Source organism: Lysobacter sp. SCRH-1R (assembly GCF_057747855.1).
The window spans coordinates 1,988,828-2,213,024 of sequence record NZ_CM173227.1 but is presented as its reverse complement, the minus strand read 5'-3'; the positions used below and the strand labels follow the sequence as shown (position 1 = coordinate 2,213,024).

The following is a 224,197-nucleotide window of genomic DNA, read 5'->3' as shown; positions in this document are numbered from 1 at the left end:
CGCGCACGTATCGCGATCCGTGGTACGGCGACATCGTGGTCGAGCAGGGCAAGGACGGCCTGGTGATGCGTTTCTCGCGCACGCCGGACCTGGTCGGCCGGATGGAACCGTGGCAGCACGACACCTTCGTGGTGCGCTGGAACGAGCGCTGGCTCAACGCGGATGCGTTCGTGACCTTCTCGCTCGACGCCGATGGCAAGGTGCGCGAAGGACGGATGGAAGCGATCTCGCCGCTGACGGATTTCAGCTTCGATTTCCAGGACCTGCGCCTGATGCCGGTCGAGGAGAAGAGCGAATCCTGACGGGGCCGGGCGAGGGCCGCGATCAGCCCAGCAGGTGCAGCGCCATCGACGCGCCCACGCACCACGCCACCACCCACGGCGCGCCCGCGCGCCAGCGCAGCAGCATCGCGAAGGCGACGAGCACGATCGCGACGTCGCGCCACGTCGCGATGCCCTGCGTCCACACCGGATCATAGAGCGCCGCCGCGAGCAGGCCGACGACGGCGGCGTTCACGCCCGCCAGCATCGGCGCCGCCCCGCGCACCGCCTGCACGCGCCGCCAGAACGGCAGCGTCGCGGCGAGCAGCAGGAAACCCGGCAGGAACACCGCCATCAGCGCCAGCGTCGCCGATGCCGGCGCGGGCCAGCCGGTCGGCGTCGCGGCGCCGAGGTAGGCGGCGATCGAGAACATCGGCCCGGGCACGGCCTGCGCCGCGCCGTAGCCGGCGAGGAAGGTGCCGGACGGGATCCAGCCGGTATCGACCAGCGATTCCTGCAGCAGCGGCAGCACCACATGGCCGCCGCCGAACACCAGCGCGCCGGCGCGGTAGAACGCGGCGGCCATCGCGCCGGCACCGGGCTCGCGCGGCGGCCACGCCAGCGCGGCGGCCAACAGGCAGGCGAACACCCCCAGCCACGCCAGCGCGACGCCGTGCCCGTACCGGACCGGCAATGTGTCCGGCGATGCCGGCGAGGCCACGGTCCGCGCGCACAGCATCGCGCCGAGCACGGCGCCCAGCGCGATCGCCGCCAGCTGCGACCAGGCCGTCCCCAGCCACAGCACGCACAGGCAGGCGATCGCGGCGATCGCCGCGCGCCGCAGGTCGGGCGTCATCTGCCGCGCCATGCCGAGCAGGCCGTGCGCCACCACCGCCACCGCGACCAGCTTCAACCCGTGCACCAGCGCGGCGCCGGGCCCGCGATCCAGTCGCGCCGACACCGACGCGAAGCCGAACATCAGCAACGCCGAAGGCAGGGTGAAACCCGCGAACGCCGCCAGCGCCCCGCGCCAGCCCGCGCGCAGCAGGCCGATCGCGAACCCCATCTGGCTGCTCGCCGGGCCGGGCAGGAACTGGCAGATCGCCAGCAGCTGCGCATAGCGGGCATCGTCCAGCCAGCCGCGACGGGCGACGAATTCCTCGCGGAAATAGCCCAGGTGCGCGATCGGCCCGCCGAACGAGGTCAGGCCCAGCCGCAGGAACACCCGGAACACCTCCAGGGCAGGCGACGTCTCCATGGTTCGGGGTCCGGTGGAAGGCACCGTCGGAGTATGCCGCGTGGACCTTCCACTTCGTCGACACCGGCGCCACCATCATGCGCACCGCAGACGAAGGAGCAGGGCCATGCAGGCGACGAACCCGCAGTGGTGGCAGGACACGCAGGACATCCCGACGATCGTCCGCGCGATCTACGAATGCATCTCCGGCCCGGCCGGCGCGCCGCGCGACTGGGCGCGCTTCCGCTTCCTCCAGCATCCGCGGGCGCGCAGCCTGCGCACGGTCGTCGAAGCGGACGGCGGCACGCGCGCGGTGGTGTTCGACGTGGAGGACTACATCGACGACGTCGCGCCGTACTTCGCCGCGAACGGCTTCTACGAAGTTGAGATCGACCAGCGCGTGGAGCGCTTCGGCCAGGTCGCGCACGTGTGGAGCCGCTACGAGGCGCGCGAAGCGCCGGATTCACCGGTGATCAAGCGCGGCGCCAACAGCATCCAGCTGTGTTTCGAGCACGGCCGCTGGTGGGTCTTCAGCACCGTCTGGGACAACGAGCGTGAGGGCGTCGTGTTCGACCTCTGGTAGGACTCACGCGCCGGTGCACCGCCCCGTGCAATGCTGAAGGTCTCGTGATGGAACGCCGGACGGCTGGAACCGGCGGGCGTCCGTCCCCAGAACGAAGGCTCACCGCCAAGGAGCGCCTGATGTTCCAAGCTTCAATGAGGGTTTCCGTACTCGACCTGGCCCCGATCACCGAAGGCGGCGACGCCGCGCAGGCCTTCGCCAACACCCTCGATCTGGCGCGTCATGCCGAACGCCTGGGCTTCCACCGTTACTGGCTGGCCGAGCACCACAACATGCCCGGCATCGCGAGCGCGGCCACGTCGGTGCTGATCAGCCACGTCGCCTGCGGCACGAAGACGATCCGCGTCGGCGCCGGCGGCATCATGCTGCCCAACCATGCGCCGCTGCAGGTGGCCGAGCAGTTCGGCACGCTGGCGTCGCTGTATCCGGGGCGCATCGACCTGGGCCTGGGTCGCGCGCCCGGCACCGACCACGCCACCGCGCACGCGCTGCGACGTTATTTCGAAGCGGCCGACATGTTCGCGCAGGACGTGGTGGAACTGCTGCATTACTTCGAACCGGTGCAACCCGGCCAGGCCGTGCGCGCGGTCCCCGGCGCGGGGCTCGACGTGCCGGTGTGGCTGTTGGGGTCCAGCCTGTTCTCGGCGCGGCTGGCCGCACAACTCGGACTGCCGTTCGCGTTCGCGTCGCACTTCGCGCCCGATGCGATGGAGCACGCGCTCACGATGTACCGCCGCGAGTTCAAGCCGTCCAAGCGATTGCAGCAGCCGCACACGATGCTGGCGCTCAACGTCGTCGCCGCGGAAAGCGGCGCGCAGGCGCGGCGTCTGTTCACCACCCTGCAGCAGGCGTTCGTCAATCTGCGTCGCGGCCGTCCGGGATTGATCCCGGCGCCGATCGACGACATCGAAGCCTACTGGACGCCGCTGGAGAAAAGCGGCGTGGAGCAGGCGCTGGCGTGTTCGGTGGTCGGCGACGAGGCGGCGGTGCGCGAGGGCATCGATGCCTTCGTCGAACGCCACAAGCCCGACGAACTGCTGATCACCGCGAACGTGTTCGACCACGCCGCGCGCGTGCGCTCGTTCGAGATCGCCGCGCAGGCGTGCCGCTCGCTGGCGTGACGCGCCGCGCTCAGTGCGGGCGCACCTGGAGCAGTTCCACTTCGAACACCAGCGAGCCATTGGGCGGAATCACACCGCCCGCGCCCTTGCGGCCGTAGCCGTATTCGGCCGGAATCATCAGCACGCGCTTGCCGCCCACGCGCATGCCGGCCACGCCTTCGTCCCAGCCGCGGATGACGCGGCCGGCGCCGAGCAGGAAGGTGAAGGGCTCGCTGCGGTCGCGGGAGCTGTCGAACTTCTCGCCGCGTCCGTCGGGCTTGCGCTTGTCGTAATTCCAGCCGGTGTAGTGGACGGTGACGTCCATTCCCGGTTTCGCTTCCGCCCCGGTGCCGACCTGCTGGTCGACGATTTCGAACTTCGGAACCACGCCGCCCGGCGGCGGGCCGGGATCGGCGCAGGCGGCGAGCAGGGTCGACGCGGCGAGCGCGGCGACGGTGTTGCGGATGCGCTGGAAGGTCGTCATGCGCGCAGGGTAGGGGAGTCGCGCGCGTCCGTCATGTGTCGCGCGGCCTTCAATCGCCCGCGGGCACCTGCACCAGCTGGATCCAGTTTCCGCACGTATCGTCGAACTGCGCCACGATCGCCGGCCCCATCTCCGCCGGTGGCGCCTTGAAGCGCACGCCGCGTTCGACCAGCCGTTCGTACTCGGCCTGGATGTCGGCGCTGAAGAACGCCGTCGCCGGAATCCCGCGTTCGTACAGCTGGCGCTGGAATTCGCGCGCGAAGTCCATGCCGTTGGGTTCCAGCAGCAGCTCGACGCCGGCCGCGCCTTCGGGCGAGGTCACCGTCAGCCAGCGCGCGCCACCGGCCGGCATGTCCTTGTCGAGCTGGAAGCCGAGCACGCGCGTGTAGAAATCGAGCGCGTGCGCCTGGTCGTCCACCAGTACGCTGGTCAGTCGGATCTGCATGCGTGGGTACTCCGTGCGGTGTTGGAAGAACGGGCACTCCGATGCGACGCACTATCGCGCCGCATCGGAGCGTCATGCTCACGTCGCCGGAATGCGCTTCTCGTACTCGGCATTCACCGGTCCGAGCGTGGCCCAGAAGCCCGCCGGCGTGCGTCCCGCAAGGCGGTCGGCCAGGATGCCGAGGTGCGTGTGCCAGCCACCGGCGACATCGACCATGCCTTCGCGGCTGGCCAGGCGGCTGTGCGTGAGCACCAGCTGCACTTCGTCGCCGCGTGGCGTGAGTTCCATGCGCACGCGCGAATCGCTGCCGTTGTCCTCGCCCCAGGTGAACACCAGCAGGCGCGGCGGATCGCATTCGATCACGTGCCCATGCGACTGGATTTCGCCACCGTATTTCGCGTACTTCGGCGGTGGCGCGACATCGTTCGCGGTCAGGCGGTTGTTGTGGAAGACCAGCTCGACCGCGCCGCCGGGACGCAGGTCCATTTCGCCGCGCGCGAGCCAGGTGCCGCGTTTCTCCGATTCGGTGAGGTAGGCCCAGACGCGCTCGATCGGGCCGGGTAGCAGGCGTTCGATGCGCAGGGTGTCGGGCGCGGTGACGATGCCGAAGTCGTTCATGGGTGCTGCTCCTTCGCGTGGGGAACGGGTGTTCGAGAACGGGTGTTCGAGATGGCGCGCGAGCGAGGCGAGGATCGTGGTCCAGCCCTGTTCGGTGCGATCGGCGTAGGGCGCGTATTCGGGCGCCATTTCGTGGGTGAGGGTGAGCCGGCAGCCGTCCCCGTCGGGTTCGATGTCCACGGTGATGCGGTCGCCCCGTGCCTGCGGATCGAGCGCGAGCGTCAGCACCAGCCGGCGCGGGCGATCGATCTCGAGATAGCGGCCGTAATGCGCGGCATCGCCGTCCGGACGACGTTCGACGATCGCGTATGCGCCGCCGACGCGCGGATCGACGTCCACGCGCAGCATCTGTCCGCCCTGCGTCGCGTACAGCCAGCGGCCGAGCGTGGCCGGATCGAGCCACGCGTCGAACACGCGCTCGGCGGATGCCTCGAAACGACGGTTCACGCGCACGGCGACGGAACTCATCGCCTGCTCCGGTCCGGGCGGCCGGGCTTGATCGTCGCGGCCTTCCGCGGCGGCTTCCCGCGCGCGGCGTTCTCGCGATCCTCGGCCCGCAGCAGCGATTCGAGCGCGTCCAGGCGCTGGTTCCAGAACCGCTCGTAATGACGCATCCATTCCATGCCGGCATGCAGCGGGCGCGCGTCGAGCCGGCACACGTGCGTGCGGCCCTGCACCTCGCGCTGCACCAGGCCCGCGCCTTCGAGCACCTTGATGTGCTTGGACGCGGCGGCCAGCGAGATCTCGAACGGCTGCGCGAGCTCGCCCACGCTGCGCGGCCGGTGCGAGAGATCGCGCACCATCGCGCGGCGGGTGGGGTCGGCGAGGGCGCGGAACACCGCGTCGAGGCGATCGGAGTGTAATTCAACCATGTGGTTGAATATCGACATCGCGGTGCCGATTGTCAACCATCAGGTTGAATGTTCCGACGAGCGGCGCGCCGGCCGGATCGTGGCCTGCGGCGGTGGCCGTTCACGTTCGAAATCCAGAGGGGCCTGGCCCAGGGAACCGACGATGCCGCAGACGAGCAAGCCCGCGCCGCAACGCCATTTCGGCAAGCACCGCGGCGTGGTGATGGACAACATCGATCCCCTGCAACTGGGGCGCGTGCTGGTGCAGGTTCCGCAGGTGTTCGACGGCGACGGGCGCTGGGCGATGCCGTGCGTGCCGGTGGCCGGCCACCAGAGCGGACTGTTCCTGCTGCCGCCGGTGGGCGCGCCGGTGTGGGTGGAATTCGAGCAGGGCGACGCCGAACTGCCGATCTGGGTTGGCGGTTACTGGGTCGACGCGGCCGAACTGCCATCGCTGGCGCAGGCCGGGCACGCGGTCGCGCCGGCGCTGGTGCTGCAGACGCCGGGACGCAATGCGCTGACCGTGTCCGATCTCCCCGGGCCCGACGGCGGCGTGCTGCTGCGTTCGCAGAGCGGCGCATCGCTCGCGGTGAACGACGCCGGCATCACCATCAGCAACGGACGCGGCGCGAGCATCGTGCTGGCCGGCTCGATGGTCACCATCAACGACGGCGCGCTGACGGTGGTGTGACGTGCCGGGCCTGATCCTCCATCTGGGCGCGAGCGTGACCTGCTCCCACGGCGGCCCCGCGGTGCCGACCGTGCCTTACTCGCGCGTCACGCTGTCGGGCCATCCCGTGGTGACGGTGGCCGCACCCTACCAGATCGCCCACTGCAACCTGCCCGCACCGGCCGAAGCGCTGCGCTGCACGGGCGGCCAGTGGCTGCATGGCAGCACGCGCGTGTTCGCCGGCGGACGGGCGCTCGTGCTCGACAGCAGTCCGTCGATGTGCGTCCCCAATGGCGCGGCGATGCTGGTGCTGGAGTGCCAGACGCGGGTGAATGCGGTGTAGGGCTCGCCGTTCCCCTTGGGTTGCGGTTCGAGAGTGCGTCACGATGTCCGTCGGCGAATCGCTGCGGCACCGCTTGAGGTGCTGTGCTCGTCGCGAGCCTCTTCGGCCCGGCGGAATTGCCCGACCGTCATGTGCGGAAATCCTGCGAAGCGGGCGAAGTCCTGCCCGCTCACGACGCGGCGAATTCCGACATGAGCTCGCGGCACGTTTCCCGCGCCGCTGGCGTGTTCCCGTACACGCGATCTTTGCGTTCGCTCCTAGCCTGTCCCCGTTCCGAAACATGCGGGGAAGCGAATGCATCGGCGATGGTGGCTGCTATCCGTACTGCTGTGCGCGCTGTTGCCGCGCACAGCCGCAGCGTCGCAGAACGTGCACAAATGCATCGCACCCGGAGGCGCGACGACTTACCAGGACTCGCCATGCGAGGATCCCTTGCGCGAAGCGGCCCGGTGGGAAGCGCCCATCGACCCGCACCCGCCTGCCGAACCGTCGAATGCGGCGGCGCCGAAGCGGGAGCGTGACAGCAGCACCCCCGGCGTCGCGTCCAGACGTGCCGGCACGCGCATGCGAAGCAACGGCAGCGCGAGCAGCATTCGCACCGCGTCCAGGCCGTCCGCGTGCGAAGCGGCGAAAGCGAACCGCGACAGCACGCTCGAACGCGTCGGTCTCAAGCGCACCTACGACCTGCTCAGCCGTCTGGACGAGCAGGTGCGAAGGGCATGCCGATGAGGTCAGAACTGCAACTGCAGGCGCATCAGCAGCAGGCGCGGGTCGTCGTCCACGTCCCGCCGACGGCTGTCGGCGATCACATAGTTCGCCATCACGCGCGCATACCGGTTGAGATACCAGGTCGCGCCGAGGTTCCAGTCCGATTCCACGCCACCGCGCGACGCGGCCGAATCCAGATCGAGCACGCTGTAACGCAGGACGAGTTCCCACGCCATGCCATCGCCGACCGTCGGCGCGGACACCGTGCCGGCCTTGTAATTGCGGCGATGCCCGGAAGGCGACCAGCTGGCGAGCGCGTATCCGCCGGTGCCACGAAGATCCGCCTCGCCATCGCGCGTGGCATGGACCGCGGCGGCTTCGGCCTGCACCGACCACGCGCCGCCGATCCACAGCGCTTCCAGGCCCGCGCGCTCGACGCGATCCACGTCCACGATCGTGCCGGTATCGACCAGGCTGGAGGTTGCCAGCGCGGTTTCGGGCTTGCTCGAGAACCGCGCGCTTTCGCTGTCGGGCGAATCCACGGCCGCGCCGACGCCCAGGTGCAGCAGGTCTTCGCCGAAGTGCAGCGCGCGCGAGGCGCGCACCGCCATGCCGACGCCTTCGTTCTTGCCGTCCAGGCGCTTGCCGAAAACCGCCGCGTTGACCGCATGGTCCGCGTCCGACCAGCCATAGCCGACGCCGATGCGGCGGCCCAGCGCGAACGCGCCCAGCAGGGAGGCGTCCATCATCGGCGTCTGCCGTGCGCTGGTCGCATCCTCCATCAGGAACGGCTGCTTGAACTGGCCCAGGCGCAGCGCATGCCCCTTGGCGGGCGTGAACTGCAGATAGACGTCGGGCGTGGAGCGGTCGGTGAACTCATGCTCGACGTTGACCTGCCAGCGCTCGCCGGCCTTGAGCACGAAGCCCAGGCGCGCCGAGCGCACCTTGTCCACGTCCTCGAACGGTTTGACGTCCGGCTGCGCTTCGACGTTGTCGTAGTAGATGACGCCCGTGGGCTTGAAGGAGATGGCGCCGGCATGGGCGCAGACGGGGAGAGCGGCGACGGCAAGCGCGATCGCCAGCGATCGGATCGGGAAGTGCGACATCGGGGAACCGGAAGAAGCGGCGCCGCGAACGCAGCGCCGGAAGTGAAGGGGAGTGCGGCGCCCGTGGAAAGCGGGCGCGCACTCGACTACGGGTCGATCAGGAGACGGGCTGGATCAGAATTCCTGCCAGTCCGAATCCATCGCGGCGGCGGCGCCGCCACGAACCTTCCGCGGCGCGGGAGCCGGACGCGTGGCAGCGGCCTTCACCGGCGCCCTGGGCTTTTCGGCGCGGGACGCGGCCGGCAGATCGACGACCGGCGCGCGCAGGTTCGCTCCCTGCGCGGTGCGGAACACCGCAACGGTCTGCACCAGCTGCTTGGACTGCTGCTCCAGGCTGCGCGCGGCGGCGGAGGCTTCCTCCACCAGTGCCGCGTTCTGCTGCGTGCCTTCGTCCATCTGCGTGATGGCCTGGTTGATCTGCTCGATGCCGGCGGACTGTTCCTGCGATGCGGCCGAGATGTCGGCGATGATGTCGGTCACCTTGCGCACGCTGCTGACGATGTCCTCCATCGTGCGGCCGGCCTGGTCGACCAGCTGGCTGCCTTCCTCGACCTTCACCACCGAGTCGGTGATCAGCTGCTTGATCTCCTTGGCGGCGTTGGCCGAACGCTGCGCCAGCGAGCGCACTTCGGCGGCGACGACCGCGAAGCCGCGACCCTGTTCGCCGGCGCGTGCGGCTTCCACCGCGGCGTTCAGCGCCAGGATGTTGGTCTGGAACGCGATGCCGTCGATCACGCCGATGATGTCGGCGATCTTCTTCGACGACTCGTTGATGGCGTTCATGGTGTCGACGACCTCGCCGACCACCGTGCCGCCCTGGCCGGCGACTTCCGCCGCGCTCTGCGCCAGCTGGTTGGCCTGTCGCGCGTTGTCGGCGTTCTGGCGCACGGTCGAGGTGAGTTCCTCCATCGACGAAGCGGTTTCCTCCAGCGAGGCCGCCTGCGATTCGGTGCGCTGCGACAGGTCGTTGTTGCCGGCGGCGATTTCCGCCGCGGCCGAGCTGATCGCATCCGAGCCCTGGCGGATCTGGCCCACGATCTCCGACAGCTTGTCCACGGTGCGGTTGGCGTCGCTGGCGAGGCGGCCGAACTGGCCCGGAAGTTCCACTTCGACGCGGCGGTTCAGGTCGCCGTCGGCCACCGCGGAGAGCAGCGTGCCCACTTCGTCCAGGCCGTTGTCGGCAGTCGCCATCAGCTGGTTCAGCGCGTCCACCACGTCGCGATAGACGAACTCGAAGCGCGACGCGTCGCCGCGACGGCTGAAGTCGCCCGCGACCGCGGCGTCGACCAGCGTCTTGATCTCGGCATTGATCGCGTTCATGCCGCTCTTGACCGAGTCGACCGCATCGGTGATGCGCGCCTTCTGGCCGGGCAGGCGGTCCATGTCCTGCGACAGGTCGCCACGGGCGTAGGCGGCCACGATGGCGATCGCACGGGCATTGAGGCGGATGTGCGAATCCACCAGCGCGTTGATTTCGCCCGCCATCTGACCGTAGGCGCCGGGCAGATCGCGGTTGTCGATGCGGAAATCGATCTCGCCTTCGTCATGTCGACGGGCAATCTCGCCCTGCGCGTGGGCGAAGCGCTGCAGGGTCGCCTGCATCTGGCTCATGCTGCGCAGCAGCTGACCGGCTTCGTCCTGGCTGTCGACCACGATGCGCTCGTCGATGCGGCCGGCGGCGATGCCCTGGGCGACGCTCGTGGCGCGTGCCAGCGGACGGGAAATCGCGCGTGCCAGCAGGAAGCCGAGCCCCGCGCCCAACAGCACCAGCACCGCGATGCCGACCCAGATGTTCCGCACGGTGCTGCGATGGTTCGCTTCCGCCAGGCCGACCATGTTGTCGAGACCCTTGGCGTTGTAGCCGGTCAGGTCACCCAGGGATGCGAAAAGCCTGCGCCGGATCGGACGCGACTCCTCGCCGGAGACACGGCTGGCCTCGGCGAAGTCGTTCGCGGCCACCGCGGCCATCATCTTGTCGTGCGCGGCGAAGTACGCCGAGAGGTCCCGCGCCACCACGTCGTAACGCTTGCGTTCCTCGGCGCTGGAAATCAGCTTCTGGTAGGCCTCGATGGCCGCGTCGATCTTCGCCTTCGAGTCCTCCATGCGCTTGCGGTAGTCGGCCAGCTGCGTCTCGTTCCCCTGGAACTGCAGCTGCGAGATCTCGAAGGTGCGGTACTCGCCCAGTTCCGCGCGCATGCCGAGCAGATGGCGAACCGAAGGCACCCAGTTGCGGTTGATGTCGGTGATCTGCACGTTGCCGGCGCTCAACTGCATGATCGAATACCCGCCGAGCAAGGCGGCCAGGGCGATCACGGCGGCAAAGGCCACCGCCAGTTTCCTGGCGATGGAAAGGTTCTTGAATCCACTCATGGGGAACTGCTCGTAGGAAGGAGGCGGACGGTCCGCGGAAGCGTTACGGTTCGGTTAACGGCACCCGCCGTGCGGGCTGAAGCTCCGAAACTGAACGGCAACGTTCATGCTGTAGCGGCGTACGCGCATTCAGGAAAGACGCCGCGATGCATGCCGCGCAGGCATGCCGTGCAGTCAGGCGGGGCCGCCGTCTGTTCCCGACGCCATCGCCAGCCCCAATGCGATGCGGACCTTCGAAAGCAGTTCGACCTGACGAAACGGCTTGGAGAGCACGTCGAACTCGATCGGCCCGTCTTCGGATTCGCTGCCGGCCTGGCCGGTCATCAGCAGGACGCTCAGACGCGGGAACCGCCGCACGGCCTCGCGGGCAAGCGCGAGCCCGCTGCGCGTTCCGGGCATGACGATGTCGCTGAGCACCAGGTCGAACGGGCCGTCGAGTTCGAGGCAGGCCAGCGCCGATTCGGCTTCGTATGCGACGGCCACGCTGTAGCCGTTCATCTCCAGCGATTCCTTCACCAGCATGGCGAGATCCTCGCGGTCGTCGACGACCAGCACACGTGGCGCGGCCGGTTCGGTCGCCTCCGCCATCTCCGCGCGCGCGGCATCGATCGTGTCCGTGGCGGGGAACAGGAAGGTCACGCGCGTTCCAAGGTCCTTCTGGCTTTCCAGGAACAACGTGCCGCCGGATTGGCGCGCGAAGCCGTACGCCATCGACAGCCCCAGGCCCACGCCGTTGCCTTCGCCCTTCGTGCTGAAGAACGGATCCAGCACGTGCGCGAGGATCGCCCGCGACATGCCGCAGCCGTTGTCCGCGATCTCGATGGCCACGTAGCGGCCCGCCGGAATGTCGCGCATGCGCGCCTCGTGCGCATCCACATCGTGGTTGCGCGAACTGAGGGACAGGCTCTGATCGCCGCGTCCCTGCATCGCGTCGCGGGCGTTGATGGCGACGTTGAGCAGCGCGGTCTCGGCCAGCACCGGATCGAGCGTGCACCCCCACACGCCGTCGCCGGGATGCAGCGTCAGCTGCACCTGCTCGCCGAGCGCGCGGCCGAGCACCGCGCGCAGGTTCTCGAGCAGTTCGTTGACGCACAGCGCCGTGGCACTGCCGGGGCGTCCGCGCGAGAACGTCTGCAACTGCGAGGTGAGGGCGTCGACCCGATCGATCGCGTCGCGACAGCGGCCGAAGTGCCGCAGCGTACGGTGGGGCAGCTCCGGCGACTGCATCACATCCTGTTCCAGGATGTCGAGCGTGGTGCCGATCACCTGCAGCAGGTTGTTGAACTCGTGCGCGATGCCGCCCGTCAGCTTGCCCAGCGCTTCCAGGCGCATGCATTGCTGCAGCGCATCCTCCATCTCCTTGCGCCGCGTGACGTCGCGCTGGTAACCGAACAGGCAGCCAACGCGGCCGTTCGCCTCTTGCACCGGCGAGATGTGGAGCAGGTTCCAGAACGTGCTGCCGTCCTTGCGGTAATTCACGATTTCCGTGGCGAACTCGCGTTGTTCCGCGATCGCGGCGGCGATGTCCGCCACCGTTGCGCGATCGGTCTCCGGCCCCTGGAGGAAACGGCAATTGCGCCCGAGCACCTCCTCGCGCGCATAGCCGGTCATGCGCAGGAACGCTTCGTTGACATAGAGGATCGGGTTGTCGCCGCCGATGCCCGCGACGACCATGCCGACGCTGCTCTGCTCGACGATCCTCGCGAACACCTCGGGCGCGAATTGCGGAACGCATTCGCCCTCGTTCGCCGCCGGTGCCGGAGCAGGGTGCAGCGATTCCGGATCGACGCCTGCCTGGCCCACGTGATGCTCCCCGGCGCCTGCGCCGCGCCGAAACCTTCCGGATGCGCACACGATGGCGCTGCGCGTGTGAACGCGCCGCATAGCGGGAAGGGCGAGGTGCGGATTCCGTGCACGCACTGCCGGGTCGGCGTGGCGCGGATGAATCGATGTCCGATGGGACAATCGCGCGGCAGATCATGCGGGCTGTCGCCGTCGTACCACGAAGGCCGCGGTCCAGCCATGTGGATCGTCCCGTCGGCTACGTGGGGCGCGGGATTTCGGTGTCGAGCCCTCCGCTGCGGACCAGTAGAGGGAGCAAGAGGCGGAGCTAAAGTGCGAGGGCAGAGCACTAGCGCCAGGCGCTCACGGAAGTGATGGCACCGCTATTCCTCCTCCCGCTGCTTGCAAGGGGAGGTTGGGGGGGGCGGAGGCACGGTCCGCGGCGAACTTGATGAGGTGAACCTGACGAAAGGGCGCTGAGCACTTCACCCTCCCCAACCCTCCCCTGCGGAGCAGGAGAGGGAGCAAAGAGCGAGTGCAAGGCGGCACGTGGGCGTGGGGCGACAGCGTGCTGCGCGCGTCGATCCACGCTCGACCGCGACAGAAAGACCATGGGCTCACCGACGCGGTGGCGCCTCTGTTGCTCCTCGCCCCCTGCTTGCAGGGGAGGTTGGGAGGGGGTTAGAGGCGCGGTCCGCGCCGAACTTGATGAGATGAGCCTGACGAAGTGGCGCCGTGCACTTCACCTCCCCAACCCTCCCTGCGGAGCAGGGGAGGGAGCCCAACGGTGAATCACAATCCGATGTCGAATCCCTCCCTCCCGGTTCGTCCAAGCGGATGAGCCCCCGGAGAACCGCCGCATGAACGCAAGCCACGTCGCTTCCTATCCCCCCGACCGCAACTGGCCGCTGGTCGCCGCTGGCGCCGTGCTGGGTTGCGTCGGCGTCGGGGTGATCTTCGCGCTGGCGGTCCTGCTCGGGCCGATGAGCGTCGCGACCGGCTGGTCGCGCGGCGCGTTGTCCAGCGCGATGACGCTGGCGTTCCTGAGCATGGGCGTGGGCGGTTTCGCCTGGGGCACGCTCAGCGACCGCATCGGACCGCGCAAGGTCGTGCTGGTCGGGGCGGTGCTGCTCGGGTTGTCGTGCATCCTCGCCGGCCGCGCGACGAGCCTGTGGCAGTTCCGGCTCACCTACGGCGTTCTCATGGGCGTGGCGGTGTCGAGCTTCTTCGCGCCGGTGATCGCCGCCACGGCCTCGTCGTTCGAGAAGCGCCGCAACATCGCCGTGTCGCTCGTGTCGGCCGGCGTCGGCGTCGCGCCGATGACGATGTCGCCGCTCGTCGCGTGGCTGGTGACGCAGTACGACTGGCGACAGACCTTGCTGATCGTCGGCGTCGTCGCGTGGGCGCTGACCCTGCCGGCGGTATGGTTCGTGCGCGCTTCGCCGATTCCTGAGCCTGGTCGCGAACACGCATCCGCAAGTGAACCCGGCGAGCGCACCATCGGCAACGCGGGACAGGCACTGCGCTCGCGCGCCTTCATCGTGCTGGCACTGACGTTCTTCGCCTGTTGCGCCGCGCATTCGGGCCCGATCTTCCACACCGTGAGCTACGCCGTCGGCTGCGGCCTGGCGGTGACGACGGCCGTGACGATCTACAGCATGGAAGGCGCGGCCGGGCTGGGAGGACGCGTGCTGTTCGGACTGCTCGCCGACCGGCTCGGCGCGAAGCCGGTGCTGATCGCGGGGCTGCTGATCCAGGCCATCGCCGCGGTGTCGTACCTGGGCGTGAACCAGCTCGACGGCTTCTACGCGGTGGCGATCGTGTTCGGCATGGCGTATGGCGGCACGATGCCGCTGTACGCCTCGCTCGCGCGGGAAGCGTTCAGTCCGCAGATCCTAGGCCTCATTCTCGGTGCGGCCGGCATGCTGTCGGCGTTGGGAATGGCGCTCGGGCCGCTGCTCGGCGGATGGCTGTTCGATCGCTACGGCAGCTACACGTGGATGTACATCGGGTCGATGTCGGTGGGGCTGGGGGCGGCGGCGATCGCGCTGTGGTTCCCGTCGAAGCGGAAGCCGCGCCGGCCGGAGGCGCTGCGCCCCGTGTTGCAGGAGTAGCGATGCGAATCTCCCGGGCGTTCGGATCGAGCGACGTTCTTCACGGTAAGGGCGAAGCTCACGCCCGCCGCAACCGCACCATCGCCTCCAGCCCGCCGCCGTCCCGATTGCGCAACATCAGCGTCGCGCCGATCGACTCCGCCAGCTGCTGCGCGATCGCCAGCCCCAGTCCGGTGCCGCCGGTATCGCGATTGCGCGACGCTTCCAGGCGGTAGAACGGCTCCAGCACGCGGGCGAGTTCCGCCTCGGGAATGCCCGGCCCACGATCGCGGATGCGGATCGCGACCGCATCCGCTTCGTCGCGCAGATCGACCTCGGCCGCGCCTGCGTACTTCAGCGCGTTGTCGATCAGGTTGGCGACGACGCGGCGCAGTGCGTGCGGACGGGTGACGACCGGCGCGGCGATGCGGCCGTCGAGGTTCACCGGTCGCCCCGTATCGCGGTAATCGCAGACCAGGCTGTCGAGGAACGCGTTGAGGTCCAGCCGCACCGGCGGCTCGTCGCTGCCATGCGCGCTGCGTGCGTAGGCGATGCCTTCGCGCACCAGGTGCTGCATCTGGTCGAGGTCGTCGAGCAGCTTCGTGCGCTCGGGCGCTTCGTCCATCGACTCGGCGCGCAGCTTCATCCGCGTGATCGGCGTCTGCAGGTCGTGCGAGATCGACGCGAGGATCTGCAACCGCTCCTTCATGTAGCGCGCGATGCGGTCCTGCATCGCGTTGAAGGCGCCGGCGGCCTGCGCGACTTCGATCGGGCCGTCGGTGCCGAGACGTTCGCCGTCGCCGTCGGGGCGCACGTTCTCCGCTGCCCGCGCGAGCCGCGCGAGCGGGCGCGTCGCCAGCCGCACTGCGGCCCAGGCGCACAGCAGCAGCACGGCCAGCTGCAACGCGAGCAGGTAGGGAAGCCACCGCGCCAGCGGCATCACCGAGGGCTGGACGTCGATGACCACGGGGCTGCCATCGCGCAGGCGCACCTGCACCTGGAAGCGTTCGGGATCGCGCGACAGCTGCCGCGCTCGCGTCGTGTAGCGCGGGCCGAGCGCGCTCGCGATGGTGCCGGCCATCTGGCGCGAGGTCGCGCCTTCCAGCGGCGTCCCCGGATCGCCTTCACCGAGCGCGTAATGGAACGTCCGCCGCCGCAGCATCGGCAGCCAGTACGCGCGTTCGTCCGGCGGCAGGCGGTCGAGAAGGTTCACGGCGACGACCACGTCCTGTTCCAGGTTGGTCATCAGCATCGAACTCGCGGCCTCGTAGCGCTCGTAGAACAGCAGCCCGAACGACAGCGCGTGCGCGAGCAGCAGCCCGCCGGCGAGGATCGCGTACAGCCGCGAGGCCATGCTGCGCGGAAGCCAGCGCGATCCGGCATGCGCACGCATGTTCATCCGTCCTCGCCCACGACGGTCACCGCCATGCTGAAGACATAGCCCTCGCTGCGCACGGTCTTGATGTAGCTCTGATCGCGCGCGTCGTCCTGCAGGCGCTGGCGCAGGCGGCTGACGAGCAGGTCGATGGAGCGGTCGAACAGTTCCGCATCGCGGCCCTGCGTCAGGTTCAGCAACTGGTCGCGGCTGAGCACGCGGTTGGGATGGTCGAGGAACACGCGCAGCAGGCGGAACTCCGCGCCGCTGAGCGCCACCACGGTGCCGTCCGGATCGAGCAGGTGCCGCGCGGTGGTGTCCAGCCGCCAGCGACCGAACGCGAGCAGGCGCGCGGCTTCGGTGACCTGCAGGTTCGGCGGCAGCATGCGCGTGCGCCGGATGACGGCCTTGATCCGCGCCAGCAGTTCGCGCGCGGCGAAGGGCTTGGTGACGTAATCGTCGGCGCCCATTTCCAGGCCGATGATGCGGTCGGTCTGGTCCTCGCGCGCGGTCAGCATCACCACCGGGATCGCGCGATGCCGGCCGGCGCGCAGGTTGCGGGTGAGGGTGAGGCCGTCCTCGCCGGGCATCATCAAGTCCATCACGATCAGGTCGATGGCGTGCGTCTCCAGCACCGCGCGCATCTCGCGCCCGTCGGCGGCCTCGCTCGCGCGCAGACCGTTCTTGCGCAGATAGGCGGCGACCATCTGGCGGATCTCGCGATCGTCGTCCACGACCAGGATGTGGTCTGCGTGTTCCATGCGGCGCTCGGGAAGAGGGAGGCGATGACGCGATTGTGCCATCGCCCCGGGAGGGTTCAGCGCGTGGCGAGCAGTTCGCGGATGCGCTGCTCGGTGGCCTCGTAGCCGCCTTCGCCGTAGTGGCGATGGACGATGCGGCCGTCGCGATCGACCAGGTACAGCGCCGGCCAGAAGCGGTTGCCCCAGGCGTTCCAGGTCTCGTAGCCGTTGTCCTGCGCGACCGGATAGGCGATGCCGAAGCGTTCGATCGCGCGGCGCACGTTGTCGGTGCTGCGCTCCTCGTCGTACTCGGGCGTGTGCACGCCGATCACGACCAGGCCCTGCTCGCGGTAGCGCTCGTGCCACTGCCGCACGTGCGGCAGGACGTGGATGCAGTTGATGCAGGAGTACGTCCAGAACTCCACCAGCACGACCTTGCCCTTCAGCCCCGCCATCGTCTGCGGCGGTGCGTTGAGCCAGCGGGAAATGCCGGTGAATTCCGGTGCGGGCGCGGCTTTCGGCGGCTCGGCCTGCGCACCGGGCGCGCAGCCGGCGAGCAGCGTGAGCGACAGCGCGAACGCGGTGAGGATCGACTTGAACATGGGACACCTGCTGATGAGGTTTGTGGGCGATCGACGGAACGACACCGCCTCGCGGCCCGGGCACGGCGCAGGCGCGCCTGCCCGGGCCGCGTCGCGGTCGCGATCCAGGTTCAGGTGACGATCTCGACGTCCACGTCGCCGCGCGTCATGCGCGAGTACGGGCAAGTCTGGTGCGCGATGTCGACCAGCTGCCGGCGCGTGGCCTCGTCCAGCCCGGGCAGCTTGACGTCGAGCTTCACCGCGAGCTGGTACTCGCCGTTCGCGGTCTTGCCGAGCACGACATCCGCATCGACCGCGGTATCGGCCGGCAACTTCACCTTCAGCTCGTTCGCGGCAAAGCCCAGCGCGCCGATGAAGCACGCCGACCAGCCGATGCCGAACAACTGCTCCGGATTGGTGCCGGGGCGGTTCGAACCCGGCGTGCTGAGCGCGACATCGATGGCGCCGTCGCTGGAACGGCCCTTGCCGCTGCGCCCGCCGGTGACATGGGTGTGCGCGGTGTAGACGACGGTCTGGAGGGAGTGGGTCATGGCGATGTTTCCTCGGTGTGGGTGGCCGGTGGTTTCCGGTGGCGCCATTCCATGCCCGCGCGGTATCGCGCCCGTGTCGGGCGACCGGGAATTTTGTCGGGGAATGTGGCCGTCAGGTGCGCGGATACAGCCCGATACAAACGCGCCACCGAAGCACCGCAGCCCTGATAGCCCGGGCAAGCGAAGCGCACCCCCGGCCGCCGCCGCGCCGAAAATCGAACCTCTGCCGCCTAACGCAACAACCCGAGCAGCGCCTCCGCCGTGGCCTCCGAAGACGCCGGGTTCTGCCCGGTCACCAGTCGTCCATCGACGATCGCGAAGCTCTGCCAGTCCGCGGCCTTTTCGTAACGGCCGCCGAGGCGCCTGAGTTCGTCCTCCACCAGGAACGGCACCACCTCCGTCAGCTTCACCGCCGCTTCCTCGGAGTTGGTGAAGCCGGTGACGCGGCGGCCTTTCACCAGCGGCTCGCCGTCGTGCTTCACGTGCCGCAGCACACCGGGCGCATGGCAGACGGCGGCGACCGGCTTGCCGGCGTCGAAGAAGGATTCGATCAGGCGGATCGACGCGGGATCTTCCGCGAGATCCCACAACGGCCCGTGGCCGCCGGGATAGAACACGGCGTCGAAATCGTCGGGGGACAGCGAATCCAGCCGCTTCGTGTCGGCCAGCACGGCCTGTGCCTTCGCATCGGCCTTGAACCGGTCCTGTGCAGGCGTCTGGTTCGACGGATCGTCGCTCTTGGGATCGATCGGCGGCTGTCCGCCCTTTGGCGAAGCCACGGTGACCTGCGCGCCGGCGTCGATGAACACGTAGTACGGCGCGGCGAATTCCTCCAGCCAGAAGCCGGTTTTCTCGCCGGTGTCGCCGAGGCGGTCGTGCGAGGTGAGGACCATCAGGATCTTCATGGCGTGGCGGTCGCGATGGTGGAAACGAGCCCGCAGTCTCGCGCGCGACCGGTTAGCCGACGGTGATGCGTCAGGTCAGCGCGTCGGATGCGACCACGTGGACGCCCGGCCGCGCCTGCACGGCGGCATCCACCATGCATTGCGCGATGCGCGCGGCCGGATTGATCCGCCAGCGCCGCGGCAGCAGCGGATGCAGCACGCGCAGCGCCGCCGTCGCCACGCGTTCGCCGGCACGGAATTCCTCGCGATCGCCGCCGATCAGTCCCGGCCGCAGCAGCGTCAGCGAGGCGAAACCCAGGGCAGTGAGGTCGCGTTCCACTTCGCCTTTCACGCGGCTGTAGAAGATGCGCGAACCGGCGTCGGCGCCCATCGCGGAATTGAGCACGAAAGTGGAGGCGCCGTGCGCCTGCGCCAGGCGCGCGACGGCGAGCGGATAGTCGTGGTCCACGCGACGGAACGCCTCCTGCGACCCGGCCGTGCGGATCGTCGTGCCCAGCGCGCAGACGACCGCATCGACCGTCCACCACGGCGCATCGGCCGGCAACGCGTCGAAGTCGACCACCGGTGCGAGCAGCTTCGGATGATCGGCGGCTGGCCTGCGCGTGGGCGCGATCACCTGCGCGATGGCCGGATGCGCGAGCGCGATCTCCAGCGCATGCCGGCCGACGAGACCGGTGGAACCGACGATCATCAGCCTCATGCGTCCTCCAGCCGTCGCGCGGAAGCGGCGAGTGTGTGTGGCCAGCGTTGCGGCGTCCAGTCACCAGAGCTTCTGTAGCCCGGGTAAGCGAAGCGCACCCGGGGAAGCCTCGCCGCCACGGATACGACGCGGCGACCCCGGATGCGCTTCGCTTACCCGGGCTACGAAGGCCCGCTGCGTTACAGTTCACCGCCCCGGACATCGCGAAACCCGATGCGCATCCACAGCTCGCTCACCGTCGAAGCCTCGCGCGGCCGGTTCGGCAGCCGCCGCTGGATGGAACTGCTCGAGGCGATCGGCAGCGAGACGTCCATCGCCGCCGCCGCGCGCCGCGTCGGACTGAGCTACAAGGCCGCGTGGGACGCGGTGGAGGCGATGAACAACCTCGCCGACGCGCCGCTGGTCGAGCGCGTGGTCGGCGGCAAGGGCGGCGGGGCGACACGGCTCACGCCGGAGGGCGAACGCCTGGTCGCGACGTGGCGCGAAGCCGAGGCGCAGAACGCGCGGTTCGTCGAGCTGCTCAACCAGCGCATCGCCAACGCCGGGCGCGACCTGGACATCATCGGGAGGTTCGCCATGCTCACCAGTGCGCGCAATCACTTCGCCGGCCGCGTCGCGCGCATCGTGCACGGCGCGGTGAACGACGAGGTGGAACTGGAACTGCGCGGCGGCGGGCGCATCGTCGCCATCGTCACGCACGAAAGCACGCAGCACATGGGCCTGGCCGTCGGCGCGCAGGCGATCGCGCTGGTCAAGGCGTCCAGCGTGGTCGTCGCCACCGACCTCGACGGCGTGCGCCTGTCCACGCGCAACCAGCTGCCCGGCATCGTGTCGCGGGTGACGCCCGGCGCGGTGAACACCGAAGTCGTGATCGAAGCCGAAGGCGGCACGACCATCGCCGCCATCGTCACGAACACCTCCGCCGAAAAGCTGCGACTCGCCGAAGGCACCCGCGCCAGCGCGCTGTTCGAGGCCTCCAGCGTGATCCTCGCCGTCAGCCCGTGACCTTCGCTTCCAGCCGTCCGCGCTCCATGCCGAGCACGCGGTCGGCGAGGTAATCCAGTTCGCCGTGCGCGTGGGTGACGTAGAGCATCGGCAGCCGCGTCTCGTCCTTGATGCGCTTGAGGAAGGGCAGGATCTGGCGCTTCAGCCGATCGTCGAGCGAGGACAGCGGTTCGTCGAGCAGCAGCAATTGCGGCGAATAGAGCAGGGCGCGGCCGAGCGCCACGCGCTGGCGCTCGCCGCCGGAGAGCAGGGTGGGGCGGCGATCGAGCAGCGGCGCGATTTCCAGCAGCTCCGCCACGCCGTCCAGTTCGAAACGGCGCATCGCCTGCGGGATGCGCGCGTGGCCGAACAGCAGGTTCTGGCGCACGGTGAGGTGCGGGAACAACTGGCCGTCCTGGAACACCAGGCCGACGTGGCGATCCCACGGCGGCACGAACCGGCGCGCACCGGTGTCGACCAGCACGCGTTCGCCCAGCCTGATCCGTCCACGCGCGGGCGTGAGCAATCCCGCCAGCAACGCCAGCAACGTGCTCTTGCCCGAACCCGACGGCCCGTACACGCCGGTCACGCCGTCGCCGACGTCCGCGATGGCTTGCAGCGCGAAGTCGCCGCGCGCGAAGTGCAGTTCAAAGCTCAGCATGCGGCCCCCGATCGTGGAAGCCGAGCCGGCGTTCGGCGCGCAGGCCGATCCAGCGGCTGACCAGCAGCGCGGCCACTGCGAGCGCGATCGACAGCAGCGACAGCCTCAACGCCGCCGCTTCGCCATCGGGCACGTGGGTGAGGCTGTAGATCGCCAGCGGCAGCGTGCGGGTTTCGCCGGGGATGTTGCCGACGAAGGCCATCGTCGCGCCGAATTCGCCCAGGCTGCGCGAGAAACACAGGATGCAGCCGGCGATCACGCCCGGCGCCGACAACGGCAGGGTCACGTTGAGGAACGTGTCCCACGGCTTCGCGCCGAGCGTCGCCGCCGCCTTCTCCAGACGCGGATCGATGAGCCGGACCGCCAGCCGGATCGGCTGCACCATCAGCGGGAAGGCCATCACCGCCGAGGCGATCACCGCGCCTTTCCAGGTGAAGGCGACGACGATTCCGAACGTGTCGAGCAGCCAACGCCCCAGCGGCCCCTGCGTGCCCAGCAGCAACAGCAGCAGATAGCCCGGCACCACCGGCGGCAGCACCATCGGCAACTGCACCAGCGTGTCGATCCACACCTTGCCGGGGAACTGGCGGCGTTCGAGCAGCCAGCTCAGCGCGATGCCGAACGGCAGGCAGGCGGCCGTCGCGCACAACGCGACCTTCGCCGACAGCGCCAGTGCATCCCATTCCTCGGGCGAGAGCCACATGTCAGCGCGCGCCCGTGGTGAAGCCGTACCTTGCGAAGATCGCGGCGGCGGTCTTCGAGGTCTTCACGTATTCGAGGAAGGCGCGGGTTTCCGGACGCGCGCCGCGCACGATCGCCATCGGATACACGATGGGTTCGTGCGAGGCGGCGGGGAACGTCGCCAGCACCTCGACCCTGCGGCTGATCTTCGCGTCGGTGGCATAGACGATGCCGAGCGGGCATTCGCCGCGTTCGACGAAGGCCAGCGCGGTGCGCACGTCGTCGGTGCCGACCACGCGGCCCTGCAGCGCGTTCCACCAGCCAAGGTCCTGCAGGGCCTGGCGCGCGTAGATGCCGACGGGCACGACGCCGGGCTCGCCGGTGCACAGTTTTCCGTCGAACGCGTCGGCCAGGTCGAAGCCGCGCTGCATGTGCACCGGGAAGCGCCTGCCGCGCGGCACGATCATCACCAGCGTGTTGCCGGCCACGTTCGCGCGCGTGCCCGGCGCGAGCTTGCCGCGCCGGTCGAGGTGATCCATCCAGGTCGCATCGGCGGATGCGAACACGTCCGCCGGTGCGCCGGCTTCGATCTGCCGGGCCAGCGTCGAGGAGGCGGCGAAGGCCAGGCGTGGTTTGGGGTGGCCGGCCTTTTCCCATTCGGTGGCGATGTCGCCGAGCGCGTTGGTCAGGCTGGCGGCGGCGAACACGCGCACGGGCTGCTCGGCGGCGGCCGGCGCGAAGGCGAGCGCGAGCGCGCACAGCGCGGCGTGGCGAGGCCAGGCGGACATCGGGGGAGGGCTCCTGGGACGGCGGGATATAGGGGGCTATATAGCGCATGTCCGGGCCTGGCGCGCACAGGAGGGCCTCGCCGGCGTGCCGGGGCCGGGAGAGTAGGGCCCCTCTCCCACCGGGAGCGGGGTTGGGGCGAGGGTCGGGACGCGCGATGTAACGATGCAGCCGGTGCAAGCGCTCAGGCGATCACCAGCGACCCAACCTAGAACGGATCCCTCGACCAGCTCTCATGCGCGATCGCCTCCACGCGCCCCCAGTCCAGGTCGTTGGAGAGCACGCTCGAATACCAGCCCAGTCGCAGGTGCGGCTCCACTTCGTCCCATTCCATGTGCGGCAGGTGGGAACGCGCGGTGCGGCCCAGGTCTTCGAGGAAGGCCCGCTGGCTATCGGTCACGAGCATCTCGGACATGACGGGTTCCATCCATGCGGGGATCTTCGACCCTACGCCGAAGGGTCGCGCCGTGTCTGAACGACGCGGCGAGCGCCGCATGCGCCGGCCAACGCGCCGGCGCATGCATCCTGGCGCGCTCAACTGCGCAGGAACGCCAGCAGATCGCGATTGATCACGTCCGCATGCGTGGTGCACATGCCGTGCGGGAAACCCTCGTACACCTTCAGCGTCGCATTGCGCAGCAGCTTGGCCGAAAGACGCGCGGAATCGTCGATCGGCACGATCTGGTCGTCGTCGCCGTGCATCACCAGCGTGGGCACCTCGATGCTCCTGAGGTCTTCGGTGAAGTCGGTTTCCGAGAACGCCGCGATGCAGTCGTACTGGGGCTTCGCGCCGCCCATCATGCCCTGGCGCCACCAGTTCTGGCGCACGGCTTCCGACAGCGTCGCGCCGTCGCGGTTGTAGCCGTAGAAGGGGATCGGGAAATCCCAGTAAAACCCGGCGCGATTGGCGGCGAACTGCTCGCGCAGGCCGTCGAACACCTGCTTGTCGAGTCCGCCCGGATTGCTCGCCGACTTCACCATCACCGGCGGCACCGCGCCGATCAGCACGAGCTTGGCCACACGGCCCTTGCCATGCCGTGCGACATACCGCGTCGCTTCGCCGCCGCCGGTGGAATGGCCGACGTGGATCGCGTCGCGCAGGTCCAGCTCCCTGGCGAGCGCGGCGACATCGGCCGCGTAGGTGTCCATTTCGTTGCCGGTCGCCGTCTGCGTCGAGCGCCCGTGGCCGCGGCGATCGTGCGCGATCACGCGATAGCCCTGCGCGAGGAAGAACATCATCTGGGTGTCCCAGTCGTCGCCGCACAGCGGCCAGCCGTGGTGGAACACGATCGGCTGGCCGGTGCCCCAGTCCTTGTAGAAGATCTTCGTGCCGTCCTGCGTGGTGATGTGGGTCATGGGGGTGTCCTTCGTTGAGGGAACGGGGATGAGGAAACGAACGGAGGAACGAGGAACGAGCGACAGCGACGAGGCGGGGAGCAGAAGCAACGACTCGTCGTTCCCGCGCTGGCGGGAACCCGGGGACGCTTCGCGCTTCAGCGGTGGACTTCCGGAAGAGGAACGCCCGCCTTCATGGCGCGAAGGGAGAAATGCACGAAACGAAAGTAAAGCACCGCGGACACGCGACGCCGATGTTCGAAAAACCAGTACACCAGGACCTTAGCGACGGCTGCGCACCGCGGGTAGCCATCGCCACGATCTCACCGCGTTGCCTGCCGCGCACCAATGGCACGCCGCCGCAGCCGCTTCACTGCAACCCAAACACCTGCAATCCGGATACCCGCCGCAGCTTTCCGGATTGCGCTGCACGTACACGTGGACGATGCGCTCGCCATCGTTTCGAACGACTGGGCCGATTCGAGCGCGCCGCGCAAGTAGCGCGCTCGAGAGGCGAGTGTGGCACAGCGTACTGGCGGCTGGATGACAGGCCGAAGCGATCCGTCGAGGCACGCAACTTCACGACGGACGCCGGCCGCGGCCCAGGGACAGGGAAGGGGACACCAAAAGGGACACCGAACCGGCCGTCCGGGCACAGCCGCTCCCCTTGGCCCGTCCGAGGAGCATGGACACCGATTTCCCTCCCTCCGATCCGCGCCAGCCGTCGCCGCTGGACATGCCGCGTTCGCCTGCCGCTGCCCACATCCCGAAGCAGGTGGCGCTGGTGCGGCGTTGCGCGCCCGAGCAGGCTCGGCGACTGCAACGCGCGAGACCGTCATGATCCTGGCCCGCATGCGTCCATCGACGCGTTGTTCGTGGCATCAAGTGCGTGCTGCTGCCGCCCGGCATGATCCCACCGATGCGCCCCTCGTCCTCGTGGGTCGCGAACGCATCCGCTATCACGGAACCGTCACGCCACGTACACCTATCCTCGCCCGTCCCCGCAGGGAGCGATGGTGATGCGACAGGCATGGTCCGCGAACCTCGCCCCCACGCACGCGCCGGAGAACGGGGCGATCCGCACGAACACCCCCGACGCCCACTGAAGCGCGCGCGAGTGCCATGCGCGAGGCGAACATCCATGGCGCGGCGATCGAAGGCGAACGGCACCGACACCTCGCGGCCCTCGCGCGACTGCCGGCGCCGCTGTCCCCGGTTGGCGTCGTCGTCGGCTCGCTGTTCCTCGTCGCCTCGCTCACGCCGAGCCTGATCCCGCGCACGCCCGCGATGCAGGGGGTGCTGGCCGGCGCCGGTTTCGCCACCGGGTATGCCATCGGCGTGTTCGCCCGCTGGTTGTGGGAGTACCTGGAAATCCCGCCCGCGCGCGGCCGTACGCCACGACACGTGCTACGCACGTCGCACGCGCTGTGCGCGCTCGCGGTGCTGTGGGCGCTGTGGCGCGCGCCGCACTGGCAGAACCAGGTGCGTGCGGTGTTCGGCCTGGCGCCGGAGGAGGGCGTCGATTCGATCATCGTCGCGCTCGCGGCGGCGCTCGCCTTCGGCGTGCTGCTCGGCGCGGCGCGCGTGTTCGGTTTCCTCGCGGCGTGGTTCTCGCGCTCGCTCGGCATGGTGCTGCCGCGACGCATGGCCGGCGTGCTCGGCGTGTCGGCGGTGCTCGCGCTGGTGATCGTGCTCAGCAACAACGTCGTGCTGCGCATCGCGTTGCAGGTGATCGACTCGTCGTTCCGCCAGGCCGATGCGCTGATCCCGCCCGACACCGCGCCGCCGCAGGAGGCATACCGCACCGGCAGCCCGCAATCGTTGATCGCATGGGAAAACCTCGGGCGCATGGGCCGGCGCTTCGTCTCCAGCGCACCGGACGCCGCGGACGTCGCAACGCTCGCCGGCGAACCGGCGCAGACGCCGTTACGCGTATACGCCGGTTTGCCGTCGGCGAATTCCGCGACGGAGCGCGCGCAACTGGCGCTCGCCGAACTCCGCCGCGTCGGCGGTTTCTCGCGCAGCGCGCTCATCGTGATCACGCCGACCGGCACCGGCTGGATCGATCCGGCCGCGATCGAACCCGTCGAATACCTGTACCGCGGCGACATCGCCAGCGTCGCGATGCAGTACTCGTACCTGTCCAGCCCGTTGTCGCTGATGATCGAGCCCGAATACGGCGAGGAAAGCTCGCAGGCGCTGTTCGAGGCCGTGTACGCGTACTGGCGCACGCTGCCGCCGCAGGCGCGGCCGAAGCTGTACCTGCACGGTCTGAGCCTGGGCGCGATGAACTCCGAACGTTCGCTGGAGCTGTTCGACGTGCTCGGCGATCCGCCGCAGGGCGCGCTGTGGAGCGGCCCGCCGTTCGCCGCGCGGCAATGGCGCAGGCTCACGGCGATGCGCAATCCCGGCTCCCCCGCGTGGCGGCCGGAATTCCGCGACGGCCGCTTCGTGCGCTTCATGAACCAGCACGGCTCGCCGGTGCCTTCCGACGCCCCCTGGGGGCCGATGCGGGTGGTCTACCTGCAATACGCCAGCGATGCGATCACCTTCTTCGATCATCGCGATCTGTTCCGCACGCCGGACTGGCTGTATCCGGTGCGCGGGCCGGACGTCGCGCCACAGATGCGCTGGTATCCGGTCGTTTCGACCATGCAGCTGGTGCTCGACATGACGCTGGCCGACGAGACGCCCATGGGGTTCGGCCACGTGTACGCGCCTTCGCACTACGTGGCCGCATGGCGCGAGGTCGCGGGCATCGACGACTGGTCGCCACGGGATCTCACGCGATTGGCGCGCGTGCTCGACGAGCGCCGTGCGGCGGAACTCGCGCGCGACGAGGACGAGGGCGGCGGCTGAGCGCCGCGCGTCAGGATTGCGGCGGTTCCGGTTCCGGGGGCGCCGTGCTGCGATCGACGATCTGCGCCTCGCGCAGTTCGCGCTTGGCATCGCGCAGCGAGCGTCCGTCGATCGGGCGGATCGTGTCGATGCGGCACGAAAGGCGCGACGCGGCGGGGCTGCGCGGGACCACGCTGTCCATGCGCGCGGTGACCTGGCCGAGCGAATTGGTGATCGAGATGCCGCCCGCCGACATCATCGCCGGACACCGGTTGCGCAACTCGATCAGATGGCCGCGATTGGCGCTGGACCAGACCGCAAGCGCCTGGTCGCCCAGCGGCGTCCACTGCTGCGTGCCGGTCATGCGTTCCAGGCGGAACGACATCACCGGCGCGCCGGCATGCTGGCGATACAGCGCGAGGCGGTCCTGGGTGGACAGGGTCGGTCCGGTCGAGCAGGCGGCGATGACGGCCGCGAACAGCGGCAGGAGGAGGGCGTGAGGCTTCATGTCGCTGGCATCCCTTGCGCGATGGAAAGTCCCGTTCGACGCGTGCCGCTCTGGCCGCGTCATGTGGCCGGAGGTCAGGATCCGCGCGAATGAATCGGCGCGGACGATCAGCGCGTGACGCGCGTGGTCGTTCCGTCGGACGACACCTGCACGCGATCGCCGACGCGGTAATCGCGACTGGTGCCGTCCTGCGTGACCGCGATCGTGCGGCCCGAATCCAGTTCGACGGTGATCTCCACGCCCGCGCGGCTGCCGCGCGCCATCGCGTTGCCCGCCGCGCCGCCGGCCACGGCGCCCGCGACCGCACCGGCGGTGTTCGCACGCGTGCCGCTGCCGATGGTGCTGCCCGCGATGCCGCCGAGCGCCGCGCCGGTGGCGGTGGCGATGCCGCGCGAATCGTTCTGGATGGCGACGTCGCGCAGTCCGCGCACCGTGCCCCATTCGACGGTGCGGGCCGCGCCCACTTCGGAGCGGTTGAAGGTCGAAGGCGTGGTGTGCGTCGCGCAGCCCGCGGCGAGCGCCAGCCCGAGCGCGACCAACGTCGCATGGATCATCTCGCGTTTCATGGGGTGCCTCCCTGGTCGTTACCGGCGCTGCCGGCTCCATGAGCGATTACGCGCAGTCGGCTTACTCCCGACGCGGTGAAATGAGGGTGAAGTCGTCGTGACGGCATGCACGCCATGTGACGCGGGTTTCACGCGGTGCCCACGCCGCATCGACGAAAACCGGCGATGGTGCGCAGGGAGCGCGGCGCACGCCGTGCCGCGGCGTCCAGGAGGACGATGCCATGAGGGTGCCCGCGATGTCCCGCCGCCCGGCGCGCGTGCCGCGCGCTCGTGTCGCGTTGCGTTGCCGCATGCTCGCTGCGGCGCTCGGCGCGAGCCTGTTCGTCATCGCGTCCGATGCATCGGCGCAGGATGCGTGGATGGGCACCGTGCTGGAGGAAGAGGGCAGCGCGGGCCTGGGTTTCATGGTGCGCGCGGAGTCCTCGCCGTATCGCGATGGCGGCACGCGCGACGACTTCCTTCCGCTCTATCTGTACGAAGGCGAGCGCTTCTTCCTGCGCGCGAACGAAGCCGGCATGCGCCTGTGGCGCAACGACACGATGGGGTTCGAAGGCTTCGTCGAACGGCGCCTGGAAGGCTATCCGGAAGACGAACTGCCGCTGTCGCTGGAAGGCATGGAAGTGCGCAACACCGGTGCGGACCTGGGCGCGCGCTTCTACGTGAAGCACGGCGCGTCGCGCTGGGACGTGAGCGTGCGCCACGACATCGCCGGGCTCTCGCACGGCACCGAAGCGCGCGCCGCCTACGCCTACACGATCGAAGGCGAACGCTGGCGGCTGCAACCGGTCGCGCTCGCGTCATGGCGCAGCGGCGATCTCAACGACTACTACTACGGCGTGTCCCCGATCGATGCGTTGCCGGATCGCCCGTCCTACGACGCGGGAGCCGGCTGGAACGCGACCCTGGCGCTGTACGGCAAGTACCGCATCCTCCAGCACTGGAGCCTGATCGGCGGCGCGTACGTCACGCGGCTTTCGTCGGAAATCCGCGACAGCCCCGTGGTCGACGACGACCTGCAATGGGGCGTGATGGCCGGCGCCGCCTACGACTTCGGCAACGGCCAGGTGCGCTGGGACGAGGACGCCGCGCCCACCTACGTGAAGGTGTTCTACGGTCGCGACACGGGCGATGGTTGCCACCTCGTGCGCATCATGACGCTGCAGTGCGTGAGCCTCAACGACGAGGATCCGACCGACATCTGGGGCGTGCACGTGGGCCGGCCGTTCGTGTCGCGCCTCAACGGCTGGCCGCTCGACATCATCGGCTACGTGGGCGTACTGCGCCACGACGAGAAAGGCCGCCAGCCGGACGGATGGCAGCTCGACGCGTACATGAAGGGTTTCTGGTACGGATTTCCATGGAGCCACCGCGTGACCACGCGCGTGGGTTTCGGCATCGGCGTGTCCTATGCCGAACGCGTGCCGTACTCGGAAGTCGTCACCCAGGCGGCGCGCGAGCGCAACACGTCCAAGCTGCTGAACTACCTGGAGCCGAGCATCGACGTGAGCCTGGGCGATCTGTTCGGCAACAGGCGCTGGCACGACGTGTACTTCGGCTTCGCCGTCTCGCACCGTTCGGGCATCTTCGCCAGTTCGCAGCTGCTCGGCACCGTGGATGGCGGTTCGAACTACCTCTACGCGTACCTCGAAGCCGCGTTCTGACCACGCCCGCATGCGCGCGCCCCGCACCTCCACGCCCATCGCGACGCTGCTCGGCATCAGCGCGGCGCTGGTGATCCTGCTGGCGTTGTACCTCGGGCGCGCGTTGTTCGCGCCGGTGTGCTTCTCGATCTTCATCATCGCCATCGTCTTCCCCCTGCAGCACGCGATGGAGCGCGTGGTGCCGCGCGTGCTCGCGATGTTCCTCACCGTGGCGGCGACGGGCGTGGCGACGATCGCGATGGCGAGCCTGGTGCTGTGGGGGCTCAACCGTGCGATGCAGTGGGCGATCGCCAATGCCGCCGGTTTCCAGGCGCAATACCTGCACATGGATGCATGGCTGCAGGCGCATGGGCTGTACCTGGTCAGCGAGTTCGTGCACAACTTCGATCCGCGCTGGCTGTTCGCGGCGCTGCAACGCCTCGGCGCCGGGCTGCAGTACCTCGCGAGCTTCGTCGTGATCGCGCTGGTGTTCGTGGTCCTCGGCCTGCTGGAAGTCGACGCCACGCGCCGCAAGCTGGTGCACGCGGGCAAGGTCGAGCTCATCGCGGCGTGTCGCGCGGCGGCGGCGAAGTTCCAGCGCTACATGGCGATACGCGCGATCATGAGCCTGGCGACGGGCCTGGGCGTGTGGGCGCTGACCTGGGCGCTGGGCGTGGACCTCGCGCTGGAATGGGGCGTGATCGCGTTCGCGCTGAACTTCATCCCGTTCCTCGGCCCGCTGTTCGCGACGATGCTGCCGACGCTGTTCGCGATCGTGCAGTTCGACGGCGTGCTGCTCCCGCTGGCGATCTTCGCCGGTCTCAACCTCGTGCAGTTCCTGCTCGGCAGCTACCTGGAGCCGCGCATCGCCGGCGAGCAGTTGTCGATCTCGCCCTTCATGGTGCTGTTCGCGGTGTTCCTGTGGAGCATGCTGTGGGGCGTGGCCGGCGCCTTCATCGGCGTGCCGATCCTGATCGCGGCGACGACGCTCGCCGAGCACCATCCCGCCGCGCGGCGATGGGCGTCGCTGCTCGCGGGCGATCCGTCCAGGCGCGCCGCCACGCATCCATGACCACAGAAGCCAGGAGGCCACCATGTACCGGGGAATGCTGTTGATCGCGATCGGCGCCGTGCTCGCGCTCGTGGCCGTGTTCCGCTTGCCCGCATGGCCGACCGCGCAATCCACCGGCGTCGCCGCCAGTTGTGCGGATCTCGCGTCACCGATCACCCGCGCGCAGGCGCGACGCGAACTGGACCGCCGCAACGCAGCCACGGCCGAAGGCACCGATGCCGCACACCTCGCGCAGCGCTCCGGCGAAGTCGCCGAACAGCGTCGCGCGGGCGCCGTCTACGGCGCCACGCGCGACCGCGAGCGCGCGGATGCGCCGTGCATCGCCGAACTCATCCGGATCGCCAGCGGCGAACGCCTGCGCGCCGCACGCGGGGAATGGCTGCGCGTGACGGCGTTGTGGCTGATCGTCGGCATCGGCGTTCTCGTCGCGCTGTACCTGGGCCGGATCGCGGCGATGCGACGCAGGTTCCGGCGCTGATCGCGCTTACCGCGGCGGGCGATCCTTCGCGGCGAGCTGCGCGAACGAGCGCGTGACCGTGCGCGATTCCGTCACACTTGCGCCGCCGAGGCGTGCCTGCGCGTACGCGGCGAGGATCGGCGCCAGCGGTGGCACCGACCGCGCCGGCATGCCTTCGGTCGCGAACAGTGCCGCATCGAGCACGTCGAGCACGTCTTCGGGGTGCTGCTTCGCGATGGTGTTGCGCGTGGACAGTGCGAGGTCGGCGACGTGGTCCTTGCTCGTGCCGAATCGCGCGGACACGCGGGTGATCGACGCGTCGGCGCGCTGGATGCGCGGCGAGTTCGCCGGCAGCGTGCGGCCGGCTTCCTGGTTGAGCAGACGGTGCCCGGGCGACATCCCGCGTTCGATCAGCGCCCCTGGCGGCGCATCCTGGCTGCTCCTGCGGTCGAACAGCGAGAACATGAGGATCGCCAGCGCCGCGAGGATCGCGATGCCGATCAGGGTCGCGCGGTGCGAGACGCCGCGCGTCGCGGGCGGTCGGAACGGACGCGAACAGGCGCGTGGTGCTGTCATGGTGCGGTTCCTTCGGACGGATCGAGTCCGCGAAGCCCGTCCGGCATGTCGCCGGCAGGTTCGCCGATGGGCCGGATCAGCAGGATGGGACAGGGAGCGCGCTGCATCGGCGGCGCGCCGGCCAGCGAAACCACGCGCACCGAATCCTGACGCGCGCGCACGCGGCCTTCCGCGCGGGTGATCTGGATCGAACGGGCCTCGCCGAGGCCGGGGCAGGGCGAGGCGAACTCCACCAGGAAGCCCGAATCGCGCCGTGGCCACACCGCCATCGCCTGGTCGCCGAGCGCCTGCCAGCGCATGTTGCGCACGTATTCGATGCTCGCGACCGGGCTGCCCGCGTTCGCGCGGTACTGCGCCAGGCGCTCGCGCGGATCGACCGGCGCATGCGCGCACGCGCACAGCAGCGCGAGCGACGCGCATGCGGCGAGTGCCGGAAGCGCCTCAGAAATCCTTGCGCACATTCAGCCACACCTCCGTCGAGCTGTAGTTGAAGGCGACCGCGTTGCTCTGGTCGCGGATGTAGAGCAGTTCCGGCCGCAGCGTCCACGTCGTCGCGAACGCCCACACCAGCCCGGCGCCGCCTTCGTACAGATTGTCCTCGCGGCGGAAGATCGCTTCCTCGTCCACCGCGTCCGGATGGAAATGCACGCGGTCGGTGTTGTAGTCGTCGCGCTCCCACCACACGTAGACGAACGCGTCGAGCGTGTCGCCGAAGGTCCAGTCCAGGCTCGCGGTGGCGCCGAACACGTCCGAATCGCCATCGGGTCGCGAGGTCGCGGTGTTGCGCCCGGCGTGCGCGGTGATGCCGAAGTTCGCCGCGCCATCGTTGAACGAGCGTGACCAGCCGACGTTCGCGATCGTGGTGGTGCGGCTGCGCGCGCGCAGCGGACCCTGGGGATAACGCCGGCGCTGCACGGACAGCCCAGTCGTCAGTTGCGACTTTACGTCCAGATTGTGCCGGTAATCGATGAAGCCGGCGACGTCGTTGCGATAGTCGCCATTGCCGCGATAACTCACGCGTCCACGAAGTCCGCCGGAAAGGCGGCTGTCGTCGAAGCCGTGGCTGGCGGCGAAACTCCAGCGCAGGTCGCGGTCGTCGCGCGATCCGGCGTCGTATTCCCGATGGCGATAGTCGAGCGTCGCGTCGAGTGCGGTGTCGTTGGCGAGCGAGTGGCTCAGCCCGCCGCCGACGCGCAGGTTGTAGAAGGTATCGCGACGATCGCCGCCGCCCAGCGCGTTGGTGCCGCGCGTGGAATTCACGCGATAGCGGCCGATGCTCGTGGCCGCGTAGCCGAAGGCGGTGGTCCGGCGTCCTTCCTCCAGGGCCTGGCGCGCTGCCTCGTCGTAGATCCGTACCTGTGTCAGCAGATCGGGGGGCAGGTTCTCGAAGTGCAGGGCCACTTCGAACTGGTTGCGCGCGTTCGCGTGCTCGCCGCGTGCGTGATATGCGCGACCCAGCGCGAGATGCGCGCTGGCGCTGCCGGGATCGAGCTCGATGCTGCGTTCCAGCGCCACGCGCGCGCGTTCCGTATCGCCGGTGCCCAGCGCGGCACGACCGAGCAGGTACAGGAATCTCGCATCGTCGGATCGGGTCGGTTCCATCGGCTCCAGCAATTCGATCGCTTGCGCGTACTGGTAATGCGCGAGCATCTCCTCCGCGCTGGAAAGCGCGTCGTCCTGCGCATTCGACGTCATGGCGGTTGCGAGCAGCGCGATGCACGCCGCGAGACGCCGGTGGCGGCGCCGTACGGCGGGTGATCCGCGGGGACGTCGCATGGCTCCTCCTTGCCGCACCGGCTCGATGCGCCAGTCCGTCGCGCGCGCGGGCACTGTGGCGGGTGTTCGCGTTAACGACGCGTCAACGCGTCGGGAAGAAGCATCGCATCGCGCATTAACGAACCGTCGCCGCGTTCACTGGAGACCTCCGGTGCGTGCACGCCACCTTCACGACTCCATGACGGCCACCACGCCATCGTCGGCTCCGCTGCGCCTCCAGCGGCCTTGACAGGATGTTGCGCCATGGCGTCTGCCCAGAAGATGTCGCGGGCACAGCTGACCGCGATGGTGGTCGGCGGGATGGTCGGCGCCGGCATCTTCTCGCTGCCGCGCACCTTCGCCGGCGCCACCGGACCGCTCGGCGCGGTCATCGCGTGGCTCATCGCCGGCACCGGCATGTTCATGCTCGCGCGTGTCTTCCAGGCGCTGGCCGAACGCAAGCCCGAACTCGACGCCGGCGTCTTCGCCTATGCGAAGGAAGGCTTCGGCGATTACCCCGGCTTCCTGTCCGCGTTCGGTTACTGGATCGGCAGCTGCATCGGCAACGTGTCGTACTGGGTGCTGATCAAGTCCACGCTGGGCGCGTTCTTCCCGGTGTTCGGCGACGGAAACACGGTGATCGCGATCGCGGTGGCGTCGGTCGGCATCTGGGCGTTCCACTTCATGATCCTGCGCGGCGTGCAACAGGCGGCGGCGATCAACAAGATCGTGACGATCGCCAAGGTCATTCCGATCGTCGTGTTCATCGTCATCCTGGCCTTCCTGTTCAAGGCCGACATGTTCCGCTTCAACTTCTACGGCGGCGGGCTCGCCGGCAGCGTGTTCGAACAGGTACGCGCGACGATGCTGGTCACCGTGTTCGTCTTCCTCGGCATCGAGGGCGCGAGCGTGTACTCGCGTTACGCGCTCAAGCGCGAGGACGTCGGCTTCGCCACGATCACCGGTTTCTTCATCGTCACCACGTTGATGGTGCTGGTGACGCTGCTGCCGTACGCGGTGCTGGAGCGTTCCGACGTCGCCGGCATGCGGCAGCCCTCCATGGCGGCGGCGCTGGAGGCCGTGGTCGGGCCGTGGGGCGGGGTGTTCGTGAGCATCGGCCTGCTGATCTCGGTGCTCGGCGCGTACCTCGCATGGTCGCTGATCTGCGCCGAAGTGCTGTTCGCCGCCGCGAACAACCGCGACATGCCGCGCGTGTTCGCGACGGAGAACGCGAACAGGGTGCCGTCCAGCGCACTGTGGGCGACGAACATCGTCGTGCAAATCATCGTCGTCACGACGTACTGGTCGCGCGACGCGTTCGCGCTGATGCTGAATCTCACCAGCGCGATGTCGCTAATCCCGCTGCTGCTGGTCGCGGGATACGGCTTCATGGTGTCGCGGCGGGGCGAAGGTTACGCGCATGGCGAACGCCGCGGACGCGACCTGTTCATCGCGACGCTGGCAACGGTCTACACGATCTTCCTGCTCTTCGCCGGCGGCCTGAAGTTCATCGTGCTGTCGGCGGTGCTGTACGCGCCAGGCACCGCGCTTTACGTGTGGGCGCGGCGCGAGCAGGGCGTGGCGGTGTTCACGCGCGTGTCCGACTGGGTGATCTTCGGCGCAGCGCTGCTGGGCGCGATCGTCGGCATCTGGTGGCTCGCCACGGGCTACATCACCATCTGAGAGCAGGAGGCTTGGTCATGGCCGTCGCCGCAGACCTGAAGTTCGGAGTGCATTCGGAAGTCGGCACGCTTCGCAAGGTGATGGTGTGCTCGCCCGGCCGTCCGCACCAGCGCCTCACGCCGACCAACCGCGAGCGCCTGCTGTTCGACGACGTGCTCTGGGTGGACAACGCCAAGCGCGACCATGCCGACTTCGTGATGAAGATGCGCGATCGCGGCATCGACGTGGTGGAGATGCACAACCTGCTCGCCGCCACGATGGCGATTCCGGAAGCGCGCAAGTGGGTGCTCGACAACCAGATCGTGCCGGACCAGGTCGGTCTCGAACTGGTCGACGAGATCCGCAGCTGCCTGGATGGCATGGAATCGCGCGAACTCGCCGAGACGCTGATCGGCGGATTGTCGGTGGAGGAATTCCCGGAGAAGCTCGGCAGCGACGTGCTGAAGATCGTGCACGAAGCCGTCGGCCAGACCGAATACCTGCTGCAGCCGCTGCCGAACACGCTCTACACGCGCGACACCACCTGCTGGATCTACGGCGGCGTGACGCTCAATCCGCTGTACTGGGCCGCGCGCCACGAGGAAACCATCCTCGCCACGGCGATCTACAAGTTCCACCCGGACTTCGTCGGCAAGGTCAACGTGTGGTGGGGCGATCCGCTGGTCGATCACGGACTGGCGACGCTGGAAGGCGGCGACGTCATGCCGATCGGACGGGGCAACGTGCTCATCGGCATGAGCGAGCGCACGTCGCGGCAGGCGATCAGCCAGCTCGCGGCCACGCTGTTCGCCAAGAAGGCGGCCGAACGCGTGATCGTCGCGGTGATCCCGAAGATGCGCACGGCGATGCACCTGGACACGGTGTTCACCTTCGCCGATCGCGACGTGGTGCTGCTCGCGCCGGAATTCATCAGCCAGGTGCGCACGTTCTCGTACCGGCCGAGCGATCATCCCAGCGGCATCGAACTGCATCGCGAAAGCAGGCCCTTCGTCGACGTCGTCGCCGAAGCGCTGGGCCTGAAGGCGCTGCGCGTGATCGAAACCGGCGGCACCACGTACCAGCAGGAACGTACGCAGTGGGACAGCGGCGCGAACCTCGTCTGCGCGTCGCCCGGCGTCGTGTACGCGTACGATCGCAACACGTACACGAACACGCTGCTGCGCAAGCACGGCATCGAAGTCATCACCATCGTCGGCGCCGAACTCGGTCGCGGACGCGGCGGCGGGCACTGCATGACATGTCCGATCATGCGCGATCCGGTGGATTACTGAGGAAGGCCCGACGCGGCTTCGCGCGCAGATTTCAGCGGAACGAAGCGCGCACTTCCTCGGCGGTGCGCCGCGAATCCTGCAGGTGCGGATAGTGGCCGATGCCGTGCAGCACCTCGAACTCCAAACCGGCCTTCTCGGCGAACTCCTTGCCCATGTCCGGCCGGATGTAGATGTCGCGCTCGCCCCAGACGACGCGCACCGGCGTCTTCAGGCGGGCGATGTTCGCTTCGAAGAGCCGCTGGTCGCGGGTGAAATGGGCGTAGTAGTGGGCGAAGGCGTCGGCGGTCGTCATCCCGTCGCGGTTCCAGTTCTTCGCGATGTCGCTGGCGAAGTCGGCAGGCAGTTCGTACTGCGCTTCCGACGGAAGATCGCGGCGATGGAAGTTGGCGAGGATCTCCGCGCGGTTCGCGTTCATCGCCGCGCGCGTGGGCCCGGCGCCGGTGGGCGTCTTGAGGGCGCGCAAGCTCTCGTACATGTAGTGCGGCCGGTCGAACGGGGCGAAATCGCCGACGATGATGCGTCGCGCGATCTCCGGTTTGTCCAGTGCCAGCAGCAGCGCCGGCAGCGCGCCGATATCGGTGGCGTAGATCGTCAGGTTCGCGGTGTCGATGCGCTCATGCTCGATGTAGTCGCCGAGAACGCGCGCGTAGTCGGCCGGCGCGTAGCTGAAACGCTCCGCCGGAGGACGCGAGGACTGCCCGTATCCCGGCCAGTCGAACGCGTGCACTTCGTAGTCGTCGCCCAGGCGCATGGCGATGTCCCGGAAGGCGAGGCTGCTTTCCGGGAATCCGTGCAGGAACAGCACGGTGCCCTTCGCACGCGGGTTGCGTACGACGAGGTGGCGCAGGGTGATGTCCTCGTCGAGGCGGACGAATCCGGTTTCGGCGGGTGGCGCGGCGTCGGCGTCGGCAGGCGTGACGCCTGCGACGACCGTCGCGAGCAAGAGGGTGGCGAGTTTCATGTCGGCGGATCCTGATGACTGGAGTTCGATTCAACGCTGCGCGTGCGGCCTGAGATGTCCGCCGCGCGCCTGTTTCGTATCGTCGCGTACGTGGGACGCTGGAGCGCGCGTTGGCCGCTCAGTGCGTGTTCGAAGCATGCGGTGGACCGTGAGGCGAAGGCGCCGATGCCGGCACGATGAAGTGCACCGCTCCGGCTGCGACGACCGTGTGATCCGGAAGCGCGAGTTCGATGTGGATCGTGTGCGGCCCGGCGGGCAGCCCGTTCACGACCACCGAACCGTTTCCGCCCGCATCGGCCCAGCGCCATGGCAGATCGTCCACGCCGACGTGAAGGTGTCCGGCGCGTGGCGACACCTCCCGCGCGCCCGCGCCGAATATTGGGAGGATCCGGAAGTGCCGTGTCCGGTACGGGACGACGGCCGCGCCGCGTGCTAGCGGTCCGGGCAACGGCGGTTCGACGGACAGTTCCGCCGGCGGTTCGTTCGCGATGGGGACGAATTGCGACGCCTCTCGTCCATCCTGCGCCGACGCGCTGCCCATTGCCGCCAGTCCGAGCGCCGCGGCCGTAACGAGGCGCCACGCGCGTGTGATGGGGCTGCGTTCATGGCCGTGGAGTGACTGTCGAAACATGGCGTTTCCTCCGCGTAGTGGGGCGTTTGCGGCATCGAGCACCGCTCAGGCGGCGCGGGCGATCCGATAGCGTGCCGCAGGCGAATTGCGCGACAAGCCGGGTTGCAGCGCTTCGCGCGCGCGCTCGAATGCGTTCCAGTCGGCGACGTCGGGCAGGGCGGGGATGGTGACGAGTTCGCCCATCGCCAGTCCCGCGAGCGCGGCGTCGACCATGTCCTCCGCGGACATCACGATGTCCTGCGGCAGGTCTTCGAGCGGGTGGCCGGCGACGGCCCAGAATCCGGTCGCGGTGGCCCCGGGCAGCACGGCCTGCACGCGCACGCCCTGGTCGGCGAGCTCATGGTGCAGCGATTGCGACAACGCGAGCAGGAACGCCTTGCTGCCGCCGTACACGCCGTTGAGCAGCTCCGGCTGGAGCGCGAGGATCGAGGCGATGTTGACGATGGTGCCGGCGCCGCGCGAGACGAACGCCGGTGCCGCCGCGTAGGCCAGGCGCATCGGGACGCTGACGTTGAGCGCGATCATGCGATCCATGTCGGCCACGTCGCTGCGCAGCAGCGGGGCAGTGGCGCCGACGCCGGCATTGTTGACCAGCAGCGTGATGCTGGCATCGGTGTGCAGGACGGATTCGACGCGCGCGAGATCGTCGGCGCGGGTGAGGTCGGCGGCGATCGTTTCGACCGAACGGCCGGTGCGCGTCGTGATGTCCTGCGCGAGCGAGCGGAGCAGTTCGGCGCGGCGTGCGACAAGGATCAGGTCATGGCCGGCCTGCGCGAGACGGTCGGCGTACACCGCGCCGATGCCGGACGACGCGCCGGTGATGAGGGCGGTGCCTTGATGAATGGAGGGGGTCATGTCGATTCCAGTGGGGCGGCGCGATGGCCGGGCGAACGGGAATGTAGACCTTCTTGCCAATGACCTAAATGACGTATATACCTCGTTTCAGGACATGCCGCGTCCGGCCATCTGGAGCGCCCCGTGCTCACCATCGGATTCGTCGCGCCCCCTGGTTTCCAGATCATGGGACTGGCCGCGATCTCCGCGTTCGAACTCGCGAACGCCACCGCCGGCGACGCGCTGTACGGGATTCGCGTGTTCTCCGAACATGGCGGCGCGGTCGCGAGTTCGCTCGGCATTCCGATCGAAACGCGCGTGCTGTCGCGCGCGAAAGTCGACACGTTGATCGTGACGGGTCTGCTGTATCCGGCCGCGTCCCCCGATGGACTGGTCAGGCGGATCCGCCGCGCCTCTGGCGCCGTGCGACGCATCGCATCCGTTTGCACCGGCGCCTTCATCCTCGGCGAGGCGGGGCTGCTGGACGGCAGGCGCGTGACCACGCACTGGTTCCATTCGCGCGATCTGCAGGCGCGGTTTCCGGACGCCATCGTGGAGGACGATCGCATCTTCATCATCGACGGCGCGCTGTGGACATCGGCCGGCATGAGCGCCGGCATCGACCTGGCGCTCGGCATGATCGAGAAGGACTTCGGCATCGAACTGGCCCGGGCGGTCGCGCAGAAGCTGGTCGTCTACCACCGGCGCGGTGGCGGGCAATCGCAGCATTCGGCGTTGCTGGAACTGGACGCGAAGAGCGATCGCATCCAGAGCGCGCTCACCTACGCGCGCAGCCATCTGAACTCGACGTTGAGCGTGGAGGAACTCGCCGATGCCGCGCACCTGAGCCCGCGTCAGTTCAGTCGCGCCTTCCGCGCCGAAACGGGCCAGTCGCCCGCGAAAGCCGTCGAGCACATGCGCGTGGAAGCGGCCCGCGTGATGATCGAACAGGGCCGGCATTCGATGGGCGAAGTCGCGACGGAAACCGGATTCGCCGACATCGAACGCATGCGGCGGGCGTTCCTGCGCGCGTTCGGGCAACCGCCGCAGGTGCTGCGTCGCAATGCGCGGCGGGCGGTGGGGTGAGGGGGCGCCGGATGGTGTCGGCTTCCGGCCCGAATCGGACATTCGATCGCGGTCGAATATCATCACGGCGCCCTCCTGCGAGCAGCTTCATGCGCCCGATCGTGCTGCTGTTGTTCGTAGCCGTTGTCGGCTTGTCCGGATGCCCGACACGAAGCGGTCTGTCATCCGGACGCGAACACGAAGACTTGAAGCCAGGCAGGCGCGCTATCGGAAGCTGGCGTCGGAAGCGCCACCGGATACCTGGCGGGCAGGCGCCGAATGGAGGTTCGTGGCTTTCGACAACGGCGGCGCCATTGCGGAGTCCTTCGTCTTCCGCGTGACGGAACGCCACAGGAGGTTTGTTTGTCGGGCAGCTGGATGAAGCTGGAGATCGTCAGCGGTGACGGAACCCGGCTCCGCGATCCTGCTTACGCAGTGGATGGGCGAAACCTCGTTGTTCTTCTGTCGACGGCGCTGTGCGATGCGTATCCGGTGTATCGAGGCGAGCTGTCCGACAAGGGCTTCAGCGGCGCGCACGGGTTCTCGCACACGTTCGGGGGCGAGGAATACGGGAAGGTATCCGGGACGCCGATTCACGTGCCGCCCCAGCTGCATGCCCATTGGCATCCGTAGCCCGGGTAAGTGGCGCGCACACGGGGCTTCTCGCGTGAGGGTCCGTCGAGCGTTCCCCGGGTGCGGCCTTCGGCCTTACCCGGGCTACAAGAGCGCGTGGAGTACGCGACCGAGTGAATATGTGAGGCAACTCCTTGTACAGTGGCTCCCACCTCCGTAACCACGGTGGGTTTTTTGTGCCCGGATGATTCCAGGGCGCGAACCGGACGCAGTCGTTCCTGCGTCGGGAGCGTGGCCGCCATGGAGCACCCGAAAGGGAAAGCTGCCCGCCGTCCGTACCCGGTTTTGAGCCTCCCGACACCCTTGCGGCTCCGCCGCAAGGCAGCCCTTCCTCAAGGAGCGACTCATGCGTAAGCACCGCCGTCCGCGATGCTCGAGGCCGGCATCGGCGAACTGAAGAGGATCGAGCCCCACCAGCTCAACCGCGCAACGCCGCCGTGCAGTTACCCGCTGTGGAAGATCGCGGGGGCGTTCGCTTCATCCTCCGCGCTTCGAATCAGCCACGACTGTTGCGTGACCTCCGCCGTGCACGGGCCGAAGGTGCACACGCGAATCGGCCGTCGCGTCGCTTCATCGCGCAGGCGTTCCAGCACGTCGCGCAGGATCGCGCCCTTGAACGGCGTGTAGAGGTAGAACACCGTGCCCGCCGAGACATCGGCCGCGCGCGCGTCGGCCTGCATGAAGCGCACGTTGGAGAGCGCCAACGCCCCGGCCGCCGCCTGCGCGCAGGCGACGTATGCCGGTTCGAGTTCAATACCTATCGCCGTCGCTCGCGTGCAGATCGCCGCGAGCAGCGGGACGTGACCGAGCCCCGAGCCCAGATCGACCAGCACATCGTCCGGCCCAAGCCTGCTGTGCCGGATCATCGCCAGGATGTGGCGCGCGGGCGTGGGCTGGTAGAAGACCATGTCCGGCGACAGCTCGACCGTTGGCACCGCCGGTTCGTCGATGCGCAGAAGACCGGCGACGAGTTCGTCGAGCAGGTCGTAGGCTTGCGGGTCGTCGGCGTGTGTGCGGGGACGCTCCCATCGGGCGAAGCAGGCCATCAGCCGTTCCGGGCCGAAGCCGCGGCGGATGTCCTCGCGCAGATCTTCGAAGAACCGCGCGTTGAGCGATTCGAGTCGATCGCTGGCCGCCATCGCCTGCCGTCGGAGCGCTTCGTCGGCATGTGGAAGGCACGCGTCGATACGGTCCAGCGCTTCGATCCGGAACGCGATGTCGTCCGCCGGCGCCGGGTCGCCGTCGCGATCCAGTGCGGCCAGGAGCCTGCGGAGTTCTTCCATTTCCGATCCCGGTGACAAGGCGTCCATGTTAGCCGCGCGCGCCTTGAGGCACGTGCCGGCCCGCCCGCATCGCCGGCGCTAAAGAATCCGGCACGCCGGCCGATGTATCCTTGAAGGTGTCCGGCGTTGGGGTCGTCGACCGTCCGGGAGCGGTCGCAGGGGGCATCGACTGGCCGGGCGCGGTCTTCACAGGGAAAGGCGAAGTGGAACAGGGGAAATGGATGCGGCTGCACAAGCCGCTTGCGGGATGGTTCGTGCTGTGCGGTCTGTTCGCGCCGGCGGGTGTGGCGCTGGGGCAGGGGCTGGATACGGCGGCGCAGGAACTGCTGCGCCAGCAGGAGCGCGAGCGCGCCCTGCGCGAGCAACAGGAAACGCGACCCGACGTGCGCATGCAGGACCCGGAGGCGCCGCGCGCCGACCGGCTGCCGGCCGACGAGTCGCCGTGCTTCGAGATCCGCGAGATCCGGCTGACGGGCGGGGAGGCCGAGCGTTTCCAATGGGCGTTGCGGGCAGCCGACCCCGACGGGGATCGGGCGACCGGACGCTGCCTCGGCACGCAGGGCGTCAACGTGGTGATGAAGCGCATGCAGAACGCCATCGTCGCGCGCGGTTTCGTCACTACGCGCGTGCTGGCCGCGCCGCAGGACCTCAACGCGGGCGTGCTCACGCTGACGCTGGTGCCCGGGCGCATCCGTGCGGTCCGCTTCGCCGACGGCGATGCGCGGGCGGCTGCATGGAACGCGGTGCCGGCGCGACGCGGCGACCTGCTCAACCTGCGCGACATCGAACAGGCGCTGGAGAACTTCAAGCGCGTTCCGACGGTGGAGGCCGACATCCAGATCGCGCCCGCCGACGGAAGCGATGCTCAGCCGGGCGAGAGCGACCTGGTGATCGCCTGGAAGCAGCGCGCACCGTTCCGCATCGGCGTGACGCTGGACGATTCCGGCAGCGAGGGCACCGGAAAGGTGCAGGCCGGCGCGACGGTGTCGCTCGACAACACGCTGCGCTGGAACGACCTCTTCTACGTCAACGTCGGCCACGACGCGTTCAACGGCGCGGGCAAGGGCACGTCCAGCTGGACCGCGCATTACGACGTCCCGTTCGGCTACTGGCTGGTCGGTGCAACCGCCAGCAGTTACGACTACCACCAGAACGTCGCCGGCGCGTTCGAGACCTACACCTACAGCGGCACCAGCGAGAACGCCGAGCTGCGCGTGTCGCGCCTGCTGTTCCGCAATGCCACCGTCAAGACCGGCGCCTATGCGCGCGGCTGGTGGCGCGAGTCGAAGAACTACGTCGACGACACCGAAGTCGAAGTGCAGCGCCGCCGCATGGCCGGCTGGGAGCTGGGCTTCACGCATCGCCAGTTCTTCGGCCAGGCGACGCTGGATGCGAGCGTCGCGTACCGCCGCGGCACCGGCGCGTTCGGTGCGTTGCCCGCGCCGGAGGAGGCGTTCGGCGAAGGCACGTCTCGCTCGAAGGTGATCACCGCCGACGCGCAGATCGCCGTCCCCTTCCAGCTGGGCGAACAGCGCCTGCGCTACACCGGCAGCTGGCGCGCGCAGTGGGAGCGCACGCCGCTGGTGCCGCAGGACCGCTTCTCGATCGGTGGCCGCTTCACCGTGCGCGGCTTCGACGGCGAACTCACCCTGGCCGGCGAACGCGGCTGGACCGTGCGCAACGACGTGGGCCTGACGCTCGGCGCGGGGCAGGAACTGTACCTGGGCGCGGACTACGGCCACGTCGGCGGGCCGTCCGCGCGATGGCTGCAGGGGCAGGAACTCGCCGGCGCGGTCGTCGGCCTGCGCGGCGGCGCGCATCGCCTGTACTGGGATGTGTTCGTCGGCGCGGCGATCGACCGGCCCTCGGGATTCCAGACCGATTACACCACCACCGGCTTCAGCCTGAGCTGGTCGTATTGACCGACGGAGGCGCAGGCCGCGTCCGTGTCCATTCGTGCAATGTAGGGAAGCTGTCGCATGAACAAGCATCTGTACCGCATCGTCTTCAACCGCGCGCTCGGCGTGCTGCAGGCCGTCGCGGAGATCGTCCGCCGGCCCGGCGCGAACGGCCCCGCGCAGGCGGGGACGACGACGGCCGTCCTGCGTCCGGTGAGCTTCGCGCTGTGGATGGCGCTGGGCTACGTGACGCTGGCGCACGACGCCTTCGCGCAGGTGGTGGCCGATCCCAACGCGCCGGGCAACCAGCGTCCGACCGTGATCACCGCGCCCAGCGGCGCGCCGCTGGTCAACATCACCACGCCCAGCGCGGCGGGCGTTTCGCGCAACACGTACCGGCAGTTCGACGTGGGCGCGCAGGGCGTCGTCCTCAACAACTCGCGCACCGGCGCGCAGACGCAGCTGGGCGGCCCGGTGCAGGGCAATCCGTGGCTGGTCGGCGGCACCGCGCGGGTGATCCTCAACGAGGTCAACAGCGCCAATCCCAGCCATCTCAACGGCTACGTCGAAGTGGCCGGCGATCGCGCGCAGGTGGTGATCGCCAACCCCGCCGGCATCCAGGTCAACGGCGGCGGCTTCCTCAACGCCAGCCGCGCGACGCTGACCACCGGCACGCCGATCGTCAACGGCGGCGCGCTCGAAGGCTATCGCGTACAGGGCGGCGCGATCCGCGTGGACGGCGCCGGCCTCGATGCGACGCAGACCGACTACACCGATCTCATCGCGCGTTCGATGGAGGTCAACGCAGGCATCTGGGCCAGGCAGTTGCAGGCGACGCTGGGCGTCAACACGGTCAGCGCCGACCAGGCCGCGATCACGCGCGACGCCAGCGCGATCACGGCGCCGTCGTTCGCGCTGGACGTGAGCCACCTCGGCGGCATGTACGCCAACAAGATCGTGCTGCTGGGCACGCAGGATGGCGTCGGCGTGCGCAACGCGGGCGAGATCGGCGCGCAGGCGGGCGAGCTGGTGGTCAACGTCGATGGCCGCCTGGAGAACACCGGCGCGATCCAGTCGAAGTCGGATGCGCGCATCGACACCTCCGGCGGCGTCGCCAACGCCGGCACGCTCAGCGCGGCGCGCGAGCTGATCCTGCGCACCGGTGCGGACCTCGACAACAGCGGCGGCACGCTGAACGCACGCCGCATCGCCGTGGACTCGCAATCGTTGCGCAACCGCGACGGTTCGATCGAGCAGACCGGCCTGCAGGCGCTGGCGCTGAAGGCCGACACGATCACCAACCGCGCGGGCGGTCGCATCGGCCTCGCCGAAAGCGGCGGCGAGGGCGGCAGCAGCGGTGGCGGAAGCGGAACCGGTTCGGGCGGCACGGGTGGCACCGGTGGCGGTTCGACCGGCGGAAGCGGAGGCGGCGATGCCGGAAGCGGCGGCGGCCTTCCCGACCTCACGCCGTTGCCCGACGGCGCGCTGAACATCGCCGGGACGCTCGACAACGACGGCGGCCGGATCAACGCCGGCGGCAACGTGAGCGTGGACATCGCGTCGGCCCTGCACAACGACGGCGGGCATCTGGGCCTGCGGCAACTCACGATCGCGCAGGGCGAACTCACCAACGCCGGCGGCGAACTGAGCGTGTCGGGCGCCGCGAACGTGCACGCCGATCGCATCGTCAACGATGGCGGACGCTTCGAGGTGGCGGGCGATTTCGACCTCGGCGCGGCGCAGCTCTCCAACCGTGCCGGCCTCATCAGCCACAGCGGGCAGGGCGATGCATCGCTGCGCGTGGATGGCACGTTCGACAACTCGGGCGGCACGCTCGCCAGCAACGGCGCGCGGCTGAACATCGAAGGCGGCGTCGTGGTCAACGAGAGCGGCCGCATCGAACACGCCGGAGCCGGCGGACTGCGCCTCGCCGCCGACACGCTGCGCGGCGCGGGCGGCGCGATCGTCACCGCCGGCGCGGCCACGCTGGCGGTCGGCGAGGCCGATCATCGCGATGCCACGCTCGCCGCGACGCGCATCGCACTGGATGCCGCCGACTTCGACAACCGCGGCGGCACGCTGCTCGCCAGCGGCACGGACGCCAGCGCGTTGCGCGTCTCCGGCGTCCTCGACAACGGTGGCGGCAGCATCGCCGGCAACGGCGATCTGACGCTGTCGGCCGGCACCTTCGGCAATGCCGGCGGCACCGTGCAGCACGCGGGCGACGGCACGCTGACGGTGCAGGCGCAAACCCTGAACGGTGCGGGCGGCACCATTGCCGGTAATGGCGCGCTGCGGCTCTCGGGCGAGGCGATCGATCTGCGCGACGGCGCGACGCAGGCGCAGGCGATCGCCCTCGATGCCGGCACGCTGGTCACCGCCGGCGGCGACCTGATCTCCACCGGAAACGGGGCGCTGTCGCTGAACGTTCGCGACGCGCTGGACAACACCGCAGGCAACATCGTCACCAACGGCGCGCTTCAACTCTCCGCCGCGACGCTGGACAATCGCGGCGGCACGCTGAGCGCGGCGGGGACCGCGACGTCCAACGTCGTCGTGAGCGGCGCGCTCGACAATGCCGGCGGCACGCTCGCGACCGCCGGAAACGCCGTGCTTCACGTCGGCAATCTGCTCAATCATGGCGGCATCGTGCAATCGCAGCAGGCGTTGACCATCGATGCCACCGGCCGCCTCGACAACGGCGCGCAGGGCGTGCTGATGGCGAACGGCGACCTCACCCTGGCCGCACAGACGCTCGACAACAGCGGAGGCGCGATCGAGCATGCGGGCGGCGGCGCGCTGTCCATCGACGCCGATGCGCTGGAAGGCGAGGGCGGACGCATCGCGAGCAATGGCGCGCTGACCATCACCGGCAAGCGCACGCAATTGCGCGACGCCACCACGTTCGGCCGCTCGGTGACCATCGACACCGGCGATCTCATCACCGCCGGTGGCACGCTCAGCGCGCTGGATGCGGGCACGATGACGCTGCATGCCGACGGCATGCTCGACAACACCGCCGGCGCGATCCTCACCAATGGCGCGTTGCAACTCGACGCCGCGGACCTGGTCAACACGGACGGCACGCTCAGCGCGTCCGGCGATGGCGGGAGCCGACTGGACGTGTCGGGCAGCCTCGACAACACGCGCGGCCTGATCGCCACCGATGCGGCGCTCGCGATCACCGCCGACGAGCTGGTCAACCGCGACACGCGCGTCGCCGATCCCGATGCGGCGCCCAGGGGCATCCTCGCCGGAGCGCTCGGCGTCCAGGCGCGTCACGTCGACAACACCGGCGGACAGATCGCCGCGAACACCACGCTCGCGCTGACCTCACAGCGCCTCGACAACGCGAGCGGCCTGTTGAGCGCCGTGCAGTCGATGGCGATCGACGCCGCGACACTGGAAGGCGCGGGCGGCACGATCGCCAGCAACGGCACGCTGCAGCTCACCGGCGAAACCTTGAACCTGCGCGACGGCAGCACGACGGCGAACCGCATCGACATCGACGCCGGTTCGCTCGTCACCGCGGGCGGCCAGCTCAGTGCCGCCGGCACCGACGCGCTCGCACTGGACGTGCGCGACACGCTCGACAATCGCGGCGGCGTCATCGCCACCAACGGCGTCATCGACCTGACCGCGGGTGCGCTGAACAACATCGACGGGACCGTGCGCGCGGCGGGGACCGGATCGAGCATCTGGAACGTCGCCGGAACGCTCGACAACACGCGCGGCGTGCTGGCCGCGGCGGGCGACGCGACGGTCCACGCGCTCGATCTGATCAACACCGGCGGAACGCTCCAGGCCGCCGGCAGCGCGCCGTTGAAGATCACCGCCGACGGGCAGCTGATCAACGACGACGGCACCATCGCCGCCAATGGCGCGATCGAACTCCAGGCCGCGTCGCTGAGCAATCGCGCCGGCCTGGTGCAGACGCAGCAGGGCATCGATGTGGAGGTTGCCGGCGCGTTCGACAACACGCTGGGCACCGTCGTGGCCGGCGGCGATCTGGGCGTGCGCGCGGGCAGCCTGCTCAACCGCGACACGCTGGATCCGGCGAACACCGACGCATCCGCGCAGCGCGGCCTGTTCGGCGATCGGGTCATCCTGCAGGCGCAGCAGCTCGACAACACACGCGGCCAGATCGTGGCGCGCGACGCGCTGTCGATCGGCGGCGGCACGCTGACCAACGCGTCCGGCCGCATCGATGGCGTGGGCAACGTCGACGTGCTCGTCGACGCGCTGGTCAACACCGACGGCGAACTGGTGCAGCGCGGCGAAAGCGGAATGCTGACGCTCGACGTCGCGCAATCGCTGGCGAACACCGCCGGCGGCCTGATCGGCGCGGAAGGCAGCGCACGCGTGACCGGTGGCTCGATCGACAACAGCGCCGGCACGCTGTTCGCCCGCAACGGCCTGCAGGTGCAGTCCGATGCCGATCTTCGCAACGTGGCGGGCGCCGTGCGCAGCAGCACGGACCTGGCGATCGGCGCGGGCGGGCGGCTCGACAACACCGATGGCGTCATCGACGCCACCGGCCGTGCGACCGTGAACGCCACGCGCGTGGACAACGTGCGCGGGCAGATCCTCGCCAGCGCCAGCGATGCCGTAGCGCTGACCGTCTCCGCGTCCGCCCTCGACAACCGGGGCGGCACGATGGGCACGCGCGACGGCGACGCCGTCCTGAACGTCGCCACCATCGACAACAGCGCGGGCGGCACGCTGGTGAGCCGTCGCGACCTCACGGTGAACGCGACGACGCTCGACAACCGCAACGGCACCGTCTTCGCCACCCGCGAGGCGCGCTTCCAGAACGGCGCCGCCACGCTGTTCAACGCGGCCGGGCAGTTCGGCGCCGGCGATACCGCCCGGCTGAACCTCGCGTCCATCGACAACGCCGGCGGCGGGCGCATCCAGGCCGGCTCGCTCTGGCTGAGCATGCCGACGCTGGACACCAGCGGCGGCGAGATCGCGGCCAACGCGCTGCATCTGCAGCTCGGCAGCCTCACCGGCACCGGCCGCGTGTACGGCGCGCAATGGCTGGACATCGATTTCACCGGCGATTTCACCTACGGCAACGGGCTGCGGCTGGAAAGCGACCGCCTGCTCGACCTGAGCGTCGCCGGCACCTTCACCAACCTGGGCACGCTGCAGACGCCGGGCGAACTGGCGATCACCGCCGGCCACCTGGTCAACCAGGGCACCATCAACGCCAGCAACGCCGACGGAACCGGCATCAACCGCATCACGGTGGGCGGCGTCATCGACAACCGCACGGGTGCGAGCCTGGAAGGCGACACGCTGTCGCTGATCGCCGGCAGCGTGGTCAACACCGGCGACATCGTCGGCGACGTGGTCGGCATCCAGGCCGACACGCTCGTGAACGGACGCGACCTGGGCACGCAGCAGGCCGCACGCGATTACGGCGAAGGCTTCATCGGCGCGGCGGTGGACCTGGACCTGCGCATCGGCCAGTCGCTGCGCAACCTCGACGGCGAGATCTTCAGCGCGGGCGACCTGTCGATCACCGGCCGTGGCGGCGACGGCACGCGCGTGGGCCAGGTGGACAACATCTCCGGCCGCATCCAGGCTGAAGGCGACGTGTACATCGCCGCGAACGCGATCCGCAACGAGCGTCGCGTGCTCCAGTTCGTGCAGGGCACGCTCTCGCCCGAACAGCAGGCCGCGATGACGCTGACGAACGCCGGCACGGACGCGATCACCTACGGCCAGACGCGCCAGCAACTGCTTGCCGACCACTGCACCGGCGGCTGCTTCGTGTTCCAGATCGACTCCTACGTCGAACGGATGACGCCGACGACCGGGCTGTTCGTGAACACCGACACCGTCACCGCGGCGGCGCAGATCGCTTCCGGCGGCGACATGACGCTGGAAGCCGGTTCGATCCTGAACCGCCATTCCTCCATCGCGGCGGGTTGGAACCTGTGGATCAACGGCGCCTCGCAGTCGGGCGCCAGCGGCGAAGGCGCGGGCGGCGTGAGCAACATCAGCCTGTCCGGCGAGCAGGTCTACCAGGTGACGGGCGAGTACGAACTGCAATACCAGCGCTGCACCAGCCCGACCGGCCAGTGCTACTACGAACCCAATTTCGATTACGGTTCGTACAGCTACGGCACGATCACCCAGACCGTCACGCCGGCTGAAGGCCGCGCGACCATCACCGCCGGCAACGCGCTGGTCATCGAAACCGGCGGCGACCTCACCAATGCGGTGGTCGGCGCCGGTGCGGGACTGGGCGGCCTGAACGCGGGGTCGATCACGGGGCCGGGCAGCGTCGGGCTCACCGGCGCCAACGGCCGCAACGCTTCGGGCGCGTCGGCCACCGGCGGTGCGAACAGCCGCCAGGTGCAGGCCACGCGCGCGACGCAGCTCGCGCTGCAGGACCAGATCGGAAGCGCCGACAACCCGGCCAACGCCGCGCCGCAGACCGTCGGCGACGCGAACCAGCCGCTGCCCGGGCTGGTGCCTTCCGACAACGGCATGTTCGACGTCAGCGCCGATCCGAACGCGCGTTTCCTGGTGACCACGGCGCCGCGCTTCGCTTCGAAGGGCGAGTGGACGAGTTCGGACTACCTGCTCGACGCACTGCGCACCGATCCGGACGTCATCGACAAGCGCGTGGGCGACGGCTACTACGAGCAGCGCCTGGTGCTCGACCAGATCATGGCGTTGACGGGCCGCCGTTCGTTGAACGGACTGGATGACGCGTTCACCCAGTACCGCTCGCTCATGGACGGCGCGGCGGCGCAGGCGGAACGGCTCGGCCTCGCGCTGGGCGTGCCGCTGACCAACACGCAGATCGCAGCGCTGGACCAGGACATCGTCTGGCTGGTCGAGCAGATCGTCGACGGCCAGAAGGTGCTGGTGCCGGTGGTCTACCTGTCGAAGGCCACCGCCGAGCGCCTGCGTGCGGACGGCGCGCTCATCGCCGGTGGTTCCGTCGACGTCGAAGCGGGTGGGAGGATCGACAACAGCGGCACGTTCTCCGCCGACATGGGCACCTGGCTCAGCGCCGATACGCTGATCAACGACGGCGCGATCCGTGGCGGCGACGTGCTCGACATCGCCACGCGCGGGGACACGACCAACCGCGGCTCGATGGAAGGCCGCACGATCGTCGTCGATGCCGGCGGTGACGTCGTCAACGCGCAGGTCAACGGCGGCCTGGCATGGCGCGGCGGCACGATCGCCGCCGGCGAAGGCGGCCTGCAGGTCTCGGCCGCGCGCGACGTGGTCAACCAGGGCACGCTCTCGAGCGACGGCAACGCGATCGTGGCCGCCGGCCGCGACTTCGTGCAGAAGGCGGCCGACGCCGCGGGTGCGGTGCGCGGCCCGGTGGCGGCGATCGCGAGCGGCGGCAGCACGTCGATCACCGCCGGCAACGACGTGGTGATCGATCGCAGCTCGGTGAACGCAGGCGGCCACGCCGTCGTCGATGCGGGCCGCGACGCGAAGTTCATCGCCTCCGAGGTCGGCGCCGGCGGCAGCATCGCCGTCACCGCCGGCCGCGATGTCGTCAGCGAAGCGGTCACCGACACGGTGTCGGGCACGTACGACACGTACAGCCGCCAGGGCAAGAAGCGCACGTGGACGACGACCACGTTCAGCAACGAAACCGTCACCGGCAGCACCTTCGAAGCCGGCGGCGACATCGCGATGGTGGCCGACCGCGACATCACGCTGGAAGCGGCGACGGTGCGCAGCGAGGAGGGCGGGATCGCGCTGGCGGCAGGACGGGATGTCACTTTGGCGGCGGCGTACGAAACCGACCACACAATCCAGGACAGCGTCTCGAAGAAAAAGGGAACGTTCTCCAGCACCACCACGGCGACTCATGCCGAAACCAGTGACACCTATGCTCACGGCACGACGCTCTCGGGCGAAAGCGTGAACGTTTCCGCCAAGCGGGACATCGCCACCGAGGGTGCCGACGTCGTGGCGACGGATGATGTCGTCATGGCGGCTGGCCGTCACCTTACCATCGGCACGGCCGAGACGACGCACGGCGAAACCTTCAGCCAGAACAAGAAGAAATCCGGCGTTTTCGGCAACGGCGGTTTCAGCATCACCGCTGGCAGCAGCAAGGTCACGCAGGGGAACACCTTCAACGAAACCACGCATCAGGGCAGCGTGGTCGGCTCGGTCAACGGCAAGGTTGCGCTGACGGCTGGTGGGACCGTGCACATCACGGGCAGCGATGTGTTGTCCAACACCGCTACCGCGATTATCGGAAAGGACGTCATCATCGATGCCGCTGTCAACACGACCGAGGCCACGCAAACCTACAAGGAAAAGAGTGCCGGCATCCACCTGGGCCTGTCCGGTGGCGTGGTAACGGCTGCGGAAACCGCCTACGGCAGAGGCAAGGCCGCTGGTGACGTCAAGGACGACCGATTGAAGGCTGTGTATGCCGCACAAGCCGTGGGTGCGGGCATCGCCGCGGCCGAAGGCGCCCAAGCCTTGGCCAAGCAGGGCAATCAGTCCGCAGACGCCGGTGTCAGCTTACGCATCGGTATTGGAGCCAGCAGCGCGTCAGCCCAAACCGATGTGTCGAGTGAGGCGGCCCAAGGCGGTCGTATCCAGAGCAATGGCGCGATATCCATCATGGCAACCGATGGCGACCTGAGCGTGATCGGCAGCCAGATCGAGGGCAATACCGTCGGTCTTGCAGCGACGGGCGATATCAACCTCACAAGCCAGGCCGAGCAGCATCGCAGCGAAAGTCGCAACAAGAACGGCAGCGCCGAGATCGGATTCAGTATAGGTTCGACCACCGGTTTCTACGTCACCGCAAACGCGGGAAAGGGCAAGGGTGCCGGTAATGGCACCACCCACGCCGAGACGACGATCAGGGGCAGGGAAGGTGTTGCATTCGTCAGTGGCGGCGACACCACTCTGGAAGGCGCGCAGGTCGTCGCCGACCAGATCACGGGCAAAGTGGGCGGCGACTTCAACGTCATCAGCCAGCAGGACACGGATGACTACGCCAGCAAGCAACAGCAGGCGGGTGGCACCTTCGTATACGGCTATGGCGGCAATGCCTATTACGGTCAGCAAAAGGCCGATAGCCAATACACCAGCGTCCAGGAGCAAAGCGGCATCCAGGCTGGTCAAGGCGGTTTCCAGATCGACGTCGAAGGCAACACGCACCTCAAGGGTGGCGCACTGGCCAGCAATGCCGACCCAAGCCGGAATCAGCTGTCCACCGGCAGCCTGACGCTCGAGGACATCGAAAACGACGCGCACTACAAGGCAACGAACTTCGGGGCTGGCACCGACGGCACCAATTGGCAACAGGCGGCTGTCGGTGCAGGACTGAGCGCCTTGGGCAACCAGAAGGACAGTGCCAGTAGCACCACGCGAAGCGACATCGCGGCGGGAACCGTCGACGTCCGAAACGGCGATACCAGCGCAGTTGCAGGTCTGGATCGAACGACGACTGTCCTGGACGGCAACGGGTTGAACCCGATCTACGATCAGCAGAAGATCGATGAGGCTTTCGCGCTAGGGCAGGAGGCGGCGAAGATCGGCTTCCAGATGGCCGGCGGCCTTGCTGAGATCAAACAGCAGCAGGCAATGCAGGACCTGGCCAACGCCACCACCGAAGAAGAGAGGCAGGCAGCCCAGGCTCGGATCGATAGCTGGAGCGACGGCGGCACCAGTAAGGTAGTCCTTCACGGCATGACCGGCGCAGCTGTCGCGGCATTGGGCGGCGGAGATGCGCTGCAAGGGGGGTTGGGGGCTGCCGGCGCGGAGAAGGCGAAGGAGGCGATGTCGAACTACCTTGATGCGAAGGGCATCAAGGTAGGCAGTGCCGAGTACGACAGCCTGATGGAACTGGGCAGTGCGGCACTGGGCGGCCTGCTTGGCGGAGTGACCGGAGCGGGCACGGCGCTGGCGGGCGATCAGTTCAACCGCCAGTTGCACCAAGACGAACTGGCCTTCCTGGCGGCCAAGGCCGATGACTATGCCGAGGAAAGGGACATCACGCGCCAGGAGGCAGAGCAGGAATTGCTGCGCGCGATGCTGTGGAGTCTAGACGCCGAGTCCTACGACAAGCTGGGAGGCGAAGGCGCTGGCGGGAAATACCAGGACGCAGCGAACTGGCTGGCTGCGGAAGCTGCCGCGGTGGGGTTGAGGTTCATCAATGAGGACGGTCAATCGCAACAGGCCTTCACTGTCGATTCGCTCCAACAGTACGCGGACAATGATCTATTTGGGAATCCCTACAAGGGCAACATTCTGACGAGGGGCATCGACTGGGCCTTCGATACAGACCTCACCAACTCGCGAAAGATCAGCCAGCAGGACTACCAGGACGCGTTGAATGCCGTTCGGTTTGAAGGCGAATACAAGGAGTGGCGCGCCAGCAAGCCCGCGGACGTGAAGGACTGGACGGAAGCCGACTGGAACGAGCACAAGAAGTGGGCCGCAGAGGACTTCGCGCGCGGACTCGCCAGCTTTGGCTTCGCCGGCGGCATCGGCCAGGTAGCCGTAAACGCCGCGGACGGAAACTTTGGCCAGATCCGAGATGACGCGATGGCCTCGGCAGTCCTCGGCGGAATCCCGCTCAAGAGGATCGAGAATGCTGTTGAGACGGTGGGTGACATCGCTCAAAGCGGGGCTGTAGGCATTGCAAAGAGCGTCGAGCGTGGCCAGGAGATGGCGAAGCGCGTCGACGTAGATGAAGTTCAGCAGGTAGCTGCTGGCAGCAGGGGCAGTTGGGATAAGGCCATTAATGGCCAGCTCACGCCAAGAACCGCGTATGTGCTGGACAATGGTCATGCGTATGTCACCGACGCGTCAGGCCGGGTCAAGGCGGTGGAGGCCGACCTTAGCCTAACCAAGATGGACCGGAACACCCATCAGCAATGTGCGGCAGGAAAGTGTGGTGACGCCGGCGATGAAGGTGGTCACCTGATCGCTTCGAGCTTGGGTGGTGCAGGCGACCGTATTAACATTGTCCCGCAGGCATCTACGTTGAATCGCGGTGATTGGAGGGCGATGGAGGACGTGTTGCGTGAGGCACTGAAGGCTGGAAAACCAGTCAGCGTGAAAATCGACGTCGGGTATCCGATGGGCGGCGGAGCACGGCCGGATAAATTCCTTGTGGAAGCCAACATCGGCGGAACGATAAAGCGTTTTCCATTTGAGCAGTAGAACAGAGTCCTATGGGCATGAACGCTAAAGAGGCATATCAAGCAATCGCGACGTCACTCGTTCAGGCGAGTGATGATGGTTGGGAGAGGTTGGAGGCAGTATGCCCCATCCTCCAGGAGGGGTTGGGTGGCGTAGAAACGCGCCAGGTTTTCAATGGGTCTTCCCGTGATCTTCCTATTGGATTTGCTGTTTTCGACCTGCAGCGCGCATGCCTCGCCCTCCGAGACGACTTGATCGCAGCTGGGAAGGCGCGCATCTGGGGCCTCACCTTTACGCTGTATCCAGATGGTCGGCATGAGATCGAGTATGACTACGTGAAGCCGGAAGGTTACGAGGAAACGGACGAAGTTATGACCGGCGACGAAATCAATCAGTCGTTGACGGGCCAGCGGCCAGCAGCGCCACCAGCAATGACCGTTGAACAGGCGTATCAAGCGATTGGCCGGTGCGTGCTGCATGCACAAGGCGATTCGGCTTGGACCCGCAGCGGAGTGGACATGGATTACAAGCCCGGTCGTCAAGTGTTGATGCGTTTCTGGCAGGAAACCGATTCCGGACGACAGAAGGCACCCTATGTGCCGGAGCAGCAGGTAATGGTGGAAGCAGCCGATGCTGCTTATGCCCTCTACGAGCATCTGGGACGCGGTGGTGGCGATACGCCAAGTGGCTTGAGCATGAGCCTTACCCCTGAAGGAAAAATGAAGCTCGAATACCGTTATCCGGAATAATGTCGATCTGGCGTGGCGCTTCCGTATCGATTTGCACGATCAGGAGCGAGCTGCCTTTCTGCACGGAGCCCACCAGCGGTGACCTCGCCCACATCCGCCTGGTCGGCTCGCGCAACGTCAAGATGTATCCCGGCAGCACCTGCGTGAGTTACGAAGTGCCGGGCAGTGACTATCCGGCCGGGCCGCAGATGGGCGGACAGCGCAAGCGCGATCTGGGCATGCCGAAGAGCGCGGAGACACCGAAACATTACGTGGAGATCGCCGCCAGTGCGGGCCAGCCGATTTCGGCGGCGTTCTCGTTCTATCGCGAATCGTCCATGCCCGGCACCCCGGGCACTGGCGCGCCCGGCACGCGCAGCTCAGCGAATTGCTACGCCGCAGGCAGTTTCGTTCCGCAGGTCGGACGGAACTACGAGGTGGTCAGCCATTGGGTCGCGGGCGATTGTGCCGTGCAGGTGTATGAGCTGGTGCAGGAGCCGGATGGGCTTCGGCGGGCCAAGGTCGAGAGTCGGGCGCGGGCGGGGTGCTCGCATACATCACGCGCAAGGAATTGCGTCGCACGCGGTAGTCGCGGCGTCGAAGATCAGTCGCCTCCACCCCCGCCCGGCGGGCTTCGCACCGCATCATCGCGCTCCTTCCGAAGCCAGCGCAGTTCGGCCCGGTGAAGTTCGCGTTCCTCGCGTTCCAGCGTCGCCAGATCCTGCGACAACACCCGCTGCAGCGCGACTAGCACGGCGGCCAACAGGATGGCGAACGGCAACGCCGCGACGATGACGACCGCCTGCAACGCGTTCAGTCCGCCCGCGGCGAGCAGCGCGACCGCGATCGCCGCCTGCATCACGCCCCACACCATGCGGCGCGATATCGGCGGATCCTCGGGGCTGTCGCTCGACATGCTGGCGAGCACCAGCGTCGCCGAGTCGGCGGAGGTGACGAAGAAGGTGAGCAGGAGCACGATCGCGCACCACGCCAGCACACTCGCCAGCGGAAGGTGCGTGGTCATCGCGAAGAGGACGTGCTCGTAACCTTCCGCGAGCGCGGGCAGCAGGTCGATTCCGCCGAACATCTGCTGGAACAGCGCCGTCCCGCCGAACGCGGAGAACCAGATGAAACTCACCAGCGCGGGGCCGAACACCACGCCGAAGACGAACTCGCGCACCGTGCGGCCATAGGAAATGCGCGCGAAGAACGCGCCCACGAACGGTGCCCACGCGATCCACCAGGCCCAGTAGAAGATCGTCCATTCGCCGACCCACGAAGTCTGCGAGAACGGCGTCATGCGCAGGCTCATCGCCGGAAGCTGGTTGAGGTAACCGCCGAGCGTGGTGGTGAAGGTCTCGAAGATGAAGGCGGTGGGTCCGAGCGCGATCACCAGCACCAGCAGGATCGCCGCCGCGACGATGTTGAAGTTCGACAACCACTTGATGCCGCGATCCAGCCCGGAAAGGCTGGAGGCCATGTAGAGCACGAAGGCGACGGCGATCACCACCACCTGCGTGGCGAATGTCGCGGGAACATGCGCGACCTGTTCAAGGCCCGCGCTGATCTGCGCGGCGCCGAGGCCCAGCGTGGTCGCGACGCCGACCGCGGTCGCCACCACGGCGAGCACGTCCACCAGGTGGCCGATCGTGCCGTGCACGTGGCGCCCGATGAGCGGTTCGAGCAGATCGCTGATCTGCCCGCGCGATCCGCGGTTGTATTGCGCCCACGCCATCGCCAGGCCCATGAGCGCGTAGATCGCCCACGGATGCAGTCCCCAGTGGAAGAACGCGTAGCGCAGCGATGCGCGCGCGGCGGCGGGACTTGCGGGGCTCAGTCCTTCCGGAGGCTGCACGTAGTGCGAGAGCGGTTCGGCGGCGCCCCAGAACACCAGGCCGATGCCCATGCCCGCCGAGAACAACATCGCGAACCACGAGCCGCGCGAGAACTGCGGCTCGGCATCGCTTCCGCCGATGCGCAGCTGGCCGATGCGGCTGAAGGCGAGGTAGCCGAGGAAGGCCAGCACGCAGAACACGATGACCAGGTACAACCAGCCGGCACCGCCGAGCGTCGCGGCCTGCACGCGCTGGCTCCACTGGCCGAACGCTTCGGGCATCAGCACGCCGATCAGCACGAGCACGGCAAGGATGCCGATGGAAAGTCGGAAGACCATGGAAGACTCCGGCAGCGGTCCCGGCGAAAGTGTAGTCAGCCGGCGACGACGGGCGCGTCAAGCGCGATGTTCGAGCTGGCAGCCGGCGGAAGCGGCGTGGACCCAGCGTCGCGATGTATGCGGGAGATGGATGCTACGTGACGCGATCATGAAATGCAGCGTTTGCGATGAATCGCACGCGGATGCCGACATGATGCGCAAGACCGCGCGCCACTTCGCGCGCGTTCTAACGTTCATCACCCGATCGCTGGTATATGCGCACGTGAGCGACATGGAGCCGGCGACGCATGAAAATCCCGAAGAAGAAGGACTTTCCGCTGGACCAGATCCGCCGCTATCTCGAACCCGGCCCGATCGTGCTGGTGAGTTCGCGATGGAAGGAGCGCACCAACATCATGACGATGGGATGGCACATGATGCTGGAGTTCTCGCCGGCGCTGTTCGCGTGCTACATCTGGGACGGGAACTACAGTCACGACCTGATCCGCCGCAGCGGCGAATGCGTGATCAACCTGCCGACCGCCGACATGGTCGACACCGTGGTCGGCATCGGCAACTGCAGCGGTGCCGAGGGCATCGACAAGTTCGCCGCGTTCGGCCTGAGCGCAAAACCCGCGCGTCATGTCGGCGCGCCGCTGATCGCGCAGTGCCATGCGAACTTCGAATGCAGGCTGGCCGACAAGCGACGGGCCGGGCCGCATGGCATGTTCATCTGGGAAGTGGTGAAGGCGCACGTCGCGCCGACGCCAAAACGCCCGCGCACGCTGCATTACCGCGGGCAGGGCGAGTTCATGGTGTCCGGCACGCATATCTCGCGGCGTGGCCGGTTCAAGTCGCAGAACCTGTAGGCGCCATCGTCACAACGAAACATCCGCGTCCGGCCGACGAGCGGACGGCCGTTGTCCGTGTGGGCTGGCGTTCGGGAGAAGAGGCACCCTCCCGCCCCCCAAGGGAGTACACGGATGTCCACGATTCGTCGCATCGGTCTGGCCGATTTCGAGCGACTGCTGGCCCAGTGGGAGCCACGCCGCCAGATCACGGAGTTCCACCTGCACTGCACCGATCGCCCACGCCGCGCGGATTTCCGCGGCCAGGCGACGATCGAGGCGATGCGCGCGTTCCACATGGGCAAGGGCTGGAGCGACATCGCCCAGCACCTGACGGTCGATCCGGCCGGCGGCCTGTGGACCGGCCGGTCGTGGGATTCGCCGCCAGCCAGCGCCGTCGGCCACAACGGCACCTCGAGGAAAGGGCCGTTCATGATCGAAGTGGTCGGCAACTTCGACAAGGGAAAGGACCCGCTCGACGGCGACCAGCGGAACGCGGTGATCGGCGTGATCGTGGCGGTGCTGCGCAGGTTCGGTCTGGACGAAAAGGCGCTGCGTTTCCACCGCGATTTCACGACGGCGAAGACGTGTCCCGGCTCATCGTTGGACAAGGCGAAGATGCAGGCCGAGATCGCCACGATACTGGCGGCAGGAGGGCAGGGCGCCGAAGGTGTCGAGCGACGGCCCGAATCCGACGCGGTACTCGACACAGGCGAGGTGCGCGGCTGGTTCGACAGGCAGGGCGCGCGCGGAGTCAACGGCCTGGTCGATGACGCCAACGCCATCGAGGATCCCGACTCGGTCGAAGTGCCCGAATCGGACTGGGCGCTGGAGGAACAGGAGGCGCTCGCGGCGCGGCTCGATCTCGGCCCCGGTGTCGAGGGCGCGCGGCGCGCGCCGATGCCCGCCGACGCGCTGTTGCGCCGCCATACGATCAATCTGTCGAAGGGCGTGCTGTCTGCGAAAGGCGACATCGACAGCGTGCAGGTGGCGCCCAGGATGATCGCCGAGCGCCATCTGGTCGATTACCTGGAGAGCCGCCGCCAACTCAAACGTCCCGCGCACGTGGTGTTCTACGCACACGGCGGCCTGGTCGACGAGGCCAGCGCCATCTGTTACGCCAACACCGTGCTGCCGTGGTGGCTCAGGAACGGTGTGTTCCCGATCTTCTTCATCTGGGAATCCGGGTTCTTCGAAACGCTGCGCACGACGCCACGCGGCGCGCGCGAGTTCACCGACTTCACCGATTGGCTGCTCGAAGGCATCACCCAACCCGTCGCGCGTCGCGTCTGGGCCGAGATGAAGGAGGACGCGGGCAACGCGTCCCTGTCCGTGATCCGGGAGCAACAGGGTCGCGCCGGTGGTGCGTGGCAACTCGCGCAGGTGCTGGCACCGGTGCTCGCGAAGTATCCCGAGGTGCAGCTGCATGCGGTCGGCCACAGCACCGGCCCGATCCTTCTTTCGAAGTTCCTGCCGCTGCTCACGGACAAGGGCTTCGTCATCAGCACGCTCAGCTACCTGGCGCCGGCGATACGCACCGACCGTTTCCTGGCGGACGTCGAACCGCTGATCGGCACAGGCAAACCGATCCGCGAGCTGTGCATGTACACGATGAACGACGAGGCCGAACGCGACGACAATTGCGCGAAGATCTACCGCAAGTCGCTGCTGTACTTCGTCCGGGAAGCATGCGGCGACCGTCGCGTGCTCGGTTTGCAGAAGGATCTGTACGACGACGCGGAGCTGCGCAAGCTGTTCAACCTCAAGCCGAAGGACGATGGCCGGATCAGGTCCAGCAACCCGCCCGTCACGGTCGAATTCTCGCCTCCGCGCGGCTCCCGGCTGATGAACAAGCGGACCGGCGCGCTCCAGCACGGGGGTTTCGACAACGATGCGCAGACGATGGTCTCGGTGCTCGCGCGCGTGCTCGGCGTATCGCCCGAGCCCACCAGCAGCGCGATGCAGTTCCCGCCGGCGGCGGCGTTCAAGGCATGCGGATTGGGTGATTCGACACGCGTCGCGCCGATCGCGCTGGCAAGCGATGACGATTACGACGGCTGCTGTCCGTGTTGCCGACGGGCCTTGGGGCGCGAAGGCAGCGGCGCCATCGACGAAGACGGCCGCGATGGCTTCGGCGACGACGAGGAATCCGGCGCCGGGATGGAGCCCGACGAGGAGCCTTCGGGTAGCGCCTCGCCACCATCGCCGACTGGCGGCGGCAGGCGTCGCATCGCGGTCTGCATCGGCATCGACCAGTACGCCGATCAGCCGTTGCAGGGCTGCGTCAACGACAGCAATCGCTGGGCGCAGGCGCTCACCGGTTGCGGCTTCACGGTGCGTCCGCTGCGTGACGATCAGGCCACGCGCCAGGCGATGTACGACGCGTTGAAGCGCCTGGTCGATGAAGCGCGCAGCGGCGACGAACTGGTGTTCCAGTACTCCGGCCACGGCGCACAGCTTCCGGACGTGAGCGGCGACGAGGACGAGAAGTTCGACGAAGCGTTCGTGCCGTTCGATTACCGCGCGGGGCAGATGCTTATCGACGACGACGTGCGCGGCATCACCCGCGCGTTGCCGGAAGGCGCCACCCTGACGCTGTTCATGGATTGCTGCCATTCCGGCACGATCAGTCGTGCGCGTGCACGGGCCGCGAGCGATGGAACGAGGCCGCGCCTCATGCGTTTCGACGATGAAACGGTGAACCGCTACATGGAGGTGCGCGGCGTGTCCAAACGGAGCGCACGACGCGGCGGCAACGCTTCGGCGAGCCCGGCGTCGGCAAGCCCGGCGTCGGCAAGCCCGGGGCGCGGCGTCGCGCACTTCGCCGCCTGCCGGGACAGCGAATACGCCTGGGAAAGCAGTGGCGAAGGGGACTTCACGCGCGCGGCGATGGCGGTCTTCGAAACGGCGGTGCGCGAGGGCTGGAGCAACCAGACGTTCATCGACGCGGTGATCGGCGAACTCGGGTCGCCCGCGCGCCAGCATCCGCGACTGTGGAATCCCGAGCCCGGACTCGGCAAGCGCACGCTGCTGGGCGGTCGATGAGCGCGAAAGCGCCGGCAGCGTGGGACTTCGAACTCCGCGACGACCTCGGGGGCATCCATCGTGCGCGCCTGCCATCGCCGGCTGCGGACATGCCGACGCGCCGTCGCCTGCGCGCGTTCTCGCACGATCCCAGCCGTAGCCGCTACGAAGGAGCGCACATCACCCTGTCGATTCCATACGAGCCGTTGAAACCCGGACCGGCCGGGGCGGTGTTCATCGTCGAGGACATCGATGAGAGGACCGGCAACGTGGCGACGCCCGTCGACCTCGAACAGCACAAACTGCTGATGGAAGACGGCCTTCCACCGAGCAGCAGCAATCATCAGTTCATGCAGCAGATGGTGTACGCCGTCGGCATGGAGACCTACGAGCGCTTCCGCTTCGCGCTCGGGCGCGACCGGGGCTTCGGGCCCATCGGCGTTGGCGGAGTGGAGAGCGGGGCCGAGGGAAGGTTGCGCATCCATCCGCGCTTCATGCACGAGGACAACGCGTACTACGATCGCGAGCTCGGCGCGCTGTGCTTCGGTTACGAACGCGCCGCCGAATTCGCGCAGTACCGCAACCAGCCGGGCGGCAACGTGTACATTGCGTTGTCGCGCGACATCGTCGCGCACGAAACCAGCCACGCGCTGCTCGATGGCCTGCGTCCGAACTTCCTGCGGCCGACGCATCGTGACGTCGCGGCGCTGCACGAAGGCTTCTCGGACCTGGTGGCGATCTTCCTCCGCTTCGCGCAGCCGGAGCTGGTGCGCGACGCGATCGAGGCCTCGCAGGGCGACGACCTGGATTCGGAGCTGCTGGTGCAGATCGGCCGCCAGTTCGGCTTCGACCTGATCGACGGACACAATCCGCTGCGCACGGCGATCCTGTCGCCTGGGCTCGAGGACACGGTGGTCGAGCGCAAGTACGGTTACGACGATCCGACGAAGGAGGAACACGACCTCGGCGCGGTGCTGGTGTCGGCCGTGTTCGAGGCGTTCCGGCGCATCTACCAGCGCAAGACCAGGAAATTGCGCGGCGTGCTCCAGCTGTATCGCGAACGCCTGCCGTCAGAAGCGGTGTATCTGCTGGCCGAGGAAGCCACGCAGCTCGCGCGGCGCTTCCTCAACATCGTGATCCGCGCCATCGACTACTGCCCGCCACTGCATTGCAGCTTCGGCGAATACCTGCGCGCGATCATCACCGCGGACACCGAGCTGGTGCCAGACGATCCGATCGGCTATCGCGAGGCGTTCGTCACGTCCTTCCGCCGATACCGCGTGACCGTGCCCGAAGTGCCGGACCTGGGCGAGGACAGCCTGTTGTGGTGCCCGCCGGAGACGGGGCGGATCGCCGTGCCGGAACTGGATTTCCGCCACCTCGGCCTGGTGTTCGCCGATGGCCTTTGCGATTGGCCGGTCGACGACGGAGGCCGTGCCGTAACGCGCGCCGCCACTGCATTCGGTAAAGCCATCTGCAGGTCGGATCGCGCCCGCGATTTCGGTCTCGTCGCGCCGAGTCGCAGCGTTCTGCCGCCGAAGATCGTCTCGCTGCGCACGGTGCGGCGCGTCGGCATCAGCGGCGACGTGCGCTTCGACCTGGTATCGGAAGTCGTGCAGAAACGCCGCGTGCGCGAGGGCTGGTTCCTCGGTGGATCGACCGTCGTGGTTTCGTCCGATGGCGCGGTCCGTTACGCCGTTTCCAAGCACCTCGACAGCAAGCGCCGCCTCAAGGCCCAGCGCGATTACCTGCGCACGCAGGGACAGGATGTCCGCGATGCGGCGTGGGCGGAGCAATCGGTGGTGTCGGCGCGGCTGCAACGGAACATCCATCGTCGCCGCTGAGCAATGCAAGGAGCCAGCCACGGAGGCCTGCCATGCACGATTCCCGCGCCACAGCGGCGCGCAAGCGCAGCGTGATGCTCAAGGCCGGCGTGCGTTTCGCCGGCAAGGGCGAGGAGCGCGCGCGCACCGCCGCGCAACTCGCCAAGGGCGGGCCGCTTGACGCGGCCAGCCCCGCGCAGCTGAAGAACTTCATCAAACGCGAAACCACCAAGGCGAGGGCGATCATCCGTCCCGGCGGTCCGGGTCCGTTCCTCGAACGGCGCATCGGCGATGCGCTGGAGTGGGAACAGAACGCACCGACGCCCGAAGCCCGACGCGCCGGGCGACCGGTCGCGCGCATCGTCGGCCTGGGCAACGATGGCCGCATCGTCGATGGCTATGCGACTGGATTCCTGATCGCGCCCGGCTTGCTGATGACCAACTGGCACGTCTTCGACAGCGCCGAGGACACGCGATCGTCCGGCGCGCAGTTCAACTTCGAGCTCGACGAGGTCGGCAACCCGCGCAGTACCGTGGTCTACGAATTCGATCCGGCGCGGTTCTTCTACAGCAGCGAAGCGCTGGACATCGCCATCGTGGCGCTTGCCGACCAGCCACGCATCGGCGCGGGCGCGCTGCGCGATTTCGGTGCGGTGTCGCTCATTCCCACGCTCGGCAAGATCCTGGTGGGGCAGGCGGTCAACATCATCCAGCACCCCGATGGACGGATGAAGCACTACGCGCTGCAGAAGAACACCGTGTACGTGGAGCCCGGGCCCGACGACCTGTTCCTGATGTACACCACCGACACGCTGGAAGGGTCGTCCGGATCGCCGGCCTTCAACAAGGACTGGGAGCTGGTCGCCGTGCACCATGGTGGCGTGCCGCGCGTAGAGAACGGCGAGATCATGACGCTCCGTCGCACCGTATGGCGCGAGGGCATGCCGCACACCGACATCGAGTGGGTCGCCAATGAAGGCGCGCGCGTCAGCCAGATCCTGTCGCACCTGCACGGCGTGTCGCTCGGCACGGCGGCGCACCAGGCGATCCTGGCGCAGGTGCTCGGTGCGGTGCGCGAAGTCGCCGACGAATCCGCGGATCCGGCGCCGGCTTCGATCCCGACGCCGGACATCCAGCCTTCCGGAGCGCCCGCGATGAACACCATCACCGTGCACGGCACGGCTCATTTCTACATGAGCGGCGCGCCGGCGACACCTGAGGCAGCGGTGTCGGCCGCGCCCGCTGCCGGCGGCGCGGTGGCGCTGGAGAAGAAACTTCGCTTCGATCCCGACTACGCCGGGCGCAAGGGCTACGACGAGCGGTTCCTGAGCGGTTTCCGTGTGCCCGCGCCGCAGGCGCCCGAGGACGAGATCTACGAAGGCCCGCGCAATCGCAAGTACCTGCGCTACCACCATTACACAGTGGTGATGCACAAGGATCGCCGGCTCGCGTTGTGGACGGCCGCGAACGTCGACTACGACCCGGCAAAGCGCCGCAAGTCGCGCGAAGGGTTCGGCGACGACGAGTGGAAGGCCGATCCGCGCATTCCGATCGAACAGCAGATCGAGGACCTCGAATTCTACGAGCCGGCGAAGAAGTTCGATCGCGGCCATCTGGTCCGGCGTGACGATTCGGCGTGGGGCGAAACGGCGAAAGAGGAGGAGTTCGCCAACGCCGACACCTTCCATTGGACCAACTGCACGCCGCAGCACGAAGAGTTCAACCGCGACATGTTCCAGTACAACGGCCTGTGGGGCGGACTGGAGAACCACATCGCGAAGCAGGCGCGGAACGTCGGCAACCGGCTGATCGTCTTCGCCGGGCCGGTCCTCGCGCACGACGACCCGGCGCACGATTTCGGCTCCGGCATCGAAGTCACGATGCCCATTGCGTTCTGGAAGATCGTCGTGGTCGCCGAAGACGAGGGTAGCGGGAGGCGCCTGCGCGCGTACGGTTTCATCCTCGACCAGGGCGAGGCCATCGAGACGCACGGCCTGGAACGTCGCTTCCGCCCGGGCCGGTTCGTCGCGCATCAGGTGCCGCTGTCGGAGATCACGCAGCGCAGCAGGGTGACGTTTGCGGATGCCCTGCACGAAGCCGATCCGCTGACAGGTTCCACGACCGAAGGACGTCGGGTGTTGATGGCGCTGGATCAACTGGTTCTTCGATGATGCCTGCGGGTGCGTGCCCGTTGTGGTGTGAATGGCCTTCGCACCGCGTTTGGCAGACTATCCGCCTGTGTGACGCAACCCCGGTCGAGGCCAGACCATGACGACGCGACTGCAGGCAGGTGCGAGCGGCTATTCCTACAAGGAATGGAAAGGCAATTTCTATCCCGCGACCATCAAGCCGGACGGGATGCTGGCCTGGTACGCGCGGCACCTGCCGTCGGTGGAGATCAACAACACGTTCTACCAGATGCCGAAAGTGGCGACGCTCGAACACTGGGCGGAGACGACGCCGGACGATTTCAGTTTCGCGATCAAGGCGCCGCGCCGCATCACCCACGATGTGCGCCTGAAGGCCGATGCCGCGGCCGATCCGGTCGCCTATCTGTATCGCAACCTCGAAACGTTGCGGGACAAGCGCGGTCCGGTGCTGTTTCAGCTTCCGCCGTTCCTGAAGAAGGACGTGCCGCGGCTGGCCGACTTCCTGCACGTCCTGCCCGCCGATCACCGCGCCGCGTTCGAGTTCCGCAACGACAGCTGGTTCGACGACGAGGTCTTTGATGCGCTCAAGGCCGGCGGCGCGGCGTTGTGTCTGTCCGAGCGCGACGACGACGCGCCACCGCCGCTGGTCGAAACCGCGTCGTGGAGCTACGTGCGGCTGCGTCTTGAAACCTACTCGGAAGCCGACCTCGCGCGGTGGGCTGAACGACTTCTGGCAACCGCGTGGCAGCGCGTCCACGTCTACTTCATGCACGAGCCGACCGCGCCCGGGTACGCGCAGACGCTCATGCGCCTGTGCACGCGGTAGGGAAGGGGAACATGTCGACGCAACCGCTTTCCATCGAAGTCGAAACGGGCGTGCGCGTGTCGGGCCTGCTGCAGGTGCCTGCGCACGCGCGGGCGTGTTACGTGCTGGCGCATGGTGCGGGCGCGGGCATGGCGCATCCGTTCATGGCGGCGGTGGCGGAGGGGCTGGCCGAGCGGGGCATCGCGAGCCTGCGATATCAGTTTCCCTACATGGAACAAGGCTCGCGACGGCCGGACACGCCGCGGCTCGCGCACGCGACGGTGCGCGCGGCAGTCGCGGAAGCCGCGCGACGACGGCCGGAGCTGCCGTTGTTCGCCGGCGGAAAATCCTTCGGTGGGCGCATGACTTCGCAGGCGCAGGCGCAATCGCCGCTGCCGGGCGTGCACGGGTTGGCGTTCCTCGGTTTCCCGTTGCATCCGCCGAAGAAGCCCTCCGACGAACGTGCCGCGCACCTGTCCGATATCGACGTGCCGATGCTGTTCCTGCAGGGCACGCGCGACGAACTGGGGCAGATGGACCTGATGCAGGCGGTCGTGCAGCGACTCGGCGCTCGCGCCACGCTGCGGTGGTCCGAGCACGCGGATCATTCCTTCCATGTGCTGGTGCGCTCCGGTCGGAACGACGCGGAGGTCATGGAGGAGCTGCTTGGAACGATGGCGACGTGGATCGACGGCGTGCTGGATCGCTGAGCTTGGAACCGCTTGACCGGGGGCAGGGCATTGCGCCCAATCGGCGCATCGTTTGCAGCTGGTGTGATGCCCGCGTTCGGTGCGCCGCGCAATGCGAACCTGACTTGCGTTGCCCGTTCTGATCGCCATCCCATCCGTGACTCAATCGCCAGCTGTGTCCGCGCCCACGCCTGGTTCCACGGCGCCGATCTCGGAAGGTTGGCCATAGAGGTAGCTGGCCGCCGCTTGCGCCATCTTCCGGGGATCATGTCCAACGCCGGGGACCACCACCAGCGTCCAGCGGGATGCGATGCCCATGCGCGTCGCGGCTTCCATGGCTTTCCCGTGGAAGTACTTGCCGCGTGCCAGTCGATGCAGGCCCTGCCGGTCCGGGGCCGGACCATGCACAAGATCGCCGCGCTTTTCGTTCGCGTCGTCAGAGCCACCGAGAAACACCACCAGGCGTCGCGCGAAAGCCTTCGCGAGCTGCGGAGGCTGGATCGGCGCGTCGGCCAGGCCGTAAGGAAAGCGTGCGTCGGCGTCGGGGACCGTGTACCAGCCCGAGTTGGATGCCAGGATGTGGTCGGCACGCGTGCCGTCGTCGGCGAACATCGCGAAGCGATGCAGGAACTGGCCGCCGGCGGAATGACCGAACAGGTCGTAGCGCGGCGTCTTCAATCCCGTTGCACGCACCGCCTGGTCGAAGATGCGATCGATGTCGTCGAACAGCCATTGCCCGCGATCGGTCACGATCCGATACCCGGCCAACGCCTGGGCGTCGGGGTCGATCACGACGTCGGCGATCATGCCCGCGAGGTTGTAGTTCCAGAATCGCGGATAGCGGCTTTCCGGGTAGTGCGGCGACAACACCAGCACACCGGAACGCTCGGCCGCTTCGATCCAGTGGTCGCGGTAATCCCATGCGTTGCGCCCGGCCCCGGGCAGCACGATCAGCACGCGGGAATTCTCGTGCAGGCTGCGCGGACGGTGGTAGTAGACCGCGACTTCGCGCGATCCTCCGGGGCCGACGGACAACGAGAACGCTCCCGAACCGGCGCGCAACAGCGGCGGCGCGTCATCCGGCGGCGATGGCCGTTCGACCAGCTTCATGCCGCAGACAGGACACGTGCCGGGAGCATCGTGCGGCTTCGCATGCAGGAGATCGGCAACGTGGGGGCAGGGCGGACACACGTACGTCGAGCGCTCGACGCTTCCGGGCAAACGAAGCGGCCCCGCCGCCGGCGCCGACAGCGGAAGGGCAAGTGCAACCAGGAGGCACAACGATCGCGCGATCATTCGAACGCCTCCGAGCCGGTGGAATCGACTGGGCCTTGCACCGGCGCACGTTCGGCGAACCTCGCCCGCCATTGCGATGGGCGCAATCCGGTTCGCCGGAGGAATGCGCGCGAGAATGCATCGATGTCGGCGTAACCGCAGCATGCCGCGATCTCGCCGATGGACTGGCGCCCGCACAGCAGCCGCTGCGCCTCCTGCACGCGAATCCGGGCGATGAGGTCGGTGACGCTGCAGTCGTAGCGTTGCGCGATCCTGCGCTGCAGCTGGCGCGGACTGAGATGCGCGCGTTCGGCGAGTGCATCGAGCCTGAGATCGGCATCGGGGCGCGCGAGCATGCCGGACACCAGGTCGCCGATCCGGTCGCTCGTCCCGGATTGCAGCCGAAGCGGCTCGGAGTACTGGTCCTGCCCGCCGCTGCGCCGCATGTAGACCACCAGCTCGCGCGCGATGGCCAGTGCGGTGGCGTGGCCCAGGTCTTCCTCCACCAGGGACAGGCACAGATCGATGCCGGCGGTGATGCCGGCCGAGCTGGCCAGACCGTTGTCCTGGAGGAAGAGGGCACGTGCATCCACCTCCACGTCCGGGTGGCGTTGCGCGAGGTCGGTGGCGAAGCGCCAATGAGTCGCGATGCGGCGGCCCTTCGCCAACCCCGATTCGGCGACCGCGTATGCGCCGGTACAGACCGAGACGATGCGTCGGCATCGCGGCCGTGCACGTGCAAGCGTCCTGGCGACCTGCGCCAGCACCTGTGGCCGCCGAAGGCCGGACCCACCGGGCACCAGCAACGTGTCCACGGTCGGACGTCGCGGAAGCGGGGCATCGGGCACGAGCGTGACACCCGCCTCCGACCGTACCGGCGCCGTTCCTCCGACACCGTACGTGCGCAGCCTGTACGCCACCGCGGGCGCCACGACCGAGTTCGCGGTCGCGAACACTTCCATCGGCCCCGCCACGTCCATCAGCGTGACGCCGTCGAAGAGGATGAGGCCCACGGATCGCGGCCGGGACGGGGAACGTGTGCGGCGCATGCGGCGCAGGATAGCGCGATGGGGTACGTCGCATGCGACGCAAATCCGGCCGATCGCGCCATCGGGGGAGCCCATGCATGAGCGCGCAACCGGATCGCCGGGAGCTGCACGTCCGGGAAGCCGGCGCCCCCGACGCGAGTCCGGGTGCATTGCACGGCGCCCTCTTAATGGCTCCATGCATCGCGTTCACCCGCAACCGCCTACTGTGTCTTCGCACCGACTGGCGCTCATGCGGCAGTCCGGATCCCGGAGCGCCTCGTGCACCTCCCGCACGAGACGGCCAATGCACATCCTCGTCTACAGCGCCGCGGCCAGCTACTGGCTGATCGACGGCAATGCTCGTTCGCGACCGCCCGACTTCAGCCCGCCGGCCGAGCTGGTGTTCAGCATCTCGGACGAGAACCTGCCGCGATCCATCGCGCAGATGCTGGAAAGCGCGATCGGCGAGACAGGAATGCTCGAGCTGCGCGAATGCTGGGCCGATTACGTCTTCCACGAATGTTCCGGATGGCGACGCCACAAACGAAGCACCACCTCGGCGCTCATCGGCTGATGCAAGGACCCGCCATGTCCAGCACTCGCCCACGCGGCGGCAACTACTACGTTCTTCCTGCCCGGGGGCTGTCCCTGCTCGATCGGGATGCCGCGCGTGCGAGGCTCGCCGCCGACATGGCCGCTTTCGACCGGGCGGGAGGTCGCATCGAGGTCCTGGCACGACGCCACTTCGCAGGCGGGAACGACCTCTCCAGCCGAAAACTGCCTGATTCGTCCGTCCACGGCGGGGCCGACGCATGTCGGCGGACACGCTCATCGAGATCACGCTCATCGAGACGCCGTACGCGAATCTGGTCGCCATGTTCGTGTGGCTGAGCCGCGATCGCACGCGCAGGCCGGGCGATCCCTGATCCACCGCGCTTGCGTGCGCGTGGTCAGTCGTTCCCGGAGAAACGTCGAATCGCATCCTCGAAGCGATCGAGCGTCGATCGCAGCCCGATCATCGAGATCGCCAGGTCTTCGCGAAGCCGGCGGCTTTCCGCGACGACCGCTTCGTATCTGTCGGATTCGTCCGGACGAACATCGTCCGGCCGTTCAGGCGAATTGTGCATGACATGGACCCGTGCATGAGCTGCACGGAGGCCCGATGACGACAGCGCCATGTAATCGCTGCTGTGCAGGCGCAGGTATACCGCATCGGTCGTGACCATGGCGCGAGTGCCTGCACGTACCGCGTCGCGCTCGGAAGATCACGCGATCGGGCGCCTCCGCGCCATCGCACGCATTCAAGCGTCGGGCGCGAGCCTTCCGAACGGCAATGAGGAAGCCTCGCGCACCGAGACCTCCGCATCGTCACCTCAGGGCGTCATCATCGGTGCGCCGCCGCCGATGCCTGGCGGCGAGAAGGCATAGCGCGGCCATGGCGTCGGTTCTTCCGGCTACAGGTACTTTTTCCACCCATCCTTCTTGCGACGCCCGGCGCGCCGCGCGCGTTCGCGCTGCGCATCTTCGGGTGACGGCCCGTCCCGGAGCGCGGGACAAGATCGCCGAACAGGTGCGCCGCCGGATGAGTGACCGTGCCCGGGTTTGTCGTCAAGGTCGTCGTGCGTCATGGCGGCACCGTACGCTTGGGTCGTCTCACCGGCTGAAAACGTCGCAAGTGTGGGCCCGGCCCAGGGATAACCGCTATTGAGGGCCAACAGCCCTCCCGCCAAGCCGGCTTTTGGTACGCTCGTCGCAGTCCATAGGGGGACGGATGGAGCAATGCGACAGGGAATCGTGCTGCTTGCCGCGCTGATCGCCGGCAGCGCTTCGGCGCAGGTCGTCAATAGGTGCGTGGGCAAGGGTGGGGCGGTGCACTTTTACAGCGGGCCATGCCCGGCCGGCTACGCGCAGACCCGCAGTTGGGATGCGACGCCGGAGGCGCCGCCCAGCAATGATGAGCTTTGGCGGCGCTACCACCAGCGCAAGCAGGCCGAGGCGGACTCGCGTTACCTCTCTCAACTCGCGGGCACCAGCCGGGGTGGCGGTGCCGCTGGTCATCGCGTTCGCCAGGACGGCGCGCGGAATCCGTCCGCATGTGATGCCGCGAAGGCGTCGCGTGAACGAACGCTGGAGGCAGTCGGGATTCGCCGCACCTACGAGTTGTTGCAGCAACTCGATAATCGCGTTCGGGAGGCTTGCAAATGACGGCCCCAATCTTCTGTCCCGATTCGCTCGACTTTGGAACGGTATCGGATTGGGCCTCGGTGCTTTGCACTGTCGCAGCTGCGGCAATCGCCGTCTTGGGCTCATTCAAACTCTGGAATAACCAGCTTAAGAAGCGGTCGGACTCGTTGGAGGCTACTGCGGTGGCAATCTTCCGCAATGTCTACGATCGACTGATTGAGTTCGAGGCATTCACCAACTTCGACGAATGGCGGCGTTACGCCGGCAACGTGAATAGTGGGCTCATTGCTACGGATGAGGCCGCATGGAAAGCGCATAAGGAAGCCGTCCTTTCAGCGATCAGTGCCCACTTGGTGTCATTAGATCTGGCGTTGAAGAACTTCGAAGCGATACAGGGCAACCTCTACGACGTCAGCCGGGAGCGCATTGAGACGATGCTTCGCCTGCACGGGTTCATAGGCGGTGCCCCTTCACAGATTCGACGGATTCAGAGCTTTTGGGCGGAAGCTGACTGCGGAATGGGCCCCGTCGTTCTCCCCGAGGAGTTCCGTTATGTGTTGTCTCGCGGGATTGCCGGCGGGGCCTATTTTTTGAACAAGCTGGATTGTGCAGGCCGCAAGCGAGCACAGGATTTTGAGCCCATCGAGGATGAGCTTCGTAGATTGCATCGCGAGCATGGATGAGCGCAGGCGAGTTACGAACCGACGTTGCCGTGATGACGTACTTCTGCCAGCTCAACGATAACGACCTTCACAAGCTGCTGACGAGATGCCGTTTGACGCCCATTCTCAGCTGCGCGTCGGCTCGCGTAACCCTAGAGCCGAAGCTCCATCTTGTCCCGCCACATCAGCCCGCGCAGGCGTTCGACGGTCATGCGTGGGCCGTCCTCAGAAACGAGATGGCGGCCTCGCAGCCGCCATCCGTACCATTCGTCTTCGAAATCGATGTTCAAGCAAGCGCTCCCGGGGGAATGAGGCGTTTGCCATCGGTATCGGCGGCACGCTGCCGCTGCTGTCGGTGTTCCTGATTGATGTCGCGGGGAAAAACCAATGGGAATCAAAGGCTTGTGAGTTGTGATTCCTGCATGGGGTCCCCGCATGCCAGCCGGCGACACGATCTAGGGCCAATTTGCGGCGTAGCGACACGATCTTGGACCAAGGTCTACGAGCAGGACAACGTGGGCGGGCAGGCCCGCGGCATGAGCTTGATCCTGAAGGTCTCGAGCATGTTCGCCATCTATGCAGAGACGGTGATGGACCTCGTCGGTCTGATTGGGCTTGTCCCGGACAAGTTGCACCTGGTGCGACAACCGGACCCGGTGCAAACCGGGTGTCTTGCGACGTCCGGCCAGGGCGCGTCTTGGTGTCTGCACTCGGGCCGTGAGCGCATATCTTGCATGCGCATGGCGCCAGCCCAAATGTGCTCGATATCACGCCACTGATCAGAAGTGGAAATCTGTCGGGCCGCACACCGATTCCGCTTGACACACACGGCACATCCTGACGATGCTCATGGCTTAGGGGATTACCTAGGTCGGCAAGGATTGCGGGCATGGCACAGGGGAGTGCGGTGCTTTCCGTCGTGGAAGGCGCGCGAGCTGATGCGAGGCAAGATCTTGGGCTGCAGGGTCTGGTGCTGCTGGCTCAGTACCACGGCATCGCCGCGGACGCCGCGCAGCTGGCACATGAGTTCGGCCACAATGGCGAAGCGTTCGATGAAACGACGCTCCTGCTCGCCGCGAAGAAGCTCGGCCTGAAGGCCAAGGTCACCACGCAGCCCGCCGCGCGCATCGCCATGGCGAACCTGCCTGCGCTCGCGCTCCTGCCGGATGGCGATGCGTTCGTCGTCGCCAAGGTCCACGGCGAACAGGTCCTCATCCACGACCTCGCCGAGAAGCGCCCACGCGCGATGTCGATGACGGAGTTCGAATCGCGCTACGCAGGACGCCTCTTGCAGATCGCCTCGCGCGCATCGGTGCTGGGCGAGTTGGCGAAGTTCGACTTCAGCTGGTTCGTTCCCGCGGTGGTGAAGTACCGCAAGCTGCTGCTCGAAGTCTTCGTCGTCTCGTTCTTCATCCAGTTGTTCGCGCTGGTGACGCCGTTGTTCTACCAGGTGGTGATGGACAAAGTGCTGGTGCATCGCGGCCTGACGACGCTGGACGTGATCGCGATCGGCCTGGTGTCGATGGCGGTGTTCGAAGTGGTGCTCAGTGGCCTGCGCACGTACGTGTTCTCGCACACCACCAGCAAGATCGACGTGGAGCTTGGCGCGCGCCTGTTCCGCCACGTGCTCGCATTGCCGCTTGCGTACTTCGAATCCCGACGCGTGGGCGACACCATCGCGCGGGTGCGCGAGCTGGAGAACATCCGCAGTTTCCTGACAGGACAGGCGCTGACTTCGGTCCTGGATCTGTTCTTCACCGTGGTGTTCCTCGCGGTGATGTTCCATTACAGCGGCTGGCTGACGCTGATCGTCGTACTGTCGCTTCCGCTGTACGCACTGATTTCCGCGTTCGTCACGCCGGTGCTGCGCAAACGCCTGAACGAGAAGTTCGCGCGCGGCGCCGACAACCAGTCGTTCCTGGTCGAGACCGTCAGCGGCATCGGTACGGTCAAGGCGATGGCGGTGGACCCGCGAGTGACGCGCACCTGGGACAACCAGCTGGCCGGCTATGTCAGCGCCGGCTTCGGTGTGACGCGCGTCGCCACGATCGGCCAGCAGAGCGTGCAGCTGGTGCAGAAGCTGGCCAGCGTGGCGATCCTGTTCTGGGGCGCGAAGCTCGTCATCGAAGGCAAGCTTTCGGTCGGCCAGCTCATCGCCTTCAACATGCTGGCCGGGCAGGTGGCCGCGCCGATCATTCGCCTCGCGCAGCTGTGGCAGGACTTCCAGCAGGTCGGCATTTCCGTCGAACGGCTGGGCGACATCCTCAACACGCGCACCGAGATCCCCGGCAGCCGCATGGCGTTGCCACCGATCAAGGGGCAGGTCACGTTCGAACGCGTGTCGTTCCGTTACCGACCCGATGCGCCTGAAGTGCTGGCCGGCATCGAACTGGACATCAAACCGGGGCAGGTCATCGGCATCGTCGGCCGCTCCGGATCCGGCAAGAGCACCTTGACCAAACTGGTGCAGCGCCTCTACACGCCGGAACGCGGACGCGTGCTGATCGACGGCCAGGACGTGGCATTGGCCGACCCCGCGTGGCTGCGCCGCCAGCTGGGCGTGGTGCTGCAGGAGAATTTCCTGTTCAACCGCAGCGTGCGCGAGAACATCGCGCTCAGCGATCCCGGCATGCCGCTTGAGCGCGTCATCCACGCGGCGAAGCTCGCGGGCGCGCACGACTTCATCACCGAACTACCGGAAGGCTACGACACGAAGGTGGGCGAGCAGGGCGCCGGACTGTCCGGCGGCCAGCGACAGCGCATTGCCATTGCGCGTGCTCTCATCACCGATCCGCGCATCCTGATCTTCGATGAGGCCACCAGTGCGCTCGACTACGAGTCCGAGCACGCCGTGATGAACAACATGCGGGCGATCTGCGAGGGACGCACCGTGCTGATCATCGCGCACCGCCTGTCGACCGTTCGCCATTCCCATCGCATCGTCGTGGTGGAGAAAGGGCGGATCGTCGAGAGCGGCAGCCATGCCGAACTCATCGAACGTCCCGACGGCCACTACGCGCATCTTCACCGCCTGCAATCGGGGATCGCATGAAGCACGTCCTGCTGGGGCTACGCGACTTCATCGCGCGCTACGTGGCGATCTTCCGCTCAGTGTGGGCCATTCGCGGCCAGCTCGATCCGCCGCAGCGCAGCGCGGACGAACGCGCATTCCTGCCGGCGCATCTGGAGCTCACCGAGACGCCGGTGTCGCCGACGGCGCGCTGGACCATGCGCATCATCATCGCGTTCTTCTGCGTGGCGTTGCTGTGGGCGATCCTGGGTCAGCTCGACATCGTCGCGGTGGCACCGGGCAGGACTGTGGTCGATTCGCGCAGCAAGGTCGTGCAACCCGCCGAGACGGGCGTCGTTCGACGCATCCTGGTGCGCGACGGACAGGTCGTGAAGCGGGGTGAGCTGCTCATCGAACTGGACGCAACCGCGACCGGCGCGGCGTACGCACAAGCGGACGAAGCACTGGTGAACGCGCGCCTTGCCGCGCTTCGGCTGGATGCGCTGGCGGAATCGCTCGACAGCAATCGGCCGCCCGTCCTGTCGGCGGCGAAGGATCTCCCACAGGAGCGTCTCACCGCCGAACAGACCCTGGTGCGCAGCCAGTTCGATACCTACCAGGCCAGGCGCCACGCCCTGCAGGCGAGCATCGCGCAACGCCGTGCCGAACTGCGCACGACCGAAGCGACCATTGCACCTCTGGCCGAATCGGCGCGCATCTCGACGGCGCGTGCGGAGGACTACGGCAAGCTGGTCGAAGGCAAATACGTTGGGCGCCACGAGTACCTGCTGCGCGAGCAGGAGCGGATCGCCGCCGAACGCGACCTCGCCACGCAGCGCAATCGCGTGCAGGAGATACGGTCCGCTCTCAGCGCGGCGGAAGAAGAACTGCGCGTGCTCATCACCGACACGCGCCAGCAGACCCTGGATCAACTGCGCGAGGCCACCGCGCAGGTCGCGCAGTTGACCCCGGAAGTCGCCAGGACCGGGCAGCGCGACAAGCTGATGACCCTGCGCGCACCCGTCAACGGCACCGTGCAGCAACTAGCGGTGCATACGGTGGGCGGCGTGGTGACGCCGGCGCAGCCCTTGCTCGTCGTCGTGCCGAACGGGGAAACGCTGGAGGTTGAAGCAACGGTGCTCAACAAGGACATCGGTTTCGTGCGCGCCGGGCAGCCGGTGACGGTGAAGGTCGAGAGCTTCCCGTACACGCGCTACGGGTACCTGACGGGCACCGTTGCAAGCGTGTCGCATGACGCGGCGCAGGACGAGCAACTCGGGCTCGTGTTTCCCGCACGGGTTGTGCTGTCGGCAGCGGCGCTGAACATAGACGGCGTCGATGTGGGACTGACTCCCGGCATGGCGTTGAGTGTGGAGATAAGGACGGGCAGACGGCGAGTCATCGACTACTTGTTCGGTCCCCTACGGCAGAGAGGCGGAGAAGCGCTGCGTGAAAGGTAGGAAGGTGCCAATCATCAAGGGATCGCTGGCCTATGACGACGGTCGGCCTGGCCGAGAGCCTATCCCTTGTCGTACCGATGGGATGCGGCGAACTCGCGTCATCCATCAATCTCCAGCTTGGCTGGGATCAGAAGTTTGGCCTCTCCGAGGCCCTTCCCGGTGCTGAGCTCCCCAGTTGCCACGTTTGGGGGTGCGCTAACGGTCAACGTCATGGCCGACGACGATCTCACGAACACGCGTCCATCCATGAGAAGTGCCATTTTATCCGCGGTTTCGGTCCTCGATACGCAAGGTTGGTCAGCGGCGAAACTCAAGGCAACATGCCTACTGGAGCCCTCAATGGTTCACAGAAGCTCTAAGCAGATTCAAGTCATTGTGCTTGGTTACGTGGCAATAAGCATGCTCGCAGCACTACTCACGCCGGCGATTCCAAGGTTGTGGTGCGATGGGCTGATCGCGTCCATTCCGACTGTTGCCACTCTTACAGCCAACGGGGACGTAGGCGGTGGCGGAGTGCCTGGGTACTTCCTGGTTATGTACGCATTGCTCCCGGTTACCGCGGCATGCCTCACCTATTGCTATCCCGGAAGCGAAGGCACGCATATGGGAACTGGAAGACTATTGGGGTCCTTGGCATTCTTTCTAGGGGCTTTGATCTTGTTGGCGTGGTTCGCCTTCCTTCTACCACCCGACGGTGACTATCGCGGCACGAGGATCAGATTGTTTGTCCTCCTGGCATCGACCTCGAAGATTTGGCTCGGTCTGATGTATGGAATCATATTCACGTGCATGTCGTTGCTGTTGATGCTGTCAGCAAGATATGCCTGGTGGCTGTTCAATCACTCGCATCGCCATTGACCGAACGGAGACTAGCCCATGAACGGAATCAGTGAGGAAGAGCAAGCAAAGTTGCAGGAACAAGGGGCAATGTTCACGGCCTCATTCCTTGCAAACCTTCAGAAGAGTCCGGAGGAGTTGACGGACCGATTCGGGAATCTCAATTACGAAGCAGCGGCTGCCCGTCTGCTCGACAGTGCCAAGGAGAATCTAGAGGTAGCAAAGTACTTTGCAGAACGCGCCTCATCCAATGGTTCGCCGGCTTACCGAGCGTTCTGTTTGAAGTGGGTTGAAGTGTTCCAATCAAAGGTTGATTTCTACCAAAGCGCTGCGATTGATGCTCATGTAAAAGTGGAGTCATTTGTTGCTGAATTGAACTCCAAGATTGACGCGAACATTGGCTTCTTTGGAGAGGGGGCAACGGGGCGCAAGGTCCTTCCCTTCCTGGACAAGGCCCTGACCGTGGCCGACTTGACCATGGCCATTGCGACCCGGGACTGGGGCAAGGTGAGCGGTGTGGTCGTAGGCTATTTTGTTGGCGAGGCGGCAGCGGCCCTGGCAACAATTGTCCTCGCTGGGGCAGCATTGCCAGCGACCGTAATGGTTCTTATGGTTGCGACTATAGGTGGGTTGGCCGGCGTTTTGGCTGGCGATGCTGCCGAGAAGGTTTTTGATGGTGTTTTCGGTACGCCGGAAGATGAGCTGCTCTCGGCTCGAATTGCGCGCGTGCTGAGCGAAGGAGGTTCAGTCCGCCTGCCGAATCTGGGCTATCGCTTGCAGTACGGGAATGGCGACGGCGATTCACTTGTGGGACTTGATAGCGCTGACGCCATAGTTTCTCTCGGTGGTGACGACATCGTCAGAGCAGGTGGCGGCTCCGACTACGTCAGTGGCGGAGCAGGCGACGATTCGATCCATGGTGAAGCCGGCAACGACACGCTGCTGGGCGGTGAGGACGCCGATACGCTTGAAGGCGGGCACGGCAATGACATACTCGACGGTGGTGATGGCTTCGATACCTATGCGTTCGAAACTGATGATCTTGCGTCGTCAGACTCCGAAGACGTCATTGTCGATTCGGACGGCCTCGGCAGAATCACGTTCAACAGCCTTGAGATCTCTGGCACTGGAGTTGGCTTCGACAACATCCGCCATGCATCACTCGGTGCCTGGGAGACGGCGAATGGCGCATTCCGCTTGGCCGTGGTCGGTACCGGCGAAAGCCAATCCCTCGTGATCATCCGTCGCCTCGGCGACGGCAAGGCCGGCGGTCGCATCGTCGTCAAGAACTGGCAGAACGGCGATCTGGGTATAACGCTTCCGGGGTTCGACGAGACGCATCCGCCGAATGGGGCGCCGCTGACCATTGGCGATGACGTGTTCGGTGCGGTCGGCACGAATGATGGGAACGACACGCTCACCTCGCTCGACGGCCATGACGGCATGGAGGGCGGCGCCGGCGATGACGAACTCGACGGCGGCCTCGGCAACGACCTGCTGTTCGGCGGGAGCGGCAGCGACCGCCTCATCGGCGGGTACGGCAATGATCTGATCCTCGACGGATCCGAGCTCCAGAATCTGCGCGCCTGGGACAACAGCGACGACTCACGGGACGAGAACGGCAAGACTGAACTGGATCGGATCAACGAGGAGATTGCGAGACTGGGTGCCTCGGTGGTTGCCAAGGGCGCCGGCTGGTACGTCAAGACCAATGACGGCAGCGCCGCGACAGGCGATGCCACTCTGGACTCGGGCTATGTGATCGTTGCGCCGGCCGGCGGAGGCGACCTTGACCCCAATCTGTTCAGGAGTGGCGACGACTACATCGACGCCGGCCACGGCCACGACCGCATTCATGCCGGCGAAGGCACGGACATTATCCTGGGCGGCGACGGCAACGATTTTATCAACGGCGGACACGATGGTGACCTGATCAACGGCGGAGAAGGCGACGACCTGATCCAGGGTGACTTGGCGCTCGACTCGATTCCCCATGTCCACCTGACGGCCCTGGTTTCCAGCGCCGCTGTGAAACATGGCGACGATGTGATTGACGCCGGCGCAGGCAATGATCGCGTTGGCGGCGGCGGCGGCAACGACATCATCAACGGTGGAGACGGCGACGACGAATTGGCCGGTCGAGGACAGGGCGACGTCGCCACGGACGAGGATGATGCCGACCAGGACTACATCGATGGCGGAACTGGCGCTGACAAGATCGCGGGCGACGACGGCAATGACCACATCCTGGGCGGCGCCGACAACGACACCATCTGGGGCGATAATGGCTTTGCCAGCGTCCGGCACGGAAACGATCACATCGAGGGCAACGCCGGCGACGACCTCATGTTCGGCGGTGGCGGGGATGACGACCTTGACGGCGGTGATGGCGCTGACGAGCTTCAAGGCGACGCGGTTAACCTGGATGGCAGCAAACACGGCAAGGACTCGCTGAAGGGTGGCGAGGGCAACGACACGTTGTTTGGTCAGGGCAGTGGCGACTCGCTGTGGGGTGGCAGTGGTGACGACCTGCTGGTCGGCGACGGCTCCCAGGTGGCTGAGGAGTTTCACGGAAACGATCAGCTGTTCGGCGGAGCCGGAGCCGATGAGCTTCAGGGCGGCGGCGGCAACGACCTGCTGGATGGTGGAACCGAGAACGACAAGTTGTTCGGGCAGGCAGGCGACGACCAGCTCGTCGGCGGTGATGGCGACGACAACCTGAGTGGAGGAACAGGCAATGACGTGCTCTCCGGTGGCGTCGGCATCGACAACTTGTACGGCGAAGAGGGCAACGACAGGCTGGATGGCGGTGGCGGTGACGACATTCTGAGTGGCGGCGGTGGCAACGACGACGCCTCGGGCGGTGATGGCAACGACCAGATGGCCGGCCACGAGGGGCTGGACGATCTGGACGGCGGTGCAGGCGACGATCACATCTGGGGTGGACTCGGAGACGACAAGCTGGATGGCGGCGCAGGTGGGGACCGGCTGTATGGCGAAGAGGATGCCGACACTCTGCGAGGCGGCGCGGGCATCGACTACCTTTACGGAGGCGCCGGAAACGACAGGCTCGAGGGCGGCACGGAGAACGACTACCTTTCAGGCGGCGACGGATTCAACACGTACGTCGTCGGACCGGATACGGGCAACGACTACATCGTCTCACTCGGCGCATCGATACCGGTGGGGACAACCATCGGCGGCAGGCTTGAGATCACCGGAGGCGTGGCGCCGTCGGAAGTGCGTTTCGAGGTCTCCGGACTCGCGCTGAAGGTTTTCTACGGAAACGCCTCGGTCGTCATCGACAACTTCTTCCTTCAGTACGATCCCACTATTGACGGCGACTACTTTCCGAACCTGTCGCCAGTGACATCGATCGCGTTCGATGATGGCACCGTGTGGACCATTGCGGACATCAAGGCGGCGATCGTGGCTTCGACGCCGGGCGATGACGTGATCGTCGGCTTCGACAACGACGAAACGATCGCTGGCGACACAGGCAACGACACCATCTCCGGCATGGATGGCAACGACGTGTTGGCGGGCGACGTCGGCAACGACCGCCTGGACGGCGGGATGGGGCACGACCGGCTCACCGGCGGCGCGGGCGACGACCAGCTGATTGGCGGCATGCATTCCGACGTATACGTGTTCGGTCGTGGCGACGGGCGGGACACGATCGACAACTACGACGGCGGTACCGGAAGCGATGTCCTGGAGTTCCTGGGCGGAATCGCGCCCGACGATGTCGAGGGGGTACGCCAAGGCAACGATCTGATCCTGAAGCTCCACGACAGCGATGACAAAGTCACGATCCTGCGCTTCTTCGAGGATGACGGCGGGTACGCTATCGACGAGGTTCGCTTCGCGGACGGCACGACGTGGTCGCTCGCGCAACTCAAGGCGTTGGTGCTTAATGGCGGCGCCGGCGACGACACCCTGCGTGGTTACGACAGTGACGACCTGTTGACCGGTGAGGCTGGAAACGATGTGCTGGAGGGCTTCGGCGGCGCGGACACGCTGCACGGCGGCGATGGGCAGGACACGCTGCAAGGCGGTGACGGCGACGATGTGCTCGCGGGCGGATCTGGCGTGGATAACCTCTACGGCGGTGGCGGTCAGGATGACCTAGGCGGTGGAGTCGAAAACGACATTCTGCAGGGCGGCGACGGTGACGACACCTACCGGTACTCGGCCGGCGACGGGAGTGACACAATCACCGACGAGAGCGGCACCAGCACCCTGGTCCTGTCGGGTGGCGCGCCATCCGACGCCTACTTCCGTCGCGATGGCGAGAATCTGGTGCTGTACTTCCGCGGGCGCCCGGGCGACCAGCTGACGTTCGCAGGCTGGTTCGATCCGGCGACGGGTGTGGCGAGACGCGGGCTGGTCGTCGATTTTGGCGATGGTGTCCTCGTTTCGCTGGACGCCGCCGCGCTCGACCTCGAAGTGATGAAGGCCGGTGACGCGGATGACGTGATCTACGGCAACGACGCGGCCAATACTATTTCCGGGTTGGGTGGCGGCGATGTGATCCACGCCGACGGCGGCGCCGACATCGTGTCCGGTGGAGACGGCGCCGATCAGATATTCGGCGATGCAGGCGACGACCAACTGGGTGGCGGTGAAGGCGATGACCGCCTGGAAGGCGGCGCCGACAACGACCAGCTCCGGGGCGATGCCGGCAACGACCATCTGTTCGGTCAGGCTGGCGACGACATGATGTTCGGCGGCGTGGGCAGAGATCGCCTGGAGGGCGGCGACGGCGTCGATCACCTGTACGGCGAAGCCGATAACGACATCCTGTTGGGGCAGGCTGGCAATGACGTGCTGCTGGGAGCTGGCGGCAACGACGAGTTGGACGGCGGCATCGGCGAGGATCAGCTGGACGGCGGTGACGGTGCCGACATCCTCCTAGGCGGCGAAGGTGCGGACGTTCTCGCTGGTGGCGTCGGCAATGACACATTGAACGGTGGCGCTGGAGCCGACCAGCTCACGGGCAGTGATGGCGACGACATTTATGTCGTGGACGACATCGGCGACGTGGTGGGGGAGAACGCCGAGGGCGGCTCGGACATCATCCGCAGTTCGGTCAGCTACGCGATCGTGGGCAATGTCGAGTCACTGGAACTCACCGGGGCCGGCAACATCGACGGCACCGGCAATGCGGAAGGCAACCACCTCCTTGGCAACCAGGCAAGCAATCGCCTGGATGGCCTCGATGGCGACGATCTGCTCGAAGGCCAGGACGGACAGGATGAGCTTCGCGGCGGCGCAGGCAACGACACGCTCGACGGCGGCGACGGCGCCGACCGTCTTGAAGGCGACACCGGTGACGACACCTACATCATTGATCGCCCGGATGACGTGGTGATCGAACTCGCAGGAGGAGGAAACGACACCGTGATAGCCCGCAGTGATTACACGCTCTCTGGGCAGGTCGAATCGTTGATGCTCGACGAGGCTTATGGTGCCTACAGCGGCACGGGCAACGCCGGCGCCAATGTGATCACGGGCAATTCCTCCTCCAACCGTCTTGATGGCGCTGCCGGCGCCGACCGCATGGTCGGCCGTGCAGGCGATGACGTCTATGTGGTCGACAACGCAGGCGACGTGGTAATCGAGAATGCGAGCGAAGGCACCGACACGGTCGAGTCGAGCATCAGTTACGCGCTGGACGCGACCATCGAAAACCTGAGCTTGCTGGGCAGTGCCGACATCGACGCAATCGGTAACGACGGCAACAACGTCCTGACCGGCAACGCCGGCAACAACCGCCTCGACGGTGGTCTCGGCGGCGACGATATGCATGGCGGCACCGGCAATGATTACTTCATCAACGACACCAGCCAGGACTGGATCTACGAGAACGAAGGCGAGGGCACCGATACGGTCGAACGCCGTTATGAAACCAACCTCGTGCTGTCCGGCAACGTCGAGAACCTGATCCTCGTCGAAGGCATCAGGAACGGCAACGGCAATGAGCTGGACAACATCATCACCGGCAACTCGGGCGCGAATACGCTCGGCGGTTTGGACGGTGATGACAGCCTGTACGGCCTCGACGGCGACGATTCGCTGTTCGGCGGCACGGGCAGCGACGTGCTGATGGGTGGCAATGGCGCCGACTACCTCGATGGTAGCGAAGGCGTTGATCATCTGGAAGGCGGTGCCGGGAACGACGTCTACGTCACCGACAATGCCGACGACGTGGTGGTCGAGGCTTCGGGCGGCGGTACAGACCAGGTGCAGACCACCGCCACCTACGCGCTATCAGCGAACATCGAGAACCTGTTCCTGATGGGCAGCGATGCCATCGGCGGCACCGGCAACGATCTCGACAATTACATCGCCGGCAACGCGGCAGCCAACGCCATCCACGGCCTCGGCGGATCGGACACGATCGTCGCCGCCGGTGGCAACGACATGCTGATCGGCGGTGCAGGCGACGACAAGTACGTTGTCGATGCGACCTCGGGCAGCGACATTGTCGACAACACCGGTGGCGGTTTCGATGGTGTGTTCTTCACCGATGGCATCACGGCCGAGGACCTCTCGTTCTCCCGCGATGGCGACGACCTGCTGATCAGCGTCGACAATGCGGCGACGCAGGCGGTGCGCGTGGTGAACCACTTCCTCGGCGGCGACGCGGCGATCGATTACGTGCAGCCCGACGGCGGCTTCTATCTCACCACGGCGCAGATCAACCAGATCGTCGCGGGTGGCGGCACCGGGTTCGACCAGGTGATCGAGGGCACGGCGGCCGGCGAACAGCTTGTCGGCGGCAGCGGCAAGGACCTCATCAAGGGCATGGCCGGCGCGGACCAGCTGTTCGGCCTGGGTGGCAACGACACGCTGCAGGGGGGCGACGGCGACGATTACCTGTCCGGCGGCAATGGAAGCGGCTCTGGTTCGGCGGACGATCGCCTGGAAGGCGGCATTGGCAACGACACCCTTGCGGGCGAAGACGGCAACGACACGTTGCTAGGTGGAGCAGGGGACGACGACTATGTCTACGGCGGCGGACAGGACGTCATCGACAACACTGGTGGCGGCATGGACGGCGTGATCTTCAACAACGGCATCACGGCCGCGCAGCTGACGTTCGCGCGGACCGGCGACGACCTGGTCATCACCGTCGGCGGCAACGCCAGCCAGACCGTGACGGTCACGAACCATTTCCTCGGCGGCGACAACGCCATCGACTTCGTGCAACCGGCCAGCGGCTCGATGCTGGATACCGCGGCCATCAATGCGCTGGTGGGTGGCGGTGGCGATCCGGGCGGCGGCGATGACGACGACTACCCGTCGATCGTCACCGGCACCGCGGCCGGCGAGCAGCTGCTCGGCACGAACGACCGCGACCTGATCAGGGGCATCGGCGGCAACGACACGGTGTTCGGCTTCAACGGCGACGACAAGCTCGACGGCGGCGATGGCGACGATTACCTGTCGGGCGGCAATGGTTCGCACAACGGCTCCGGCAACGACATCCTGGTCGGCGGCGCCGGCGCGGACCAACTGGTGGGCGAGGACGGCAACGACCAGATGTTCGGCGGCGCCGGCAACGACAAGTACATCTACGGTGGCGGCGCCGACACGATCGACAACACCGGCGGTGGAACGGACTGGTTGCACTTCAACAGCAGCGCGCACAGCGTGGCGCGCAGCCGCATCACCTTCCACCGCGATGTCGACGACCTGATCGTGCGCGTGGACGGCAATGCGGCCACTCAGGTGCGCGTGGCGAAGCACTTCCTGGGTGGCGAGTACGCGATCGCCTACGTGCAGCCCGCCGGAGGCAACGCGATTCCCGCCTCGCAATTTGGCTCGCTGCTGGCGCCGCTGTCCTCGACGGCGGCACCGATGATGACGCAGCTCGCGAGCAAAACGCCGTTGGCGATCACCTCCACCATCGCGGCCGAGTCGCCGGATATGTCGTCAGCATCTTCGACGCCGTCGAACACAAGCTGGAAGGACGCAATGGAAGTGCTCGGCGGTCTTGGGGCGGAGCCGGCAGTCGCGAACGATCCGATACCGCCAAGCCGCGAACTGCAATCGCTGGTGGAGGCGATGAGCAGCTTCGGCGGCGCTTCGACTGGGCTGGCTGACGGGACCGGATTGGAGGATCACTTCGAACGTCACTTCTGGGGCGGCGGCATGCACCAGAGCCATCGCAACACACACCTGCATTACATGGAACGGTAGGCGGTGAATGGGAAGGCCCGGGTATCCGGGCCTTCCCATATTTCGGTTCGAGTACGCGATCGCCTATTGCAGCCCGCTGCAAAAAACCGATCCCCGCCTTTGCGGTTCGGCAGCATTGCTGCCGCTGTTGCCCCCGACCCTGACGCTTCTTCGTAGCCTTAACATTCGAATTTCCACCTTAACAGTCCCTACGTTAAGGTGCGGGCCGCAACGTTACGGTCAATCACAAGGGCCAGCGCGCTCCGAGACGTCAATCTGCCTCGGCAAAGTTTGCACGGAGCACGCGGTAAAATTTCCAGAGTCGACACCACAAGAATCGTGCCTCGAACCGCAGTCGAACCCAGGCATCTTGTTGAAGCGCTCAAGAGGCTACAGAGCATGTTGTTGTTGGTGCCGCGCCAGCCGGCCATTAGCCAGCGTCTAGACAGTTCCGGTCTACCAATACGGCGGCCGCGTTTGGCCTGAGAAATTGCGGGCGGGTTGTCGGTGGTTGCTCGCTCGTCGCGGCGTTCTTGGTTGAGGTACTAAAAGCGGGCGATTGTTGGTCGACAAATGGGCGGTTTTGGCTGGCGAACGGGCGGTTCCTCGGAAGTGATCACAGAGCACGTCAATAAACTCAAAGTTTCACCCGCTAAGAACTCACATATTTAGCAATCCACCCATCCAGGTTCATGCCGGCACGTCCTGTGCGAGGGTGGTTCCTGAGATATCGGCAGCCCATGAGGACCGCCGAGTCAGAAAAGCCCGCATAGCCATGTAGGCCAACGCCCCGGCGGCGATTAACATAATATGCATTGCTGACGAACTGGCCTCAGCATTCAACGGGTTAGCGCTCGCGTTCCCCAGCGGCATCAGGACGACGACGCCGAGCGCCGCCGCCGCCGCGATGTGTCGCCAGAACGCGCGTTCCTTCGTGTCACGCGCGCGATCCATGTTCACGCGCGCGATTGTTTGCAGTCTGTCCAGGCCGAGCGCATCAGCCAGCATTACGGCCGTCTTATCGTCCGCGTGCGAGACGCCTGTGCGGTAGTTGCTCAAGCGATTGGGGCGCAGGCCGAGTTCCTTCGCCGCTGCGTAGTCGCTTTCAAGGCCGCGTTTCGCCTTGAATTGGTCCAGCAGTTCGTTGGTGTAGGACATTTTCTTTCGGCACCTTGCAGCTGAAGTTGTGGCCCTTGTCGGTCGTGATCGTGATCGACTCGGGGACTTTGCCATCCTCTGCGACTGCGAGCAGCTGGATGGCCTCGCAAATCTTCATGCCCGCATCGATCCGTGCTTCTAACGGCGAGCCCGGTTCGACAACTCCAACCGCGAGCATCAAAAACCATTCCATGTCGGCGTCCCCCTTGGCGCTGGGAACAACCTATCACTGGACATAAGCCTACCCCTTGACACCATTCAAGGGATAGGCATACTCGCCCTCGCTAGCTCAAGGGCTAGACATAGAGCCACCCGCCGGGGAGAGGCTCCCGGCGTCCCCCTGGCGCCGGTCTCCCCGGCCCTCGTAGGGGAGGGGACATGGACGCACAGCAGGCGCAGCAGATCGGCGAACAACTCGCCCACGCTTTCACGCTCGGAATCATCTTCGCCGTCATCGCCGGCCTGTACGCAGGCGGCATCGTTCGGCTCATCCGGACCGCTCACTACGAATGGAAGTGCATGCGCCGCGTGCGCGCCTTCCGTCGTCGCCAGCTCGCCCGGGTGCGCGCATGAGTCGGCCCACCGACGCCGAACGCGGCGCGCGTCTCGCCCTCGACATCTGCGATCAGCAGATCCGTCAGCCCGACCTGTTCCCCGGCGCGCTCGACGCCGGGTTCTGGCTCGAAATCCACCACGCCGCCGTCGCCGAACTGGCGGACGCGGAGTGCCTGCGCCGGGCGGTGGTCAATGGCTGACGGCACCTTTTCACCAGTGGCGGCCGGGAACCGGCCGGTTGGCCCGGGTAGTAACACGGGCCAAAAGTCCACCCTCACGGCCCCGATCATCGACTTCTGCGTCGTCGTCATCGACAGCGAGAAGGCGAAAAAGCTCACCCGCAAGATGCCGCTCGGTGACCTGGTGCGTTACGTGTTTGGCACCGGCAGCGCAATCATCGTCGGTCCGATCCAAGACCGCGTTTTCAACTTCTATCCGCGCTCCGCAACGATGGTCGATGAGACCGGATCGGTCTGCGGAAAGATCGGCCTGGACGACGACGGCAAGGTCTGCATCAGCCTGTCCGGCCAAGGGTGCCAGCACGTGCGTAGCTGGCCGCAAGTCGCAAACGTGCTCGACGACCTCGACGCGCGCATCAGCCACGTGGACATCGCGATCGATGACCTCACGGGCGAGACCTTCAATCTCCAGACCTTTCGCGATCTCTACGACCGAGGCGAGTTCGTCATGAACGGCCGTCCCCCGCAAGCGCAGTACGTCGATGACTGCGGCAGCAACAAGGGTTGTTCCTTCTACGTGGGCCAGCGCGGCCACAAGCAACTCAACGTGTACGAGAAGGGCAAGCAGCTAGGCGATCCCGAGAGCGGGCACACGCGCTGCGAGTTGCGCCTGTACGCCAAGCGCATTGACCTGCCCAACGATGTGCTGCGCGACCCCGGCAAGTATTTCGCAGGCTCGTACCCGATGCTCGCCGCGTACGTCATCGGCGAAGCCGAACGCCTGTTGACCAAGGAACAGATGGTCAATGCCAGCGCGAAGGCGATGGTGCGCTTCCTGCGCAATCAGGCCGGCACCGCGTTGAATCTCGTCATGGATGCCCTCGGCGATGACGCCGTGGAATTCCTCATGGAACACGTCGTCCGCGATGGTCGCCCGGGACGAATGAAAAACGTGGTCGGCGACCTCCCTGCGCTCGTACGCGCGCAACTTCAAACCATCCAATCTCAAGAGGCCGCATAGCCATGAAGATCACCGTCACCAATACACACGTCGATGAAAAGCGCTGGGAGAAGGGCGACCGCTCCGGCGTGATCCGCACGCAGGAAGCCGTCGCCGAGAACGCCTTCTTCCGCAATCGCGTGCGTCTCGACCTTGGCAAGGAACCGCCGTACCCGGTCGGTGAGTACGAGCTCGACCTGGAGGCCAATGTCAGCGTCGGCGACTTCGGCGATTTCAAGCTCGCGCGCAAGCCGAAGCTGACGCGCATCGAAGGTAAGCCGTCGGTGGCGAAGGCGTCGTAACCCGTGGCCCTGTGCGTAGCCCTGCAACCCGACGGCACGCTTGCCCCGACAGGGCAGGCGGTGGAGGAGTGCACGGGCTACGTACTGGTCTCGGGCTCGGAACATTCGTTCTACGCGCTGGTTCATCAGGTCTTCGACGCACCCACCCCGGAAGTCGCAACGGGTTGGTTCGTCGGCGCCCTGGGCGCGGTGATTTTCTGGTTCATCGTCGCGCGGATGGCCGGCTCCGTCGCGTCGTTCTTCAAGTGACCGGCAACAACCAAAGGAGAGTTCCAATGCTCAAGCGTATCAATGGCAAGCTGGCTTCCGTCGCCGCGTCGGCCGCCGCTCTGGCGACCGTTTCGACCGGCGCCCTCGCGACCAGCGGCGGTGGCACGGATTTCAGCGGCATCCTGTCCGGCTTGGACGGCGCGTCGGCCGTGACCGCCATCATCGCCGCCGCCGCCATCCTCGCGCTGGTGGGTTTCGCCAAGTGGGGCGCGAAGAAGGTCGCGAAGTTCTTCGGTTGATCGAAACCGCGTGACGGGGCACCCGCGCGGTGCCCCCGATCGCGAAGGAGGAAACATGCTGCTGTGCCTGTTCTGCGGTTTCCTCGGCGCCTGTTGCGGCGTCGCGTGTGTCAAGGGCCTTGACGTATGAACGTCGGCCGCATCTTCGTCGGCGCCGTTGTGCGGCGCGTTGCGTTGGTTCTCGTCGTTGGTGGGCTGGCATGGTTCGGCATCGGCACTGCCCGCGCCGCGCCTGGCGGCGAAGTCTGCTCACCGGGCGGTGCGGGTCATCCGTGTACACAGCAGACGGCGTACGAGTACTGCATGGCGTGGGTGACCGAGAAGGTTGCCAGTACGGGAGGTGGTCATACGGGTCCGGTTTGCACTGCGAGGACTTCCACGACGTGGAGGGCGGGCCATACCACACTCGGATACGTTCAGGATTACAACGGCTCGCGCGACACCTTTGCTTTCATTCCGTGCCCATCCGGCACGACGTGGGACGATGCTTCGAAAACCTGTTTTGACCCGCAGCGATGCTTGGCGATGCCGGCGAGGTCGAGCGGCTGGTACACCGGTTCGGCGTTGATGTGTCACGACGGTTGCGAGTTCGGCAATCCGACCGACCGGCAAACCTTCACCGCAGGCGGTGTGACTTACAAGAGCCTTGGCGGGTCGAAGCCAACGGGTAATTCGTGCGCCAACACGCCTGACACGAAGCCGCTACCGGAGCAGCCGCAATACTGCCAGCAGATGGGTTCGCAGACCGTGTGTCTTAAGTCGGACACCGGAGAGCAGTGTTATAGCGCCAGCACCGGGCGCCAAATCTGCTGGAAGCCAGGCGAAACGGGCGAGAAGCCCGATATGGACACACTGCAGAAGCGCAATGCGGGTCCAAATGAGATTCCACCGACCAATGTGAATTTGCCGTCCGGTGATCAGTTGCAGAAATCGGGGGATAGCGCGACGACAACGAGCACGCGCACGGTCAACAACACCACGACGACGACGACAACGACGACCACGAACTACACGACGGTCAACGGAACCAACGCCGGAAGTAGCAATCAGGGTGAGAACGGCGACGGTACGGGAGGCGGCGAAGGTGACGGTGAGGGCGATGGTGAAGGCAGCCCTGGCGAAGGCGTTGGGGACCTGTACGAAGGTGAAGGCCGCACGGTGTCGGAGGTCTTCGGCGAGTTCAAGCAGCGCGTGACGAACGCGCCGATCGCGAGCGCGGGAACGCAATTCTTCACGGTGAGCGTCGGTGGCAGCTGCCCGACGTGGACGGTCCCAGCCAGTGATTATTGGCGCGCGATGGTGTTCGATTTCCATTGCTCGCAGACCATGCTCCAGGCGTTCGCGTGGGGTGCGATGTTGCTCATGGCCGTGGCTGCGTTTGTTGCGTTCAAGTGGGGGTTCCTGTGAGCGCACAAGCGGGGTGGCTCACTGATCTAACCACGTGGATCGCGCAGCAGCTGAAGGCGCTGTGGGATGCATTCGTGGAGTTCTGCGGCGATCTCCTGCTCAATGCGGTGGACACGGTGTGCGACTTCTTCGCCACCGTCATTGAATCGATCCCGGTTCCCGACTTCGTCACGCAGTACAGCCTGGACGGATTGCTGGGGCAGGCTGGGCCAACGATTGCGTGGCTCATTGGAACGTTCCGCATCGGCGAGTGTTTCCTGATCCTTTCGGCTGGTTTTGCCTTCCGCATGGTGCGGAAGCTTCTCACCCTCGGACAGTGGTGACCCATGCTTGTATTCAATGAAGGCGTTCCGGGCTCGGGCAAGAGCTACGACTCCGTCGCGAACCATATTCTCCCGGCGCTCAAAGCCGGCCGCCCGGTGTATGCGCGGGTGAATGGCCTCGACCATGAAAAGATCGCGGTGTACCTGCAAATGGACCCGGCGGAGATTCGCCGTCTTCTGGTGCACGTTCCGAGCGATAAGGTGTTGGAAACCTTCGTCGCCACGCAGGATGAAGCCGGCGAGTGGCATATCGCCGAACACCTGCGCAATGCGCTGGTGGTGATCGATGAAGTCCACGACTTCTACGTGGGCGGAACGCGCGAAGCGATGCCGAAGGAGCGGGAACAGTTCTTCGCGCTGCATCGCCACTTCGGCCTAGACGTGTTGATCATGACGCAGTTCTACAAGCGTGTGCACGTCGCCCTGCGCGCTCGTATCGAGCGAAAGAACACGTTCCAGAAGCTTTCCGCGCTCGGGAAGAAGGGCGAGAGCGCGTATCGCGTGACGTACTACCAGACCATCGCGCCGGACCGCTACGAGAAGATCGGCGGCGAGACGAAGACGTACAAGGCCGCGATTTTCCCGTTGTACAAGGGCATCACGTCGGATGAAGTGCAAACGGCGGTCTACGGCGCCGGCCGGTTGAGCCTTTGGAAAACCATGGCGCCGCGCGCCTTGATCATCGTGCCGCTGGGCCTGTTTTCCATCTGGTTCCTGCTCGACTTCTTCGGCGGTGGCGGTACGAAGCTGGTGAAGACACCGCACGCGCAGGCGCCGGCGAAGATCGCGCCGCAGGCAGAGGGCCCGAGGGCTACGCCACCGGCTCCGGCTACACCGAAGATTGAAGCGGCCGCCCAGGTGCGGGCGGCGAAGCTCGCGAAGCTGACGCCGGAACAACGCTACGTGTGGGAACTGAGCGAGCGTTCGCGGATCCGGCTGGCGGCGTTGATGGGGGAGGGGTGGGACGCCCGGGCATTGGTCGAATGGATCGACCCGTCGCAGACCGCGATTGAGCGTCTCAACATCGCGCAGCTGCGTGCCCTGGGCATTGACGTCACCGTGCACACCTATGGGCTTCGCCTACAGGCGAGGGATGAGGCCTTGATCGCCACCGCGTGGCCGCTGGACAAGCCCCTCCGGGACGGGGAACCCCGTCTGTACGACACGAGCGGCGGCGCGCGTGACGGTGCGAGCGGCAGCGAGCACCCTCACGCCGACGCCGGTCCCACAACAGGCAGTGTGATCGCCTACGCTGGAGCCATGCCCACCGGCGCAGCCGGAGGCGGGAAGTGAACGTCATCGCGCCTCAGGCGCGCACGTTGGTCGCCACCGAAGCGTTGAAGTGGGTCGCGCTGCTGCTGATGGTGGTGGACCACGTCAATACGTTCCTGCTGGATCGAAGCGTGCCGGCGATGTATGTGGTCGGCCGCATCGCGTTTCCCATCTTCGCGGTCGTGCTGGCGTGGAATCTGGCGCGCCCAGGTGTCGCGCTCGCACGTCTTTCGGCACGCCTGCTGTTCTTCGGCATGCTCGCCGCGATGCCGCTCACCTCGTTGGGCATGCCGATGCCGCTCAACGTGATGTTCACGTTCGCCGCGGCGGTGCTGGTGATCGCGCTGTGGGAGGCCGATTGGCGCAAGTCGGCCGTGGCTGCGTTCTTCGTGCTGGGCGTCGTGGTTGACTACGGGTGGCCGGGCCTTGCGCTGATCGTCGCTGCCCGCTGGTGGTTCATCGCGGGCACGCCAGGCGCGGGGGCTACCGCGTTCGCGGCGCTGCTGTCGCTGCACTTCGCGAACGGCAATTTCGGCGCGCTGCTGGCGCTCCCGGTGATTGCGGCGGTGCAAGCCTACGCGCCGCACGTGCCGCGCCTGCGGTGGGCGTTCTACGCGTTCTACCCGGCCCATTTCGCCGTGCTGGCGGTCGTCGTATGAACTTCTCCGACTTGTCGAAGGCGCAACGCGCGTTGTTGGTGCAGATCTACCAGGCAGAAAGAGCCGCGTCGATCGACGAGGCGGCCGATTCGTCGATCGCGCGGATCTGGAGCGAAAGGGCCGCGCCGATCGCCGCGACCTGGCTTCGGGGCAAGTCGCGACAGACCGCCGGGAACCTGGCCGACAAGGGCTTTCTGGAGGCCGTTCAACGCGGCTGGGATGGCCTGCCGTATCAAGTACGGCTCACGGTCGATGGACGCCGCGCGACGCGCTTGGCGCTCTCCTCAAGCGGTCAGCGGGCGAGGGCGATTCGGCCGCGTTGAGCGGGTGTGGGCGCAGCCCACGGATAACCGGTTCGACCTGTGCCGGTCGGTAGCCGCCGCCGTAGTCACTCTTGCGGCCGGGCCGGTGCCGGGACACGCACACCCGCCAAACCCGTTTTTGATACGCTCGTCGCAGTCCACAGGGGGACGGATGGAGCGATGCGACAGGGAATCGTGTTGTTTGCCGCGCTGATCGCCGGCAGCGCTTCGGCGCAGGTCGTCAATAGATGTGTTGGCAAGGGTGGGGCGGTGCACTTCTACAGCGGGCCATGCCCCGCCGGCTACGCGCAGACCCGCAGCTGGGATGCCACGCCGGAGCCCCCGCCCAGTAATCAAGAGCTTTGGCGTCGCTACCACGAGCGCAAGCAAGCCGAGGCGGACTCGCGTTACCTCTCGCAGCTTGCGGGCACTAGTGGAGGTGTCGGTGCCACCGGCCATCGCGTTCGCCAGGATGGTGCGCGGAATCCCTCAGCATGCGACGCCGCGAAGGCGTCGCGGGAGCGAACGCTTGAGGTAGTCGGGATGCGCCGCACTTATGAGTTACTGCAGCAGCTCGACAACAACGTGCGCGAGGCATGCAGATGATGACGGAGAAGAGTAATGTCTGAACTTCAACAATCGCTTCTTCGTAAGCAGGTATTCGTTGCGTATTCGTATCGTCTGTATCCGAAAGACGACTACCGCAAGCAGTACAAGGAGCTTGAGGAAAAGTACGACGTGACGTTCATATTTGCTGACGAGAAGATCACGAATATGCACATCATGAAGAAGATCGAGACCTACATTCGTGGATCGGACTTCTCAATCTTCGACATTTCGGGTTGGAATCCGAACGTTACTTTAGAGCTTGGCTTTGCCATGGCTTTGGGTGACCAATGGTTTATTGCGCTCGACCCATCCAAGACCGACGTAGCCGAAGTTCCCTCTGACCTGAGGGGCTTAGACCGAATCCAGTACAGCTCTTACACGGAGTTGGGGACGAAGCTCACCGCGCTCTTAGAACAGCGCTACCCCAGGAAACAGCGGGGCACGATCGATAGCTACCTCGAGGAGCGGCGTATCGAGATCACTGAGCTATTGCAGCGCAATCCCGGGCTCACCATAACCACCATGGCGCAGCTTCTTTAGATTGAAGTCGCTGTTGCCCAGCTTGCGCTGCGGCCTCTAGTTGATTCCGGGATGCTGGAAACGACCGGTACGCGCAAGGCTACCAAGTACTACATCAAAGGCATGCGGCCGGACTCATGATGCTGAGACGCCACGGTGGCGGACGTCGGCCAGCTCGACAATAACGACTTTCACCAGCTGCGGTCGAGACGCGTTTCGCCGCGCTTCCTCAGCCGCGCGACGACTTGCGTAGCCTTTGAGGCGCAGTTCCATCTTGTCGCGCCACATCAGGCCGCGCAGGCGTTCGACGGTCATGCGCTGGCCGTCCTCAGAAACGAGATGGCGGCCTCTCAGCCGCCATCCGTACCATTCGCCGTCGAGATCGACGTCCGTCATGCAGGCACCCCCTGTGCCAGGAACCGTGACTGAGGTTCGGCAGGCAAGAGCCGTGCCGCAAGGCGAATGAGCCGCGCCAGCCAGCTCCGGCGACGATTTGACATAATATGCATTGCTGACGAACTGGCCTCAGCATTCAACGGGTTAGCGCTCGCGTTCCCCAGCGGCATCAGGACGACGACGCCGAGCGCCGCCGCCGCCGCGATGTGTCGCCAGAACGCGCGTTCCTTCGTGTCACGCGCGCGATCCATGTTCACGCGCGCGATTGTTTGCAGTCTGTCCAGGCCGAGCGCATCAGCCAGCATTACGGCCGTCTTATCGTCCGCGTGCGAGACGCCTGTGCGGTAGTTGCTCAAGCGATTGGGGCGCAGGCCGAGTTCCTTCGCCGCTGCGTAGTCGCTTTCAAGGCCGCGTTTCGCCTTGAATTGGTCCAGCAGTTCGTTGGTGTAGGACATTTTCTTTCGGCACCTTGCAGCTGAAGTTGTGGCCCTTGTCGGTCGTGATCGTGATCGACTCGGGGACTTTGCCATCCTCTGCGACTGCGAGCAGCTGGATGGCCTCGCAAATCTTCATGCCCGCATCGATCCGTGCTTCTAACGGCGAGCCCGGTTCGACAACTCCAACCGCGAGCATCAAAAACCATTCCATGTCGGCGTCCCCCTTGGCGCTGGGAACAACCTATCACTGGACATAAGCCTACCCCTTGACACCATTCAAGGGATAGGCATACTCGCCCTCGCTAGCTCAAGGGCTAGACATAGAGCCACCCGCCGGGGAGAGGCTCCCGGCGTCCCCCTGGCGCCGGTCTCCCCGGCCCTCGTAGGGGAGGGGACATGGACGCACAGCAGGCGCAGCAGATCGGCGAACAACTCGCCCACGCTTTCACGCTCGGAATCATCTTCGCCGTCATCGCCGGCCTGTACGCAGGCGGCATCGTTCGGCTCATCCGGACCGCTCACTACGAATGGAAGTGCATGCGCCGCGTGCGCGCCTTCCGTCGTCGCCAGCTCGCCCGGGTGCGCGCATGAGTCGGCCCACCGACGCCGAACGCGGCGCGCGTCTCGCCCTCGACATCTGCGATCAGCAGATCCGTCAGCCCGACCTGTTCCCCGGCGCGCTCGACGCCGGGTTCTGGCTCGAAATCCACCACGCCGCCGTCGCCGAACTGGCGGACGCGGAGTGCCTGCGCCGGGCGGTGGTCAATGGCTGACGGCACCTTTTCACCAGTGGCGGCCGGGAACCGGCCGGTTGGCCCGGGTAGTAACACGGGCCAAAAGTCCACCCTCACGGCCCCGATCATCGACTTCTGCGTCGTCGTCATCGACAGCGAGAAGGCGAAAAAGCTCACCCGCAAGATGCCGCTCGGTGACCTGGTGCGTTACGTGTTTGGCACCGGCAGCGCAATCATCGTCGGTCCGATCCAAGACCGCGTTTTCAACTTCTATCCGCGCTCCGCAACGATGGTCGATGAGACCGGATCGGTCTGCGGAAAGATCGGCCTGGACGACGACGGCAAGGTCTGCATCAGCCTGTCCGGCCAAGGGTGCCAGCACGTGCGTAGCTGGCCGCAAGTCGCAAACGTGCTCGACGACCTCGACGCGCGCATCAGCCACGTGGACATCGCGATCGATGACCTCACGGGCGAGACCTTCAATCTCCAGACCTTTCGCGATCTCTACGACCGAGGCGAGTTCGTCATGAACGGCCGTCCCCCGCAAGCGCAGTACGTCGATGACTGCGGCAGCAACAAGGGTTGTTCCTTCTACGTGGGCCAGCGCGGCCACAAGCAACTCAACGTGTACGAGAAGGGCAAGCAGCTAGGCGATCCCGAGAGCGGGCACACGCGCTGCGAGTTGCGCCTGTACGCCAAGCGCATTGACCTGCCCAACGATGTGCTGCGCGACCCCGGCAAGTATTTCGCAGGCTCGTACCCGATGCTCGCCGCGTACGTCATCGGCGAAGCCGAACGCCTGTTGACCAAGGAACAGATGGTCAATGCCAGCGCGAAGGCGATGGTGCGCTTCCTGCGCAATCAGGCCGGCACCGCGTTGAATCTCGTCATGGATGCCCTCGGCGATGACGCCGTGGAATTCCTCATGGAACACGTCGTCCGCGATGGTCGCCCGGGACGAATGAAAAACGTGGTCGGCGACCTCCCTGCGCTCGTACGCGCGCAACTTCAAACCATCCAATCTCAAGAGGCCGCATAGCCATGAAGATCACCGTCACCAATACACACGTCGATGAAAAGCGCTGGGAGAAGGGCGACCGCTCCGGCGTGATCCGCACGCAGGAAGCCGTCGCCGAGAACGCCTTCTTCCGCAATCGCGTGCGTCTCGACCTTGGCAAGGAACCGCCGTACCCGGTCGGTGAGTACGAGCTCGACCTGGAGGCCAATGTCAGCGTCGGCGACTTCGGCGATTTCAAGCTCGCGCGCAAGCCGAAGCTGACGCGCATCGAAGGTAAGCCGTCGGTGGCGAAGGCGTCGTAACCCGTGGCCCTGTGCGTAGCCCTGCAACCCGACGGCACGCTTGCCCCGACAGGGCAGGCGGTGGAGGAGTGCACGGGCTACGTACTGGTCTCGGGCTCGGAACATTCGTTCTACGCGCTGGTTCATCAGGTCTTCGACGCACCCACCCCGGAAGTCGCAACGGGTTGGTTCGTCGGCGCCCTGGGCGCGGTGATTTTCTGGTTCATCGTCGCGCGGATGGCCGGCTCCGTCGCGTCGTTCTTCAAGTGACCGGCAACAACCAAAGGAGAGTTCCAATGCTCAAGCGTATCAATGGCAAGCTGGCTTCCGTCGCCGCGTCGGCCGCCGCTCTGGCGACCGTTTCGACCGGCGCCCTCGCGACCAGCGGCGGTGGCACGGATTTCAGCGGCATCCTGTCCGGCTTGGACGGCGCGTCGGCCGTGACCGCCATCATCGCCGCCGCCGCCATCCTCGCGCTGGTGGGTTTCGCCAAGTGGGGCGCGAAGAAGGTCGCGAAGTTCTTCGGTTGATCGAAACCGCGTGACGGGGCACCCGCGCGGTGCCCCCGATCGCGAAGGAGGAAACATGCTGCTGTGCCTGTTCTGCGGTTTCCTCGGCGCCTGTTGCGGCGTCGCGTGTGTCAAGGGCCTTGACGTATGAACGTCGGCCGCATCTTCGTCGGCGCCGTTGTGCGGCGCGTTGCGTTGGTTCTCGTCGTTGGTGGGCTGGCATGGTTCGGCATCGGCACTGCCCGCGCCGCGCCTGGCGGCGAAGTCTGCTCACCGGGCGGTGCGGGTCATCCGTGTACACAGCAGACGGCGTACGAGTACTGCATGGCGTGGGTGACCGAGAAGGTTGCCAGTACGGGAGGTGGTCATACGGGTCCGGTTTGCACTGCGAGGACTTCCACGACGTGGAGGGCGGGCCATACCACACTCGGATACGTTCAGGATTACAACGGCTCGCGCGACACCTTTGCTTTCATTCCGTGCCCATCCGGCACGACGTGGGACGATGCTTCGAAAACCTGTTTTGACCCGCAGCGATGCTTGGCGATGCCGGCGAGGTCGAGCGGCTGGTACACCGGTTCGGCGTTGATGTGTCACGACGGTTGCGAGTTCGGCAATCCGACCGACCGGCAAACCTTCACCGCAGGCGGTGTGACTTACAAGAGCCTTGGCGGGTCGAAGCCAACGGGTAATTCGTGCGCCAACACGCCTGACACGAAGCCGCTACCGGAGCAGCCGCAATACTGCCAGCAGATGGGTTCGCAGACCGTGTGTCTTAAGTCGGACACCGGAGAGCAGTGTTATAGCGCCAGCACCGGGCGCCAAATCTGCTGGAAGCCAGGCGAAACGGGCGAGAAGCCCGATATGGACACACTGCAGAAGCGCAATGCGGGTCCAAATGAGATTCCACCGACCAATGTGAATTTGCCGTCCGGTGATCAGTTGCAGAAATCGGGGGATAGCGCGACGACAACGAGCACGCGCACGGTCAACAACACCACGACGACGACGACAACGACGACCACGAACTACACGACGGTCAACGGAACCAACGCCGGAAGTAGCAATCAGGGTGAGAACGGCGACGGTACGGGAGGCGGCGAAGGTGACGGTGAGGGCGATGGTGAAGGCAGCCCTGGCGAAGGCGTTGGGGACCTGTACGAAGGTGAAGGCCGCACGGTGTCGGAGGTCTTCGGCGAGTTCAAGCAGCGCGTGACGAACGCGCCGATCGCGAGCGCGGGAACGCAATTCTTCACGGTGAGCGTCGGTGGCAGCTGCCCGACGTGGACGGTCCCAGCCAGTGATTATTGGCGCGCGATGGTGTTCGATTTCCATTGCTCGCAGACCATGCTCCAGGCGTTCGCGTGGGGTGCGATGTTGCTCATGGCCGTGGCTGCGTTTGTTGCGTTCAAGTGGGGGTTCCTGTGAGCGCACAAGCGGGGTGGCTCACTGATCTAACCACGTGGATCGCGCAGCAGCTGAAGGCGCTGTGGGATGCATTCGTGGAGTTCTGCGGCGATCTCCTGCTCAATGCGGTGGACACGGTGTGCGACTTCTTCGCCACCGTCATTGAATCGATCCCGGTTCCCGACTTCGTCACGCAGTACAGCCTGGACGGATTGCTGGGGCAGGCTGGGCCAACGATTGCGTGGCTCATTGGAACGTTCCGCATCGGCGAGTGTTTCCTGATCCTTTCGGCTGGTTTTGCCTTCCGCATGGTGCGGAAGCTTCTCACCCTCGGACAGTGGTGACCCATGCTTGTATTCAATGAAGGCGTTCCGGGCTCGGGCAAGAGCTACGACTCCGTCGCGAACCATATTCTCCCGGCGCTCAAAGCCGGCCGCCCGGTGTATGCGCGGGTGAATGGCCTCGACCATGAAAAGATCGCGGTGTACCTGCAAATGGACCCGGCGGAGATTCGCCGTCTTCTGGTGCACGTTCCGAGCGATAAGGTGTTGGAAACCTTCGTCGCCACGCAGGATGAAGCCGGCGAGTGGCATATCGCCGAACACCTGCGCAATGCGCTGGTGGTGATCGATGAAGTCCACGACTTCTACGTGGGCGGAACGCGCGAAGCGATGCCGAAGGAGCGGGAACAGTTCTTCGCGCTGCATCGCCACTTCGGCCTAGACGTGTTGATCATGACGCAGTTCTACAAGCGTGTGCACGTCGCCCTGCGCGCTCGTATCGAGCGAAAGAACACGTTCCAGAAGCTTTCCGCGCTCGGGAAGAAGGGCGAGAGCGCGTATCGCGTGACGTACTACCAGACCATCGCGCCGGACCGCTACGAGAAGATCGGCGGCGAGACGAAGACGTACAAGGCCGCGATTTTCCCGTTGTACAAGGGCATCACGTCGGATGAAGTGCAAACGGCGGTCTACGGCGCCGGCCGGTTGAGCCTTTGGAAAACCATGGCGCCGCGCGCCTTGATCATCGTGCCGCTGGGCCTGTTTTCCATCTGGTTCCTGCTCGACTTCTTCGGCGGTGGCGGTACGAAGCTGGTGAAGACACCGCACGCGCAGGCGCCGGCGAAGATCGCGCCGCAGGCAGAGGGCCCGAGGGCTACGCCACCGGCTCCGGCTACACCGAAGATTGAAGCGGCCGCCCAGGTGCGGGCGGCGAAGCTCGCGAAGCTGACGCCGGAACAACGCTACGTGTGGGAACTGAGCGAGCGTTCGCGGATCCGGCTGGCGGCGTTGATGGGGGAGGGGTGGGACGCCCGGGCATTGGTCGAATGGATCGACCCGTCGCAGACCGCGATTGAGCGTCTCAACATCGCGCAGCTGCGTGCCCTGGGCATTGACGTCACCGTGCACACCTATGGGCTTCGCCTACAGGCGAGGGATGAGGCCTTGATCGCCACCGCGTGGCCGCTGGACAAGCCCCTCCGGGACGGGGAACCCCGTCTGTACGACACGAGCGGCGGCGCGCGTGACGGTGCGAGCGGCAGCGAGCACCCTCACGCCGACGCCGGTCCCACAACAGGCAGTGTGATCGCCTACGCTGGAGCCATGCCCACCGGCGCAGCCGGAGGCGGGAAGTGAACGTCATCGCGCCTCAGGCGCGCACGTTGGTCGCCACCGAAGCGTTGAAGTGGGTCGCGCTGCTGCTGATGGTGGTGGACCACGTCAATACGTTCCTGCTGGATCGAAGCGTGCCGGCGATGTATGTGGTCGGCCGCATCGCGTTTCCCATCTTCGCGGTCGTGCTGGCGTGGAATCTGGCGCGCCCAGGTGTCGCGCTCGCACGTCTTTCGGCACGCCTGCTGTTCTTCGGCATGCTCGCCGCGATGCCGCTCACCTCGTTGGGCATGCCGATGCCGCTCAACGTGATGTTCACGTTCGCCGCGGCGGTGCTGGTGATCGCGCTGTGGGAGGCCGATTGGCGCAAGTCGGCCGTGGCTGCGTTCTTCGTGCTGGGCGTCGTGGTTGACTACGGGTGGCCGGGCCTTGCGCTGATCGTCGCTGCCCGCTGGTGGTTCATCGCGGGCACGCCAGGCGCGGGGGCTACCGCGTTCGCGGCGCTGCTGTCGCTGCACTTCGCGAACGGCAATTTCGGCGCGCTGCTGGCGCTCCCGGTGATTGCGGCGGTGCAAGCCTACGCGCCGCACGTGCCGCGCCTGCGGTGGGCGTTCTACGCGTTCTACCCGGCCCATTTCGCCGTGCTGGCGGTCGTCGTATGAACTTCTCCGACTTGTCGAAGGCGCAACGCGCGTTGTTGGTGCAGATCTACCAGGCAGAAAGAGCCGCGTCGATCGACGAGGCGGCCGATTCGTCGATCGCGCGGATCTGGAGCGAAAGGGCCGCGCCGATCGCCGCGACCTGGCTTCGGGGCAAGTCGCGACAGACCGCCGGGAACCTGGCCGACAAGGGCTTTCTGGAGGCCGTTCAACGCGGCTGGGATGGCCTGCCGTATCAAGTACGGCTCACGGTCGATGGACGCCGCGCGACGCGCTTGGCGCTCTCCTCAAGCGGTCAGCGGGCGAGGGCGATTCGGCCGCGTTGAGCGGGTGTGGGCGCAGCCCACGGATAACCGGTTCGACCTGTGCCGGTCGGTAGCCGCCGCCGTAGTCACTCTTGCGGCCGGGCCGGTGCCGGGACACGCACACCCGCCAAACCCGTTTTTGATACGCTCGTCGCAGTCCACAGGGGGACGGATGGAGCGATGCGACAGGGAATCGTGTTGTTTGCCGCGCTGATCGCCGGCAGCGCTTCGGCGCAGGTCGTCAATAGATGTGTTGGCAAGGGTGGGGCGGTGCACTTCTACAGCGGGCCATGCCCCGCCGGCTACGCGCAGACCCGCAGCTGGGATGCCACGCCGGAGCCCCCGCCCAGTAATCAAGAGCTTTGGCGTCGCTACCACGAGCGCAAGCAAGCCGAGGCGGACTCGCGTTACCTCTCGCAGCTTGCGGGCACTAGTGGAGGTGTCGGTGCCACCGGCCATCGCGTTCGCCAGGATGGTGCGCGGAATCCCTCAGCATGCGACGCCGCGAAGGCGTCGCGGGAGCGAACGCTTGAGGTAGTCGGGATGCGCCGCACTTATGAGTTACTGCAGCAGCTCGACAACAACGTGCGCGAGGCATGCAGATGATGACGGAGAAGAGTAATGTCTGAACTTCAACAATCGCTTCTTCGTAAGCAGGTATTCGTTGCGTATTCGTATCGTCTGTATCCGAAAGACGACTACCGCAAGCAGTACAAGGAGCTTGAGGAAAAGTACGACGTGACGTTCATATTTGCTGACGAGAAGATCACGAATATGCACATCATGAAGAAGATCGAGACCTACATTCGTGGATCGGACTTCTCAATCTTCGACATTTCGGGTTGGAATCCGAACGTTACTTTAGAGCTTGGCTTTGCCATGGCTTTGGGTGACCAATGGTTTATTGCGCTCGACCCATCCAAGACCGACGTAGCCGAAGTTCCCTCTGACCTGAGGGGCTTAGACCGAATCCAGTACAGCTCTTACACGGAGTTGGGGACGAAGCTCACCGCGCTCTTAGAACAGCGCTACCCCAGGAAACAGCGGGGCACGATCGATAGCTACCTCGAGGAGCGGCGTATCGAGATCACTGAGCTATTGCAGCGCAATCCCGGGCTCACCATAACCACCATGGCGCAGCTTCTTTAGATTGAAGTCGCTGTTGCCCAGCTTGCGCTGCGGCCTCTAGTTGATTCCGGGATGCTGGAAACGACCGGTACGCGCAAGGCTACCAAGTACTACATCAAAGGCATGCGGCCGGACTCATGATGCTGAGACGCCACGGTGGCGGACGTCGGCCAGCTCGACAATAACGACTTTCACCAGCTGCGGTCGAGACGCGTTTCGCCGCGCTTCCTCAGCCGCGCGACGACTTGCGTAGCCTTTGAGGCGCAGTTCCATCTTGTCGCGCCACATCAGGCCGCGCAGGCGTTCGACGGTCATGCGCTGGCCGTCCTCAGAAACGAGATGGCGGCCTCTCAGCCGCCATCCGTACCATTCGCCGTCGAGATCGACGTCCGTCATGCAGGCACCCCCTGTGCCAGGAACCGTGACTGAGGTTCGGCAGGCAAGAGCCGTGCCGCAAGGCGAATGAGCCGCGCCAGCCAGCTCCGGCGACGATTTGACATAATATGCATTATGCGAAATTGCTGATGCGGCTTTTGCGCCGTCTGGCGGCACCTGTCGGCCCTTTCCGACCGGTTTTTCAGGGCTAATCCGATAGCCGCACGACTCAGGGGACCGCTACGGTCCCCTGTCCGTTTCAGGGGGACATAACGATGACGGACCTTCGACCGCCATGCTGGCGGACGGGCGAATGTTGCCCGAATTCCTGCGCTGCGCAGATGCACCAGCGGATCGCCTACAACCACACCGCGCTATACGGCCCGTGGGCTGGCTGGCGCATGGCAGGCGCTCGGCTGGTGTCGCCGCATGGCGACTGGATCGCTCCGGGGACGCTAGATCGCCTGATCTTCCGCGAAGGCCGAATGCACGACAGGAACCATCGCCCGCCGCATGAGTTCATGCTGTGAAAAGCGGTTTGCAGGAGGGCCGCTGGCCCTCAACAGCGGTTATCCGTGGGCTGCGCCCACACCCGCTACCGCAGGAGCGCCAGCACGGCCAGGTGCGCCGGGTAGAACGCGTAAAACGCCCAGCGTAGGCGCGGGACGCGCACATCCACCTCAGACGCCACCGCGAGCAGCGGGAATGCGAGCAAGGCCCATATGTTGCCGTTCACCACGCAGAGAGCGGCCATCGCCAAGCCGAGGAACCAGCCGCGTCGATCGATTCCGCGGAAGTAGGCCCATGCCGCGACGACCAGGCCAACGCCAGCGTGCCAGTACTCCACAAAGCACGAGGCAATGAGGAAGATCGCCAGCGCCTGAACTCGTTTGCCATGAGCAAACGACGCGATCACCGCGACGGCGACCGCGAACGTCAGCATCACGTTCAGAGGCCAAACCAGCACCCATGCGAACAGAAGCGCATATGCCGGCGTTGCAAGGCAACCCACCGACACTAGGCGCTCAAGGGCGCGCCGCAAATCGGCGCCCTCACGTGCCAAGTTGTACGCCAGCACGATGGAGAAAACCGGCATCGCAACACGACCGATCATCTCCGCAGGCAAACCAGCGTGCCGATCGAAGAACACCGCGTTGACGTGGTCGACCACCATCGCCAGCAGCGCCGTCCACTTGAGCAGTTCGACAGCGCCCGACGAGTAAACGCGCGGAATAACACCGGCATCGCCCTGAGTGCGAGAAGTATTCATCAGAGCGCAGCCTCCGGCTTGACGGCGAGAATGTCGCCATAGCCACTGACTTGCGGCGCATCGATCGATGCGCCGCCCGTGGAACCTGGAGCGCCCGCAGCGACTGCTGCAGGAGCCTTGTCCCCTGCCCCGGCGCTACGCTGCTGACGCTCCTGCGCCGGTTGACGGAATGGGTTGTAAACCGGCCCGTGCTTGGCCATGTGCCGACACACCTTCATGCCGATGTTGACCTTCGTCCCCTGCTCCGTCAGACACGTGCAACTCACGTCCGACGACATGCACCACAGTTCCGGCCGCGCGAGCGCCGCACGGTCATAGATCGGCGCCGACCACGGTGCGCCTTCAATGCGCGGATTCATCCGCGCGATGTACTGCTCGACGGTGATCGCCTTACTAGGAGACGGCGTCGCATCCGGCGCGCCTAGCGGCGCGGCGGACGCGCGCGCCGTCTCCTCTGAATGCGGCTTGTCGTCGGAACCGAAAACGCCGGCAAAAGCCCACGCGAAGAAGCCAATGGACAAGGTCAACGCAGCGATGATGAGCTTCGGCTTTGTGCCCAGGCGCGGCTTAACCGTGTGCTGCTCGGCGGACTTATACGCGCCGTACAGATGCTTCGGATACAGGAACATTTCCTGATCAGCACCGTCTTTGTCGCTGGACCCGTGCGGGTCCTCAATGCAGCGTGCCCAGCGGTACACCGTCGTCGCCTGGACGCCGAGGCGCCGGTACAGGTGTTCGTGGCAAGTGACCAAGCCGCGCAGGTGCTTGTCGAGATACGTCGGCTGCTGCGTGAGGATGAGGAACGCCACGGCGTCGTGCCGGCTGGTCTCCATCGCCTGCAAATCCTCGGGCACTTCGCCGGCTCGACGCGCACGCCAATAGCGTTGCGCCTCATCCACGACCAGCAACGACCCAGGCGGAAGATCGCGCCACTTCGTCGGGTCATCGAACGGAATCACACCCGGGATGTTGAGGCCGTTGACGTTGCACACGTAAACGGAGCGACCGGCCTTCACTTCCTGATCGATATACCAGACCGCGCGGAGCGTCTTACCGCTGCCGATCAATCCGGTGATGAGATGGACGCCAGTAATCACGGCGCGGTCCTCCTGCGCATGATGGCCTTCTTCGCGTGCGCCGCCGCGTACGCGCTGAGGATGACGGTCAGATAGACGTCGATGTTCAGGACGCCCATCCACTGCACTAGCTCACCCGGCAGACCGCCGAGGTTGCCGCTGATGGCGTCGCGGAAGCTAGGTATCGCAACGCCAATCGCCGCGAACTCAATGCCGATAAACACCAGCGCCGTTGCGAGCCACATCCCGAGTCGCGAGAACAGCAGACGCGACAGGAACGCGCCGGCAGCTGTCAAGATCGGAGCGAGAAAAGGCACGATCAGTCCCCCGCCACGATATAGAGCGCATGAACGTGTGCCATGACCAGCACCAGCACGCCGACGTAGCCCATCACTTCACACAGCTGAGAAAAGTCCAGGGTGTGCCCGAGTATCTCGGGGGGCGGCGGGCACGACCGACCAAAACCGAATCCGCCTTCGTCCCCTTGAAACTCACCCGTTTCCGTACTCCACAACTGATCGACCGCGTCGGAATGTTCTGCCGAGCCATCGCTCTGATCCATGTTCTTCGCTTCCTCCGCAATGCCCTTGAAACGCCCCTCCGCATCGCAGCGATTGCGCCAGGTCTGCGTGAGCGTCGCACATGCGATCGGGTCGCCGCTGCACGACGGGGCCGCCGCGCACGTATCGCCACCCGACGCGCTGCCATCACCCTCACCGTCACCCTCTTTGCCCGACCCGTCGCCTGAACTGCTCTCTCCCTTGTTTCCACTACCGGCGTTCGTGCCATTGACCGTCGTGTAGTTCGTGGTCGTTGTCACCGTCGTCGTCGTGCTGTTATTGACCGTGCGCGTGCTTGTAGTCGTCGCACTGTCGCCGCTCTTCTGAAGCTGATCGCCAGAAGGAAGATTGACGTTCGTGGGCGGTTGTTCCGTTGGCCCTGCATTGCGCTTTTGCAGGGTATCCATGTCTGGTTTCTCGCCCGTCTCACCCGGTTTCCAGCATATTTGCCGGCCCGTGCTAGCGCTGTAGCACTGTTCGCCCGTGGCGGACTTCAAGCACACTGTCTGCGTGCCCATCTGCTGGCAATACTGCGGCACGTCCGGGAGCGGCTTCGTATCCTCGCTCGCTGCGCAGGCCTGTCCTGTCGGCTTCGACCCGCCCAGGCTCTTGTACGTAACCCCGCCCGCAGTGAACGTCTGCCGATCGGTCGGGTTGCCGAACTGGCACCCGTCGTGACACATCAACGCCGAACCGGTGTACCAGCCGCTTGACCTCGCCGGCATCGCCAAGCATCGCTGCGGGTCAAAACAGGTTTTCGAAGAATCGTCCCACGTCGTGCCGGACGGGCACGGAATGAAAGCAAAGGTGTCGCGCGAGCCGTTGTAATCCTGAACGTATCCGAGTGTGGTATGCCCCGCCCTCCACGTCGTGGAAGTCCTCGCAGTGCAAACCGGACCCGTATGACCACCTCCCGTACTGGCAACCTTCTCGGTCACCCACGCCATGCAGTACTCGTAAGCCGTCTGCTGTGTACACGGGTAACCCGCACCGCCCGATGAGCACACTTCGCCGCCGGGCGCGGCGCGGGCTGTGCCCATCCCGAACCAAGTCAGACCGACGACGACGAGCGCCAGCGCGATGCGCCGCGAAACGCCGAGCGCGAACACCTGGGCGAGTCGCATCAGTCCCACCCCGTGCAGAGGATGTGCGTGATAGAGCCGTAGAACGCGACCACGATCCAACCTGCGACGTCTGCGAATTCCATCCCTTCTCTCCCTCATCGGAACCGGCACGCGCCGGAAGCCCGGCGCGGCTGGCTGTAACAGTGACTCAGCTGCGACGACGCAGCATGTAGACGGCCGTGATGCCCCAGAAGGCCAGCACCACCGCCACGGCGACCTTGATGCCATCCGCGCCAGCGCCCTGCACCTTGGTCACGACTTCGTCGGCGGGACCCGTGCTGGTCGCGAACGCCGCGAGCGGCGACAGCATCAACACGGTGGCCAGCGCACCCTGGCCGGCGTGGAACTTGTTGTTGAGCTTCTTGAACATCGATTTCACCTTTTGTGTGTGGATGGTTTGAGGAACTGCTTGACGACGAGAACGCCCACGCATGCGAGCATCCACGCCTGGCCGATTTGGTGCCCTTCTTCCACCGTCAGCTTCGGCCAGACCGACGGCTGTTCGACGTACGCGGTTTGCGCGCACGAACCGTCCGCAGCGGGCACAGGATCGAGGCACGCAAGCACGCGCATGGCTTAGCCGACCTGCGTCTTGGCGACAGGCTTGCTGTCCAGCGCGACCAGCGTCATGCGGCGCGCCAGATCGATGCTGGCGTAGTTACCGGGAACAAGGTCGGCGACCACGTCCCATTCAAACTTGGCTCCCACGGGATACTGCGAACGTTCGTCATCGAGGTCGCAATCCACGATCACGCGGAACTGCTCGCACTCCACGGTGACGGGCTGGAACCACACGGTTTTCTTGCCGTTCTTCGTCGTGATTTCGCGCGACTGCGCCTTGTCCTTGATCGTGACGGTCGGATTCTTCTGGCTCATGGTCTCTGGTCTCTTCGGCTAGGTTGTCGGTGTTTTTCAGGCGGACTGGTAGGGTCAAGCTAAGGGCCGTCCTCTGGATGGCCTCTCAGATATCGCCTACGCCCGAAAATGTTCAGTCCGCAGGTGCCGGCTTATTGCCCATGCCCGGCAGCATGGTTTGCTGCAAATAACTCCGTGTGTAATCAAGCTTCGGCGGCGTCCATTTGCCGAAGTTCTCGGAGAAATCAACCTCTCCGTCCTTCACCACGTACTTGCTCACGTACGCGGTTACATCTGCCTGGGAACGCGGTTGCTCAATCTGATTGCGCCCGAACTCCCGAAACCAAAACTCGTGCCACAAATAGCGACTAGCCAACTGCGAGGCATCTGCTGTTGGCGCGCTCACTAGCGCGTGGAAATGCAATCGGCCGTCTCTGTGCCACTCGCTCCCGCGCGCCCACTGCAAGCCCTGATGCCAAAGACGACGCCAGTTGTTGCCGTAGACCGCGCGATTAATTTCGCCGACGAAGTAGCAAAACGCTTTGTGCGCCGCTTCCCCATGTATCGACCCATTGCGGCCGGTGCGCTCGATAGCGCGAACCTTGCCTGTGTGCTTGTCCGTGTAGAACTTTTGAGGTCGAAACGTGAACGTGGTGAACCAATGCGCCGGGTAATTGCGCAACAACTCGGCCCACGCATCGGCAATACGCGTTTCGCGTGTGCCGTATAGCTCGGGCTGATCGGCGAGTTCGACATGGCCGGAGTCCACTTCACGCCTGCGCCGTCGCTTGTCGCGCCCAGGCGCATTCGTCCAGCGCGTCGTTCGCGGCGCATTCGATCTGCTGCCAGAAGGCGAGCGATGGGCCGTCGTTGAACAGATCGGGTTGCAGGATGTTTTGCACTGCAACCGCCAACGCGATGCGCGCGCCGCGTTCGGTGTCGGTGATCCGGCTCATTCGTCGTCGCCTTCATCGAAGTAACGATCGATTGCCGTGCAGACGATGAACGTCGCAACCAGCGCCGCCAGAATCACAACAACCGCGCCGACAAGGCGCCAGGCGTCGCCGGTACTCAACGACTGCCAGAACTCAACCGGGCTCATGCCACGTCCCTCTCGATGAATTCATCGATGGAGCCGGTGAAGGATTCGCGCCAGTCACGGCGCTTTGCGATCCACGCGTCGCGCGATTCCTTGTCGGGAAACGCGCCACACCACGTGTCCTCTTCCCACTGGCTGTAGACCAGGTCGCGTTCGGCTTGGGAAAGGAACTGCTCTTCGCGCTCGCGCTGATCGCGGCGCAGGTTCAGCAGGTGACCTAGTGCCTTCAGAACTTCCATGCCCTGCCCCCTCTGGCAGATCGCCGGGACTACGGCGGCGGGGGGCCCGATGCCCACTTAACGTCGATGCTCCGGAGCGTTGCTTTGCCGGGGTCTATGGCCGGCGCTCAGGTGATAGCTGCATCGACTGGGGTGGCACGCACATCGGCACCGCCGGGGGCGGTCCCGGCTGGGTGCCCCTATCGCCTAGAGGTGTAGACGACAGGTGTAAACGTAAGTGACTAACGCTGTAAACGTCAACAGGTCTAATCTACCGCCGTAGTCACTTCCCGACGAACGGTAGGAGCGAACATGGACTGGGGAAAATTCTTCGAAGAAACCCGCCGCGCTGCCGGCGTTGAAAGCTTCGCGAAGCTCGCGCCGCTACTGCACGTCACGGACGGCGCAATCAGCCATTACCGCACCGGCCGGAGCATCCCGATGGCCTGGACGGTTGCCGCTGCCCTTCGAATCCAAGGGCACAAAGAGCCGGAGAAGGAAGCCGCACGCATCATGCGCGAGGTGGGCAAGTCGGCCGAGGAGCGCGCGTTCTGGCGCAAGCTCGGGGCGGCGGCAGCGATCGCCGTCGCCCTCCTCCCGTTGGGAAACGCCAACGCGGCAGTGATGAATCCTGAAACCTTAACGGCTTCCGGATATATGCATTATGCGAAATCGTGCGAGGCGGGCTTTGCGGCGTCTGGCCGCAGTTGTCAGCCCTTTCCGACCGGCTTTTGCGGTCTGACTCCATGGAACGCCCGCCGTGCTGGTCAGCCGGTCATCCCTGTCCCAACGAATGCGCCGCAGCGGATTACAAGCGGCGCGTTCTCAACCAACTAGAACTATCTGGACCGTGGCAAGGATGGCGACTCGCGGGCCGTGACCTGGTGAGCCCCGACGGACAGCGGATCAGTCCGGAGCGATTACGCGGCCTGATCTTTCGCCAGTCGATGGACGAGCGCCGTGACCGTGCCCGCGCACGGAGCCAGCCCAAACAGCAGCTGGTCCGGGTCGTGGTTGTTGACCTAGCCCGGTACCGCGCCAACGGTGGCGACGCGGCCTGATGTCTGCTATCGGCCAGGAGCGGACGTTTGGTCCTAGTCAACGGCCGGCAGCCACTATGCTGCCGGCCGCGTGCAGGGACCGCAGTCCCGTCAACCGCCCTGGGGCGCCCGGAAGGTGACCTTGCCGTCAGCGTCGAGAACTTCAATGCGCGCCTGCCCCTTCCGATCGACCATCAATCGAATCCGGTCGCGTCCCTGCGGGTCGGCCATCAGGATCTGCGCATCCTCGTTCTGGTTTTGGATGGCGATTCTCGTGTGCGCCACCTTGCCTGCCGCAATCGGATCCAGGTTCGCGGGCGGGCGCGCATTGATCGCCAGGGCCGCCAGTGCGTCGCTGCCGTCGGGGCTGATTCGTGTCATCAAGCCGATAGCGTCATAGTTCGGATAATCGAATGCCAGCACGTTCGACTTGCCGAACTGCGCATCGCTGGCCGCGATTCCGCCCACTTCGTTTCCCTTTGAATCGTAGAGCGCGATGCCCGCGGGCGCCATGGCGCGCGGGAGCTCGCGTCCTTCCACCTTGGGCAGCGGGAAGCGCTCGGCATTCGAGATCACCACGCGCTTCACTCCCGTGGGATCGACAATGTTGATGCGCTCTACCGTGATTTCGGCAGACGCATCCGGCGACTTGGCTGCAGTAATGCCAAGAACCGCCAATGCAATGGTCGTGATGCCGGCATAGCACTTCAGAATCCGAACGTCACGGGCCAGTCGGGCGGTCACAGCAACGTCTTCTTCAATGGCGGTCATGTATCCATCCTTTGGTCACATCACTGGGAGGCACGACGAAGTGGGCCGTGCCGTGGGTCAAGCCGCGTCCGCCGCGTCAAACGTCCGCTTCGGGTCGAAAGCGGACATTAACATCCGTCCGCCCTCCCCTGAACCGTCCTGGCCGCTATGCATTATGCGAAGTGTCGCTTTCTGCCGCTTTGCCCTCTGGCCAGCCTGGTGACGCGAGACCTCAGCCATCCTGCGAACCTAAAGGTTGGCTGGGAAAGCGCTCTTCATACAGCTTCGCGATCCAGTCGATGAAAACCCTCACGCGCGGCGACAGCTGGCGGTGCGCGGGGTACATCGCCGACACCGGAAGCCCCGTGCTCGACCACTCGCCCAGGACCTCGACGAGGCGGCCGTCGCGCAGCTCGTCCTCCACGTGGTAACGCGGTAGCTGGATCAGACCGCAGCCGCGCAATGCGCACGTCACGTAGCTTTCCGCGTCGTTGACCGATATCCAGCCGCCCAGCGCGAACTCGCGGACCTGGCCGTCGACGACGAGCTCGAACGGATAAGTGCGGTCGTGATTGCTGGCGAAGAATCCAACGGCCTGGTGCGAAGGCAGTTCATCGGGATGCCGGGGCACGCCGCAGCGCTGCAGGTACCCGGGACTGGCGCATATCACTTCGGGCATGACCGCCAGGCGTCGAGCCACCAGCGATGAGTCCTTTGGCGTGCCGGCGCGCACCACGCAGTCGATGCCTTCTCGGACCAGATCGACCAGGCGATCGCCGCTGCTGATCACCAGGTCGATGTCCGGGTAACGGCTGCGGAACTCCTCGATGCGCGGCAACACGATCCGCGTGGCGTGCGTGCCATGCAGGTCCAGGCGCAGCGTGCCGCGTGGATTCGCGGCGACCATGCGCAGCGAAGATTCGGCGTCGTCCAGGTCCGCGAGCAGATGGACGCAGCGCTCGTAGAACGCCTGGCCGTCGAGCGTGGGACGTACCTGGCGCGTCGTCCGCTCAAGCAGACGTGTCCCCAGCCGCGCCTCGAGTTCCTTCATCGCGTGGGTGGCCGTGGCGCGCGGGATGCCGAGCGCGCCCGCCGCGCGGGTAAAGCTGCCCAGCTCGACGATCCGGGTGAACAGCTGGAAGGAATCGAAACGGTCCATGCCTGGATTGTTGTGGATTCTTGAATTCAATTGCCAGTCCGGGCTGGTTTATCCAGCCAGGAGCAACCAGAAGAATGCCCCCGTACCCCGCGCACTCCTGCGCGCCACCCACCGGAGCATGGAATGAACAGCACGCCCTCCCCCTCGCATGCACTCCCCTCCCCCGGCACCGCCGTCCGCGTGGCCGTCGTGACGGGCGGATCGCGCGGCATCGGCGAAGCGATAGCGCGCCGCCTGGCGAACGACGGCCTCGCGGTCGTCATCAATTACGCCGGCAACGCCGCGGCGGCCGAGACCGTCGCCGAAGGCATCCGCGCCAGCGGTGGCAAGGCGCTGGCCGTCCAGGGCGACGTCAGTCGCGCCGAAGACGTCGCCCATCTCTTCGCGGCCACGCAGGAGGCGTTCGGTCGCATCGACGTGGTGGTCAACAGCGCCGGCATCATGCCGATGGCGTCGATCGCCGAGTCCAGCCTTGCCGATTTCGATCGCGCCATCGCCACCAATCTGCGCGGCACCTTCCTGGTGCTGGCGCAGGCTGCGAAGCATCTGGGCGAAGGCGGCCGGATCATCGCGCTGTCCACCAGCGTGATCGCCAAGTCGTTCCCGGGCTACGGCCCGTACATCGCCTCCAAGGCCGGTGTCGAAGGCCTCGTGCCCGTACTCGCCAACGAGCTGCGTGGCCGCGGCATCACCGTCAACGCGATCGCCCCGGGCCCGGTCGGCACCGAGCTGTTCCTCAACGGCAAGACCCCCGAACAGATCGCTCAGCTCAGCAGGCTCGCGCCGCTTGAACGCCTCGGAACGCCGGAGGAAATCGCGGCGGCCGTCGCCTTCCTGGCCGGCCCGGACGGTGGCTGGGTCAACGCCCAGGTCCTTCGCGTCAACGGCGGTTACGCCTGATTCCGCGCCCTCCCCGCAAACATACGCACGGAGTTTCCCCATGAACACGAAAGCGAAGCACGTGATCCTGGTCACCGGCGCCTCCAGCGGATTCGGTGCCATGTCGGCGCGGGCGCTCGCCCGCGCAGGCCATACCGTGTACGCCAGCATGCGCGAGACCAATGGCCGGAACGCACCGCAGGTGCAGGCCGCACGCGATTACGCAAGCGAACACGGCGCCGACCTTCGCACGATCGAGCTCGACGTGCAGTCGCAGGCATCCGCCGACGAAGCTCTCGCGCGCATCGTCGCCGAGCACGGCCGCCTCGACGTGGTCATGCACAACGCCGGACACATGGTGTTCGGCCCCGCCGAGGCGTTCACGCCGGAGCAGTACGCGCAGCTCTACGACGTCAACGTGTTGGGCACGCAGCGCGTCAACCGCGCAGCGCTGCCGCAGTTGCGCAAGCAGGGCCGCGGCCTGGTGCTGTGGATCGGCAGCAGCAGCCACCGCGGCGGGACACCGCCGTACCTGGCGCCCTACTTCGCGGCGAAGGCGGCGATGGACGCGCTCGCCGTCAGTTATGCCGGCGAACTGGCGCGATGGGGCGTCGAAACCTCGATCGTGGTGCCTGGCGCTTTCACCAAGGGCACGAATCATTTCGCCCACTCGGGAACGCCTGCCGACACGGATCGCCTCGCCGAGTACGACGCTGGCGCGAACCGGGGCCTGAAAGAGGAAATCCTCACCGGACTCGCAGGCTGCGAGCCGCCGGATGCGGATGTCGGTTCGGTGGCGCAGGCGGTCGTCGATGTCGTCGATGCACCGTTCGGTGGGCGCCCGTTCCGCGTGCACGTCGATCCGTCCGACGACGGCTGCGAAGTCGTCAACGCGGTTGCCGACCGGATCCGTGCCGAGTTCCTGCGCCGGATCCAGCTTGGTGATCTGCTGGTGCCGCGCGGCAACCGGACGTCGACCGAGGTGTCCCATGTCGCATGACGCCAGCATCGTCACGGAGTTGAAGATCACGTTGGGCGAGTCGGCCGTCGCCACGATCGCGGCGACGGTTAGCGCCCTGGTGCTGGAGGTACCGGTCTGGGCGATGTTCGTCGGCTGGATCTCGTACTTCACCCGCGGCGTCAATCTCCGCGATGGTTTGATCAACCTCGCCTGCGTTCTGACTGGAGTCGGGATCGGACTCGCGGCGGGCGCAGCCACCCATGTGCTCACTCCGAAGCTCGGACCGGCCGCACTCACGGCCGTGGTGTTTGGCGTCGCTGTCGTCGTGCTGTCGTTGCGGCACATACCGGTGTTCAACAACCTGCTCGGGTTCTTCCTCGGCCTGGTGGCGTATTTCGCCTCGGAGCAGGCACCGTCGTGGGCTGCCTTCGCCGAACTTGGCTTGGCCGCAGCCGTCGGCACGGGAGCCGCGTGGATCGCGGTCGTGCTCCAGCGGCGTGCCGCCGCGCGGGCCTAAGCCGCGCCTTAATTCGACTGCTCGCCAACCTCCCCGGAGGAGACTCATGCAGCTTCCCATCCAGTCTCGCGACAAACGCCCATCCGAGACGACGCAACGACTGGCCTTCCCTTTTCTGCATCGCTTTTATGCGCACGCCGAACCGCTGACGTACGCTTCGCTGCGCGCCGTGCTCGGGGTGGTGCTCGTGACCCACGGCATGCCCAAGCTGTTGCGAACGTCGCACGGTTCGATGTCCGACCCGATGGCGGGTTCGATCAACCTCATCGAGAATGTGCTGCACCTTCCCGCCGCGCCGGCGCTGGCGATGTTCGTCGCTCTGCTGGAAGGCGCAGGCGGCGTCCTGCTTGCCATCGGGTTTGGCACTCGCCCGATCGCAGCGATGGTCGTCGTGCAGATGCTCGCGATTTGCCTGGCGCTCGGTCCGACGTGGCCGTGGATCGATCGCGGGATCGAATTTCCGTTCCTGATGATGTTCCTCGCACTGTTCATCGCCGCCAAGGGAGGCGGCGATTGGTCGGTAGACCGCGCGGTCGGTCGCGGGATCTGACGGCGTACCGCGCGCAACGGCCTGGGCCATGCATGGCCCAGGCCGCCGATGCCGCTACATGTCAGGCATGCGCATCGAGGTAATCGAAGATCGCTTCAGGCATGCACGGGGTGGGATGGTGCGGAGGCTCGTCGGCACGAAGGTCGACATACATGTCCACCGCTCGCCGAAACGCGCGACGGACGGATTCCGGATCAAGCGTCGCCATCGTGTCCGCCAGTCGTCCAACCGACGCGCCGCCGAATGCTTCGATCCGGCGTACACCGCGCTGCGGACGCCCTGCCCGGCGATGCAGCATCGGCCCCAGCACCTGGTCGCGGAAGAAGGCGAGCATGCCGATCGCCTCGAACAGCTCGCCGCGTGCCAGCTTCGTCGCCCCGTAATGCAGCCAGATCCAGGCCCTTTGCTCGAACCATTCCGGGGATGCGTTTGGCCATGCGATCGTGGCCGAATCGAGCCACTTCTCGACCTGTTCCGGCGTGCGAGCGAATACCACGGCCGGCCGCTCGACGAGCCGGCCGAGGTCCGATGCCGTCACGAACTTCAGGTCGACGTGTATGAGCGGCGGCCCGTAGAGGCAGATCAGGAGTCTCGGCTCTCCGACGTGTTCGCCGGTGAATGCGGCGAGCAGGTCGCCGACGCGTTGCGCGAACTCGTTCCGCGAGGCCATCACCTCGCTGTAGCTTTCATCCGCGACGACAACGACGAAATCCAGATCGGAATGTTCGTCGAATCCGCCGTGGATATAGGAACCGCCGGCCAGTAATGCAGTCAGCCGCCGGTCGTGCTGCACCTCGTTGCGGACGCGCTCGATGAACTCCAGATGTAACGCAGGTAGTGTGCTGGGCATAATCGGTTCTCCAAGCCAGCAGCTCAGGTTACTCAAGCGCGGGCTCGGTGCACAAGCGCACTCCTGCAGCATGAAACGATGACGACCGGGTGCTCTCCACCATGCGCCTGTCGCGCGCGATGGACCGGTCGGAACGTGGCTGCCCCCCGGTGTCGTCGCCTCACCAAGGGGCGGTATCGAGCCGCTTGCGGCGTCGCTCCATGAGGCGGGCGAACGAGAGCGGCCCGGCGCCGGTGATCGACAAGCTCACCAGGCACGCCATGTAGAGCAGGTCGGTTTCGAAGCCGGGCTGGCCGAAATGGGCACCTTTCGCGTCGAACGACAGGAGCTTGATGGAGCTGAAGCCGTTGGGCAGATGCACCGTGAACATCGCGACCAGGAGGACGATGATCATCGGCAGGGCGACGAGAGGCACCCATACGCCCAGGGCGATCATCAGTCCACCGATCACCTCCACGATGATGGTCGCCCAGCTCAGCAACTCTGCATGCGGCAGCCCCATCGCATGGAGTATGCCCGCGAAATGATCGGGGCCGCGCGCCAGCTTCGCGTATCCATGCACGAAGAACCCGTAGCCCACGATCAGGCGGAGCGGGATCGCGTGCCAGTCGTCAGGAATCGGCAGCGCGGAGATGGAAAACGTTCCTGGGGAGGGCATACGCATCTAGGACTTTCCCCTTGAGCGGAACGCCTCCAGCCCGAGCAGTCGGTCGAGCGAAAGGCGACCGCCTCCGCATGCGACCAGCAGAAGCAGCAGCGCGGCCCAGCTCAGATGCGTGGGCCAGGCATCGGGATACACGAGTATCTCGATCACCGCGGTCATGCACAGCAACGCCACGGCCGTGGGACGCGTGAACAGCCCCAGCGCCAGCAGCACCGGCAATGCGTGCTCCGCATACGTGGCCACGCGCGCGGCCACGTCCGGCGGGACGACCGGCAGCATGTACTCGTACCGGAACAGCTCATAGGTCGAGTCGCTGATCGTCAGCAGTCCTTCGACCTTGGTGCGTCCGGACATGAAGAAGACGGAGGCGATGCCGAGCCGCGCCATGAGCAGCAGCACGCTCTTCGGCAGCAGGCGCTCGGCCGTCGTGCCGGCATGGCGGTAGATTTCCAGGGGAGTGCTCATCAGGCGGCGATCCGGAAATGCGAGGGAACGGCCGGCGCGATGGCGCCGGCCGCATGGCTCAGGCCTGCGGGGTCAGGGTGCCGTGCCCCTTGGGCGTCTTGATGGTGGTGCAGGTGCCGGCCTTGACGAGCTTCCATGCGTCGCCCTGGTAATCCACCTTCGAGGTGCCTGCGCAGCTCGTGCCCGCCCCGGCCTTGCAATCGTTCTGGCCGGCCTTGGCGATGCCGTAGCACTTTTCCATTGCCGGCTTGGCCGGGTCCTGGGCCTGGGCGGCGCCAGTCCCGAGGACGGCAAGCGCGAGGGTGACGGCGAGCGACGCGGTAGACTGCTTCATGGGGATTCCTGTTCCTGTGACGAGGGATGAATCGCCCGGATCACGATCCCGGGCGTCAGACATGACTACGCCATGCCGCGAGGTCCGGTTACATCGACCTTTCCGCATGAGCCTGTAACCGGCAAGCACCCGGCTCCGTACGTCTACCGTAGGAGTGCCGATGAACGAGAGCGAGGAACAGCTGAGAGCGTGGATGACGATGAGCCTGGACGGCGATGGCGCCGCCCATGCCGCGTTGCTGCGCGCGCTCGTCCCCCTGCTCCGCTCGTTCTTCCGGCGCCGGCTCAACGGGGCGGACGACGATGCGGAGGATCTGGTGCAGGAGACCCTGATCGCGGTGCATGCGCGCCGTTGCACTTACGATCGCGACCGGCCGTTCACTGCATGGCTGTACGCGATCGCGCGCCACCGCCTGATCGACCTTGCCCGGCGCAACCGTGCCACTGTGTCGATCGACGACGTCGACTCGATCCTGATGACCGAAGGATTCGAGGATGCGATAGGCGCCCGCCTGGACGTGGACGGCCTGCTTGCGTCGCTGACGCCGAAACAGGCGCGCGCGATCCGCGACACGCACCTGTGCGGAATGAGCGTGGCCGAGGCGGCAAGCGCGGCCGGCATCGGCGAATCGGACGTGAAGGTATCGGTGCACCGCGGCCTGAAGGCATTGGCCGCAAAGTTGAGGAAGCCATGACGCTACGTACCGACCAGCTGGTCGAAGCACTGAGTCGCGACGTCCCGCGCGTGGCGAGGCATGCCATGGCGGGCCGCCTCGCGTTCGGACTGCTTGCCGGCGGACTTTGTTCCGTGGCGATGGTGGCGCTGCTGCTCACCGTCCGCCCGGATCTGGACATCGCGATGGGCAGCTTCACGCTGTGGATGAAGTGGGTCTACGCGGCATCGCTGGCTGCGGTCGCGGTCATCGCGGTCGGGCGACTCGCGCGTCCGGAGACCCACTCGCTGCGTTTCCTGTGGCTCCTGGCGGTGCCCATTCTTGCGCTGGTGTCGCTGGCTGCGATCGAACTCGCGCGAACGCCACCCGGCCAACGACTCGACGCATGGATGGGAAGCAGTTGGGCGATCTGCCCATGGCTGCTGCTGATGCTCTCCCTGCCCGTGTTCCTCGGGCTGCTGTGGTCCTTCAGGACGCTCGCGCCGACGCGCCTGCGCATGGCCGGCGCCGCCGCGGGCCTCGCATCCGGAGCGCTCGCGGCGATCGCGTACGGACTGCACTGCCCGGAAAGCTCGGCGCTGTTCGTGCTGACCTGGTACAGCCTGGGCATCGCGCTGGCAACGGGCCTCGGCGCCCTGGTGGGTCCGCGGCTGCTGCGGTGGTAGAGGCGTAACCGGATCGCGCGCGCGAACGTAGGTCAGAGGCCACATCGGCAAACAAGGATATGACCATGACCAAGAACACCGTCGGATTCGCCGCAGTAGCCGCCCTGATCGCCCTGTCCTCCAGCGTTCCCTCCACCGCGTTCGCCCAGAAGGCGGATGACGCGAAGCTCGTCCACTGCTACGGCGTGAACGCCTGCAAGGGCAGTTCGGACTGCAAGACCGCCAGGAACGACTGTCGGGGCCAGAACGACTGCAAGGGCCACGGCTTCAAGGAACTCACCGCGCAGGCGTGCAAGGCCCAGGGCGGCCGCCTCACCGAGGCCGGCGCGTAACCGTCTCCATCACGGTCGGCCCGCAAAGGGCCGACCTGCATCGGGTTTCCGCATGCCACGCGAGCACAGATTCGGCCTGGGACTCCGCAGGCCGCACTACGGCGATTTCCTCGATCGCGACGAGCCCGTCGCCGTCGATTTCGTCGAAGTCATTTCGGAGAACTACATGGTCGATGGCGGCAGGCCGCTGGACATCCTCAGGCGCGTGCGCGAACGCCACCCGGTTGCCCTGCACGGGGTGTCCATGTCGCTCGGCTCGTCGGACGGACTGCGCGCGGACTACCTGCACAGGCTGCGCGCCCTCGTCGATGCGGTCGACCCGCTGTTCGTGTCCGACCACCTGAGCTGGTCGCGCATCGAAGGGTTCAACTCCCACGATCTGCTTCCCCTGCCCTACACGCGCGAGGCGCTGGACGTCGTGTGCGCCAACGTCGACCGCGCGCAGTCGTCGCTCGGGAGAACCATCCTCGTGGAGAACCCGTCCAGCTACATCGCCTTCCACGGCGACATGACCGAATGGGAATTCCTGGCCGCGGTATGCCAGCGCACGGGTTGCGGGTTGCTGCTGGACGTCAACAACATCTTCGTCAGCGCCAGCAACCACGGCTTCGATCCGTTCGCCTACCTGGCGGGCGTTCCGCTCCGGAGTGTCCGGCAGGTCCACCTCGCAGGCCACAGCCAGGGGCGCGAACTCCTGATCGATACGCACGACCGGCCGGTGCCGGATTCCGTGTGGGCGCTCTACGAACACCTGGTCGCACGCCTGGGGCCGACGGCGATCATGATCGAGCGCGACGACGGGATCCCGCCGCTTCCCGAACTGCTGGCGGAGTTGGACATCGCGCGACGCATCGCGGCCCGGGGAACGAAGCAGGCGGCATGAACCTTTCCGTACTGCAACGGCAGTTCCGCGAATGGTTGACCGGCGAGGACGCGGAGGCCGCCGCGTGTTTCGGCGACGCCGCGGCGCCAGGGCTGTCCGTCCATCTCAACAACTATCGCAGCCAGCTCATGGCGACCCTGGCCGACAGCTATCCCGTCGTTCGCGCATGGCTGGGCGACAGTGCGTTCCTCGGCGCGGCGGCGCGCCATGTCGATGCGGTGCATCCGGAAGGCTGGACGCTCGACGACTACGCGCGCGGCTTCCCTGCCTCGCTCGCGGTCGCCCATCCGGACGATCCCGAAGTCGCCGAACTGGCCCGGCTCGAACTGGCGCTGGGGCTGGCCTTCGTCGCTGCCGACGGCACGAAGACCGACCCGGCATCGCTGGAACACGTCGACTGGACGCACGCCGTATTCGTGATCGCGCCCGCGCTCACGCTTGTCCCCGTCACCACGAATGCCGTCGCCATCCTCTCGGCCCTCGTCGATGGCACACCACCGCCGGCTGCCACGGCGCTGCCACATGCCGCCCGGGTAGCGGTGTGGCGGCGCGACTTCAGGCCCTTGTTCCGGACGCTCGAGCCGCTCGAAGCGGACGTCCTCGCCATGGCGATTCGTGGACGCACCTTCGGCGACATCTGCGACGTCATCGCGAAGCACGAGGGCGAAGCCGAAGGTCCCGGCGTGGCAGGCCGGATGCTGGCCCAATGGCTGGCGGATGAAACAGTCCTTGGGGTTCACCCGGACACCGGGCAGCGTAGCGTCCGGTGAGCCGGTCAGAAGCGCGGCATCCGGGGACCCCCCGCCTCCACATGGCGTGTGTGTCCGGTCATGCAAGGCGTGCCGTCGTAGAACAGGAACGCGATGGTCGCGACGATCCCACGAGGCATTTCGAAGCAGCCATCGGCGTTGCCGACGGCGCGTCGCATGACAGGAGGTGTGCTTGGCGCCCCTCCTCGTTTGGCCACTTTCAGTCGAAGGAGGACGTGGCGCGCCTGGTCGTCTCGTGTCACCTCCGTGCCTGTCGATCCGGTGATAGAGGGCGCCGTGCAACTGCGCGGCGGCGATGACGGCCGTCAGCGGATCATGCTGCGCAGCACGCCGTCGCGGCGGATCAGTGCGTGGTACAGCGCCGCCCCCATGTGGCCGAGGAACGTGAGGATCAACAGATACGCCAGCGCCCTGTGCGCCGTGCGCAGCCAGGCGAACACCAGCGCGTTCTCCGGCAGGATCGCCGGAAGCCGCAGGTCCGCCCCCACCATCACCGGATACCCTCCGGCCGACAGCATCGCCCAGCCGATCAGCGGCATCGCGATCATCAACGCGTAGAGCAACCAGTGCGACGCATGCGCTGCCATGCGCTGCAGGCGCGGCACGTCAGGCGGCAACGGCGGCGGCGGATTGCGCAGGCGCACCATCAGCCGCGCGATCGCCAGCACGAGGATGGCGATGCCCAGCGGCTTGTGGATCGCCAGCAGTACCGGGTACTTCGCGCTCACCGTCGCGACCATTCCCACGCCGATGAACAGCATCGCCAGGATCAGCACGGCCATCGTCCAGTGCAGCACGCGCGCGGCCAGGGTGAAGGACAGGTTCGTCGGATTCATCGTGCGCTCTCCATTCCGGCATCGGCGGTGCTCGCGGCGCCTGGCACCCGCGCTTCTTCCCGGGTGCGGCGCAGGTGCGAGTCGGCGTACACCGCGGATCGCGCTGCCAGCAGCGGGTCGTCGGAGATGGCGATCCCGGCCGGAAGGACGGTCGGGTCGAAATTGACGTCGCGGCACGGACCGCTGTCCTGCGGCTGTTCGTGTTCGAGCACCAGCACGCCGGCATCGATCGTCCTGCGGTTGGCCGGCCACGTCCGCGTGGCGTCGTCGGTGGGATCGCCCGGATCGGCAAGCGTCACCAGCAGCCGCCAGCGCGCAGGTGCCTGCGCGAGGCGTCGGTGCAGATCGCCGATCAGATAGTTGTCGTCGTTGGCCGGCGCCGCCCCGGCGTCGGACGCCTCCGGCACCATTCGCCAACGCACCGCGTGCCGCACTCCGTCGGCGTCGATGAAGTGGAACGCGTTAAGGCCGTAGTAGCGTTCGGTAACGAAGCTGGCGGAAGGCCGGGCGGTCTTCGCCCAAGCGCGGAATGCCGCGGTTTCCGGATGCGCGGCGAAGAACGCCGCCAGCTTCGCCGGATCCGGCTTGCCGGTCTCGGGGTCCTTGCGATTGGCGTCCATCTGCGCCTGGAATGCCTGCGGCGTGGCTACCGGGAACACGGGCATGCTGTTCATGCCGGTGCGCCATTGCTGTCCGTTCGCGAGGTTGAATCGCAGGGCCATGCTGCGGATGGGCACGCTGCTGTCGGGTGCATAGGGATTGCCCCCGGGGATGGCGAAACGGCCGACCACGGGCGTGCGACCCACCCCGAACACGGGCGCCGTGGAAAAGGCGGTCGCGTTGCCGTTGCCTTCGAAGTAGCCCGTGACGCAAACGCCCTTGGCGTGATTGCGGCGGAATCCGGGATGGTCGCCCGCCGCCTGCTGGAAATCGTCGACGAGGCGGTCGGGCGTGAGTCGCTGGGGCGAAAGCCAGCCGCCGACGTACGCGTAGGCTCCAGCGGCGACGGCGACAGCCGTGCCGATGAGGGCCCAGCGCGCACCGTTGCCGGACGGACTGGATGACGTATCGGGGTCGTGCATGTGCTGCTCCGTGGCGGGTTCACACTGCCAGACGCCACTCGCGGCGCTTTATTCCCATGCGATGGAATAATTTCCGCGCTGCGACGTCCTTCGCATGAACCCACCGCGATCCGGTCCATGTCCGTCCACGCCTTCGATGATCGGTTGACCGAACTGCTGCCCCGCCTGCGGCGCTTCGCGCTGTGGCTGGCGCGCGACCCGCACAGTGCCGACGACCTGGTGCAGTCCACGCTGGAGCGGGCCCTGTCCACGCGGGCGCTCAAGCGCGAGGAAGGCGACCTGCGCGCCTGGCTGTTCCGCATCCTGTACCGCCAGTTCCTCGACGCGCGGCGCCGTTCGCAGCGTTACGCATGGCTGCTCGGCCGCTTGCGCGAAGAAGACGAAGCCCAATGGCCATCGGCGGAGCGCGAAGCGCTGGCGCAGTCCGCGCTGTCCGCCTTCGCGCAGCTCACATCCGAGCAACGCAACCTCCTGCTGTGGGTGACGGTGGAGGGACTGAGCTACCAGCAGGTGGCCGAGATACTCGATGTCCCGATAGGCACCGTCATGTCCCGTCTTTCCCGCGCGCGCCAGGCCATGCGGCGCCACGGCGATGGCGAACAACCCGCCCCATCCCTGCGACTCCTCAAATGACCATGATCCCCAGCGAACAGGACATCCACGCGTACGTCGACGGCCGCCTCGACGGGGAACGGCGGGCTGCCGTCGAGCGTTATCTCGCACAGAATCCCGATCGCGCAGCCGAAGTGCAGGCCTGGCAACGCGATGCCCAGCGGCTGCGCGCGGTATTCGGTGGTACGCAGGCGCGGGCGGATAACCCGGCCTTGCACCCCTCGGCGATTCGCCAGCGACAGCGGCAACGGCAGATGCAATGGCGCTCGCTCGCCGCCGCCATGGTCCTTTGCCTCGGCGTCGGCGGGCTTGGCGGTTGGCAGGCTCGCGGTATGCGCATGGAGAGCGCCGCGGCGCCCATGGCCGATGCAATGGCCGCGTATCGTCTCGTCGCGACGGACGCCACCGCGCGCCCCGACGTGGTGCCGCGCAATGATGACGAAATGCAGGCGTGGCTGGACGAACGTTTCCAGCGCGCCACTCGCCTGCCCGACCTCAGCAGCGCCGGCTTTCGCGCCGTCGGCGGCCGCCTGTTCGCCACGGACCAGGGCCCTGCCGCAATGGTGCTCTATCGGGATGCGGCCGGCCACGCGATCAGCTTCTACGTGCGCCCCCCAGGCCCACGGAACCGCCTGCTTCCCGCGGGCCAACGAATGGAAAATGGGCTGATGGCGCAGTACTGGTCCGGGCCGGGCTACAACTACGCGATGGTCAGTCGCGCCGATGGGCCGGCCCGACAGGTCGTCGCGCGAGCACTGCGACAAGCGATCTGAAGCGCCTTTCCGCTCGCGAAGGCGGGCTCGACGAAATCAACCCGTACGCGTAAGTGCAGGGATGCTCCGTCGCACCGTGCCCTCGCACTTGTTAGCGCCGCCAGTGGCGCGGCGGCGATCCTCCCGGTCGTCATGACGCGAACGCCACCGCACGCGCGCGGGGCGCTTGCGAAGGGCGGCGGTTTGCGCCTTCGCACGGCATCACGGTGGGCAACCATTGCGCGATCGTCTCCACGACCCTGGCCGGCTCTCGCGCCCACTGGAAGTGCCTTCGCCACGGGCCTCCCAGCATGCGGTCGTCGATATGCACGCGTACCACGTCGGCGGCGTTCGCGTGCGCGAGGAGTTCTTCCTGGGCGCCCTCCGGCGCGACCCGGTCGCCCATCAGGCCGATCGACAGCAGCGGCAGGCGCAGCATCGCCACTTGCGATGCGATCGTCGCCTGGTCGTGCGCGCTGCCTTCCATCCTGTAGCGACCGGTCCTGGCGTTGAATGCCCAGTCGCGCATCAGCCGCCTCGGCTGGTCGCCGCCGAAACCGAGCAGATCGCCCGGGTACCATGGCAGGATCCGTGCGGCCGACGCGACCAGATTGACGAACGCGCGCGCCCGGCGGCGTTCGGATGCGGGCCACGCCGCGTAATGCGCAGTGCCGGCCGCCACCAGCACCAGCGCATCGGGCGGCTCGTGCATGAGGCCGGCAGCCAGCAGCGCGAGTTGGCCGCCGAGGCTGTGGCCGCAAAGGATGATCGGCCCGGGGTGGCGCCGCCGTGCGTCCGCAACCAGCCTGGGAATCTGCTCCTCCACGATTTCGCGGTAGCCGAAGTTTCCGGCCTGCTTGCGCGCACCGCCGCGGCTGAGCAGGTCGCAGGTCATTGCGATCGCGCCCGTGCGTTCCTGCAGCGATCGGGCGAAACCGCGATAGAAGCGTGCCTCCACGCCCATCGCGGGCAGGCACAGGAAGATGGGCATCGATGCGGGGATGTTCACGCCTGAAGCCTCGGAGGGGAGGTTCCGATCCTTTCAGGCGCCCGTCCCCTGCCCGTCCCCCGAGGCCATGAAGCGCTCCACCGCCGAGAGCACTGCGTCCTGGTCACCTCGCCACCACCAGTGATCGTCGCCCTCCAGCGCGACGAAGCAGGCTCCCCGGATCCTCGCGGCAAGATCGCGTCCACCCTCGAAGCGCACCGCGCGATCGTCCACGCGGTGCAGCACCAGCGCAGGACAGCGCAACGCGGCGGCGTCGACCCGCACATCCGCATCGCGGAAGCCGCGGAGCACGGCCGCGATGCCCGCCGGAGTGATGGCATGCCGCAGCAGCCGCGCCCACCAGGCGCGCAGCGGCATGTCGTCCACCGCCGAAGGCGCGAAGGTCTCGATCCCGGCCGGACCGCCCCACTCCGCGAGGATGCGCTCCAGCCAGGCGTCGAAAGCCAGTGCCGGCAATGCATGTGGGAAGTCCTTGCAGGCCGAGCCCTTCGCCAATGCCCCGAAGAGCACCAGCCCGCGCACCCGCGTGGGGTTGCTGGCCGCGAAACGCACCGCGCCGAGCGCGCCTTCGGATGCGCCGAAGATCCACGCGTCGCGAACGTTCGCCGCATCGAGCACGGTCCGCAGGTCCGCCGCCAGCAGATCGACCGTGCTGCCGCCAGTGAGGCGTTCCGAGAGCCCCATGCCCCGACGGTCGAACAGCAGGACGCGTCGGCCCTTGGCGAGTTCGCCAATGAAGCGGGCAACGCCCGACCACTCCATGCCGATCTCGATGTGGGAGACGAATCCCGGCGCAAGCACCAGCACATCCTCGCCCTCGCCCACCTCGCGATAGGCGATGGCTCCCTTGGCATCGAAGGCGAAGCGCACGTCCGGCGGGGCGTGACGTCGAATGTGCGACTGGCTCAGTCCATCGGATATCGCCTGCCATGCCCTTTCGGTCGCCGCGGATGGACGCACGCCGAATTCCTCGCGCAAACGGGCCGCACAGCGCGCATAGGCCGCCTCGACCGAGGCCAGATCGCCTGCCTGCGCATGCAGGCGCATCAGCAGCACGTGCGAGGTCTCGCGCAGGTCATCGGCCTCGACCAGACGCGCGGCCCATTCGATCGCCTCGTCCACGCGGTTGGCATCCGCCAGCGCATCCGCGAGATGCGCGAGCAGCCGGAGCCGCATCCGCTCTATGTCGAGTTGCAACGCCCGGCGGGCATCCTCAAAGGTTTCCGAAGGCGATGCGATCCCGTCCAGCAGCGGCAAGGCGAGTTCACCTGCACAACGTCGCGCCGCGTCGAATGCAGGCATGTCATGCGGCGCCGGCATTCGATGGACGATCGCGAACGCCTCGTCGACATCGGTGCTCCACGCCTGCGTCGACAATGCGACCGCCTCGGGCGTCGCCGAGAGCGCTCCCGCCGGGAGGGCCTGTTCGAGGCGATAAAGGAGGCGCCGCAGCCGTGCCAGGCCGGTCGTCGTATCCGCGTCGGGCCAGAGCATCGTGGCGAGCGTCCGCCGCGACAGCGCGCCGCGCGCGAATGCGAGCGAGGCCAGGAGCGTGCAGCCGACGCGCTGGATCGGCACGCGGATCGCACCGGCCTCGACGACCGGGACGCCGAGCATTCGCAGCTTCAGGTGGCCCACGGGTTCACTCATCTCGATCGACATTAGATCAGAGGCTTGAGATGGGCGTTGTGCTCACAGAATCAGCGCTTACGGCTCTGCCCCTTCCGACCCACTTTCGTGGGGTAATTCGATTCGATTTCGTGCAAGTGATGGCTAGGGGGATTCAACGACGACGGACCTTCGACCGCCATGCTGGCGGACGGGCGAATGTTGCCCGAATTCCTGCGCTGCGCGGATGCACCAGCGGATCGCCTACAACTGCATGCCGCTATACGGCCCGTGGGCCTTCTGGCGGATGGCGGGCGCGGTGTCTCCGCATGGCGACTGGATCGCACCGCACACGCTCGACAGGCTTATTTTCCGTGGCCGGATGCCTGAACGGCCCGCTCGAAAAGCGGGTTGCACGGAATGGAGCGAAGCCATGCGGTTATCCGTGGGCTGCGCCCACACCCGCCACCGCAGGAGCGCCAGCACGGCCAGATGGACCGGATAGAACGCCTAGAACGCCCAGCGTGAGCGAGGCACGGCTACGGGCGCTCGTGTAGGATACTTGCAAGGCATCGCCTCAAGGCGCTGCTCCCGCTTCGCGCTCTCTGCGCGGATGCTCTCTTCGCGAGTAAACCTTTCCACTATGGAAAGGGCCATCCTTGGAGCGTCATGACACTGCTTTTCATTCTGGCCGTGCTGCATTGAGGACCATGCGGTTCGCTTCGGCGTCTGAACTTCGACGGGGCCGTTTGAAATCGCCTGCGTGCTGCACTTGAGGCCGGAGCGCAAGCAAGAGGCTTGTGTTGCCAACTGCGCGCAGTGTGACGCCGTCTGCTGTCGTTTGACCGTTGTACTGCAGCCCGAGGACAGAGTCCCCCCGCACCTGACCACGCGCACCGCTGCGAAGCTCCTCGTCATGGCACATGACGAGGAGGGCTGGTGCGTCGCCATGGACGGTGCGCGCATGAACTGCGGCATATACGAGACGCGACCCAGCGTGTGTCGCCGCTTCGTCATGAACGGCCCCTATTGCCATGCCGTCCGCGAAGAGTACGCGCAAGAGCGCACGCGCGCGATCGACTTGAACCTGTTATGAGGAGAAACCGCCATGACCACCGCCCGCAAACAAGGTCATTTCCCGCAGCGCCCGCCGGGCTTCCAGGCGCTACATGACAAGGAAGTCACACGTGAGCGACTGGCCGCGCAGATGGCCGCCTTCGACAAGGCGGGTGGCAAGATCGAAGTACTTGGCAATAACCCGCTTCGGCGAAAGCCTGCGAAGGATGAAGCGCAAAGCAAGCCCGCTCCGCCTCACGCACCGTCAAAGGGCGAAGGAGGCTAACGCTAAACGGCTGCATCCCTGAAATCGTTCTTGACCACAAGAGGCACCTCGAACACATGGCAAAGCCCAACTACGCATTCGAAAAACGCCAGCGTGAGATCGCAAAGAAGAAGGAAAAGGACGCGAAACAGTCCAAGAAGCGGGCTGCTCGCGAGGAGTCGAGGCCTGATCCGGCCACGAGTCCAACCTCCCTGCGCGACTCATGACAGTGCACTCCAGGGGAGGCGCGCCGCGGCATGTCGATCAGTCCTGCGGAATCCGGGCGAGCAATGCCGGTGGAAAGAGTGACGCGTTCATCGGTGTTGCCTGCGCGTGCCTCCCGCATGGACGCCGACCGGCTTCGCCGTGTGGCGCAGCTGGCACGGGACGATGAGACTGAAGCTCGCATTTGCCCATCCTCGGAACGCACGGCTGCCAGGTGAATCCCGCGAGCGGGGTTGCGGGACAATCGTCGGGGACGTCTTTCACCGCTCGGTGCTGCCGATATCCGGCGCTCCGCCTTTCACCCTTGGGAAGCCCGGGCCGCGCTGGTCGTACATGCGATCGAGCTGGTTGCTGCCTTGCCCCAGCACGGGACTGTCTGGCAGCGGCAGGTGCGTGGCCGAGTAACCGCCGTTATCGGCTAGCGGTGCAAGTCGCGGATCGAGCGACAAGGTGTCTGCCGGCACCGGCACCAGCGGGTATTCAACGAGGTTGTTGGCGCCCACCACCGAGTCGGTGCTCGCGCTTATGCCGTAACCGACGGGGCCTGCGACGCAGCTGTTGCGCGCGACGATGGTGCTTTCCAGGTGCAGCACGTCGGCCTCCAGTGCGCCGCGTCTTTCGCAGGGCATCAGCGGATCCTCCCCTTCCCCGCTGTTCTGGTTGGTGATCTCCGCGTTGTAGGCGATGGTGCTGTTGTAGATGTCGAGCGTGCCCAGCGTATAACCGGCGCTGTTCGAATGCGCACGATTGTTCGATATCGTGCTGTCGACGATGAGGTGCGTACCGCCCGGCCGCGACTCACCGACGGCGAAGCCGCCTCCTGAGCCGTAGAGGGTGCCCCTCCAGTCGTCGCGCACCAGGTTGTTGGACAGCGTCGACTTGTTGATGATGAGGTCCGAAGGTCCGGTGAGGGAGCTCAGGTACAGGCCGCCGCCAAACACCCCGGCCTGATTGCGGTAGATGCGCGAGTACGTGACGCTGGCGCCGCCTTCTGCCATGAAGCCGCCGCCGACGTAGCTCTGGTTCTGGTAAACCTGCGCGTGGTACAGCGTCACGCGTCCCTTCGCGTAGATGCCGCCGCCGTGGCTGTTTTCGGAGGCGCGGTTGTCGAACACCGCGCTCCAGGTCACATCGACGTTACCCATCGCGCTGATCCCGCCGCCCCAGGTGCCTGGCCCGTCGATGAAGCCGAATGCCTCCGCACTGCATCCGCGTACCCACGCCTGGTGCAGCGCGACGTTGCCCTCCGACCGGATGCAGCCACCGTACTCGGAGATCTGGTTCTCCTGGTCGGCGATGCGGCGGCCATTGGCCACCGACACGTACTCGATCCGCAACGTCCCCGTGCCGCCATGCAGGAACACGCGGTCGTTGCGGTTTCCGTCGATGGTGAGCGCATAACGCGTCCGGCCACGGATCGTGAGGTTCGCCTGCGGTACGGCGATGGAACCACTCGTGAGCACGATCGCGCTGCAGCCGAGCGAGCGCAGGTCGACGACATCGCCGCTCCCGGCCGCGCCGACGGCCGCGCGCAGGCTTCCCACGCCGCTGTCATTGCAGTTGGTGACGACGCGAGTCGCGGCATGGGCCGCACCCGATGGAATACCGGCGCCAGCCAAAAGAACAAGCGCCCCGATGAACGACCCGGAATGTGCAAGGCGAACCATGACGGTGCCCCCCTCGATGCACCGCGGTACGGCGGCGCGGTCAGTTCGCTGTTTACGCCGATGCCGTACGCGCCAGGTGAAGCCCGTTGCGTGCGGTGCCCGCGCAGACGCATTCAGATGCGACAGCGATTCAGCGTTCGCGATTCATGCGACGAACGGTCGCGCGGTATGCGGACTCATCGGTACACGCGGGCGAGAATCACGTCGCTCGCGCGCTACCCATGGGCAACCCGATTCGTCCGCTGTCGGCCACAACCGCACGACGTAACGGCTCACCACCAGAACCAGAGTGCAAGTCCACGTTTGCGATCACCGATCGAGTGATCTCCGGCGCTAGCCTGAGTGCCTGCTATTCCTGCCCTTAGTGGCGCAAGCCAGTTCGAGCCGAGCGCCAGCACGGCAGGTTGCGTGCCTGGAGGAAAATTCCAGGCGGCGGGATCGGATGCGAGCGAGACGTTCCATTTTCCGGCGCGAGCCAAGCGGCAGCGCCACCTCGATTGTTGGGTACTCGGAGCTGCTCGGACGTGGGTTGGGTCACAGTGACCATACGGCCGCCGGCCCCAGTGATCGTCAATGCGTCGAGCAACTCCAACAGCGATCTGCAACCGGCCGCATCGGCATTGAGGTTCCAGCCCGGATAGTTGCGCTCATTCTCGGTGTATCGCCACAGGGAAACGCGCCCCGACTGCCTCCACGTATTCACCGGCGATAGTCGTTGCACGGCCATCAGTTTATTCCTGCGCCCATGTCCGCTATGGGTCGATAGCGGACATTAGCAGTCCGGCCGCGGGCCGTCCCGTCCGGACGTTCGCTATCGGCATTAGCGGATGTCCGCGCCCAGTTGCTTCTCGACCTCTACGATAAACGGTCGGACCGATGGATGTCGGCGCACCCAAAGATCGCCCAAGTAAGCTGAGACCGACAGACCATTCAGGATGTCGCGGGCGGCGATCGGATCGCGAGCGATCAACAGTCTGTGGGCCGCGCCCATGACATCTTCCGAGAACGAGGCCACCGTCGTCCCGGCCTCTTCACCCCACTGCTTCTGGATTGCGGAAATGAGCTTCCCGACTGCCGCTTGATATGGCGTCCGTTCTCTCGGCATCTCAAGTGTCCTACTGTCCGCTCTGGGTCGATAGCGGACATTAGCAGTGGGGAGGCCGGTTGCCCGGTTGAACGTCCGCGACCGGCCAGAAGCGCATGAGTTCGGCGCAAGCTACTTCTCGCAAGCCCGCACGAGCGCGGCAAACTCTCTCCGACAAATCACGGTGAGCGATTGCTTCAGATGCGCATGGTCAGTAGAACTCTCGGACTCATACTTCGATGTGACGTACCGATAGTCGACAGCGATCAGAGCGCTAACGGCTACTTCTGGCCTGGGGTCGCCAGCTTTCGCAAGGAGCACGTCGATTGACTCCAGTCCTTTCGCTCTACTCAGCGCTCCCATTGCGGCTGACGCCACAACAACGTCTTCAGAATCGGACTGCGCTAGCGCATAGCGGTAATACTGGTCATAGTCGGCTGGGTCCGCACGCATTAGCTCGCCGGCCAACGCTACCGCACCGGCGGTTGGAGCTTTACCGGCGGCTGTCTGCTCATACCACCGGTCCTTGTACCTGGCCGCCGCCGCACGAGGGTTCGAAGCGAAATCGCGAATGACCGCCGCCTGATCCAGCGGTGCAGCGCCCCCGTTCCACATCGACTCGAAGCGTCCACACCCTACCGTGGACAGACCCAGCGCCACGATCATGCACGTCATCCGCAGCTTGCCTGCCTGCATCGCATCTCTCGGCGGTTGCACGAAACCTCCACTTCCGAATCCAGCGTTCCACGTCCTAAACCCGTCAATAGCCTGCGCACGCTCTTCCCAGGCATGTCCGCTATGGGTCGGAAGCGGACATTAGCACCGTCAAGGCGAGCTCGCCCGAGCAGGAGTCCGCTATCGGCCAGAAGCGGACGTTTGCACTCAACCCAGCCTTGCCACTAGGTGCGCGCTGTTCGGACGCGGACCTTAGACCCGGCAGCATGAATCCCGGCCCTCCCAAAGCGCCGCTGCGTTCACGCCGGCCCCCGGATCCTGCTGGTCATGAAGTCGACGAACGCCCGTATGCGTGCAGGTTGCTGCCGGCGGCTCAGGTAGCAGATGTAATGGCTCCGGTTGTCAGGTGCCATGTGATCCAGGCAAACCACCAGCCTGCCGGTCGTTACCGCATCGCGGCCGATGCACGCCGGCAACTGCGCCAGGCCCATTCCGTCCAGCGAAGCCCGCAGCACCAGCGAGGGGTCGTTGAACACGAGCCGCGCATCGGGCGTCACCGCGTGCATACGCTCTTCGCGCCTGAAATGCCATTCCTGCAAACGCCCGTTGGGCAGGCGGAGGTTGATGCACGCGTGTCGGGACAGGTCTTCGACGGATGCTGGCAGCCCATGCCGACGCGCATAGTCGCTTGAGGCGTGAACGCGCAGCTGCATCGGCGCGAGGAGCCTGGCGTGAACGCGGCTGTCCTCCAGGTCGCCATCGCGGAAGGCGACATCGATCCGGTCGGCAGCGAAATCCACCGCGCCTTCGCCCAACAGCAGCTCCAGCGACAGCTCGGGAAACAGCGCCTGGAACTCTGCCAGCAGCGGCGCGACGACCTGTCTCCCGAAGCTTTGCGGTGCCGCGATCCGCAATTCGCCCGTCGGTGGCCCGGCGCGCAGTTCCTGCAATTCCTCCATCGCCAGCACGATTCTCTCCACCCCAGGCCAGCACGCGTCATAGAACGTGCGGCCTTCGTTCGTAAGCGACACGCTGCGCGTCGTTCGGCTCAGCAGCCGGGCGCCGACATGGTCTTCCAGCTTGCGGACACTGCGACTCACTGCCGAGCGCCCTACTCCCAGGCGATCCGCGGCGCGCGCGAAGCTTCCCTCCCGCACGACCGAAATGAAGGCGACGACGTGGGTGAAATTCGTCGGGAACCGCGCCGACAGCGGGCTCGACGTCAGCGGGTTGGGCAGGCAGGGAGTCGACATGGGTGGGCGCAGTTCATGGAAGCCGCCGCGCGGGAAATGGCTGGACGCGATCGCGCCCGCGCCCATCGGCTCGATGCAGCGCGGCTCTTGGGTACTGTACAGTACCCTTGAAAGAAAAGGTACCGACGAGTACCTTAAGTTGTCAACCGGCAGGAACGTCCCGTGCCCTACTCCACCGATTCTTCGTCCCGCCGCACCCGTCGCAGCCCAGACGATCTGCGCCAGCAGATCCTCGAGGCCGCTGGCGAACTGTTCCTGCGCGACGGCTACGCCAACACCAGCATCGACGCGGTGATCGAGCGCGTCGGTGGTTCCAAGCGGGCGATCTACAGTCACTTCGGCGGCAAGGACGATCTGCTCGCAGCGATGCTCACGGGCATTTCCGAAGAGGTGCTGCGCACGCTTCCGGACGCCGGCGATGTCATCGGCGACGACGTGCGTGCTTCGCTGATCCAGTTCGCGGGCGCGGTCATGCGCGCACTGATGGACCCGCGGACCGTGGCCCTTTACCGCCTCGTGATTGCCGAAGGCGCGCGCAGGCCGGAGCTTGCCGGGATCTTCCTGCGAAGCGGCCCGCGTCGCGCCGTGACGGGGCTGGCGCAACTGCTTTCGCGGCATGCCGAGGCGGGTTCACTGGCCATCGGCAATCCCACCGCGACGGCGGAACACTTCATCGGTATGTTGCGCGACGATACCTACCTTGAGGTCCTGCTCGGCGTCCGGCCGCCTTTGAGCGAACGCGCCTGGAAGCCGCGGGTGATCCGCGCCGTCGACATCTTCCTGCAAGGCACCGCCACGCGCGTGCGCTGAGTCGGTGCCATGTTGCCCCGGGGAATCCGTTACAGGGTGTCGGTGACAGGTACCGTGCGCGCGTGCTGCGCGGCTATCGCGTGATTGACGTCGCGGTGCCCCGCTTCGTCCTGCCGGACCGCGATGACGACCTCGCGCAGGCGTGCATCGGGCGGCAATTGCCAATAGTCGATGGCGATCGCCGGCGCTGGAACGTTGTCGATCCGCCCCGCGTCGATCTCCTCCAGGTAGCGCGTGTAGCTCACCACCGCTTCTTCCTCGAAGTAACCGACCAGCCGATGCGCGGTGCGGGAGGACGCCAGGTAGAGAAGCAGGTAGAACGTGAAGAACAGGGCCTGGGCGACGAGCACCATCATGCGTTCGAAAGCGCTCGGCCGTGCGATCTCCATGAAAGTCATCAGGTGCATGCGCTCGTTGTCGGCTTCGTCGAGCAGCGTGCGGATCCATCCCCGATCGTGGCGCATCCAGCGCAGGCAGCGAAGGTGCAGCAACGCACCGCCGACCATGCCTGGCACGGCGGCGACGGTCTCCGGAACGATCGCGCGGTTGCCATATCGCTTGGCGAACAATGTGTCGGCGAAGAGGCGCAAGGCCCTGGTGATGCCATGGGCGATGCGGTCGGACACGGTGCGGACGGGGTGGTGAAGTTCGACGAAGTGTTGGGTCTCGGCGTTCATCCGGCTGGCTCGATACAAAGGAAGGTACGCAGGGCATCACTTTGCGGCGACGACCGCACGGTCCGCGAGATACCAGCGCAGGAACCAGTCGACCGCGAAGATGCACAGCAGCATCGCCAGGACCGCCACGGCCACGGAGCTGAAGCGGTAGAGCGACACGCCGTACAGGTCGCCCGTCGGGGACAACTGGCCGATCAGCACGGCCAGGGCCGTCGCGCCACTCAATCCGACCGCGGGGCCCGCGTTCTCTCGCACGTGCATGACCGCGAACAGCAACATGCCGATGCCGTACAGCGCGACGATGAAAACCACCTGGGAGACATGCGTGTAGAGGATGAGTTGCAGCACGAGCGCGTAAACGGTGCCGAGCAACGTGCCGGCGACGCGCGTCCAAGCGGCACTGCGCCCGCCTGCAAGCGACATCGGAAACAGGATCAGCACGGTCGCGGCCTGCGCGGAGAGCGAATCGCTCAGGTCCAGCAGCTGGAACGCGATGAACGATGCGCTGGCGCACACGGCGCCGAGCAGCATCTGGTGACGGACCACGCCGGGCGGCTTCGCGCCGGCTGGACGCGGGATGTTGCGCTTTTCCGGGAGGAGTGCATGCACGAGCGCCGCGATGAAGACGGCCAGCAAGGTGGCGATGAACTGTGTGTTGAACAGATCGCTCTTCGGCACGTGCGGATAGCTGGCAAGATGCACGAGCACCGACGTCGCGACCATCGACAGCGCGCCGAACAGGAACAGCGGTCCGTTCGCCATCAGTCGAAAGCACAGCAGCGAGAACGCGAAGAACACTGCCACCGCAAGGATCGGCGACGCATTGCCCAGCAGCAACAGCAGGTTGACCATCGCAATGCTCGCCACGCTGCTGGCGATGAATTGCAGCGCGATGGGCAGTTTGAAGACCGGCACCAGGCCCAGCAACAGCACCGGATACAGGCCGAAGAACACACCGAATGGCCAGTCGGCCAGTTTCACCACCATCAACCCGAACGTGCTGCCGATCGCGATGCGGCACGCCTGACGCCATGCGTGTTCGCCCAGCGCCGGGCGTGCAGGCGCGGATGCCGGGAGCGCGTCAGTAGACATAGTGGAGCAGCGTGATCAGCTGGATCTGCAGGTTTCCCAGCCAGTAGCGCAGTCCGTCGGGGCGTGGGTGCAGCTGCACCGTCGCGCGGGCGCCCGTCATCAACGGGCGCGATGGCGCTTCCAGCAGGCGGAGGTTCACGCGTACGCGTTCGGCATCGCGCACCCAGCGATCGTTCTGCGTCGGCGCGGCCAGGCGGCCGTCCGGATCGATCTGGCCCTGCGCGACGCCCGCGTCCAGCGAAGTCACTTCCGCGTCGAACAAGCGCCCGGGTAAAGCGTCGAACGCGACCTGCGCCCGCGTGCCGCGCGCGACATTGATCAGCGCCTTCTCGCGGAAATCCGCCTGCAGGTTCGGCATTTCGCTGATCAGGACGAGTTTGGGCGCGCCGGCCTGCGCGTAGGCACCGACCTGAAGACGCATGTTGCTGACGATTCCCGACGCCAGTGCGACCACTTCCGTGCGGCGCAGGTTGAGCTGGGCGTTGTCCAGCGCATTGCGCGCCCGGCGCAGGCGCAGGCTTCGGTCACCGTCGTTGCCGCGTTGGACGCGCACGGCGTTGAGCGCTGCCCGTGCCGACTGCAGCGCGGCCTGCGACGCATCGCGACGCGCCTGCGTCTGGTCGAGCGCCGATCGAGATACGTAGCGCTCGCCGACCAGTTCGCGGAAGCGTTTCAGTTCGCGCTCGGCGTCATCGACCTGCGTCCGCATCCGCCGGACTTCCGCCGTGGCCGCGATGATGTTCGCGTCGAGCTGTGAGTTGTCCTGCATGGCCTGCTCCACGAGCAGTTCGGCGTCGTGGACGGCGGTGCGATAGGAGTCAGGATCGATGCGGAACAGCGGCTGGCCCGGCACGACCTGTTCGTTGTTTTGCACGAGCACATCGACCACGCGCCCGCTCACGTCTGGCGCGACCTGCGTGACGTGGTAGGTCAGCCGCGCTTCGGGAGATACCGGCATATGCACGTCGGCGATGAGGAAGTAGACGAACGCCAGTCCGGTCAGGGCCAGCGAACCGGACATCCAGGCGCGAAAGCGTGCGTCGGGACTCATGCGAACTCTCCTCGGATCCCGCAGGATTCCCACGGTTCGGCCATCGATATCGGGAAATCTAGGCGCGCGCACCCGCGGGCGGAAGCCATCCGCCGGCGCACAGCATGTTGCTCGCCAGACACCAATTCCCGGCCACACGGCGGTGCGGACTGTTTCTCCGAGGTAAACGGCCCGCGTCCCGCCGCGTGGCTACAGGCTCCCGTCGTGCGCTCCTAGAATCCCGCCGCTCCAGGCACCACGGAAGACGATGATGTTCGCCGCTGCACACCCCCATCCGGAGGGATCACGCGAGTCGCTTCGCGCCGAGCTCGTTCGGAAGGTCGCCGATGCCCTCCACTCGAGACACGCCGATACGCTCGGTGCCGTCCTGCAGATGGCAGGCATACCGCGATCGGCGGTCGTCGCGGCCTTCGATCACGATGGCGCGCTATTCATCGCCGTCGTGACCGCGATTGCCGACCGGATGCTTGCGCCGCTGGCGGAACGCCCGACCGGCGCCAGCTTCCACGCGCAGCTGGTCGCGTTCGCGCGGCAGGCGACGGACGAATACTCGGGCTTGCAGCTGGGCAACCTGTATCGCATCGCGGTGACGGGCGATTTCGGCGTGCCCGCCATCCGCGCGGACTTTTACCGGCACGGTCCTGCACGCGTCCGCGACGATCTCGCCCGGTTCATGTCCTTCGCCAGGTCGCAGGGTTTCGCAGCCGACATGGATTGCCGGCGCGCGGCGGGACATTTCCTTTCCCTGCTGCGTACGTACTGGGATGTCGCCGACGCGTCCCTGGCAAACGGCCAGGCCCGCATCGACGACGACCTCGACTGGATGGTCGAGGTGTTTCTTTCGGGTATCAAGACACGTTTCGACGATGCGTTCCCCACTTGCCACGCACTGGACTGATCGCGCCGTGAATGCGTTCCAATCCATCTTCAACCCGTTCCCGGCCAAGACGCCGGAGCCTTCATCGATCGCCATCGATGCCAACGGATCGCCCATCACCATCGAGCCGGCCAACTGGTTCATCTGCTTCGTGCCCGGCTTGCGCCGGCAGTGGTGGCACGCATTCGCCGACCGCCGGCACAAGCACGTGTTCGCGCTTCGTCCGCACGAGGACGGCACCTGGCTGCTGATGGAGCCGTGGTGGACGCGGATGATGGTCAACGTGCTGACGCTGGAGCAGGCGATCAAGTTCCTCCGCTGGGGCGGGATGGGCGACGTCCTCAAGGTGCGCGAGTGGATTCCCGGGCGCGGCAGCCAGATGCGCGGTTGGGCCAACTGCAGCGTGCTGGTGTCCTACATGCTGGGCCGCCCGTACAGGACGTGGACGCCCAACGGCCTCTACCGGCGGCTGTCGAGCGAGCCGGACGTCGAGCGGGTCGATGTGGCGGGATTCCTGCGTCGGCACGTGTCGTCGGAATCGCAGCGGCATTCGCGCACCGCACTGGCCTGGATGCCGAAACTGCGCGGGGCCACGCTGCCGGACACGCTGCTGCACCTTGGAACCGCGGTCGTCGCCGCGATGACGTCGCGATCCGGCATCGGGCTCCATCGAGCGGCCATCGCCGAAGGCGTGCGCGATCCCGGCGTCGCGGGAGCGTACCGGTCGGCGGCGCCGGAACAGGCGATCGAGAAAACGCGCAAGCTGCTGGCTGCCGCGAGATGGCGCGGCGAGATCGACGTGGACGATTGCGCACTCGCGGCTCGACGGTTCATCGCGATGCTCAGGGGGAACCTGCATCTGGAAGTCGTGCTGGGCCTGCGCGAGGCTCCGTCCCACAGCGAGATCCGCGATCACGTCGCGTGCGTCGTCGACGCGTTCCTCCACGGCGTCCATCGCCCGACACCCATGGCAGGCACGCCCCCGCCGACGCAAGCGCCCGACCCGGCCGACCTGCCCGCGCGGGGCCTGATCCGTGAGATCGGCGCCTCGGTGCGTGAACTCGCGCGCGGTGACGACTGGGAAGCCGTCGCGGGCCTGGCCGAAACGCTCTGGAGCGACTACGCAGGCTGCACCGGACTCACCTGGGAGCAGGCCTCCGGGCGTATTCGCCACGCCTGGGAGTCCAGCCCCGCCGGTAGTCACGCCGCAGCCGGGGAGCGCATGCGCGAGCCGCATCGTTTTGGCGCATGCAGGGAAACAGGCTGTTGACGATCGCGTCGCTACTTCGCGTTTCGTCGCACGACTAGCATCGCCTCAATGCAGCGATCGCAGGTGTGCGGTGCAGCTGCACGGGAAACAGGAGGACATCCGATGAATCGCCACGACGCTCCGGCGCTTGCCACGCAGGTCCGACTGCCAGAGGCGGACGGCGACTTCTACGGGTTCTCCGGCCTGTTGTCGGAAGAGGAGAACGCGCTGCGCCTGAAGGTACGAGCGTTCATGGAACAGGACGTCCAGCCGGTGATTTCCGACTTCTGGGAGCGCGACGAGTTTCCGTTCCAGCTGCTGCCCGGACTGAAGGCGCTGCGCATCAGCGGGATTCCCTACCAGGGCTACGGCTGCCCCGGCGGCACGACGACATCGCTGGGCTTCGTCACGATGGAGATCGCGCGCGTGGATTCGTCCATCGCGACCTTCTTCGGCGTGCACAGCGGCCTGGCGATGGGCTCCATCTACCTGTGCGGCTCGCACGAGCAGAAAGAGCGATGGCTGCCGCCGATGGCGCGGATGGAGACCATCGGATCGTTCGGGCTGACCGAACCCGAGGTCGGTTCCGGCGCGGCCGGCGGGCTCACCACCACCGCGCGGCGCGACGGCGACACCTGGGTCCTCAACGGCCAGAAGAAGTGGATCGGCAACGCGACGTGGGGCGACATCACGATCGTGTGGGCGCGCGACGTCGACGACGGACAGGTGAAGGGTTTCATCGTCGAGAACCGCTCGCCCGGCTTCCACGTCGAGAAGATCCTGCACAAGATGGCGTTGAGGGTCGTGCAGAACGGGCTGATCACGCTGGAGGATTGCCGCGTGCCGGAGTCCAACCGCCTGCAGGAAGCGCATTCGTTCAGGGACACCGCGCGCGTGCTGGCCGCGACGCGTGCCGGCGTCGCCTGGGAATCGGTGGGCTGCGCACGCGGCGCCTACGAATACGCGCTGCGCTACGCGCAGCGTCGCATGCAGTTCGGCAAGCCGATCGCGAGCTTCCAGCTCGTGCAGGACCTCCTGTTCCGCATGCTGTGCAACATCACTTCCACGCAGGCGGTCTGCGTGCGCCTGTCGCAGATGCAGGACCAGGGCCTGATGCGCGACGAACACGCCGCGCTCGCCAAAGGCGTGTGCACCGTGCGCATGCGCGAGACCGTGGGCTGGGCGCGCGAACTGCTGGGCGGTAACGGCATCCTGCTCGACCAGCAGGTCGGCCGTTTCGTCGCCGACGCCGAAGCGCTGTACTCCTACGAGGGCACGCGCGAGATGAACGCGCTCATCGTGGGCCGGGCGATCACGGGCTTCAGCGCCTTCGTCTAGGCGACGTTCGCGCGGCCATCGAGGTTGCGATGCGGCGCGTGGCGAAGCGGATCGTCGTCGGGCTGCTGGCGGGCATCGCCCTGCTGCTCGCCGCGTTCGCCCTCGCCGTGCTGATGACGAACCGCCCTGCCCCGCCCCCGTCCGGCATTCCCGAGTACGCCATGCCCCTGCAGCCCGACCAGACGGAGATCGATCGCGAACTCGCTCCGCTGCTTGCGGCGAATCCGGGCAGCACGGGCGCGGTGTTCCTGACCGACGGCCTCGACGCCTTCGCCGCCCGCGCGATTTCCGCGCGACGGGCCGGACGCAGCCTCGACCTTCAATACTTCATCTGGCACAACGACCTCACCGGGCGGCTTCTTGCGAGCGAGGTGCTCGGCGCGGCCGAACGCGGCGTGCGCGTGCGCATCCTGCTCGACGACATGAACGCCTACGGGCTCGACCCGCACCTGCTCGCGATGGATGCACATCCGAACATCGAGCTGCGCGTGTACAACCCGTTCAGCCATCGCGAGGGCGTGGCGCGGGCGCTCGAATTCCTGCGCCGGCTGGTACGCATCAACCACCGGATGCACAACAAGGCATGGATCGCCGACGGCCGCATCGCGATCGTCGGCGGACGCAACATCGGCGACCGGTATTTCGAGGCGGGCGCGCAGACGAACTTCCGCGACCTGGACCTGCTGCTGTTCGGGCCTGCCGCGCAGCAGGCCAGCGGGGTGTTCGATCGCTATTGGAACAGCGACGCGGCAGTGCCGATCTCCTCCCTCGGCAAGCGGGCGCCGGGCGCGCTGCGCGCGGTGCTGGCACGCGTGCGCGACGACGCCAGGGGCGAGCCGGCCAGGGCCTACCTCGACCGTGTCGCCGCGTCGCAGCTGATCGGCAACTACTACCGCGACGCGATCGCCCCGCACTGGACGCCGCGCATCGAGGTCGTCGCCGATCCACCGCTCAAATGGAGCGGCGATCGCCGGCAGTGGCTGGTCGGGCGCCTGGCGCCGATGATCTCCGGCGCGCGCACGAAGGCGCTGGTGATCTCCCCCTACTTCATTCCCGGCGAGGACGGCACCGCACGGCTCGCCGAACTGACGCGGCGCGGCGTCCACGTCGGCGTGGTCACCAACTCGCTTGCCGCCACCGATGTGCATGCGGTCCACAGCGGATACGCGAAGTACCGGCCTCGCCTGCTCGAACACGGTGTGCGGCTGTACGAGCTGCGTCCGTACGCGATGACGAAACCGGGCGCGCAGACGCATCGCGAAGGCGCGAGCCTCCACACCAAGGCCTTCGTGCTGGACGACACGCGCGGCTTCGTCGGCTCGTTCAACGTCGATCCGCGGTCGAAGGACCTCAACACGGAAATGGGCGTGCTGTTCGACGATCCGGTGCTCGCCGCGCAACTGCGCTCGGAGTATCTGCGCCTGACGACGCCCTCGCTCAGCTACCGGGTCTACCGGAACAAGGACGGCGCGCTCCGCTGGCTGGATGGCACGCACACGCCACCGGTGGTGATGACGCACGAACCCGACGTGGGCCCCTGGCCGCGCGCGGTGGTTCGGATGGTCGGCTGGTTGCCGGTCGAGCCGCACCTGTAGTCGGCCTCGCATGCCGTGACCACGCCGCCGCGATTCGGGGACTCGAAAGGCGCATCGACGCAGCCCGCGTCCGCCCACGCGCTGGATTCCGCCCGTGCATGGGCGATGCAGGCACCCGGAGCCGACGAGCCGTTGCGGGCGTGGCTGCACTGCGCGGTCGAGGCCTGGCGCGCCCTCGCCATCGGCCGCGACGATGACGTCGAGGCCACCGTCGCATTGGCGAACCGCGCCGCGAACGAGGCGATCGCCCTGTTGCTGCGCCGGCATGCCGGCGGCTGGTGCGTCGGCCGGCTGCATCTGGACGGCGTCGACGTGCAGGTCGAGTTCCGCAACGTGTCGACGACCTTGCCCCCTCCCCTGCGCATGCGGCTCGCCCGCGACGTTCCGATGGACGCCTTCGACGGCCGCCGCTACAGCCGGCCCGGGTTCGGCGTCGCGCTGGCGGCGCTGGCGTCGTCGAACGCGGCTTCACCGGCGTCGCGATTGCTGCCGCATTCCGGCGCCTTCCGGAACCTCACCGCCTGGATCGAGCCGGATGCGCAATCGCAGGACACGACGCCGACGCTGGTGCTGGCCGATCCCGGGCCGCTGGACGAGGTCGTCATCGGAGCGCACCGCCTGCCGCTCGCCCGCGACACTTCCGCCGCGTATGCGTGGGCGATGGAGGTATCGAAACTCGAACGTCGTGGACTGTGGGGGCTGGTGGGCGGAAAGGAGATCGGACGCCGCGCCGGCCTGTACCTGCTCGAAGACTACGACGCGCGCAAATGTCCGCTGGTGATGATCCACGGGCTCGGCAGCAATCCGCTGATCTGGTCGCGCGTGTCCAATGCCGTGTGGGGCGAAACGGACCTGCGCGAGCGCTTCCAGGTCTGGCAGGTCGTCTACCGGACCGACGTGCCGTTGCTGGTCGCGCGACTGCACGTGCAGCGTTACCTCGACGATGCATGGGCCCTGCTCGATCCCGATGGCGATGCCAGGGCGTCATCGCGAACCGTGCTGCTCGGCCACAGCCTCGGCGGTGTCGTCGCGCGGCTGTTATGCGCGGACAGCGGCGACGCGCTGTGGAACGCGGCGTTCCTCGTTCCGTCGGCGATGCTCGATGCCGACGACGAGGACCGGGCACTCATGGACCGCATCTTCCACTTCGTGCCCTACGCGGGTATCGCGCGCGCCATCTTCCTCGCGGCGCCGCACCGGGGCAGCCCGAGCGCGGCGAGCGTACTGGGGCGTCTCACCGGCGACCTCGTCGGCCGCCGCACGAGCGAGGTACACGCCCTGCGTCGCATCGCCGGGCGCAATCCGCACGCGATCCGTCCCGAACTGCTGCCGGTGTTCCTCGAAGGCTGGATCAACAGCATCACCACGCTGCGATCCGAACAACCCGTGCGTCGCGCGGCTGAATCGCTGATGCCGCCTCCGGGTTTTCCCTACCACACGATCGCCGGCGTGCAGCCGGGACGTCATCGGCCATCCGATGGCGTCGTCCCGCTGGAAAGCGCGATGCTGCCGGGCGCCGCCTCGTCGCTGGTCGTCGAATCCGGCCACCGCGTGCACGAGCGCCCGGCCGCGGTGGCGGAAATCGTGCGCATCCTGCGCGAGCACGCGCGGCAGGAGCCGCTCACAGTTCGATGATGCCGCGCCGTGCCGCGACCGTGACGGCATGCGTGCGGTCGGCGACGTCGAGCTTGGCGAAAATGCTCTTCAGATGTCCCTTCACGGTTTCTTCCGACAGGCGCAACCGCGCGGCGATCTGCTTGTTCGCATGGCCGACCGACACCAGCCGCAGGATCGCGACCTCGCGTTCGCTCAAAGGCTCGTCGGCGACATGCTTGGCGATCTCGCCCGCCACGTCGCGATGCACGTGGCGCTGGCCGCGATGCACGTCGCGGATCGCGTCGACCAGCTCGGTGCGCAGGCTGCTCTTGAGCAGGTAGCCCGCCGCGCCCGCGCGCAGGGCGCGCACCGCCTGCGCATCGCCGGCGTAGGTGGTCAGCACGACGATGCGCGCGTGCGGATTCTCGGCGTGGATCGCGCCGATCGCCTCGACGCCGTTCATCCCGGGCATCTGCAGGTCCATCAGCGTCACGTCCGGGCGCAGTTCGAGGTAGCGCTGCAGCGCTTCGCTGCCGTTGTTCGCCTCCCCGACCAGCATCATGTCGGTCTGGTTCGCCAGCAGCGCGGCGACGCCGTCGCGCAGCACCGGGTGGTCGTCGACGACCAGGACGCGGATCTTGGGATCATTCATCTGCGGACCTCATGCCGAACAGCCGCGACAGCCACCGGTGGCGCCTGTGCGATGCACGCCGCGCGAACGCCAGCCGGCCCGGAAGGGAAAGTGTAACTTCCGAGCCGCCGTGGTGAATGCTCGTCACGGTGAGCTTGCCGCCGATCTTCTCCGCGCGCTCGCGCATGCCAAGCATGCCGTAATGGCCTTCCTTGTGGCCGTTCAACACCACGTGCGAGGGAATGCCCACGCCGTCGTCGCGAATGCGCACGGCCAGTTGGCGGCTGTCGTAGCCGATGCCGATCTCCACCGACGACGCCTGCGCGTGATGCGACACGTTGAGCAGCGCCTCGCGCAGGATCTTGCTGACTTCCGCCACGACCAGCGGATGCACCGGCACCGGCCGGCCCTCGATCACGATGCGCACCGGGACGGGCGGATCGAACGGCGTGTCCTCGACCAGGTGTTCGATCACGCGCGTCAGGTCGCCCGCATCGCCGGTACCGCGAAGGTCGCGGACGCGGTTGCGTGCGTCGGCCACCACGTCGTCCGCCGCCGCCAGCGCCGAATCGAGCTGCGACTTCGACCCGTCGTCCGGCGCGATGCGGTCGGCGACGGCCTGGAAGCGCAGGATCAGGCCCTGCACGCCCTGCAGCAGCGTGTCGTGCAACTCGCGCGCGATGCGTTCGCGCTCTTCCGTGCGTTCCTCCAGCCGCGCCCGGATGCGCGCGGCGACCTGCGCGATGCGCAGCCGGTACAGCGCGATGAGCAGCACCAGCGCCACGCCCGCGCACAGGACCGGGAACCAGACCGACTGCACGAACGTTGGCGGTATCTCGAAATCGAGCGTCGCGCCAGTGCGGTTCCACACGCCGTCGTTGTTCGCGGCGATGACGCGGAACGTGTAATGGCCCGGCGGCAGGTTCGTGTAGAACGCCTGGCGCCGCAGGCCGGGATCGACCCATTCCCGATCGAAACCTTCGAGCTTGTATCGCACGTGCACGCGCTGCTGGTCGGCGAAGCTCAGGATGGCGAAATCGATCTGGATCTTCGACGCGCCGGTGTGCAGCCTGACGCTGCGCGGATCGCGATACGCCCGGCCGTCCACGTCGATCGAACGGATGAACACCCCTGGCGGCACGCGGTTGGAGAGGATCCGCGCCGGATCCATGGACAGCGTGCCGGTTTCCGTGGCGAGCCACAGCCGGCCGTCGCCGCCGAGCACCAGCGAACGTTGCGAATGCGAATGCGCGCGGCTGCCCAGTCCATCGCCCGGACCGAGCGAGAGCGCCTGCCCTGGCAGTTCGCCCTTCGCGAATGCCGCGTCCAGCTCGCGCTGCGTCAGCCGCACCAGCGATCGTGGATACGCGAGCCATGTGTCGCCCTCCGGCGTACGCACGACGCCGTTGATGCGGCTGCGCGGCGACATCCCGGGAGCGCGCGCGGTTTCGACCTTGCCATTGCGATGGCGGGAGAGGCCGAACGCTCCGGCGGTGTAGACGTCGCGCCCGGCCGTGTACAGCGTCAGCACCTTGATGTCTCCGCCGCCGAAGTCCAGCGGGCTGTACTTCACCTCCGGCCCGCCGAACCATGCGAGCCGGTCGCCCACCTGCACGACCACGCCACCCGAAGGCGAACGCTCCATCGTCGTCGGATAGAAGTCGATGCGTGTGCCGGGCTGGAGTTGCGTCGTCCACTCCCCTCGCCGCAGTCGATGCACGCCGCTGCCCGCCGCCGAGATCCAGTAGTCGCCCTGCGCGTCGAACGCGCAGTCGTAGATGACGTTGTGCGCGGCCTGGCGGTCGGGTCGTTCGATCCGCCGCGCGATCCGCCCGTCCGCCCAGACCAGGATGTGCGTCCGCGTCCCGATCCAGATCGCGCCATCGGGCGCTTCGCAGAGGCTTTCGGGCTCGGGCATGTCGCGAAGCACCGGTTCGGGCGCTCCGTGTGGTCGCGCGCGATACAGCGTCTGCGCCTGTCCGATGTAGACGCTGCCGTCGGACGCGGCCAACAGCTTGTCGCCGTACGCGGCGGGCGACGAAAGCCCGGGCTGCGCGATCAGCGTCGCGGGCCGGAAGCGATCCAGGCCGCCCTGCGTGCCGATCCACACGTTGCCTTCGCGATCTTCCAGGACCTGGTTGGTCACGTCGGAAGACAAGCCGTCGCGTGCCGTGAACGATTCGACCGCCGCATCGCCCGGCGCGCCGATCGGCGCCGCGATGCGTTGCACGCCGTCGTAGCGCGTAGCGATCCAGATGTTCCCGCCGCGGTCGAACAGCGGCGTGCCGCGCGCCGGAAGTTCGCGCGCATTGCCCGACGCATGCGGTGCCGGCGGCTCGCCACGTCCGCCCGCGCCCGTGATCGCGCGCATGCCGCCGGCGTCGAAGAGCCAGATCCGGCCGAGTTCGTCCTGCGAGAGCTTCGCCCGCACGGCAGGCCGCACGATTTCGAACCGCGACGCGCCCGGCGCCAGGCGCGCGATGCCCGTGGTGCAGGCGACCCACAGCGCGCCATCGCGCGCGACGAGCAGGTTCGCCGCGTTGCTCTTCGGCAGGCCGTCGGCGGCGTCGTAGGTTCGCCAGTCGCCGTTGCGATAGCGCAGCACTTCCGCGTTGTAGTTGGCCGTGAGCGCCCAGATCGAGCCGTCCGTGCCTTCGACCATCTGCACGATGCGGCTCGGCGCGGGCGCGCCGGCGAGGATGCGCAATGCGCCGTCGCGGTACACCGCGAACTGCCGCGAACTTTCGAAACTGGTCCAGACCTCGCCCTTCGCCGTCACCAGCAGAGCGCTGGGCGATTCGTGCTTGCGGTCGTCGGGTTCGGCCGTGATGGGCTCGAAACGCAGTCCGTCGAAACGGAACAGTCCGTCGCCGGTCGCGAGCCACAGGAATCCGTAGTGGCCCTGCGCCATCGCGACGACCGGCACCGGGACTTCGCTTCCCTCGATCCAGCGCTGGTGGACGTAGCGCTCAAGCGGACGGGACCCGGCCGCGGACATCGCGTGCGACGTGGCCGCCAGGAGGGCGAACAGGAGGATCCCGAGTAGCCGCATGGCCGTTCCCGTGTGGGGCATCGTCCATGGGTGCCGGCTTTGGCGTTCGATATTACCCCCGATCAGGGGATCGAAAAGGCCCCCGGTCGAGCCTAGCGTAGCGCCGGATCAGCGATACCGTCGGGGCATGACCAATTACCTATGCCGCTTTCCCGATGGCGCTGCGGGACTTGGTTTGCTCGTGCTTCGCGCGTGCTACGCGCCGGTTCCCTTCGGCATCGCCGCGATACTGCCGCCGTTGACGATCGGAACGACCGTGCTGCGCCTTCTCGCCGGCGTGGTCGCGGTGCTGCTGCTGAGCGGCTTCGCCACGCGCGTGGCGGCACTTGTGCTGGGCTCGGCGATCCTTGCGATGCTGCCCTTCTCCGCCCCGATCCAGCAGGCGCTGCTCGCCGCGCACGTCGGCGGCTGCGCCGCGATGGCGATGCTGGGGGCCGGCGCCTACTCGCTCGATGCCCGCCGCCACGGCCACCGCGTCATCCACCTGCAGACCCGCCCCCCGGATCGGGGGGGCACGGATTGACCTGTCCGGGGATGTCGCGCGCCGCGTGCCGCTGGCACGCTCAAGGATGAACCCGGTCCGGAGGAAGCGCCATGTCGCACGTTTCGCTGCACCACTCCTCGTCCGACCATCGCGACTCGCTCGCATCCAGCCTTTCGGCGAGCTACGCGGGCGTGGTCGCCTTCCTCACCGTCGCCAACGAAGGCAGCTTCTCGCGCGCCGCGGAACGCCTGGGCATCGGCCGGTCCGCGGTGAGCCGCAGCGTGCAGAAGCTCGAAGCGCAACTCGGCGCACGCCTGCTCTCGCGCACGACGCGCAGCACCACGACGACCCGCGAAGGCGAGCAGTTCTACGAGAACTGCCGTCCCGGCGTGGAAAAGCTGCTGCAGGCGCTGGAAGACATGCGCGACCTGCGCGACGGTCCGCCGCAGGGCATGTTGAAGATCAGCGCCTCGCTCGGCTTCGGCCGCAAGGTCGTCGCGCCGCTGCTCGCGCATTTCCGCGAAGCCTATCCCGCGGTCGGCCTGGAACTGTCGCTGGAGGACCGCATGGTCGACCTGGCCGCCGAACGCATCGACGTCGCCTTCCGCGACGGCCGGCTGGAAGACAGCCAGGTCGTCGCCAAGCGGCTGATCCCGATGCAGATGCTCGTGTGCGCCTCGCCGGACTATGCGCGTCGCCGCGGCCTGCCGACCTCGATCGTCGAACTGGACGCCCACGACTGCATCAACCAGCGCCTGCCCAACGGCCGCCTGCTCGCGTGGGAATTCCGCGTCGACGGACAGCGCCACGTCCTCACGCCGGCAGGCGACATCGTCGTCAACGATCCTTCGCTGGCGATGCAGGCCGTGCTCGACGGCCAGGGCATGGCGCAGCTGGCGGCGTACCAGGTCTGCGAGGACCTGCACGCGGGGCGCCTGGTGAGCTGCCTCAACACGCTGGCGCCCGACGATCGCGGCCACTACCTGTGCTACCTGAGCCGCCATCAGTTGCCCAAGCGCATCCGGGTGTTCATCGACTTCATGAGCGATCGCATCCGCGCCATGGACATCGATTGCACGATGGTGGGCCTGAAGGCCGGCGACGCCTACGCGCATGCCTCCGGCGCGGATGCGCGTTCGGACGCGATCGCCTGATCCTTCCGGTCAACCGTGCGAGGTCACGCGTTCCGGCACCGGTCGCGTGCGCTCCAGCCCGAAGAAGGTGTAGATCCACAGGAAGGCGAAGAAGCCGAAGTAGACCGCGACCATCGCGCGGCCGATCCAGTTGTCGATCGCGTTGACGTTGCCGTCCTCGCCGACGACGCCTTCGATCAGCGACGTGGTCGTGCCCATGCCGACGAAGCCGAGCACGATGAATGCCGTCGCGAACGCAAACAGCGCGATGCGGTAACCCAGGCCACGATAGCGGATCGAGCGCACCTTGCCGCGATCCAGCCACGGCAGCAGGAACAGCGCGCCGATCGCCGCGAACATGACGATCACGCCGCTGAGCTTGTGCGGGATCACGCGCAACATCGCGTAGAACGGCGTGAAGTACCACACCGGCCGGATGTGCTCGGGCGTGACCAGCGGATCGGCTTCGACGAAGTTGTCGTGTTCGAGGAACAACCCGCCCACGGTCGGCGTGAAGAACACCAGGAACGCCGCCACCAGCAGGAACACGACCGTGCTCAGCGTGTCCTCCACCGTGTAGTACGGATGGAACGGAATGCCGTCGACGGGGTTCCCGTCGCGGTCGGGGCGCTCGGAGATCTCCACGCCGTCGGGGTTGTTCGAACCGACTTCGTGCAGCGCCAGGATGTGCAGGGTGACCAGCAGCAGGAGCACCAGCGGCAGCGCGATCACGTGCAGCGCGAAGAAGCGGTTGAGCGTGGCATCGCCCGGCAGGTAGTCGCCCATGATCCATTCGGTCAGCCCGTTGCCGATCACCGGCACCGCGCCGAACAGCGAGATGATCACCTTCGCGCCCCAGAACGACATCTGGCCCCACGGCAGCACGTAGCCCATGAAGGCTTCGGCCATCAGCGTGAGGTAGAGCAGCATGCCCAGCACCCACACCAGTTCGCGCGGGCGCTTGAACGATCCGTACAGGAGCGCGCGGAACATGTGGAAGTAGATGACCACGAAGAACAGCGATGCACCGGTGGAGTGCATGTAGCGGATCAGCCAGCCCCACTCCACGTCGCGCATGATGTATTCGACGGAGGAGAACGCCTCGGCCGCGGACGGCTTGAAGTGCATCGCCAGGAAGATCCCGGTGACCAGCTGGTTGACCAGCACCACCGAGGCCAGCACGCCGAAGTAGTACCAGAAGTTGAAGTTCTTCGGCGCGTAGTAGGTGACCGTGTGCGCCGACAGGAACGACATCACCGGCAGGCGATCCTCGATCCACGCCAGCACGCGGTTCTTCGGATGCACGCGGACGATCTTGAGTGCCATGGGAGTCCTCAGTCGCTGGCGGGCAGCGGTTCTGCCGCGAGCGTCACCACGTGGTCGATCCCCTGGCGGAACATCTTCGCGTAGGGGCAGATGCGCTCGGTGTTGCGGATGAGTTCGGCCGCGAACGCGCGGTCGATCCCGGGCAGCTGCACTTCGATGCGCGCCGACAGCAGGAACAGCCCGTCGACCGGATCGCGCGAGAAGGTCACCGCCACGTCGAGCTGCGCATCCACCAGCGTCACGCCGGCGCGCAACGCGAGCAGCGTCATCGCACCGTGGAAACAGGAGGCGTAGGCCGCAGCCAGCAGCTGCTCGGGATTGCTGCCGCCGCCCTCGCCTCCCAGCGGTTCCGGCAGGCGCAGGTCGATCGCAAGCGAACCGTCGTCCGAACGCACGACGCCGGACGCGCGCCCGTGCTGCGCCTCGCCGCCGGTGACACGAACGCGTCCGGTGTACATCGCCTGCTCGTCGCGACCGGTGTAGCGGTCGAGCCATGCGGCCGAAGGAGGTTTCAGCGAGCCCATGGCATGGCGTCCTGTCGATGGAATGTGCCGGTGGCGTCCGCGCGTGCCGGCCACCCGTGGCGGTGCTTCCTGTCCGTCGTCCCGTCGTGTCGCTGATCGGCCTTCGCGGAGACGCCGCGCCGACGTGGGTTCGTCCCGTGCACGAACGGATGGAAAGTGCACGCCCCGTTACAGCATCCTCGACAAGCTGACATCCGTCATCTCCGTCACCGCGGACAGGAAGCATTCGACGCGATCCGTTGCGCACCGCACGAGGCGGGAACCACGACAGCCTTCGACCGGGCCGTTCCCTTCCTCTCCGGCAGCACGATAGGAGCGCGCCCGGTGCATCGGAAGCCGTGCGCAGGGATACCGCGCGTTGCCCCTCGCGCAACAATGCCGGTGTGGTGTCGTGGGGCGTCGCGTGGATGGCGCGAGTCGTTGCGTCACGAGCACGCGACGAAGCAGCATCGCGAGGGTCAACAGGCTGTTGCCGCGCGAACGCCTACCCGATACGGACCCGCATGCCCACGATGCCGCGTGAATGCTGGCCCATCGCCAGCAGGAGTCGTCACGATGCGCATCACCCTCGTCCTCGCCCTGGCCGCCGCGATGTGGTCGGGCAACCTCCGCGCGCAGGCCTCGCATGCGCAGGCCGCCGCCCCGACGCAGAAGCCCCCAACGCCGATCGCGACGCCGGTCATGACGAAAACGCTGCCGGAGTTCCCCGGCAAGGAAGCGCAGATGGCGATCATCGAGTACCCGCCCGGCGCCGTCGCGCAGCTGCACCACCACGATGCGCACGTGTTCGTCCACGTGCTCGAAGGCGCGCTGGTGATGGGGCTCAAGGGCAGCCCGGAGGTGAACCTCTCGCCCGGCGACAGCTGGTACGAAGGCCCGCAGGACATCCACACGGTCGGCCGCAACGCCAGCCAGACCGCGCCGGCGAAGTTCGTCGTGTTCTTCCTCAAGGATGCCGGCAAGCCCGCGGTGATCCCGGGCGAATGAGCAGCGCCAACGGCGCGAGGCGTCATGCCTTCGCGACGAGCCGGATCCCGATCAGCTGCGCCGGCCAGGCCAGGCGACGAAGCAGAAGCAATCCGCCGGCCCATGCAGCAATGTGAAGAGCCGTGCGTCGCGGGCCTCGACCGGTCGATGCCCGTACGCCTTCCGACCGGCACCGTGCGGCGCTACGCTTCGGGCGATGGGCCACGGACGTGCGCGCGCGAACCTCGCCGGCAGGCAACCATCACACGAGAACCGCCATGTCGAACGATCCAGATCCGCATCCGTCGGCACCGCCCGAGCCGGGATGGCCCGAACTGCAGGCGCAACTCGACGCGTTGCGCGGAACCGTCGAACGGATGCTGCAGGAAACGCCCGACACCGCGCAGGTGGTCGAAACGTTCGCCGGGCTGGCCCGCGACATCGTGTCGCGCTCGCCACCGGATCTGCTGGAATCGGTCAACAGCGAACTGGGCGCCATCCTGCGCGACCTGCGGCTGACCGGCGACAGCATGGACTAGCCCATCGCCGATGAACGATCTCACGCTCGTCGCCAGCCGGCTGGATCCGAACCCGTTCTACCGCGACCCGATCGCGGACTTCGGCGATCGCGTTCCCGGCCCGGAGGACGTCGCCCTGTTCGACCAGGCCGGATACGACCTCAGTCCGCTGGAAAAACGCTACGCGGCGGCCAATCGCCAGCGCTTCGGTGCGCATCGCGAGCATCGCCACGCGATCCGCACGACCTGGCTCGCTTCGCCGCCGTCGAAGAACGAAGGCGCGGTCCTCAACCATGCCCTGCTGCTCGAGCGCAAAGGCTTCGCCGGCGAGGCGCTCGAACAGTTGCGCCGATGGGCGCGCGTCAATCCGCTCCTTTACAAGCTGGTGAAGCTCCGGCCGAAATGGGGCCTGGATTTCTCGATGGATTATGCGGACCGCGACGGCAACGTCCTCGAGATCCTGCACTTCGAGTACGACGCGTTCGCCTGCGAGGAGATCCAGGCGCGCGTCGACCGGTATTCGCGACTGTTCATGTCGGTGGACTGGGACGAACGCGCGAAAAGCGTGCTGGCCCGGCGCGAGGAATGGATCGACCTCGACTTCGAGGCGCAGAGCGCGTGGAAGTGCGACTACTTCGGCATCGAGCGGGAGCGCTTCAAGATGGTGGCCTGGGAGCGGTAGGCGCCCAGGCGCACGGGGAGGTCAAAGCGCGATGTCGCTCGCCTGGCGCGCCGGCGAAGGCACGTCGGCTTCCCCGAGCATCTCGCGCAGGTCGAACTCGATGTCCTGGCAGATGCGCGAGATCGGGACGTCGTTCGCGCCGCCCTCGAACGGATTCTCGCTGGCTTCCACCACCTGGTTGAGCGCCAGGTACATCCAGCCGATGAGCAGGCTGAGCGGCACCGCCAGCCAGACCGTGTCGATCCCGCCCGCGGTTCCGAGCCGGGCGCCGAGCTGTTCGAACTCGCTGATCATGCCGAACGGCAACAGCACGCACATGATCCACACGAACAGCGAGTTGATGAACGCGTACTGCCGCGGGAACGGGAAGTTCTTGATCTGCTCGCTGCCGCACTGCAGGACCTGCAGGTCGCGGATCAGCTTCTGCATGTCGTTGAAGGCGCCCATGGTCAGGCCGCCCGCGGCGAGGAGCGATGCGGTCGCCCTGCCCTGCAGCGACATGACCTGCAAGGCGCGGTTGCCCGATGCGAGCACCTGCGAGACCTCGCCCGGCGGCAGGTACTTGAGCAGCTCGCGCTCCAGCCGTTCCTCGCGTTCGGGAATGGCGTAGTCGCGGCGGTATTCGGCGTTGTACGACTTGTCGGCCGTCTCCCACGGCATCGCACGGCGCATCTCGTAACGCAGCGCCGTGAGCCACGCCAGGTGCCGGTACGCGAGCACGCGACCCTGCTCCGGCGATGCGACCAGGTCGCGGCACATCGCGCCCCAGATCCGGCTGCTGCTGCCGATCGACGCCCACACCTGCTGCGCCTGCTGCAGCCGGTTGTAGGTCTGCACGTTCTTGAATCCCGACGACAGCGCCACCGTGGCGCCGAGCAGGAACACCACGCCCCACGGAATCGCGAGCCAGTGCCATCCCACCACCTGGTAGAGCACGACGGGAACGGTGCACAACACGAGCAGTATGTAGATCGAACGTCGGGTCCAGTTGATGAACTCCGGCAATCGATAGGATTTTCCGGTATGCATGGGGGCTCTCCGGCAGTGGCGGATGGGATTGCGGACGCGGCTCGCGCGGTGGCGCGATGCATGCGCACGACGCCGGCCGCGTCATCGCGCCGTGCGGCGCGATGCGCGGGCCGCGTCCGTCGGCGGTCAGGCGCGCGCGGGCTGCCGCGCGGTGGCCGATTCCTCCAGCCAGCGATCCAGGCCGATGTCGCCCTGCCACGCCGCGCCGGCGGGCACGAGCGTGTCGGAAGCCAGTTCGACGCCGAAGTAGCGCGCGTGCACGTCGCCGACGACGGCACGCCCGTCGCCCGTCGCGCTCATGTAGCGCTGGGCGAACGCCGCCATGGAGTCGCGTTCGGGGCCGGCGATGTCGACCACCGCGTTGGCCGGCGCGCCGAGCGCGTGGCGCGCGACCGCTTCGGCCACGTTGTCGGCGGCGATCGGCTGCACGAGCGCGGTCGGCAGCCGCACGGTGTCGCCTTCGGTACCCGACTGGATGATGCCGGGCAGGAATTCGAGGAACTGCGTGGAATGCACGATGGTGTACGGAATGCCCGATTCGCGGATCAGCTTTTCCTGCGCCGCCTTGCCGACGAAGTAGCCGCTGGCCGACAGCTTCTCGGTGCCGACCACCGACAACGCGACGTGGTGGCCCACGCCCGCGCGCGCCTCGGCACCCAGCACGTTGCGGCCGGCGGTTTCGAAGAACTCCAGCGCGGTCTTCGCATCGAACGCGGGCGAGTTGGCGAGGTCCACCACCACCGACGTGCCGGCCATCGCCTCGTCGAGTCCCGCGCCGCTCAGGATGTCCACGCCGGTGGCCGGCGCCGCGGCGATCGCTTCATGACCCGCGGCGCGCAGTCGTTCGACGACCTTGCTGCCGATAAGTCCGGTACCACCGATGACGACGATCTTCATGTGCGAATCTCCTGGGGGGACTGCCTTCGCGATGGCGTTGCGCGGCGAAGGACTGGGACTGCGATGCTAGGAACGCCGGCGCGGGCGCAGTAGCCCTTCGCACGGACGCAGGTTGTTGCCCTGCGCGCACCAATGGCGATCACGCCGCGACGGGAACCGCGCCGTGCGCGTGCTCCCCGGCATTCGCCGCCTGCGCGGTCTTCGCCCAGTGGCCGGTGACGTCCAGGTCCAGGCCGCGGATGTGCGTGGTCATGTAGTCGATGAAGGCGCGGATGCGCTTGGGCTGGTGACGCCGGCTCAGGTAGCACAGGTAGTGGCCGCGATCGTCCGGCGCGCTGCCACGCAGGCAATCGACCAGCGCGCCGGAACGCAGCGCATCGCGCACCAGGTACTCGGGCAGCTGCACCAGCCCGTGGCCGTCCTGCGCCGCCTGCAAGGCCAGCTCGGCGTCGCTGAAGATCAGCGCCGACGCGGGCACGAGGCTGCGCGATTGGCCATCGACGCGGAAATCCCACGCGCGCAGCCGCCCGTTGGGCAGGCGCAATGCGATGCAGGCGTGCGAGGCGAGCGCGTCGACGTCGTGCGGCAGGCCCTGTCGACGCACGTAATCGGGCGACGCGCAGACCAGCAGCCGCATCGGGACCAGCTGGCGCGCGATGACGTCGCTGTCCTCCAGCGCGCCCTCGCGGAAGGCGACGTCGATGCGGTCGGCGGCCAGGTCGGGAACGCCATCGTCCAGCAGCAGCTCCACCGCGACGTCGGGATGGCAAGCGCGGAAGCCGCTGAGCAGCGGTGCGACAACCTTGCGGCCGAACGCGTGGCCCGCGACGATGCGAAGCTCCCCGCGCGGCGGCCCTTCGCGCAGGTCGCGCATTTCCTCAAGCGCCTGGGTGATGCGCTCCACGCCGGGGCGGCACGCTTGGTAGAACAACCGGCCTTCGCTGGTGAGCGAGGTGGCACGCGTGGTGCGCGAGAACAGCCGCGCGCCGAGCTGTTTCTCCAGCTTCTGCACGCTGCGGCTGACGGCCGACCGCCCGATCCCGAGCCGGTCGGCGGCACGCGCGAAGCTGCCTTCGTTCGCCACGGCGATGAAGGCGACCACGCCGGGATAGCTCGCCGAGAAGCACTCGCCCAGCGCGTCGCGCACCGCCGGCGCGGTTTCGGCCGGCGCGTTCATGATGACCCTCCGAAATCGAGGCGTCGCGCCCGGGCGTGTTCGCGCGCGCGTTCGACGTGGACGCGGCACTCCTCCTGCGGGATGCCCAGCACGAAGGCGATGTCCACATGGGGCACACCGAACACGTCGTGCAGCAGGAACGCGGCCCGCATCGGGCCGGGCAGTTCGTCCAGGAACGCCTGGAACTGCGACCACACGCGCTCCGGCGGCGTGGGCAGGGGCGCGCCGGGCGGCGGCGGGTTCTCGTCTTTCATACCCCTGTAGACGTTTGGGCGGGCGCGCCTGTGACGCGCCGACATTGGTGCGCGACGCGCAACACCGTGCGTCCCGGCCGATGGCTTCCCCGGCCGTCAGACGCGACCTAGCCTTCGTCGCGACGGCGGCCATCGCCGATATCCCCACGACAAGGACCCATGAGATGACGCAGCGCCTGGATTACCAGCAGCAATCGCCCGAACTGTTCAAGAAGTTCGTCGAGTTCAATATGTCGTTGAAGAAGGGCGCGATCGAGGAAGCCATCGTGGACCTGGTGTCGGTCCGCGCCTCGCAGATCAACGGCTGCGCGTTCTGCGTGGACATGCACGTCAAGCAGGCGACCATCCACGGCGAACGTCCGCTGCGCCTGCACCACCTGGCCGCGTGGCGCGAATCGCCGCTGTTCTCGTCGCGCGAGCGCGCGGCGCTGGCGTGGACCGAAGTGCTGACCCAGCTTCCGCCGCACGGCGTTCCGGACGACGTCTACGAGCGCGTGCGCACGCAGCTGTCGGAGAAGGAAATCACCGAGCTGACGTATTCGATCATGGCGATCAACGGCTGGAACCGCATCAACGTGGCGTTCCAGTCGCTGCCCGGATCGCTCGACAAGGCCTGGGGCTTGGACAAGGCCAACCTCGGCTGAGCCGCGCGCCCGACACATCGGGCGCGTCCCACCCGACCGACAGGAGTTCGTCATGCGCAAGGCATTCGTCCCATCGTTGCTGCTCGCGGGCCTGGTGGCCGCCGGCATCGCGTCCGCCGCCGGGCCGCAGGCCAAGGCACCCGAGCCGATCGTGAATCCGGTGATGACCAGGGCGCTGCCCGATTACCCGGGCAAGGAGGTGCTGGTGCTGGAAGTCGAATACCCGCCCGGCGGCGCTGATCCGGTGCATCGCCATGATGCGCACGGCGTCGTGTACGTGCTGGAAGGCAGCATCGTGATGGGCGTGAAGGGCGGCAAGGAAGTGACGCTCAAGCCCGGCGAGGCCTTCCACGAAGGCCCGGACGACATCCACACCGTCGGCCGCAACACCAGCAGCACGGAACCGGCGAGGTTCGTCGTGTTCCTGCTGAAGGACGTCGGCACGCCGGCGCTTCTGCCGCCGGGGACATAAGATCCAGCGCCTCGGTCGCGACGCCGGATGGAAGACGCTTCCGCCATCTTCGTCCGCCTCCAGCCGCGCATGCTGGGCATGGCCTACCGCATGCTCGGCTCGCTCAGCGAAGCCGAGGACGTCGTGCAGGACGTCTGGTTGCGGTGGCACGATACCGACGTGGGCAAGGTGGACAACGCCGAGGCCTGGCTGGTCTCGGCGACGATGCGTCGCGCGATCGACCACCTGCGCCTGGCGCGTCGCGCGCGCGAGGAATACGTCGGCATCTGGCTTCCCGAGCCCGTGCTCACCGACGGCGCCGACGCGCCTTCCACGCCCGAGCAGTTGCACGAAGCCGCCGGCGACCTGTCCATCGCCTTCCTCACCGTGCTCGAACGCCTGTCGCCCGACGCGCGCGCCGCGTTCCTGCTGCATGAGGTCCTGGAAGCGGGGTATCCGCAGATCGCGGACGTGCTGGGCAAGTCGGAAGCCGCGACGCGACAGATCGTCCATCGCGCGAAGAAGCAGCTGCGCGAGCCGCGGCCGGTGTACGCGGTGTCCGGCGAGGCGCATCGCCATATCCTGCAGGGCTTCGTCGACCGCCTCGCGCGCGGCGACCTGGAAGGCATGAAGGCGCTGATGTCCGAATCGGCGACGCTGCTCGGCGACGGCGGTGGCGTCGTCACCAGCGTGCCCGAACCGATGCACGGCGGCGACCGCATCGCGGCGCTGCTGTTCGCCGCCACGCTGCGCTACAAGCACGACCTGCGCCTGGAACTGGCGATGCTCAACGCAAAGCCAGGCCTGCTGCGTTTCGTCGGTGGACGCCTGGAATCGGCGCAATCGTTCGACATCGACGGCGACCGCATCCAGCGCGTCCACGTGCAGCTCAATCCCGCGAAACTGCAACGCATCGCGCGGCGTCGCGTCGCGCACCTGCGGTAGCCCCTCGCAACGCGCATTGATTCCGCGCGGTCAACGCCGTGCACACCCGCGCGTGTCTACCGCGCGCGGGAGCGTCCACCTACTGTGCCTGCCACGCGGCGCACACCGTCGAGCGCCGACAGGAGAATGCATACGTGGACGATCTATCAGGCAAGGTGGCGCTGGTCACCGGCGGCAGCAGCGGCATCGGCCTGGCGGCCGCGAAGCGTTTCGCCGACGAAGGCGCACAGGTGGTGATCACCGGACGACGCAAGGCCGTCGTCGACGAGGCGCTGGCGCACATCGGCAACGGCGCGATCGGCATGGTCGGCGACGTCGCGCGGATCGCGCACCACGAGGAGGTCGCGCACGCGCTGACGCAGGCCTTCGGCGGGCTGGACATCTACATGGCCAACGCCGGCGTCAACACGATCACGCATTCGGCGCAGGTGACCGAACAGGAATTCGACGAGCAGTTCGCGATCAACACGCGCGGCGTGTTCTTCGGGATGCAGCGCATCGCGCCGATCCTGCGCGAGGGCGCGTCGGTGGTCCTGACCGGATCGATCGCGAGCGATCGCTACATGGACGGCCACGCCGTCTACGCCGGCACGAAGGCGGCGCTGCTCGCGTTCGCGCGCAGTTGGGCGATCGAGCTGAAGGGCCGCCGCATCCGCGTCAACGTGCTCAGTCCCGGCCCGGTCGATACGCCGATCCTCGACAAGCTCGGCCTGTCGGCGGAAAGCCGCGCGTTGCTGGAGAAGAACGTGGCCGGAGCGATTCCGCTGGGCCGCCTCGGCGAACCCGGCGAACTGGGCGACGCGGCGTTGTTCCTCGCGTCGGACGCGAGCAGTTTCATCACCGGCATCAACCTGCGCGTGGACGGCGGCATGTCGCTGCTGTGACGCGCGCGCCCGCCACTTCCGTTACGAGCTCGCCCGTCGTCGAACGCCCGCTCCCCTCCCCCTGTCCGCGACGGAGACGCCCTCCTCCGCACGCGTCGCAGGCTCGCGGCGGGCGTGCTCTCCCCTGTCCCGTCGCGCGCGCGAAAGCGCCGGCCCCGGACCTTCCCCCCACCGTTGAGCGAGACCTTCCCATGAACCACATCACCACCTCCGATGGCACCCGGATCTTCTACAAGGATTGGGGCACCGGGCAGCCGATCGTGTTCCACCACGGCTGGCCGCTGTCCAGCGACGACTGGGACGCGCAGATGCTGTTCTTCCTCGAACAGGGCTATCGCGTGATCGCGCACGATCGACGCGGCCACGGCCGTTCGACGCAGACCGCCACCGGCAACGGGATGGACACCTACGCCGCCGACGTCGCCACGCTCGTCGCGCACCTGGACCTGCGCGATGCGATCCACATCGGGCATTCCACCGGCGGCGGCGAAGCGGCGCGCTACGTGGCCAACCACGGCAAGGGCCGCGTGGCGAAGCTGGTGCTGATCGGCGCGGTGCCGCCGCTGCTGGTCAAGACGGCCGCCCACGCGGCGGGCATTCCGAAGGACGTGTTCGACGGGCTGCGCCGCGACCTGGCGGCCGATCGCGCCGGCTTCTACTGGACCTTCCCGATCCCGTTCTACGGCTACAACCGCGACGGCGCGACGCTGTCGGAAGCCGTGCGCCAGAACTGGTGGCGCCAGGCGATGATGGGCGGCGCGAAGCCGCAGTACGACTGCATCGCGGCGTTCTCGGAAACCGACTTCACCGACGATCTCAAGCGCATCGAGGTGCCCACGCTGGTGCTGCACGGCGACGACGACCAGATCGTGCCGGTCGACGAAGCCGCACGCCTGTCGGCCAGGCTGCTGCGCAACGCGACGCTGAAGGTGTATCCGGGCTACCCGCACGGCATGTGCACGACCCATGCCGACGTCATCAACCGCGACCTGCTCGAGTTCATCCGCGGATGACGCGACGCATCGCCGGCGGCGAGGCCGTCGGCGCATGCGGTTGTCCAAGGGGAATGCGCGGTCAGGCCCGCGCGCGCGAACGCACCAGCGGATCGGGATGGTGCACGTGCGGGATCTCGCGCCCGGCCGTCACGCGTTCCTGCAGCCAGTCGCCGAAACGCGTGGTGGTCAGGCGCGCTTCGCCTTCGGGCACCAGCGTGCGGTCGTCGAGCACCGCGCCGTAGTACTCGGCCTGCGGATCGGCGATAACGGCGCGATCGTCGAGGTAGGCGTACATCACCCATTGCACGAGCTCGCACAGGCGATGGGTTTCCGGACCGGCGATTTCGACGACGTCATCCGACGGCGCCACGTCGACCAGCGCGGCGAGTTCGGCGGCCACGTCGTCCGCCGACGCCGGCTGCACGCGCGCCGGCGGCAGGTGCACGGGCCCCGTGCCGCTGCCGGGCGGGATCACGTTCGCCATGAACTCGTAAAACTGCGTCGCGCGCACCAGCGTGTGCGGTACGCGCGTGGCGGCCACCAGCGTTTCCTGCCGCTGCTTGGCGTCGAAGTACGCGCTGCTGCGCAGGTGCGGCGTGCCCACCACCGACAGCGCGATGTGGTGCGACACGCCTGCCCGTTCGCCGGCGGCCAGCAGGTTGGCGGTGGAACGCGCGAAGAACTCGCCGACGCCGGGCGGATCGAACGACGGCGCATTGGTCACGTCGATGACCGTGTGCGCGCCCCGCAACGCGTCGTCCAGCCCCTCGCCGGTGAGCGTATCGACGCCCGATCGACGCGATGCGGACACGGCTTCGTGCCCTGCCGTCCGCAGGCGCTCGATGAGCCGGGTTCCGACCAGCCCGCTTCCACCCGCCACGACGATCTTCATGAGTGCTGTCCGACGCAAGCCTGCGCACATCATGGAAGCGCGCCGAAAACGCGGAAAGGACCTGCCCGGATACCCGGCGTTGCCTGCGCGGCAACAATCGATCGGTACGCCTCGACCAGGCAGCATGGCGACCCGCCTCCAACCGACGGCGCGCTCACGGTGTCGCTGTCGGCACAAGCAGACCTTGACGCGCTGCAGCAGCGTGTCGTGCACATCGCTGGCCGCCTTCTCGCGCGCGCATCCTCGCGTCGGCGGCGGCGTGGCGGCGCCCTTCGGTCTGCCCATGCGGATGAAGATCGCCAATGCGGTGAGCGCGCACAGCAGCGCGGCGATGAGAGACCTGGGGCGGCGCCATTCTGGACATATCGCGTTGGTTTGTGACCAACACGTTTCCCCCGGTTCGCCGTCACGACACGCGCCGCCGGTAGAACACGTTCGGGGAATGCCGCGATGCAGGCGTCGAACCGGATGCACCGCAGGTGCCCGACGTCCATCGTTCCGGGACGTGCATCGCCGGGATGCCGGCACTCCTCCGCCGCGCGCGTTCGCGCGAACCCAACCAAGGAGAGACGTCATGCCCAGCAATACGATCAGGACCATCGCGGTCGCCGCCCTGCTCGCCTCCTCCGCGCTGCTGCCCAGCGCGGCGCAGGCCGGCAGTTGCAAGACCGTGCAGCATTTCCCGGGCGTCGTGCAGCTGTTCGCCACCGTGCAGGGCGAAGGCGACGAAGCGCTTTGCTCGGCCGTGAGCGCGTGTCCGAGCCGCGCGACGAAGGTGGAAGTCTTCGGTGCCGGCGTGGGCCAGGCGGGCACCGTCGTGGCGGCCGGCGCCACCGGCCGGACGCAGAGCAACGACGTCGCCGTCGCCAGCTGCGACACGACGCTTGCCAACCAGCACGGCGTCGGCGCCGGCGTGTGCCAGTCCGAAGCCAGCGCGCAGGCCGGCCAGGGCAACGTGGTGGAGAACGAATGCTCGCTGCTGGCGCTCAGTGCCGGCGCCGGCAAGACCGTCGCCAACGCCACCTGCTTCTGCGACTGATCGAAGCCGCCCCTGCCCCAACGAAGAATCCCCCGGCGAGGCCGGGGGATTTTTTTCCGCGACGAAACGGGTTCGACCAACCCGGTCCGCGATTACTGCACGCAGTTGTTGGTGGTGCCGTTCACGGCGTTGTTGATCAGCGTGAAGTGCGTGGCGTTGCCGTCCATGTAGGCGAAGCCGACCGGCAGGTTCGGATGCGCCAGGAACGCGTTGAGCAGGCCCTTCACCGCCGCCGACTGCGCATTGCCGCGCGCGTAGGTCGCCACGTAGGTCACCGCGGCGATCGGGTAGCGGTTGGAGATCGTCGCCGTCGGGCGCACCACGAACGTGCAGTTCGCGATCGCCGTCGGCACCGTCGGCACGGCGGCCAGCGTCGCGCCGTTCAGCACCTGGCCGCGCACCAGGTCCGTACCGGCCAGCGAGATGCGGTCGGTGACGCCGTCGGCGTTGGTGTCGCCGAAGGCGGCCGGGCTGAAGGTGTCGACGCTCGCGAACTTCGAGCCCTGGTTGGCGACTTCGCCGAAGTCGGCGTAGCCCAGGCCCAGGCCACCGGCGGCCTTGGCGGTGTTCACCACGTTGTTGTTGCCGCTGACCGCGGCCGTGGCGGCGTAGGCCGGCAGGCTGCCACCGAAGGCGGCGACGAAGCCCTGGTTCGGCGTCACCGCGACCACGCCACCGCACTTGCTGGCGAGGAAGCTGGTGAAGGCGAACGTCGTGCCGCTGTTGTCGCTGCGGTAGACGATCTTGATCGGGCCGCTCAGGCCGCTGCCCGGGATGTTCGCCCAGTTGGTGATCTGGCCGGCGTAGATCTGGCAGACCTGCGCGGTGGTCAGCGGCAGCAGCGCGGTGCCGTTGCCGTCATAGGTCAGGGCGATGGCGCCGACCATCGTCGGAAGCTGGGTGATGCCCTGCTTCGCCGCGGCGTTCGGGCCGCCGAGGAAGGTGTTGTAGTCGCCGGTGCTGTATGGCGAATCGGTGCCGATGAAGTCCGGCGTGGTCGACGCGCCGCTGAGGCCCGCCGGCGACGCGCTGAAGTCCAGGCAGCTGCCGCCCGCACCGTTGCTGTTGAGCATCTGCTTGCCGAAGCCGCTGCCGGTCTGGCAGTACGACACCTTGTTGCCCGACGCGCTGGAATAGCCCAGGAACACCGAGTTCAGGCCGGGGGAGGATTCGCCCAGGCCGGCCCACGAAGCCGCCGCACCGGCGGACGGATGACCGGCCGGATACACGCCGGCCGGAGCGGCCAGCAGGCTGTTGGCGGCGTTGGTCGACAGACGCGCGTCGGTCGCCGGATCGAGGTAGGAATCGCCGACGTACGGAACGGCGGGGAACGTCGCGCCGCCGCCGTACAGGTCGACGGCCATGGCCGAGCCGGCCGTCATCATGACGGCGGCAGCGGCGAGGGAGCGCACGATGAGCTTGCTATACACGATGTATCTCCTCACGAGGTTGGGATGACATGTGATGCGAACGAAGCGCCGAAACTCCTTTCGACGCCGCTTCACGATGCGCGCGTTGTATGCACTTTCCGGGAAAGTTTCGAGTCGCTTTTCTTATGCGGGTGTCATCAATCCAACACGCGTGCATCCGGATCGATGCGACGCCGCGTTTCGTGCGTGTTGCAACGCGCAGACGCTTGAGAAGTCCGCAACACGACGTGATCGCGCACGCAGTTCGCGGCGTGCGCGTTGCGGGATCGGCATCCGTCGGCCGTCAGCGCAGGCGCACCGCGGCGCGGGCGTTCAGTCGTGTTCGAGCCGCTTGCGGATGTTTTCCGCGCTCACCTGGATGAATTCCTCGATGGACTCATCCACGTCCTGCTCGCTGTAGCCGGCGGCTTCCAGCGTCACGGAGACGAGGCGCCGCAGTTGCTCCGCGTTGCCGCGTCCGTACCAGACCTTGGCGGGAATGAAGTAGCCCACCGGCATCTGGCGCCGCGTGATCACCACGGGCTGTTCCGCGTAGAGCAGGTACTCCTCGAGCTTCTTGCGGAAATCGTGGATGTTGACGAAAGGCTCGCTCACGCATCACCTCGCAGTGTTTCACAAGCCCGCGGGACGTCGTGCGCGACGACGCATCCGGCCTGGGTTCGAACGGCCGACGTGCAGCCGCGAAACGTCCTGCGTCGCCCTCGCCTCCCGGGGCGGTGCAGGCCGCTGCGAGGGTTGGAAACCGGGTGTGTCGTATGCATGCAAGACCTCCTGTCCGGATGCGTACCGGTGTTTCCGCGAAGCGTCGTCGAGCCGCACGCGGTGCGCCTCAGAACCCCGCGTTGACTTCCAGCTGCAGCACGTCGATCGACAGCGGCGGGCCGAACACTTCCTTCGCCGCGAACCAACGGGCGGTCAGGAAGGTGTTTCGCGCGAACGCGTACGAGCCTTCGACGAAGTAGCCCCGCGCATTGGTGCCGCCAAGGTGGAAATCGCTGTCGTTGAAGGCATCGGGCACGGCGTCTGGTTCGACGCGGCGATAGCCCAGCAGCATGTTCCACTGGCCTGGCGCCTTCAGGTCGAAGTTGCCCAGCGTCGCCTGCACCTGGTACGCGGTATCGCCGCTTTCGAAGTTCGCCTGGTCGGTCGTGCCGCCGTCGCCGAAGTTGTTGACGATGCCGCCTTCGGCACGCGTCCACATCTTGTTCTCGTCGTAGGCGAGATTGCGCAGGTAGTCGGCTTCCAGGCGCAGGCCGTAGCGCCCGGCGACCAGCGTGTCCCAGCGCAGGTTCACGTCGAGCACTTCGAATTCGGACGCAAGCCCGACGTACTGCGGCATCGGCGTGTTCGCCGGGTCCAGCGGGTTCAGCGCGATATCGCGCAGCAGCATCAGCGTGTTGCCCTTCTGCATGAACGCGGGGCGCGACCAGTCGGTGCTGCACGCTTCGGCGCCGGCGTAGAGCTCGCACGGTTCCGAGAGCGCGCCGTTGATGTTGCGGAAGTCGTAATACCCCAGCGCGCCGCGCAGTTCGTTGTCGCTGGCGAAGCGCCACGACGAGCCGACCTGCAGGCCGTTGAGCCACTTGTCGTGGCTCTTTTCCTTCTGCTGGCTGTTGCTGGGGAAGCTGTCGGAGGAATATTCGATCGGGCTCAACCCCAGCGTGGCGAACAGCGTCCAGTCGCCTTCGAACGGCTGGCGGTAATCGAACGCGAGGCCGTCGAAGGAAAGATCGTTCGAGAACAGCGTTTCGGTCGACCAGTACGGATTGGCGAAACGGCCGCCGGTGGCCTGGAACCACGTGCCGAACCGGTACGAGAGCCAGGCCTGGTCGAGCCACAGGTCCTTCTTCTCCATGCCGCCGCCGAGCGTGGTCGTCATCGACACCGGATTGTCGTCGTTGCCGGTCGCCAGGCGGATGCCCGCCTGCGCCTGCTCGGAAATCTCGGCGAGCACGCCCAGCCGCGCGCGGATGCGCCAGGAGTTCCTGCGATCCTGGCGCGTGTTGCGCAGCGGCGGCAGGCTGAGGTTCGTGTTCGGATTGACGTCGAAGCCGTCGCCTTCGTTGATCGCGGCCCAGTCGACCTCGATGTCGCTGTTGTCGCCGGCGAACATGCGCGACTCGTTGCGCACGCGCACGTCGCCGTACAGCTTCAGCCGCTGCGTCCATTCCGGCACTTCGTACGGCGTGGCCCAGCGTTCGGCCTGCGCGCGCGCCATCACGTCGTTGCTGACGTCCTCGCGGATCTGGTCGCGCACGGTTTCGGGGATGTACGGCACGCGCACGTCGCCCGGCTGCAGTTGCGGCTGCGCGGCCTGCGCGGTCGCGCGCGGTGCCGTCGATTGCGCGGCATCGGCCGCCATCGCTTCGGCGCGGGCCTGCGCGAGCAGCGCCTCGCCCACGTCCGGCTTCAGCGCGCCGCTGTCCATCAGGCCGCGGATCAGCTTGATCATCGTGGTTTCCTGCGGCGGCTGCGCATTGGCGGCACCGGCGGCGAGCAGCAGCGCGACCGCCGAGGCGAGTGCGAGCCGGCGCGCCTTGCAGGACCGTCGGCGATGAAGGGAAGCGTGGTTCATGGGTCGTTGCTCGCGGGGTTTGAAGAGGGTTTGGGCAATCCCGAAGGCGACGCTCAGCCCGAAGGCCGGCGTCCCTGGATCAGCACGCGCGCCGGGAATTCGAGCGAACCCGGCGGCTTTTCGTCGATGCGGCCGACCGCGCGCAGCGCCGCCAGCACGGCGTCGTCGGCTTCGTCGTTGCCGCTGCCGCGCACCAGTTCGACGCGGTCGATCTGGCCCGCCGGGCTCAGCCAGATGTCGACCTGCATGCGGAATGCGAGGCGTCGCGCCTTCTCGTCGCGCGCGATCGCCTGTTGCAGCACGTAGCCCAGATAGCGCCCGTACGACGCGTTGCCGCCCGCCGCACCGACGCCCGACATGCCGCCGCCCCGCCCCGCCTGGATGCCGAAGCTGTCGTTGCCGGCCTGGCCGTCGGTGTCCATCGTCACCGGGTCGCTGGTGTCCGGCGCCGGCGCCTCGGTGGGCTTGAGCGGCTCGATCGGCTCGGGCTCCTGGACGACTTCCTCCGGCTCCTCGGGCTCCGGCGTTTTTTCCGGTTCCGGCGGCGGAGGCGGCGGCGGCGGCGGCAGCATGATCATCGGCACGTCGGCGACGGGCCGCTTCGTGCTCGCGGTGTCGCTCACCAGGTACCAGAACAGCGCCGCGAGCGCGGCCAGCACCGCGGCGATCGCGACCAGCGTGCCGCCGTGCCTGCGCAGGAATCCCGGGCGATGTCCGGAAGGCGGGCGTGTCATCGGTCAGCCCTGCGCCTTGCCGGTGACCAGGCCGATCTGGTTGAGCTCGATGCGACGCAGCAGGTCGAGCACCTCCACGACCTTCGCGTACTGCACCTGCGCATCGCCGCGCACGATCACCGGAAAGTCCGGGGTCAGCGCCTTCTGCGCGCGCAGCCGTTCCTCCAGCTCAACCAGGCTCACCGGATACGCGTCGAGGAACACCTGGCCGTTGTTGTCGACGGTGATGGCCTTGGTCTGCGGTTTCTCCAGCGCGACCGTCGAGCTGGCCTTGGGCAGGTTGACCTGGATGCCGGGAATACTGGCGTTGCTGGTCAGGATGAAGATCACCAGCACCACCAGCAGCACGTCGACGAACGGCGTGATATTGATGCCGCCCACGCGTTTCTTGCTTCCGAAGGATGCGGCCTTGGCCATGGTCGCCGTCCCTTATGCGTGCTGCGCGGAAGCGGCGACGGAAGCCAGCAGCGGCTCGGCCAGGTTGTCGTGCTCTTCGGCCAGGCGGGCGGCGAACTCGTCGACGAACACCGTCATGTCGGCGCTGATCGCTTCCGAACGCGCGGCCAGCCAGTTGTAGCCGAACAGCGCGGGGATCGCGACGCCGAGGCCCGCCGCCGTGCACAGCAGCGCCGCGGCCATGCCCGGCGCGACCGAGTTGATGTCCACCGCGCCGGCCATCGCCGCCACCGCGAACACCAGCATGATGCCGATGACGGTGCCGAACAGGCCCACGTACGGCGCGCCTTCGATCGTGGTCGACAGCCAGTTCATCTGCCTGCCCATGCGCTCGTTCTCGCGCACGGCGGCGCCGTCCATCGACGCGCGGATCGCGCCGATCGTCGCCGCCGACAGATAACCGTGGCCGTCGCGCGTGTGGCGCTGGCGCATTTCCTCGATGGCCACCTGGTACAGGCGCCACAAGGTGGAGTTCTCCTTGATGTCGGGCTCGATCAGGCGCTGGCGGTCGAGATCGGCCAGCGTGCCCAGCGGCTTGCCGGCCACCTTGTGGAACTGTTCGGCGAAGGCCGCGTTCGCGCGCGACACGCGGCCGAAGTAGCGGCCCTTGCCGATCATGATCAGCCACGAGCCGATGAACATCAGGCCCAGCAGCGACACCACGACCCACGCATCCACCGGCATCGAATCGAGGATGAAGCCGAAGTGGCTCTTGCCGGCCTGTTGTTCGTCGGGGCCGAACGCGGTGAGGCGCGAATCGGCGCCCTGCGCGACGGTGTCGGCGAGCAACGCCGGCGCCGGTCGCGCCAGGCGCGAGATGCGCAGTTCGTCGATGGCGCCGATGAAGGCCGTGTTCGCGTTCGCACTCGCGTCGGTGGCGACATCCGCGCCGACGTTCGCCGGCGTGTCGAGCGCGGGCAGCGTCACGGCGAGCGTGCCGGCGGCGCGGCCGTTCACGTACAGCGTGACGTTGCCGGCATCGGCGGCGAAGGCGAGATGCGACCACTGCCCCACCTGCACCGGCTGCGCGGGCGGGGTGCGCTGGCCGTCGATCTCGACGAACGGAACGCCTTCGTCCAGCCCGAGCAGCACGCTGCCCGCGCCATCGCGACGCGCATACACGATCTGCCGCGGCGCGAAGCGGTCCGGACGCACCCACATCGACACCGTCTGCGCGCCGCCGGCCTGCACCGCCAGCGACGGCGTCGCCGGCAGCGTCAGCGCGGTGCCGTTGAACTGCGCGCCCTTGCCGATGACCGTGCCGTCCAGCGACGTGACCGTGGCCTGCGCGTGGTTGCCGTACGCGGTGGTGTCGCGCGGGGGCGTCGCGTTCTCGGCGAAGTGGTAGACCAGCGTGTAATCCGGATCGAAGGTCAGCTGCCCGTTGCCCGATGCCGGCGCCTTCGGATTGCCGTAGTACATCCAGATCGTGGTCGGCGGCGATGTGCCGCTCAGCCCCGGCACGTCGACCCACACCAGCGCGATGCCCGACTGCGGATCGAAGCGTTCGATCTGGTGGTTCAGCACGGTCCTGTCGTCGGCGGCGACGAAGCGCAGGTCCGAGCCGTCCGGCTTGACGCCATCGAAACCGAAGGCGCCCGAATGCAGGCGCACCAGCACCGGCGCGCGGCCGATCTCGCCGCCGACGTTGCCGCCCTGCGGGCTGGCATCGAGCGTGATCGGCTTGCGGTAGGCCCATTCGGGCTGCCACCACGAGGCGGCCTGCGCCGTGCCGGAGAACGCGCTCAGCCACACGAGCGCCAGCAGTAGGAAGCGATGCATGTTTCGGATCTCCGCGAAGGCGTATCGAATGAGGGACATCAGAAGCTCGCGCCAAGGTTGAAGTGCAGGTTCGGCGCGTCGTTGTCGGTGTTGGGGCCTTCCTTCAGCGGCAGCGCGTAGTCCAGGCGCAGGAACACGTGCTCGCCGAACTTCACGTTGCTGCCGATGCCGATCGAGGCCAGCGAGAAGCGGTCGTCCTGTTCGGGCAGCGGGTCGCGCAGGCCAAGGCGCGCCGCGTCGACGAACGCGTACCAGCGCCAGTCGCGCAGCACGCCCGACCACCACGGCAGCGGCGCGGTGCGCCATTCCAGCGTGCCGAGCACGCCCGCATCGCCGATGGCCTCCGCCGACAGGTAACCGCGCACGCTGTACATGCCGCCGGCGGCGAACTGTTCGCCCGACACCAGCGGCGAATCGGAGGTCTGCCCGGCCAGGCGCGCGTACCACTGCCAGCCGTTGTCGAAGGTGTGGGTGTGGTTGGCGTCGGCCTTCAGCACGAGGAAGCCCGGGCTGGCCTGGTAGCGCTTGCGGTCGAAGTCGCTCCAGTCGCTGCCGTAGCCGAGGAAGCTGCTCACGCCGACCACCGCGCTGGCGTTGACGGCGAACTGGTCGCGCTCGCCCTGGCGGAAGCCGGTGTAGGACAGCGTCAGCGGCGCGTATTCCAGCGGCACCGAATCGCCCTGCCCGTTCAACGTCAGCGCTTCGTCGGAATCCTTGAAGTCCACGCCGAACGAGAACACGTGGAACCACGCGCCGCTGTCCGGCACGGTGTAGTTGAGCTTGAGCCCGACGGCGTGGCCCTTGCCGAGCACGTTGGTGTCGCCGGTGGTGACGACGTTGCTGTCGGAGATGTACGCGTTGCCTTCCAGGCTCCACGGCGTGCCGCGGAACGGCGCGACGTAGGACGCCGACCACACGCTCGCCTGGTCCAGATCCTGCGGCGCGCCGAAGAAGGTCAGCGTCGCGCTGTGGCCCTTCTGCCACAGGTTGTCGTGACCGACGCTCAGCGTCGCGCGCAGGTCCTCGGTGTCGGCGCTGTGGTCGTTGTTGAGCGCGGCGCTGAAGCGCCACGGCGACTGGTCGTCGACCTTCAGGTCCACGTCCATCGTGCCGGGCTGTTCGCCTTCGCGCACCAGCGGCACGACCTGCCGCTTGCCGGTGCGATTGAGCTCGGTCAGCTGTGCCTGCGCGCGGTTGAAATCGGGTACGGCGCCCTCGCGCAACGCGGGCACCTGCTCGCGCAGGACCTCGGGCGAGTTGTGCTGCGCGCCGACCACGCGAAGCGTGCCGACTTTCGTCTCGTTCACCTGCAGGAACACGATGCCGCCGGTTACCTGCTGCGCCGGCAGGTCGACGTAGACCGACTGGAAACCCTGCTTCTGGTATGCGGCCTGCAGCGCGTCGCGCGCGGCCTCGATGTCCTTCATCGTGCGGTCCGGGCCAAGGAACGGCGTCACCGCGCGTTCGATCGCCCGCGTGTCCAGCACGGTGTTGCCGCGCACGATGTATTCGTTGACGTCGACGCGTCGCCCGTCCGTGGCGTCGTCGTCGCCCGGCGCCTGCGCCAGCGCGGCCGGCGGTGCGACGGCGGCGAGGATGGCCAGCAGCAACGCACATCGTCGTCGCGGCGAGCGCATCGTGTCGAAATCGAGCATGGTCGAACCCGTTCCCTGAAGTCGTTGGCGGCCCGCGCGTGCGTCTTGCCGTCCCTTTCCTTGTGACGCTTGCCGGTGTTCGATCCCGCAAGAAGAATTCGTTACCGCGCGGTCACAAGGTGTCGCCGGTCGCATCCGGGCGCACCGGATCCAGCGACACGCCCAGCACCAGAGGCTGGCGCATGTCCGTCGGCGGCGCGGGCAGGCGCGCGGACAGCACCGCGCGCAGGTCCTCGTCGGCCTGGGGTTGCCCGAGCGAGGCGAATTCAAGCCGCCGCACGGCGCCATCGGGTGCGATCCACACCTGCACGACCACCGGCGCCGACACGCCCATCAGCCGGTCGTTCGTTTCGCGTTGCTCCAGCCATGCGTGCAGGCGTTGTGCGCGTTCGTTCGCGCCGTCGCGCAAACGCGCCTGGAACTGCGCACCGGCGGAACCGGCGTAATCGAGCCAGTGCTGCGGCACGGGCGGCGCGGCCATCGCCTGGCCCGCGCCCAGCAATGCGAGGGCGGCGCCGAACCATCGCGAACGCGGGCTCATTCCGGCTCCTGCAGGCGGCGGCGTTCGGCGGTGGTCAGGCGCGACTGCTGCTCGGCGGTGAGCTCGCCGTTGCCGAGCACCTGGAACGCGCTGGACGCGTCGTAGCCGGCCGGTCGCGCGGCCCGGAGGGTGCCCGATTGCGGCGCATCGACGCGGCTGCTTTCCGGACCGAAGCCCAGCACCTGCACGCTGATGATCGACGGCTGCGCGCGGCGCGCGGCGTCCTGCTGCTGGCGCGTCATGTCCTGCACGGCCTGCGTGGCGCTGTTGGCGGCGGCGCTGGCCGAGGTGAGCGCGGCGGTGTTCACCACGGTCGTCGGCGGCAGGCCGGTCGCCTCGCCCTTCACCTGCACGTTGGCGGCGTTGACCACCTGCAGCGCGGCGAAGTTGACGTTGCCCGACACGCGGATGCCCGCCTCGCCCACGTCGATCGTGCCCAGCGGCGCGATCAGGTCAACGTCGCCCGGCTCCGTGCCTGGAATCGGATCGAGCGTCGCGATGCCCGCGCCGGTGGACGGCACGTTCGGCGACAGCGACAGGTTGCCGACATCGTCGTACACCATGCGCGGCGGGGTGTAGACCAGCGCGGTCTTGGAACCGCGACCGGCGTTGATGTCGCCTTCCACCGACCACGCGGTGATGCCGCCGCCCAGCGTGGTCATGATGCGCGACAGGCCGAGCAGCACGTCGTCCCCGGTGAAGATGTCGATGTCGCCTTCGCCCAGCGTGACCAGGCCGGTGCCCGGCGGCGGCGCGACGCCGTCCACGCCCAGCGTGAGCGCGCCGCCCGGCGCCAGCACCTGCAGGTCGCCGCCGAAGCGCGTGTGCACCCCGGCCGCGCCCTGGAACGAGATCGAGCCTTCGCGCGCGATGACGTTGCCGTTCGCGTCCTTCTCCGGGAACAGCACGGCGATCGCGTTGCGCCCGCGCAGGTAGCTTTCGAAACGGCGGCTGTCGGGATCGTTGAACTCGCGTCCGCTCAGGCGCAGTTCGGCGAAGTAGACCTCGCGCAGGAACACGCCCTGCTGCGTCGGCGGCAGCGTGTCGAAGTACGCGAGCGCGTCGTCGCCGGCGTAATCGAAACGTTCGGCGAGCCAGTCGGCCAGTTCCTTCTCGTAGGTCTTCGCGACCTTGCCCGGCTGGTCGGCGAGGCGCTGTTCCGGATCGGCGAGGTTGGCCGGATCCAGGTACAGCGCCGCGAACGCCGCGTAGTCCGGACCGCCCTGCCCCATGCCCGCGCTGAGCACGATGCCCGCGCCGGGGCGCGTGTCGCCGGCCACGATCGCGCCGAGGCTGTTGATCGCGCTGTCGGTGGCGTCGGTGGTGCCGTCGAGCGCCTGGTAGACGTTGCGGCCGGCGGTGACTTCCAGCAGGCCCGGGCCGGCGACGTCGATCGAGGTGTTGAGGATGTCGCGGCCGGCCTGCACGACGGAAACGTCGTCGGCATCGTTGTTGACGATCAGGCCGCTGGCGAGGACGTCGCGTCCGGCGCGGATCGCCATCGAGGTCGCGCCCAGGTACACCGGGCGCGTTTCGTCGCCATTGACCGTGGCGGTGCCCACGCCGCCGGTGCGGGCGCGCACGTCGCCTTCCAGCGCGTAGATGCGCGCCGGCTGACCCGCGCCGGCGTGCAGGTTCGACGCGGTGTCGAGCCCGAACGTGAACAGTCCCGCGCCTTCGCTGCGGAAGTACGTGTCGCCCACCAGGATCGCGTTGCTGGTGAGGAACGTCTCGCTTTCCGGCGTTTCGGCCAGGCCCCAGAACACGCGCAGCGGCGCGTTGGTGGACGTCGGCGTGGCGCCCGACATCGACGCGCTGCCGAGCACGTGGTCGCGCGCGAACAGCTGCAGGTCGCCGCTCGCCGACGGCGCCAGCGTGAGACCGTCGAGCACGATCGAACCGTTGGCCGCCACGGCGGTGAAGCGCGCCGGGTCGTACACGGCGAACAGGCCGCTGCCGGGCTTCGGCGTCTGGTGGACGTCGCCGCCGGTGGCGAACAGGTCGATCGCGCTGCGGTCGGTCCACAGCGAGAACGAGGCGATCGCGCTGCCCGAAAGACCGCCGGCCTCGGCCTGCGTCGCGCCGCCGTTCACCGTGACACGGCCCGCGTCGGTGCCGCTGCCGATGTTCAGGTCGCCGCGACTGCGCAGCGACGCGACGCCATCGCCGACCACCACGTCCAGCGGCGAGTACGCGATACGGTTGAGCGGCTCGCGCAGGTCGCTCGCGCGCGGGTCATCCGCCGCGATCAGACCATAGCCGCTCTCCATCGTCCGGCCGATGCTGCCGGCGCGCACGTCGATGTCGCCGCGCAGGTTGAGCACGAGGCCGCCGTTCGGACGGTCGTTGCCGGTGTCGGTGTCGTTCAGTCGCGTGTTCATGCGACCGCCGACGTCGACGTCGAGCGAGCCGCCGCCGGTCTGCACGAGGCGTCCGTCGGCATCGACCCGGCCGCTGCCGGCGACCACGAGGTTGAGCGTGTCGACGGTGTACTGGTTGGTGAGCGTGGAGATGTCGGTCCGCACCGACGCACCGGCATCGCCGCCCGCGCGCACCGTGACGTTGCCGCCGCCGAGCGTGCCGATGCCGCTGAAGCCGACGAGTTCGACGGTGCCGCGTTCCTCCCACCAGCGGTACTGGCCGAAATTGATGCCCCACGCGGTGCGCTGGTCGAGTTCGTCGCCGCCCTGGCGCCACAGCCAGCGGCCGATGTCGTCGGTCGCGGCGTTGCCGCCGAACGACTCGTTGAGGCCGCGCACGTCGCCCTGCGCGGCCAGCAGGAGATCGCCGCCGCCGTCGGCGAAGAACATGCGCTGCGCGCCGAGCGAGGCTTCGTACCCGGCGTTCTCCGCGCCGAGCACCGTGCCGTCGGCGCGCGTGGCGCGCGGCGCGTTCCACCCGGCGCCGTCGGCCACCTGCGTGCCGGCGGTGTAGACGCCGTAAAGCGTTTCCTGGCGATAGTCGCCGCCGGCCAGCACGTCGAGGCTGCCGGTGCCGGTGCGCACCACCGACAGGCCGACGCGATCCGCGTCCGGTCCCATCTTGTGTTCGTCCTTCAGCACGACGTTGCCGGAACCGTTCAATCGCGACGCCGCCGCGAGCGAGCGACTGTCGGCGGACTGCGTGTCGGCACCGCCGACCAGTCGCATCGACCACGACTGCATGCCCGGATCGAGCATCGGCGCCGCCGCCCACAAGCGTCCCGGTTCCGGACGCGGCGTGGAGATCACGATGTCGGCGTCGGACGGATTGGCCGAGGTCAGCACCGTGCCGGCCTCGATGATCACCTGCCCGTACAGCAGGCCCGGGATGATGTCGCCGGGGAAATAGCTGCCGAACCAGTCGGTGACCGAACCCGACACCACCTGCACTTCGGCGAGGTTCGGGAACGCGTAGAACTGGTCGCCCCACTCCGGATTGAACGGAATGTCGAAGACCATCCCGGCGGGCGCGGCCTGGCCGTTGAGCAGCTCGGTACGGACCTGCCAGGCGTTGTCGTCGGGCGTCGCCGGCGGCGGCGCGAAGCCGTCGCTGATGCTGCCGTTGATGTCGAGATCGCCACCGGCGCGGATCGTCAGCACACCCGGTTCGCCGGAACCGGGCACGGCGCCGTCGGCGTCCGGTCCGTAGCGGTAGCCGGACAGATCGAGGTCGGCGCGCACGGTGAGGTCGCCGTCGCTGACGATCTCCACGCCCGGCCGCAGGTGGAACGCGGCGCCGTAGCTCTTGAGCCCGGACAGGCGCGCATCGACCGCCGCGTTCGCACCGGCGGCGTCGATGAAGGCGACGCTGTCGAGGTGGATCGCGTCGAGCCAGGTCTGGCTCACGATGCCGTCGGCCGGCGTGTAGCGCGCGAACGCGTTCACCGCGATGCTCGCCGCGCCGTCGATCGCGGCGTCGTTCGCGGCGTCCACCGCGACGTCGTTGCCGCCGATGCGCGGCGCGTTGATGTCCACGTGCCCGCGCGCCACGCCGTCGGCCGAACGCAGGTCCAGCCGCGCGCTTGATGCGAGCGAGACGTTGCCGTCGCGCGAGGTCAGTTCGATCGCGCCGCGGTTCGACGCATCGATCGCCTGGCCGTACGCGTCGGTGACAAGCTGCGTGCCGTGCACGTCGAGCACCGCGTTGCCGGTGAGCGCGAGCGTGTCGCGCGCGGCCAGCCGGATGCGACCAACCTCCGCGCCGCTCGCGTCGATGGTGCCGTCGACCGTGAGCGAGCCGCCGTCGATCGAGATGCTCACCTCGTTCGCGCGGACGTCGTCGCGTACGACCAGATCGCCGGTCTTGATGACGAAGCCGCGCGCGTGGAAGAAACCGCCGGCATCGAGCTTCGCGTTGAGGCCGGCGAAGTCGTCCAGTCGCGTCGCGCGGACGTCGAACGCGCCGCTGTCGAAGCCCGCGTCCGCGCGGCCCAGCAGTGTGCCGCCGAACGCGACGTCGCCGCCGGCGCCGGTCGCGGTGGCCTGGATCGAACCGGCGTCGTTGCCGGTCGCCGACACGTCGATGCGCGAGCCGGCGTCCTGCACGATCGCGCCGTTCGCCGTTTCCATCACCACGTCGCCGCCCCAGCTGGTGCGCGTGACGTCGAAGAAGCGCAGCGTGCGGCCGGACAGGTCGAGGTTCGCGCGGTCGCCGAGCACGATGCCGTCGTCGGCGTCGACGACGAGGCGACCGCTGGGCAATACGACGGCCGCGTCCACCGAGACGGTCGCGCCGTCGAGGCGGACTTCCGCGCCGAGCGCGTCGGTGGCGCGCGTGTCGATGGCGGCGCTGGTCGGCGACGATACCGTGAGTGCGCCGCCGGTCGCGTAGCGCATGGACGAGCCCGCGTCGCCGGTGAGCAACGGCGTGGACAGGTTCAGCGCGCCGCCCGTGTACGAGGCTTCGTCGGTGCCGCTGCGATAGACCGACAGGCTGCCGCGCTGGTTGGCGGCGATGCGCTCGCTGGCGTTGAGATCGACGCTGGCGAAGCCGAGCGCGAGGCGGTCGAGTTCGACCTGGTCCTGCGGGCGCGCGAGTTCGTCGTAGCCGAACACGATCTCGCGCGCGTCCACTTCCAGCCTGCCCGCACCGGTGCCGGCGCCACCGGGCATCACCGCGCCGGGCGGCGTGTTCTCGTACGGCGATCCGGCGGTACCGCGCCCGCGCCCCAGGCCGCTCCACACCAGCGTGTCGGCGGTGATGCGCGCGACGTCGTCGGCGCCGCCCCAGCCGTAGATCGCCGGGCTGTTGAGCACCAGCTGCGCGCCGGCATCGCCGCCGGCCTCGCGCAGGTTGAAATCGACGTTGCCGAAGAAGTTCAGCGATTCGCCGACCGTCAGGCGCAGGCGTTCGATCGCGATCGAGCCCGGTTCGCTGGCGCCGAGCAGGCGCTCCAGCGTCGACTGGCTCAGGCGCACGCCCGCGCCTATCGCGCTCGCCGCATCGGCCGCCGCGAAGGATTCCGTGGTGCCGATGTTCACCCGCGGCGCGGCCAGCTGCAGGTCGCGCGCGCCCAGGTCCGCTTCGCCGACCGTCACCTCGCCGCCGGACGCGAAGGCGATCGTGCCGTCGGTGCGCAGCGTGGCGCCGTCCTCGACGGTGATCGAGTTCGGACGCGCGGCATCGCGCAGCGGCGCGGCGAAATCGAGGAAGCCGTCGGACACGGCGAGGATCGCGCCGGTCCTCGACGTCCGATCGTCGCGGGTGGCATGGAACAGCAGGCCGAGCGAGGAATCGATGACGCTGTCGGCAGCGTGCGCGGTCGTGTCGAGCACGGCGCCGGACTGCACGACGACGTCCTTGCCGGTCAGGAACAGCTGGCCCGCCTTCAGCGTGGCGCCGTCGCGCACGACGATGTCGTTGGGATCGGCGCGGAACAGGATGCGCGGTCCGTTCGGCGCGTTGCCGTCGTCCGGGTCCTGGCCCTGCACGAGGCCGAAGAGGCCGCCGACCACCATCGCGCCGGCGCCGAACGCGGACAGATCCTCCGCATCGAACGAGGCCATGCCGTCGGTGGCCTGCGCGCCGCGCGCCTTGATCTCGATGTCCTGCCCGCCCGTCACGAACAGGTTGCCCGACAGCCCGCCTTCGGCGCCCTGCAGGTTCGCGAGGCCGTCGAAGTCGAGCACGTCGCCGGTCGCCTTGCCGAAGTCGATCTGCACCGACTGCGCGTCGCGTTCCAGGCGCGGGCGCAGCGCGCCGAAGCGCTTGGCGTCGTCGATGGCGAACTTCGCGTAGCGGGTTTCGTTGTACTGCGAATGGCTGCGGACGGCCTCGCCGCTGGTCAGTGTGATCGACGTCGGCAGCGCGTCGCGGATATCGGTGTTCGCGACGCCCAGATAACCGCTGGCGCTGATCGAACCCGCCGGCAGGCCGACGGCCGGCGGCACGAGGCCGGACATCGTCGAACCCAGCTCGACCCGGTACGCGCCGGGCAACAGCGCGTAGTTCGATGGCATCAGCGTGTAGGTGCCGGGCGCGAGATCGCCCACCGCTTCGGTCAGCGTGATCTGCCGGCCGATGCCCGGCTGGCCCGCGCCCGCGTCGGGCGACACCGGCGCCGGTGCGTTGTGCATGCCGGGCACGATCGCGTACACCTGCGCGTCGGCGGAACTGAACGCGTTCGCCGGATTGGCGTTGGCGAGCGGCGTGCGCAACACGTCGACCGAACCGCCGCGACCGCTGACGAAGCCCGCGCCGAGCAGTTCGCCGCCGCCGGAAACGTCGATCAGCGCACCCGATTCGGCGGTCAGCCGCGCATGGCCGAAGACGATGCCGTCCTGCAGGTCGCCGCCGGCGATGTCGGCCTGTTCGCGGAACGTCACTTCCTGGCCGTCGTACAGGTAACGCAGGCCATCGACGGTGCCGCCGTAGGGCATGGTCAGGCCGGCGGCGCTGGTCGAGGTGATGCTGCCCGCGCGCAGCGTGACGTCGTACACCTCTTCCTGGCGGAAGCCGTCGATGAAGGGCTGCTGGTTGAAGGTGATGCGGCCCAGCGGCGCACGCACGACGCCGCCCTGGTCGATGTTCGGCGCCGCCAGCGTGAGCGCGCCGAACACCGACTGCGGCATCGCGGGCGTGCTTCCGTAGCCGCGGATGGTGAGCGTGCGCTCCATGTCGTAGGTGCCGTCGGGCTTGCGTCCGACCTGGACCGTGCCGGACGCATGCGTGCCCGGGTACAGCTGCGCGGCGGTGATCGTCATGTCGCCGCCGGTGTTGAGGCGGCTGCCGAGGTCGCGGTTGCTGCCGGCGACGCGGGCGCCGAGGAAGCGCATGTCGCCACGGCTGGTGAGGTCGATGCTGTCGAAGCCGATCAGTTCGACCGGCCGCGCGGACGAGGTGGCCTGGGTTTCGTAGACCGTGCCGCTGGCGCCGAAGCTGACGAAGTCGCGCACGTCGATCAGGTCGGCGTCGATGTCCAGCGAACCGGTGTTGCGGCTGGCCGTGGCGAGCATCTCGAACGCGTTGCCGTTGCTTGGCACCAGCATGCCGGACGGCGTGAACAGGCCGGAGGACGTGAGCGGCACGTTGCTCTTGCCTTCGAGCAGCACGTACGGCGCGGACAGGCGGACCCGCGCGTCCGGATCGCCGTCGGCCACGCCGATCGCGGCGCGCCGCAGGTGCAGCGCCCGGCCGAGTTGCAGGTTCACGTCGCCGTCGAACGCGATGACGTCGCGGCTCCACAGGTCGAGCGTGTCGAAGCCGCCGGCGGCGATTTCCCCGGCGCTGATGCGCGCCTGGCTGTCCGCCAGCGTCGGATCGCTTACGCCCGCTTCGAGCCCGACCGCCAGCCCGCTGGCCACGCGCTGCTGGGTGACGGTCAACGTGTTCATGGGCCCGTCCAGGCCCGGCGCGTTCTCCAGCACGACGCCGAGCTCGCCGCCCGACGCACCGGCGCCACCGGCGGCGGCGCGCAGGTCGCCGTCGTTGAGGATGCCGCGCGTGGAGCCCAGCCGGATCAGGCCGCCGTCTCCCGCAACGTTCACCACGCGCGACGCATGGAACGGTCCCTGCCCCGCGTACACGTCGAGATCCGCCGCCGCACCCGACGCATCGAGCTTCGCGCCTTCGCGGATCACCACGAACGCGTTGGTCGCGTCGAGCCTGTCGTTGGTGCGACGGTCGTAGCCTTCCAGGCCGATGCGGATCGAGCCGCCGTCCTGCACGGTGCCGTAGCGGCGGCCGTTCTGGTCGAGCGCGACCTGCGCGCGGCCCGCCGCATCGAGCACGGCGTCGGCGCCGATCCACAACGACGTGCCGGTCATCTCGGGCACGTCGAAACCCACCGGCTCGCTGAGGATGGCGATGTCGCCGCCGGGCGCGGTGATGTCGCCATCGACCGTGATCTGCCCCGACGCGGCCAGGCGTACGCGCTGGCCGGGATCGACTTCGATGCGGCTGTCGGCATCCACCTCGATCGCCGCACCGCGCAGCGTCACGCTCGCGCCTTCGCGCTGCGACATGCGGGCGTTTACCGGATCCTCCTGGTACAGCGGCGGCGTCCAGCTTTCCAGCGCGACGCGCGGATCGGCGCCGGTCTCCGGCGGCGTCGCGTTGGCGGGCAGGTGCAGCACCGGCATGTCCGCGCGCAGCTCCGTGCCGGCGACGCTCACCTTGCCGAGGCTGGTGATCGAATACGCCGAGAAGCCGCTGCGCAGCAGTGCCGCGTCGAGTTGCATCGCCGTGGTGTCGTCGTCCGGCGTCGCGTGGCCGAACGCGATGTCCTGCGGCGACTGCAGTTCCAGCGTTCCGCCGCCGAGCACGCCCTGCGCGCGCAGTTCGCCGTCGAGTTGCAGGCGCACGCCGTCGGGATTGCGCAGCAGCGTCGAGCGTTCCATGCCGGCCAGCAGGCGCACGTCGCCGCCGCGTCCGCCGAGGAGATCGCCGCTCGCCGCGAGCGTCGCACCCGACGACACATCGACCACGCTGCCCGATCCGAGCGCGATCGAGCCCTGGAACATCCGCACGGTCAGGTCGCCGCCATCGACGTGCGCCGTGGACACCCACGGATTGGCGTCGGGCACGTCGTTGGTCCAGATGCCGCGCAGATCGAGCGTCGCGCCTTCGCCCAGCGCGAACGACGCGGTGCCGTCGTCGTCCAGCAGGATGTGGTCTTCGAGCGCGCCGCCGGTCACGGTGCGCACCGGCGCGGTGTTTCCGATCCCGATCGCGCCGCCGCGCGCGGTCACGTCGGCGTCGATGCGCGTGTCCGCCGCGTTCAGGCGGAGTTCGCCGCCGTCGGCCAGGCGCAGTGCGCCGTCGATGACGATGTCGGCCGAGGTGGTGATGTCCAGGCCGCCGAGTTCGGCCCCGCCCAGGCGCGCGGCGTCGAGGTGCAGCGTGCCGACGCGTTCTTCGGGAATGAGGTCTTCCGCGCCCGTCCACGCGTCGGCGATGTTGGCGACCTCGCCGATGGACACGTGCGTGTCGAACGCGCCGGTGCCCACCGCGTTCGCGCGCCCGTAGACGAGCGTGCCCGCCTTCGCCACGGCGGTCTGCGCCTGGCGGTAGCCGTCGGCGATGTCGTCGCGCACGCGGCCCTGCTGCTCGCCGTCGAAGACCGTCGCGACGATCCCGCCTTCCAGCACCGCGGTCGGCGCGGAGACCGTCAGCCGGCCCGCGTCGCGCCCCACGGTGTAGCCGTTCTCGAGCCGGCGCTGCGGTGCGATCAGCGGGTTGTAGTAATAGCCGGTGAGGTTCTCGCCCCAGCGCTCGTGCGTGTCCTCGAAGCCGTTGTAGACGCCGGCGAAGCGCATGTTGGCCGAGGCCTCGTCGAGGCTGTACAGGCGGCCGTCCGCGCCGCGCAGCCAGGTCTGGTACGCGTAGCCGGTCTGCACGTCGAGCGCGCCGCCGGACAGGTTGATCGACGAACCGCGCTGGGTGACGACTTCGTTGCCGCCCAGCACGATGCTCCCGCCCTGCGCCGCCCACTCGCCGATGCCGTGGCCCTGGTTGCTGAGCCAGCCGCCCACTTCGAGCAGGCCGCCGGCCGCGTACCAGCGGTCGCCGTCGTAACCGCCGGTGCCGGCGGGAACGTGGACCAGGTCGCGCCGGTCGATCCACACGTTCTGGTTGAACAGGTCGCCGCTGTCGCGATTGACCGGCGAATCGCGCAGCTCGTTGCCCTGCACGTTCACCTGCACGTTGTTGGATTCCATCGCGACCTGCACGCCGACCGCTCCGGCGACGTCCAGCGTGGCCTTGTCGGCGGCGAAGACGCGGTCCTTGGCGCTGACGGCGATCTGCCCTCCGGTGGCCACCGTCAGCGAATCCGCCTCGAAACGCACGTCTCCGCCGCTGACGATCTCGACACGCGACTGGTCGCGCCGGTCGGACAGCGAGGACAGGTTGTCGAACCCGCCCATGCCCGCCTGGCCGGCGACGAAGCGCAATGCATCCTGCTTCTGCGACTCGGCGATCAGCGCGTCGCGCTGGCTGTCGAGCGCGGTGGTCCTTCCGTCGTCCTCGATCAGCACGGCGGTCACCGCATCCGCGCCGAGGACGACTTCGCCTTCCGCATCGCTCGCAGGGGTCGATAGGTGGATCGTGCCGCGCTGGTTCACCGTGGTCGTGGACACGGCGACGCCGTCCTGCCGCACGCGATGGCCGGTGAGCGTGATGTCGCCTTCGCGCGCGGTGATCAGGCCGGTGTTGCGCACCTCGCCGGTGGCGCTGTCCTCGTCGCGGCGCGCGAGCACTTCGTTGCCGCGCGTGGTCGAGAACGTGTTCGCCTCGGTGCCCACGCCCTTGCGGATGACGAACTCGTCGCCGGCGGCGAGCAGCGTCTGCCCGCGCGAGGTCGTGATGCTGCCCGCGTTGTGCACTTCCGACCCAAGCAGCAGCACGTAGCCGCCGCCCTGGCGCACGTCGTTCGATGCGGCGGTTTCGATGCGCGCACCGGCTTCGACGATCACCTTGCCCGCGGCGTCGGTGAAGCTCGCGGCCGGCGCGGTGTTCTGCTGTGCCGAATACAGGCCGCGCTGGAGGAACTGTTCGTCGCTGAATTCCGCCGCCGCGGCGACGAGGTTGCGCGTGTTGACCTGGCTGGTGCCGCCGAACATCACGCCGTTGCGGTTGACGATCAGCACCGTGCCTTCGGCGCTGATCCGGCCCTGGATCTGCGACGGCCGGGCGAGCGGATCGTTGACGCGGTTGAGCGCCGCCCAGTCGGCCTGCTGGTTGAAATCGACGAGGGTGTTGCGGCCGACGTTGAAGGTTTCCCAGTTGAGGACGGCCTTCGCGCCGGTCTGCTCGATGGTGACGGTGGTCGTGCCGTTGGCGATGCCCTGCGTCGGCGCGCGCGCGTTGAGCCAGCCGCGCGTGAGCGCGTTGTCGTCGACCTCCAGGCCGCCTTCGCCCAGGCCGTCCGGCACGCCGCTTCCGGCCGCCGCCGCGCGCGCATTGCGTTGCAGCGCCTGCTGCGCGGCGATGGCCTGCGCGGACGTGGCGAGGTTGTCGATCGACTGCTTCAGCCGTTCGCGCGCCGCCTGCGATTGCTGCCTCGGCCCTGTCAGCGATGCCGCCGGCACGCCGTTCGGCAGCTGGCCGGTCGCCGCCGCCGCGTTCTGCACCGCGCCCTTGTTGGCGAACCACGCCGGACTGAAGGCCTGCTGCGCCTGCGCGTTGGTCGCCAGCAGCAGCATCGCCACCGCATGCGCCAGCGGATGGCGCGCGATGCCGGTTCTCGCGCGCAGGTCGCGTGTGTCGGGCGTGGGGACGTGCGCGGTCGTGCGGCTCGGCATGACGGTTCTCTTGGACGCGGCAAAGGGGTTGCGATGGCGCCGTTCGGCGCCCGTTACCCCTTAGACGTCGTGGCCCGGAGGACCCCGCAATCGCACGCGCGAGGCGCGCCTGCCGCGCCGGTCAGCCCAGCAGCACCACGTTCCCCGGCAGATGCCGCACGCGCACGCCGAACGCCGCGCGGATCTGCGCGATGGCCTGGTCCATGTCGCCGATGCGGAAACGCCCGCTGACGACGTTGCGGCCGAGTTCGCGATCCAGCAGCACCACGCGGCCGGGCCGGTACCGGTTGATCTCGGCCACCGCGTCCGACAGCGGCGTGCGCCGGAACACCACCGCGCCCTCGCGCCAGGCCGACACCGTCGACGGGTCGACCGCGAGCGGCGCACGCAGCCCGTTCGCGTCGTAGATCACGCGCTCGTTGCGATGCAGCACCTGCCGTCGCGCGCCCTGCTCCACTTCGACTTCGCCGGCCAGGCACGTCACGCAGACTTCGCCGTCGTCGTTGCGCACGTCGAAACGCGCCTGTCCGCGCGCGAGCGTGCGGCCGTCGCCGGCGATCACGCTCAGCGGCAGGCCCGCGACGGCGCGCCGTTCGACTTCCGCTTCGCCGGCCAGCAGGCGGATGCCCGGTTGCGAGCCGGATTGCAGCGCGACGCGGGTCTGCGTGTTCAGCGCGAGCCACACATCGTCGGACACACGCACGCGCTTCTGTTCGCCGGTCGCGGTGCGGAAATCGGCGCCCCATTGCGAAGCCGGCGCCCACAGGCCCAGCGGCGGATGCAGCGCGGCGACGGTCGCGACCGCCGCGGTCGCGGTGAGCGCGCCGCCGAGGAACGCGCGACGGTTGATGCGACGCCGCGCCATCGTCGGCACGCGTCCGCGTTGCAACACTTCGCGTCCGGCCGGATCGAAGTCGCGCCACAGCTTGCGCGCACGCGCGAACGCGGCGGCATGCGCCGGATCGGCCTCGCACCAGCGGCGCAGCGCCTGCGCATCGGCGACCGTTGCCTGGCCCGAGGCGAGCCGGCGCACCCAGGCGTGGGCCTGGCGCGCGACCTCGTCGGGTGGCGTGTCGTGCTGGGATGGCGCCATGGCAGGCAGGCTCGAATGAACGCAGGCGAAGGCCGCCGATTATGCGGCCCTCCATGGCTTGGACGGAGCCGGCGGGGCAATCCCGCAAACACTCGCGCAAAGCGCGCGCGGTGATCAGCGTCCGAGTCGGGCGGCGCAGAATTCCTGGGCGCGCTGGAGTTCCAGTTCCACCAGACGCAGCGACACGCCGAAGCGACGCGCGGTTTCCGGCTGGGTCAGGCCTTCGACGCGGACGGCCAGCAGGATCGCGCGGCGGCGCTCGGGCAGTTCCTCCATCGCCTCGATCAGCAACTCCAGTTCGGAGCGGCTCTGCGCCGTATCGGCCGGGCCCGGCGCGGGGTCGGCCATGCCGAGCAGGTCCTCGACTTCGGCCCCGGTGAGGTAGCGGCTTTCCGAGCGCTGCCGGTCGATGGCCACGTTGAACGCCATGCGGAACAGGTAGGCCCCCGGACTTTCCGCGCCCTCGATCTGCTTGCCCTGCAGGCGCAGCCAGGTGTCCTGCAACGCGTCGCTGGCGAGCTCGGCGTTTCCGAGGCGTCGCGTCAGGCGCCGCCGCAGATCGTCGTAGCGCAGCGTCAACAGCTCCAGCAGGCCCAGCGTCGCGCTCGTGCTCATGTCGGGTTCCTTCCTTGCGTGCGGTGCGCGACCGGCTCCGGGCAACGCCAGGACTGGCCGGAGGAGCGCGGCATGATCAACAGGGTGAACGGCTGCGCCGCGCCGGCCGGAAGCGCTTCGCCCAGCGACAGGCCTTCGAGCGCGGCGATCACCGCCGCATCCACGTCGTCGTTGCCGGTGGTGTCGAGCAGGTCGGCGCGTTCGATCGCACCGCGCGGGGCGATCCACACGCGCAGCGCGATGCGGCGATCGCCGGCGGCGAGCAGCGGATCGGCGCAGAACGCATCGCCCACGCGCGACTGCAGCAGCCCGCGATACCGCTGCAACGAAGCCGCATCGACCGGCGCCGGGGACGGCGCGGCGTCGCGCACCAGCACCAGTGCGCGCGCCGAGGTGTAACGCACCTTCAGGCCGGAGCCTTCGAGCATCGCGTCCAGCGCGGCCAGCGGCGTGTACGCGCCGTGCAGCGGCTTCGACGTGCGGCCTTCGGTGAGGTGGCTGTCATAGAGGACGGACTGCCCGGTCGAACTCGCGTACGCATCCAGCGCGGCGTCGAGCGGCTGCGCGGGAATGTCGAACGCGACCGTCTCCGGCCCGGTGCGCGCGATCGCCGGAGACTGCGCAACCCGCGATTGTCCGATCCCTGTGGCCATGGCTGCGTCCGATGTCGGATGAGATGCCGGCGACGCGGCGATCGCCGGCGCCCCCTTCGCCACCGCAAGAGCGGCGACCGCCCAGCACAGCCACGAGCGGGCGCGTCCTGATGCGCTCATTGCAGCCTGCCTTCGTGGAGACACCGGTCCGCCGGGCGCGTGCCCTGCGTCCCAGATCTTGTGGAGGGCGTGTGTCAATCAGGTGACACCAATGCCGCCCGGACCATGCGTGATCGGGCGATTACAGCCGGCGCCCGCACTGGAAGGCCGCCGCAGGCCGCTGGCGCGGCCCGCGTCGCGCCGGGCCGCGCGTTCGTTCCGACCGCGTGCGTCAGGGCGCCAGCAGGTCGGTGAAGCGCCCCATCGACGCCATGTGGAAATGCACCAGCGCGAGCCAGCCCTTGCGATGCCATTCGACGACGACGGCTTCGGGAAGTGTGGCGAACTTCTCCGCGTCCACGGTCCGGAAGCCCTCGATGTTGGCCTTGCGCCCGTCCGGAAAGGCGATGCTGGCGGTGCGCTCGACCAGCAGCTCGTGCTCGGCGAGCGCGGCGGCGAACTGCCGCGTCGCGCGATCCTCACGGGTGAAGGCATCGCAGAACTGCAGCGCCTGTCGGGTCAACGCGCTCGGCTTGCCGTCCTCGAACAGCGGCGCGCCCTCCTCGCCCGACTCGACCACCATGTCGGCACCGGCGTCGATCGCGAGCACGTAGCCGTCCGGATTCGTCGTCTGCACGAACACGAACGGATAGCGGCGCACGTAGGCCGGCACGTAGGCGTCCTCGCGCCAGGCGTCGCCGTCGATGAAGCGGTTGCGGCCCTGTTCCAGGCCCAGCACCGCGAGCGGCGTGTGGTCCGCACCGGCGAACACCAGCGGATACGAGCGCGCGGCGGACGCGAACTCACCCACCATCACCGGCACCGAGTTGCTCGTCCGGGCGAACGCCACGCCGGAAGGACGCACGCGCCAGGCGGCGTGTTCGACCGAGGAAAGCACCTTCGGGTCGCGATAGAACAGCGGCCACGAGCGCCCGCTGTCCAGGCCGGAAGCGTCGCGTGCGGGGTCGGTGGTTTGGGAAGTCATTGCGGTTGGGTCCGTGTGATCGTGGATGAGTGAAATGGGGTGGCCGGCCAGAATGCCGCAGGACCATGTCAACCGTGTGCCGCGTGCGGACATTGCTGATCGGACCTCGCTGGACAGACGCATGCCGCGGGCGAACACCGCAACGTGCGCGTGCATCCGGACGTTCGCTGACCGTCACGCGCTTCGTGCGAAACTCGCACGCACGGAGGATCGCCGCATGCGCACCGCCCTGCTTCCATCGCTCCTCTTCATCGCCACGCTGCCGGCGTTCGCGCAGACAGACGCAACGGCCGACGCGCCATCGCCGTGCATCGACGTCGAGGTCAATGGCGAACGCGTTCGCGACTACGACTGCCTGTCCCGCCTGATGACGCCGGCAAAACCGGACGCTCGCCCGCCTGCGACGACGATGCCTTCCGAAGACATCGCGCGCCGGCCATCGAACCAGCTGTTCCTGTTCAACCAGGAAGCGACGCGCCAACGCATGGGCAACACGTTCGGCACGTCGGTGCATCCGCAGCGACCACCGGAGAAGCCGCCGGTGTCGCCGGTGATTCCGCCGCGCCCGTGAGCGCCGGGGAACGAAGCGTTACCGCGCGAGGAACACCGGATTGCCGTAGAACCACAGGTCCTGCCACGGGTCCTCGCCATCGACGTCGGCGGACGGCGTGGCTTCGGCGGTGTTGCTGCCGCGCACGCGCACGAAGCCGCCGTTCGCCGGCGCGGGAAACTCCCATCGCATCGTCATCCAGCGACCGTCGAGCTTCCATTCGCCGGATTCGAAACGCCGCACGGTCATGCGCGGTGCGCCGTCGCCAGCGGCTTCGCCGACGATGACGTCGACGTGGTGCAGCGGCGGCGGCTGACGCTTCGCACTGGCGTGCTCCGGCTGGCGTACGCGCACTTCCACGCGCAACGGTGCGCCGGGCCTGGTCTCCAGCGTGCCGCCCATCGTCGACATGTTTTCCGGATCGTCCACCGCACCCACGCCGAACTCGAGCGCGTCGATCAGGTCGCCCGTCACCGCGAACACGCGACCTTCGCGCAGCCCGTCGAGGATGTCGGCGGGTTCCGGCCGCGCCCGGACATAGGTCCTGCTGTACTCGCCCGGATCGAAATCGCGGCCACCGTCGCGCAGGTTCACGTGCGAGTCGGAGGTGGCGGTGATCCAGAACCGGCGCCCGCTCGCCAGCAGCGAATCCCACACGCCGCCGACCTGTGCGGTCATCTGGTCGAAGCCGCCGAACGTCGGCGCGCCGGCATTGCGGTACAGGCCGCGATTCACCGGCGTGGCCTGGTGTCCCGGCGCGCCTTCCATGCCGACCAGAACGCGCGGCGCGGCGTCGTGCCACGCGCGCAGTTCGGCCGGTTCGACCTTGCCCCATCGACCCACGCCCTTCGCCGTACGCGAGGGATGGTTGATGAACATCAGCGGCAGCGGCGACATCGCGCGCATGTGCGCGAGCGCGTCGAGCATCACCGCGCCGCTGTCGCGCGAGCCGTCTTCCAGCGGTTCGTTGCGGCTGTAGTCGCGTTCGATCCCGAACTGCTGCTCGCGCTCGCCCGCGCCGGGCGCGACGATCAACGACGCATGCTCGCCTCCGGGCACGTCGAACTCCATGCCGTGGAACTGGATCAATCCCGGCACGTCGCGCCGGGCCTCTTCCAGCGCGGGCCATGCGAGGTCGCGCGTCACGCGCGAATGCCCCGGCCCGCCGTGATCGGTATGCACCATCCAGCGCAGGCCGTTCGCGTACGCGACCTGCGCGTTGCGCGTGCGCGTGTACTTCGAATCGCCGCCGCGGATCGGCGTCGGCGGCGTGGTCGAACGGTTCCAGTCCACGCTCCATTCGCTGTGGACGTGGTGATCGCCGGCAAGCCACATGCGTCCGTCCGCGTGGGCAACAAATGGAACGCACAGCAGCGCCGCGACGGGCAGCAGGCAGGAAAGACGCATGGCAGGTCCGGTGTCGGTGGATCCGGCGGAGCGGATCGTGGGAAGGACGGCGTCGCCGGTGACATTACGCCACCGGCGCGCCTGAATCGCGGGCGGCGCCGCACGCCGCCCGCATGCGGCGCGGTCAGAAGTCCGCGCGAAGGCCCAGGCTGATGCGGCGACCGGACATCTCGTACATCGTCGGGAACGACGGATCCATCGTGTAACCCGTGGTCGCCTCGTTGGTCATGTTGATGCCCTTGAGGCTGATCTTCAGGTGGTCGTTGATGCGGTAGCCGATGGAGAAATCCACCTGGCCGTAGGCATCGCGCCAGATCGGGTACATGTCGTAGCCGATCGACTCGACGTACTCGCCCTTGTGGTTGTACGACACGCGCGCGTCGAAGCGGTCGTTGTCGTAGTAGAAGGTCACGTTGTACGTCTTCTCCGCCAGGCCGGGCATCGGGGTGAGGATGCCAAGGCTCGATTCGCCCGCCAGCGAGCTGTCCAGCCAGGTGTAGTTCGCCGCCACGCCGAAGCCTTCGAGCGACGGATGGAACGCGCTGAACGGCACCTGCGCGTTCAGCTCCACGCCGTCGACCTCGTACGAACCGTCGGCGTTGACCGGCTGGTACACGTCGAAATCGTAGATGCCGTTGAGCGTGCCGTTGGCGTTGTACACCGCGACGTCCGGCACGATGCCGGTGAAGGCGTTGATCACCACGCCGTCGATCTTCTTGCGGAAGTACGAACCGGCCAGCAGGCCGCCGTTGTCGAAGTACTTCTCCAGGCCGATTTCCCACTGCTTCGCGTAGGTCGGCTGCAGGTTCGGATTGCCGTCGGTGAAGCGGAACGAGCTCCAGCTCGCAGTGCGCTTGTACGCCACGTCGGTGAGCGCCGGACGCATCATCGTTTCCGACGCGGCGGCGCGCAGCAGCAGGTCCTGCGTCAGTTCGGCGGTCAGGTTGAAGCTCGGCAGCACGTCGTCGTAGCTGCCCTTCTGCGAGACCGGCGCGTCGGTGTAGCCGGTGCTGCCGTCGGCGTTCTGCACCGGGTGGTAGCCGAAGGACAGCACCGAGGTGTCGACGTAGCGCGCGCCGGCGTTGATGTTCACCGGCACGTGGCCGATGTCGAACGCGAAGTCGGCCATCGCGTAGAGCGCGGTGACTTCCTCGTCCACGCGGTAATACTGGCCGTCGTCGAACGGCGTGCTGAAGCCGGCGTAGCGGAACGCGTCGCGTGCGTACTCGTTGGAGACCTGCTGCCACGCCAGGTCCTTCACGCTGTAGCCGCCGCCCGGCACGATGTCGCCGATCCACTGCAGCGGGCTGTCGGCGAGCGTGCGCGTGTTCACCCACTCGGTGCTGCCGGCTTCCGGGCCGGTGATCTTCAGCTCGCCGTAGCTGCGTTCCTTCGATTTGTCGGTGTAACGCGCGCCGAACTGCACGCTGCGCAGCGCCGGGGCGAAGGCGAGATCGAGCGTCTTGTTGTAGTCGACCTGCGCGGCGTACTTGTCGTCGGTGATCTTCTCCAGCGTGGTCTCGTACGCCTCGAACAGGTAGCTTTCCGGCGAGTCGTACATGTCGAAGCTGCCGGATGCCGCGCTCGGAATGGTCTCGCCGCTGCGGCCGGTCCAGCGCGCGCGCGAAGGCGCGTAGGCGACGTGCTTGAGGTTGGCGTAGTCGAGCGTCTTCTCCGCGCCGGAGTAACCGGCCATCGCGTCCAGGCGCCAGGTGTCGCCGGACCAGTCCAGGTCGACGCTGTACTGCTGGTACTCGGTTTCGTTGATGCGTTCCTTGCTCAGGAACTCGTGCTGCGTCGCCGTGTACGACACGTCGCGCAGCACCAGCATGCCGTAGCGCGAAAGCGTGTCGGCGTCGTACTCGTGGATGGTGTCCAGCGTGCTGCGGCTGGACGCCGAATACGCGGCGGCGTCGTACTCGTCCTCGGTGGTGTCGTAGCCGCCGAGCATCGCATCGAACGTCAGGCTGAAGCGGTTGCTCGGGCGATACTGCAGCGAAGCCGTCGCGCCCCACTTGTCCTGCTCGTTCACGTAGACGCGATCGCCGACCTTGTCCTGGAACACGATCAGGTTCGATTCGTCGGTGTCGGCGCGATCGCCGATGATGCGGCCGGTATCGCGCTCGATCACTTCCTCCGCCTGCTCGCCGCGGGTGCCGGATGCGCCGAGAAAGCGCGACATCGGACGGAAGTTGATGCCCGAGGTCGCGTCGGTGCGGTTGGTGCGCTTGGCCTTCGCGAAGGAGACCAGCGCGCCCCAGTCGCCCCACGTGTCGCTGGCGAGGAAGGCGAACTTCGGGTCGATTTCCTCGGAAATGGAGTTGTGCGCGCCCTCGGCCGACAGCACCAGGCGACGGTCGCTGTAGTCGAACGGACGCGCGGTGGAGATCTCCACGTTGCCGGCGATGCCGCCCTCCTCGTCGGCGGCGGTCGGGGACTTCTGCACCGTGACCTGCTGGATGATCTCGGACGCGAAGATGTCGAACTCGACGTCGCGCCCGCCGCTGCCCGACGCCGTCGCCAGGTCGTTGATCGACACCTGCGTGTAGTCCGCCGGCAGGCCGCGCACGCTGACGCGGGTGCCCAGGCCCTTGTTGCGTTCGATGCTCACGCCGGGCATGCGCTGCAGCGCCTCGGCGAGGTTCTGCTCGGGAAAGTCAGCCACGTCGGTGGCGACGATGGAATCGGAGAAGCCGATGTTCCAGCGCTTCAGGTCCACCGCCTGCTCCAGGCTGCGGCTGTAGGTACCGACGACTTCGATGCCTTCCAGTTCCATCACCTGCGATTCTGCCTGCGGCGGCGCCGGCGTCGCCGGTGCGGTCGTGTTCGACGGTGCGGACGGTGCCGCGGCGGGCGCGGCGCCGGATGCGGCGTCGGCTTCGATCGTCACCGTCGCATCGTTGAGATAGCGATGGCGCAGGCCGGTGCCCGCGAGCATCTGGCGCAGCGCCTGCTCCGGTGCGAGGCCGGCGGGAATGGCCGGCGTGCGCAGGTCGCCGGCGGTCTGCGCGTGGTAGATGAACTGCAGGCCGGTCTGGCGCGACAGCGAGTTGAGCGCGCGGTCGAGCGGTTGTGCGGGGATGGCCTCGACGGCGACCCGGGTTTCCTGCGCGACGACGGGCGCGGTCTGCAGGGCCAGGGCGATCGAGAGGAACAGGATTCGACGCATCTTGAAAAGTCCAGTGGGGTTGGATTCGATCCGCGTTCCGATCGGAGGCGACCGGATGCGCATGCCTGGACTACGACGGCGCCGGGCGCGATTCGGGCACCATTTATTCGATGAATTTTTTGTTGCAACGTTGGGATTGCGCCAAGTGCGATCGCGCGACGCCCGCCGCGCATGGCGTCGCGCATCAGTGGCGCGCGGCGTTTTCCTGCGACGCGACGCGCGAACTGACGCGGATCGCGTTAGCCGACACGTGCGTCACCAGCGTGGGCTGCTGGTCGAGGAACGCGCGCATCGACGCCACGTCGTCCGCGCGCAGGTTGCCGGTGAGCCGCAGCGCGCCCGCGTCCTCGTCGACGGCCAGGCGCGTTCCGTTGAGACGATTGAACTGGTCGGCGACATCGCGCAGCGCTTCGTTCCGGAACACGATGCGGCGCGTCCACCACGCGGTCATCGTGTCGGCGTCCTCCTGGCTCACGCTCACCGTCTGGTCGCGGTAGCTCACGCGCGCGCTCTGCCCCGCGCCCAGATCGGCCAGTTCGCGGCCGTTGCCATCGTCGCCGACGACCACCACGCGTCCTTCCACCACGCCGATGCGTGCCTGTTCGCGTTGCAGCGCCACGTCGAACGTGGTGCCGATGTCCTGCACCTGCAAACCGGCGGCGTGCACCGACAGCGGACGACGGTCCTGCGCGACGACGAAGCTCGCCTGCCCGCGTTCGAGTTCGATCCGCCGACGCAGCAGCCCGAAGCGCACGCGCAGCGCGCTTTCGGCATTGAGGTGCGCGACGGTGCCGTCGGGAAGCGCGATGCGGCGCGGCTCGCCGTGCGCGCTCGCGTAGTAGGCCGACTGCGGCCATGCCATGCGCAGGCCGACGCCGATCGCGACGGTGGCGATCACCGCGACCGCCGCCGCCCTCACGAAGCGCGGCGTCCGTGTGCGTGCTGGCGGCGCAAGCGTGAGCGCCTGTCGCGATGCGGGAAGCGGAAGCGTCACGACGTTGCCCCGCTTCGCCGGGGCGGGCGGCTCGCGCGATGTCTCGTCGTCAAGCGGCCATGCGCGCATGGCATCGGCCAGTTCGGCGGCGAGGCGGCCGACGGCGAGGTATTCGCGCAGATGGCCGGGCGAGGTCACCAGCCATTCCATGAAGCGCGCCTGCCCGGCCGCGTCCAGGCCGCCCTGGCGCTGCAATGCGTGCCATTCCAGCGCTTCCTGCGCGATGCGTGGGTCCGTGTCGGTGCGTTCCATGCTCATTCCCCGCGTTCGGCCGCCATCGCCTGGCGGCAGATCGACAGCCCGCGAACCACGTGCTTCTTCACCATGTGCGACGAAACACCGAGCCGTTCGGCGATCTGCCGGTAGCTCAGTCCGTCGCGGTACTGCATGACCAGCACCGCGCGCGTGCGTTCGGGCAGCGTGCCCAGCAGTGCCTGCAAGCGGTGGCGGCGTTGCGTGCGGTCGGCGGCGTCCTCGACGCAGTCCTCCGCGGCGAGCAGCGCCGTCATGTGGTCCATCTCCTCCAGCGAATGCACCGGCCGTTGCCGGCGCACGGCCTGTTCGCGCGCGAGGTTGAGCGCGACGGTGAACAGGTACGCCTCGGGATTGCCGATCGCCTCGCCCTGTGCCTGGTGCGCGCGCAGCAGGCGCAGATACGTTTCCTGCACGAGGTCCTCCGCTTCGTCGTTCGCGCCCCGGCGCACGAAGAAGCCGCGCAGGACCGGCGCCTGTTCGGCGAACATGTGCACCAACCCTCGTTTCCCCTGCTCGGCCAAATGTGCTGCCCCGCCCCCTGGAGGGCGCCGAGCGTACGCGGGGTGTGTGACGCGCCGGTTACGCGCGAGAGGTGGTTGCGGCGCGCAGGGGTACGTGCTGGCGCTTTCGATCGCGCTGGACTACCTCGGCTGTTGCGAGTGCGAGAACGGCGGGCTTTTTCAGCCGTCGCCCGGAGCGGTGCCCGAGACCTGCCCGATGAACTTGTAGCCCACGCCGGGATCGGTCGCGATGTACCTGACGTGCGCCGCATCCTCATGCAGCTTGCCGCGCAGCTTGCCGACCAGGATGCGGAGGTAATGCGTGTCCTCCTCGTGGGTCGGGCCCCAGAGTTCGCGCAGGATGTGGGGCTGCGTCACCACGCGGTCGGCATGGCGCAGCAGCAGCGACAGCAGCGCGAATTCCTTCCTCGTGAGCACCACCGCCTGCCCCTCGACATGGACTTCGCGCCGCACCAGGTCGACATGCAGGAACCCGTCGTCGTACACCGGCGCGGGCGATTCCATGTTCACCGCGTGCGTGCGCAGCAGGGCGCGCACGCGCGCCATCAGTTCCTGCGCGCCGAAGGGCTTGGTCACGTAATCGTTGGCGCCGCCGTCGAGTCCGGCGACTTTCGCGGTCTCGTCCGATCGCACCGTGAGCAGGATCACCGGCACGGACGACCATTCCCGGAGGTCGCGCAGCACGTCCTGGCCATCGCGATCCGGCAGCCCGAGGTCGAGGATCACCAGATCCGCGCCCTGCGTCGCCAGGGCTTCCAGCCCCGACTGGCCGGTGCCGGCGGCGATCACCTCGTAGCCCTGCGCGCGCAGGCTGATGTCCAGGAACCGGCGGATCTGCGGCTCGTCGTCGATGACGAGGATGCGGGGAGATGCGCTGGAGTTCCGCATGGCGCGCGTGGTCAGGGTTCGAGTCGAGGCAGGGTGATGCGGATCGTCGTCCCGCGTCCGTCGGGGCCGGGCAAGGCTTCCACCCCTCCCCCGTGCGCGCCCACCATACCCTGCGTGATCGCCAGCCCCAAGCCCGTGCCCTTGCGCCCGCGATCGCCGTTCTCGACGCTGTAGAACATGTCGAAGATGCGGCGGCGTTCGTCGTCGGGGATCCCGGGGCCGCGATCGCGCACGTCGAGCCGCAGGTTGCCGTCGACCGTTCGCGCGTCCACCTCGATGGGCACGCCGGGTGGCGAGAACTTCGCCGCGTTCTCCAGCACGTTGAACAGCGCCTGCTCGACGAGCGCCGGATGCACCCAGATCGGCGGCATGTCCGGCTCGACCGATATCCTGAAACCCGCCTGCGGTTCGTAACGTTGCAGGCGCGTCACCGCGGAGCCGATCAGTTCGTCCACGCCGATCCAGTCGCGCTTGAGCGTCAGGCCGCCATGCCCCAGGCGCGTCATGTCCAGCAGGTTCTGGATGTAGCGGTCCAGCCGTTCTCCTTCGATGCGGATGGTTTCGAGGAGCTCGTGCCGATCCCGCGCGGGCATCGCGTCGCCGTAATGATCCAGGCTGCTCGCGGAACCGATGATCGACGCCAGCGGCGAACGCAGGTCGTGCGAGACCGACGACAGCAGCGCCGAACGCAGGCGCTCGGTCTCGTTGCTCACGCGCGCGTTCTCGAGATCCGCGACCAGTCGCGCGCGGACCGCCGCCTGCGCGATGTCGTCGGCCATGGCTTCGGCGAGTCGTCGCTGCTCCGCACCGAGGCGGTGCACCTGCGGCGGGAAACGCAGGCCCATCACACCGGCCTGCCGTTCGCCCAGCGCCAGCGGCATGAACCACCAGTCCGCGCCGGCCAGCGTGTCGGTGAAGCGGCCCGACGGCTGCCGATGACGCATCGCCCAATCCGCGGCGGCGCGATCCTTCTCGCCGAGGCTGGAGGCATGTTCGGTCTGCTCGCCGACCTGCAGCATCACCTCGACGTCGAACGCGCGACGCAGCGCGGCGCGGCCCGCCTGCAACACCTGGCCGAGATCCGCCGCGGCGGACAGCTGCCTTCCGAGGGTCTGCAAGGCGGTCGCCTGCGCGTTGGCCGCGCGAAGCGCCACGACCTGCATGCGCAGCTTCGATGCAAGCCGTCCCGCCACCAGCGCCGCGACGAGGAACAGGATCACGGTCGTCACGCCCTGGCGGGCACCGATCATCAACGTGAAGCGCGGTTCGATGAAGAAGAAGTTGTAGGCCAGGAAGCACAGCGCGGCGGCGATGACGGCGGCCGCCATCCGCGTTCGTGCCGCCACCAGGACGACCGCCACGATGAAGATCAGCGAGAGGTCGTCCAGGTCCAGCCACCGCTCCGCCAGCCAGGCGATGGCCGTGGCGAGGGTCGCCGATGCGAACGCGAGCAGCGCGTCGTTCCGGCTGAGGTGCCCCTTCAGCGTGCGCCACGAACGCCGCGATCGCGCACGCGCTTCCGGCGTGCTGATGATGGTGAGCTCGTAATGCGCGCCGCGTTGCAGCAGCTGCTGCGTCAGCGTGCGGTTGAACATGCGCGCGAAGGGCCGCTCGCGCGTGCGGCCGAGCACGATGGTGCTAACGCCGGCCCGCGCGGCCTGGTCGAGCAGCGCGTCCACGATGCTGTTCCCATGCAGCACCAGCGCATCGCCGCCGAGGCGCCGCGCCAACGCGAAGGCGCGTTCGAGCTCGAGTTGCTGCGCCTCGGTCGGGATCGCGGACTGGACGGTGACCACGCTCCACGGTGCGTCGCGACGCTCCGCCAGGCGGCGCGCGACGCGCACCAGGTACTCCGACTGCCCCATGCCGTCGATCGCGACCATGACCCCGCGCCGCAGCGGGACGCCCGGCAGGCCGCGCGCCGCCTGCGCCTCGCGAAGGTCGCTGTCGACGCGATCGGCCGCCGTCTGCATCGCCAGTTCGCGCAGCGCGGTCAGGTTGCTGGGCGAGAAGAACGCCTGCAACGCGTGCGCCGCCTGTTCGGGCACATAGACCTTGCCCTGCTGCAGCCGCTCGATCAGTTCGCGCGGCGGAAGATCCACGAGGACGATGTCGCGCAGGCGGTCGAACACCGCGTCGGGCACGGTCTCGTTGACGCGGACGCCGGTGATCCGGTGCACGACGTCGTTGAGGCTCTCCAGGTGCTGGATGTTGATGGTCGAGTAGACGTCGATGCCGGCATCGAGCAGTTCGATCACGTCCTGCCACCGGCGCTCGTGGCGGCTGCCGGGCACGTTGCGGTGCGCGAGTTCGTCGACGAGCGCCAGCTTCGGTCTGCGTTCCAGCAGCGCGTCGAGATCCAGTTCGTCCAACGATCGGCCGTGGTACTCGATGCGCCGGCGCGGAAGCACTTCGAGTCCATCCAGCAGCGCGGCGGTCTCGCTGCGGCCATGCGTTTCGGCGATGCCGACCACCACGTCGAGGCCCCGCCGTTGCAATTCCCGCGCGCGACTGAGCATCGTGTAGGTCTTGCCCACGCCCGGCGCGGCGCCGAGGAAAATGGTGAGCCGTCCCGCGCCCTGGCGTTGCAGTTCGCCGATCAGGGCGTCGGCCTGCTCCCCACGTTGCGCGGCGCTGCGATTGGTCATGTCTTCACCTGGAAGGCGCCACGCATGCGCGTGGCGCCCGAACGTACGACGAAAGGCCGGCCGCCCACTTTAGACGACCGTCGGCGGAAGCGGCGCAGGGGCTGGAAACGCCATGCGCCCTCGCCTACTCCTCCAGCGCATCCAGCGCCAGGTTGAGCTTGAGCACATTCACGCGCGGCGCGCCCAGGACGCCGAACTGCGGCTCTTCCGTGTTGGCGCTCACCAGTCGCTCCACCGTCGCGACGTCGAGGCCGCGCGCTCCGGCCACACGGGCGACCTGCACCTGCACGCCCGCCGGCGACAGGTGCGGGTCCATGCCGCCGCCGGACTGCGTGACCAGTTCGGCCGGCACCCGTGCCGGTGCGATGCCTTCACGCCGTGCGACCTCCTGCCGCAGTTCGTCCATGCGCGTGCGCAGGTCCGGATTGCTACGCGCCAGATTGCTGCCGGCCGCCGCCATCGGATCGTAGTTCGCGGCCGACGGGCGCGAATGGAAATAGCGCGCATCGGCGAACGGCTGCGGTACCCATTCCGAGCCGCGTGCCCGGCCGTCGACGACCACCAGGCTGCCGGTGGCCTGGTGCGGGAACACCACGCGGCCCAGCGCGGCGGCGCACAGCGAGTACAGGAAGCCGAAGCCGGCCAGGACCACCACCGTCAACACCAGGCTCGCGCGCAGCGTGGTCCGGTCCTCCAGCTCGACGGTCGGTGCCGTGGCGTTCGTGTGCAATGCGGAAACGTTCATGTCAGACACCCAGGGCAACGAGGACGAGGTCGATCAGCTTGATGCCGACGAAAGGCAGCAGCACGCCGCCGACGCCATACACCAGCATGTTCCGGCGCAGCAGCGCGACCGAGCTGGCGGGCCTGAAGCGCACGCCCTTCAACGCGAGCGGGATCAGCGCGGGAATGATCAGCGCGTTGAAGACCAGCGCCGCAAGCACCGCATTGCGCGGGCTCGACAGATGCATGACGTCGAGCGCGGCCATCTGCGGAATCGCGGCGGCGAACAGCGCCGGCAGGATCGCGAAGTACTTGGACACGTCGTTGGCGAGCGAGAACGTGGTGAGCGCACCGCGCGTGATCAGCTGCTGCTTGCCGACCTCGACGACCGCCAGCAGCTTCGCCGGATCGCTGTCGAGGTCGACCATGTTCCCGGCTTCCTTGGCGGCCTGCGTGCCCGAATTCATCGCGAGGCCGACGTCCGCCTGCGCCAGCGCGGGAGCGTCGTTGGTTCCGTCGCCGACCATCGCGATCAGGCGGCCACCGGCCTGCTCGGCGCGGATGCGCGCCAGCTTGTCCTCCGGGCGCGCTTGCGCGATGTAGTCGTCCACGCCGGCTTCCGCGGCGATCGCGGCGGCGGTCAGCGGGTTGTCGCCGGTGATCATCACGGTCTTGATGCCCATGGCGCGCAACCGAGCGAAGCGCTCCTTGACGCCGTGCTTGACCACGTCGCTGAGTTCGATGACGCCGAGCACGTGCCGTCCTTCGCTGACCACCAGCGGCGTGGCGCCGACGCGCGCGACCTGCTCGATGCGCGCCTTCAGTTCCGCCGGCACGAGCCCGCCCTGTGCGGCCACGTGCCGCTCGATCGCGTCGCCCGCGCCCTTGCGGATCGAGCGCACGCCGCCGTCCACGTCGGCACCACGCAGGTCGACGCCGGACATGCGCGTCTGCGCACTGAACTGCACGTAGTGCGCGCCCTCCGGATCCTGCAACGCCGTGCCCTGCTCGCGCGCCAGCTTCACGATCGACTTGCCTTCCGGCGTCGGATCGGCCAGCGACGACAGCAGCGCGGCTTCGCGCAGTCGGGACATGTCGATGCCGGCGAGCGGATGGAACGCCGTCGCCTGGCGATCGCCGTGGGTGATGGTGCCGGTCTTGTCCAGCAACAGCACATCGACGTCGCCGGCGATTTCCACGGCCTTGCCCGACTTCGCCAGCACGTTGGCGGCCAACGCGCGGTTCATGCCGGCGATGCCGATGGCGGGCAGCAGGCCGCTGATGGTCGTGGGGATCAGGCACACCAGCAACGCGATCAGCAACAGCGGATCGAGCTTCGCGCCGACGAAGCCGGCCAGCGCCGGCAGCGTCGCGCAGACGACGAGGAACGTCAGCGTCATCGCCGCCAGCAGCATGGTCAGCGCGATCTCGTTCGGCGTCTTCTGCCGGTTCGCGCCTTCCACCAGCGCGATCATGCGATCGAGGAAGCTGTGTCCGGGCTCGGCGCTGACCTGCACGATGATCTCGTCGGACAGCACCTTGGTGCCGCCGATCACGCCGGAACGATCGGTACCGGCCTCGCGCAGCACCGGCGCCGATTCGCCGGTGACGGCCGCCTCGTTGATGGTCGCCACGCCTTCGACGATCTCGCCGTCGGCGGGCACGAACTCGCCGGCCGAGACGATGACGTGGTCGCCCGGCCTCAGGCTCGCCGCCGCGACGCGGGTTTCCCCGGCGACGCGGGTGCGGCCGCCGAGCCGGCGCGCCACCAGGTCGCGTCGCGCGGCGCGCAGCGAAGCCGCCTGTCCACGGCCGCGCGCTTCCGCGATGGCCTCGGCGAAGTTCGCGAACAGCACGGTCACGAACAGGATCGCGGTCACCGCCGCACCGAAGGCGACGTTGCCGGGCACCGCGACGGTGATCAGCGCCGACAGCAGCGTGCCGAGCAGCACGATGGCGATCACGGGGCTCTTCAACGCCTGGCGCGGCGACAGCTTGCGGAAGGCGTCGACCAGCGCGGCACGCAGTGCCGTCGCATCGAGCCCGGCCACGGCCTGGCGGCGGGCGTAGCCCAGATGGGTCTGTGTAATGTCAGTCACGTTTGCTACCTCACGGCGCCGCCGCAGCGGCGCTGTAGAAAGTCAGGTGATCGGCGATCGGTCCCATGACCAGCGCCGGCATGAACTGCAGCACGGTCAGGATCACGACCACGGCCACCAGCGTCACGGCGAAAGTCGGCGTCTCCACGTGCAGCGTGCCGCCGCTCTCCGGCGCCACGCGCTTGCGCGCCATCAGGCCGGCCACGGCGAGCGGCACGATCAGCGCGGGGAAGCGGCCCAGCGCCAGCACCGCCGCACAGCTCAGGTTCCACCAGTACGTCGCATCGCCCAGGCCTTCGAAACCGGACCCGTTGTTGGCGAAGGCCGACGCGTACTCGTAGAACACCTGGCTGATGCCATGGAAGCCGGGATTGGAGTTGCCGGTGATCGACGGAATCGCCAGCGTCACCGCGGTGAAGCCCAGCAGCACGACGGGCTGCAGCAGGATCAGCAGGGCCAGCAGCCGCACTTCCGGCGCTTCGATCTTGCGGCCGAACAGTTCAGGGGTGCGCCCGGTCATGAGGCCGGCGAGGAACACGCTCAGCAGCAGGTACACGAGGAACTGCTGCAGGCCGCAGCCGATGCCGCCCCAGATCGCGTTGATCAGCATGTTGACCATCGACATGCCGCCGGTGAGCGGCGCCAGCGAGTCGTGCATCGAATTGACCGACCCGTTGTTCACCTGCGTGGTCAACGCCGACCACAGCGCCGACGACGTCGCGCCCAGGCGGACTTCCTTGCCCTCCATCAGCGCGGGATCGCTGGCCGTGGGCGAGTACACCTCCGACCACATCGACAGTCCGGTCGACACGACCGACATCAGCAGCATCGTGCCGAACACCATCGCGGTAAGGCGCCGGCGCCGCACGAACGGGCCGACCATGAAGGTGATCGCGACCGGAATCAGCACGATGCCGAGCACCTCGATCAGGTTCGACAAGGGCGTCGGGTTCTCCAGCGCCACGGAGCTGTTCGGACCGTACCAGCCGCCACCGTTGGAACCGAGCTGCTTGACCGCGACCATCGGCGCGACCGGGCCCAGCGGGATCTTCTGCTCCTTCATCTCCACCGACGCATCGACGGGCGCGATGGTCGGGCCGGCTTCCAGCGTCGAGGGCACGCCCTGCCAGGTCAGCAGCAGCGACCATGCGAGGCAGAGCGGCAGCATGAATCGCAGCGCTGCACGGGTGACGTCGACCCAGTAGTTGCCCAGATCGCGATCGCCCTCGCGCGAGGCCGCATGGCCGTTCGCGGTCGGCTTCGCACCACGCTGTTCGATTTCCTCGCGACCGCCGAACAGGCCGCGCAAGGTAGCCACCACCATCGCCAGGCCCATGATCGGCGTGACCACCTGCAGGCCGACGATGCCGACCATCTGCGACAGGTAACTCAGCTGCGCCTGTCCGGAGTAATGCTGCTGGTTGGTGTTGGTGAGGAACGACACCATCGTGTGCAGCGCGGTGTCCCAGCGCATGTTCGGGATGTCGTCGGGATTGAGCGGCAGCCAGGCCTGGATCATGAACTGCACCCAGACCACCAGGCCCACCACGAGGTTGCTCAGCGCGAACGCCCTGGCGTAACCGCGCCAGGTCATGCCGCGCTGCGGATCGGTGCCGATGGCTTTGTAGATGACGCGCTCGACCGGGCCGAACACGGCGTCCAGCCAACTGCGATCGCCGCGCATCACGCGCGCGAGATACCGCCCGAGCGGCCAGCCCAACACGATGGCGAGGGCGTATACGAGAAGGATTTCAGTCATGGTTGTGCTCTCTCGCCGTCAAAGCCATGGCGCACGGGAACGGGCGTCGCCCGGGGCTTCCGGAGGACGCCGATGCCCGCCGCGCGGCATGACGGCCGTTGCCTCAGAAATCTTCGGGACGAAGAACCACGTACAGCAGGTAGGCCGCGGCGAGGATCACCGCGACGGCGCACACCAGGGCAAGCCAGCCAGGCATTTCGTCGCTCCTCAGAAGGACGCCTGCACGGCCGCCTCGATGCGGTCGCCGGCGAAGTCGTCGCCGAAGATCGTTTCGGCGTTGGAATCGGTGGCATGCGCGGTGAGCCGCAGTTCCAGCGGCGCAGCCACGGCCCACACCGCGCTCAGTTGCGCATGCGAATAGCTCCGGTCGTACACCTCATCCAGCCAGTAGTGGCCGGCGGCGGCTTCGAGGCGGAACGCGTCGTTGACCGGAAAGCGCGCGCCGATCTGCGTGTAGACGCCGGCGTCGTCGCTTCCCAGCGCTTCGGGCGAATAACCCAGCGACAGCCAGTAGTTGCCTGCGTAGGTGAGCGTGCCGTTGAGTTCGGTCCAGTCGAGATCGACCGTCGTGGACGGGTACTGGTAGCGCAGCACGTTGACGTCCAGCGCCCAGTGTTCGGCGAGGTTCCCCGCCCAGCCGACGGTGAAGTCGAGTTCGCTGCTTGCGTGGATGTCCGGGGCGAACTCCACGTTCGAGCCCCACACCGAACCGTAGAATCCGAAGTCGCCCGCCAGCTTGAAACCGGCCTGCACCGCCGCGTCGCCCTGCGTCTGCGTGGTGCCGCGCCAGACGTAGTCGCTGGTCAGCGCGGCGCTTCCGCTCAACTCCGCCGCACCGGCATGACCGCCCAGCGAAAGCAGGCCGACCATCGCCAGCACGCCGAAGGGAAGATACGTGCGCACCTCGCGCGCACGGAAAATCGTGTGTTTCATGTACCCCTGCTTGAGTCGACGAGGCCATCTCCGGCCACGGCGAAATTCTCGGACTCGTCGAGGTAAAACCTCTATTTCGTTATGCGGGGTATGCGTAAATTCTGCATAAATAATCGCGGGCTTCCCGCGCTGCATGTGTAGCTGCCCTTGTAGCCCGGGTAAGGCCGAAGGCCGCACCCGGGGAACGCCCGGCGTCCCTCACGCGAAAAGCCCCCGGGTGCGCTTCGCTTACCCGGGCTACAAACGCGTCTTTCCGTTGTTTCCCGGAGGCTCCTTCAGCCATCCGTCGATCGCGTCAGGGCTTCCCACCGGGACAACTCCTCCTGCAGATCCGCGATCTTCGTCCGGATCAACGCCAGCGCATCGCTGCCCAGCACCAGATGCGATGGCGGATCGTCGCTTTCGATGATCTCGAGCATCGCCTTCGCCGCCTTTTCCGGATTGCCCAGCTGCTTCCCGCTGACCTCCATCCGTCGTTGACGAACCGGATCGAACACCACGTCGTAATCGCCGATCGAACGCGGGCTGCGCACCATCGAACGCCCCGCCCAGTCCGTGCGGAAAGAGCCGGGGGCCACGGCGGTCACGTGGATGCCCAGATGCCGCACCTCCTTGCCGAGCGCCTCGCTGATGCCTTCGAGCGCGAACTTGCTTCCGCAGTAATAGGCGATGCCCGGCATCGTGATGAAGCCGCCCATCGAGGTGATGTTGAGGATGCGGCCGGAACGCCGCGCGCGCATGTGCGGCAGCACCGCCTTCATCATCGCCGCCGCGCCGAACACGTTGACGTCGAACTGCCGGCGCATCTGCGGCAGCGGCGATTCCTCCATCACGCCTTCGTGGCCGTAGCCGGCGTTGTTCACCAGCACGTCGATCGGACCGATCGTTGCTTCAATCCCGCGCACCAGCGGTTCGATGGCGTCGTGATCGATGACGTCGAGCAGTCGCGCGTGCGCCCGCCCGGGCGCCAGCGCCTGGAACGCTTCGGCCGATGCCGCATCGCGCACGGTTCCCACCACGTGGTGGCCGGTCGCCAGCGCTTCGCGCGCGAGTGCGCGGCCGAAGCCGCTGCTGACGCCGGTGATGAGGAGGTGTTTCGGATTCGCCATCGTTCGGCTCCGTTGAAGGGTCGGGTGCACAATACGCAGGCCAGCCCGCCCGGATAAGGCGCGAAAGCCTCCCGTTATTGCCCATTCCTATGAGCCGCCCCCACCGCCCCGCCCGATCGTCCGGGCTCGCCCCCCTTGCGCCGCGGGTCCTCGCACTGGCGCCGGACGAGGGCTACAACCTGACGGCGCTCCCGAGCCTGCGACTGCTGCGATCCAATCGTCCCCTCGCCCGCACGCCCGTCCTCTACGACCCCGGCATCGTGATCGTGTGCCAGGGCCGCAAGCGCGGATACTTCGGCCAGCGCACCTTCGTGTACGACGCGAACCAGTACCTCGCCGTGTCCGTTCCCGTGCCCTTCACCATGGAGACCGATGCCACCGAGCAGGAGCCGCTGCTCGCGCTGTACCTGCATCTGGAATTCCCGCTGGCGGCCGAACTCGCGCTGTCCATCGACCGGCACGGCCGGCGCGCGAACGAAGCCGAGCCGCGCAGCATGATGTCCAGTCCGATGGACGACGCGATGCATCTGTCGGTGCTGCGCCTGCTGCAAAGCCTGGCCGATCCCGTCGAAGCCGGAATCCTCGGGCCGCAACTCCTGCGCGAGGTGTACTACCGCATCCTGACGGGGCCGCAAGGCCCGAATCTTCGCGCGGCACTGGCCATGGAAGGGCGCTTCGGAAACATCGCCAGGGCGCTGCAACGCATCCATGCCGCGTACGACCAGCCGTTGAGCGTCGCGCAACTGGCCGCCGAAGCCGGCATGAGCGCGCCGTCGTTCCACAGCCACTTCAAGGCCGTGACCTGCACCTCGCCCATGCAGTACCTCAAATCCACGCGCCTCCACCAGGCGCGCCTGCTCATGACCCAGGAAGGAATGACGGCCGCCGCGGCGTGCCATGCGGTGGGGTTCGAGAGCACGTCGCAGTTCAACCGCGAGTTCAAGCGACTGTTCGGACTCACGCCCGCACGCGAGGCGCGACGCATGCGCGAGAGCTTCGCCATGCCGCCGCGACCGGCGGATGCGCGGTACGTTTCGTCGCACTGATTCGCGCGTTCGCTGGAATTCCGCTGCGAGTGACGGGGCGTCTGTCGTCTCCTTCTCACGTTCCCTTCACGTTTCTTCGATCAGATAACCCCGCCGAATGCAAAGGTCCTCGACATCTGAAGCGCACATCCGCCCGGCCATAGTTCAAGGAGCCCCGACCATGCACATCCTGTTGGCGGTGGACGGCAGCGACGTCAGCTCGCGTGCCGTGAAGTACGTGGTGAACCTCGCGCGACAGCTCGCCAGGCCGCCGCGCATCGTGCTGGTGAACGTCGACCTGCCGCTGCTGCAGCGCGTCGCGGTGACCATGGGCGCCAGGGCGGTGGAGCAGTTCCACGCCGAGAACGCGAAGATCATGACGCGCGATGCCAGGCGCACGCTCGCGCGCGCCAAGCTCGCGTTCGACGAGGAACTACGCGTGGGCGATGTCGCCTCCACGATCCTGGAGATCGCGAAGAAGCGACGCGTGGACCAGATCGTGATGGGTTCGCACGGCGACGGCCCGCTGCGCGGGATGTTCCTGGGTTCGGTGTCGACCAAGGTCATCGCGCGCGGCACGCTGCCGGTGACGATCGTGCGTTGACCGGCGTCGCGCTCGCGGAAATGCGCGAGCGCGGGCCACCGCGCCGGAATCAGATCGCCGGCAGGATCAGCGACCGGTGCAGCTGCGCGCCGGCCCACGCACCATCGCCGACGGCGAGCGACACCGAATGCGGCATGCGCGCCACGTCGCCGCAGGCGAACACGCCGGGCACGCTGCTTTCCTTCGTGTCGGCGGTGCCGATCTGGATGCCCATCGGCGTTTCCGCCAGCGCGCAACCGAGCTGTTCGCCGATCGGCGAGGCCGGTGCGTTGCGCGGCGTGGTGAACAATCCGGCGAAGGACAACCGCCGGTCATCGGCGAGCACCACGTCGGCGTGTCCTTCGATGCGCGCGATGGCCGTCGACTCGACTCGGACACCACGGCTTGCCAGATCGTTCGCCATGTCGGCGTCCAGTTCCAGCATTCCGTTGAGAAGGAACGTCACCTTTCCCCACTCCGGCAGCATCTGCGCCTGGTGGATCGACATCGGCCCCGACGCGATGACGCCGACCTCGCCGCGCTGCATTTCGTATCCATGGCAATACGGGCAGTGGAACGCGCTCGTGCCCCAGCGCTCGGACAGGCCCTCGATGTCGGGCAACGTGTCGGACACGCCGGTGGCGAGCAGCAACCGTCGCGCGTGGTACTGCGCGCCATCGCCGAGTGTCACGGAGAACGCATCCTTCTCGCCCGACGCCTCGATCACGTCGCCGTCGTGCCAGGACAGCGTCGGATAGGCTTCCAGCTGGGTGCGTGCGGTGCGGGCGATCTGCGCGGGATCCACGCCGTCCTGCCCGAGGAAACCGTGCGAATGCGACGCCGCGCGATTGCGCCGTCGCCCGCCGTCGACCACCAGGACGCTGCGGCGCGCCCGGACCAGTTGCAACGCCGCGGCCATGCCCGCGTAGCTGCCTCCAATGACGATGACGTCGTGCTTCATGCCTTCCTCCGGGATGAACGGTTGCGCCTGCGCGCGAAATCGGCGGCCAGTTCGGCCAGCGTGACGGATTCGAATTTCTCCAGGAGCAGCGCCTCGGCCTGTTCGAAGGCATCGTCGAGCGCGGCATTGACCGCCTGCTCGACCAGGCACTCGGGATGTTCGTTGCGGTTGCCGATGGCGAACAGCGCGGGCTCGCCGAGCGCTTCGTGCAGTTGCCGCAGGTTGACCGAGGACAGGTCGGCGACGATCCGCCAACCGCCCGAATGGCCGCGATCGGCGGCCACCAGGCCCGTTTCGCGCAACAGCCCCATCGTGCGCCTGACCACGACGGGGTTGGTGCCGAGGCACTGCGCGAGTGCTTCGGACGTCATCGGTGCGCCGCGCTCGTTCATGTGCAGCAGCGCGTGGAGGACGGCGGAAAGTCGGCTGTCTCTTTTCATGTAACAAATGATGTTACATAAAAAGCGGCGCGTCAACCGAACGGATCGCGCCCTACAATGCGGACCCTCAAACACTCGGACACGCCGATGGCCGAACGCAGGTATGGAGAGCCGGCCGCCGGCACGCAGACCACCATCGCCTCCGCCGACTGGTATGGCCGCACGCTCCAGCGCGAACAGTTCCGCAGCACGCTCTTCCGGGACCTGGATTTCACCGAGGGCGAGGCGATCGGCGCATCGTTCCACGAATGCACGTTTCGTCGCGCACGATTCAACGCATCGACCCATTCCGGCGCCGCCTTCGTGAACTGCACGTTCGTCTCGTGCAACTTCTTCGACAGCCGGTTCACCGGCTGCAAGCTGCTGGGGAGCATGTTCGACGGATGCCAGTTCGACCAGATGGAGGTGACCGACTGCGACTGGGCTTTCGTCGGCTTGCCGGGCGCGGATCTGCGCCGCGCCACTTTCCTGCGGACGCGATTGAGGGAAGCGGACCTGACCGGCGCGCACTGCCAGGGCGCATCGCTACGGCATTCGGATCTCTCGGGAGCATGGCTCCACGGCGCCGATTTTTCCGGCAGCGACCTGCGGGGCAGCGACCTCAGCGCGCTCGATCCCGCGAACAACAGCATCCGGAACGCGATCATCACGATCGACCAGACGATCACGATCGCCGAGGCGCTGGGACTCGACGTGCGGCTGGAGTGAGCCCGCGGCTCAGCCGGGCGGCAACGTGCCTGCGGCGTTCGTCCGGCTCACCTGCCCTGCGCGAACCCACGGCGCCAACGCGCGCAGCCATCGCGGTTGCCACGACAGGAGGAAGGCGGTGGCGACCGCCGACGCCGCCAGCGTCATCACCCACACCAGCGACGCCATCGATGCGTGATCGACGGCCAGGCACAGCGCGAGCGCAACGAGCAGGCCGACGGCGCCCATCCATCGCAACATGCGCGCGATTCCGGCCGAAGGAACACCCCCCCACACCTGCTGCGCATGCACGGGCATGGAAAGCGCCAGCCAGCCCATGCCGGCGAGGTTCGCCAGCATCGCGGCCGACAGCAGCCACGCGGACAACAACGACTCAGACATGCGCGGGCTCCGTTGCGACGACGCCCGACCGCGCCACCGACGCACGCTTCGACAACGCGCGCCACGCGAGCGCCGCGACGGTGGCGCCGGACAGCAGGAACAGGTCCACCCCGGCCACCGGCCAGTAGCCGGCCGACAGCGTCTTGAGCAGATGGTCGCCGGTGGTGATCCAGTTCAACGCGACGGCGGCGACCGCCAGCACCGCGATCGCGATGCACTGCTCGCGCCACGCGGGATTCGCCCTGCCCTGCGCGACCGGCGCGCTGCGCCACCCCGCATGCACGAAGGCGAGCGCCCACGTGCCCCAGAAGGCGTAGCGCTCCCAGTCGCCGCGGCCCGGCATCGCTTCGGGCAGCAACCGGTTGGCGACGAGGATGCCCAGCGCCGCCAGCACCATGCCGGTCACCGTGGTCACGGCCAGTGCATCGACGATGCGCGCGCCCTGGCTGCCCTGCTGCGCGTGCTGGCGCTTGCGTTTCTCGACGAAGAACACGAACCCGGTGGCGATGCATACCGCGCCGGCCAGTCCGCCGAACACGTACAGCCAACGCAGCAGCCAGTGGCGGAAGTGCTGCAGGTGCAGGCCGGTGAGGAACTCGCTGACGCGGCCCACCGACGTCGCCGGTGGATCCTCGCGGATCAGCTCGCCCGTGGACGCCTTGAAGTGGATGCCGTCGCCGACCAGCGCGATGCGGTCGGTGCCGGCGCGATACACGCTGACATAGCCGTTCGCGTCGCCCACGTGCATCAGCACCAGGAAGCCGACCTCGCCCGCCTTGCCCTTCGCCTCCCAGCGGCGCTGCGCCTGCGCGACCATCCCGTCCACCGACGCCAGCCCGGCCGGCACGCCGGCGCGTTGGTGCGGCAGGCCGGTTTCCCGCGCTTCCACCTGCGCGTGCAGGTCGTGCAGCGTGTGCAGCTGGGTGTGGCCCACCGGGAAGTAATAGGTGGCGGCGAAGATCACCAGCCCCGTGAAGGCGAAGAAGAAATGGAACGGCAGCGCGACCACGCCGGTGAGGTTGTGCAGGTCGAGCACGCTGCGCAGGCGCGCCTTGCCCGGGCGGAAGGTGAAGAACTCGCGGAACAGCTTGCGATGCATCACCACGCCGCTCACCAGCGCGGCGAGCATCACCAGCGCGGAGAGCCCGACGATCCAGAAGCCCAGGTTCTTCCAGTCCAGGGTCAGGCTGTAGTGCATCGGATAGAAGAACCCGCTGCCGATCTTCAGCTGGTCGTCCGGCAATACGCGGCCATCGCGCGGATCGATGGTGCCGTAGGCCCAGATCGCCTCTTCCGGATCCTTCGAATTCGGCACGTCGTAACCGGCGTACAGCGCGAGCACCGGATCGCGATGCGTCGTGTAGGCGCTCCAGCTCTCCACCGTGTCGAAGCGCGCCGGCATGTCGCCGTCCACGCGCGGACGCATCGCATCCACGGCCTCGCGCGTGGGCTGCATGCGCTCGAACGCCGGGCGCAGCACCTGTTCGAACGACGGCATCGGTTGCGGCTCGATGCGCGTGGCGGGAATCGACCAGCGGTCGATCTCGCGATCGAACACCGACAGCGCGCCGAAGAAGAACGCGGCCATCAGCACGAAGCCGAGCACCAGCCCGAACCAGGTGTGCAGCCACGCCATGGATTGCCGGAAGCTGTTGAGCATGATCGAGCCCTCCTCAGGCCAGCAACGACTGCAGCAGCGACGCCGCGCCGGTCATCAGCGCACCGCTGCCCGCGAGCACCGCCCACACCACCGCCAGCCGTCGCGCGGCGATGGCCCACAGGAACACGACCAGGTACGCCAGCAGGCCCGTAAGGGCGCCGAGGAATTCCGCGTCGTGGAAGCCGAGTCCCGCCGCGAACAGCAGGCAGGTGGTGAGCGCCACCACGCCCCAGGCGAAGCCGTAGCCGCCCAGCACCGCCGCGCCCACGCGCGATGCGGTACGCAGGCGGTGCGCGGTGATGAAAGAGCGGGCGATCGTGCTGGACATGGCGTCTGGCGGTCCTTGCGTTACGGGTGGCGGCGATCAGAACCGCCAGTTCAGGCTCAGCATGTAGTTGGCCGGCGCACCGTAGAAACCACTGTAGCGCAGCGTATTGATGTACTTCTCGTCGGTCAGGTTGTTGACGTTGAGCCGCAGCGTCGCGTTGGGCACGAAGTCCCACGCCACGAAACCGTTGAGCACCGCGTAGCTGTCCTGGCGAACGGTGAAGCCGTTGCTTTCCACGTTCGAGATGTCGCTTTGCCAGCGTCCGCCGATGCCGTACGACAGCGCCGTGTAACCGGGCATGCGCGCGGTCAGCAGCAGGTTCGCGGTGCGGCGCGGCACCCAGCGGTAGGTGTCGTCGCCGTCCTGGCCGGTCAGCTTCAGCGCCGTGGCGCCAAACACCAGGTCCACGTGATCGGTGAGGCGGCCAGTGACTTCGAACTCGACGCCCCTGGATTCGACGTCCACGCCCGTGTAGTAGTACTGGCCGTGTTGGTTGTAGCCGGCGCCGGTGGCGAGGTTGTCCTGCTTCGCCTGGAACACGGCGAAGGTCGTGAGCAGGCGCTTGTCGAGCCAGTCGGCCTTCACGCCCAGCTCGTAGTTGGTGCCCTTGGTCGGGTCCAGGAAGCGGCCGTCCTGGTCGGACTGGCTCTGCGGGTGGTAGATGTCGGAATAGCTGACGTAGCCGAGCACGTGCTCGTTGAAATCGAACGTCAGGCCGGCGTACGGGCTGGTGTGCCCTTCGGTCTGGTCGAACACGACGCCGTAGTTGATGCCGTCGCGATGGTACTGCGCGTAGTTGAAGCCCAGCACCGCCTTGAAGCGGTCGGTGAGCGCCAGCCGCGTCGCGCCGAACGCGCGCTTCACGCGCTGGTCGAGCACGCTGTAGACCGAGCTTTCGCCCCACTCCGGCTCCGGGATCACGTCGCCGCCCCACGGGAACGCCGGCATGACGATGTAGCCGAACAGATCGCTGTCGTAGACGGCGTTGGCGAATTCGCGGTTGGTCGCTTCGCTCTTCGCCCAGCCCAGGCCGAACATCGCCTCGTGCTCGCGGCCCCACATCGGGAAGCGGCCGTTGACGGTGGCCGTGCCCAGGTGCGAGGTCATTTCATCGTCGCCGCCCCATGGATAACCGTACAGGCCCAGGTTGGTGCCCGGCTCCAGGCCGGTGCCCTGGTAGTCGGTGGCGTAGAAGAGCCTGTCGTCGTTCTCGCTCCGGCGGTAGTCGTACGACAGCTTCAGCTGCCAGTCCATGCCGAGCTGGTGCACGTACTCGACGAACGCGTTCTGGTTGGTCGTGTCCCAGTACGTCCAGTCCTGCGTGGTCGACGCGCTGCGGCTCCATTCGGCCTGCGTGCCATCGGCGTACATGAAGGTCAGCGCGCCCCACATGTTGCCGTCGGTGCGCGCCTCCTGCCACGAATAGCCGAACGTCAGCGTGCCGTTCTCGCCGACCTGGCCGTCGACCACGCCGTAGACGAAATCGCGCTGGTCTTCCTTGCCGCGAAGGTAGGAATCGCCCTGCTCGTGCGCGGCCACCACGCGCCCGGCCCAGGTGCCGTCGGCGGTGAACGGCGTGGAATAGTCGACTTCCGCGCGCAGCGTGTCCCATGACCCGTAGCCGAGGCCGAGCGAGCCGCGGCTGTCGTTGGTTGGACGCTTGCGCACGTAGTTGATGGTGCCGGCCGCATTGCCCACGCCGGTCAGCAGGCCGTTGGCGCCGCGGATGACTTCCAGCTTCTCGTAGCCGGCCATGTCCATCGCGCCGGTGACGATGCCCCAGTCGTTGGGCAGGCCGACGCCGTCGATCTGGGTGTTCTCGATGTCGAAGCCGCGCGAGGTGAAGGTCGTGCGGTTGGTCTCCCACTCGTCCACCTGGATGCCGGTGGCCAGGCGCAGCGCCTCGTTGAGGCTGTCCGTGCCGAACTGCTGCATCTGCACGTTGTCCACCACGCTGATCGACTGCGGCGTGTCCTTGATGTCCAGGTCGAGGTTGGTCGCGCCGTTGCTGACGCGCTGCGCGCGCTGGGCGACGACGAGCACCGCGTCCAGGTCGGTGGCGCTGTCGGCGGACGCATCGGCCGCCTGTGCGGCGTGCGGGACGCCGAGCAGCGCGAAACAGATCGCCAGGCCCAGTCGGTTGGGCGAAACGGGGCGTTGCCGATGGGAAACGGCGAAGGACGAGCGTGCGGAACCGGAAGAAGGCATGTGGGTGTCTGGATGCGAACGGGAATGTGGGGCGAACCCCGCGTTCGCTGACGCCGGTCACATCGACGGCCTTCGCGCAATCAGAGAGGTCCCTGCCTGTTCATTATTAAATGCGAATAATTCTCATTATTCAACAGGCGGGGTTTGCGGGTACGCCCGGACGGCCCAGCGGGCGGCGTTGCCCCGCCCCCTCGAGCGTTGGTAGGAGCGGTTCCGTCAGCCGCCCGGCGCCTCCAACTTCACGCCCTTCCCCGCCGGCCTGCCGAACTCCGGCTGCCCGTCCTTCGTCCAGCGCACCGGCTGCATGCGCGGCGAGCGCTTCGCCGTGCACTTCATGTCGGGGCCTGGATTGGCGTGGTAGACGATCCACGTCGTGCCGTCGGCCGCTTCGAAGAAGCCGTTGTGGCCGGGCGCGTAGACGCTGCGTTCCGCATCCTTCGCCAGCACCGGGCCGGGGACCTTCGTCCACGACGACGCATCCAGCGGATCGCGTCCGGGCGCGGCGCGCAGCAGGCCGATGGCGTAATCGTCCGACCAGCACGCGCTGCCGGAATACGTCAGGAACAGATCGCCGTTGGGACCCTTGAGGAACTCCGGTCCCTCGAGGATCTGCCGCCCGCCCTGGCGCTCCCACGCCTGGTCGGGGCGCGCGATGATCGTTTCCTTGCCGCTGAGCGTCCAAGGATTCGCCATCGCGACGATCGACAGCACGCTGTCGGGTCCCACGTACGGCGAATACACGAAATACCGCTTGCCTTCGTGCACGAACGTGGTGCCGTCGATGCCGGTGTGTTCGGTCTTCAGCTGGCCGCGATCGATCCACTCGCCCTGCGTCGGATCCGCGCCCGCGTTCTCCAGCACGAACACGCCGCGATGCGCGTCGTCGTCGTGGCCGCTCGCGGCGGCGGTGTAGTACAGGTACCACTTGCCATCGATGCGATGCAGTTCCGGCGCCCAGATCGACTGCGCGTTCGGCCCGCTCGCCGGCGGCGTCCACACGGTGGTTTCCGGCGCGTCGGCCAGGCGCGTGAGGTCCGAGGTCTTGCGGATCGTGAGCCGGTCGCCACGCGTGGCCATGTAGTAGTAGGTCGCGCCGTCGCGCACGATCCACGGATCGGGCCCGGACGGCAGCAGCGGATTCTCGAACGTGCCCTGCCCTGCCGCGTTCGCGGCTCCGGCGAGACACAGCATCAACGTGACGGACAGGAGCCCCCGGCATCGGGTCATGCGGCCTTCTCCTTGCGGGATGGAGGAAACGCGTCCGCATCGCGTGCGGCTCGCATTCGTCGCGGCTTCGTGCGGCTTCGTGACGCCGGCACGGAGCATTGCGCGCGGCCATCGACGTAAACATATAATCGGACAATTCGCAAGGCGCCGGACAGGTGCCGCACATTCCCGCCGCACGCGCGGCCTGCATCCGGTCTTCCAACGCCATGAGCGAAACCTCCGACGCCATCGTAGGCATCAACTGGGGCAGTTCGAATTTCCGCGCCCACCTCATCGCGCCCGACGGCTTGGTGCTCGATTCGCTGGAAGCGCCCGCCGGCGTGGCCTCGCTGCAACGCGACGGCATGGCCGGGATGGCCGACCGCGTCCGCGCGCGATGGCCGCACGCCACCCGCGTGTACGCCGCCGGGATGATCGGTTCGAACGTCGGCTGGACCGACGCCGGCTACGCCGACTGCCCCGCCGGAATCGAGCGCCTGTGCGAACGCCTCGTGCCCACGCGCATCGGCGAACTCGCGCTGCACATCGTCCCCGGACTCGCCTGCGTGCGCGGACGCGACGGCGCGCCGGACGTCATGCGCGGCGAGGAAACCGAACTGCTCGGCCTGCACGCCAGCGGCCGGCTCGACGATGCGCCCCTGGTCGCGCTGCCGGGCACGCACACCAAGTGGGTCGCGATCGCGGACGGTCGCGTGGTCGAGTTCATGACCGCGATGTCGGGCGAGGTCTACGACCGGCTCACCGCCGCGGGCCTGCTCGCGTCGATCGTCGAAGGCGCTGGCCGCGATGGCCACGCCTTCCGCGACGGCGTTCGCACGAGTGCGTCGCGCACCCTGGGGCTCGGCGCGCTGCTCTTCGGCGCGCGTGCGCGGGTGATTCGCGGAATGCTCCCGAAGGCGGATGCCAGCGCGTACCTGCGCGGATTGTTGATCGGCTCCGAGATCGCGGATGCGCTGGCGCTGTTTCCACGCCGCGACGACGTCGCGATCCCCCTGGTGGGCTCGCCCGCCGTGTGCGCGCTGTACGCGGCGGCGCTGGAGGAACTGGGACTGACGTCGCGCACCGTGGCGTCGGCCGATGCGATCGCGCGCGGGTTCGTGGAGATCGATGCGCGGGTTCGCGCTCGCTGATCCGCCATCACGCACGCACTCGCGTTGCTCTCGTAGCCGGGGTGAGCGAAGCGCACCCGGAAGGCTTGCCGCACCCCGGGTGCGCTGCGCTTACCCGGGCTACAAAGGCTGGACGAGCCTGGTGATCCGGCGCCGCTGCTTTCGCCCGTTGGCGCACATGGTTTGCGCTTCTTGCCAGATCCTTCACCGCAACCTGTGCGATTGCTGCCCTCACCGTGTTGCGGCGCAACGTGCATATTGTCTGATTATATGTTTTTGTCTGTCCCACGCTGCCAAGGGCCGTGTTCGGGAGGGTCGAGAGTGATGGGGCTTCGCAAGGGGATCGCGGGTTGGTGCATGGGCGCGCTGGCGCTCGCGGCGACGGGTGCCGCAGGCGCCCAGGAACGCACCGTCGTCGGCACGCTGCCGGACGGAACGAAGGTCGAATCGATCACGCTGCGCGACGGCAGCGGCATGCAGGCGCAGCTGTGGACGCTCGGCGCCGCGCTGCACGCGTTGCAGGTGCCCGATCGCGACGGCAAGTACGCCGACGTCATCCTGGCCGACGCCACGCTCGACGCCACGCTCGCCAAGCCGCAGTACTTCGGCACGATCGTCGGCCGCTTCGCCAACCGCATCGCCAAGGGCAGGTTCACGCTCGACGGCAAGCAGTACGCCATTCCGGCCAACGACGGCCCGAACACCCTGCACGGCGGCACGCGCGGCTTCGACAAGGTGGTGTGGGAGGTGGTCGAGGCGAAGCCCGATCGCGCCACGCTGCGCTACGTCAGCCCGGACGGCGACCAGGGCTATCCCGGCAAGCTCACCGTCACCGCGAGCTACGCGCTCGAAGGCGACGGCACGCTCGCCATCGAGTACCGCGCGACCACCGACGCGCCGACCATCGTCAACCTGAGCAACCACGCGTACTGGAACCTCTCCGGCGAAGGTTCGGGCACGGCGATGGACCACGAACTCACCATCGCCGCCGATGCGTACACGCCGGTCGACGAGACGCTCATCCCCACCGGCGAAGTCGTGCCGGTCGCGGGCACCGTGTTCGATTTCCGCACCGCCAAGCCGATCGGCCGCGACCTTCGCACCGGTTCGGAACCGCAGTTGCTGCGCGGCCGTGGCTACGACCACAACTGGGTCGTCAGCCGCAGCATCGCGAAGCAGCCGCGTGAGGTCGCGCGTGTGCACGACCCGCGCTCCGGCCGCGTGATGACGCTGTCGTCCGCGCAGCCGGGATTGCAGTTCTATTCCGGCAACTTCCTCGACGGCACCACGGTCGGCAAGCGCGGCCAGGTGTATCGCCAGGGCGATGCCTTCGTGCTCGAACCGCAGTTGTTCCCCGACACGCCGAACCAGCCGTCCTTCGGTTCGGCGCGGCTTGTTCCGGGCAAGCAGTACGTGAACCGCATGGTCTACCGCTTCACCACCGATCAGGGCGCCCGCGCGAAGCCGTAAACCGGCCCCCACGCGGTCCATTGCCACCTGCCACGCGACGGCCACGGCCGTCGTGGATGCCGGAGGCATGCCCGTCAGAACGCAGAACACAGCAGAACGCATACGCAGAAAGGAGATGCTCCCGATGTTGAAATGGCTACCGCAACGATTCGCCTCGCTGGTGCTGGCTGCCGTCGTGCTGGCGGGCGCGCCCCTCGCGCATGCGGCCGACGGCGAACGCTGGTCGCAGGCCGAAGCGAACGCCTGGTACGCGAAGCAGCCGTGGCTGGTCGGCAGCAACTACATCCCGGCCAACGCGATCAACCAGCTGGAGATGTGGCAGGCCGACACGTTCGATCCCAAGCGCATCGACCTGGAACTGGGCTGGGCGCAGGACATGGGCATGAACACCATGCGCGTGTTCCTGCACGACATGGCCTGGCACCAGGACCCGAAGGGCTTCAAGGCGCGCCTGGAAACCTTCCTGCAAATCTCCGCCAGGCATGGCATCAAGCCGATGCTGGTGCTGTTCGATTCGTGCTGGGATCCGGATCCGAAGCTCGGCCCGCAGCGTCCGCCGATTCCCGGCGTGCACAACTCCGGCTGGGTGCAGGGTCCGGGCACGGCCGCGCTGGACGATCCGAAGCAGCACGCGCGCCTTGAGGCGTACGTGAAGGACATCGTCGGCAGCTTCGCCAAGGACGATCGCGTGCTCGCCTGGGATATCTGGAACGAGCCGGACAACGAAGGCGGCGGCAGCGGCTTCTACCAGCCGGGCGAAAGCAAGCACAAGTTCGACCGCGTCGCCGAACTGCTGCCGAAGGCGTTCGCCTGGGCCCGCACGCAGAAGCCGACCCAGCCGCTCACCAGCGGCCTGTGGCACAACCCCGACTGGAACAAGCTCGAAGGCCTGAACCGCGTCGAGAAGGCGCAGATCGAGCTGTCCGACGTCATCTCGTTCCACACCTACGCTTGGCCGGAGGATTTCGCCCAGCGCGTGCAGGAGCTGCAGGTCTACGGCCGGCCGCTGCTGTGCACCGAATACCTCGCGCGCGGCGCCGGTTCGACCATCGACGGCGTGCTGCCGGTGGCGAAGAAGCTCAACGTCGGCATGTACAACTGGGGCTTCGTCGACGGCAAGACGCAGACGCGCTTCCCGTGGGATTCGTGGGAGCGTCCGTACACGCAGAAGCCGCCGACGCTGTGGTTCCACGATCTGCTGCATGGCGATGGAAAGCCGTATCGCGCGCGCGAGATCGAGATCATCCGCGCCCTCACCCGCGCCCCGAAGAACGAAGTTCCCGCCCTCTGATCCGTGATCCGCGCGCGGCCCCGTGGCCGCCGCGGACACCCACGCCATTCGTCCGGAGACGATCCCATGAACCGCCGCTTCCCACGTTCGCTGCTGTCGCTGTCGATCCTGTCCGCGCTGGTGCTGCCGCCGCTGGCGCACGCGCAGGACGCCACCACCGGCGCCGCCGACGCCACCGCCCAGCAGGCGCAACCGGCCTCGTCGCAGGAAGCGACCCAACTGGACACCGTCACGGTGACCGCGCTGCGCCAGAGCCTGGAAACCGCGCAGGCCCTCAAGCAGGACGCGGCCATGGTCGTGGATTCGATCGTCGCCGAGGACATCGGCAAGCTGCCCGACAACAGCGTCGCCGACGCGCTGCAACGCGTCACCGGCGTGCAGATCGCGCAGGGCAACCAGGGCGAGACCACGAACGTCGTGATCCGCGGCCTGCCCAACGTCATCACCACGCTCAACGGCCGCGAGATCTTCTCCAGCTCCGGCCGTGGCTTCGCATTCCAGAACCTGCCGGCGACCGCGGTCAGGACGCTCAGCGTGTACAAGACATCCGAGGCCTCCCTCCCTCTCGGCGGCATTGCCGGTCTTGTGGACATCCAGCTGCGCCGTCCGTTCGATTTCGATGGCCGCGAGATCGCCGGCACCTATACCGCCACCCACAGCGAGTACGGCGGCAGCGTCGATCCGAACGCGAGCCTGATGCTCAGCGATCGCTGGGACACCGACGCCGGCGAGTTCGGCGCGCTGGTCAACTTCGGCTACCAGGCGAAGGAATACGCGTACGACGCGGTGTGGGGCGATTTCCCGAAGGTCGTCACCGACGGCACGGGCGAGCCGATCCGCACCGCCGACGGCAACCTGATCGCTGCGCCCAACGGCTGGGGCACCTCCTACAACGACGGCTACCGCGAGCGCGGCGCATTCAACTACGCGTTGCAGTGGAAGCCGCGCGAGGACACCGAGATCTACCTGGAAGGCCTGTACGACTGGGTGCGCGACAGCTATTCCAACGCGTTCTACTTCACCTTCCCGGTCGGCGTGGTGACGCCGTCGCAGCTCGGCGTGACCGGCCACTGCTATCCGAACCAGCTCGACGGCCCGCTGGCCGGGCAGACCATCTGCGATGCCTCCAACGGCGTGTGGACCGGCGACACGTACGCCGCGACCAGCACGCAGGCGCACAAGCAGCGCGGGCAGGACATCCAGAACGCGCTCGGCGTGAAGTGGGATGGCGACCAGCTGCACCTGTCCACCGAGTTCTCGCGCACGTCGGGTTACTACCGCGACGAGAACTTCATCATCGACACCTTCCTCTCCGGTCCGATCACCACCGTCTGGGAAGGCACCTCCGGCCGCCACCAGAACTGGTACCTGCAGGGCGATCCGGCGCTGGATCCCTCGCGCTTCTACCTCAACGGCCTGTTCCAGACCTGGGGCTATTCGTACGGCGAGGAGAACGCCTGGCGCGGCGACGGCCGTTTCGACTTCATCGAAGGTCCGATCGCGTCGCTGCAGTTCGGCCTGCGCTACGCCGACCGCAGCGCGCAGGCGAAGGGCTCCGTCGAGATCTCCACGCCGCCGCCGGGCGGCGCCGGCACCGGCAACATCACGGCCAATCCGAACCCGGACAACCAGGTCATCGCGCGCCTGCCGGGCATGGACTTCTTCTGCAGCAAGCGCGGCAACGACGCCCTGCACCAGAGCTGGCTGACGCCGTGCTACGACACGCTGATCGACAGCGCCGACTACCTGCGCCAGCTGTACGGCCTGGACCCGGGCCTGGCGGCGGAAAACCCCGGCCGCTTCTTCGACATCGGCGAGGAAAAGCTCGCCGGCTACCTGCAGGCGAAGTACGACACCGAGATGTTCGGCCTGCGCGTCGACGGCCTGGTCGGCGTTCGCGTCGAGCGCGTGGAGCGCGACCTCAACGCGTTCTCCTTCGATGCCTCCACCGGCGTCTACAGTCCGATCTCGCGCAACACCAAGGACACCAACACGCTGCCCAACGCCAGCATGAACCTGCACTTCAACGATGAGTGGCAGCTTCGACTGGTCGCGGCGAAGACGCTGAGCTATCCGGATTTCGGCGCGCTCAATCCGTCGACCTCGCTCAACCCGGGCACGATCAACCGCGCCGGCATCGCCTCGTCCGGCAACCCGGACCTGACGCCGATCGAGTCGATGAACTACGACGCGTCGCTGGAGTGGTACTTCTCGCCGGTGGGCTACACCAGCCTGGGCCTGTTCTATCGCGACATCGACGGCTACATCCAGAACTACGTCACCAACGTCGTCATCGGCGGCGAGGACTTCGAACTGTCGTCCCCGCAGAGCGCCGGTAGCGGCCACCTGCAGGGCGTCGAGTTCGCCTGGCAGCAGACCTTCGACTTCCTGCCCGGCGCGTGGAGCGGTCTGGGCGCGCAGTTCAACTACACCTACATCGACGGTTCGACGCGTTCGCCGGCTTTCATCGGCGGCCCGGAAATCGAACAGCCGCTGCAGAACGTGTCGAAGAACAACTACAACGCGGTGCTGTTCTACGAGAACTTCGGCATCTCGGCGCGCCTGGCCTACGGTTACCGCAGCCGCTACATCGACTTCTTCACCCAGCCCACCGTGGCCGGCAACGAAGACCAGGTCGAACCGGCCAGCTCGCTGGACTTCTCGGTCAGCTACGACGTGACGCCGCGCCAGACGGTCATCCTCTCGGCGACCAACCTGCTGGGCAACAACCTGCACCAGTTCTGGGGCGATGGCGACACGCGTCCGCGCGACATCCGCTTCCAGGACCGCACCATCGGCCTGGGCTACCGGTTCAAGCTGTGATGCGACGCGCGCCCTCCCCCGCGCTCGCGCTGCTCGCCGCGTCCGTGCTGCTGTGCACGGGCGCGGCGATGGCCGACGCGCCGGATGACGTGGTCGGGCAGAAGCTCGCCCCGGGCATCGGTTATGCGTCGGCGGTGAAGCTCGCGCACCAGTCGAACGCCGACGACAACGGCCGCCTGCTGCTGGTGTACGAGCCGTCCGGTCCGGGCAACGTGCCGCTGTTCGAAAGCCGCGACGATGGCGACAGTTTCAAGCGCATCGGCTCGGTCGACGAAACGGCGCATCGCGGCGACCGCTCCTGGGCCCTGCGCTGGCAGCCGCACCTGAGCGAACTGGCGCGCAGCAGCGGCGATCTTCCCGCAGGCACGCTGCTGCTGGCGGCGAACGCGATCCGTCGCGACGGCGGCGAGCGCATCACCGACCAGGACCTGCAGCTCTACGCCAGCCGCGACGGCGGCAAGACGTGGACGTATCGCAGCAGCATCGTGAAGGGCGGCGGCCAGCCCTCGGACCGCTTGAACAAGGGCGTGTGGGAGCCGTACATCGTCGTGCTCGACGACGGCCGCATGGTGGTCTTCTACTCGACCGAACAGCACAAGGCACAGGGCTTCAACCAGTTGCTCGCGCATCGGGTGTCGACCGACGGCGGACGCACCTGGGGCAAGGAAGTCTTCGACGTCGCGCTTCCGGGCGGCGTGGAGCGTCCGGGCATGGCGATCGTCGAACGCATTCCCGGCCGCGGCTACGCGATGGTCTACGAGAACATCGACAACACCGGCGGCGCACGCAACGGCCAGGTGCACATCAAGTTCAGCCGCGACGGGCTGGACTGGGGCGACGCGGCCGATCGCGGCACGCCGATCCAGACCGCGTCCGGCGCGTATCCGTCCGCCTGCCCGACGATCCGCTGGTTGCCCGGCGAAACGCCCGACGGCGTGATCGTCGTCGCCGCGCAACGCGCCGGCGGTGGCGGCGACGCAGGCGGACGCACGTTCTACTGGAACGCCGACGGCGGTCGCGGCCCGTGGTGGGAAGCCGGCGCGCCGGTGCGCAAGCGCACGGGCAACATCCACGCGGGCTGGACGCAGGCGATGATTCCGCGCGACGACGGCACGCTGCTGCACGTCACCTCGTCCTCCACCGCGAACGCACCCGCGCCCGACGAGACCAACGAGATCCTGTTCGCGTCGGCGCCACTCGCGCTCGACCGCTATGAAGCCGAAGACGCCGTGCGTCGCGGCGGCGCGCAGATCGACAACGTGGACGCGTCGGCCTATCGCAAGGTACGCCTGGCCAGCGGCCCGGATGCGGCGCTGGCCTTCGACGTGGTCGTCGGCGAGGCCGGCCCGCGCGAGATCACCGTGCGCTTCGCCGACATCGGTTTCGCCGCCGCGCCGCGACTGCGCGTCAACGGCGATGCGGCGGCCGGCGGCGTCGAGCCCACCAGCGCCGAAGGCTGGCGCGAGGCGCGATTCACCGCGCCGCTCAAGGCCGGGCACAACCGCATCGTCGTGTCGAACCCGGAACGCCCGCTGGATTACGACTACCTCGCGATCGGCGGGCCGGTGTCGCCATGAACCTCGAAGCGGTACGTGCAACCGAACTCATGCTATACCCCTATTGTCGGATAATAGGAGCGACGCCGGATGCGTCGCGGAGGGGGATCAGTGAGACAGATCGCGGTACGGAACCTGCACAACCAGGTCATCCAGGAAATCGGCCGGATGATCGTGAGCGGCGAGATCAAGCCGGGCGAACTGCTGCCGCGCGAGGAAGCGCTGGCGCAGCGCATGGCGGTCAGCCGCACGGCACTGCGCGAGGCGCTGAAGGTGCTCGGTTCCAAGGGCTTGATCGAGACCAGGCAGAAGACCGGCTCGCGCGTGCGCGACACGCGCTACTGGAACCAGCTCGACGCGGACATCCTGGCGTGGCGCTGCGCGTCGATGCCGACGGAGGACTTCGTCGAGAAGCTGGTGGAGATGCGCGAGATCATCGAACCGGCTGCCGCAGCCGCGGCGGCGCGCAAGCGCACGCCGGAGCAGCTGGCGCGCATCAAGGCCGCGTACGAGGCGATGGCGGCGGCGCAGGATCTCGACGCCTGGGCGAAGGCCGACCTGGAATTCCACGAGTGCGTGCTCGACGCGGCCAACAACGAGCTGATGGGCTCGCTGTTCTCGGTGATCGACACGGCGCTGGGCGCGTACTTCCTGCTGTCGGCGAAGACCGCGGTGGATTTCAAGTATTCGCTGCCGCGGCATTTCGCGGTGTACGACGCGATCCGGCTGAAACGGCCCGAATCCGCGCGCGAGGCGATGCACGGCATGATCGTGGACTCGCGCGCGAACATCAAACGACGAGGGCGCGCGCGCAAGACGGCTCGCTAGCCCGGGACACGCAACCCCACACATCGACGGAGTGCGCATGAGCACCGCCTGGCTGCAACCCCTTCCCCTGGTTGCGATCCTGCGGGGGCTCACCCCGCAGGACGCGTTGCCGGTGGGAACCGCGCTGTTCGAGGCCGGTTTCCGCGCACTCGAAGTTCCGCTCAACTCGCCGCAGCCGCTGGAGAGCATCGCGTTGCTCGCGCGCGAGTTCGGCGACCGCGCCCTCGTCGGCGCCGGCACCGTGCTCACGCCCGACCAGGTGTCGCAGGTGAAGGACGCCGGCGGAAAACTCATCGTCATGCCGCACGGCGACACGACCGTGGTCCGCGCCGCGAAGGCCGCCGGCATGGTCTGCACGCCGGGCGTGGCGACGCCGACCGAAGCCTTCGCCGCGCTCGCCGCGGGCGCCGATGCGCTGAAGCTTTTTCCCGCCGAACAACTCCCGCCCTCCGTGTTGAAGGCATGGTCGAGCGTGCTGCCCAAGGGCACCGCGCTGCTGCCCGTGGGCGGCATCACGCCCGACAACATGGCGCCCTACCGCAAGGCCGGCGCGGCCGGCTTCGGCATCGGCTCGGCGCTGTATTCGCCCGGCATCGACGCGAACGAAGTCGCGCGTCGCGCACGCGCCTTCGTCGATGGCTGGAATTCCATCAACCGCACCTGACCGACGCAAGCAACGAGCACGGACCCCCACGCATGAAGATCACCGCCATCACCACTTTCCTCGTGCCGCCGCGCTGGTGTTTCGTGCGCATCGACACCGACGCCGGTATCACCGGCTGGGGAGAGCCCATCGTCGAAGGTCGCGCGCACACCGTCGCCGCCGCCGTGGACGAGCTGTCCGATTACCTGATCGGCAAGGACCCGCGTTTCATCGAGGACCACTGGAACGTCATGTACCGCGGCGGTTTCTATCGCGGCGGCCCGATCCTGATGAGCGCCCTGGCCGGCATCGACCAGGCGCTGTGGGACATCCACGGAAAGGCGCTCGGCGTGCCGGTGCACGCGTTGCTCGGCGGCCAGGTGCGCGATCGCATCCGCGTGTATTCGTGGATCGGCGGCGACCGTCCCGCCGAAACCGCACGCGCCGCGAAGGACGCCGTCGCGCGCGGCTTCAGCGCGGTCAAGATGAACGCCACCGAGGAAGTGCAGTTCGTCGACACGCACGAGAAGGTCTCGCGCGTGCTTGAAAACGTGCAGGCCGTGCGCGATGCCGTCGGCCGCGAAGTCGGCCTCGCGGTGGATTTCCACGGCCGCGTGCACAAGCCGATGGCGAAGGTCCTGATGCGCGAACTGGCGCCGTTCGGCCTGATGTTCATCGAGGAGCCGGTACTGTCCGAACACCTGGAATGCATCCCGGAACTCGCCGCGCTCTCCCCTGCCCCGATTGCGCTGGGCGAGCGGCTGTATTCGCGGTACGACTTCAAGCGCGTGCTGCAGACCGGCGGCGTGGACATCATCCAGCCCGATCCCTCGCATTCGGGCGGCATCACCGAAACCCGCAAGATCGCCGCGATGGCCGAAGCCTTCGACGTCGCGCTCGCGCTGCATTGCCCGCTCGGCCCGATCGCGCTGGCGGCGAACCTGCAGCTGGATGCGGTCTGCTACAACGCTTTCATCCAGGAACAGAGCCTGGGCATCCATTACAACGCGAACAACGACCTGCTCGATTACCTTACCGATCGCGCGCCGTTCGCCTACGAAGGCGGCTACGTCGCGATCCCGCAGGGCCCGGGCCTGGGCATCGAGATCAACCAGGACTACGTGAACGAACGCGCCGCGGAAGGCCACCGCTGGCGCAATCCGATCTGGCGCCACGCCGACGGCAGCGTGGCGGAGTGGTGAGCACCATGACGATGGCGACCTACCCCAGCCTCGCGGGCCGCGCGGTCCTGATCACCGGCGGCGCGACCGGCATCGGCGCGGGCTTCGTCGAGCATTTCGCGCGACAGGGCGCACGCGTCGCCTTCCTCGACATCGACGATGAAGGCGCGCGCGCACTGATCGATGCGTTGGCGGACGTCGAACACGCGCCCGTGTACCTGCGCTGCGACGTCACCGATCTCGACGCGCTGCACGGCGCGATCACGCAGGCGCGCGAACGCATCGGCCGCATCGGCGTGCTGGTCAACAACGCGGCGAACGACGTGCGCCAAGCCTTCGGCAGAACGACGCCAGCCGATTTCGAACGCAACATCGCCGTCAACCTGCGTCATCAGTATTTCGCGACGCAGGCCGTCGTCGACGACATGCGCGCGCTCGGCGGTGGTTCGGTGATC

210 protein-coding genes (2 of these 210 cut by a window edge) are annotated in these 224,197 nt (G+C 67.4%); 103 read left to right on the top strand and 107 right to left on the bottom strand.

Features of this window, described 5'->3' with window-relative positions:
* Window positions 1–302, top strand: the 3' portion of a protein-coding gene (locus tag AC3ANK_RS09935; protein ID WP_484171052.1) for a serine hydrolase. Its footprint begins 1,300 nt before the window's first position; only the last 302 of its 1,602 coding nucleotides appear in the window; the start codon falls outside the window, past its left edge; its stop codon occupies window positions 300–302.
* Between the two features lie 22 nt (window positions 303–324).
* Here AC3ANK_RS09935 and chrA read toward each other — a convergent pair whose 3' ends face one another.
* Entirely contained in the window at window positions 325–1,518 is a 1,194-nt protein-coding gene (chrA, locus tag AC3ANK_RS09930; RefSeq protein WP_484171051.1) for a chromate efflux transporter, read from the bottom strand.
* Window positions 1,519–1,624: 106 nt separating this feature from the next.
* Here chrA and AC3ANK_RS09925 point away from each other — a divergent pair, with 106 nt between their 5' ends.
* Both AC3ANK_RS09925 and AC3ANK_RS09920 read left to right on the top strand, forming a co-directional pair.
* Window positions 1,625–2,080 carry a hypothetical protein gene (locus AC3ANK_RS09925; RefSeq protein WP_206860654.1) on the top strand — a complete coding sequence of 152 codons (456 nt, stop codon included), beginning with the start codon at window positions 1,625–1,627 and terminating at the stop codon, window positions 2,078–2,080.
* A gap of 134 nt (window positions 2,081–2,214) precedes the next feature.
* Window positions 2,215–3,201: an LLM class flavin-dependent oxidoreductase gene (locus AC3ANK_RS09920; protein WP_206861584.1), complete on the top strand. Its 987-nt coding sequence runs from the start codon at window positions 2,215–2,217 to the stop codon at window positions 3,199–3,201.
* 10 nt (window positions 3,202–3,211) lie between these two features.
* Here the strand turns inward: AC3ANK_RS09920 and AC3ANK_RS09915 are convergent, their stop codons facing one another.
* The 4 genes from AC3ANK_RS09915 to AC3ANK_RS09900 all read right to left on the bottom strand — a co-directional run bounded on the left by AC3ANK_RS09915 (window position 3,212) and on the right by AC3ANK_RS09900 (window position 5,599).
* The gene (locus AC3ANK_RS09915) at window positions 3,212–3,664 is read right to left on the bottom strand and encodes an FKBP-type peptidyl-prolyl cis-trans isomerase (RefSeq protein WP_484171050.1); all 453 of its coding nucleotides are present in this window, start codon (window positions 3,662–3,664) and stop codon (window positions 3,212–3,214) included.
* Between the two features lie 49 nt (window positions 3,665–3,713).
* Complete coding sequence (locus tag AC3ANK_RS09910) at window positions 3,714–4,109, bottom strand: VOC family protein (protein WP_206860652.1); 396 nt, start codon at window positions 4,107–4,109, stop codon at window positions 3,714–3,716.
* 78 nt (window positions 4,110–4,187) lie between these two features.
* Window positions 4,188–5,195, bottom strand: coding sequence for an SRPBCC domain-containing protein (locus AC3ANK_RS09905; protein WP_484171049.1), 1,008 nt, complete (start codon window positions 5,193–5,195; stop codon window positions 4,188–4,190).
* Window positions 5,192–5,599, bottom strand: coding sequence for an ArsR/SmtB family transcription factor (locus AC3ANK_RS09900; RefSeq protein WP_484171048.1), 408 nt, complete (start codon window positions 5,597–5,599; stop codon window positions 5,192–5,194). The genes AC3ANK_RS09905 and AC3ANK_RS09900 overlap by 4 nt, the downstream gene beginning before the upstream one ends.
* Window positions 5,600–5,741: 142 nt before the next feature.
* Here AC3ANK_RS09900 and AC3ANK_RS09895 point away from each other — a divergent pair, with 142 nt between their 5' ends.
* The 3 genes from AC3ANK_RS09895 (at window position 5,742) to AC3ANK_RS09885 (ending at window position 7,320) form a co-directional block, all read left to right on the top strand.
* A complete protein-coding gene (locus tag AC3ANK_RS09895; RefSeq protein WP_206860649.1) occupies window positions 5,742–6,269 on the top strand; it encodes a phage baseplate assembly protein V in 528 nt (175 codons plus the stop codon).
* A 61-nt stretch (window positions 6,270–6,330) separates the two neighbouring features.
* Window positions 6,331–6,591: a hypothetical protein gene (locus tag AC3ANK_RS09890; protein WP_484171047.1), complete on the top strand. Its 261-nt coding sequence runs from the start codon at window positions 6,331–6,333 to the stop codon at window positions 6,589–6,591.
* Window positions 6,592–7,023: 432 nt separating this feature from the next.
* A complete protein-coding gene (locus tag AC3ANK_RS09885) occupies window positions 7,024–7,320 on the top strand; it encodes a hypothetical protein (protein WP_484171046.1) in 297 nt (98 codons plus the stop codon).
* 2 nt (window positions 7,321–7,322) lie between these two features.
* On the opposite strand, the gene AC3ANK_RS09880 is transcribed toward AC3ANK_RS09885, so the two are convergent.
* The 3 genes from AC3ANK_RS09880 to AC3ANK_RS09870 all read right to left on the bottom strand — a co-directional run bounded on the left by AC3ANK_RS09880 (window position 7,323) and on the right by AC3ANK_RS09870 (window position 12,578).
* Window positions 7,323–8,405, bottom strand: a complete 1,083-nt coding sequence (locus AC3ANK_RS09880) for an OprO/OprP family phosphate-selective porin (RefSeq protein ID WP_484171045.1) — start codon at window positions 8,403–8,405, stop codon at window positions 7,323–7,325.
* Window positions 8,406–8,519: 114 nt separating this feature from the next.
* A complete protein-coding gene (locus AC3ANK_RS09875) occupies window positions 8,520–10,775 on the bottom strand; it encodes a methyl-accepting chemotaxis protein (RefSeq protein ID WP_484171044.1) in 2,256 nt (751 codons plus the stop codon).
* Between the two features lie 174 nt (window positions 10,776–10,949).
* The gene (locus AC3ANK_RS09870) at window positions 10,950–12,578 is read right to left on the bottom strand and encodes a PAS domain-containing protein (RefSeq protein WP_206860644.1); all 1,629 of its coding nucleotides are present in this window, start codon (window positions 12,576–12,578) and stop codon (window positions 10,950–10,952) included.
* A gap of 839 nt (window positions 12,579–13,417) precedes the next feature.
* On the opposite strand from AC3ANK_RS09870, the gene AC3ANK_RS09865 reads away from it, so the two are divergent.
* Window positions 13,418–14,671, top strand: a complete 1,254-nt coding sequence (locus tag AC3ANK_RS09865; RefSeq protein ID WP_484171043.1) for an MFS transporter — start codon at window positions 13,418–13,420, stop codon at window positions 14,669–14,671.
* 58 nt (window positions 14,672–14,729) lie between these two features.
* Here AC3ANK_RS09865 and AC3ANK_RS09860 read toward each other — a convergent pair whose 3' ends face one another.
* The 6 genes from AC3ANK_RS09860 to AC3ANK_RS09835 all read right to left on the bottom strand — a co-directional run bounded on the left by AC3ANK_RS09860 (window position 14,730) and on the right by AC3ANK_RS09835 (window position 19,502).
* Window positions 14,730–16,043, bottom strand: a complete 1,314-nt coding sequence (locus AC3ANK_RS09860; protein WP_242525097.1) for a sensor histidine kinase — start codon at window positions 16,041–16,043, stop codon at window positions 14,730–14,732.
* Window positions 16,044–16,045: 2 nt separating this feature from the next.
* Window positions 16,046–16,786 (bottom strand): response regulator, encoded by a 741-nt coding sequence (locus AC3ANK_RS09855; RefSeq protein WP_484171042.1) that lies wholly within the window; start codon window positions 16,784–16,786, stop codon window positions 16,046–16,048.
* Between the two features lie 56 nt (window positions 16,787–16,842).
* Window positions 16,843–17,367 carry a thioredoxin family protein gene (locus tag AC3ANK_RS09850; RefSeq protein WP_206860640.1) on the bottom strand — a complete coding sequence of 175 codons (525 nt, stop codon included), beginning with the start codon at window positions 17,365–17,367 and terminating at the stop codon, window positions 16,843–16,845.
* A gap of 110 nt (window positions 17,368–17,477) precedes the next feature.
* Entirely contained in the window at window positions 17,478–17,897 is a 420-nt protein-coding gene (locus AC3ANK_RS09845; RefSeq protein ID WP_206860639.1) for an organic hydroperoxide resistance protein, read from the bottom strand.
* A gap of 230 nt (window positions 17,898–18,127) precedes the next feature.
* The gene (locus AC3ANK_RS09840) at window positions 18,128–18,802 is read right to left on the bottom strand and encodes a type 1 glutamine amidotransferase domain-containing protein (RefSeq protein ID WP_484171041.1); all 675 of its coding nucleotides are present in this window, start codon (window positions 18,800–18,802) and stop codon (window positions 18,128–18,130) included.
* A gap of 70 nt (window positions 18,803–18,872) precedes the next feature.
* Entirely contained in the window at window positions 18,873–19,502 is a 630-nt protein-coding gene (locus AC3ANK_RS09835; RefSeq protein ID WP_206860637.1) for a Rossmann-fold NAD(P)-binding domain-containing protein, read from the bottom strand.
* Window positions 19,503–19,715: 213 nt separating this feature from the next.
* On the opposite strand from AC3ANK_RS09835, the gene AC3ANK_RS09830 reads away from it, so the two are divergent.
* Window positions 19,716–20,507 carry a TOBE domain-containing protein gene (locus AC3ANK_RS09830; protein ID WP_484171040.1) on the top strand — a complete coding sequence of 264 codons (792 nt, stop codon included), beginning with the start codon at window positions 19,716–19,718 and terminating at the stop codon, window positions 20,505–20,507.
* Here AC3ANK_RS09830 and AC3ANK_RS09825 read toward each other — a convergent pair.
* The 5 genes from AC3ANK_RS09825 to AC3ANK_RS09805 all read right to left on the bottom strand — a co-directional run bounded on the left by AC3ANK_RS09825 (window position 20,497) and on the right by AC3ANK_RS09805 (window position 23,970).
* Window positions 20,497–21,147 (bottom strand): ATP-binding cassette domain-containing protein, encoded by a 651-nt coding sequence (locus AC3ANK_RS09825; protein ID WP_484171039.1) that lies wholly within the window; start codon window positions 21,145–21,147, stop codon window positions 20,497–20,499. The genes AC3ANK_RS09830 and AC3ANK_RS09825 overlap by 11 nt on opposite strands.
* A complete protein-coding gene (gene modB / locus AC3ANK_RS09820; protein ID WP_206860634.1) occupies window positions 21,134–21,850 on the bottom strand; it encodes a molybdate ABC transporter permease subunit in 717 nt (238 codons plus the stop codon). The genes AC3ANK_RS09825 and modB overlap by 14 nt, the downstream gene beginning before the upstream one ends.
* 1 nt (window position 21,851) lies before the next feature.
* Window positions 21,852–22,616, bottom strand: a complete 765-nt coding sequence (gene modA / locus AC3ANK_RS09815; protein ID WP_484171038.1) for a molybdate ABC transporter substrate-binding protein — start codon at window positions 22,614–22,616, stop codon at window positions 21,852–21,854.
* Between the two features lie 206 nt (window positions 22,617–22,822).
* Complete coding sequence (locus AC3ANK_RS09810) at window positions 22,823–23,029, bottom strand: hypothetical protein (protein WP_206860632.1); 207 nt, start codon at window positions 23,027–23,029, stop codon at window positions 22,823–22,825.
* Between the two features lie 119 nt (window positions 23,030–23,148).
* The gene (locus AC3ANK_RS09805; protein ID WP_484171037.1) at window positions 23,149–23,970 is read right to left on the bottom strand and encodes an alpha/beta fold hydrolase; all 822 of its coding nucleotides are present in this window, start codon (window positions 23,968–23,970) and stop codon (window positions 23,149–23,151) included.
* A 1,101-nt stretch (window positions 23,971–25,071) separates the two neighbouring features.
* On the opposite strand from AC3ANK_RS09805, the gene AC3ANK_RS09800 reads away from it, so the two are divergent.
* A complete protein-coding gene (locus AC3ANK_RS09800) occupies window positions 25,072–26,808 on the top strand; it encodes an alpha/beta hydrolase (RefSeq protein WP_484171036.1) in 1,737 nt (578 codons plus the stop codon).
* 10 nt (window positions 26,809–26,818) lie between these two features.
* Here AC3ANK_RS09800 and AC3ANK_RS09795 read toward each other — a convergent pair whose 3' ends face one another.
* Both AC3ANK_RS09795 and AC3ANK_RS09790 read right to left on the bottom strand, forming a co-directional pair.
* A complete protein-coding gene (locus AC3ANK_RS09795) occupies window positions 26,819–27,295 on the bottom strand; it encodes a DUF6491 family protein (RefSeq protein WP_206860629.1) in 477 nt (158 codons plus the stop codon).
* Between the two features lie 107 nt (window positions 27,296–27,402).
* A complete protein-coding gene (locus tag AC3ANK_RS09790) occupies window positions 27,403–27,861 on the bottom strand; it encodes an outer membrane lipoprotein (protein ID WP_484171035.1) in 459 nt (152 codons plus the stop codon).
* A 236-nt stretch (window positions 27,862–28,097) separates the two neighbouring features.
* Here AC3ANK_RS09790 and AC3ANK_RS09785 point away from each other — a divergent pair, with 236 nt between their 5' ends.
* Genes AC3ANK_RS09785 through AC3ANK_RS09775 form a run of 3 tightly spaced genes read left to right on the top strand, consistent with a single transcriptional unit; the run spans window position 28,098 to window position 31,051 of the window.
* Window positions 28,098–29,522, top strand: coding sequence for a MipA/OmpV family protein (locus AC3ANK_RS09785; protein WP_484171034.1), 1,425 nt, complete (start codon window positions 28,098–28,100; stop codon window positions 29,520–29,522).
* 10 nt (window positions 29,523–29,532) lie between these two features.
* Window positions 29,533–30,573, top strand: coding sequence for an AI-2E family transporter (locus tag AC3ANK_RS09780; RefSeq protein WP_484171033.1), 1,041 nt, complete (start codon window positions 29,533–29,535; stop codon window positions 30,571–30,573).
* Between the two features lie 22 nt (window positions 30,574–30,595).
* Window positions 30,596–31,051, top strand: coding sequence for a hypothetical protein (locus AC3ANK_RS09775; protein WP_484171032.1), 456 nt, complete (start codon window positions 30,596–30,598; stop codon window positions 31,049–31,051).
* A 6-nt stretch (window positions 31,052–31,057) separates the two neighbouring features.
* Here the strand turns inward: AC3ANK_RS09775 and AC3ANK_RS09770 are convergent, their stop codons facing one another.
* Genes AC3ANK_RS09770 through AC3ANK_RS09760 form a run of 3 tightly spaced genes read right to left on the bottom strand, consistent with a single transcriptional unit; the run spans window position 31,058 to window position 33,301 of the window.
* Window positions 31,058–31,606: a hypothetical protein gene (locus AC3ANK_RS09770; protein WP_484171031.1), complete on the bottom strand. Its 549-nt coding sequence runs from the start codon at window positions 31,604–31,606 to the stop codon at window positions 31,058–31,060.
* A complete protein-coding gene (locus tag AC3ANK_RS09765) occupies window positions 31,603–32,067 on the bottom strand; it encodes a DUF6491 family protein (RefSeq protein WP_484171030.1) in 465 nt (154 codons plus the stop codon). Before AC3ANK_RS09765 ends, AC3ANK_RS09770 begins: the two co-directional genes overlap by 4 nt.
* Window positions 32,048–33,301, bottom strand: coding sequence for a tetratricopeptide repeat protein (locus tag AC3ANK_RS09760; protein ID WP_484171029.1), 1,254 nt, complete (start codon window positions 33,299–33,301; stop codon window positions 32,048–32,050). The genes AC3ANK_RS09765 and AC3ANK_RS09760 overlap by 20 nt, the downstream gene beginning before the upstream one ends.
* Window positions 33,302–33,625: 324 nt before the next feature.
* Here AC3ANK_RS09760 and AC3ANK_RS09755 point away from each other — a divergent pair, with 324 nt between their 5' ends.
* Together AC3ANK_RS09755 and AC3ANK_RS09750 are read left to right on the top strand one after the other, a co-directional pair.
* Entirely contained in the window at window positions 33,626–35,044 is a 1,419-nt protein-coding gene (locus AC3ANK_RS09755) for a basic amino acid/polyamine antiporter (protein ID WP_484171028.1), read from the top strand.
* A 17-nt stretch (window positions 35,045–35,061) separates the two neighbouring features.
* On the top strand, window positions 35,062–36,315 hold the full coding sequence (locus tag AC3ANK_RS09750) for an arginine deiminase (protein WP_206860620.1): 1,254 nt from the start codon (window positions 35,062–35,064) through the stop codon (window positions 36,313–36,315).
* 31 nt (window positions 36,316–36,346) lie between these two features.
* On the opposite strand, the gene AC3ANK_RS09745 is transcribed toward AC3ANK_RS09750, so the two are convergent.
* From AC3ANK_RS09745 to AC3ANK_RS09735, 3 genes are all read right to left on the bottom strand, one after another.
* Window positions 36,347–37,276 carry an alpha/beta fold hydrolase gene (locus AC3ANK_RS09745; protein ID WP_484171027.1) on the bottom strand — a complete coding sequence of 310 codons (930 nt, stop codon included), beginning with the start codon at window positions 37,274–37,276 and terminating at the stop codon, window positions 36,347–36,349.
* A 118-nt stretch (window positions 37,277–37,394) separates the two neighbouring features.
* Window positions 37,395–37,907, bottom strand: a complete 513-nt coding sequence (locus AC3ANK_RS09740; RefSeq protein ID WP_484171026.1) for a DUF6130 family protein — start codon at window positions 37,905–37,907, stop codon at window positions 37,395–37,397.
* Window positions 37,908–37,952: 45 nt separating this feature from the next.
* Window positions 37,953–38,762 carry an SDR family NAD(P)-dependent oxidoreductase gene (locus AC3ANK_RS09735; protein WP_206860617.1) on the bottom strand — a complete coding sequence of 270 codons (810 nt, stop codon included), beginning with the start codon at window positions 38,760–38,762 and terminating at the stop codon, window positions 37,953–37,955.
* A gap of 123 nt (window positions 38,763–38,885) precedes the next feature.
* On the opposite strand from AC3ANK_RS09735, the gene AC3ANK_RS09730 reads away from it, so the two are divergent.
* Both AC3ANK_RS09730 and AC3ANK_RS09725 read left to right on the top strand, forming a co-directional pair.
* The gene (locus AC3ANK_RS09730; RefSeq protein WP_484171025.1) at window positions 38,886–39,827 is read left to right on the top strand and encodes a GlxA family transcriptional regulator; all 942 of its coding nucleotides are present in this window, start codon (window positions 38,886–38,888) and stop codon (window positions 39,825–39,827) included.
* A 357-nt stretch (window positions 39,828–40,184) separates the two neighbouring features.
* Complete coding sequence (locus AC3ANK_RS09725; protein ID WP_484171024.1) at window positions 40,185–40,439, top strand: hypothetical protein; 255 nt, start codon at window positions 40,185–40,187, stop codon at window positions 40,437–40,439.
* A 443-nt stretch (window positions 40,440–40,882) separates the two neighbouring features.
* Here the strand turns inward: AC3ANK_RS09725 and AC3ANK_RS09720 are convergent, their stop codons facing one another.
* Window positions 40,883–41,722, bottom strand: a complete 840-nt coding sequence (locus tag AC3ANK_RS09720) for a hypothetical protein (protein WP_484171023.1) — start codon at window positions 41,720–41,722, stop codon at window positions 40,883–40,885.
* A gap of 221 nt (window positions 41,723–41,943) precedes the next feature.
* Here AC3ANK_RS09720 and AC3ANK_RS09715 point away from each other — a divergent pair, with 221 nt between their 5' ends.
* Genes AC3ANK_RS09715 through AC3ANK_RS09700 form a run of 4 tightly spaced genes read left to right on the top strand, consistent with a single transcriptional unit; the run spans window position 41,944 to window position 56,194 of the window.
* Window positions 41,944–43,644, top strand: a complete 1,701-nt coding sequence (locus tag AC3ANK_RS09715; protein ID WP_484172865.1) for a ShlB/FhaC/HecB family hemolysin secretion/activation protein — start codon at window positions 41,944–41,946, stop codon at window positions 43,642–43,644.
* Between the two features lie 57 nt (window positions 43,645–43,701).
* Window positions 43,702–54,801, top strand: coding sequence for a hemagglutinin repeat-containing protein (locus AC3ANK_RS09710; RefSeq protein WP_484171022.1), 11,100 nt, complete (start codon window positions 43,702–43,704; stop codon window positions 54,799–54,801).
* Window positions 54,802–54,818: 17 nt separating this feature from the next.
* The gene (locus tag AC3ANK_RS09705; RefSeq protein WP_484171021.1) at window positions 54,819–55,529 is read left to right on the top strand and encodes a hypothetical protein; all 711 of its coding nucleotides are present in this window, start codon (window positions 54,819–54,821) and stop codon (window positions 55,527–55,529) included.
* Window positions 55,529–56,194, top strand: a complete 666-nt coding sequence (locus AC3ANK_RS09700; RefSeq protein WP_484171020.1) for a hypothetical protein — start codon at window positions 55,529–55,531, stop codon at window positions 56,192–56,194. The genes AC3ANK_RS09705 and AC3ANK_RS09700 overlap by 1 nt, the downstream gene beginning before the upstream one ends.
* On the opposite strand, the gene AC3ANK_RS09695 is transcribed toward AC3ANK_RS09700, so the two are convergent.
* Window positions 56,113–57,681 carry a BCCT family transporter gene (locus tag AC3ANK_RS09695; protein ID WP_484171019.1) on the bottom strand — a complete coding sequence of 523 codons (1,569 nt, stop codon included), beginning with the start codon at window positions 57,679–57,681 and terminating at the stop codon, window positions 56,113–56,115. The genes AC3ANK_RS09700 and AC3ANK_RS09695 overlap by 82 nt on opposite strands.
* Before the next feature lie 287 nt (window positions 57,682–57,968).
* On the opposite strand from AC3ANK_RS09695, the gene AC3ANK_RS09690 reads away from it, so the two are divergent.
* The 6 genes from AC3ANK_RS09690 to AC3ANK_RS09665 all read left to right on the top strand — a co-directional run bounded on the left by AC3ANK_RS09690 (window position 57,969) and on the right by AC3ANK_RS09665 (window position 67,020).
* Complete coding sequence (locus tag AC3ANK_RS09690) at window positions 57,969–58,529, top strand: flavin reductase family protein (protein ID WP_484171018.1); 561 nt, start codon at window positions 57,969–57,971, stop codon at window positions 58,527–58,529.
* A gap of 114 nt (window positions 58,530–58,643) precedes the next feature.
* Window positions 58,644–61,553, top strand: coding sequence for a caspase family protein (locus tag AC3ANK_RS09685; RefSeq protein ID WP_484171017.1), 2,910 nt, complete (start codon window positions 58,644–58,646; stop codon window positions 61,551–61,553).
* 89 nt (window positions 61,554–61,642) lie between these two features.
* Complete coding sequence (locus tag AC3ANK_RS09680; protein WP_484171016.1) at window positions 61,643–63,376, top strand: hypothetical protein; 1,734 nt, start codon at window positions 61,643–61,645, stop codon at window positions 63,374–63,376.
* 32 nt (window positions 63,377–63,408) lie between these two features.
* Window positions 63,409–65,526, top strand: a complete 2,118-nt coding sequence (locus AC3ANK_RS09675) for a DNA/RNA non-specific endonuclease (protein ID WP_484171015.1) — start codon at window positions 63,409–63,411, stop codon at window positions 65,524–65,526.
* A gap of 97 nt (window positions 65,527–65,623) precedes the next feature.
* Window positions 65,624–66,331, top strand: coding sequence for a DUF72 domain-containing protein (locus AC3ANK_RS09670; protein ID WP_206860604.1), 708 nt, complete (start codon window positions 65,624–65,626; stop codon window positions 66,329–66,331).
* Between the two features lie 11 nt (window positions 66,332–66,342).
* On the top strand, window positions 66,343–67,020 hold the full coding sequence (locus tag AC3ANK_RS09665) for an alpha/beta hydrolase family protein (protein WP_206860603.1): 678 nt from the start codon (window positions 66,343–66,345) through the stop codon (window positions 67,018–67,020).
* Between the two features lie 141 nt (window positions 67,021–67,161).
* Here AC3ANK_RS09665 and AC3ANK_RS09660 read toward each other — a convergent pair whose 3' ends face one another.
* Window positions 67,162–68,295 (bottom strand): hypothetical protein, encoded by a 1,134-nt coding sequence (locus AC3ANK_RS09660; RefSeq protein WP_484171014.1) that lies wholly within the window; start codon window positions 68,293–68,295, stop codon window positions 67,162–67,164.
* Window positions 68,292–69,398 (bottom strand): GlxA family transcriptional regulator, encoded by a 1,107-nt coding sequence (locus AC3ANK_RS09655; protein WP_484171013.1) that lies wholly within the window; start codon window positions 69,396–69,398, stop codon window positions 68,292–68,294. The genes AC3ANK_RS09660 and AC3ANK_RS09655 overlap by 4 nt, the downstream gene beginning before the upstream one ends.
* Before the next feature lie 208 nt (window positions 69,399–69,606).
* On the opposite strand from AC3ANK_RS09655, the gene AC3ANK_RS09650 reads away from it, so the two are divergent.
* Window positions 69,607–69,876, top strand: a complete 270-nt coding sequence (locus tag AC3ANK_RS09650; RefSeq protein ID WP_206860600.1) for a hypothetical protein — start codon at window positions 69,607–69,609, stop codon at window positions 69,874–69,876.
* 376 nt (window positions 69,877–70,252) lie between these two features.
* Here AC3ANK_RS09650 and AC3ANK_RS09645 read toward each other — a convergent pair whose 3' ends face one another.
* The gene (locus tag AC3ANK_RS09645; protein WP_206860599.1) at window positions 70,253–70,528 is read right to left on the bottom strand and encodes a hypothetical protein; all 276 of its coding nucleotides are present in this window, start codon (window positions 70,526–70,528) and stop codon (window positions 70,253–70,255) included.
* A gap of 553 nt (window positions 70,529–71,081) precedes the next feature.
* Between AC3ANK_RS09645 and AC3ANK_RS09640 the strand changes: the two genes are divergently transcribed.
* Both AC3ANK_RS09640 and AC3ANK_RS09635 read left to right on the top strand, forming a co-directional pair.
* Window positions 71,082–71,507: a DUF4124 domain-containing protein gene (locus AC3ANK_RS09640; protein ID WP_484171012.1), complete on the top strand. Its 426-nt coding sequence runs from the start codon at window positions 71,082–71,084 to the stop codon at window positions 71,505–71,507.
* Window positions 71,504–72,169 carry a hypothetical protein gene (locus AC3ANK_RS09635; protein ID WP_206860597.1) on the top strand — a complete coding sequence of 222 codons (666 nt, stop codon included), beginning with the start codon at window positions 71,504–71,506 and terminating at the stop codon, window positions 72,167–72,169. Before AC3ANK_RS09640 ends, AC3ANK_RS09635 begins: the two co-directional genes overlap by 4 nt.
* A gap of 131 nt (window positions 72,170–72,300) precedes the next feature.
* On the opposite strand, the gene AC3ANK_RS09630 is transcribed toward AC3ANK_RS09635, so the two are convergent.
* On the bottom strand, window positions 72,301–72,438 hold the full coding sequence (locus AC3ANK_RS09630) for a DUF3653 domain-containing protein (RefSeq protein ID WP_484171011.1): 138 nt from the start codon (window positions 72,436–72,438) through the stop codon (window positions 72,301–72,303).
* A 599-nt stretch (window positions 72,439–73,037) separates the two neighbouring features.
* Between AC3ANK_RS09630 and AC3ANK_RS09625 the strand changes: the two genes are divergently transcribed.
* The 3 genes from AC3ANK_RS09625 to AC3ANK_RS09615 all read left to right on the top strand — a co-directional run bounded on the left by AC3ANK_RS09625 (window position 73,038) and on the right by AC3ANK_RS09615 (window position 85,663).
* Window positions 73,038–75,200, top strand: coding sequence for a type I secretion system permease/ATPase (locus tag AC3ANK_RS09625; protein ID WP_206860595.1), 2,163 nt, complete (start codon window positions 73,038–73,040; stop codon window positions 75,198–75,200).
* Window positions 75,197–76,618: an HlyD family type I secretion periplasmic adaptor subunit gene (locus tag AC3ANK_RS09620; RefSeq protein WP_206860594.1), complete on the top strand. Its 1,422-nt coding sequence runs from the start codon at window positions 75,197–75,199 to the stop codon at window positions 76,616–76,618. The genes AC3ANK_RS09625 and AC3ANK_RS09620 overlap by 4 nt, the downstream gene beginning before the upstream one ends.
* Window positions 76,619–77,494: 876 nt before the next feature.
* The gene (locus AC3ANK_RS09615; RefSeq protein WP_484171010.1) at window positions 77,495–85,663 is read left to right on the top strand and encodes a calcium-binding protein; all 8,169 of its coding nucleotides are present in this window, start codon (window positions 77,495–77,497) and stop codon (window positions 85,661–85,663) included.
* 669 nt (window positions 85,664–86,332) lie between these two features.
* On the opposite strand, the gene AC3ANK_RS09610 is transcribed toward AC3ANK_RS09615, so the two are convergent.
* Both AC3ANK_RS09610 and AC3ANK_RS09605 read right to left on the bottom strand, forming a co-directional pair.
* Window positions 86,333–86,800, bottom strand: coding sequence for a hypothetical protein (locus AC3ANK_RS09610; protein WP_484171009.1), 468 nt, complete (start codon window positions 86,798–86,800; stop codon window positions 86,333–86,335).
* The gene (locus AC3ANK_RS09605; RefSeq protein WP_484171007.1) at window positions 86,748–86,993 is read right to left on the bottom strand and encodes a hypothetical protein; all 246 of its coding nucleotides are present in this window, start codon (window positions 86,991–86,993) and stop codon (window positions 86,748–86,750) included. The genes AC3ANK_RS09610 and AC3ANK_RS09605 overlap by 53 nt, the downstream gene beginning before the upstream one ends.
* A 185-nt stretch (window positions 86,994–87,178) precedes the next feature.
* On the opposite strand from AC3ANK_RS09605, the gene AC3ANK_RS09600 reads away from it, so the two are divergent.
* From AC3ANK_RS09600 to AC3ANK_RS09540, 13 genes are all read left to right on the top strand, one after another.
* The gene (locus tag AC3ANK_RS09600; RefSeq protein ID WP_484171006.1) at window positions 87,179–87,373 is read left to right on the top strand and encodes a hypothetical protein; all 195 of its coding nucleotides are present in this window, start codon (window positions 87,179–87,181) and stop codon (window positions 87,371–87,373) included.
* Complete coding sequence (locus tag AC3ANK_RS09595; protein ID WP_484171005.1) at window positions 87,370–87,555, top strand: hypothetical protein; 186 nt, start codon at window positions 87,370–87,372, stop codon at window positions 87,553–87,555. The genes AC3ANK_RS09600 and AC3ANK_RS09595 overlap by 4 nt, the downstream gene beginning before the upstream one ends.
* Complete coding sequence (locus AC3ANK_RS09590; protein WP_484171004.1) at window positions 87,548–88,555, top strand: replication initiation factor domain-containing protein; 1,008 nt, start codon at window positions 87,548–87,550, stop codon at window positions 88,553–88,555. The genes AC3ANK_RS09595 and AC3ANK_RS09590 overlap by 8 nt, the downstream gene beginning before the upstream one ends.
* Before the next feature lie 2 nt (window positions 88,556–88,557).
* A complete protein-coding gene (locus AC3ANK_RS09585) occupies window positions 88,558–88,836 on the top strand; it encodes a hypothetical protein (RefSeq protein WP_484171003.1) in 279 nt (92 codons plus the stop codon).
* 3 nt (window positions 88,837–88,839) lie between these two features.
* Window positions 88,840–89,085 (top strand): hypothetical protein, encoded by a 246-nt coding sequence (locus tag AC3ANK_RS09580; RefSeq protein WP_484171002.1) that lies wholly within the window; start codon window positions 88,840–88,842, stop codon window positions 89,083–89,085.
* A gap of 140 nt (window positions 89,086–89,225) precedes the next feature.
* The gene (locus tag AC3ANK_RS09575; RefSeq protein WP_484172864.1) at window positions 89,226–89,345 is read left to right on the top strand and encodes a capsid protein; all 120 of its coding nucleotides are present in this window, start codon (window positions 89,226–89,228) and stop codon (window positions 89,343–89,345) included.
* A 126-nt stretch (window positions 89,346–89,471) separates the two neighbouring features.
* Window positions 89,472–90,752: a hypothetical protein gene (locus tag AC3ANK_RS09570; protein WP_484171001.1), complete on the top strand. Its 1,281-nt coding sequence runs from the start codon at window positions 89,472–89,474 to the stop codon at window positions 90,750–90,752.
* On the top strand, window positions 90,749–91,075 hold the full coding sequence (locus tag AC3ANK_RS09565) for a phage coat protein (RefSeq protein WP_484171000.1): 327 nt from the start codon (window positions 90,749–90,751) through the stop codon (window positions 91,073–91,075). Before AC3ANK_RS09570 ends, AC3ANK_RS09565 begins: the two co-directional genes overlap by 4 nt.
* Before the next feature lie 3 nt (window positions 91,076–91,078).
* The gene (locus AC3ANK_RS09560) at window positions 91,079–92,368 is read left to right on the top strand and encodes a zonular occludens toxin domain-containing protein (protein WP_484170999.1); all 1,290 of its coding nucleotides are present in this window, start codon (window positions 91,079–91,081) and stop codon (window positions 92,366–92,368) included.
* Window positions 92,365–93,006 carry a TraX family protein gene (locus AC3ANK_RS09555; RefSeq protein WP_484170998.1) on the top strand — a complete coding sequence of 214 codons (642 nt, stop codon included), beginning with the start codon at window positions 92,365–92,367 and terminating at the stop codon, window positions 93,004–93,006. Before AC3ANK_RS09560 ends, AC3ANK_RS09555 begins: the two co-directional genes overlap by 4 nt.
* Window positions 93,003–93,329 carry a hypothetical protein gene (locus AC3ANK_RS09550; RefSeq protein ID WP_484170997.1) on the top strand — a complete coding sequence of 109 codons (327 nt, stop codon included), beginning with the start codon at window positions 93,003–93,005 and terminating at the stop codon, window positions 93,327–93,329. Before AC3ANK_RS09555 ends, AC3ANK_RS09550 begins: the two co-directional genes overlap by 4 nt.
* 159 nt (window positions 93,330–93,488) lie before the next feature.
* Window positions 93,489–93,914 (top strand): hypothetical protein, encoded by a 426-nt coding sequence (locus tag AC3ANK_RS09545; RefSeq protein WP_484170996.1) that lies wholly within the window; start codon window positions 93,489–93,491, stop codon window positions 93,912–93,914.
* 15 nt (window positions 93,915–93,929) lie between these two features.
* Window positions 93,930–94,457 carry a hypothetical protein gene (locus tag AC3ANK_RS09540; protein ID WP_484170995.1) on the top strand — a complete coding sequence of 176 codons (528 nt, stop codon included), beginning with the start codon at window positions 93,930–93,932 and terminating at the stop codon, window positions 94,455–94,457.
* 114 nt (window positions 94,458–94,571) lie between these two features.
* On the opposite strand, the gene AC3ANK_RS09535 is transcribed toward AC3ANK_RS09540, so the two are convergent.
* From AC3ANK_RS09535 to AC3ANK_RS09525, 3 genes are read right to left on the bottom strand one after another with little or no spacing between them, the layout of a single operon-like run.
* The gene (locus AC3ANK_RS09535; RefSeq protein WP_484170994.1) at window positions 94,572–94,832 is read right to left on the bottom strand and encodes a DUF3653 domain-containing protein; all 261 of its coding nucleotides are present in this window, start codon (window positions 94,830–94,832) and stop codon (window positions 94,572–94,574) included.
* Window positions 94,829–95,287: a hypothetical protein gene (locus AC3ANK_RS09530; protein ID WP_484171008.1), complete on the bottom strand. Its 459-nt coding sequence runs from the start codon at window positions 95,285–95,287 to the stop codon at window positions 94,829–94,831. The genes AC3ANK_RS09535 and AC3ANK_RS09530 overlap by 4 nt, the downstream gene beginning before the upstream one ends.
* Window positions 95,235–95,480 carry a hypothetical protein gene (locus AC3ANK_RS09525; protein WP_484171007.1) on the bottom strand — a complete coding sequence of 82 codons (246 nt, stop codon included), beginning with the start codon at window positions 95,478–95,480 and terminating at the stop codon, window positions 95,235–95,237. Before AC3ANK_RS09525 ends, AC3ANK_RS09530 begins: the two co-directional genes overlap by 53 nt.
* 185 nt (window positions 95,481–95,665) lie before the next feature.
* Here AC3ANK_RS09525 and AC3ANK_RS09520 point away from each other — a divergent pair, with 185 nt between their 5' ends.
* The 13 genes from AC3ANK_RS09520 to AC3ANK_RS09460 all read left to right on the top strand — a co-directional run bounded on the left by AC3ANK_RS09520 (window position 95,666) and on the right by AC3ANK_RS09460 (window position 102,944).
* Window positions 95,666–95,860: a hypothetical protein gene (locus AC3ANK_RS09520; RefSeq protein WP_484171006.1), complete on the top strand. Its 195-nt coding sequence runs from the start codon at window positions 95,666–95,668 to the stop codon at window positions 95,858–95,860.
* On the top strand, window positions 95,857–96,042 hold the full coding sequence (locus AC3ANK_RS09515; protein WP_484171005.1) for a hypothetical protein: 186 nt from the start codon (window positions 95,857–95,859) through the stop codon (window positions 96,040–96,042). Before AC3ANK_RS09520 ends, AC3ANK_RS09515 begins: the two co-directional genes overlap by 4 nt.
* Window positions 96,035–97,042, top strand: coding sequence for a replication initiation factor domain-containing protein (locus tag AC3ANK_RS09510; RefSeq protein ID WP_484171004.1), 1,008 nt, complete (start codon window positions 96,035–96,037; stop codon window positions 97,040–97,042). The genes AC3ANK_RS09515 and AC3ANK_RS09510 overlap by 8 nt, the downstream gene beginning before the upstream one ends.
* 2 nt (window positions 97,043–97,044) lie before the next feature.
* Window positions 97,045–97,323 carry a hypothetical protein gene (locus tag AC3ANK_RS09505; RefSeq protein WP_484171003.1) on the top strand — a complete coding sequence of 93 codons (279 nt, stop codon included), beginning with the start codon at window positions 97,045–97,047 and terminating at the stop codon, window positions 97,321–97,323.
* Window positions 97,324–97,326: 3 nt separating this feature from the next.
* Complete coding sequence (locus AC3ANK_RS09500) at window positions 97,327–97,572, top strand: hypothetical protein (protein WP_484171002.1); 246 nt, start codon at window positions 97,327–97,329, stop codon at window positions 97,570–97,572.
* A gap of 140 nt (window positions 97,573–97,712) precedes the next feature.
* The gene (locus tag AC3ANK_RS09495; RefSeq protein ID WP_484172864.1) at window positions 97,713–97,832 is read left to right on the top strand and encodes a capsid protein; all 120 of its coding nucleotides are present in this window, start codon (window positions 97,713–97,715) and stop codon (window positions 97,830–97,832) included.
* A 126-nt stretch (window positions 97,833–97,958) separates the two neighbouring features.
* Window positions 97,959–99,239, top strand: coding sequence for a hypothetical protein (locus AC3ANK_RS09490; RefSeq protein WP_484171001.1), 1,281 nt, complete (start codon window positions 97,959–97,961; stop codon window positions 99,237–99,239).
* Window positions 99,236–99,562 carry a phage coat protein gene (locus tag AC3ANK_RS09485; RefSeq protein ID WP_484171000.1) on the top strand — a complete coding sequence of 109 codons (327 nt, stop codon included), beginning with the start codon at window positions 99,236–99,238 and terminating at the stop codon, window positions 99,560–99,562. Before AC3ANK_RS09490 ends, AC3ANK_RS09485 begins: the two co-directional genes overlap by 4 nt.
* A 3-nt stretch (window positions 99,563–99,565) precedes the next feature.
* Complete coding sequence (locus tag AC3ANK_RS09480) at window positions 99,566–100,855, top strand: zonular occludens toxin domain-containing protein (protein WP_484170999.1); 1,290 nt, start codon at window positions 99,566–99,568, stop codon at window positions 100,853–100,855.
* Window positions 100,852–101,493: a TraX family protein gene (locus tag AC3ANK_RS09475; RefSeq protein ID WP_484170998.1), complete on the top strand. Its 642-nt coding sequence runs from the start codon at window positions 100,852–100,854 to the stop codon at window positions 101,491–101,493. Before AC3ANK_RS09480 ends, AC3ANK_RS09475 begins: the two co-directional genes overlap by 4 nt.
* Window positions 101,490–101,816 carry a hypothetical protein gene (locus AC3ANK_RS09470; protein WP_484170997.1) on the top strand — a complete coding sequence of 109 codons (327 nt, stop codon included), beginning with the start codon at window positions 101,490–101,492 and terminating at the stop codon, window positions 101,814–101,816. The genes AC3ANK_RS09475 and AC3ANK_RS09470 overlap by 4 nt, the downstream gene beginning before the upstream one ends.
* Window positions 101,817–101,975: 159 nt before the next feature.
* Window positions 101,976–102,401 (top strand): hypothetical protein, encoded by a 426-nt coding sequence (locus AC3ANK_RS09465; protein ID WP_484170996.1) that lies wholly within the window; start codon window positions 101,976–101,978, stop codon window positions 102,399–102,401.
* Between the two features lie 15 nt (window positions 102,402–102,416).
* On the top strand, window positions 102,417–102,944 hold the full coding sequence (locus tag AC3ANK_RS09460; RefSeq protein WP_484170995.1) for a hypothetical protein: 528 nt from the start codon (window positions 102,417–102,419) through the stop codon (window positions 102,942–102,944).
* A gap of 114 nt (window positions 102,945–103,058) precedes the next feature.
* Here the strand turns inward: AC3ANK_RS09460 and AC3ANK_RS09455 are convergent, their stop codons facing one another.
* From AC3ANK_RS09455 to AC3ANK_RS09405, 11 genes are all read right to left on the bottom strand, one after another.
* Complete coding sequence (locus AC3ANK_RS09455) at window positions 103,059–103,319, bottom strand: DUF3653 domain-containing protein (protein ID WP_484170994.1); 261 nt, start codon at window positions 103,317–103,319, stop codon at window positions 103,059–103,061.
* Window positions 103,320–103,893: 574 nt separating this feature from the next.
* Window positions 103,894–104,568, bottom strand: coding sequence for a TraX family protein (locus tag AC3ANK_RS09450; protein ID WP_484170993.1), 675 nt, complete (start codon window positions 104,566–104,568; stop codon window positions 103,894–103,896).
* Window positions 104,568–105,665 (bottom strand): zonular occludens toxin domain-containing protein, encoded by a 1,098-nt coding sequence (locus tag AC3ANK_RS09445; RefSeq protein ID WP_484170992.1) that lies wholly within the window; start codon window positions 105,663–105,665, stop codon window positions 104,568–104,570. Before AC3ANK_RS09445 ends, AC3ANK_RS09450 begins: the two co-directional genes overlap by 1 nt.
* Window positions 105,662–105,961, bottom strand: a complete 300-nt coding sequence (locus tag AC3ANK_RS09440) for a DUF2523 family protein (protein WP_484170991.1) — start codon at window positions 105,959–105,961, stop codon at window positions 105,662–105,664. Before AC3ANK_RS09440 ends, AC3ANK_RS09445 begins: the two co-directional genes overlap by 4 nt.
* Before the next feature lie 2 nt (window positions 105,962–105,963).
* Window positions 105,964–107,328, bottom strand: coding sequence for a hypothetical protein (locus tag AC3ANK_RS09435; protein ID WP_484170990.1), 1,365 nt, complete (start codon window positions 107,326–107,328; stop codon window positions 105,964–105,966).
* A gap of 148 nt (window positions 107,329–107,476) precedes the next feature.
* Window positions 107,477–107,698 (bottom strand): hypothetical protein, encoded by a 222-nt coding sequence (locus AC3ANK_RS09430; RefSeq protein WP_484170989.1) that lies wholly within the window; start codon window positions 107,696–107,698, stop codon window positions 107,477–107,479.
* 206 nt (window positions 107,699–107,904) lie between these two features.
* Entirely contained in the window at window positions 107,905–108,204 is a 300-nt protein-coding gene (locus tag AC3ANK_RS09425) for a hypothetical protein (RefSeq protein ID WP_484170988.1), read from the bottom strand.
* Window positions 108,205–108,316: 112 nt separating this feature from the next.
* Window positions 108,317–108,952 carry a rolling circle replication-associated protein gene (locus AC3ANK_RS09420; protein WP_484170987.1) on the bottom strand — a complete coding sequence of 212 codons (636 nt, stop codon included), beginning with the start codon at window positions 108,950–108,952 and terminating at the stop codon, window positions 108,317–108,319.
* 1 nt (window position 108,953) lies between these two features.
* Window positions 108,954–109,139: a hypothetical protein gene (locus AC3ANK_RS09415; protein ID WP_484170986.1), complete on the bottom strand. Its 186-nt coding sequence runs from the start codon at window positions 109,137–109,139 to the stop codon at window positions 108,954–108,956.
* Complete coding sequence (locus AC3ANK_RS09410) at window positions 109,136–109,285, bottom strand: hypothetical protein (RefSeq protein WP_484170985.1); 150 nt, start codon at window positions 109,283–109,285, stop codon at window positions 109,136–109,138. The genes AC3ANK_RS09415 and AC3ANK_RS09410 overlap by 4 nt, the downstream gene beginning before the upstream one ends.
* Window positions 109,282–109,521, bottom strand: coding sequence for a hypothetical protein (locus AC3ANK_RS09405; RefSeq protein WP_484170984.1), 240 nt, complete (start codon window positions 109,519–109,521; stop codon window positions 109,282–109,284). The genes AC3ANK_RS09410 and AC3ANK_RS09405 overlap by 4 nt, the downstream gene beginning before the upstream one ends.
* Before the next feature lie 291 nt (window positions 109,522–109,812).
* Here AC3ANK_RS09405 and AC3ANK_RS09400 point away from each other — a divergent pair, with 291 nt between their 5' ends.
* Together AC3ANK_RS09400 and AC3ANK_RS09395 are read left to right on the top strand one after the other, a co-directional pair.
* Window positions 109,813–110,337: a hypothetical protein gene (locus AC3ANK_RS09400; RefSeq protein ID WP_484170983.1), complete on the top strand. Its 525-nt coding sequence runs from the start codon at window positions 109,813–109,815 to the stop codon at window positions 110,335–110,337.
* A complete protein-coding gene (locus AC3ANK_RS09395) occupies window positions 110,247–110,561 on the top strand; it encodes a DUF3653 domain-containing protein (RefSeq protein WP_484170982.1) in 315 nt (104 codons plus the stop codon). The genes AC3ANK_RS09400 and AC3ANK_RS09395 overlap by 91 nt, the downstream gene beginning before the upstream one ends.
* A 90-nt stretch (window positions 110,562–110,651) precedes the next feature.
* Here AC3ANK_RS09395 and AC3ANK_RS09390 read toward each other — a convergent pair whose 3' ends face one another.
* Window positions 110,652–111,311: a hypothetical protein gene (locus AC3ANK_RS09390; protein ID WP_484170981.1), complete on the bottom strand. Its 660-nt coding sequence runs from the start codon at window positions 111,309–111,311 to the stop codon at window positions 110,652–110,654.
* 211 nt (window positions 111,312–111,522) lie between these two features.
* Entirely contained in the window at window positions 111,523–112,449 is a 927-nt protein-coding gene (locus tag AC3ANK_RS09385; RefSeq protein ID WP_484170980.1) for a LysR family transcriptional regulator, read from the bottom strand.
* Window positions 112,450–112,572: 123 nt separating this feature from the next.
* On the opposite strand from AC3ANK_RS09385, the gene AC3ANK_RS09380 reads away from it, so the two are divergent.
* Genes AC3ANK_RS09380 through AC3ANK_RS09365 form a run of 4 tightly spaced genes read left to right on the top strand, consistent with a single transcriptional unit; the run spans window position 112,573 to window position 115,356 of the window.
* Complete coding sequence (locus AC3ANK_RS09380; RefSeq protein ID WP_484170979.1) at window positions 112,573–113,349, top strand: SDR family oxidoreductase; 777 nt, start codon at window positions 112,573–112,575, stop codon at window positions 113,347–113,349.
* Between the two features lie 40 nt (window positions 113,350–113,389).
* Window positions 113,390–114,328 carry an SDR family NAD(P)-dependent oxidoreductase gene (locus AC3ANK_RS09375; RefSeq protein WP_484170978.1) on the top strand — a complete coding sequence of 313 codons (939 nt, stop codon included), beginning with the start codon at window positions 113,390–113,392 and terminating at the stop codon, window positions 114,326–114,328.
* A complete protein-coding gene (locus tag AC3ANK_RS09370; protein WP_484170977.1) occupies window positions 114,318–114,806 on the top strand; it encodes a DUF1097 domain-containing protein in 489 nt (162 codons plus the stop codon). Before AC3ANK_RS09375 ends, AC3ANK_RS09370 begins: the two co-directional genes overlap by 11 nt.
* 46 nt (window positions 114,807–114,852) lie before the next feature.
* Window positions 114,853–115,356: a DoxX family protein gene (locus AC3ANK_RS09365; protein WP_484170976.1), complete on the top strand. Its 504-nt coding sequence runs from the start codon at window positions 114,853–114,855 to the stop codon at window positions 115,354–115,356.
* A gap of 61 nt (window positions 115,357–115,417) precedes the next feature.
* Here AC3ANK_RS09365 and AC3ANK_RS09360 read toward each other — a convergent pair whose 3' ends face one another.
* The 4 genes from AC3ANK_RS09360 to AC3ANK_RS09345 all read right to left on the bottom strand — a co-directional run bounded on the left by AC3ANK_RS09360 (window position 115,418) and on the right by AC3ANK_RS09345 (window position 117,669).
* A complete protein-coding gene (locus AC3ANK_RS09360) occupies window positions 115,418–116,242 on the bottom strand; it encodes a nucleotidyltransferase domain-containing protein (protein WP_484170975.1) in 825 nt (274 codons plus the stop codon).
* A gap of 124 nt (window positions 116,243–116,366) precedes the next feature.
* Window positions 116,367–116,870, bottom strand: a complete 504-nt coding sequence (locus AC3ANK_RS09355; RefSeq protein ID WP_484170974.1) for a DoxX family protein — start codon at window positions 116,868–116,870, stop codon at window positions 116,367–116,369.
* On the bottom strand, window positions 116,871–117,335 hold the full coding sequence (locus AC3ANK_RS09350) for a DoxX family protein (protein ID WP_484170973.1): 465 nt from the start codon (window positions 117,333–117,335) through the stop codon (window positions 116,871–116,873).
* Between the two features lie 58 nt (window positions 117,336–117,393).
* Entirely contained in the window at window positions 117,394–117,669 is a 276-nt protein-coding gene (locus AC3ANK_RS09345) for a BufA1 family periplasmic bufferin-type metallophore (protein ID WP_206860555.1), read from the bottom strand.
* A 193-nt stretch (window positions 117,670–117,862) separates the two neighbouring features.
* On the opposite strand from AC3ANK_RS09345, the gene AC3ANK_RS09340 reads away from it, so the two are divergent.
* The 5 genes from AC3ANK_RS09340 (at window position 117,863) to AC3ANK_RS09320 (ending at window position 120,992) form a co-directional block, all read left to right on the top strand.
* On the top strand, window positions 117,863–118,363 hold the full coding sequence (locus tag AC3ANK_RS09340) for a sigma-70 family RNA polymerase sigma factor (protein ID WP_484170972.1): 501 nt from the start codon (window positions 117,863–117,865) through the stop codon (window positions 118,361–118,363).
* Complete coding sequence (locus tag AC3ANK_RS09335) at window positions 118,360–119,007, top strand: DUF1109 domain-containing protein (protein ID WP_484170971.1); 648 nt, start codon at window positions 118,360–118,362, stop codon at window positions 119,005–119,007. The genes AC3ANK_RS09340 and AC3ANK_RS09335 overlap by 4 nt, the downstream gene beginning before the upstream one ends.
* 65 nt (window positions 119,008–119,072) lie before the next feature.
* Window positions 119,073–119,339: a BufA2 family periplasmic bufferin-type metallophore gene (bufA2, locus tag AC3ANK_RS09330; protein WP_206860552.1), complete on the top strand. Its 267-nt coding sequence runs from the start codon at window positions 119,073–119,075 to the stop codon at window positions 119,337–119,339.
* A gap of 52 nt (window positions 119,340–119,391) precedes the next feature.
* A complete protein-coding gene (gene bufB, locus AC3ANK_RS09325; protein ID WP_484170970.1) occupies window positions 119,392–120,222 on the top strand; it encodes an MNIO family bufferin maturase in 831 nt (276 codons plus the stop codon).
* Complete coding sequence (locus AC3ANK_RS09320; protein ID WP_484170969.1) at window positions 120,219–120,992, top strand: HvfC/BufC family peptide modification chaperone; 774 nt, start codon at window positions 120,219–120,221, stop codon at window positions 120,990–120,992. The genes bufB and AC3ANK_RS09320 overlap by 4 nt, the downstream gene beginning before the upstream one ends.
* A 305-nt stretch (window positions 120,993–121,297) precedes the next feature.
* Here AC3ANK_RS09320 and AC3ANK_RS09315 read toward each other — a convergent pair whose 3' ends face one another.
* Window positions 121,298–121,828, bottom strand: a complete 531-nt coding sequence (locus tag AC3ANK_RS09315; RefSeq protein WP_484170968.1) for a cytochrome b — start codon at window positions 121,826–121,828, stop codon at window positions 121,298–121,300.
* A complete protein-coding gene (locus tag AC3ANK_RS09310) occupies window positions 121,825–122,910 on the bottom strand; it encodes a catalase family peroxidase (protein WP_484170967.1) in 1,086 nt (361 codons plus the stop codon). The genes AC3ANK_RS09315 and AC3ANK_RS09310 overlap by 4 nt, the downstream gene beginning before the upstream one ends.
* 117 nt (window positions 122,911–123,027) lie before the next feature.
* Here AC3ANK_RS09310 and AC3ANK_RS09305 point away from each other — a divergent pair, with 117 nt between their 5' ends.
* Complete coding sequence (locus AC3ANK_RS09305; RefSeq protein ID WP_484170966.1) at window positions 123,028–123,543, top strand: RNA polymerase sigma factor; 516 nt, start codon at window positions 123,028–123,030, stop codon at window positions 123,541–123,543.
* Window positions 123,540–124,295 (top strand): anti-sigma factor family protein, encoded by a 756-nt coding sequence (locus AC3ANK_RS09300; RefSeq protein WP_484170965.1) that lies wholly within the window; start codon window positions 123,540–123,542, stop codon window positions 124,293–124,295. The genes AC3ANK_RS09305 and AC3ANK_RS09300 overlap by 4 nt, the downstream gene beginning before the upstream one ends.
* 130 nt (window positions 124,296–124,425) lie before the next feature.
* Here AC3ANK_RS09300 and AC3ANK_RS09295 read toward each other — a convergent pair whose 3' ends face one another.
* Both AC3ANK_RS09295 and AC3ANK_RS09290 read right to left on the bottom strand, forming a co-directional pair.
* Window positions 124,426–125,265 carry an alpha/beta fold hydrolase gene (locus AC3ANK_RS09295; RefSeq protein ID WP_484170964.1) on the bottom strand — a complete coding sequence of 280 codons (840 nt, stop codon included), beginning with the start codon at window positions 125,263–125,265 and terminating at the stop codon, window positions 124,426–124,428.
* Window positions 125,266–125,316: 51 nt separating this feature from the next.
* The gene (locus AC3ANK_RS09290) at window positions 125,317–126,945 is read right to left on the bottom strand and encodes a bifunctional AfsR/SARP family transcriptional regulator/alpha/beta hydrolase (protein ID WP_484170963.1); all 1,629 of its coding nucleotides are present in this window, start codon (window positions 126,943–126,945) and stop codon (window positions 125,317–125,319) included.
* 700 nt (window positions 126,946–127,645) lie between these two features.
* Here AC3ANK_RS09290 and AC3ANK_RS09285 point away from each other — a divergent pair.
* Window positions 127,646–127,987: a YkgJ family cysteine cluster protein gene (locus AC3ANK_RS09285; protein WP_206861580.1), complete on the top strand. Its 342-nt coding sequence runs from the start codon at window positions 127,646–127,648 to the stop codon at window positions 127,985–127,987.
* 12 nt (window positions 127,988–127,999) lie between these two features.
* Window positions 128,000–128,233, top strand: a complete 234-nt coding sequence (locus AC3ANK_RS09280; protein WP_484170962.1) for a hypothetical protein — start codon at window positions 128,000–128,002, stop codon at window positions 128,231–128,233.
* Between the two features lie 464 nt (window positions 128,234–128,697).
* Here the strand turns inward: AC3ANK_RS09280 and AC3ANK_RS09275 are convergent, their stop codons facing one another.
* The 4 genes from AC3ANK_RS09275 to AC3ANK_RS09260 all read right to left on the bottom strand — a co-directional run bounded on the left by AC3ANK_RS09275 (window position 128,698) and on the right by AC3ANK_RS09260 (window position 133,182).
* Complete coding sequence (locus AC3ANK_RS09275; protein ID WP_484170961.1) at window positions 128,698–130,104, bottom strand: choice-of-anchor Q domain-containing protein; 1,407 nt, start codon at window positions 130,102–130,104, stop codon at window positions 128,698–128,700.
* 820 nt (window positions 130,105–130,924) lie between these two features.
* On the bottom strand, window positions 130,925–131,209 hold the full coding sequence (locus AC3ANK_RS09270) for a hypothetical protein (RefSeq protein WP_484170960.1): 285 nt from the start codon (window positions 131,207–131,209) through the stop codon (window positions 130,925–130,927).
* A gap of 111 nt (window positions 131,210–131,320) precedes the next feature.
* Complete coding sequence (locus AC3ANK_RS09265; RefSeq protein ID WP_484170959.1) at window positions 131,321–131,884, bottom strand: hypothetical protein; 564 nt, start codon at window positions 131,882–131,884, stop codon at window positions 131,321–131,323.
* A 278-nt stretch (window positions 131,885–132,162) separates the two neighbouring features.
* On the bottom strand, window positions 132,163–133,182 hold the full coding sequence (locus tag AC3ANK_RS09260) for a LysR family transcriptional regulator (protein ID WP_484170958.1): 1,020 nt from the start codon (window positions 133,180–133,182) through the stop codon (window positions 132,163–132,165).
* 96 nt (window positions 133,183–133,278) lie between these two features.
* On the opposite strand from AC3ANK_RS09260, the gene AC3ANK_RS09255 reads away from it, so the two are divergent.
* Complete coding sequence (locus tag AC3ANK_RS09255) at window positions 133,279–133,926, top strand: TetR/AcrR family transcriptional regulator C-terminal domain-containing protein (protein WP_206860536.1); 648 nt, start codon at window positions 133,279–133,281, stop codon at window positions 133,924–133,926.
* Between the two features lie 29 nt (window positions 133,927–133,955).
* Here AC3ANK_RS09255 and AC3ANK_RS09250 read toward each other — a convergent pair whose 3' ends face one another.
* The 3 genes from AC3ANK_RS09250 to AC3ANK_RS09240 are packed head-to-tail and all read right to left on the bottom strand — an operon-like array spanning window position 133,956 to window position 136,746.
* Window positions 133,956–134,603 carry an alternative oxidase gene (locus tag AC3ANK_RS09250; RefSeq protein WP_484170957.1) on the bottom strand — a complete coding sequence of 216 codons (648 nt, stop codon included), beginning with the start codon at window positions 134,601–134,603 and terminating at the stop codon, window positions 133,956–133,958.
* Between the two features lie 36 nt (window positions 134,604–134,639).
* Window positions 134,640–135,695 (bottom strand): DUF2955 domain-containing protein, encoded by a 1,056-nt coding sequence (locus AC3ANK_RS09245; RefSeq protein WP_484170956.1) that lies wholly within the window; start codon window positions 135,693–135,695, stop codon window positions 134,640–134,642.
* A complete protein-coding gene (locus AC3ANK_RS09240; RefSeq protein WP_484170955.1) occupies window positions 135,685–136,746 on the bottom strand; it encodes an HlyD family secretion protein in 1,062 nt (353 codons plus the stop codon). Before AC3ANK_RS09240 ends, AC3ANK_RS09245 begins: the two co-directional genes overlap by 11 nt.
* Window positions 136,747–136,993: 247 nt before the next feature.
* Between AC3ANK_RS09240 and AC3ANK_RS09235 the strand changes: the two genes are divergently transcribed.
* The 5 genes from AC3ANK_RS09235 (at window position 136,994) to AC3ANK_RS09215 (ending at window position 143,440) form a co-directional block, all read left to right on the top strand.
* Window positions 136,994–137,644, top strand: coding sequence for a TetR/AcrR family transcriptional regulator C-terminal domain-containing protein (locus AC3ANK_RS09235; protein WP_484170954.1), 651 nt, complete (start codon window positions 136,994–136,996; stop codon window positions 137,642–137,644).
* Window positions 137,613–138,893, top strand: a complete 1,281-nt coding sequence (locus AC3ANK_RS09230; RefSeq protein ID WP_484172863.1) for a TetR/AcrR family transcriptional regulator C-terminal domain-containing protein — start codon at window positions 137,613–137,615, stop codon at window positions 138,891–138,893. Before AC3ANK_RS09235 ends, AC3ANK_RS09230 begins: the two co-directional genes overlap by 32 nt.
* A 102-nt stretch (window positions 138,894–138,995) precedes the next feature.
* Window positions 138,996–140,210 carry an acyl-CoA dehydrogenase family protein gene (locus AC3ANK_RS09225; protein ID WP_484172830.1) on the top strand — a complete coding sequence of 405 codons (1,215 nt, stop codon included), beginning with the start codon at window positions 138,996–138,998 and terminating at the stop codon, window positions 140,208–140,210.
* Between the two features lie 38 nt (window positions 140,211–140,248).
* Entirely contained in the window at window positions 140,249–141,805 is a 1,557-nt protein-coding gene (locus AC3ANK_RS09220; RefSeq protein WP_484172829.1) for a phospholipase D family protein, read from the top strand.
* 105 nt (window positions 141,806–141,910) lie between these two features.
* On the top strand, window positions 141,911–143,440 hold the full coding sequence (locus tag AC3ANK_RS09215) for an esterase/lipase family protein (RefSeq protein WP_484172828.1): 1,530 nt from the start codon (window positions 141,911–141,913) through the stop codon (window positions 143,438–143,440).
* On the opposite strand, the gene AC3ANK_RS09210 is transcribed toward AC3ANK_RS09215, so the two are convergent.
* On the bottom strand, window positions 143,427–144,053 hold the full coding sequence (locus AC3ANK_RS09210) for a response regulator transcription factor (RefSeq protein WP_484172827.1): 627 nt from the start codon (window positions 144,051–144,053) through the stop codon (window positions 143,427–143,429). The two genes, AC3ANK_RS09215 and AC3ANK_RS09210, sit on opposite strands and share 14 nt — an antisense overlap.
* Window positions 144,046–147,084, bottom strand: a complete 3,039-nt coding sequence (locus AC3ANK_RS09205) for a sensor histidine kinase (RefSeq protein WP_484172826.1) — start codon at window positions 147,082–147,084, stop codon at window positions 144,046–144,048. The genes AC3ANK_RS09210 and AC3ANK_RS09205 overlap by 8 nt, the downstream gene beginning before the upstream one ends.
* A gap of 127 nt (window positions 147,085–147,211) precedes the next feature.
* Between AC3ANK_RS09205 and AC3ANK_RS09200 the strand changes: the two genes are divergently transcribed.
* Together AC3ANK_RS09200 and AC3ANK_RS09195 are read left to right on the top strand one after the other, a co-directional pair.
* Entirely contained in the window at window positions 147,212–147,607 is a 396-nt protein-coding gene (locus tag AC3ANK_RS09200; protein ID WP_484172825.1) for a hypothetical protein, read from the top strand.
* A gap of 71 nt (window positions 147,608–147,678) precedes the next feature.
* Entirely contained in the window at window positions 147,679–148,722 is a 1,044-nt protein-coding gene (locus AC3ANK_RS09195; RefSeq protein ID WP_484172824.1) for a LysR family transcriptional regulator, read from the top strand.
* A 9-nt stretch (window positions 148,723–148,731) separates the two neighbouring features.
* Here AC3ANK_RS09195 and AC3ANK_RS09190 read toward each other — a convergent pair whose 3' ends face one another.
* Window positions 148,732–150,027 (bottom strand): cytochrome b, encoded by a 1,296-nt coding sequence (locus tag AC3ANK_RS09190; protein WP_484172823.1) that lies wholly within the window; start codon window positions 150,025–150,027, stop codon window positions 148,732–148,734.
* 8 nt (window positions 150,028–150,035) lie between these two features.
* Window positions 150,036–150,551 (bottom strand): OsmC family protein, encoded by a 516-nt coding sequence (locus tag AC3ANK_RS09185; RefSeq protein ID WP_206860523.1) that lies wholly within the window; start codon window positions 150,549–150,551, stop codon window positions 150,036–150,038.
* A gap of 555 nt (window positions 150,552–151,106) precedes the next feature.
* Here AC3ANK_RS09185 and AC3ANK_RS09180 point away from each other — a divergent pair.
* From AC3ANK_RS09180 to AC3ANK_RS09170, 3 genes are all read left to right on the top strand, one after another.
* Window positions 151,107–151,538: a cupin domain-containing protein gene (locus AC3ANK_RS09180; protein WP_484172822.1), complete on the top strand. Its 432-nt coding sequence runs from the start codon at window positions 151,107–151,109 to the stop codon at window positions 151,536–151,538.
* Between the two features lie 257 nt (window positions 151,539–151,795).
* Window positions 151,796–152,056, top strand: a complete 261-nt coding sequence (locus AC3ANK_RS09175; protein ID WP_484172821.1) for a hypothetical protein — start codon at window positions 151,796–151,798, stop codon at window positions 152,054–152,056.
* A gap of 10 nt (window positions 152,057–152,066) precedes the next feature.
* Window positions 152,067–152,717 carry a hypothetical protein gene (locus AC3ANK_RS09170; protein WP_484172820.1) on the top strand — a complete coding sequence of 217 codons (651 nt, stop codon included), beginning with the start codon at window positions 152,067–152,069 and terminating at the stop codon, window positions 152,715–152,717.
* Window positions 152,718–152,738: 21 nt separating this feature from the next.
* Here the strand turns inward: AC3ANK_RS09170 and AC3ANK_RS09165 are convergent, their stop codons facing one another.
* From AC3ANK_RS09165 to AC3ANK_RS09150, 4 genes are all read right to left on the bottom strand, one after another.
* Window positions 152,739–153,746 carry a bestrophin family protein gene (locus tag AC3ANK_RS09165; RefSeq protein ID WP_206860519.1) on the bottom strand — a complete coding sequence of 336 codons (1,008 nt, stop codon included), beginning with the start codon at window positions 153,744–153,746 and terminating at the stop codon, window positions 152,739–152,741.
* A gap of 126 nt (window positions 153,747–153,872) precedes the next feature.
* Window positions 153,873–154,643, bottom strand: a complete 771-nt coding sequence (locus tag AC3ANK_RS09160; protein ID WP_484172819.1) for an SDR family oxidoreductase — start codon at window positions 154,641–154,643, stop codon at window positions 153,873–153,875.
* A gap of 139 nt (window positions 154,644–154,782) precedes the next feature.
* On the bottom strand, window positions 154,783–155,820 hold the full coding sequence (locus AC3ANK_RS09155) for a LysR family transcriptional regulator (RefSeq protein ID WP_484172818.1): 1,038 nt from the start codon (window positions 155,818–155,820) through the stop codon (window positions 154,783–154,785).
* Complete coding sequence (locus AC3ANK_RS09150; protein ID WP_206860516.1) at window positions 155,817–156,074, bottom strand: sigma factor-like helix-turn-helix DNA-binding protein; 258 nt, start codon at window positions 156,072–156,074, stop codon at window positions 155,817–155,819. The genes AC3ANK_RS09155 and AC3ANK_RS09150 overlap by 4 nt, the downstream gene beginning before the upstream one ends.
* Window positions 156,075–156,238: 164 nt before the next feature.
* On the opposite strand from AC3ANK_RS09150, the gene AC3ANK_RS09145 reads away from it, so the two are divergent.
* The 5 genes from AC3ANK_RS09145 (at window position 156,239) to AC3ANK_RS09125 (ending at window position 160,011) form a co-directional block, all read left to right on the top strand.
* Window positions 156,239–156,718, top strand: coding sequence for a carboxymuconolactone decarboxylase family protein (locus AC3ANK_RS09145; RefSeq protein WP_484172817.1), 480 nt, complete (start codon window positions 156,239–156,241; stop codon window positions 156,716–156,718).
* A gap of 52 nt (window positions 156,719–156,770) precedes the next feature.
* Entirely contained in the window at window positions 156,771–157,190 is a 420-nt protein-coding gene (locus AC3ANK_RS09140) for a cupin domain-containing protein (RefSeq protein WP_484172816.1), read from the top strand.
* A 27-nt stretch (window positions 157,191–157,217) separates the two neighbouring features.
* Window positions 157,218–158,114, top strand: a complete 897-nt coding sequence (sigJ, locus tag AC3ANK_RS09135; RefSeq protein WP_484172815.1) for an RNA polymerase sigma factor SigJ — start codon at window positions 157,218–157,220, stop codon at window positions 158,112–158,114.
* Window positions 158,115–158,248: 134 nt separating this feature from the next.
* The gene (locus AC3ANK_RS09130) at window positions 158,249–158,998 is read left to right on the top strand and encodes a glucose 1-dehydrogenase (RefSeq protein WP_206860512.1); all 750 of its coding nucleotides are present in this window, start codon (window positions 158,249–158,251) and stop codon (window positions 158,996–158,998) included.
* A 191-nt stretch (window positions 158,999–159,189) separates the two neighbouring features.
* Window positions 159,190–160,011 carry an alpha/beta fold hydrolase gene (locus AC3ANK_RS09125; RefSeq protein WP_484172814.1) on the top strand — a complete coding sequence of 274 codons (822 nt, stop codon included), beginning with the start codon at window positions 159,190–159,192 and terminating at the stop codon, window positions 160,009–160,011.
* Window positions 160,012–160,072: 61 nt separating this feature from the next.
* Here AC3ANK_RS09125 and AC3ANK_RS09120 read toward each other — a convergent pair whose 3' ends face one another.
* Complete coding sequence (locus AC3ANK_RS09120; protein WP_484172813.1) at window positions 160,073–160,885, bottom strand: SDR family oxidoreductase; 813 nt, start codon at window positions 160,883–160,885, stop codon at window positions 160,073–160,075.
* Window positions 160,886–161,459: 574 nt separating this feature from the next.
* Between AC3ANK_RS09120 and AC3ANK_RS09115 the strand changes: the two genes are divergently transcribed.
* Window positions 161,460–161,924 (top strand): hypothetical protein, encoded by a 465-nt coding sequence (locus AC3ANK_RS09115; RefSeq protein ID WP_484172812.1) that lies wholly within the window; start codon window positions 161,460–161,462, stop codon window positions 161,922–161,924.
* A gap of 92 nt (window positions 161,925–162,016) precedes the next feature.
* On the opposite strand, the gene AC3ANK_RS09110 is transcribed toward AC3ANK_RS09115, so the two are convergent.
* The 13 genes from AC3ANK_RS09110 to AC3ANK_RS09050 all read right to left on the bottom strand — a co-directional run bounded on the left by AC3ANK_RS09110 (window position 162,017) and on the right by AC3ANK_RS09050 (window position 186,265).
* A complete protein-coding gene (locus AC3ANK_RS09110) occupies window positions 162,017–163,354 on the bottom strand; it encodes a PstS family phosphate ABC transporter substrate-binding protein (protein WP_484172811.1) in 1,338 nt (445 codons plus the stop codon).
* A gap of 312 nt (window positions 163,355–163,666) precedes the next feature.
* On the bottom strand, window positions 163,667–163,948 hold the full coding sequence (locus AC3ANK_RS09105) for a type II toxin-antitoxin system Phd/YefM family antitoxin (protein ID WP_206860507.1): 282 nt from the start codon (window positions 163,946–163,948) through the stop codon (window positions 163,667–163,669).
* Window positions 163,949–164,183: 235 nt separating this feature from the next.
* Entirely contained in the window at window positions 164,184–165,929 is a 1,746-nt protein-coding gene (locus tag AC3ANK_RS09100; protein ID WP_484172810.1) for a putative porin, read from the bottom strand.
* 53 nt (window positions 165,930–165,982) lie between these two features.
* A complete protein-coding gene (locus AC3ANK_RS09095; protein ID WP_484172809.1) occupies window positions 165,983–166,663 on the bottom strand; it encodes an energy transducer TonB family protein in 681 nt (226 codons plus the stop codon).
* Between the two features lie 3 nt (window positions 166,664–166,666).
* A complete protein-coding gene (locus tag AC3ANK_RS09090; RefSeq protein WP_484172808.1) occupies window positions 166,667–167,080 on the bottom strand; it encodes an ExbD/TolR family protein in 414 nt (137 codons plus the stop codon).
* Window positions 167,081–167,092: 12 nt separating this feature from the next.
* Window positions 167,093–168,901 carry a DUF2341 domain-containing protein gene (locus tag AC3ANK_RS09085; RefSeq protein ID WP_484172807.1) on the bottom strand — a complete coding sequence of 603 codons (1,809 nt, stop codon included), beginning with the start codon at window positions 168,899–168,901 and terminating at the stop codon, window positions 167,093–167,095.
* Between the two features lie 38 nt (window positions 168,902–168,939).
* Window positions 168,940–170,556: a ShlB/FhaC/HecB family hemolysin secretion/activation protein gene (locus tag AC3ANK_RS09080; RefSeq protein WP_484172806.1), complete on the bottom strand. Its 1,617-nt coding sequence runs from the start codon at window positions 170,554–170,556 to the stop codon at window positions 168,940–168,942.
* A 112-nt stretch (window positions 170,557–170,668) separates the two neighbouring features.
* Window positions 170,669–171,097: a hypothetical protein gene (locus tag AC3ANK_RS09075; protein WP_484172805.1), complete on the bottom strand. Its 429-nt coding sequence runs from the start codon at window positions 171,095–171,097 to the stop codon at window positions 170,669–170,671.
* Window positions 171,094–182,820, bottom strand: coding sequence for a filamentous hemagglutinin family protein (locus AC3ANK_RS09070; protein WP_484172804.1), 11,727 nt, complete (start codon window positions 182,818–182,820; stop codon window positions 171,094–171,096). The genes AC3ANK_RS09075 and AC3ANK_RS09070 overlap by 4 nt, the downstream gene beginning before the upstream one ends.
* Before the next feature lie 121 nt (window positions 182,821–182,941).
* Window positions 182,942–183,913, bottom strand: a complete 972-nt coding sequence (locus AC3ANK_RS09065; RefSeq protein WP_484172803.1) for a FecR family protein — start codon at window positions 183,911–183,913, stop codon at window positions 182,942–182,944.
* A 114-nt stretch (window positions 183,914–184,027) separates the two neighbouring features.
* A complete protein-coding gene (locus tag AC3ANK_RS09060; RefSeq protein ID WP_206860498.1) occupies window positions 184,028–184,528 on the bottom strand; it encodes an RNA polymerase sigma factor in 501 nt (166 codons plus the stop codon).
* Entirely contained in the window at window positions 184,525–185,181 is a 657-nt protein-coding gene (locus AC3ANK_RS09055) for a secretin and TonB N-terminal domain-containing protein (RefSeq protein WP_484172802.1), read from the bottom strand. The genes AC3ANK_RS09060 and AC3ANK_RS09055 overlap by 4 nt, the downstream gene beginning before the upstream one ends.
* A gap of 331 nt (window positions 185,182–185,512) precedes the next feature.
* Window positions 185,513–186,265, bottom strand: coding sequence for a SapC family protein (locus AC3ANK_RS09050; RefSeq protein WP_484172801.1), 753 nt, complete (start codon window positions 186,263–186,265; stop codon window positions 185,513–185,515).
* 217 nt (window positions 186,266–186,482) lie between these two features.
* On the opposite strand from AC3ANK_RS09050, the gene AC3ANK_RS09045 reads away from it, so the two are divergent.
* Window positions 186,483–186,836 (top strand): hypothetical protein, encoded by a 354-nt coding sequence (locus tag AC3ANK_RS09045; RefSeq protein ID WP_484172800.1) that lies wholly within the window; start codon window positions 186,483–186,485, stop codon window positions 186,834–186,836.
* An 18-nt stretch (window positions 186,837–186,854) separates the two neighbouring features.
* Here the strand turns inward: AC3ANK_RS09045 and AC3ANK_RS09040 are convergent, their stop codons facing one another.
* The 12 genes from AC3ANK_RS09040 to AC3ANK_RS08985 all read right to left on the bottom strand — a co-directional run bounded on the left by AC3ANK_RS09040 (window position 186,855) and on the right by AC3ANK_RS08985 (window position 203,320).
* Complete coding sequence (locus AC3ANK_RS09040; protein ID WP_484172799.1) at window positions 186,855–188,222, bottom strand: CehA/McbA family metallohydrolase domain-containing protein; 1,368 nt, start codon at window positions 188,220–188,222, stop codon at window positions 186,855–186,857.
* Window positions 188,223–188,346: 124 nt separating this feature from the next.
* A complete protein-coding gene (locus AC3ANK_RS09035; protein WP_484172798.1) occupies window positions 188,347–191,391 on the bottom strand; it encodes a TonB-dependent receptor in 3,045 nt (1,014 codons plus the stop codon).
* Between the two features lie 184 nt (window positions 191,392–191,575).
* Window positions 191,576–192,637, bottom strand: a complete 1,062-nt coding sequence (locus AC3ANK_RS09030) for a FecR family protein (protein WP_484172797.1) — start codon at window positions 192,635–192,637, stop codon at window positions 191,576–191,578.
* Window positions 192,638–192,639: 2 nt separating this feature from the next.
* The gene (locus AC3ANK_RS09025) at window positions 192,640–193,128 is read right to left on the bottom strand and encodes an RNA polymerase sigma factor (RefSeq protein ID WP_206860492.1); all 489 of its coding nucleotides are present in this window, start codon (window positions 193,126–193,128) and stop codon (window positions 192,640–192,642) included.
* A gap of 192 nt (window positions 193,129–193,320) precedes the next feature.
* Window positions 193,321–194,049, bottom strand: coding sequence for a response regulator (locus AC3ANK_RS09020; RefSeq protein ID WP_484172796.1), 729 nt, complete (start codon window positions 194,047–194,049; stop codon window positions 193,321–193,323).
* Between the two features lie 11 nt (window positions 194,050–194,060).
* On the bottom strand, window positions 194,061–196,697 hold the full coding sequence (locus AC3ANK_RS09015; RefSeq protein WP_484172795.1) for an ATP-binding protein: 2,637 nt from the start codon (window positions 196,695–196,697) through the stop codon (window positions 194,061–194,063).
* A gap of 124 nt (window positions 196,698–196,821) precedes the next feature.
* Complete coding sequence (kdpC, locus tag AC3ANK_RS09010) at window positions 196,822–197,442, bottom strand: potassium-transporting ATPase subunit KdpC (protein ID WP_484172794.1); 621 nt, start codon at window positions 197,440–197,442, stop codon at window positions 196,822–196,824.
* 1 nt (window position 197,443) lies between these two features.
* The gene (gene kdpB, locus AC3ANK_RS09005) at window positions 197,444–199,510 is read right to left on the bottom strand and encodes a potassium-transporting ATPase subunit KdpB (RefSeq protein ID WP_484172862.1); all 2,067 of its coding nucleotides are present in this window, start codon (window positions 199,508–199,510) and stop codon (window positions 197,444–197,446) included.
* 19 nt (window positions 199,511–199,529) lie between these two features.
* The gene (gene kdpA / locus AC3ANK_RS09000) at window positions 199,530–201,278 is read right to left on the bottom strand and encodes a potassium-transporting ATPase subunit KdpA (RefSeq protein WP_484172793.1); all 1,749 of its coding nucleotides are present in this window, start codon (window positions 201,276–201,278) and stop codon (window positions 199,530–199,532) included.
* A 103-nt stretch (window positions 201,279–201,381) separates the two neighbouring features.
* The gene (locus AC3ANK_RS08995; RefSeq protein WP_206860487.1) at window positions 201,382–201,474 is read right to left on the bottom strand and encodes a potassium-transporting ATPase subunit F; all 93 of its coding nucleotides are present in this window, start codon (window positions 201,472–201,474) and stop codon (window positions 201,382–201,384) included.
* Window positions 201,475–201,485: 11 nt separating this feature from the next.
* The gene (locus tag AC3ANK_RS08990) at window positions 201,486–202,211 is read right to left on the bottom strand and encodes a TorF family putative porin (protein WP_484172792.1); all 726 of its coding nucleotides are present in this window, start codon (window positions 202,209–202,211) and stop codon (window positions 201,486–201,488) included.
* A gap of 275 nt (window positions 202,212–202,486) precedes the next feature.
* The gene (locus AC3ANK_RS08985) at window positions 202,487–203,320 is read right to left on the bottom strand and encodes an oxidoreductase (RefSeq protein ID WP_484172791.1); all 834 of its coding nucleotides are present in this window, start codon (window positions 203,318–203,320) and stop codon (window positions 202,487–202,489) included.
* 89 nt (window positions 203,321–203,409) lie between these two features.
* Between AC3ANK_RS08985 and AC3ANK_RS08980 the strand changes: the two genes are divergently transcribed.
* Together AC3ANK_RS08980 and AC3ANK_RS08975 are read left to right on the top strand one after the other, a co-directional pair.
* On the top strand, window positions 203,410–204,366 hold the full coding sequence (locus AC3ANK_RS08980) for an AraC family transcriptional regulator (RefSeq protein ID WP_484172790.1): 957 nt from the start codon (window positions 203,410–203,412) through the stop codon (window positions 204,364–204,366).
* Between the two features lie 160 nt (window positions 204,367–204,526).
* Complete coding sequence (locus tag AC3ANK_RS08975; protein WP_206860484.1) at window positions 204,527–204,949, top strand: universal stress protein; 423 nt, start codon at window positions 204,527–204,529, stop codon at window positions 204,947–204,949.
* Window positions 204,950–204,998: 49 nt separating this feature from the next.
* Here the strand turns inward: AC3ANK_RS08975 and AC3ANK_RS08970 are convergent, their stop codons facing one another.
* Both AC3ANK_RS08970 and AC3ANK_RS08965 read right to left on the bottom strand, forming a co-directional pair.
* The gene (locus tag AC3ANK_RS08970; protein WP_206860483.1) at window positions 204,999–205,889 is read right to left on the bottom strand and encodes an NAD(P)/FAD-dependent oxidoreductase; all 891 of its coding nucleotides are present in this window, start codon (window positions 205,887–205,889) and stop codon (window positions 204,999–205,001) included.
* A complete protein-coding gene (locus AC3ANK_RS08965; RefSeq protein WP_484172861.1) occupies window positions 205,886–206,329 on the bottom strand; it encodes an Rrf2 family transcriptional regulator in 444 nt (147 codons plus the stop codon). Before AC3ANK_RS08965 ends, AC3ANK_RS08970 begins: the two co-directional genes overlap by 4 nt.
* Before the next feature lie 87 nt (window positions 206,330–206,416).
* On the opposite strand from AC3ANK_RS08965, the gene AC3ANK_RS08960 reads away from it, so the two are divergent.
* Window positions 206,417–207,037: a pentapeptide repeat-containing protein gene (locus AC3ANK_RS08960; protein WP_484172789.1), complete on the top strand. Its 621-nt coding sequence runs from the start codon at window positions 206,417–206,419 to the stop codon at window positions 207,035–207,037.
* A 9-nt stretch (window positions 207,038–207,046) separates the two neighbouring features.
* Here the strand turns inward: AC3ANK_RS08960 and AC3ANK_RS08955 are convergent, their stop codons facing one another.
* The 5 genes from AC3ANK_RS08955 to AC3ANK_RS08935 form a co-directional block, all read right to left on the bottom strand.
* The gene (locus AC3ANK_RS08955; protein ID WP_484172788.1) at window positions 207,047–207,418 is read right to left on the bottom strand and encodes a DUF3325 domain-containing protein; all 372 of its coding nucleotides are present in this window, start codon (window positions 207,416–207,418) and stop codon (window positions 207,047–207,049) included.
* A complete protein-coding gene (locus tag AC3ANK_RS08950) occupies window positions 207,411–209,078 on the bottom strand; it encodes a PepSY-associated TM helix domain-containing protein (RefSeq protein WP_206860479.1) in 1,668 nt (555 codons plus the stop codon). The genes AC3ANK_RS08955 and AC3ANK_RS08950 overlap by 8 nt, the downstream gene beginning before the upstream one ends.
* A gap of 13 nt (window positions 209,079–209,091) precedes the next feature.
* Complete coding sequence (locus AC3ANK_RS08945) at window positions 209,092–209,406, bottom strand: iron uptake protein (protein ID WP_206860478.1); 315 nt, start codon at window positions 209,404–209,406, stop codon at window positions 209,092–209,094.
* A 36-nt stretch (window positions 209,407–209,442) separates the two neighbouring features.
* Complete coding sequence (locus tag AC3ANK_RS08940) at window positions 209,443–211,614, bottom strand: TonB-dependent siderophore receptor (RefSeq protein ID WP_484172787.1); 2,172 nt, start codon at window positions 211,612–211,614, stop codon at window positions 209,443–209,445.
* Between the two features lie 216 nt (window positions 211,615–211,830).
* Window positions 211,831–212,841 (bottom strand): glycoside hydrolase family 43 protein, encoded by a 1,011-nt coding sequence (locus AC3ANK_RS08935; RefSeq protein ID WP_484172786.1) that lies wholly within the window; start codon window positions 212,839–212,841, stop codon window positions 211,831–211,833.
* Between the two features lie 206 nt (window positions 212,842–213,047).
* Here AC3ANK_RS08935 and AC3ANK_RS08930 point away from each other — a divergent pair, with 206 nt between their 5' ends.
* From AC3ANK_RS08930 to AC3ANK_RS08890, 9 genes are all read left to right on the top strand, one after another.
* The gene (locus tag AC3ANK_RS08930) at window positions 213,048–213,971 is read left to right on the top strand and encodes a 2-dehydro-3-deoxygalactonokinase (protein ID WP_484172785.1); all 924 of its coding nucleotides are present in this window, start codon (window positions 213,048–213,050) and stop codon (window positions 213,969–213,971) included.
* A gap of 336 nt (window positions 213,972–214,307) precedes the next feature.
* Window positions 214,308–215,420, top strand: a complete 1,113-nt coding sequence (locus tag AC3ANK_RS08925; protein WP_484172784.1) for an aldose epimerase family protein — start codon at window positions 214,308–214,310, stop codon at window positions 215,418–215,420.
* Window positions 215,421–215,544: 124 nt separating this feature from the next.
* Entirely contained in the window at window positions 215,545–216,711 is a 1,167-nt protein-coding gene (locus AC3ANK_RS08920) for a cellulase family glycosylhydrolase (protein ID WP_484172783.1), read from the top strand.
* Between the two features lie 66 nt (window positions 216,712–216,777).
* Complete coding sequence (locus AC3ANK_RS08915) at window positions 216,778–219,534, top strand: TonB-dependent receptor (RefSeq protein WP_484172782.1); 2,757 nt, start codon at window positions 216,778–216,780, stop codon at window positions 219,532–219,534.
* Window positions 219,534–221,111, top strand: a complete 1,578-nt coding sequence (locus AC3ANK_RS08910; protein WP_484172781.1) for a sialidase family protein — start codon at window positions 219,534–219,536, stop codon at window positions 221,109–221,111. The genes AC3ANK_RS08915 and AC3ANK_RS08910 overlap by 1 nt, the downstream gene beginning before the upstream one ends.
* A gap of 90 nt (window positions 221,112–221,201) precedes the next feature.
* The gene (locus tag AC3ANK_RS08905) at window positions 221,202–221,918 is read left to right on the top strand and encodes a FadR/GntR family transcriptional regulator (RefSeq protein ID WP_320415154.1); all 717 of its coding nucleotides are present in this window, start codon (window positions 221,202–221,204) and stop codon (window positions 221,916–221,918) included.
* Between the two features lie 37 nt (window positions 221,919–221,955).
* Window positions 221,956–222,582, top strand: coding sequence for a 2-dehydro-3-deoxy-6-phosphogalactonate aldolase (locus AC3ANK_RS08900; protein ID WP_484172780.1), 627 nt, complete (start codon window positions 221,956–221,958; stop codon window positions 222,580–222,582).
* Window positions 222,583–222,614: 32 nt separating this feature from the next.
* Window positions 222,615–223,763 carry a galactonate dehydratase gene (dgoD, locus tag AC3ANK_RS08895; RefSeq protein ID WP_206860468.1) on the top strand — a complete coding sequence of 383 codons (1,149 nt, stop codon included), beginning with the start codon at window positions 222,615–222,617 and terminating at the stop codon, window positions 223,761–223,763.
* 5 nt (window positions 223,764–223,768) lie between these two features.
* A protein-coding gene (locus tag AC3ANK_RS08890; protein ID WP_484172779.1) for an SDR family NAD(P)-dependent oxidoreductase crosses the window boundary here: on the top strand, window positions 223,769–224,197 show its 5' portion. Its footprint extends 333 nt past the window's final position; the window shows 429 of its 762 coding nt (coding positions 1–429); the start codon lies at window positions 223,769–223,771; the stop codon falls past the right edge of the window.

What these genes read in the sequence shown, in the direction of transcription:
- AC3ANK_RS08975 (WP_206860484.1), top strand. Translation starts at nt 204,527, where the DNA reads ATGCACATCCTGTTGGCGGTGGACGGCAGCGACGTCAGCTCGCGTGCC.
- AC3ANK_RS09050 (WP_484172801.1), bottom strand. Translation starts at nt 186,265, where the DNA reads ATGACTTCCCAAACCACCGACCCCGCACGCGACGCTTCCGGCCTGGAC.
- AC3ANK_RS09830 (WP_484171040.1), top strand. Translation starts at nt 19,716, where the DNA reads ATGCGCATCCACAGCTCGCTCACCGTCGAAGCCTCGCGCGGCCGGTTC.
- AC3ANK_RS09055 (WP_484172802.1), bottom strand. Translation starts at nt 185,181, where the DNA reads ATGGCCACAGGGATCGGACAATCGCGGGTTGCGCAGTCTCCGGCGATC.
- dgoD (WP_206860468.1), top strand. Translation starts at nt 222,615, where the DNA reads ATGAAGATCACCGCCATCACCACTTTCCTCGTGCCGCCGCGCTGGTGT.
- AC3ANK_RS09395 (WP_484170982.1), top strand. Translation starts at nt 110,247, where the DNA reads ATGGAACGCCCGCCGTGCTGGTCAGCCGGTCATCCCTGTCCCAACGAA.
- AC3ANK_RS09760 (WP_484171029.1), bottom strand. Translation starts at nt 33,301, where the DNA reads ATGACGTCGAATGCGCAGGACGACGCGCTTTCCAGCGCGGAGGAGATG.
- AC3ANK_RS09735 (WP_206860617.1), bottom strand. Translation starts at nt 38,762, where the DNA reads ATGACCCCCTCCATTCATCAAGGCACCGCCCTCATCACCGGCGCGTCG.
- AC3ANK_RS09620 (WP_206860594.1), top strand. Translation starts at nt 75,197, where the DNA reads ATGAAGCACGTCCTGCTGGGGCTACGCGACTTCATCGCGCGCTACGTG.
- AC3ANK_RS09205 (WP_484172826.1), bottom strand. Translation starts at nt 147,084, where the DNA reads ATGCGGCTACTCGGGATCCTCCTGTTCGCCCTCCTGGCGGCCACGTCG.
- AC3ANK_RS09310 (WP_484170967.1), bottom strand. Translation starts at nt 122,910, where the DNA reads ATGCACGACCCCGATACGTCATCCAGTCCGTCCGGCAACGGTGCGCGC.
- AC3ANK_RS09085 (WP_484172807.1), bottom strand. Translation starts at nt 168,901, where the DNA reads ATGCATCGCTTCCTACTGCTGGCGCTCGTGTGGCTGAGCGCGTTCTCC.
- AC3ANK_RS09635 (WP_206860597.1), top strand. Translation starts at nt 71,504, where the DNA reads ATGACGGCCCCAATCTTCTGTCCCGATTCGCTCGACTTTGGAACGGTA.
- AC3ANK_RS09410 (WP_484170985.1), bottom strand. Translation starts at nt 109,285, where the DNA reads ATGAGCCCGGTTGAGTTCTGGCAGTCGTTGAGTACCGGCGACGCCTGG.
- AC3ANK_RS09625 (WP_206860595.1), top strand. Translation starts at nt 73,038, where the DNA reads ATGGCACAGGGGAGTGCGGTGCTTTCCGTCGTGGAAGGCGCGCGAGCT.
- AC3ANK_RS09725 (WP_484171024.1), top strand. Translation starts at nt 40,185, where the DNA reads ATGAAGCTGGAGATCGTCAGCGGTGACGGAACCCGGCTCCGCGATCCT.
- AC3ANK_RS09710 (WP_484171022.1), top strand. Translation starts at nt 43,702, where the DNA reads ATGAACAAGCATCTGTACCGCATCGTCTTCAACCGCGCGCTCGGCGTG.
- AC3ANK_RS09315 (WP_484170968.1), bottom strand. Translation starts at nt 121,828, where the DNA reads ATGAATCCGACGAACCTGTCCTTCACCCTGGCCGCGCGCGTGCTGCAC.
- AC3ANK_RS09385 (WP_484170980.1), bottom strand. Translation starts at nt 112,449, where the DNA reads ATGGACCGTTTCGATTCCTTCCAGCTGTTCACCCGGATCGTCGAGCTG.
- AC3ANK_RS09170 (WP_484172820.1), top strand. Translation starts at nt 152,067, where the DNA reads ATGAACGATCTCACGCTCGTCGCCAGCCGGCTGGATCCGAACCCGTTC.
- AC3ANK_RS09825 (WP_484171039.1), bottom strand. Translation starts at nt 21,147, where the DNA reads ATGCTGAGCTTTGAACTGCACTTCGCGCGCGGCGACTTCGCGCTGCAA.
- AC3ANK_RS09590 (WP_484171004.1), top strand. Translation starts at nt 87,548, where the DNA reads ATGGCTGACGGCACCTTTTCACCAGTGGCGGCCGGGAACCGGCCGGTT.
- AC3ANK_RS09375 (WP_484170978.1), top strand. Translation starts at nt 113,390, where the DNA reads ATGAACACGAAAGCGAAGCACGTGATCCTGGTCACCGGCGCCTCCAGC.
- AC3ANK_RS09035 (WP_484172798.1), bottom strand. Translation starts at nt 191,391, where the DNA reads ATGCGTCGAATCCTGTTCCTCTCGATCGCCCTGGCCCTGCAGACCGCG.
- AC3ANK_RS09540 (WP_484170995.1), top strand. Translation starts at nt 93,930, where the DNA reads ATGTCTGAACTTCAACAATCGCTTCTTCGTAAGCAGGTATTCGTTGCG.
- AC3ANK_RS09425 (WP_484170988.1), bottom strand. Translation starts at nt 108,204, where the DNA reads ATGAGCCAGAAGAATCCGACCGTCACGATCAAGGACAAGGCGCAGTCG.
- AC3ANK_RS09795 (WP_206860629.1), bottom strand. Translation starts at nt 27,295, where the DNA reads ATGAAGCCTCACGCCCTCCTCCTGCCGCTGTTCGCGGCCGTCATCGCC.
- AC3ANK_RS09560 (WP_484170999.1), top strand. Translation starts at nt 91,079, where the DNA reads ATGCTTGTATTCAATGAAGGCGTTCCGGGCTCGGGCAAGAGCTACGAC.
- AC3ANK_RS09460 (WP_484170995.1), top strand. Translation starts at nt 102,417, where the DNA reads ATGTCTGAACTTCAACAATCGCTTCTTCGTAAGCAGGTATTCGTTGCG.
- AC3ANK_RS09270 (WP_484170960.1), bottom strand. Translation starts at nt 131,209, where the DNA reads ATGCCGAGAGAACGGACGCCATATCAAGCGGCAGTCGGGAAGCTCATT.
- AC3ANK_RS09490 (WP_484171001.1), top strand. Translation starts at nt 97,959, where the DNA reads ATGAACGTCGGCCGCATCTTCGTCGGCGCCGTTGTGCGGCGCGTTGCG.
- AC3ANK_RS08925 (WP_484172784.1), top strand. Translation starts at nt 214,308, where the DNA reads ATGGGCGCGCTGGCGCTCGCGGCGACGGGTGCCGCAGGCGCCCAGGAA.
- AC3ANK_RS09040 (WP_484172799.1), bottom strand. Translation starts at nt 188,222, where the DNA reads ATGCGTCTTTCCTGCCTGCTGCCCGTCGCGGCGCTGCTGTGCGTTCCA.
- AC3ANK_RS09545 (WP_484170996.1), top strand. Translation starts at nt 93,489, where the DNA reads ATGCGACAGGGAATCGTGTTGTTTGCCGCGCTGATCGCCGGCAGCGCT.
- AC3ANK_RS09175 (WP_484172821.1), top strand. Translation starts at nt 151,796, where the DNA reads ATGTCGAACGATCCAGATCCGCATCCGTCGGCACCGCCCGAGCCGGGA.
- AC3ANK_RS08935 (WP_484172786.1), bottom strand. Translation starts at nt 212,841, where the DNA reads ATGACCCGATGCCGGGGGCTCCTGTCCGTCACGTTGATGCTGTGTCTC.
- AC3ANK_RS09400 (WP_484170983.1), top strand. Translation starts at nt 109,813, where the DNA reads ATGGACTGGGGAAAATTCTTCGAAGAAACCCGCCGCGCTGCCGGCGTT.
- AC3ANK_RS09720 (WP_484171023.1), bottom strand. Translation starts at nt 41,722, where the DNA reads ATGGAAGAACTCCGCAGGCTCCTGGCCGCACTGGATCGCGACGGCGAC.
- AC3ANK_RS09805 (WP_484171037.1), bottom strand. Translation starts at nt 23,970, where the DNA reads ATGACCCACATCACCACGCAGGACGGCACGAAGATCTTCTACAAGGAC.
- AC3ANK_RS09120 (WP_484172813.1), bottom strand. Translation starts at nt 160,885, where the DNA reads ATGAAGATCGTCGTGGCGGGTGGAAGCGGGCTGGTCGGAACCCGGCTC.
- AC3ANK_RS09850 (WP_206860640.1), bottom strand. Translation starts at nt 17,367, where the DNA reads ATGTTCAAGTCGATCCTCACCGCGTTCGCGCTGTCGCTCACGCTGCTC.
- AC3ANK_RS09430 (WP_484170989.1), bottom strand. Translation starts at nt 107,698, where the DNA reads ATGTTCAAGAAGCTCAACAACAAGTTCCACGCCGGCCAGGGTGCGCTG.
- AC3ANK_RS09645 (WP_206860599.1), bottom strand. Translation starts at nt 70,528, where the DNA reads ATGGTCACGACCGATGCGGTATACCTGCGCCTGCACAGCAGCGATTAC.
- AC3ANK_RS09700 (WP_484171020.1), top strand. Translation starts at nt 55,529, where the DNA reads ATGTCGATCTGGCGTGGCGCTTCCGTATCGATTTGCACGATCAGGAGC.
- AC3ANK_RS09370 (WP_484170977.1), top strand. Translation starts at nt 114,318, where the DNA reads ATGTCGCATGACGCCAGCATCGTCACGGAGTTGAAGATCACGTTGGGC.
- AC3ANK_RS09680 (WP_484171016.1), top strand. Translation starts at nt 61,643, where the DNA reads ATGCCGACGCGCCGTCGCCTGCGCGCGTTCTCGCACGATCCCAGCCGT.
- AC3ANK_RS08965 (WP_484172861.1), bottom strand. Translation starts at nt 206,329, where the DNA reads ATGAAAAGAGACAGCCGACTTTCCGCCGTCCTCCACGCGCTGCTGCAC.
- AC3ANK_RS09405 (WP_484170984.1), bottom strand. Translation starts at nt 109,521, where the DNA reads ATGGAAGTTCTGAAGGCACTAGGTCACCTGCTGAACCTGCGCCGCGAT.
- AC3ANK_RS09155 (WP_484172818.1), bottom strand. Translation starts at nt 155,820, where the DNA reads ATGAACGCGCCGGCCGAAACCGCGCCGGCGGTGCGCGACGCGCTGGGC.
- AC3ANK_RS09115 (WP_484172812.1), top strand. Translation starts at nt 161,460, where the DNA reads ATGCCCAGCAATACGATCAGGACCATCGCGGTCGCCGCCCTGCTCGCC.
- AC3ANK_RS09600 (WP_484171006.1), top strand. Translation starts at nt 87,179, where the DNA reads ATGGACGCACAGCAGGCGCAGCAGATCGGCGAACAACTCGCCCACGCT.
- AC3ANK_RS09875 (WP_484171044.1), bottom strand. Translation starts at nt 10,775, where the DNA reads ATGAGTGGATTCAAGAACCTTTCCATCGCCAGGAAACTGGCGGTGGCC.
- AC3ANK_RS09075 (WP_484172805.1), bottom strand. Translation starts at nt 171,097, where the DNA reads ATGAGCCCGCGTTCGCGATGGTTCGGCGCCGCCCTCGCATTGCTGGGC.
- AC3ANK_RS09335 (WP_484170971.1), top strand. Translation starts at nt 118,360, where the DNA reads ATGACGCTACGTACCGACCAGCTGGTCGAAGCACTGAGTCGCGACGTC.
- AC3ANK_RS09260 (WP_484170958.1), bottom strand. Translation starts at nt 133,182, where the DNA reads ATGGGCGCGGGCGCGATCGCGTCCAGCCATTTCCCGCGCGGCGGCTTC.
- bufB (WP_484170970.1), top strand. Translation starts at nt 119,392, where the DNA reads ATGCCACGCGAGCACAGATTCGGCCTGGGACTCCGCAGGCCGCACTAC.
- bufA2 (WP_206860552.1), top strand. Translation starts at nt 119,073, where the DNA reads ATGACCAAGAACACCGTCGGATTCGCCGCAGTAGCCGCCCTGATCGCC.
- sigJ (WP_484172815.1), top strand. Translation starts at nt 157,218, where the DNA reads ATGGAAGACGCTTCCGCCATCTTCGTCCGCCTCCAGCCGCGCATGCTG.
- AC3ANK_RS09715 (WP_484172865.1), top strand. Translation starts at nt 41,944, where the DNA reads ATGCGGCTGCACAAGCCGCTTGCGGGATGGTTCGTGCTGTGCGGTCTG.
- AC3ANK_RS08970 (WP_206860483.1), bottom strand. Translation starts at nt 205,889, where the DNA reads ATGAAGCACGACGTCATCGTCATTGGAGGCAGCTACGCGGGCATGGCC.
- AC3ANK_RS09750 (WP_206860620.1), top strand. Translation starts at nt 35,062, where the DNA reads ATGGCCGTCGCCGCAGACCTGAAGTTCGGAGTGCATTCGGAAGTCGGC.
- AC3ANK_RS08930 (WP_484172785.1), top strand. Translation starts at nt 213,048, where the DNA reads ATGAGCGAAACCTCCGACGCCATCGTAGGCATCAACTGGGGCAGTTCG.
- AC3ANK_RS09835 (WP_206860637.1), bottom strand. Translation starts at nt 19,502, where the DNA reads ATGAGGCTGATGATCGTCGGTTCCACCGGTCTCGTCGGCCGGCATGCG.
- AC3ANK_RS09570 (WP_484171001.1), top strand. Translation starts at nt 89,472, where the DNA reads ATGAACGTCGGCCGCATCTTCGTCGGCGCCGTTGTGCGGCGCGTTGCG.
- AC3ANK_RS09210 (WP_484172827.1), bottom strand. Translation starts at nt 144,053, where the DNA reads ATGAATGATCCCAAGATCCGCGTCCTGGTCGTCGACGACCACCCGGTG.
- AC3ANK_RS09100 (WP_484172810.1), bottom strand. Translation starts at nt 165,929, where the DNA reads ATGAACCACGCTTCCCTTCATCGCCGACGGTCCTGCAAGGCGCGCCGG.
- AC3ANK_RS09840 (WP_484171041.1), bottom strand. Translation starts at nt 18,802, where the DNA reads ATGAAGATCCTGATGGTCCTCACCTCGCACGACCGCCTCGGCGACACC.
- AC3ANK_RS09705 (WP_484171021.1), top strand. Translation starts at nt 54,819, where the DNA reads ATGAACGCTAAAGAGGCATATCAAGCAATCGCGACGTCACTCGTTCAG.
- modA (WP_484171038.1), bottom strand. Translation starts at nt 22,616, where the DNA reads ATGTCCGCCTGGCCTCGCCACGCCGCGCTGTGCGCGCTCGCGCTCGCC.
- AC3ANK_RS09740 (WP_484171026.1), bottom strand. Translation starts at nt 37,907, where the DNA reads ATGTTTCGACAGTCACTCCACGGCCATGAACGCAGCCCCATCACACGC.
- AC3ANK_RS09145 (WP_484172817.1), top strand. Translation starts at nt 156,239, where the DNA reads ATGACGCAGCGCCTGGATTACCAGCAGCAATCGCCCGAACTGTTCAAG.
- AC3ANK_RS09765 (WP_484171030.1), bottom strand. Translation starts at nt 32,067, where the DNA reads ATGTGCGCAAGGATTTCTGAGGCGCTTCCGGCACTCGCCGCATGCGCG.
- AC3ANK_RS09615 (WP_484171010.1), top strand. Translation starts at nt 77,495, where the DNA reads ATGAACGGAATCAGTGAGGAAGAGCAAGCAAAGTTGCAGGAACAAGGG.
- AC3ANK_RS09770 (WP_484171031.1), bottom strand. Translation starts at nt 31,606, where the DNA reads ATGACAGCACCACGCGCCTGTTCGCGTCCGTTCCGACCGCCCGCGACG.
- AC3ANK_RS09020 (WP_484172796.1), bottom strand. Translation starts at nt 194,049, where the DNA reads ATGCGGAACTCCAGCGCATCTCCCCGCATCCTCGTCATCGACGACGAG.
- AC3ANK_RS09275 (WP_484170961.1), bottom strand. Translation starts at nt 130,104, where the DNA reads ATGGTTCGCCTTGCACATTCCGGGTCGTTCATCGGGGCGCTTGTTCTT.
- AC3ANK_RS09230 (WP_484172863.1), top strand. Translation starts at nt 137,613, where the DNA reads ATGCGTTCCCCACTTGCCACGCACTGGACTGATCGCGCCGTGAATGCG.
- AC3ANK_RS09365 (WP_484170976.1), top strand. Translation starts at nt 114,853, where the DNA reads ATGCAGCTTCCCATCCAGTCTCGCGACAAACGCCCATCCGAGACGACG.
- AC3ANK_RS09695 (WP_484171019.1), bottom strand. Translation starts at nt 57,681, where the DNA reads ATGGTCTTCCGACTTTCCATCGGCATCCTTGCCGTGCTCGTGCTGATC.
- AC3ANK_RS09060 (WP_206860498.1), bottom strand. Translation starts at nt 184,528, where the DNA reads ATGAGCACGAGCGCGACGCTGGGCCTGCTGGAGCTGTTGACGCTGCGC.
- AC3ANK_RS09240 (WP_484170955.1), bottom strand. Translation starts at nt 136,746, where the DNA reads ATGAGTCCCGACGCACGCTTTCGCGCCTGGATGTCCGGTTCGCTGGCC.
- AC3ANK_RS08945 (WP_206860478.1), bottom strand. Translation starts at nt 209,406, where the DNA reads ATGTCCAGCACGATCGCCCGCTCTTTCATCACCGCGCACCGCCTGCGT.
- AC3ANK_RS09480 (WP_484170999.1), top strand. Translation starts at nt 99,566, where the DNA reads ATGCTTGTATTCAATGAAGGCGTTCCGGGCTCGGGCAAGAGCTACGAC.
- AC3ANK_RS09585 (WP_484171003.1), top strand. Translation starts at nt 88,558, where the DNA reads ATGAAGATCACCGTCACCAATACACACGTCGATGAAAAGCGCTGGGAG.
- AC3ANK_RS09755 (WP_484171028.1), top strand. Translation starts at nt 33,626, where the DNA reads ATGGCGTCTGCCCAGAAGATGTCGCGGGCACAGCTGACCGCGATGGTG.
- AC3ANK_RS09355 (WP_484170974.1), bottom strand. Translation starts at nt 116,870, where the DNA reads ATGCGTATGCCCTCCCCAGGAACGTTTTCCATCTCCGCGCTGCCGATT.
- AC3ANK_RS09650 (WP_206860600.1), top strand. Translation starts at nt 69,607, where the DNA reads ATGCACATCCTCGTCTACAGCGCCGCGGCCAGCTACTGGCTGATCGAC.
- AC3ANK_RS08990 (WP_484172792.1), bottom strand. Translation starts at nt 202,211, where the DNA reads ATGAAACACACGATTTTCCGTGCGCGCGAGGTGCGCACGTATCTTCCC.
- AC3ANK_RS09235 (WP_484170954.1), top strand. Translation starts at nt 136,994, where the DNA reads ATGATGTTCGCCGCTGCACACCCCCATCCGGAGGGATCACGCGAGTCG.
- AC3ANK_RS09345 (WP_206860555.1), bottom strand. Translation starts at nt 117,669, where the DNA reads ATGAAGCAGTCTACCGCGTCGCTCGCCGTCACCCTCGCGCTTGCCGTC.
- AC3ANK_RS08915 (WP_484172782.1), top strand. Translation starts at nt 216,778, where the DNA reads ATGAACCGCCGCTTCCCACGTTCGCTGCTGTCGCTGTCGATCCTGTCC.
- AC3ANK_RS09790 (WP_484171035.1), bottom strand. Translation starts at nt 27,861, where the DNA reads ATGAAACGCGAGATGATCCATGCGACGTTGGTCGCGCTCGGGCTGGCG.
- AC3ANK_RS09140 (WP_484172816.1), top strand. Translation starts at nt 156,771, where the DNA reads ATGCGCAAGGCATTCGTCCCATCGTTGCTGCTCGCGGGCCTGGTGGCC.
- AC3ANK_RS09165 (WP_206860519.1), bottom strand. Translation starts at nt 153,746, where the DNA reads ATGCATACCGGAAAATCCTATCGATTGCCGGAGTTCATCAACTGGACC.
- AC3ANK_RS09610 (WP_484171009.1), bottom strand. Translation starts at nt 86,800, where the DNA reads ATGTCCTACACCAACGAACTGCTGGACCAATTCAAGGCGAAACGCGGC.
- AC3ANK_RS09605 (WP_484171007.1), bottom strand. Translation starts at nt 86,993, where the DNA reads ATGGAATGGTTTTTGATGCTCGCGGTTGGAGTTGTCGAACCGGGCTCG.
- AC3ANK_RS09295 (WP_484170964.1), bottom strand. Translation starts at nt 125,265, where the DNA reads ATGCCCATCTTCCTGTGCCTGCCCGCGATGGGCGTGGAGGCACGCTTC.
- AC3ANK_RS09265 (WP_484170959.1), bottom strand. Translation starts at nt 131,884, where the DNA reads ATGCAGGCAGGCAAGCTGCGGATGACGTGCATGATCGTGGCGCTGGGT.
- AC3ANK_RS09515 (WP_484171005.1), top strand. Translation starts at nt 95,857, where the DNA reads ATGAGTCGGCCCACCGACGCCGAACGCGGCGCGCGTCTCGCCCTCGAC.
- AC3ANK_RS09065 (WP_484172803.1), bottom strand. Translation starts at nt 183,913, where the DNA reads ATGGCGCCATCCCAGCACGACACGCCACCCGACGAGGTCGCGCGCCAG.
- chrA (WP_484171051.1), bottom strand. Translation starts at nt 1,518, where the DNA reads ATGGAGACGTCGCCTGCCCTGGAGGTGTTCCGGGTGTTCCTGCGGCTG.
- AC3ANK_RS08960 (WP_484172789.1), top strand. Translation starts at nt 206,417, where the DNA reads ATGGCCGAACGCAGGTATGGAGAGCCGGCCGCCGGCACGCAGACCACC.
- AC3ANK_RS09160 (WP_484172819.1), bottom strand. Translation starts at nt 154,643, where the DNA reads ATGAAGATCGTCGTCATCGGTGGTACCGGACTTATCGGCAGCAAGGTC.
- AC3ANK_RS09070 (WP_484172804.1), bottom strand. Translation starts at nt 182,820, where the DNA reads ATGCCGAGCCGCACGACCGCGCACGTCCCCACGCCCGACACACGCGAC.
- AC3ANK_RS09595 (WP_484171005.1), top strand. Translation starts at nt 87,370, where the DNA reads ATGAGTCGGCCCACCGACGCCGAACGCGGCGCGCGTCTCGCCCTCGAC.
- AC3ANK_RS09300 (WP_484170965.1), top strand. Translation starts at nt 123,540, where the DNA reads ATGACCATGATCCCCAGCGAACAGGACATCCACGCGTACGTCGACGGC.
- AC3ANK_RS09550 (WP_484170997.1), top strand. Translation starts at nt 93,003, where the DNA reads ATGAACTTCTCCGACTTGTCGAAGGCGCAACGCGCGTTGTTGGTGCAG.
- AC3ANK_RS09080 (WP_484172806.1), bottom strand. Translation starts at nt 170,556, where the DNA reads ATGCTCGATTTCGACACGATGCGCTCGCCGCGACGACGATGTGCGTTG.
- AC3ANK_RS09025 (WP_206860492.1), bottom strand. Translation starts at nt 193,128, where the DNA reads ATGTTCGCCGAACAGGCGCCGGTCCTGCGCGGCTTCTTCGTGCGCCGG.
- AC3ANK_RS09775 (WP_484171032.1), top strand. Translation starts at nt 30,596, where the DNA reads ATGTACCGGGGAATGCTGTTGATCGCGATCGGCGCCGTGCTCGCGCTC.
- AC3ANK_RS09530 (WP_484171008.1), bottom strand. Translation starts at nt 95,287, where the DNA reads ATGTCCTACACCAACGAACTGCTGGACCAATTCAAGGCGAAACGCGGC.
- AC3ANK_RS09350 (WP_484170973.1), bottom strand. Translation starts at nt 117,335, where the DNA reads ATGAGCACTCCCCTGGAAATCTACCGCCATGCCGGCACGACGGCCGAG.
- AC3ANK_RS09640 (WP_484171012.1), top strand. Translation starts at nt 71,082, where the DNA reads ATGCGACAGGGAATCGTGCTGCTTGCCGCGCTGATCGCCGGCAGCGCT.
- AC3ANK_RS09250 (WP_484170957.1), bottom strand. Translation starts at nt 134,603, where the DNA reads ATGAACGCCGAGACCCAACACTTCGTCGAACTTCACCACCCCGTCCGC.
- AC3ANK_RS09855 (WP_484171042.1), bottom strand. Translation starts at nt 16,786, where the DNA reads ATGGAACACGCAGACCACATCCTGGTCGTGGACGACGATCGCGAGATC.
- AC3ANK_RS09450 (WP_484170993.1), bottom strand. Translation starts at nt 104,568, where the DNA reads ATGAATACTTCTCGCACTCAGGGCGATGCCGGTGTTATTCCGCGCGTT.
- AC3ANK_RS09320 (WP_484170969.1), top strand. Translation starts at nt 120,219, where the DNA reads ATGAACCTTTCCGTACTGCAACGGCAGTTCCGCGAATGGTTGACCGGC.
- AC3ANK_RS09665 (WP_206860603.1), top strand. Translation starts at nt 66,343, where the DNA reads ATGTCGACGCAACCGCTTTCCATCGAAGTCGAAACGGGCGTGCGCGTG.
- AC3ANK_RS09280 (WP_484170962.1), top strand. Translation starts at nt 128,000, where the DNA reads ATGACCACCGCCCGCAAACAAGGTCATTTCCCGCAGCGCCCGCCGGGC.
- AC3ANK_RS09925 (WP_206860654.1), top strand. Translation starts at nt 1,625, where the DNA reads ATGCAGGCGACGAACCCGCAGTGGTGGCAGGACACGCAGGACATCCCG.
- AC3ANK_RS09215 (WP_484172828.1), top strand. Translation starts at nt 141,911, where the DNA reads ATGCAGGCACCCGGAGCCGACGAGCCGTTGCGGGCGTGGCTGCACTGC.
- AC3ANK_RS09675 (WP_484171015.1), top strand. Translation starts at nt 63,409, where the DNA reads ATGCACGATTCCCGCGCCACAGCGGCGCGCAAGCGCAGCGTGATGCTC.
- AC3ANK_RS09225 (WP_484172830.1), top strand. Translation starts at nt 138,996, where the DNA reads ATGAATCGCCACGACGCTCCGGCGCTTGCCACGCAGGTCCGACTGCCA.
- AC3ANK_RS08980 (WP_484172790.1), top strand. Translation starts at nt 203,410, where the DNA reads ATGAGCCGCCCCCACCGCCCCGCCCGATCGTCCGGGCTCGCCCCCCTT.
- AC3ANK_RS09415 (WP_484170986.1), bottom strand. Translation starts at nt 109,139, where the DNA reads ATGAGCCGGATCACCGACACCGAACGCGGCGCGCGCATCGCGTTGGCG.
- AC3ANK_RS08950 (WP_206860479.1), bottom strand. Translation starts at nt 209,078, where the DNA reads ATGCTCAACAGCTTCCGGCAATCCATGGCGTGGCTGCACACCTGGTTC.
- AC3ANK_RS09185 (WP_206860523.1), bottom strand. Translation starts at nt 150,551, where the DNA reads ATGGGCTCGCTGAAACCTCCTTCGGCCGCATGGCTCGACCGCTACACC.
- AC3ANK_RS09690 (WP_484171018.1), top strand. Translation starts at nt 57,969, where the DNA reads ATGAAAATCCCGAAGAAGAAGGACTTTCCGCTGGACCAGATCCGCCGC.
- modB (WP_206860634.1), bottom strand. Translation starts at nt 21,850, where the DNA reads ATGTGGCTCTCGCCCGAGGAATGGGATGCACTGGCGCTGTCGGCGAAG.
- AC3ANK_RS09810 (WP_206860632.1), bottom strand. Translation starts at nt 23,029, where the DNA reads ATGTCCGAGATGCTCGTGACCGATAGCCAGCGGGCCTTCCTCGAAGAC.
- AC3ANK_RS09015 (WP_484172795.1), bottom strand. Translation starts at nt 196,697, where the DNA reads ATGACCAATCGCAGCGCCGCGCAACGTGGGGAGCAGGCCGACGCCCTG.
- AC3ANK_RS09910 (WP_206860652.1), bottom strand. Translation starts at nt 4,109, where the DNA reads ATGCAGATCCGACTGACCAGCGTACTGGTGGACGACCAGGCGCACGCG.
- AC3ANK_RS09880 (WP_484171045.1), bottom strand. Translation starts at nt 8,405, where the DNA reads ATGTCGCACTTCCCGATCCGATCGCTGGCGATCGCGCTTGCCGTCGCC.
- AC3ANK_RS09900 (WP_484171048.1), bottom strand. Translation starts at nt 5,599, where the DNA reads ATGGTTGAATTACACTCCGATCGCCTCGACGCGGTGTTCCGCGCCCTC.
- AC3ANK_RS09845 (WP_206860639.1), bottom strand. Translation starts at nt 17,897, where the DNA reads ATGACCCACTCCCTCCAGACCGTCGTCTACACCGCGCACACCCATGTC.
- AC3ANK_RS09245 (WP_484170956.1), bottom strand. Translation starts at nt 135,695, where the DNA reads ATGTCTACTGACGCGCTCCCGGCATCCGCGCCTGCACGCCCGGCGCTG.
- AC3ANK_RS09290 (WP_484170963.1), bottom strand. Translation starts at nt 126,945, where the DNA reads ATGTCGATCGAGATGAGTGAACCCGTGGGCCACCTGAAGCTGCGAATG.
- AC3ANK_RS09800 (WP_484171036.1), top strand. Translation starts at nt 25,072, where the DNA reads ATGCGCGAGGCGAACATCCATGGCGCGGCGATCGAAGGCGAACGGCAC.
- AC3ANK_RS09470 (WP_484170997.1), top strand. Translation starts at nt 101,490, where the DNA reads ATGAACTTCTCCGACTTGTCGAAGGCGCAACGCGCGTTGTTGGTGCAG.
- AC3ANK_RS09340 (WP_484170972.1), top strand. Translation starts at nt 117,863, where the DNA reads ATGACGATGAGCCTGGACGGCGATGGCGCCGCCCATGCCGCGTTGCTG.
- AC3ANK_RS09780 (WP_484171033.1), top strand. Translation starts at nt 29,533, where the DNA reads ATGCGCGCGCCCCGCACCTCCACGCCCATCGCGACGCTGCTCGGCATC.
- AC3ANK_RS09180 (WP_484172822.1), top strand. Translation starts at nt 151,107, where the DNA reads ATGCGCATCACCCTCGTCCTCGCCCTGGCCGCCGCGATGTGGTCGGGC.
- AC3ANK_RS09095 (WP_484172809.1), bottom strand. Translation starts at nt 166,663, where the DNA reads ATGACACGCCCGCCTTCCGGACATCGCCCGGGATTCCTGCGCAGGCAC.
- kdpC (WP_484172794.1), bottom strand. Translation starts at nt 197,442, where the DNA reads ATGAACGTTTCCGCATTGCACACGAACGCCACGGCACCGACCGTCGAG.
- AC3ANK_RS09660 (WP_484171014.1), bottom strand. Translation starts at nt 68,295, where the DNA reads ATGATCGCGCGATCGTTGTGCCTCCTGGTTGCACTTGCCCTTCCGCTG.
- AC3ANK_RS08985 (WP_484172791.1), bottom strand. Translation starts at nt 203,320, where the DNA reads ATGGCGAATCCGAAACACCTCCTCATCACCGGCGTCAGCAGCGGCTTC.
- AC3ANK_RS09150 (WP_206860516.1), bottom strand. Translation starts at nt 156,074, where the DNA reads ATGAAAGACGAGAACCCGCCGCCGCCCGGCGCGCCCCTGCCCACGCCG.
- AC3ANK_RS09920 (WP_206861584.1), top strand. Translation starts at nt 2,215, where the DNA reads ATGAGGGTTTCCGTACTCGACCTGGCCCCGATCACCGAAGGCGGCGAC.
- AC3ANK_RS09195 (WP_484172824.1), top strand. Translation starts at nt 147,679, where the DNA reads ATGTCGCACGTTTCGCTGCACCACTCCTCGTCCGACCATCGCGACTCG.
- AC3ANK_RS09305 (WP_484170966.1), top strand. Translation starts at nt 123,028, where the DNA reads ATGTCCGTCCACGCCTTCGATGATCGGTTGACCGAACTGCTGCCCCGC.
- AC3ANK_RS09535 (WP_484170994.1), bottom strand. Translation starts at nt 94,832, where the DNA reads ATGACGGACGTCGATCTCGACGGCGAATGGTACGGATGGCGGCTGAGA.
- AC3ANK_RS09045 (WP_484172800.1), top strand. Translation starts at nt 186,483, where the DNA reads ATGCGCACCGCCCTGCTTCCATCGCTCCTCTTCATCGCCACGCTGCCG.
- AC3ANK_RS09435 (WP_484170990.1), bottom strand. Translation starts at nt 107,328, where the DNA reads ATGCGACTCGCCCAGGTGTTCGCGCTCGGCGTTTCGCGGCGCATCGCG.
- AC3ANK_RS09125 (WP_484172814.1), top strand. Translation starts at nt 159,190, where the DNA reads ATGAACCACATCACCACCTCCGATGGCACCCGGATCTTCTACAAGGAT.
- AC3ANK_RS08920 (WP_484172783.1), top strand. Translation starts at nt 215,545, where the DNA reads ATGTTGAAATGGCTACCGCAACGATTCGCCTCGCTGGTGCTGGCTGCC.
- AC3ANK_RS09525 (WP_484171007.1), bottom strand. Translation starts at nt 95,480, where the DNA reads ATGGAATGGTTTTTGATGCTCGCGGTTGGAGTTGTCGAACCGGGCTCG.
- AC3ANK_RS09090 (WP_484172808.1), bottom strand. Translation starts at nt 167,080, where the DNA reads ATGGCCAAGGCCGCATCCTTCGGAAGCAAGAAACGCGTGGGCGGCATC.
- AC3ANK_RS09510 (WP_484171004.1), top strand. Translation starts at nt 96,035, where the DNA reads ATGGCTGACGGCACCTTTTCACCAGTGGCGGCCGGGAACCGGCCGGTT.
- AC3ANK_RS09895 (WP_206860649.1), top strand. Translation starts at nt 5,742, where the DNA reads ATGCCGCAGACGAGCAAGCCCGCGCCGCAACGCCATTTCGGCAAGCAC.
- AC3ANK_RS09670 (WP_206860604.1), top strand. Translation starts at nt 65,624, where the DNA reads ATGACGACGCGACTGCAGGCAGGTGCGAGCGGCTATTCCTACAAGGAA.
- AC3ANK_RS09030 (WP_484172797.1), bottom strand. Translation starts at nt 192,637, where the DNA reads ATGGAACGCACCGACACGGACCCACGCATCGCGCAGGAAGCGCTGGAA.
- AC3ANK_RS09465 (WP_484170996.1), top strand. Translation starts at nt 101,976, where the DNA reads ATGCGACAGGGAATCGTGTTGTTTGCCGCGCTGATCGCCGGCAGCGCT.
- AC3ANK_RS09685 (WP_484171017.1), top strand. Translation starts at nt 58,644, where the DNA reads ATGTCCACGATTCGTCGCATCGGTCTGGCCGATTTCGAGCGACTGCTG.
- AC3ANK_RS09915 (WP_484171050.1), bottom strand. Translation starts at nt 3,664, where the DNA reads ATGACGACCTTCCAGCGCATCCGCAACACCGTCGCCGCGCTCGCCGCG.
- kdpA (WP_484172793.1), bottom strand. Translation starts at nt 201,278, where the DNA reads ATGACTGAAATCCTTCTCGTATACGCCCTCGCCATCGTGTTGGGCTGG.
- AC3ANK_RS08900 (WP_484172780.1), top strand. Translation starts at nt 221,956, where the DNA reads ATGAGCACCGCCTGGCTGCAACCCCTTCCCCTGGTTGCGATCCTGCGG.
- AC3ANK_RS09190 (WP_484172823.1), bottom strand. Translation starts at nt 150,027, where the DNA reads ATGGCACTCAAGATCGTCCGCGTGCATCCGAAGAACCGCGTGCTGGCG.
- AC3ANK_RS09380 (WP_484170979.1), top strand. Translation starts at nt 112,573, where the DNA reads ATGAACAGCACGCCCTCCCCCTCGCATGCACTCCCCTCCCCCGGCACC.
- AC3ANK_RS09865 (WP_484171043.1), top strand. Translation starts at nt 13,418, where the DNA reads ATGAACGCAAGCCACGTCGCTTCCTATCCCCCCGACCGCAACTGGCCG.
- AC3ANK_RS09655 (WP_484171013.1), bottom strand. Translation starts at nt 69,398, where the DNA reads ATGGGCTCCCCCGATGGCGCGATCGGCCGGATTTGCGTCGCATGCGAC.
- AC3ANK_RS09860 (WP_242525097.1), bottom strand. Translation starts at nt 16,043, where the DNA reads ATGCGTGCGCATGCCGGATCGCGCTGGCTTCCGCGCAGCATGGCCTCG.
- AC3ANK_RS08955 (WP_484172788.1), bottom strand. Translation starts at nt 207,418, where the DNA reads ATGTCTGAGTCGTTGTTGTCCGCGTGGCTGCTGTCGGCCGCGATGCTG.
- AC3ANK_RS09505 (WP_484171003.1), top strand. Translation starts at nt 97,045, where the DNA reads ATGAAGATCACCGTCACCAATACACACGTCGATGAAAAGCGCTGGGAG.
- AC3ANK_RS08940 (WP_484172787.1), bottom strand. Translation starts at nt 211,614, where the DNA reads ATGCCTTCTTCCGGTTCCGCACGCTCGTCCTTCGCCGTTTCCCATCGG.
- AC3ANK_RS09785 (WP_484171034.1), top strand. Translation starts at nt 28,098, where the DNA reads ATGTCCCGCCGCCCGGCGCGCGTGCCGCGCGCTCGTGTCGCGTTGCGT.
- AC3ANK_RS09390 (WP_484170981.1), bottom strand. Translation starts at nt 111,311, where the DNA reads ATGACCGCCATTGAAGAAGACGTTGCTGTGACCGCCCGACTGGCCCGT.
- AC3ANK_RS09200 (WP_484172825.1), top strand. Translation starts at nt 147,212, where the DNA reads ATGACCAATTACCTATGCCGCTTTCCCGATGGCGCTGCGGGACTTGGT.
- AC3ANK_RS08995 (WP_206860487.1), bottom strand. Translation starts at nt 201,474, where the DNA reads ATGCCTGGCTGGCTTGCCCTGGTGTGCGCCGTCGCGGTGATCCTCGCC.
- AC3ANK_RS08910 (WP_484172781.1), top strand. Translation starts at nt 219,534, where the DNA reads ATGCGACGCGCGCCCTCCCCCGCGCTCGCGCTGCTCGCCGCGTCCGTG.
- AC3ANK_RS09455 (WP_484170994.1), bottom strand. Translation starts at nt 103,319, where the DNA reads ATGACGGACGTCGATCTCGACGGCGAATGGTACGGATGGCGGCTGAGA.
- AC3ANK_RS09905 (WP_484171049.1), bottom strand. Translation starts at nt 5,195, where the DNA reads ATGAGTTCCGTCGCCGTGCGCGTGAACCGTCGTTTCGAGGCATCCGCC.
- AC3ANK_RS09745 (WP_484171027.1), bottom strand. Translation starts at nt 37,276, where the DNA reads ATGAAACTCGCCACCCTCTTGCTCGCGACGGTCGTCGCAGGCGTCACG.
- AC3ANK_RS09520 (WP_484171006.1), top strand. Translation starts at nt 95,666, where the DNA reads ATGGACGCACAGCAGGCGCAGCAGATCGGCGAACAACTCGCCCACGCT.